205 protein-coding genes and 2 riboswitches (2 of these 207 cut by a window edge) are annotated in these 230,153 nt (G+C 71.8%); of the genes, 84 read left to right on the forward strand and 121 right to left on the reverse strand.

The window, feature by feature from the left end; all coding sequences use genetic code 11:
* The 3 genes in view from J8M51_RS15725 to J8M51_RS15735 are tightly spaced (at most 41 nt apart) and all read right to left on the reverse strand, a layout consistent with a single transcriptional unit that may run on beyond the window.
* Positions 1-219: the 5' end (the start) of an acetyl-CoA C-acetyltransferase gene (locus J8M51_RS15725; protein ID WP_086762726.1), read on the reverse strand. It extends 939 nt beyond the left edge of the window; 219 of the gene's 1,158 nt are visible here — the first part of the coding sequence; the start codon lies at positions 217-219; its stop codon lies off the left edge, out of view.
* 41 nt (positions 220-260) lie between these two features.
* Positions 261-944 carry a TetR/AcrR family transcriptional regulator gene (locus J8M51_RS15730; protein WP_086762729.1) on the reverse strand — a complete coding sequence of 228 codons (684 nt, stop codon included), beginning with the start codon at positions 942-944 and terminating at the stop codon, positions 261-263.
* A gap of 14 nt (positions 945-958) precedes the next feature.
* Complete coding sequence (locus tag J8M51_RS15735; protein WP_086762732.1) at positions 959-1,747, reverse strand: SDR family oxidoreductase; 789 nt, start codon at positions 1,745-1,747, stop codon at positions 959-961.
* A gap of 49 nt (positions 1,748-1,796) precedes the next feature.
* Between J8M51_RS15735 and J8M51_RS15740 the strand changes: the two genes are divergently transcribed.
* Both J8M51_RS15740 and J8M51_RS15745 read left to right on the forward strand, forming a co-directional pair.
* Positions 1,797-2,936 carry an acyl-CoA dehydrogenase family protein gene (locus J8M51_RS15740; protein WP_086762735.1) on the forward strand — a complete coding sequence of 380 codons (1,140 nt, stop codon included), beginning with the start codon at positions 1,797-1,799 and terminating at the stop codon, positions 2,934-2,936.
* Positions 2,937-2,967: 31 nt separating this feature from the next.
* Positions 2,968-3,948 carry an acyl-CoA dehydrogenase family protein gene (locus tag J8M51_RS15745; protein ID WP_267299226.1) on the forward strand — a complete coding sequence of 327 codons (981 nt, stop codon included), beginning with the start codon at positions 2,968-2,970 and terminating at the stop codon, positions 3,946-3,948.
* Here the strand turns inward: J8M51_RS15745 and qcrB (J8M51_RS15750) are convergent.
* Positions 3,923-5,575, reverse strand: a complete 1,653-nt coding sequence (gene qcrB, locus J8M51_RS15750; protein WP_398856140.1) for a cytochrome bc1 complex cytochrome b subunit — start codon at positions 5,573-5,575, stop codon at positions 3,923-3,925. The two genes, J8M51_RS15745 and qcrB (J8M51_RS15750), sit on opposite strands and share 26 nt — an antisense overlap.
* Positions 5,576-5,661: 86 nt before the next feature.
* Positions 5,662-6,381 carry a vWA domain-containing protein gene (locus tag J8M51_RS15755; RefSeq protein WP_086755279.1) on the reverse strand — a complete coding sequence of 240 codons (720 nt, stop codon included), beginning with the start codon at positions 6,379-6,381 and terminating at the stop codon, positions 5,662-5,664.
* A gap of 145 nt (positions 6,382-6,526) precedes the next feature.
* Here J8M51_RS15755 and J8M51_RS15760 point away from each other — a divergent pair, with 145 nt between their 5' ends.
* Complete coding sequence (locus tag J8M51_RS15760; protein WP_086755278.1) at positions 6,527-7,456, forward strand: rhomboid family intramembrane serine protease; 930 nt, start codon at positions 6,527-6,529, stop codon at positions 7,454-7,456.
* A 132-nt stretch (positions 7,457-7,588) separates the two neighbouring features.
* On the opposite strand, the gene J8M51_RS15765 is transcribed toward J8M51_RS15760, so the two are convergent.
* The 3 genes from J8M51_RS15765 to J8M51_RS15775 all read right to left on the reverse strand — a co-directional run bounded on the left by J8M51_RS15765 (position 7,589) and on the right by J8M51_RS15775 (position 14,785).
* Positions 7,589-9,049 carry a glutamate synthase subunit beta gene (locus J8M51_RS15765; RefSeq protein WP_086755277.1) on the reverse strand — a complete coding sequence of 487 codons (1,461 nt, stop codon included), beginning with the start codon at positions 9,047-9,049 and terminating at the stop codon, positions 7,589-7,591.
* The gene (gene gltB / locus J8M51_RS15770; RefSeq protein WP_086755276.1) at positions 9,042-13,664 is read right to left on the reverse strand and encodes a glutamate synthase large subunit; all 4,623 of its coding nucleotides are present in this window, start codon (positions 13,662-13,664) and stop codon (positions 9,042-9,044) included. The genes J8M51_RS15765 and gltB overlap by 8 nt, the downstream gene beginning before the upstream one ends.
* Positions 13,665-14,056: 392 nt before the next feature.
* Positions 14,057-14,785 carry a VIT1/CCC1 transporter family protein gene (locus J8M51_RS15775; RefSeq protein WP_086755275.1) on the reverse strand — a complete coding sequence of 243 codons (729 nt, stop codon included), beginning with the start codon at positions 14,783-14,785 and terminating at the stop codon, positions 14,057-14,059.
* Between the two features lie 299 nt (positions 14,786-15,084).
* Here J8M51_RS15775 and J8M51_RS15780 point away from each other — a divergent pair, with 299 nt between their 5' ends.
* The 6 genes from J8M51_RS15780 (at position 15,085) to J8M51_RS15805 (ending at position 22,779) form a co-directional block, all read left to right on the forward strand.
* Positions 15,085-16,191: an ADP-ribosylglycohydrolase family protein gene (locus J8M51_RS15780; protein ID WP_216588813.1), complete on the forward strand. Its 1,107-nt coding sequence runs from the start codon at positions 15,085-15,087 to the stop codon at positions 16,189-16,191.
* Between the two features lie 596 nt (positions 16,192-16,787).
* Positions 16,788-18,116 carry an ADP-ribosylglycohydrolase family protein gene (locus tag J8M51_RS15785; protein ID WP_267299302.1) on the forward strand — a complete coding sequence of 443 codons (1,329 nt, stop codon included), beginning with the start codon at positions 16,788-16,790 and terminating at the stop codon, positions 18,114-18,116.
* 7 nt (positions 18,117-18,123) lie between these two features.
* Positions 18,124-19,317, forward strand: coding sequence for an ADP-ribosylglycohydrolase family protein (locus J8M51_RS15790; RefSeq protein WP_267299227.1), 1,194 nt, complete (start codon positions 18,124-18,126; stop codon positions 19,315-19,317).
* Positions 19,314-20,711: an ADP-ribosylglycohydrolase family protein gene (locus tag J8M51_RS15795; protein WP_267299228.1), complete on the forward strand. Its 1,398-nt coding sequence runs from the start codon at positions 19,314-19,316 to the stop codon at positions 20,709-20,711. The genes J8M51_RS15790 and J8M51_RS15795 overlap by 4 nt, the downstream gene beginning before the upstream one ends.
* Positions 20,708-21,928: a CaiB/BaiF CoA transferase family protein gene (locus J8M51_RS15800; protein ID WP_086761951.1), complete on the forward strand. Its 1,221-nt coding sequence runs from the start codon at positions 20,708-20,710 to the stop codon at positions 21,926-21,928. The genes J8M51_RS15795 and J8M51_RS15800 overlap by 4 nt, the downstream gene beginning before the upstream one ends.
* Positions 21,925-22,779: an HpcH/HpaI aldolase/citrate lyase family protein gene (locus J8M51_RS15805; protein ID WP_086761949.1), complete on the forward strand. Its 855-nt coding sequence runs from the start codon at positions 21,925-21,927 to the stop codon at positions 22,777-22,779. The genes J8M51_RS15800 and J8M51_RS15805 overlap by 4 nt, the downstream gene beginning before the upstream one ends.
* 324 nt (positions 22,780-23,103) lie before the next feature.
* Here the strand turns inward: J8M51_RS15805 and lgt are convergent, their stop codons facing one another.
* The 11 genes from lgt to hisI all read right to left on the reverse strand — a co-directional run bounded on the left by lgt (position 23,104) and on the right by hisI (position 32,269).
* Entirely contained in the window at positions 23,104-24,102 is a 999-nt protein-coding gene (gene lgt / locus J8M51_RS15810) for a prolipoprotein diacylglyceryl transferase (protein ID WP_267299229.1), read from the reverse strand.
* A gap of 118 nt (positions 24,103-24,220) precedes the next feature.
* The gene (locus tag J8M51_RS15815; RefSeq protein WP_086762482.1) at positions 24,221-24,994 is read right to left on the reverse strand and encodes a DsbA family protein; all 774 of its coding nucleotides are present in this window, start codon (positions 24,992-24,994) and stop codon (positions 24,221-24,223) included.
* A 164-nt stretch (positions 24,995-25,158) separates the two neighbouring features.
* Entirely contained in the window at positions 25,159-25,977 is an 819-nt protein-coding gene (gene trpA, locus J8M51_RS15820; RefSeq protein WP_086762480.1) for a tryptophan synthase subunit alpha, read from the reverse strand.
* On the reverse strand, positions 25,974-27,263 hold the full coding sequence (gene trpB / locus J8M51_RS15825) for a tryptophan synthase subunit beta (RefSeq protein WP_086762478.1): 1,290 nt from the start codon (positions 27,261-27,263) through the stop codon (positions 25,974-25,976). The genes trpA and trpB overlap by 4 nt, the downstream gene beginning before the upstream one ends.
* 122 nt (positions 27,264-27,385) lie before the next feature.
* A complete protein-coding gene (gene trpM, locus J8M51_RS46120; RefSeq protein WP_398856145.1) occupies positions 27,386-27,646 on the reverse strand; it encodes a tryptophan biosynthesis modulator TrpM in 261 nt (86 codons plus the stop codon).
* A gap of 7 nt (positions 27,647-27,653) precedes the next feature.
* Complete coding sequence (gene trpC / locus J8M51_RS15830) at positions 27,654-28,463, reverse strand: indole-3-glycerol phosphate synthase TrpC (protein ID WP_216589391.1); 810 nt, start codon at positions 28,461-28,463, stop codon at positions 27,654-27,656.
* 188 nt (positions 28,464-28,651) lie between these two features.
* A complete protein-coding gene (locus J8M51_RS15835; protein WP_086754945.1) occupies positions 28,652-29,104 on the reverse strand; it encodes a DUF2752 domain-containing protein in 453 nt (150 codons plus the stop codon).
* An 84-nt stretch (positions 29,105-29,188) separates the two neighbouring features.
* Positions 29,189-29,458: an HGxxPAAW family protein gene (locus J8M51_RS15840; RefSeq protein WP_086754950.1), complete on the reverse strand. Its 270-nt coding sequence runs from the start codon at positions 29,456-29,458 to the stop codon at positions 29,189-29,191.
* Positions 29,459-29,626: 168 nt separating this feature from the next.
* Positions 29,627-30,271, reverse strand: coding sequence for a TIGR02234 family membrane protein (locus J8M51_RS15845; protein ID WP_086754944.1), 645 nt, complete (start codon positions 30,269-30,271; stop codon positions 29,627-29,629).
* 25 nt (positions 30,272-30,296) lie between these two features.
* Positions 30,297-31,802 (reverse strand): anthranilate synthase component I, encoded by a 1,506-nt coding sequence (locus J8M51_RS15850; RefSeq protein ID WP_086754943.1) that lies wholly within the window; start codon positions 31,800-31,802, stop codon positions 30,297-30,299.
* 11 nt (positions 31,803-31,813) lie between these two features.
* A complete protein-coding gene (gene hisI / locus J8M51_RS15855) occupies positions 31,814-32,269 on the reverse strand; it encodes a phosphoribosyl-AMP cyclohydrolase (protein WP_236067707.1) in 456 nt (151 codons plus the stop codon).
* Positions 32,270-32,424: 155 nt separating this feature from the next.
* Here hisI and J8M51_RS15860 point away from each other — a divergent pair, with 155 nt between their 5' ends.
* Entirely contained in the window at positions 32,425-33,060 is a 636-nt protein-coding gene (locus tag J8M51_RS15860) for a TIGR03085 family metal-binding protein (protein ID WP_086754942.1), read from the forward strand.
* Between the two features lie 99 nt (positions 33,061-33,159).
* Here J8M51_RS15860 and hisF read toward each other — a convergent pair whose 3' ends face one another.
* The 8 genes from hisF to hisD are packed head-to-tail and all read right to left on the reverse strand — an operon-like array spanning position 33,160 to position 38,905.
* Positions 33,160-33,915, reverse strand: a complete 756-nt coding sequence (gene hisF / locus J8M51_RS15865; RefSeq protein ID WP_086754941.1) for an imidazole glycerol phosphate synthase subunit HisF — start codon at positions 33,913-33,915, stop codon at positions 33,160-33,162.
* A 35-nt stretch (positions 33,916-33,950) separates the two neighbouring features.
* Positions 33,951-34,343 carry a RidA family protein gene (locus J8M51_RS15870; RefSeq protein ID WP_086754940.1) on the reverse strand — a complete coding sequence of 131 codons (393 nt, stop codon included), beginning with the start codon at positions 34,341-34,343 and terminating at the stop codon, positions 33,951-33,953.
* Between the two features lie 16 nt (positions 34,344-34,359).
* The gene (priA, locus tag J8M51_RS15875) at positions 34,360-35,085 is read right to left on the reverse strand and encodes a bifunctional 1-(5-phosphoribosyl)-5-((5-phosphoribosylamino)methylideneamino)imidazole-4-carboxamide isomerase/phosphoribosylanthranilate isomerase PriA (protein ID WP_086754939.1); all 726 of its coding nucleotides are present in this window, start codon (positions 35,083-35,085) and stop codon (positions 34,360-34,362) included.
* Positions 35,085-35,735 carry an imidazole glycerol phosphate synthase subunit HisH gene (hisH, locus tag J8M51_RS15880; RefSeq protein WP_086754938.1) on the reverse strand — a complete coding sequence of 217 codons (651 nt, stop codon included), beginning with the start codon at positions 35,733-35,735 and terminating at the stop codon, positions 35,085-35,087. Before hisH ends, priA begins: the two co-directional genes overlap by 1 nt.
* Complete coding sequence (locus J8M51_RS15885; RefSeq protein ID WP_033528086.1) at positions 35,726-35,890, reverse strand: hypothetical protein; 165 nt, start codon at positions 35,888-35,890, stop codon at positions 35,726-35,728. Before J8M51_RS15885 ends, hisH begins: the two co-directional genes overlap by 10 nt.
* Complete coding sequence (gene hisB / locus J8M51_RS15890) at positions 35,887-36,480, reverse strand: imidazoleglycerol-phosphate dehydratase HisB (RefSeq protein ID WP_013004386.1); 594 nt, start codon at positions 36,478-36,480, stop codon at positions 35,887-35,889. The genes J8M51_RS15885 and hisB overlap by 4 nt, the downstream gene beginning before the upstream one ends.
* Positions 36,477-37,586 (reverse strand): histidinol-phosphate transaminase, encoded by a 1,110-nt coding sequence (locus J8M51_RS15895; RefSeq protein WP_086754937.1) that lies wholly within the window; start codon positions 37,584-37,586, stop codon positions 36,477-36,479. The genes hisB and J8M51_RS15895 overlap by 4 nt, the downstream gene beginning before the upstream one ends.
* Positions 37,583-38,905: a histidinol dehydrogenase gene (gene hisD, locus J8M51_RS15900; RefSeq protein WP_086754936.1), complete on the reverse strand. Its 1,323-nt coding sequence runs from the start codon at positions 38,903-38,905 to the stop codon at positions 37,583-37,585. The genes J8M51_RS15895 and hisD overlap by 4 nt, the downstream gene beginning before the upstream one ends.
* A 180-nt stretch (positions 38,906-39,085) precedes the next feature.
* Between hisD and J8M51_RS15905 the strand changes: the two genes are divergently transcribed.
* From J8M51_RS15905 to ybaK, 4 genes are all read left to right on the forward strand, one after another.
* Positions 39,086-40,669 carry an oxidoreductase gene (locus tag J8M51_RS15905; protein WP_086754935.1) on the forward strand — a complete coding sequence of 528 codons (1,584 nt, stop codon included), beginning with the start codon at positions 39,086-39,088 and terminating at the stop codon, positions 40,667-40,669.
* A 185-nt stretch (positions 40,670-40,854) separates the two neighbouring features.
* Positions 40,855-41,865 carry a hypothetical protein gene (locus J8M51_RS15910; RefSeq protein WP_086754934.1) on the forward strand — a complete coding sequence of 337 codons (1,011 nt, stop codon included), beginning with the start codon at positions 40,855-40,857 and terminating at the stop codon, positions 41,863-41,865.
* Between the two features lie 70 nt (positions 41,866-41,935).
* On the forward strand, positions 41,936-42,676 hold the full coding sequence (locus J8M51_RS15915; RefSeq protein WP_086754933.1) for an LON peptidase substrate-binding domain-containing protein: 741 nt from the start codon (positions 41,936-41,938) through the stop codon (positions 42,674-42,676).
* A 29-nt stretch (positions 42,677-42,705) separates the two neighbouring features.
* Complete coding sequence (ybaK, locus tag J8M51_RS15920) at positions 42,706-43,206, forward strand: Cys-tRNA(Pro) deacylase (RefSeq protein ID WP_086754948.1); 501 nt, start codon at positions 42,706-42,708, stop codon at positions 43,204-43,206.
* A gap of 238 nt (positions 43,207-43,444) precedes the next feature.
* Here ybaK and J8M51_RS15925 read toward each other — a convergent pair whose 3' ends face one another.
* The 4 genes from J8M51_RS15925 to J8M51_RS15940 all read right to left on the reverse strand — a co-directional run bounded on the left by J8M51_RS15925 (position 43,445) and on the right by J8M51_RS15940 (position 47,468).
* Positions 43,445-44,101, reverse strand: a complete 657-nt coding sequence (locus tag J8M51_RS15925) for a DUF2567 domain-containing protein (protein ID WP_216589387.1) — start codon at positions 44,099-44,101, stop codon at positions 43,445-43,447.
* Positions 44,102-44,135: 34 nt separating this feature from the next.
* Entirely contained in the window at positions 44,136-44,960 is an 825-nt protein-coding gene (locus J8M51_RS15930) for an ABC transporter permease (RefSeq protein ID WP_179203067.1), read from the reverse strand.
* Between the two features lie 106 nt (positions 44,961-45,066).
* Positions 45,067-46,092 (reverse strand): ABC transporter ATP-binding protein, encoded by a 1,026-nt coding sequence (locus J8M51_RS15935; RefSeq protein ID WP_086755444.1) that lies wholly within the window; start codon positions 46,090-46,092, stop codon positions 45,067-45,069.
* 155 nt (positions 46,093-46,247) lie between these two features.
* Positions 46,248-47,468 carry an NYN domain-containing protein gene (locus J8M51_RS15940; RefSeq protein WP_086755453.1) on the reverse strand — a complete coding sequence of 407 codons (1,221 nt, stop codon included), beginning with the start codon at positions 47,466-47,468 and terminating at the stop codon, positions 46,248-46,250.
* Between the two features lie 243 nt (positions 47,469-47,711).
* Here J8M51_RS15940 and J8M51_RS15945 point away from each other — a divergent pair, with 243 nt between their 5' ends.
* Complete coding sequence (locus J8M51_RS15945) at positions 47,712-47,876, forward strand: hypothetical protein (protein ID WP_086755445.1); 165 nt, start codon at positions 47,712-47,714, stop codon at positions 47,874-47,876.
* 105 nt (positions 47,877-47,981) lie between these two features.
* Here J8M51_RS15945 and dnaE read toward each other — a convergent pair whose 3' ends face one another.
* Positions 47,982-51,521 (reverse strand): DNA polymerase III subunit alpha, encoded by a 3,540-nt coding sequence (gene dnaE / locus J8M51_RS15950; RefSeq protein WP_086755446.1) that lies wholly within the window; start codon positions 51,519-51,521, stop codon positions 47,982-47,984.
* Between the two features lie 214 nt (positions 51,522-51,735).
* On the opposite strand from dnaE, the gene J8M51_RS15955 reads away from it, so the two are divergent.
* From J8M51_RS15955 to J8M51_RS15965, 3 genes are all read left to right on the forward strand, one after another.
* Positions 51,736-53,070 (forward strand): DUF2252 domain-containing protein, encoded by a 1,335-nt coding sequence (locus tag J8M51_RS15955; RefSeq protein ID WP_086755447.1) that lies wholly within the window; start codon positions 51,736-51,738, stop codon positions 53,068-53,070.
* A 133-nt stretch (positions 53,071-53,203) separates the two neighbouring features.
* Positions 53,204-53,890 carry a hypothetical protein gene (locus tag J8M51_RS15960; RefSeq protein WP_086755448.1) on the forward strand — a complete coding sequence of 229 codons (687 nt, stop codon included), beginning with the start codon at positions 53,204-53,206 and terminating at the stop codon, positions 53,888-53,890.
* Positions 53,891-53,973: 83 nt separating this feature from the next.
* Positions 53,974-54,774 carry a DsbA family protein gene (locus tag J8M51_RS15965; protein WP_086755449.1) on the forward strand — a complete coding sequence of 267 codons (801 nt, stop codon included), beginning with the start codon at positions 53,974-53,976 and terminating at the stop codon, positions 54,772-54,774.
* Between the two features lie 131 nt (positions 54,775-54,905).
* Here the strand turns inward: J8M51_RS15965 and J8M51_RS15970 are convergent, their stop codons facing one another.
* Positions 54,906-55,565: a hypothetical protein gene (locus tag J8M51_RS15970; protein WP_086755450.1), complete on the reverse strand. Its 660-nt coding sequence runs from the start codon at positions 55,563-55,565 to the stop codon at positions 54,906-54,908.
* A 287-nt stretch (positions 55,566-55,852) separates the two neighbouring features.
* On the opposite strand from J8M51_RS15970, the gene J8M51_RS15975 reads away from it, so the two are divergent.
* Positions 55,853-58,921, forward strand: coding sequence for a helix-turn-helix transcriptional regulator (locus tag J8M51_RS15975; protein ID WP_256964498.1), 3,069 nt, complete (start codon positions 55,853-55,855; stop codon positions 58,919-58,921).
* A 139-nt stretch (positions 58,922-59,060) separates the two neighbouring features.
* Positions 59,061-60,746 carry an alkaline phosphatase D family protein gene (locus J8M51_RS15980; RefSeq protein WP_086755452.1) on the forward strand — a complete coding sequence of 562 codons (1,686 nt, stop codon included), beginning with the start codon at positions 59,061-59,063 and terminating at the stop codon, positions 60,744-60,746.
* Here J8M51_RS15980 and J8M51_RS15985 read toward each other — a convergent pair whose 3' ends face one another.
* Positions 60,747-61,316, reverse strand: coding sequence for a dienelactone hydrolase family protein (locus J8M51_RS15985; protein WP_086755454.1), 570 nt, complete (start codon positions 61,314-61,316; stop codon positions 60,747-60,749).
* Between the two features lie 119 nt (positions 61,317-61,435).
* On the opposite strand from J8M51_RS15985, the gene J8M51_RS15990 reads away from it, so the two are divergent.
* A complete protein-coding gene (locus tag J8M51_RS15990) occupies positions 61,436-62,560 on the forward strand; it encodes a mechanosensitive ion channel family protein (RefSeq protein ID WP_267299230.1) in 1,125 nt (374 codons plus the stop codon).
* A 127-nt stretch (positions 62,561-62,687) separates the two neighbouring features.
* Here J8M51_RS15990 and J8M51_RS15995 read toward each other — a convergent pair whose 3' ends face one another.
* The 5 genes from J8M51_RS15995 to J8M51_RS16015 form a co-directional block, all read right to left on the reverse strand.
* Positions 62,688-64,274, reverse strand: a complete 1,587-nt coding sequence (locus J8M51_RS15995; RefSeq protein WP_086761019.1) for a Na+/H+ antiporter — start codon at positions 64,272-64,274, stop codon at positions 62,688-62,690.
* A gap of 73 nt (positions 64,275-64,347) precedes the next feature.
* Positions 64,348-64,824 carry a GNAT family N-acetyltransferase gene (locus tag J8M51_RS16000; protein ID WP_086761017.1) on the reverse strand — a complete coding sequence of 159 codons (477 nt, stop codon included), beginning with the start codon at positions 64,822-64,824 and terminating at the stop codon, positions 64,348-64,350.
* The gene (locus J8M51_RS16005) at positions 64,821-65,765 is read right to left on the reverse strand and encodes an RluA family pseudouridine synthase (RefSeq protein WP_086761015.1); all 945 of its coding nucleotides are present in this window, start codon (positions 65,763-65,765) and stop codon (positions 64,821-64,823) included. The genes J8M51_RS16000 and J8M51_RS16005 overlap by 4 nt, the downstream gene beginning before the upstream one ends.
* 103 nt (positions 65,766-65,868) lie before the next feature.
* Complete coding sequence (gene lspA, locus J8M51_RS16010; protein ID WP_086761013.1) at positions 65,869-66,480, reverse strand: signal peptidase II; 612 nt, start codon at positions 66,478-66,480, stop codon at positions 65,869-65,871.
* An 81-nt stretch (positions 66,481-66,561) separates the two neighbouring features.
* Entirely contained in the window at positions 66,562-67,419 is an 858-nt protein-coding gene (locus J8M51_RS16015) for a TraR/DksA family transcriptional regulator (protein ID WP_086761011.1), read from the reverse strand.
* Positions 67,420-68,081: 662 nt separating this feature from the next.
* On the opposite strand from J8M51_RS16015, the gene ileS reads away from it, so the two are divergent.
* Positions 68,082-71,225 (forward strand): isoleucine--tRNA ligase, encoded by a 3,144-nt coding sequence (gene ileS / locus J8M51_RS16020; RefSeq protein WP_086761010.1) that lies wholly within the window; start codon positions 68,082-68,084, stop codon positions 71,223-71,225.
* A gap of 203 nt (positions 71,226-71,428) precedes the next feature.
* On the opposite strand, the gene J8M51_RS16025 is transcribed toward ileS, so the two are convergent.
* The 16 genes from J8M51_RS16025 to rsmH all read right to left on the reverse strand — a co-directional run bounded on the left by J8M51_RS16025 (position 71,429) and on the right by rsmH (position 89,370).
* The gene (locus tag J8M51_RS16025) at positions 71,429-72,724 is read right to left on the reverse strand and encodes a DivIVA domain-containing protein (protein WP_086757876.1); all 1,296 of its coding nucleotides are present in this window, start codon (positions 72,722-72,724) and stop codon (positions 71,429-71,431) included.
* 52 nt (positions 72,725-72,776) lie between these two features.
* Complete coding sequence (locus J8M51_RS16030) at positions 72,777-73,067, reverse strand: YggT family protein (protein ID WP_013004358.1); 291 nt, start codon at positions 73,065-73,067, stop codon at positions 72,777-72,779.
* Positions 73,068-73,117: 50 nt separating this feature from the next.
* Positions 73,118-73,759: a cell division protein SepF gene (locus tag J8M51_RS16035; RefSeq protein WP_086757875.1), complete on the reverse strand. Its 642-nt coding sequence runs from the start codon at positions 73,757-73,759 to the stop codon at positions 73,118-73,120.
* Between the two features lie 129 nt (positions 73,760-73,888).
* Positions 73,889-74,608 carry a YggS family pyridoxal phosphate-dependent enzyme gene (locus J8M51_RS16040; RefSeq protein WP_086757873.1) on the reverse strand — a complete coding sequence of 240 codons (720 nt, stop codon included), beginning with the start codon at positions 74,606-74,608 and terminating at the stop codon, positions 73,889-73,891.
* A gap of 14 nt (positions 74,609-74,622) precedes the next feature.
* Positions 74,623-75,363: a peptidoglycan editing factor PgeF gene (gene pgeF / locus J8M51_RS16045; RefSeq protein ID WP_086757872.1), complete on the reverse strand. Its 741-nt coding sequence runs from the start codon at positions 75,361-75,363 to the stop codon at positions 74,623-74,625.
* Positions 75,360-76,550, reverse strand: coding sequence for a cell division protein FtsZ (gene ftsZ, locus J8M51_RS16050; protein ID WP_086757870.1), 1,191 nt, complete (start codon positions 76,548-76,550; stop codon positions 75,360-75,362). Before ftsZ ends, pgeF begins: the two co-directional genes overlap by 4 nt.
* 279 nt (positions 76,551-76,829) lie before the next feature.
* Positions 76,830-77,627, reverse strand: a complete 798-nt coding sequence (locus J8M51_RS16055) for a cell division protein FtsQ/DivIB (protein WP_086757869.1) — start codon at positions 77,625-77,627, stop codon at positions 76,830-76,832.
* 25 nt (positions 77,628-77,652) lie between these two features.
* Positions 77,653-78,747: an undecaprenyldiphospho-muramoylpentapeptide beta-N-acetylglucosaminyltransferase gene (gene murG / locus J8M51_RS16060; protein ID WP_086757867.1), complete on the reverse strand. Its 1,095-nt coding sequence runs from the start codon at positions 78,745-78,747 to the stop codon at positions 77,653-77,655.
* A 6-nt stretch (positions 78,748-78,753) separates the two neighbouring features.
* Complete coding sequence (ftsW, locus tag J8M51_RS16065) at positions 78,754-80,103, reverse strand: putative lipid II flippase FtsW (protein WP_086757865.1); 1,350 nt, start codon at positions 80,101-80,103, stop codon at positions 78,754-78,756.
* Positions 80,104-80,191: 88 nt separating this feature from the next.
* Positions 80,192-81,628, reverse strand: a complete 1,437-nt coding sequence (murD, locus tag J8M51_RS16070) for a UDP-N-acetylmuramoyl-L-alanine--D-glutamate ligase (protein ID WP_179203201.1) — start codon at positions 81,626-81,628, stop codon at positions 80,192-80,194.
* A complete protein-coding gene (gene mraY, locus J8M51_RS16075) occupies positions 81,610-82,683 on the reverse strand; it encodes a phospho-N-acetylmuramoyl-pentapeptide-transferase (protein WP_086757861.1) in 1,074 nt (357 codons plus the stop codon). The genes murD and mraY overlap by 19 nt, the downstream gene beginning before the upstream one ends.
* Positions 82,680-84,095, reverse strand: coding sequence for a UDP-N-acetylmuramoyl-tripeptide--D-alanyl-D-alanine ligase (locus tag J8M51_RS16080; protein ID WP_086757859.1), 1,416 nt, complete (start codon positions 84,093-84,095; stop codon positions 82,680-82,682). Before J8M51_RS16080 ends, mraY begins: the two co-directional genes overlap by 4 nt.
* Before the next feature lie 4 nt (positions 84,096-84,099).
* Positions 84,100-85,767, reverse strand: a complete 1,668-nt coding sequence (locus J8M51_RS16085) for a UDP-N-acetylmuramoyl-L-alanyl-D-glutamate--2,6-diaminopimelate ligase (protein WP_086757857.1) — start codon at positions 85,765-85,767, stop codon at positions 84,100-84,102.
* Positions 85,768-85,827: 60 nt separating this feature from the next.
* Positions 85,828-87,609 carry a peptidoglycan D,D-transpeptidase FtsI family protein gene (locus tag J8M51_RS16090; RefSeq protein WP_216869746.1) on the reverse strand — a complete coding sequence of 594 codons (1,782 nt, stop codon included), beginning with the start codon at positions 87,607-87,609 and terminating at the stop codon, positions 85,828-85,830.
* A gap of 188 nt (positions 87,610-87,797) precedes the next feature.
* Positions 87,798-88,397, reverse strand: a complete 600-nt coding sequence (locus J8M51_RS16095) for a hypothetical protein (RefSeq protein ID WP_267299231.1) — start codon at positions 88,395-88,397, stop codon at positions 87,798-87,800.
* A 16-nt stretch (positions 88,398-88,413) separates the two neighbouring features.
* Positions 88,414-89,370: a 16S rRNA (cytosine(1402)-N(4))-methyltransferase RsmH gene (gene rsmH, locus J8M51_RS16100; protein ID WP_086761763.1), complete on the reverse strand. Its 957-nt coding sequence runs from the start codon at positions 89,368-89,370 to the stop codon at positions 88,414-88,416.
* A gap of 325 nt (positions 89,371-89,695) precedes the next feature.
* On the opposite strand from rsmH, the gene J8M51_RS16105 reads away from it, so the two are divergent.
* The 4 genes from J8M51_RS16105 (at position 89,696) to J8M51_RS16120 (ending at position 95,469) form a co-directional block, all read left to right on the forward strand.
* Entirely contained in the window at positions 89,696-90,241 is a 546-nt protein-coding gene (locus tag J8M51_RS16105) for a beta-class carbonic anhydrase (RefSeq protein WP_086761769.1), read from the forward strand.
* 286 nt (positions 90,242-90,527) lie between these two features.
* Positions 90,528-91,568 carry an AAA family ATPase gene (locus J8M51_RS16110; RefSeq protein ID WP_086761761.1) on the forward strand — a complete coding sequence of 347 codons (1,041 nt, stop codon included), beginning with the start codon at positions 90,528-90,530 and terminating at the stop codon, positions 91,566-91,568.
* Positions 91,565-92,923 (forward strand): DUF58 domain-containing protein, encoded by a 1,359-nt coding sequence (locus J8M51_RS16115; RefSeq protein ID WP_086761759.1) that lies wholly within the window; start codon positions 91,565-91,567, stop codon positions 92,921-92,923. Before J8M51_RS16110 ends, J8M51_RS16115 begins: the two co-directional genes overlap by 4 nt.
* Entirely contained in the window at positions 92,920-95,469 is a 2,550-nt protein-coding gene (locus J8M51_RS16120; RefSeq protein WP_086761757.1) for a transglutaminase TgpA family protein, read from the forward strand. The genes J8M51_RS16115 and J8M51_RS16120 overlap by 4 nt, the downstream gene beginning before the upstream one ends.
* A gap of 292 nt (positions 95,470-95,761) precedes the next feature.
* Here the strand turns inward: J8M51_RS16120 and J8M51_RS16125 are convergent, their stop codons facing one another.
* From J8M51_RS16125 to J8M51_RS16135, 3 genes are all read right to left on the reverse strand, one after another.
* Positions 95,762-96,163 carry a DUF3040 domain-containing protein gene (locus J8M51_RS16125; RefSeq protein ID WP_086761755.1) on the reverse strand — a complete coding sequence of 134 codons (402 nt, stop codon included), beginning with the start codon at positions 96,161-96,163 and terminating at the stop codon, positions 95,762-95,764.
* Positions 96,164-96,450: 287 nt separating this feature from the next.
* The gene (locus tag J8M51_RS16130; RefSeq protein ID WP_179203405.1) at positions 96,451-97,221 is read right to left on the reverse strand and encodes a class I SAM-dependent methyltransferase; all 771 of its coding nucleotides are present in this window, start codon (positions 97,219-97,221) and stop codon (positions 96,451-96,453) included.
* Between the two features lie 131 nt (positions 97,222-97,352).
* Positions 97,353-97,892 (reverse strand): SAV_6107 family HEPN domain-containing protein, encoded by a 540-nt coding sequence (locus J8M51_RS16135; RefSeq protein WP_216589227.1) that lies wholly within the window; start codon positions 97,890-97,892, stop codon positions 97,353-97,355.
* Between the two features lie 186 nt (positions 97,893-98,078).
* On the opposite strand from J8M51_RS16135, the gene J8M51_RS16140 reads away from it, so the two are divergent.
* The 3 genes from J8M51_RS16140 (at position 98,079) to J8M51_RS16150 (ending at position 101,669) form a co-directional block, all read left to right on the forward strand.
* Positions 98,079-98,909 (forward strand): ATP-binding cassette domain-containing protein, encoded by an 831-nt coding sequence (locus tag J8M51_RS16140; RefSeq protein WP_086753992.1) that lies wholly within the window; start codon positions 98,079-98,081, stop codon positions 98,907-98,909.
* A complete protein-coding gene (locus tag J8M51_RS16145) occupies positions 98,881-100,965 on the forward strand; it encodes a YhgE/Pip family protein (protein ID WP_086753994.1) in 2,085 nt (694 codons plus the stop codon). The genes J8M51_RS16140 and J8M51_RS16145 overlap by 29 nt, the downstream gene beginning before the upstream one ends.
* Before the next feature lie 71 nt (positions 100,966-101,036).
* Positions 101,037-101,669 carry a TetR/AcrR family transcriptional regulator gene (locus J8M51_RS16150; protein WP_086753996.1) on the forward strand — a complete coding sequence of 211 codons (633 nt, stop codon included), beginning with the start codon at positions 101,037-101,039 and terminating at the stop codon, positions 101,667-101,669.
* A 298-nt stretch (positions 101,670-101,967) separates the two neighbouring features.
* Here the strand turns inward: J8M51_RS16150 and J8M51_RS16155 are convergent, their stop codons facing one another.
* Positions 101,968-102,117, reverse strand: a complete 150-nt coding sequence (locus tag J8M51_RS16155) for a hypothetical protein (RefSeq protein WP_179202959.1) — start codon at positions 102,115-102,117, stop codon at positions 101,968-101,970.
* Between the two features lie 64 nt (positions 102,118-102,181).
* Between J8M51_RS16155 and J8M51_RS16160 the strand changes: the two genes are divergently transcribed.
* On the forward strand, positions 102,182-103,696 hold the full coding sequence (locus J8M51_RS16160) for a phytoene desaturase family protein (protein ID WP_086753998.1): 1,515 nt from the start codon (positions 102,182-102,184) through the stop codon (positions 103,694-103,696).
* A gap of 25 nt (positions 103,697-103,721) precedes the next feature.
* On the opposite strand, the gene J8M51_RS16165 is transcribed toward J8M51_RS16160, so the two are convergent.
* From J8M51_RS16165 to J8M51_RS16190, 6 genes are all read right to left on the reverse strand, one after another.
* Positions 103,722-104,690, reverse strand: coding sequence for an SCO2102 family sporulation regulator (locus J8M51_RS16165; protein WP_086754000.1), 969 nt, complete (start codon positions 104,688-104,690; stop codon positions 103,722-103,724).
* A gap of 56 nt (positions 104,691-104,746) precedes the next feature.
* The gene (gene metF / locus J8M51_RS16170) at positions 104,747-105,670 is read right to left on the reverse strand and encodes a methylenetetrahydrofolate reductase [NAD(P)H] (RefSeq protein ID WP_086754002.1); all 924 of its coding nucleotides are present in this window, start codon (positions 105,668-105,670) and stop codon (positions 104,747-104,749) included.
* A 120-nt stretch (positions 105,671-105,790) separates the two neighbouring features.
* Positions 105,791-106,435: a thiamine phosphate synthase gene (gene thiE / locus J8M51_RS16175; RefSeq protein ID WP_267299232.1), complete on the reverse strand. Its 645-nt coding sequence runs from the start codon at positions 106,433-106,435 to the stop codon at positions 105,791-105,793.
* A gap of 118 nt (positions 106,436-106,553) precedes the next feature.
* Complete coding sequence (locus J8M51_RS16180; protein ID WP_086758773.1) at positions 106,554-106,919, reverse strand: Rv2175c family DNA-binding protein; 366 nt, start codon at positions 106,917-106,919, stop codon at positions 106,554-106,556.
* 52 nt (positions 106,920-106,971) lie between these two features.
* On the reverse strand, positions 106,972-108,204 hold the full coding sequence (locus J8M51_RS16185) for an NAD(P)/FAD-dependent oxidoreductase (protein ID WP_086758771.1): 1,233 nt from the start codon (positions 108,202-108,204) through the stop codon (positions 106,972-106,974).
* A 32-nt stretch (positions 108,205-108,236) separates the two neighbouring features.
* A complete protein-coding gene (locus J8M51_RS16190; RefSeq protein ID WP_086758769.1) occupies positions 108,237-108,617 on the reverse strand; it encodes a hypothetical protein in 381 nt (126 codons plus the stop codon).
* Between the two features lie 52 nt (positions 108,618-108,669).
* Positions 108,670-108,781, forward strand: a riboswitch (TPP riboswitch).
* On the opposite strand from J8M51_RS16190, the gene thiO reads away from it, so the two are divergent.
* The 5 genes from thiO (at position 108,779) to J8M51_RS16215 (ending at position 114,031) form a co-directional block, all read left to right on the forward strand.
* Positions 108,779-109,954 carry a glycine oxidase ThiO gene (gene thiO / locus J8M51_RS16195; protein ID WP_086758767.1) on the forward strand — a complete coding sequence of 392 codons (1,176 nt, stop codon included), beginning with the start codon at positions 108,779-108,781 and terminating at the stop codon, positions 109,952-109,954. It overlaps the preceding riboswitch by 3 nt.
* Before the next feature lie 29 nt (positions 109,955-109,983).
* Positions 109,984-110,184 (forward strand): sulfur carrier protein ThiS, encoded by a 201-nt coding sequence (gene thiS / locus J8M51_RS16200; protein WP_086758780.1) that lies wholly within the window; start codon positions 109,984-109,986, stop codon positions 110,182-110,184.
* 4 nt (positions 110,185-110,188) lie between these two features.
* Positions 110,189-110,983: a thiazole synthase gene (locus J8M51_RS16205; protein WP_086758765.1), complete on the forward strand. Its 795-nt coding sequence runs from the start codon at positions 110,189-110,191 to the stop codon at positions 110,981-110,983.
* A gap of 181 nt (positions 110,984-111,164) precedes the next feature.
* Positions 111,165-113,081, forward strand: a complete 1,917-nt coding sequence (gene pknB / locus J8M51_RS16210) for a Stk1 family PASTA domain-containing Ser/Thr kinase (protein ID WP_107473774.1) — start codon at positions 111,165-111,167, stop codon at positions 113,079-113,081.
* Positions 113,082-113,149: 68 nt separating this feature from the next.
* On the forward strand, positions 113,150-114,031 hold the full coding sequence (locus tag J8M51_RS16215; RefSeq protein ID WP_086758761.1) for a deoxyribonuclease IV: 882 nt from the start codon (positions 113,150-113,152) through the stop codon (positions 114,029-114,031).
* A gap of 11 nt (positions 114,032-114,042) precedes the next feature.
* Here the strand turns inward: J8M51_RS16215 and J8M51_RS16220 are convergent, their stop codons facing one another.
* On the reverse strand, positions 114,043-114,318 hold the full coding sequence (locus J8M51_RS16220) for a hypothetical protein (protein WP_086758759.1): 276 nt from the start codon (positions 114,316-114,318) through the stop codon (positions 114,043-114,045).
* Between the two features lie 52 nt (positions 114,319-114,370).
* Positions 114,371-115,018 carry a sulfite oxidase-like oxidoreductase gene (locus J8M51_RS16225; RefSeq protein WP_086758757.1) on the reverse strand — a complete coding sequence of 216 codons (648 nt, stop codon included), beginning with the start codon at positions 115,016-115,018 and terminating at the stop codon, positions 114,371-114,373.
* 174 nt (positions 115,019-115,192) lie between these two features.
* On the opposite strand from J8M51_RS16225, the gene bfr reads away from it, so the two are divergent.
* Complete coding sequence (gene bfr / locus J8M51_RS16230) at positions 115,193-115,672, forward strand: bacterioferritin (RefSeq protein ID WP_086758755.1); 480 nt, start codon at positions 115,193-115,195, stop codon at positions 115,670-115,672.
* Positions 115,673-115,711: 39 nt separating this feature from the next.
* Here bfr and J8M51_RS16235 read toward each other — a convergent pair whose 3' ends face one another.
* From J8M51_RS16235 to J8M51_RS16245, 3 genes are all read right to left on the reverse strand, one after another.
* Complete coding sequence (locus tag J8M51_RS16235; RefSeq protein WP_086758753.1) at positions 115,712-115,954, reverse strand: (2Fe-2S)-binding protein; 243 nt, start codon at positions 115,952-115,954, stop codon at positions 115,712-115,714.
* Between the two features lie 163 nt (positions 115,955-116,117).
* Positions 116,118-117,467, reverse strand: a complete 1,350-nt coding sequence (locus J8M51_RS16240; protein WP_086758778.1) for a class II 3-deoxy-7-phosphoheptulonate synthase — start codon at positions 117,465-117,467, stop codon at positions 116,118-116,120.
* 115 nt (positions 117,468-117,582) lie between these two features.
* On the reverse strand, positions 117,583-119,103 hold the full coding sequence (locus tag J8M51_RS16245) for a hypothetical protein (RefSeq protein WP_236067685.1): 1,521 nt from the start codon (positions 119,101-119,103) through the stop codon (positions 117,583-117,585).
* Between the two features lie 143 nt (positions 119,104-119,246).
* On the opposite strand from J8M51_RS16245, the gene J8M51_RS46280 reads away from it, so the two are divergent.
* Positions 119,247-119,303, forward strand: coding sequence for a trp operon leader peptide (locus tag J8M51_RS46280; protein WP_076973970.1), 57 nt, complete (start codon positions 119,247-119,249; stop codon positions 119,301-119,303).
* A gap of 136 nt (positions 119,304-119,439) precedes the next feature.
* Positions 119,440-121,317 carry an anthranilate synthase family protein gene (locus J8M51_RS16250; protein WP_267299233.1) on the forward strand — a complete coding sequence of 626 codons (1,878 nt, stop codon included), beginning with the start codon at positions 119,440-119,442 and terminating at the stop codon, positions 121,315-121,317.
* Between the two features lie 205 nt (positions 121,318-121,522).
* Here the strand turns inward: J8M51_RS16250 and J8M51_RS16255 are convergent, their stop codons facing one another.
* The 4 genes from J8M51_RS16255 to J8M51_RS16270 all read right to left on the reverse strand — a co-directional run bounded on the left by J8M51_RS16255 (position 121,523) and on the right by J8M51_RS16270 (position 125,574).
* A complete protein-coding gene (locus J8M51_RS16255) occupies positions 121,523-122,551 on the reverse strand; it encodes a 6-phosphofructokinase (RefSeq protein WP_086761277.1) in 1,029 nt (342 codons plus the stop codon).
* Between the two features lie 174 nt (positions 122,552-122,725).
* Positions 122,726-123,373, reverse strand: coding sequence for a response regulator (locus J8M51_RS16260; RefSeq protein ID WP_086761281.1), 648 nt, complete (start codon positions 123,371-123,373; stop codon positions 122,726-122,728).
* A gap of 89 nt (positions 123,374-123,462) precedes the next feature.
* Entirely contained in the window at positions 123,463-124,707 is a 1,245-nt protein-coding gene (gene macS, locus J8M51_RS16265; RefSeq protein ID WP_179203372.1) for a MacS family sensor histidine kinase, read from the reverse strand.
* Positions 124,708-124,773: 66 nt separating this feature from the next.
* Entirely contained in the window at positions 124,774-125,574 is an 801-nt protein-coding gene (locus J8M51_RS16270; RefSeq protein WP_086761274.1) for a lysophospholipid acyltransferase family protein, read from the reverse strand.
* 197 nt (positions 125,575-125,771) lie between these two features.
* Between J8M51_RS16270 and J8M51_RS16275 the strand changes: the two genes are divergently transcribed.
* The 4 genes from J8M51_RS16275 (at position 125,772) to J8M51_RS16290 (ending at position 129,307) form a co-directional block, all read left to right on the forward strand.
* On the forward strand, positions 125,772-126,659 hold the full coding sequence (locus tag J8M51_RS16275) for an alpha/beta hydrolase (protein ID WP_086761272.1): 888 nt from the start codon (positions 125,772-125,774) through the stop codon (positions 126,657-126,659).
* Complete coding sequence (locus tag J8M51_RS16280; protein WP_086761270.1) at positions 126,652-127,380, forward strand: hypothetical protein; 729 nt, start codon at positions 126,652-126,654, stop codon at positions 127,378-127,380. The genes J8M51_RS16275 and J8M51_RS16280 overlap by 8 nt, the downstream gene beginning before the upstream one ends.
* A gap of 234 nt (positions 127,381-127,614) precedes the next feature.
* A complete protein-coding gene (locus tag J8M51_RS16285; RefSeq protein WP_086761268.1) occupies positions 127,615-128,238 on the forward strand; it encodes an RNA polymerase sigma factor in 624 nt (207 codons plus the stop codon).
* Entirely contained in the window at positions 128,231-129,307 is a 1,077-nt protein-coding gene (locus J8M51_RS16290) for a CU044_5270 family protein (protein ID WP_086761266.1), read from the forward strand. Before J8M51_RS16285 ends, J8M51_RS16290 begins: the two co-directional genes overlap by 8 nt.
* A gap of 13 nt (positions 129,308-129,320) precedes the next feature.
* Here the strand turns inward: J8M51_RS16290 and J8M51_RS16295 are convergent, their stop codons facing one another.
* The 6 genes from J8M51_RS16295 to J8M51_RS16320 all read right to left on the reverse strand — a co-directional run bounded on the left by J8M51_RS16295 (position 129,321) and on the right by J8M51_RS16320 (position 134,373).
* On the reverse strand, positions 129,321-130,076 hold the full coding sequence (locus J8M51_RS16295) for an endonuclease/exonuclease/phosphatase family protein (protein ID WP_086761264.1): 756 nt from the start codon (positions 130,074-130,076) through the stop codon (positions 129,321-129,323).
* 120 nt (positions 130,077-130,196) lie between these two features.
* Positions 130,197-131,150 (reverse strand): ROK family glucokinase, encoded by a 954-nt coding sequence (locus J8M51_RS16300; RefSeq protein WP_086761262.1) that lies wholly within the window; start codon positions 131,148-131,150, stop codon positions 130,197-130,199.
* 93 nt (positions 131,151-131,243) lie between these two features.
* Positions 131,244-131,780, reverse strand: coding sequence for a DUF5304 domain-containing protein (locus J8M51_RS16305; RefSeq protein WP_086761259.1), 537 nt, complete (start codon positions 131,778-131,780; stop codon positions 131,244-131,246).
* Positions 131,781-131,837: 57 nt separating this feature from the next.
* Positions 131,838-133,025: an ArsA family ATPase gene (locus J8M51_RS16310; protein ID WP_086761257.1), complete on the reverse strand. Its 1,188-nt coding sequence runs from the start codon at positions 133,023-133,025 to the stop codon at positions 131,838-131,840.
* A 68-nt stretch (positions 133,026-133,093) separates the two neighbouring features.
* Entirely contained in the window at positions 133,094-133,534 is a 441-nt protein-coding gene (locus J8M51_RS16315; RefSeq protein ID WP_086761256.1) for an SRPBCC family protein, read from the reverse strand.
* A gap of 83 nt (positions 133,535-133,617) precedes the next feature.
* Positions 133,618-134,373, reverse strand: coding sequence for a metallophosphoesterase family protein (locus J8M51_RS16320; RefSeq protein WP_179203373.1), 756 nt, complete (start codon positions 134,371-134,373; stop codon positions 133,618-133,620).
* Between the two features lie 354 nt (positions 134,374-134,727).
* Between J8M51_RS16320 and J8M51_RS16325 the strand changes: the two genes are divergently transcribed.
* The gene (locus J8M51_RS16325; RefSeq protein ID WP_267299234.1) at positions 134,728-136,524 is read left to right on the forward strand and encodes an AMP-dependent synthetase/ligase; all 1,797 of its coding nucleotides are present in this window, start codon (positions 134,728-134,730) and stop codon (positions 136,522-136,524) included.
* Between the two features lie 16 nt (positions 136,525-136,540).
* On the opposite strand, the gene J8M51_RS16330 is transcribed toward J8M51_RS16325, so the two are convergent.
* On the reverse strand, positions 136,541-138,163 hold the full coding sequence (locus J8M51_RS16330; RefSeq protein ID WP_455568189.1) for a GMC oxidoreductase: 1,623 nt from the start codon (positions 138,161-138,163) through the stop codon (positions 136,541-136,543).
* A 158-nt stretch (positions 138,164-138,321) separates the two neighbouring features.
* Positions 138,322-139,464: a glycosyltransferase family 4 protein gene (locus J8M51_RS16335; protein WP_086763236.1), complete on the reverse strand. Its 1,143-nt coding sequence runs from the start codon at positions 139,462-139,464 to the stop codon at positions 138,322-138,324.
* Positions 139,465-139,648: 184 nt separating this feature from the next.
* Here J8M51_RS16335 and J8M51_RS16340 point away from each other — a divergent pair, with 184 nt between their 5' ends.
* Complete coding sequence (locus J8M51_RS16340; RefSeq protein ID WP_179203483.1) at positions 139,649-140,890, forward strand: glycosyltransferase family 87 protein; 1,242 nt, start codon at positions 139,649-139,651, stop codon at positions 140,888-140,890.
* 357 nt (positions 140,891-141,247) lie between these two features.
* Here J8M51_RS16340 and J8M51_RS16345 read toward each other — a convergent pair whose 3' ends face one another.
* The 5 genes from J8M51_RS16345 to J8M51_RS16365 form a co-directional block, all read right to left on the reverse strand.
* The gene (locus J8M51_RS16345; protein ID WP_398856176.1) at positions 141,248-142,519 is read right to left on the reverse strand and encodes a hypothetical protein; all 1,272 of its coding nucleotides are present in this window, start codon (positions 142,517-142,519) and stop codon (positions 141,248-141,250) included.
* A gap of 61 nt (positions 142,520-142,580) precedes the next feature.
* Complete coding sequence (locus J8M51_RS16350) at positions 142,581-143,612, reverse strand: C40 family peptidase (protein WP_086760477.1); 1,032 nt, start codon at positions 143,610-143,612, stop codon at positions 142,581-142,583.
* A gap of 313 nt (positions 143,613-143,925) precedes the next feature.
* The gene (locus tag J8M51_RS16355; RefSeq protein ID WP_179203323.1) at positions 143,926-144,963 is read right to left on the reverse strand and encodes a C40 family peptidase; all 1,038 of its coding nucleotides are present in this window, start codon (positions 144,961-144,963) and stop codon (positions 143,926-143,928) included.
* 258 nt (positions 144,964-145,221) lie between these two features.
* On the reverse strand, positions 145,222-146,565 hold the full coding sequence (locus J8M51_RS16360; protein WP_086760481.1) for an NYN domain-containing protein: 1,344 nt from the start codon (positions 146,563-146,565) through the stop codon (positions 145,222-145,224).
* A 33-nt stretch (positions 146,566-146,598) separates the two neighbouring features.
* A complete protein-coding gene (locus J8M51_RS16365; protein ID WP_086760482.1) occupies positions 146,599-146,838 on the reverse strand; it encodes a hypothetical protein in 240 nt (79 codons plus the stop codon).
* A 198-nt stretch (positions 146,839-147,036) separates the two neighbouring features.
* On the opposite strand from J8M51_RS16365, the gene J8M51_RS16370 reads away from it, so the two are divergent.
* The 7 genes from J8M51_RS16370 to J8M51_RS16400 all read left to right on the forward strand — a co-directional run bounded on the left by J8M51_RS16370 (position 147,037) and on the right by J8M51_RS16400 (position 153,322).
* Entirely contained in the window at positions 147,037-147,792 is a 756-nt protein-coding gene (locus J8M51_RS16370) for a rhomboid family intramembrane serine protease (protein WP_086760484.1), read from the forward strand.
* Positions 147,789-148,070, forward strand: coding sequence for an Lrp/AsnC family transcriptional regulator (locus tag J8M51_RS16375; protein WP_033528170.1), 282 nt, complete (start codon positions 147,789-147,791; stop codon positions 148,068-148,070). Before J8M51_RS16370 ends, J8M51_RS16375 begins: the two co-directional genes overlap by 4 nt.
* Positions 148,071-148,186: 116 nt before the next feature.
* Entirely contained in the window at positions 148,187-148,504 is a 318-nt protein-coding gene (locus J8M51_RS16380; RefSeq protein ID WP_086760485.1) for a small secreted hydrophilic protein, read from the forward strand.
* Positions 148,491-149,933 carry a sensor histidine kinase gene (locus J8M51_RS16385; protein WP_179203324.1) on the forward strand — a complete coding sequence of 481 codons (1,443 nt, stop codon included), beginning with the start codon at positions 148,491-148,493 and terminating at the stop codon, positions 149,931-149,933. The genes J8M51_RS16380 and J8M51_RS16385 overlap by 14 nt, the downstream gene beginning before the upstream one ends.
* Positions 149,930-150,592 (forward strand): response regulator transcription factor, encoded by a 663-nt coding sequence (locus J8M51_RS16390; protein WP_086760487.1) that lies wholly within the window; start codon positions 149,930-149,932, stop codon positions 150,590-150,592. The genes J8M51_RS16385 and J8M51_RS16390 overlap by 4 nt, the downstream gene beginning before the upstream one ends.
* A 57-nt stretch (positions 150,593-150,649) precedes the next feature.
* Positions 150,650-152,065, forward strand: coding sequence for an SLC13 family permease (locus J8M51_RS16395; RefSeq protein ID WP_179203325.1), 1,416 nt, complete (start codon positions 150,650-150,652; stop codon positions 152,063-152,065).
* A 24-nt stretch (positions 152,066-152,089) separates the two neighbouring features.
* Positions 152,090-153,322: a glycerate kinase family protein gene (locus J8M51_RS16400; protein WP_086760489.1), complete on the forward strand. Its 1,233-nt coding sequence runs from the start codon at positions 152,090-152,092 to the stop codon at positions 153,320-153,322.
* On the opposite strand, the gene J8M51_RS16405 is transcribed toward J8M51_RS16400, so the two are convergent.
* The 6 genes from J8M51_RS16405 to ctaE form a co-directional block, all read right to left on the reverse strand.
* Positions 153,283-154,644 carry an aminotransferase class V-fold PLP-dependent enzyme gene (locus tag J8M51_RS16405; RefSeq protein ID WP_086760490.1) on the reverse strand — a complete coding sequence of 454 codons (1,362 nt, stop codon included), beginning with the start codon at positions 154,642-154,644 and terminating at the stop codon, positions 153,283-153,285. The two genes, J8M51_RS16400 and J8M51_RS16405, sit on opposite strands and share 40 nt — an antisense overlap.
* Positions 154,645-154,770: 126 nt before the next feature.
* Positions 154,771-154,886, reverse strand: a riboswitch (SAM riboswitch).
* 215 nt (positions 154,887-155,101) lie between these two features.
* Positions 155,102-156,166 carry an anthranilate phosphoribosyltransferase gene (gene trpD / locus J8M51_RS16410; protein WP_086754457.1) on the reverse strand — a complete coding sequence of 355 codons (1,065 nt, stop codon included), beginning with the start codon at positions 156,164-156,166 and terminating at the stop codon, positions 155,102-155,104.
* 136 nt (positions 156,167-156,302) lie between these two features.
* Entirely contained in the window at positions 156,303-157,943 is a 1,641-nt protein-coding gene (gene qcrB / locus J8M51_RS16415) for a cytochrome bc1 complex cytochrome b subunit (RefSeq protein WP_086754458.1), read from the reverse strand.
* A complete protein-coding gene (qcrA, locus tag J8M51_RS16420) occupies positions 157,940-158,995 on the reverse strand; it encodes a cytochrome bc1 complex Rieske iron-sulfur subunit (RefSeq protein WP_086754460.1) in 1,056 nt (351 codons plus the stop codon). Before qcrA ends, qcrB (J8M51_RS16415) begins: the two co-directional genes overlap by 4 nt.
* Positions 158,992-159,801, reverse strand: a complete 810-nt coding sequence (gene qcrC / locus J8M51_RS16425; protein WP_086754462.1) for a cytochrome bc1 complex diheme cytochrome c subunit — start codon at positions 159,799-159,801, stop codon at positions 158,992-158,994. The genes qcrA and qcrC overlap by 4 nt, the downstream gene beginning before the upstream one ends.
* Before the next feature lie 100 nt (positions 159,802-159,901).
* Positions 159,902-160,522 carry an aa3-type cytochrome oxidase subunit III gene (ctaE, locus tag J8M51_RS16430; protein ID WP_086754464.1) on the reverse strand — a complete coding sequence of 207 codons (621 nt, stop codon included), beginning with the start codon at positions 160,520-160,522 and terminating at the stop codon, positions 159,902-159,904.
* 144 nt (positions 160,523-160,666) lie between these two features.
* Here ctaE and J8M51_RS16435 point away from each other — a divergent pair, with 144 nt between their 5' ends.
* On the forward strand, positions 160,667-161,068 hold the full coding sequence (locus J8M51_RS16435; RefSeq protein WP_086754466.1) for a response regulator: 402 nt from the start codon (positions 160,667-160,669) through the stop codon (positions 161,066-161,068).
* A 10-nt stretch (positions 161,069-161,078) separates the two neighbouring features.
* Here J8M51_RS16435 and J8M51_RS16440 read toward each other — a convergent pair whose 3' ends face one another.
* From J8M51_RS16440 to ctaC, 4 genes are all read right to left on the reverse strand, one after another.
* The gene (locus J8M51_RS16440) at positions 161,079-162,326 is read right to left on the reverse strand and encodes a L,D-transpeptidase (protein ID WP_086754468.1); all 1,248 of its coding nucleotides are present in this window, start codon (positions 162,324-162,326) and stop codon (positions 161,079-161,081) included.
* Positions 162,327-162,469: 143 nt separating this feature from the next.
* Positions 162,470-162,868, reverse strand: coding sequence for a cytochrome c oxidase subunit 4 (locus tag J8M51_RS16445; protein WP_045555372.1), 399 nt, complete (start codon positions 162,866-162,868; stop codon positions 162,470-162,472).
* Positions 162,865-164,601 carry an aa3-type cytochrome oxidase subunit I gene (gene ctaD / locus J8M51_RS16450; RefSeq protein WP_086754470.1) on the reverse strand — a complete coding sequence of 579 codons (1,737 nt, stop codon included), beginning with the start codon at positions 164,599-164,601 and terminating at the stop codon, positions 162,865-162,867. The genes J8M51_RS16445 and ctaD overlap by 4 nt, the downstream gene beginning before the upstream one ends.
* Positions 164,598-165,590, reverse strand: coding sequence for an aa3-type cytochrome oxidase subunit II (ctaC, locus tag J8M51_RS16455; RefSeq protein WP_398856185.1), 993 nt, complete (start codon positions 165,588-165,590; stop codon positions 164,598-164,600). Before ctaC ends, ctaD begins: the two co-directional genes overlap by 4 nt.
* Before the next feature lie 281 nt (positions 165,591-165,871).
* Between ctaC and J8M51_RS16460 the strand changes: the two genes are divergently transcribed.
* On the forward strand, positions 165,872-167,248 hold the full coding sequence (locus J8M51_RS16460; protein ID WP_086754474.1) for a cysteine desulfurase/sulfurtransferase TusA family protein: 1,377 nt from the start codon (positions 165,872-165,874) through the stop codon (positions 167,246-167,248).
* Between the two features lie 71 nt (positions 167,249-167,319).
* On the opposite strand, the gene J8M51_RS16465 is transcribed toward J8M51_RS16460, so the two are convergent.
* On the reverse strand, positions 167,320-168,294 hold the full coding sequence (locus J8M51_RS16465) for a carbohydrate kinase family protein (protein ID WP_086754476.1): 975 nt from the start codon (positions 168,292-168,294) through the stop codon (positions 167,320-167,322).
* Positions 168,295-168,429: 135 nt separating this feature from the next.
* Here J8M51_RS16465 and J8M51_RS16470 point away from each other — a divergent pair, with 135 nt between their 5' ends.
* Together J8M51_RS16470 and J8M51_RS16475 are read left to right on the forward strand one after the other, a co-directional pair.
* A complete protein-coding gene (locus J8M51_RS16470; protein ID WP_086754478.1) occupies positions 168,430-168,639 on the forward strand; it encodes a hypothetical protein in 210 nt (69 codons plus the stop codon).
* Positions 168,640-168,723: 84 nt separating this feature from the next.
* Positions 168,724-170,502 (forward strand): hypothetical protein, encoded by a 1,779-nt coding sequence (locus tag J8M51_RS16475; protein ID WP_086754480.1) that lies wholly within the window; start codon positions 168,724-168,726, stop codon positions 170,500-170,502.
* Between the two features lie 115 nt (positions 170,503-170,617).
* Here J8M51_RS16475 and J8M51_RS16480 read toward each other — a convergent pair whose 3' ends face one another.
* Entirely contained in the window at positions 170,618-170,974 is a 357-nt protein-coding gene (locus J8M51_RS16480) for a HesB/IscA family protein (protein WP_086754482.1), read from the reverse strand.
* A 262-nt stretch (positions 170,975-171,236) separates the two neighbouring features.
* Here J8M51_RS16480 and nadA point away from each other — a divergent pair, with 262 nt between their 5' ends.
* Positions 171,237-172,415: a quinolinate synthase NadA gene (gene nadA / locus J8M51_RS16485; RefSeq protein WP_086754486.1), complete on the forward strand. Its 1,179-nt coding sequence runs from the start codon at positions 171,237-171,239 to the stop codon at positions 172,413-172,415.
* A gap of 21 nt (positions 172,416-172,436) precedes the next feature.
* Here the strand turns inward: nadA and J8M51_RS16490 are convergent, their stop codons facing one another.
* From J8M51_RS16490 to J8M51_RS16515, 6 genes are all read right to left on the reverse strand, one after another.
* Positions 172,437-174,734: a serine/threonine-protein kinase gene (locus J8M51_RS16490; protein WP_267299235.1), complete on the reverse strand. Its 2,298-nt coding sequence runs from the start codon at positions 174,732-174,734 to the stop codon at positions 172,437-172,439.
* 159 nt (positions 174,735-174,893) lie between these two features.
* Complete coding sequence (locus J8M51_RS16495) at positions 174,894-178,013, reverse strand: efflux RND transporter permease subunit (protein ID WP_086759675.1); 3,120 nt, start codon at positions 178,011-178,013, stop codon at positions 174,894-174,896.
* 216 nt (positions 178,014-178,229) lie between these two features.
* Positions 178,230-178,919, reverse strand: coding sequence for a response regulator (locus J8M51_RS16500; RefSeq protein WP_086759674.1), 690 nt, complete (start codon positions 178,917-178,919; stop codon positions 178,230-178,232).
* 22 nt (positions 178,920-178,941) lie between these two features.
* Complete coding sequence (locus J8M51_RS16505; RefSeq protein WP_267299236.1) at positions 178,942-180,192, reverse strand: sensor histidine kinase; 1,251 nt, start codon at positions 180,190-180,192, stop codon at positions 178,942-178,944.
* Between the two features lie 166 nt (positions 180,193-180,358).
* On the reverse strand, positions 180,359-180,637 hold the full coding sequence (pspAA, locus tag J8M51_RS16510; protein ID WP_086760523.1) for a PspA-associated protein PspAA: 279 nt from the start codon (positions 180,635-180,637) through the stop codon (positions 180,359-180,361).
* 27 nt (positions 180,638-180,664) lie between these two features.
* Complete coding sequence (locus J8M51_RS16515; RefSeq protein WP_086760522.1) at positions 180,665-181,468, reverse strand: PspA/IM30 family protein; 804 nt, start codon at positions 181,466-181,468, stop codon at positions 180,665-180,667.
* 335 nt (positions 181,469-181,803) lie between these two features.
* Here J8M51_RS16515 and J8M51_RS16520 point away from each other — a divergent pair, with 335 nt between their 5' ends.
* A complete protein-coding gene (locus J8M51_RS16520; RefSeq protein ID WP_179203329.1) occupies positions 181,804-182,433 on the forward strand; it encodes a DUF3043 domain-containing protein in 630 nt (209 codons plus the stop codon).
* 83 nt (positions 182,434-182,516) lie between these two features.
* Complete coding sequence (locus J8M51_RS16525; protein WP_086760519.1) at positions 182,517-183,227, forward strand: class I SAM-dependent methyltransferase; 711 nt, start codon at positions 182,517-182,519, stop codon at positions 183,225-183,227.
* A gap of 255 nt (positions 183,228-183,482) precedes the next feature.
* Here the strand turns inward: J8M51_RS16525 and J8M51_RS16530 are convergent, their stop codons facing one another.
* Complete coding sequence (locus tag J8M51_RS16530; RefSeq protein WP_086764748.1) at positions 183,483-183,686, reverse strand: hypothetical protein; 204 nt, start codon at positions 183,684-183,686, stop codon at positions 183,483-183,485.
* 126 nt (positions 183,687-183,812) lie between these two features.
* Here J8M51_RS16530 and J8M51_RS16535 point away from each other — a divergent pair, with 126 nt between their 5' ends.
* Complete coding sequence (locus J8M51_RS16535) at positions 183,813-185,015, forward strand: bifunctional adenosylcobinamide kinase/adenosylcobinamide-phosphate guanylyltransferase (RefSeq protein ID WP_267299237.1); 1,203 nt, start codon at positions 183,813-183,815, stop codon at positions 185,013-185,015.
* Here the strand turns inward: J8M51_RS16535 and J8M51_RS16540 are convergent.
* The gene (locus J8M51_RS16540; protein ID WP_086758974.1) at positions 185,004-185,894 is read right to left on the reverse strand and encodes a class I SAM-dependent methyltransferase; all 891 of its coding nucleotides are present in this window, start codon (positions 185,892-185,894) and stop codon (positions 185,004-185,006) included. The two genes, J8M51_RS16535 and J8M51_RS16540, sit on opposite strands and share 12 nt — an antisense overlap.
* A 171-nt stretch (positions 185,895-186,065) precedes the next feature.
* Here J8M51_RS16540 and cobT point away from each other — a divergent pair, with 171 nt between their 5' ends.
* Entirely contained in the window at positions 186,066-187,178 is a 1,113-nt protein-coding gene (cobT, locus tag J8M51_RS16545; protein ID WP_086758976.1) for a nicotinate-nucleotide--dimethylbenzimidazole phosphoribosyltransferase, read from the forward strand.
* A 176-nt stretch (positions 187,179-187,354) separates the two neighbouring features.
* On the forward strand, positions 187,355-189,085 hold the full coding sequence (locus J8M51_RS16550) for a phosphatidylglycerol lysyltransferase domain-containing protein (protein WP_086758977.1): 1,731 nt from the start codon (positions 187,355-187,357) through the stop codon (positions 189,083-189,085).
* Between the two features lie 671 nt (positions 189,086-189,756).
* Here J8M51_RS16550 and J8M51_RS16555 read toward each other — a convergent pair.
* Positions 189,757-190,623 (reverse strand): hypothetical protein, encoded by an 867-nt coding sequence (locus J8M51_RS16555; protein ID WP_267299238.1) that lies wholly within the window; start codon positions 190,621-190,623, stop codon positions 189,757-189,759.
* A 70-nt stretch (positions 190,624-190,693) separates the two neighbouring features.
* Between J8M51_RS16555 and J8M51_RS16560 the strand changes: the two genes are divergently transcribed.
* Positions 190,694-191,503: an adenosylcobinamide-GDP ribazoletransferase gene (locus tag J8M51_RS16560; protein ID WP_216591199.1), complete on the forward strand. Its 810-nt coding sequence runs from the start codon at positions 190,694-190,696 to the stop codon at positions 191,501-191,503.
* 15 nt (positions 191,504-191,518) lie between these two features.
* On the opposite strand, the gene J8M51_RS16565 is transcribed toward J8M51_RS16560, so the two are convergent.
* The 5 genes from J8M51_RS16565 to J8M51_RS16585 all read right to left on the reverse strand — a co-directional run bounded on the left by J8M51_RS16565 (position 191,519) and on the right by J8M51_RS16585 (position 198,169).
* The gene (locus J8M51_RS16565) at positions 191,519-192,328 is read right to left on the reverse strand and encodes an endo alpha-1,4 polygalactosaminidase (RefSeq protein WP_267299239.1); all 810 of its coding nucleotides are present in this window, start codon (positions 192,326-192,328) and stop codon (positions 191,519-191,521) included.
* Positions 192,325-193,005, reverse strand: coding sequence for a spherulation-specific family 4 protein (locus tag J8M51_RS16570; protein WP_086764625.1), 681 nt, complete (start codon positions 193,003-193,005; stop codon positions 192,325-192,327). The genes J8M51_RS16565 and J8M51_RS16570 overlap by 4 nt, the downstream gene beginning before the upstream one ends.
* The gene (locus J8M51_RS16575; RefSeq protein ID WP_267299240.1) at positions 193,002-194,495 is read right to left on the reverse strand and encodes a hypothetical protein; all 1,494 of its coding nucleotides are present in this window, start codon (positions 194,493-194,495) and stop codon (positions 193,002-193,004) included. The genes J8M51_RS16570 and J8M51_RS16575 overlap by 4 nt, the downstream gene beginning before the upstream one ends.
* Entirely contained in the window at positions 194,492-196,015 is a 1,524-nt protein-coding gene (pelF, locus tag J8M51_RS16580) for a GT4 family glycosyltransferase PelF (protein ID WP_267299241.1), read from the reverse strand. The genes J8M51_RS16575 and pelF overlap by 4 nt, the downstream gene beginning before the upstream one ends.
* 120 nt (positions 196,016-196,135) lie before the next feature.
* Positions 196,136-198,169, reverse strand: coding sequence for a hypothetical protein (locus J8M51_RS16585; protein ID WP_086760515.1), 2,034 nt, complete (start codon positions 198,167-198,169; stop codon positions 196,136-196,138).
* A gap of 498 nt (positions 198,170-198,667) precedes the next feature.
* On the opposite strand from J8M51_RS16585, the gene J8M51_RS16590 reads away from it, so the two are divergent.
* The 7 genes from J8M51_RS16590 to J8M51_RS16620 all read left to right on the forward strand — a co-directional run bounded on the left by J8M51_RS16590 (position 198,668) and on the right by J8M51_RS16620 (position 209,490).
* Positions 198,668-200,194 carry a leucyl aminopeptidase gene (locus J8M51_RS16590; protein WP_086760512.1) on the forward strand — a complete coding sequence of 509 codons (1,527 nt, stop codon included), beginning with the start codon at positions 198,668-198,670 and terminating at the stop codon, positions 200,192-200,194.
* A gap of 289 nt (positions 200,195-200,483) precedes the next feature.
* On the forward strand, positions 200,484-201,872 hold the full coding sequence (lpdA, locus tag J8M51_RS16595; protein WP_216591203.1) for a dihydrolipoyl dehydrogenase: 1,389 nt from the start codon (positions 200,484-200,486) through the stop codon (positions 201,870-201,872).
* A 60-nt stretch (positions 201,873-201,932) separates the two neighbouring features.
* Complete coding sequence (gene sucB / locus J8M51_RS16600; protein ID WP_267299242.1) at positions 201,933-203,729, forward strand: 2-oxoglutarate dehydrogenase, E2 component, dihydrolipoamide succinyltransferase; 1,797 nt, start codon at positions 201,933-201,935, stop codon at positions 203,727-203,729.
* Between the two features lie 268 nt (positions 203,730-203,997).
* Positions 203,998-204,639 carry a GntR family transcriptional regulator gene (locus tag J8M51_RS16605; protein WP_045555398.1) on the forward strand — a complete coding sequence of 214 codons (642 nt, stop codon included), beginning with the start codon at positions 203,998-204,000 and terminating at the stop codon, positions 204,637-204,639.
* Between the two features lie 415 nt (positions 204,640-205,054).
* A complete protein-coding gene (gene aceE, locus J8M51_RS16610; RefSeq protein ID WP_267299243.1) occupies positions 205,055-207,760 on the forward strand; it encodes a pyruvate dehydrogenase (acetyl-transferring), homodimeric type in 2,706 nt (901 codons plus the stop codon).
* A 159-nt stretch (positions 207,761-207,919) separates the two neighbouring features.
* Complete coding sequence (locus J8M51_RS16615) at positions 207,920-208,915, forward strand: helix-turn-helix transcriptional regulator (protein ID WP_086762847.1); 996 nt, start codon at positions 207,920-207,922, stop codon at positions 208,913-208,915.
* Between the two features lie 56 nt (positions 208,916-208,971).
* Entirely contained in the window at positions 208,972-209,490 is a 519-nt protein-coding gene (locus tag J8M51_RS16620) for a DUF4240 domain-containing protein (RefSeq protein ID WP_086762849.1), read from the forward strand.
* On the opposite strand, the gene J8M51_RS16625 is transcribed toward J8M51_RS16620, so the two are convergent.
* Entirely contained in the window at positions 209,480-209,761 is a 282-nt protein-coding gene (locus tag J8M51_RS16625; RefSeq protein WP_086762851.1) for a hypothetical protein, read from the reverse strand. The genes J8M51_RS16620 and J8M51_RS16625 overlap by 11 nt on opposite strands.
* A 122-nt stretch (positions 209,762-209,883) precedes the next feature.
* On the reverse strand, positions 209,884-210,732 hold the full coding sequence (locus J8M51_RS16630; protein ID WP_086762853.1) for a peptidoglycan recognition protein family protein: 849 nt from the start codon (positions 210,730-210,732) through the stop codon (positions 209,884-209,886).
* 222 nt (positions 210,733-210,954) lie between these two features.
* Between J8M51_RS16630 and J8M51_RS16635 the strand changes: the two genes are divergently transcribed.
* Positions 210,955-212,139: a MarP family serine protease gene (locus J8M51_RS16635; RefSeq protein WP_086762856.1), complete on the forward strand. Its 1,185-nt coding sequence runs from the start codon at positions 210,955-210,957 to the stop codon at positions 212,137-212,139.
* 4 nt (positions 212,140-212,143) lie between these two features.
* Here the strand turns inward: J8M51_RS16635 and J8M51_RS16640 are convergent, their stop codons facing one another.
* On the reverse strand, positions 212,144-212,632 hold the full coding sequence (locus tag J8M51_RS16640; RefSeq protein ID WP_179203462.1) for a GNAT family N-acetyltransferase: 489 nt from the start codon (positions 212,630-212,632) through the stop codon (positions 212,144-212,146).
* A 99-nt stretch (positions 212,633-212,731) separates the two neighbouring features.
* Here J8M51_RS16640 and J8M51_RS16645 point away from each other — a divergent pair, with 99 nt between their 5' ends.
* Both J8M51_RS16645 and J8M51_RS16650 read left to right on the forward strand, forming a co-directional pair.
* Positions 212,732-213,652, forward strand: coding sequence for a TIGR01777 family oxidoreductase (locus J8M51_RS16645; protein WP_267299244.1), 921 nt, complete (start codon positions 212,732-212,734; stop codon positions 213,650-213,652).
* A 384-nt stretch (positions 213,653-214,036) separates the two neighbouring features.
* Positions 214,037-215,446 carry an NAD(P)/FAD-dependent oxidoreductase gene (locus J8M51_RS16650; protein ID WP_086761921.1) on the forward strand — a complete coding sequence of 470 codons (1,410 nt, stop codon included), beginning with the start codon at positions 214,037-214,039 and terminating at the stop codon, positions 215,444-215,446.
* Between the two features lie 62 nt (positions 215,447-215,508).
* Here the strand turns inward: J8M51_RS16650 and J8M51_RS16655 are convergent, their stop codons facing one another.
* Entirely contained in the window at positions 215,509-216,948 is a 1,440-nt protein-coding gene (locus J8M51_RS16655; protein ID WP_086761923.1) for a regulator, read from the reverse strand.
* Between the two features lie 400 nt (positions 216,949-217,348).
* Here J8M51_RS16655 and lipB point away from each other — a divergent pair, with 400 nt between their 5' ends.
* From lipB to J8M51_RS16675, 4 genes are all read left to right on the forward strand, one after another.
* Positions 217,349-218,140, forward strand: a complete 792-nt coding sequence (gene lipB / locus J8M51_RS16660; protein ID WP_216591206.1) for a lipoyl(octanoyl) transferase LipB — start codon at positions 217,349-217,351, stop codon at positions 218,138-218,140.
* 288 nt (positions 218,141-218,428) lie between these two features.
* Entirely contained in the window at positions 218,429-219,394 is a 966-nt protein-coding gene (gene lipA, locus J8M51_RS16665; protein WP_086751889.1) for a lipoyl synthase, read from the forward strand.
* Positions 219,395-219,696: 302 nt separating this feature from the next.
* A complete protein-coding gene (locus J8M51_RS16670; RefSeq protein ID WP_033527460.1) occupies positions 219,697-219,900 on the forward strand; it encodes an SCO2195 family GlnR-regulated protein in 204 nt (67 codons plus the stop codon).
* A 149-nt stretch (positions 219,901-220,049) separates the two neighbouring features.
* Complete coding sequence (locus J8M51_RS16675; protein WP_033527459.1) at positions 220,050-220,751, forward strand: DUF4191 domain-containing protein; 702 nt, start codon at positions 220,050-220,052, stop codon at positions 220,749-220,751.
* Between the two features lie 82 nt (positions 220,752-220,833).
* Here the strand turns inward: J8M51_RS16675 and J8M51_RS16680 are convergent, their stop codons facing one another.
* On the reverse strand, positions 220,834-221,301 hold the full coding sequence (locus J8M51_RS16680; RefSeq protein ID WP_086751887.1) for an RDD family protein: 468 nt from the start codon (positions 221,299-221,301) through the stop codon (positions 220,834-220,836).
* 198 nt (positions 221,302-221,499) lie between these two features.
* Between J8M51_RS16680 and glnA the strand changes: the two genes are divergently transcribed.
* From glnA to pspAB, 4 genes are all read left to right on the forward strand, one after another.
* Positions 221,500-222,909, forward strand: a complete 1,410-nt coding sequence (gene glnA, locus J8M51_RS16685; protein WP_086751886.1) for a type I glutamate--ammonia ligase — start codon at positions 221,500-221,502, stop codon at positions 222,907-222,909.
* 131 nt (positions 222,910-223,040) lie between these two features.
* Entirely contained in the window at positions 223,041-223,298 is a 258-nt protein-coding gene (locus J8M51_RS16690) for an SCO2583/SCO2584 N-terminal domain-containing protein (RefSeq protein ID WP_086751884.1), read from the forward strand.
* 112 nt (positions 223,299-223,410) lie between these two features.
* Positions 223,411-224,352, forward strand: a complete 942-nt coding sequence (gene htpX / locus J8M51_RS16695) for a zinc metalloprotease HtpX (RefSeq protein ID WP_086751882.1) — start codon at positions 223,411-223,413, stop codon at positions 224,350-224,352.
* 5 nt (positions 224,353-224,357) lie between these two features.
* Positions 224,358-224,951, forward strand: coding sequence for a PspA-associated protein PspAB (gene pspAB, locus J8M51_RS16700; protein ID WP_086751881.1), 594 nt, complete (start codon positions 224,358-224,360; stop codon positions 224,949-224,951).
* A gap of 18 nt (positions 224,952-224,969) precedes the next feature.
* On the opposite strand, the gene J8M51_RS16705 is transcribed toward pspAB, so the two are convergent.
* Positions 224,970-225,263 carry a hypothetical protein gene (locus J8M51_RS16705; protein WP_086751879.1) on the reverse strand — a complete coding sequence of 98 codons (294 nt, stop codon included), beginning with the start codon at positions 225,261-225,263 and terminating at the stop codon, positions 224,970-224,972.
* Positions 225,264-225,464: 201 nt separating this feature from the next.
* On the opposite strand from J8M51_RS16705, the gene J8M51_RS16710 reads away from it, so the two are divergent.
* Both J8M51_RS16710 and J8M51_RS16715 read left to right on the forward strand, forming a co-directional pair.
* Positions 225,465-226,409 (forward strand): phosphotransferase family protein, encoded by a 945-nt coding sequence (locus J8M51_RS16710; protein ID WP_267299245.1) that lies wholly within the window; start codon positions 225,465-225,467, stop codon positions 226,407-226,409.
* 69 nt (positions 226,410-226,478) lie between these two features.
* Complete coding sequence (locus tag J8M51_RS16715; RefSeq protein ID WP_267299246.1) at positions 226,479-227,672, forward strand: winged helix DNA-binding domain-containing protein; 1,194 nt, start codon at positions 226,479-226,481, stop codon at positions 227,670-227,672.
* Between the two features lie 384 nt (positions 227,673-228,056).
* On the opposite strand, the gene J8M51_RS16720 is transcribed toward J8M51_RS16715, so the two are convergent.
* Positions 228,057-228,704, reverse strand: a complete 648-nt coding sequence (locus J8M51_RS16720) for a DUF4360 domain-containing protein (RefSeq protein WP_086758962.1) — start codon at positions 228,702-228,704, stop codon at positions 228,057-228,059.
* Positions 228,705-228,948: 244 nt separating this feature from the next.
* Positions 228,949-229,263 carry a hypothetical protein gene (locus J8M51_RS16725; RefSeq protein WP_028796925.1) on the reverse strand — a complete coding sequence of 105 codons (315 nt, stop codon included), beginning with the start codon at positions 229,261-229,263 and terminating at the stop codon, positions 228,949-228,951.
* Between the two features lie 212 nt (positions 229,264-229,475).
* Here J8M51_RS16725 and J8M51_RS16730 point away from each other — a divergent pair, with 212 nt between their 5' ends.
* Both J8M51_RS16730 and J8M51_RS16735 read left to right on the forward strand, forming a co-directional pair.
* Positions 229,476-229,835, forward strand: coding sequence for an arsenate reductase family protein (locus J8M51_RS16730; RefSeq protein ID WP_179203255.1), 360 nt, complete (start codon positions 229,476-229,478; stop codon positions 229,833-229,835).
* A gap of 159 nt (positions 229,836-229,994) precedes the next feature.
* Positions 229,995-230,153 carry the start of an RlpA-like double-psi beta-barrel domain-containing protein gene (locus tag J8M51_RS16735; RefSeq protein ID WP_086758966.1) on the forward strand. The gene runs 543 nt beyond the window's last position, so only the first 159 of its 702 coding nucleotides appear in the window; its start codon is at positions 229,995-229,997; its stop codon lies beyond the right edge, outside the window.

A 230,153-nucleotide genomic window follows, 5' to 3' on the forward strand; every position in this document is an offset into this window, starting at 1 on the left:
CGCCAGCCAGCTGGTGCGGGCGATGTCACCGGCCTGCGGTCCGACGGTGTCCAGGCAGCCGAAGACGACGTCCTCCACGGCGGCGGGGTCCACCCCCGCGCGCGCGACCAGCGCTTTGAGGACGTGTGCGCCGAGGTCGGCCGGATGGACCCGGCCGAGCCCTCCCCCGCGCCGCCCGACGGGCGTCCGGACCGCTTCGACGATATAGGCCTCGGCCATGGCAACTCCCCTGGTGTCAAAGGTGCTTCATGTGCGGCGCTTCACGTGCGGCTGTTCCGTGCGGGTGTTTCCGTGCCGCCGTGCCCGTGCGGCTGCGCGCGTACGGCGATCCCGTCCAGCACCATCGACAGGTACTGCCGGGCGATCTCCTCCGGGCTGTACCGTCCGCCCGGCCGGTACCAGGAGGCGGCGACCCAGACGGTGTCGCGCACGAACCGGTAGGTGACCCTCGTGTCGAGGTCGGCCCGGAACTCCCCTACGGAGACCCCGCGTTCCAATGTCGACAGCCAGGCCTTCTCGAACTTCGTCCGCGACGCGTCGAGGAACAGGAACCGGTCCTGGGCGACCAGCTGCTTGGCCTCGTTCTGGTAGATCTCCACGGCGGGCCGGTGCCGGTCGATGGCCCGGAACGACTCGACGACCAGCGCCTCGAAGGTCTCCCGCGGGCTCCGCCCGGCGTCCAGGACGGCGTCGTACGCCTCCCAGAGCTCGTCGAGGAAGGTCCGCAGGATCTCCTCCAGCATCGCGTCCTTGGACTCGAAGTAGTAGTAGAGGCTGCCCGCGAGCATGCCCGCGTCGTCCGCGATCCTGCGCACGGTGGTGGCGGTGTACCCCACGGCGGCGAAGACGTTGGCGGCCTTGTCGAGGAGTTCCCGGCGACGGGCGGGCGCGGTGTCGGGGGCCTGGGGCCTCTTGGCCGGCTGGGGCTTCTTCTTGGTCGGCACGCTGTTCGTTGTCCTTACGGGTGCTGGTTGCTGACGGAGACGATCTCACCCGTCATGTACGAGGAGTAGCCGGACGCCAGGAAGACGATCACATTGGCCACCTCCCAGGGTTCGGCGTACCGCCCGAAGGCCTCCCGCGCGGTCAGTTCCTCCAGCAGCTCCGGGGTGGTGACCTTCACCAGGTGCGGGTGCAGGGCGAGGCTCGGCGACACGGCGTTGACGCGGACCCCGTACTCGGCCGCCTCGATCGCCGCGCACCTGGTCAGCGCCATCACCCCGGCCTTCGCCGCGGCGTAGTGCGCCTGGCCTGCCTGGGCCCGCCAGCCGACGACGGAAGCGTTGTTGACGATCACGCCTCCACCGCTCTCCCGCATCAGCCGCAGGGCGGCCCGGGTGCACCGGAAGGTGCCGTTCAGGGTCACGTCCAGCACCTTGGACCACTGCTCGTCGGTCATGTCGACGACCGCCGAAGTGCCGCCCAGGCCCGCGTTGTTGACGACGATGTCGAGCCGTCCGTGCAGCCGGGCGGCCGCCTCGAACAGCGCCCGTACCTGGTCCTCGTCGGTCACGTCGCACGGCACGGCCCGGACGTTCTCCGCCCCGAACTCGTCGGCCAGCTCGGCCTTGTACTCCTTGAGTCTGCGCGTGTGGGCGTCGCTGATGACGACGCGCGCGCCCTCCTCCAGGAAGCGCCGCGCCGTCGCTCCGCCGATGCCCGCGCCGGCCGCCGCGGTGATGACGGCGGTGCGGCCGGTGAGGAGGCCGTGGGCGGGGAGGTACGCCGGAGTCTCGACGTTGCTCATGCGGGCACGCTAACCTACCAAACACTTGTTAGGGAAGGAGCAGCGCTCCATGGACCTGACCCACTCCCCCTCCGACGAGACCTTCCGCGCCGAGGCCCGTGCCTGGCTGCGCGCCCACGTCCCCGCCGAGCCGCCGCCCTCCCTGGAGACCGAGGCGGGCTTCGCCGCCCACCGCGCCTGGGAGGCCGAACTGGCCGCGGACCGCTGGTCGGTGGTGAACTGGCCTGCGGAGTACGGCGGCCGGGACGCGGACCTGTGGCGCTGGCTGGTCTTCGAGGAGGAGTACCACGCGGCGGGCGCCCCGGGACGGGTCGGCCAGAACGGCGTCACCCTCCTCGCCCCCACCCTCTTCGACCACGGTACGGCGGAGCAGCGGGCGCGCGTACTGCCCCCGATGGCCACCGGCGAGGTGGTCTGGGCGCAGGCCTGGTCGGAGCCGGAGGCCGGGTCGGACCTGGCCTCGCTCACCGCCGGGGCCGTACGCACGGACGGAGGCTGGCTGCTCACCGGCCAGAAGACCTGGTCGTCGCGGGCGGCCTTCGCGGACCGGGCGTTCGGCCTGTTCCGCAGCGAGCCGGGCACCCCGAAGCCGCATCAGGGCCTCACCTATCTGATGTTCGACCTGCGCGCGCCGGGCGTGACCGTCCGCCCGATCGGCCGCCTCGACGGGAAGCCCGCCTTCGCGGAGCTCTTCCTGGACGACGTGTTCGTCCCGGACGAGGACGTGATCGGCGAGCCGGGCCGGGGCTGGCAGATCGCCATGTCCGCCACCGGCAACGAACGCGGTCTGATGCTCCGCTCCCCGGGCCGCTTCCTCGCCTCCGCGCACCGGCTGTTCGACCTCTGGCGCGCCCAGGGGGCTCCGGCGTCCGCGCACGACCGGGTGGCCGACGCGCTGATCGGTGCCCGCGCCTACCAGCTCTTCACCCACGCGGCCGCCTCCCGTCTGCTGGAGGGCGCCCCGGCCGGCCCCGAGTCCAGCCTCAACAAGGTCTTCTGGTCCGAGTACGACATCGCCCTGCACGAGACGGCACGCGAACTGCTCGGCGAGGAGGGCGAGTCGGCGGACACGGGGTGGTCCGAGGGCTATGTCTTCTCCCTGGCCGGCCCGATCTACGCCGGCACCAACGAGATCCAGCGCGACATCATCGCCGAGCGCCTCCTCGGCCTGCCGAAGGGCCGCCGCTGATGCGGGGCCTCCTCATGAAGGGCCGCCGCTGATGCGTTTCCTCCTGGACACCGAGCAGCGGGCGTTCGCCGCGTCGCTGGACGCCATGCTGACGGCCGCCGACACCCCGTCCGTCGTACGGGCCTGGGGGCGCGGGGAGCATGAGCCGGGGCGCGCGGTGTGGTCGCGGCTCGCGCAGGCCGGTGTGTTCGCACTGGCGGCGCCGGAGAAGTACGCGGGAGTCGGCCCGCTCCCCGTCGAACTGGCCGTCGCCTTCGTGGAGTTGGGCCGACACGCGGTACCGGGCCCGCTCGTGGAGACGGTGACGGCGGCGGTCCTGCTGGCCGGGCTGGCGGACCCGGGTCCGGCCGAGCGGCTGCTTCCGGCGCTGGTGTCGGGGGAGACCATGGCCACGGTGGCGCCCGCGCCGGGGGCGTACGCGCTGGACGGCGATGTGGCGACGGCCCGTTTCTCGCTCGACCCGGACGCGGGCGGCGTACGCCTCTCCCCCGGCCACGGCCCGGTCCGCCCCTCCCTGGACCCGGCCCGCCGCAGGACCCCGCTCTCCCCCGGCGGCGCCCTCCTCCCCACGCACCCGCCCGTCCTCGCCCAGGCCCTGACCTGGGCCCGTCTCGCGGTGGCCGCGCAGGCCCTGGGTGTCGGCCTCGCCCTGCTGGACCGGACGGTGACGTATGTCGGGCAGCGCACCCAGTTCGGGGTGCCCGTCGGCTCGTTCCAGGCGGTGAAGCACCGGCTGGCGGACGCGAAGATCGCCCTGGAGTTCGCGCGCCCCCTGGTCCTCGGCGCGGCGGTCACCCTGGACCCGGCGGATGTGGCGGCGGCCAAGGTGACGGCGTGCGAGGCGGCGTACGCGACCGCGCGCACGGCGCTCCAGCTGCACGGCGCGATCGGCTACACGGCCGAGTACGACCTGTCGCTCTGGCTGACCAGGGCCACCGCGCTGCGGTCCGCGTGGGGCGGCCCGAGCGAGTGCCGAGCCGTGGTGCTCAGTGGTGGTGCCCGCCACCGCTGATCTCGCGGTACTCCTCGGCCGTCGGCTTCGGGATCCGGGTGCCGGGCCCGAACATGGCGCGGGCGAGCCGCGCCCGTACGCGGTCGACGCGCCGCACCCGCCGCCGCACCCCGTTCGCGTCGACGACCGGCCCGGGTTCGTACGGCGGGTCCTGTTCGTGCTGGGTGAGCGCGAACAGCTGTGCCTGGGTGAGGGGTTCGTGGACCTCGACGTACTCGCCGTGCGGAAGCCGTTTGACGATGCCGGTCTCGCGGCCGTGGAGCACCTTGTCGCGGTCGCGGCGTTGCAACCCCAGACAGATCCGCTTGGTGACGACGAAGGCGAGGACGGGCACCACGAAGAAGCCGATGCGGACGAACCAGGTGATGGCGTTGATGGAGAGATGGAGACGGGTGGCGACGATGTCGTTGCCGCCGCCGATCAGCAGCACGCCGTAGAGGCTGAGCCAGGCCACGCCCAGGCCGGTGCGGACGGGGACGTTGCGGGGCCGGTCGAGGAGGTGGTGCTCGCGTCTGTCGCCGGTGATCCAGGCCTCGACGAACGGATACACACCGATGGCCAGCATGATCAGCGGGAAGAGGGAGAAGGGGATGAGGACGCCGAGGGCGAGGGTGTGTCCGAAGGCGTTGATCTCCCATCCCGGCATCACCCGGATCAGGCCCTCGGAGAAGCCGAGGTACCAGTCGGGCTGGGCGCCGGTGGTGACCAGGTCCGGGCGGTACGGGCCGAAGGCCCACACGGGGTTGATGGTGGCGACGGCGCCCATGCACGTGAGCACGCCGAAGACGAGGAAGAAGAAGCCGCCCGCCTTGGCCATGTAGACCGGCATGAACGGCATGCCGACCACCGACTTCTGGTCCCGTCCGGGCCCGGGGTACTGCGTGTGCTTGTGGTGGAAGACCAGGATCAGATGGGCGACGATCAGCGCCAGCATGATCCCCGGCAGCAGCAGGACGTGGATCGGGAAGAGCCGGGAGATGATCTCGTGCCCCGGGAACTCCCCGCCGAAGAGGAAGAACGACAGATACGTGCCCACGATCGGCACGGACAGGATGGCGCCCTGCGCGAAGCGGAGGCCGGTGCCGGAGAGCAGGTCGTCCGGGAGCGAGTAGCCGGTGAGTCCGGTGATGATGCCGAGGAACAGCAGGGTCCAGCCGAACGCCCAGTTGACCTCGCGCGGCTTGCGGAACGCGCCGGTGAAGAAGACCCGCATCATGTGGATCAGCATCCCGGCGACGAAGACCAGCGCCGCCCAGTGGTGGATCTGCCGGATCAGCAGACCGCCGCGTACATCGAAGCTGATCTCCAGCGTGGATTCATAGGCCCGGGTCATCAGGACGCCGTTGAGCTGCTCGTACGTGCCGTGGTACTCGACCTGGACGCCGCTCGGCTCGAAGAACAGGGTGAGCCAGACACCGGTGAGGATCAGGACGAGGAAGCTGTAGAGGCAGATCTCGCCCAGCATGAAGGACCAGTGGTCCGGGAACACCTTGCGCAGATTGGCCCTGGCGATCCCGTACAGCCCGAGCCGCCCGTCGGCCCAGTCCGCGACCCGCTCCCCCCGGCCCGGCGCGGCCTTCCTCCGGCCCTCGCCGGCACCCGCCCCGACCGCCCGCACCCCACCCACGCGAAGCCCTCCCCTCGGCTCCCGTCAGCCTGGCACGCACCCCCGCGAATGTAAATGGGGCCCACTCCCCACTTCGCCGACTCCCTCTACTTCACGATCCCTTGGGCCCGCGCCGCCACCAGCCACTGCGGGAACTCCCCCAGCAGCCGGTCGTACAGCTCCCCGTCGGACACGGCTTTCGGATCCGAACCGGCATGGAAGAAACCGGCGTTGTCGACCACCCGCTTCCCCGGCACCGCCAGCTCGTCGAGCCTGCGCAGGAAGTCGAACTGCTTGCTGTGGGGGTCGCCGAAGCCGATGAACTGCCAGAAGAGGGGGAGCCTGGCGGCCTTGCACATGTACCGCTCGGCGGCGAGCTTGCCGGTCGGACCGCCGTCCGTCTGGAACACCACGAAGGCCGGGTCCCGCGCGCCGCAGTCGAGGTAGTGGTCGATGACGGCGTCCATGGCCAGGTGGTAGTTAGTCTGTCCCATGTGCCCGAGCCCGGAGACGATCCGCCCGATCCGGCCGTGGTGTTCGGCGAGCCCGATCTCCGTGACCGCGTCGATCCCGGTGGAGAAGAAGACGACCGGCACGGTCCCGTCGTCGTCGAGCTGCGCCGACAGCCCGAGCACACGATCGGCGAGCGCCTGCACACTGCCGTCCTTGTAGTACGGCCGCATGGACCCGCTGTGGTCCACCACGAGGTAGACGGCCGCCCGCTGCCCCTGCAGCCCGTGTCTGTCGAGAGAGGCTCCGGCGGCCTTGTACAGGTCCACCAGCGCGGGGGCGGTCTCCCGCATCTTGCTGAGGCTGATCGCGGGCATGAGAGGGCCTCCTGACACTGAAGCGCGACGAAGCCCCTGAGGCTAGGCCCACTCCCCCTCACCAGACCCCCACCCAGGTTCGCTATTTTGTTCGCCGCCGTCCTCACCGGCTCGTCATCAGTCCCGCACCCACAAGGAGCCGGCCGTGGAACCCGAGTCCCCGTCGTCGTCCGAGCCCGCCGTCACCACCTGCTACCGCCACCCGAAAGTGGAGTCGTACGTCCGCTGCACGCGCTGCGAGCGGTTCATCTGCCCGGACTGCATGCGGGACGCGGCCGTGGGCCACCAGTGCCCGGAGTGCGTGCAGGAGGGCGCGAGAACGGTCCGCCAGGCCCGTACGGCGTTCGGCGGCCGTATCTCGACCGTCCCGCTGGTGACGTACGTCCTCATCGGCCTGAACGTCGTCGCCTACGTCGCCGAACTCCTCCGCTCCACGGTCGTGGACGACTTCGCGATGCTCGGCCGCGGCCTGCTCGGCGCGGACGGCCTCCACTACGTATGGCAGAGCACCTACCCGGCGGACTTCCGGCTCGAAGGCGTGATCGACGGCGAGTGGTACCGCCTGATCACCGGCGCCTTCCTCCATCTCCCGCCCACCGAGGGCACGTTCGGCATCCTGCACATCGTGATGAACATGGTCACGCTGTGGAACGTCGGCAGGATCGTCGAAGCCCAGCTCGGCCGCGCCCGCTATCTGGCCCTGTACCTGCTCTCCGCCCTCGGCGGCTCCGTCCTCGTCCTTCTCCTCGCCCCCGACGCCAGCACGGTCGGCGCCTCCGGCGCGATCTTCGGCGTCTGCACCGCCTACTACGTCCTGGCCCGCCGCCTGGGCGCCGACCCGGCCGGCATCAACCGCTTCATGGCGGGCCTGCTGGTGTGGCTGGTCATCTCGGCTGTCGTCACGTCCTGGCAGGGCCACCTCGGCGGCCTGATCACCGGCGGCCTGATCGCCCTCGGCTTCGCCTACGCGCCCCGGGACCGGCGGCGGGTGCCGGTGCAGGCGGGGGTGTGCGTCGCGGTGCTGGCGCTGCCGCTGGTGGCGGCGGTGGCGAGGGTCGCGGCGATGACGGGCTGACATGCGACGACGCCCGCCCAGTAGTCCGGTCGGGGACTGGTGGGCGGGCGCCGTCAGTGTTCCGTACGCCTTTGTACGGGACGTCTGTCGACCCGGCGGGTCAGAGCTGGGTCAGCGCTGGTCAGAGCTGGGTCAGACCATCAGGGAGCGGTCCGTGGGCCGGATCGGGGCCGGGAGTTCGCTCGCCCCCGTCAGGAAGCGGTCGCAGCCCTGGGCGGCCGAGCGGCCCTCGGCGATCGCCCAGACGATGAGGGACTGGCCGCGGCCCGCGTCACCGGCGACGAAGACGCCGGGGACGTTGGTCTGGAACTCCGCGTCGCGGGCGATGTTGCCGCGCTCGTCGAGGTCCAGGCCGAACTGGTCGACCAGGCCGTTCTCGCGGTCGGTGCCGGTGAAGCCCATCGCCAGCGTGACCAGCTGGGCGGGGATCTTCCGCTCCGTGCCCGGCTTCTGCGTCAGCTTGCCGTCGACGAACTCGACCTCGACGAGGTGCAGGGACTGGACGTTGCCGTCCTCGTCGCCCTCGAAGTGGGTGGTGGAGACGGAGTAGACCCGCTCGCCGCCCTCCTCGTGCGCCGAGGTGACCTTGTAGAGCATCGGGAAGGTCGGCCACGGCTGGTTCGGGGCACGGTCCTCGCCCGGCTGCGGCATGATCTCCAGCTGGGTGACGGAGGCCGCGCCCTGGCGGTGGGCGGTGCCCACGCAGTCCGCGCCGGTGTCGCCGCCGCCGATGACCACGACGTGCTTGCCCTCGGCCGTGATGGGGGGCGCCACGAAGTCGCCCTCCTGCACCTTGTTGGCCAGCGGCAGGTACTCCATGGCCTGGTGGATACCGGCCAGCTCGCGGCCGGGGACCGGGAGATCACGGGCGGCGGTGGCACCGGCCGCGATCACGACGGCGTCGTACCGCTTCTTCAGGTCCGTGGCCTTGAGGTCGCGGCCGATCTCGATGCCGGTCCGGAAGCGGGTGCCCTCCGCGCGCATCTGCTCGATACGGCGGTTGATGTGCCGCTTCTCCATCTTGAACTCGGGGATGCCGTAGCGGAGCAGACCACCGATGCGGTCCGCGCGCTCGTACACCGCGACCGTGTGACCGGCCCGGGTCAGCTGCTGGGCGGCGGCCAGACCCGCCGGGCCCGAGCCGATGACCGCGACCGTCTTGCCGGAGAGACGCTCCGGGGCCTGGGGCGCGACGTCGCCGCTGTCCCACGCCTTGTCGATGATCGAGACCTCGACGTTCTTGATGGTGACGGCCGGCTGGTTGATGCCGAGCACACACGCCGACTCGCAGGGAGCGGGGCACAGACGGCCCGTGAACTCCGGGAAGTTGTTCGTCGCGTGCAGGCGCTCGCTCGCCGCCGCCCAGTCCTCGCGGTAGGCGTAGTCGTTCCACTCGGGGATGAGGTTCCCGAGCGGACAGCCGTTGTGGCAGAACGGGATGCCGCAGTCCATGCAGCGCGACGCCTGCTTGCTGATGATCGGCAGCAGGGAGCCGGGGACGTAGACCTCGTTCCAGTCCTTCAGCCGTACGTCGACGGGGCGGGACTTGGCGACCTCGCGCCCGTGGTTGAGGAAGCCCTTCGGGTCAGCCATTGATCGCCGCCTCCATCATCTTCTCGGTGATCTCGGTCTCGGAGAGACCGGCCTGCTCGGCGGCGGCCTTGGCGGCGAGCACTGCCTTGTACGTGCTGGGGATGATCTTGCTGAAGCGGGCCACGGCCACCGGCCAGTCGGCGAGCAGCTTCTCGGCGACCGTCGAACCGGTCTCCTCGGCGTGCCGGCGCACCACGTCGTGCAGCCACTGCTTGTCGGTGTCGTCGAGGGCCTCGACGGCGCCCACGTTGCCGACGTTGACGTTGTCGCGGTCCAGGTCGACGACGTACGCGATGCCGCCGGACATACCGGCCGCGAAGTTGCGGCCCGTCTCGCCGAGGACGACCGCGTGGCCGCCGGTCATGTACTCGCAGCCGTGGTCGCCCACGCCCTCGGACACCACCAGGGCGCCGGAGTTACGGACACAGAACCGCTCACCCGTACGACCGCGGAGGAACAGCTCGCCGCCGGTGGCGCCGTAGGCGATGGTGTTGCCCGCGATGGTCGAGTACTCGGCGAGGTGGTCGGCGCCCCGGTCGGGGCGGACGATCACCCGGCCGCCGGAGAGGCCCTTGCCGACGTAGTCGTTGGCGTCGCCCTCCAGGCGCAGCGTGACACCGCGCGGGAGGAAGGCGCCGAAGGACTGGCCCGCCGAGCCGGTGAAGGTGATGTCGATGGTGTCGTCGGGGAGCCCTGCGCCGCCGAACTTCTTCGTCACCTCGTGGCCGAGCATGGTGCCGACCGTGCGGTTGATGTTGCGGACCTTGATCTGGGCGCGGACCGGCTGGGCGTCGGTGGCGTCCGAGGCGGCCAGCGCGTCGGCGGCGAGCTTGATCAGCTCGTTGTCGAGCGCCTTCTCCAGGCCGTGGTCCTGCTCGATGATCTGGTGGCGGACCGCGCCCTCGGGCAGTTCGGGGACGTGGAACAGCGGCTCCAGGTCCAGGCCCTGTGCCTTCCAGTGGTTCACCGCGCGGGTCACGTCGAGCGTCTCGGCGTGGCCGACGGCCTCCTCGATGGAGCGGAAGCCCAGCTCGGCGAGGATCTCGCGGACCTCCTCGGCGATGAACTCGAAGAAGTTCACGACGTACTCGGCCTTGCCGGAGAACCGGTCGCGCAGCGTCGGGTTCTGCGTGGCGATGCCGACCGGGCAGGTGTCCAGGTGGCAGACGCGCATCATGACGCAGCCGGAGACGACCAGCGGCGCGGTCGCGAAGCCGAACTCCTCGGCGCCGAGCAGCGCGGCGATGACGACGTCACGGCCGGTCTTCAGCTGGCCGTCGGTCTGCACGACGATGCGGTCGCGCAGGCCGTTGAGCAGCAGCGTCTGCTGGGTCTCGGCGAGGCCCAGCTCCCAGGGGCCGCCCGCGTGCTTGAGCGAGGTCAGCGGGGAGGCGCCCGTACCGCCGTCGTGGCCGGAGATGAGGACGACGTCCGCGTGTGCCTTGGAGACACCCGCGGCGACCGTGCCGACGCCGACCTCGGAGACCAGCTTCACGTGGATGCGGGCCTGCGGGTTGGCGTTCTTGAGGTCGTGGATCAGCTGGGCCAGGTCCTCGATGGAGTAGATGTCGTGGTGCGGCGGCGGGGAGATGAGGCCCACGCCCGGCGTCGAGTGACGCGTCTTCGCGACCCACGGGTACACCTTGTGGCCGGGCAGCTGACCGCCCTCACCGGGCTTGGCGCCCTGGGCCATCTTGATCTGGATGTCGTCCGCGTTGACGAGGTATTCGCTCGTCACGCCGAAGCGGCCGGACGCGACCTGCTTGATCGACGAACGCCGGGCCGGGTCGTAGAGACGGTCCGGGTCCTCGCCGCCCTCACCGGTGTTGGACTTGCCGCCCAGCTGGTTCATGGCGATGGCGAGCGTCTCGTGCGCCTCGCGGGAGATCGAGCCGTACGACATGGCACCGGTCGAGAACCGCTTGACGATCTCGGAGGCGGGCTCGACCTCGTCGATGGAGATCGCCTGACGGTCACCGGACTTGAAGCCGAACAGGCCGCGCAGCGTCATCAGACGCTCGGACTGCTCATTCACCCGGTCCGTGTACTTCTTGAAGATGTCGTAGCGGCGCGTGCGGGTCGAGTGCTGGAGGCGGAAGACCGTCTCCGGGTCGAACAGGTGCGGCTCGCCCTCGCGGCGCCACTGGTACTCGCCCCCTATCTCCAGGGCACGGTGGGCCGGCGCGATGCCGCTGGCCGGGTACGCCTTGGCGTGGCGGGCGGCGACCTCCTTGGCGATGACGTCGATGCCGACGCCGCCGATCTTGGTGGCCGTGCCGTTGAAGTACTTCTCCACGAACTCGTCCGCGAGACCGACGGCCTCGAAGACCTGGGCGCCGCGGTAGGAGGCGACCGTGGAGATGCCCATCTTGGACATGACCTTCAGGACGCCCTTGCCGAGGGCGTAGATCAGGTTGCGGATGGCCTGCTCGGACTCGATGTCGGAGAGGAAGGTGCCGGCGCGGACGAGGTCCTCGACGGTCTCCATCGCCAGGTACGGGTTGACGGCGGCGGCGCCGAAGCCGATGAGCAGGGCGACGTGGTGGACCTCGCGGACGTCACCGGCCTCGACCAGCAGGCCCACATGGGTGCGCTGCTTGGTGCGGATGAGGTGGTGGTGGACGGCGGCGGTGAGCAGCAGCGACGGGATCGGCGCGTGCTCGGCGTCCGAGTGGCGGTCGGAGAGCACGATCAGCCGGGCGCCGTTGTCGATGGCGGCGTCGGCCTCGGCGCAGATCTCCTCGATGCGCGCGGCGAGGGAGTCGCCGCCGCCGGAGACCCGGTAGAGACCGGAGAGGGTGGCCGCCGTCATGCCGGGCATGTCGCCGTCGGCGTTGATGTGGATGAGCTTGGCCAGCTCGTCGTTGTCGATCACCGGGAAGGGCAGGGTGACCGACCGGCAGGAGGCGGCGGTCGGCTCCAGCAGGTTGCCCTGCGGGCCGAGGGAGCTCCTGAGCGAGGTGACCAGTTCTTCGCGGATGGCGTCCAGCGGCGGGTTGGTGACCTGCGCGAACAGCTGGGTGAAGTAGTCGAAGAGCAGGCGCGGGCGCGCGGACAGCGCGGCGATCGGCGAGTCGGTGCCCATCGAACCGAGGGGCTCACCGCCGGTCTTGGCCATCGGCGCGAGGATGACGCGCAGCTCCTCCTCGGTGTAGCCGAAGGTCTGCTGGCGGCGGGTGACCGAGGCGTGGGTGTGCACGATGTGCTCACGCTCGGGCAGGTCGGAGAGCTCGATCTCGCCGGCCTCCAGCCACTCCGCGTACGGGTTCTCCGCGGCGAGCTGGGCCTTGATCTCGTCGTCCTCGATGATGCGGTGCTCGACGGTGTCGACCAGGAACATCCGGCCGGGCTGCAGGCGGCCCTTGCGGACGACCTTGGCGGGGTCGATGTCGAGGACGCCGACCTCGGAGCCGAGGACGACGAGGCCGTCGTCGGTGACCCAGTAGCGGCCGGGGCGCAGACCGTTGCGGTCGAGGACCGCGCCGACCTGGCGGCCGTCGGTGAAGGTGACACAGGCCGGGCCGTCCCAGGGCTCCATCATCGTGGAGTGGAACTGGTAGAAGGCGCGGCGTGCCGGGTCCATGGAGTCGTGGTTCTCCCACGCCTCCGGGATCATCATCAGCACGGAGTGCGGCAGGGAGCGGCCGCCGAGGTGCAGCAGCTCCAGGACCTCGTCGAAGGACGCCGAGTCGGAGGCGTCCGGCGTACAGATCGGGAAGATCCGGTCCAGCGTGGCCTGCGTGTCGCCGTGCCCCTCGCCGGCGGAGCCGAACAGGTCGGAGGCCAGCTGGGACTCGCGGGCCACCATCCAGTTGCGGTTGCCCTTGACCGTGTTGATCTCGCCGTTGTGCGCGACGAAGCGGTACGGGTGGGCGAGCGGCCACGACGGGAAGGTGTTGGTGGAGAACCGGGAGTGCACGAGCGCGATCGCGGAGGCGAAGCGGCGGTCGGACAGGTCCGGGAAGAAGGGCTCCAGCTGGCCGGTGGTCAGCATGCCCTTGTAGACGATCGTCCGCGCGGAGAGCGAGGGGAAGTAGACGTCGACCTCGCGCTCGGCGCGCTTGCGCAGCACGAACGTCCTGCGGTCGAGGTCGATGTCCTTCGACGAACCGTCGGTGACGAACACCTGGCGGAAGGCGGGCATCGTCGAGCGGGCCGTGGCACCGAGCAGCTCGGGGGCGACGGGCACCTCGCGCCAGCCGAGGACGGTCAGGCCCTCCTCGGCGGCGATGGCCTCGATGCGGGCGACGGCGTCCTCGGTGCCCTGCTCGGGCAGGAAGCCGATACCGACGGCGTACGAGCCGGCCTCGGGCAGCTCGAATCCGGCCACCTCACGGAAGAACGCGTCGGGAACCTGCGAGAGAATGCCGGCGCCGTCCCCCGAATCGGGCTCCGAACCGGTCGCGCCGCGATGCTCCAGATTGCGAAGAACCGTGAGCGCCTGCTCGACCAGCGCATGGCTCGCCTCGCCGGTGAGGGTGGCCACGAAGCCGACGCCACAGGCGTCGCGCTCGTTGCGGGGGTCGTACATACCCTGCGCAGCAGGGCGAGCATCCATGAAGGACCACTTCTGGCCATTCGCGGAGTGCTGGGACGGCTGGCGCGGCGTACGCATCGGCTCTCCCGTCGTCGTCATCTGGCATATGTGATTGCCGAGGGACGACGTTGGCCCTCTGCGTAATAGCGCGGTAATAGCGCAAAATTTCGTGCAGGTTACATGATGGAACGGTTCTCGGGAACCGGATACTTCGTCCCAACATGCGGACGCCACGGGCGCGGATGGGTGTGCGCTCGGCGGCGTGATCAAACGCGATCAAAGGGAGTCGACCGGACAGATCGATGTCGGTCGACCGAGGGGGCGCAGGGGGCGCCGTCGCCCACTGCTTCAGGTGCTGTACAGGCGTCGTTGCCTGCGGCGCTTACGGCTCATGCCCAGCGGTTAAGCATTCGAAACCGCGCGGTAACGACTACTTATGCGGTCCCGCGCATACGTAGCCATCCGACCCATCATACGGCCGCGCCGATCAGACTGCCCAGGGCGTACGTCACACCCGCCGCCGCGCCCCCGAGAGCCAGCTGCCGGAGCCCGCTGAACCACCAGCTCCTGGCCGTCACCCTGGCCACCACCGCCCCGCACCCGAAGAGCCCCGCGAGCGCCACCAGCACGGCGGGCCACAGCGCGCCCGCGCCGAGCAGATACGGCAGTACGGGCAGCAGGGCCCCGAGCGCGAAGGCGCCGAAACTCGACACGGCAGCGACGGCCGGCGACGGGAGGTCGCCTGGGTCGACACCCAGCTCCTCACGGGCATGGATCTCCAGCGCCCGCTCCGGATCGCGCGACAACTGCCTCGCCACCTCCCGCGCGAGCCCGGCCTCGACCCCACGACTCACGTAGAGCGCCGCCAGTTCCTCCTCCTCGTCCTGGGGGTGCTTGCGCAACTCCCGGCGCTCGACGTCGAGTTCGGCCTCGACCAGTTCGCGCTGCGAGGCCACGGAGGTGTATTCGCCGGCGGCCATGGAGAAGGCCCCGGCGGCGAGCCCCGCGAGTCCGGCGACGACCACCGCCTCCCGGCCGGCCGTCCCGCCCGCGACACCGGTCATCAGCGCCAGATTGGACACGAGCCCGTCCATCGCCCCGAACACGGCGGGCCGCAGCCAGCCGCCGTTCACGTCCCGGTGGGTGTGGTTGTCGCGGTGCGCCTCGTGCAACGCGGCTTCGGTGTCGATGATCGCCACGATCCGGCTTCCTTTCCTCACGCTTCCGACCTCGAACGTACGCTCGGAAAATCGCTTCTGCCAGCAAGGAAGGCCGTACTTACCAGGGTGCGACGCTGTTCGAGAAACCGTATCCGCTCATTCGTACATGGGCCTGCACAGATGTCGACCGGGTGATACGTGAGCGTTCCGCGCGCCGCCGGGCCGCCCGGTGTGGGAGAGATCTTCACAGCGAAAGCCGGCACATCCTCAGAGCGGATCGACCGCCCATCGGGCCGGACCTGCCCACGGGTCCTGCCCACGGGTCAGAGAGGCGTCCTATGCCTTCCATCGCCTGCATTCCCCCGGCCCCGGCGTCCGGCGACGCCGCCGATCTGCGTGAGCGGGCACGCGGGGCCATGCTCGGGCTCGCCGTCGGGGACGCGCTGGGGGCGCCCGCCGAGAACATGAAGCCCTCCGAGATCCGCGCACGCTGGGGGCGCATCACCGGGTACGTGGCCGAGAACCCCTCGGGCACGGACGACACCGAGTACGCCATCTTCTCCGGGCTGCTGCTGGCCCGGCACGGCTCGGCGCTCACGGTCGCCCATGTGGAGACGGCCTGGCACCAGTGGATCGCGGACCTGGACGAGGGCCCGTTCCGGGGCGCGGGCTTCAGCGAACGCGGCACCCTGGAGAACCTCCGCCGGGGCCTCGCCGCGCCGATCTCCGCCCAGCACCGGCACGCCTGGAGCGACGGCCTGGCCATGCGCGCTGCCCCTTTCGGTGTCTTCGCGGCGGGCCGCCCCGCGGAGGCCGCCCGGCTGGTCGCCGTCGACGGCTCGGTCAGCCACGACGGCGAGGGCATCTACGGCGGCCAGGCGGTCGCGGCGGGAGTGGCGGCGGCGATGGCGGGCGCCCCGACGATCGCGGTCGTGGCCTCCGCCCTCGCCGTCGTCCCCGACGACTCCTGGACGGCCCGTTCCCTGCGCCGGGCGGTGGCCGTCGCCCATCGCGGCGAACGCGCGGTCCGCTCCGCCGTCGTCATCGGCGGCTACCCCTGGACCGACCTCGCCCCCGAGGCCGTCGCCCTCGCCTTCGGCGCCTACGCGGCGGCCGACGGCGACTTCACCGAGTCCGTGCTGACGGCGGTGAACATGGGCCGCGACGCCGACACGACCGCCGCCGTCGCCGGCGCGCTGGCCGGAGCGACCCGGGGCGCGTCCGCGATCCCGCCCGAGTGGACCAGCGCCATCGGCCCGGCACGAGGCAGCTGCCTCCCCTCCATGGCCGGCCACCACGTCCTGGACGTGGCCGAACTCCTGGTACCGGGCGAGTGCGGCAAGTGGGCCACCACGACAACCCCCCTCCATCGCGAGGAACGGCCCACCCCACCCCCGACCGCCTTCACCCTGGCCCCGGCCCCCACCTCGGAGACCCCCACATGACCCCACCGACACCGTGGGAGGAGACCACCCCCCTCACCACACCCGGCGGTACCGATCCCACGACCACGGCGAAGCGGACCGCCACCGACGAACTCACGACCACACCCGAGCCGACCGCAGCCGAACCCACGACCACGGCGAGGCCGACCGACCCCGCCCTCACGGTGCCGACGAAGCGAGCCGACACCGAGGACACGGTCGCGGCGAAGCCGACCGGCACCGAACGCAGGGGCGCGGCGAAGTCGACAGGTACCGGAGAGACGGTCCCGGCGAAGCCGACCGGGCGCGGACGGAGGGACGTGGCGAGGCCGACCGGCACCGAACCCACGGCGGGAGCGAGGCCGGCCGACATCGAAGACACGGTCGTGGCGAAGCCGACCGGCACCGAACGCAGGGGCGCGGCGAAGTCGACAGGTACCGGAGAGACGGTCCCGGCGAAGCCGACCGGGCGCGGACGGAGGGACGTGGCGAGGCCGACCGGCACCGAACCCACGGCGGGAGCAAGGCCGGCCGACATCGAAGACACGGTCGTGGCGAAGCCGACCGGTGACGAACTCGGAGGCGCGGCGGAGCCGACCGGGCGCGGACGGACGATCATGGCGAAGCCGACCGGAAGCGGACGGACGATCGTGGCGGAGCCGGTCGCCCCCCGACCCGCGGTCGCCGACGGCGAGGACGCCCCACAGGGGCCACCCGCACCCGACGACGAAACCCGCACGGGCGGTGCGGGTGGGAACGACGAACCGGCCGAAGGCGAAGCCGAGGCCGGCAGGGCCACGCGCCTCGGCACGCCGCACCCCCCGGCGGGCCGACGTATCGAGGGCCTCCTCCTCGGCCTCGCCGCGGGCGACGCCGCCGGCTGGCCCGCCGCCCGCCACCGCGCCGCCCGTATGCCGGAGTGGACCCGCCGCCTCACCCGCGAACTCGACACCTTCGCCGAGCAGAACGCCACCACCACCCTCCCCGTCCCCATCGCCCTCAACCAGCCCCCCGAGCCCCTCCGCCTCGGCCCCTCCGACGACGCGGAATGGGCGGCCTTCGCCGCGGAGTCCCTGCTCCGCGCGGCCGACACCGCCGCCCTGGGCGACCTCAGCCTCGAACGCCGCACCCGCGCCTCGATCGACCTCTCCTGGAACGCCGTCGCCAGCGAGATCGCCGCGGCAGCGGAACGCGCCCCCGAGGTCGAGTCCGCCGTGCTCCCCCTGCGCGCCCGTATCTCCGTACGCGCCGGCCTCGGCAACCTCGCCACCGGCCTGCGCCCACCCGCCACCGGCCACGACAACCCGCACTACTTCGACGACGCGGCCTGTGTCCGCGCCTGCGTCCTGGCCGTGGCCCACCCCGGCGACCCGCACCGCGCCGCCGACCTCGCCGAGTTCGACGCCCGCTACACCCAGGACGGCGACGGCGTGCACGGCGCCCGCGCGATGGCCGCCGCGCTCGCGCTGGCGCTCGTCGGCGCGGACGTCGACGACTGCACGGCGGCGGCCCTCGCCGAACTCCCCGCCGGGACGGAGATCGGCCGCAACGCCCGCCACGCCCTGGACCTCGCCCACCGCCACAAAAGAGAAGGAACATTCGCTCTGGTCCCGCTCCTGGAGCACCAGATCGTCGACCACGTCTACAGCTACGGCATCGCCGCCGCCGAGACCGTCCCCGTGGCCCTCGCCCTGGCCACCGCCGCCCGGGGCCGGATCGCCGAGGCCGTCCCCGCCGCCGCCTGTCTCTCCCGCGTCGCCGACTCCGCCCCGGCCCTGGCCGGCGCCCTGACCGGCGCGCTCAGCGGCGGCACCGCCGTCCCGGACACCTGGCGGGACGCCTGCCGCACCCTCTCCGGCTGCGCGCTCCCCCGCCTCACCGGCACCGATCTCGTACACCTCGCCGAACTTCTCGCAGCCACGGAACTCGCCGCCCCAGGAGGATGATTCGGGCATGACGCCCCCAACCGAACCCCCCACCGCAGCGCCCCGCGAAACGCGGACCCCCGCCGCGACCCTCGAAGAACGCATCACCGGAGCCCTCGTCGGCGCGGCCGTCGGCGACGCCCTCGGCGGCCCGGTCGAGGGCTACACCCCGGAGCAGATCCTCGAACGCCACGGTGGCCGCGTCCACGGCGTCGTCGGCCCCTGGAACGGCGACGACTGGCGCACCGCCCGCCCCATCGCCCCGTACCACAAGGGCGACGGCCACGTCACCGACGACACCTTGATGACCCATGCGCTGGTACGGGTGTACGACCGGGTCCGCGACCACCTCGACGCCTACTCCGTCGCCGAGCACCTGGTGCCGGACATGATGACGACTCCGCGCTGGATCCCCGAACTGGAGGCGGAGGCCCTCCCCCTCCAACGGGTCTTCCTCGCCGAGAAGTGGCTCGTCGCCCGCATCCACTACGGCCACATCGACCCGCGCGAGGCCGGCACCGGCAACATCGTCAACTGCGGCGCCGCGATGTACATGGCCCCGGTCGGCCTGGTCAACGCGGCCGACGCGCCCGGCGCGTACGCCGAGGCGCTGGACGTCGCGGGCGCCCACCAGTCGTCGTACGGCAGGGAGGCGGCGGGCGTGTTCGCGGCGGCGGTCGCGGCGGCGTGCACGCCGGGCGCGACCGCGGAGTCGGTGATCGAGACCGCGCTGGCCCTGGCGAAGGACGGCACCCGCGCGGCGATCGAGGCGGTGTGCGAAACGGCCCGCCGTCACACGGACTTCGAGTCGGCACTACGACCGCTGCGCGAGGCGGTCACCCCGTTCGACACGGTCGGCCCCGACTACCGCACCCCCTCCCTCGGCGCCCGCCGCCCCTCCCGCCTCCACGCGATCGAGGAACTCCCCATCGCGCTCGGCATGTTGCTCGTGGCCCGCGGCGACTACCGGCACGCGGTGCTGGGTTCGGTGAACTACGGCCGCGACTGCGACTCGATCGCCACGATGGCCGGTGCCCTGGCGGGCGCGCTGGGCTCGGAGATCCCGTCCGACTGGGCCAAGACGGTGGCGGAGGCCAGCCGTCTGGACCTGCACGCCCCCGCCGCGACCCTGGCGGAGGTCACCCGCCAGATCCACGCCCAGGACGTACGGCGCCGCCGCGCCCACGAGTCCGCCTTCGCCACGCTGGTCTCTCTCCGGTGACCCCGCTGCGTCTGACCTGGGTGCAGCCGGAGGACCTCCTCGGCCACGAACTCCACCAGGCGGTGCAGGACGGCCGTGAACCGTCGGCCGTAGCGGCCCGCTGGCGAGCGGCGGGCGGCCCCGCGGCCCCCCTGCGCGCCGGCGCCTCCCCGGGGCGGGTCTCCCGCTACCTGCGGCAGCTCGCCGAGGACCTGCTGGACGAACTCGCCGATCTGCCGAGCGGGTTGAGCGAGGTCGAGCCGACGGCCCTGAGCGGGATCAAGGCGCTGTGCCCCCACTGGCCGACGCTCCCGGCCGGCCCCGGCACCCCGGGCGCGCCACCCCGCCCCGCCCCGGCCGCGTACCTCCCCCGCCTGGAGGCCGCGTGGCTGGGGCGCGCCGCAGGCTGCCTCCTCGGCAAGCCCGTCGAGAAGCTCCCCCTCGCCGCGATCCGCGACCTCGCGCGGGCGTCCGGCAACTGGCCCCTCACCACCTGGTTCACCGCCCGGGGCGTCCCCGCGGACCTGCTCGCCGCCCACCCCTGGAACCGCCGCTCGGCCCCCACCTCCCTCGCCGAGAACATCGACGGCATGCCCGAGGACGACGACCTCAACTACCCCCTCCTCAACCTGCTCCTCCTGGCCCGCCACGGCCGCGCCTTCACCACCACCGACGTGGCGACCCTCTGGCTCGACGAACTCCCCGCCGGCCGCACCTTCACCGCCGAACGCGTCGCCTACCGCAACCTCCTCAGCGGCATCGAGCCTCCGCACACGGCCCGCCACCGCAACCCGTTCCGCGAGTGGATCGGCGCCCTGATCCGCGCCGACGTGCACGGCTGGACCAACCCCGGCGACCCGGCCGGCGCGGCGGAACAGGCGCACCGCGACGCCACCCTCACCCACACCGCGAACGGCGTCTACGCGGCGATGTTCGTCGCGGCCACCATCGCGGAGGCGGCCACCGGCACCCACGACATCCACCACTGCCTGCGCACCGGCCTGACGGTCGTCCCCCCGGACTCCCGCCTGGCGAGGGCGGTCGCCCACGCCGTCCGACTCGCCCGGGAGATCAGGGACTTCGACGAGGTCGTCGACACCCTCCACACCACCTACGCCGACCACCACTGGGTCCACGCCCTGCCCAACACGGCCCTGCTCACCGCCGCCCTCACCCACGCGGACGGCGACTTCACGGCCTCCATCTGCCGTGCGGTGTCCGGCGGTTGGGACACCGACTCGGTCGGCGCGACGGCGGGCAGCATCGCCGGCCTCCTGACCGGTTCCCCGGACGCGCTCCCCGACCGCTGGACGGCCCCCCTCAAGAACCGCCTGGCCACCTCGATCGCCGACTTCAACGGCATCGGCTTCGACACCCTGGCCCATCTCACCCTCCGGGAGACCCCCCACCCATGACCCAGGCGCCACCTACGACGACCCAGGCGTACGACCCCCCGCTCAGCGGGCTCCGCGTCCTCGACCTCGCCACCCTCTTCGCCGGCCCCCTCGCCGCCACGATGCTCGGCGACTTCGGCGCGGAGGTCATCAAGGTCGAGCACCCCACGAAACCGGATCCGTCCCGGGGCCACGGCCCGTCGAAGGACGGCGTGGGCCTGTGGTGGAAGCTGCTGGGCCGCAACAAGCGCACCCTGACGCTGAACCTCTCCACCCCCGGCGGCCGGGACACCCTCCTGCGCCTCGCCGCCACCGCCGATGTGATCATCGAGAACTTCCGCCCCGGCACCCTGGAGAAATGGGGCCTGGGCTGGCAGGAGCTGTCGGCGGCCAACCCGCGCCTGGTGCTGGCCCGGGTCACCGGCTTCGGACAGTTCGGCCCGTACGCGCACCGCCCCGGCTTCGGCACGCTCGCCGAGGCGATGAGCGGCTTCGCGGCGATCACCGGCGAGCCGGACGCCCCGCCCGTGCTGCCGCCCTTCGGCCTGGCCGACTCGATCGCGGGTCTGGCGACGGCGTACGCGGTGATGACCGCGCTCACCGCGCGTGACCGCACCGGTCAGGGGCAGACGGTCGACATGGCGATCATCGAGCCGATCCTCACCGTCCTCGGCCCCCAGCCCCTCTGGTACGACCAGCTGGGCCACGTCCAGCCCCGTACGGGCAACCGCTCCGCCAACAACGCGCCCCGCAACACCTACCGCACGGCGGACGGCTCCTGGGTGGCGGTCTCCACCTCGGCCCAGTCGATCGCCGAACGCGTGATGCGCCTGGTGGGACGGCCCGAGCTGATCGACGAGCCCTGGTTCGGTTCGGGTGCGGAGCGGGCCCGGCACGCGGACGTCCTGGACGAGGCGGTCGGTGCGTGGATCGCCCGCCACACCCGGGAGGAGGTCATCGAGGTGTTCGAGAAGGCGGAGGCGGCGGTGGCCCCCATCCAGGACGTCCGGGAGGTGATGACCGACCCGCAGTACCGCGCCCTGGACACGATCACGACCGTCGACGACCCCGACCTCGGTCCGCTGCGGATGCAGAACGTGCTCTTCCGGCTCTCCGCGACCCCCGGCGCGATCCGCTGGGCGGGCCGCGCGCACGGCGCCGACACGGACGCGGTCCTCACCGAACTGGGCCTGTCCGAACCGGACATCGAGACCCTCCGCGCGGAGGGCGCCCTATGACCCCGCCGCCGTCGGCGCCCCTCCCGCTGACCTGGCTGTACGTCCCCGGCGACCGCCCGGAGGTGGTCACCAAGGCCCTGTCCTGCGGCGCGGACGTGGTGATCGTGGACCTGGAGGACGCGGTGGCCCCCGACCGCAAGACCTACGCCCGCGCGGCCACCGCCGAACTCCTCTCGGCCCCGGCGCCCGTCCCGGTCCACGTCCGGGTGAACGCCCTGGGCACCCCGGAGGCCGAGGAGGACCTGAGAACCCTCTCCCCCCTCCCCGCCCTGGCGGCCCTCCGTCTCCCGAAGGTCACCTCCCCCGACGAGATCGCGAGGGTCGCGGAGCGCACCGCACCGGCGGACGGCGGAGCGCTCCCGCTCTACGCCCTCCTCGAATCGGCGCTGGGTGTGGAACGGGCGTACGACATCGCCACCGCGCATCCCGCCCTGCGCGGGATCGCCCTCGGCGAGGCGGATCTCCGCGCGGATCTGGCCGCGGCCGATGACCGGGCGCTGGACTGGCCCCGCTCCCGGGTGATCGTGGCGGCCCGTGCCGCGGGGCTCCCCTCCCCCGCGCAGTCGATCTACCCGGACACGCGGGACCTCGAAGGTCTGGCGTCCTCCTCCGCGCACGGCCGCGCGCTGGGGTTCCTGGGCCGAGCCGCCATCCACCCGCGCCAGCTGCCGGTGATCGAACGGGCCTACACCCCGACTCCTCAGGAGGTGGAGTCGGCCGAGCGGACGCTCCGAGCAGCGACCACCACGGCCGGGGCCCAGGCCCTCCCTGACGGCCGCTTCATCGATCCGGCCGTCGTCGCCGCGGCCCACAGAACCCTGACCCTTGCTGCCCGCCCCAGCAGACTTTGATCGCCCCCGCCGCCCCTACCCGTCCCATCCACCAGGGGTTGCGCCCCTTCGACCCCCAGACGTCCGCCCGGTGGGGGCTGGTCGCGCAGTTCCCCGCGCCCCTGAAAAGCGGGGCTGCGCCCCGTGCTTTTCCAGGCCCGCCGCCGGTCGCCTTTCAGGGCCGCGGGGGCCTGGTCTCTTAGGGGCGCGGGGAACTGCGCGACCAGCCCCCACCGGACCCGCACCCGACCACGCACCCCCAGCCACCCCAGTCCCCCGAACCAAAAACCCACCCGCCCCGAAGGGGCAGGTGGGTGGGCACCACATCAACCGGAACAGCGACGCTCAGCTCTTCTCCGCGGACTCGGGCTCCTTCTTCCCGCCCTCCGCGCCGGAGGCCTCCGCATCCTTCTTCTCGTCCTCTTCGTCGCCCTTCGCCTTGCCGGACGACTCCCCCGACACCGACTCCGACTTCGACTCCGCACCATCTTCCAGCGCGGCAGCGCCCTCGTCCCCTCCACCGTCGGAGACCCCCGGCTCGACGATCTCCTCCCGCCCCGGCCGCTTCCGCGCCGACAGGACGATGTAGACGACGGCGAGGACGAAGACGAAGATCGCGGTCCAGTTGTTGAGGCGCAGCCCGAGAATGTGGTGGGCCTCGTCGACCCGCATGTACTCGATCCAGAACCGCCCCGCGCAGTACGCGGCGACATACAGCGCGAACGCCCGCCCGTGCCCGAGCTTGAACCGGCGGTCCGCCCAGATGACGAGGAGCGCGACACCGATGCACCACAGCGACTCGTAGAGGAAGGTCGGGTGGTACGTCCCCGGCAGCCGTCCGTCCGTGGAGGACGTGATCTCCACGGCCCACGGCAGATCCGTCGGCTTGCCGTACAGCTCCTGGTTGAACCAGTTGCCCCAGCGCCCGATCGCCTGGGCGAGCGCGATACCGGGGGCGACGGCGTCGGCGTACGCGGGCAGCGGGATCCCCCGCCGCCGGCACCCGATCCACGCGCCCACCGCGCCGAGCGCGATCGCGCCCCAGATGCCGAGCCCGCCCTCCCAGACCTTGAAGGCGTCGACCCAGTCACGGCCCTCGCTGAAGTACAGCTCGTAGTCCGTGATCACGTGGTAGAGCCGTCCGCCGATCAGACCGAACGGCACGGCCCAGACGGCGATGTCGGCGACCGTACCGGCCTGTCCGCCCCGAGCGACCCAGCGTTTGTTGCCGAGCCAGACGGCTACGAAGACACCGATGATGATGCAGAAGGCGTAGCCGCGCAGCGGGACGGGACCGAGGTACAGCACCCCGCGCGACGGGCTGGGAATGTAGGCAAGTTCCATGGCAGGGTCGACGCTACCCTGCCGGGCCCGGCCGACGGCGGGCGCCCCGGCAACGGGTCCATAACGCCGTACCACGCCCGCCTTGACACCCCACGGCCCCCACGGGACACCCGGAATCTCACCCCGCGGCCCTGGCCTCCACCATCTGCTTCAGCTTGGCGGGGGTCATGGACTGGTCCGCGTAGATGTTGGTGCCGTTGAGGAAGACGCTGGGCGTGCCGGAGAAGCCGCCCTTCTGGAAGGCCTCGTTCGACTTCGCGACCCAGCTGTTGTGCGTGCCGTCCTCGACGCAGCCGCGGAATTCCGCGGTGTCCAGGCCGTCCACCTTCTTCGCCAGGTCGAGGAGCTTGGCCTCGTCGGCGAAGGCGTCGTCCGTCTCGGGCGGCTGGTTCTGGTACAGCACGTCGTGGTACGCCGGGAACTTGCCCTCGTTCTGCGCGCACGCGGCGGCGTTCGCGGCCTTGCGGGAGCCGCTGCCACCCATGTTCCCGTCGATCAGGGTGGCGAGGTGGTACTCGACCTTCAGCTTTCCGGCCTCGGTCAGCTCGTGGATCGTCGAGCGGTAGGCGTCCTCGAAGGATTTGCAGGCCGGGCAGCGGAAGTCCTCCCACACCGAGAGGGTCGACCTGGCGCCGGCGTCCCCGACGGGGATCGCGAGGCTGTCCTCGCCGTTGGCCCCCGAGGGCGCGACGACCGGGCCCGCGCTGTCGGCGTCGTCCTTGCCCGCGTTCGCCGCCACGACGCCGATCACTGCGGCCAGTCCCAGCACGCCCACCACCGAGGCGCCCACGATCAGGGCCCGACGACGCTTCTCGGCGGTCTTCTGCTTCTCGCGCTCCTCCGCCAGCCGTTCCCGGGCGGTGCGCTTTCCCTCACGGTTCTTCTCGCTCACATCCCGCAGAACGAACCGGGGAGGCGCTCAGCGCCTCCCCGATCCCACTTCCACCCGTTCGAGTGAGCGTATTGCCCGTTACGTCCAGGCCTCCCGTACGAATAACGGGTGAACGTCACGAGCCCCCTCGGCGCGCCGGATCACACATCCGCCGGCCGACCGGCTCACGCGCCCCGGCGTACGCCCTTGGCCAGGTCGCCCGCCAGTTCCCGTACGGCGTCCAGTCCTGCGGCCTCGTCCGGCGCGTCCAGCATTCGCTTCACGAACGCGGACCCGACGATCACCCCGTCGGCGAACCCGGCGACCTCGGCGGCCTGCTCGGCGTTGGAGACCCCGAGCCCGACGCAGACCGGCAGGCCGGAACCGGTGGCCCGGGTCCGCTCCACCAGGTCCTGGGCCTGTGCGCCCACCGACGCCCGGGTGCCGGTGACCCCCATCAGCGAGGCGGCGTAGACGAAGCCGCTGCCCGCCGCGGTGATCTCGGCGAGGCGGGCGTCCCTGCTGCTGGGCGCGACCACGAAGACCGTGCCGAGGCCGTGCTTCCCGGCGTGCTCCCTCCACAGCGCCGACTCCTGGACGGGCAGGTCGGGCAGGATGCAGCCCGCGCCGCCCGCCTCGGCCAGCTCGGCCGTGAAGCGCTCGACGCCGTAGCGGTCGATGGGGTTCCAGTACGTCATGACGAGGACGGGCTTCCCGGTGGCCTCGAAGGCCTCCCGGACCGTCCGCATCACATCGGCGATCTTGACGCCGCCCCGCAGGGCGATGTCGTCGGCGGTCTGGATGACGGGTCCGTCGAGGACCGGGTCGCTGTGCGGCAGTCCGACCTCGACGACGTCGGCGCCGCCCTCGAAGACGGCCTTGATCGCGGCGATGCCGCCGTCGACGGTCGGGAACCCGGCCGGCAGATAGGCGATCAGCGCGGACCGTCCCTCCGCCCTGGCGGCGGCGAGGGTGTCGCTCAACAGCTGGATGTTGCCGCTCACTTGGCGTCCCCCTCGATCTCCGCGAGATCGGCCGCGTCGGCGGCCACCTCGGCGTCGGCACCGCTGTCGTACAGACCGAAGTAGCGCGCGGCCGTGTCCATGTCCTTGTCGCCGCGCCCGGACAGGTTGACGACGATCAGCCCGTCCTTGCCCAGCTCCCGGCCGACCTCCAGGGCCCCGGCGAGCGCGTGGGCGCTCTCGATCGCCGGGATGATGCCCTCGGTGCGCGACAGCAGCCGCAGCGCCTGCATGGCCGCGTCGTCGGTGACCGCGCGGTACTCGCCGCGCCCGCTGTCCTTGAGGTAGGAGTGCTCGGGGCCGATGCCCGGGTAGTCCAGACCCGCCGAGATCGAGTAGGGCTCGGTGATCTGGCCCTCCTCGTCCTGGAGGACGTACGAGCGCGAGCCGTGCAGGATGCCCGGCTCACCGGCGGTCAGTGTCGCCGCGTGCTCACCGGTCTCGATGCCGTGCCCGGCCGGTTCGCAGCCGATGAGGCGTACGCCGGCGTCCGGGATGAAGGCGTGGAAGAGCCCGATGGCGTTGGAGCCGCCGCCCACGCAGGCGACGGCGGCGTCGGGGAGGCGCCCGGCGCGTTCGAGGATCTGCCGCCGTGCCTCGACGCCGATCACCCGGTGGAAGTCGCGGACCATGGCGGGGAAGGGGTGCGGCCCGGCCACGGTGCCGAACAGGTAGTGGGTGCGGTCGACGTTGGCGACCCAGTCACGGAACGCCTCGTTGATGGCGTCCTTGAGGGTCCGGGAGCCGGACTTCACGGCGACGACCTCGGCGCCCAGCATGCGCATACGGGCGACGTTGAGGGCCTGCCGCTGGGTGTCGATCTCGCCCATGTAGATGGTGCAGTCGAGGCCGAAGAGCGCGCAGGCCGTGGCCGTGGCGACGCCGTGCTGGCCCGCTCCGGTCTCGGCGATGACCCGGGTCTTGCCCATGCGCTTGGTGAGCAGGGCCTGCCCGAGCACGTTGTTGATCTTGTGCGATCCGGTGTGGTTGAGGTCCTCGCGCTTGAGGAACACCCGCGCCCCGCCGGCGTGTTCGGCGAACCGCGGCACCTCGGTGAGCGAGCTGGGCCGCCCCGTGTAGTGCACGAGCAGATCGTCGAGCTCACGCGCGAACTCGGGGTCGTGCTTCGCCTTGTCGTACTCCACGGCGACCTCGTCCACGGCGGCGACCAGCGCCTCCGGGATGAACTTGCCGCCGAACGCGCCGAAATACCCCTCGGCGCTGGGAACCTGACCCTCGGGGTCGGGAATGAAGAACTCACTGGACATGCGCATACCTCGCAGGGGCATGGATGGCCCCGTCGTCGGTCGGACTATGGCTCACGGCGGTCACACACGCACGCGCTGCCCGAGGGCCCGCCGACCGCCGTCCCGAGGAAGAGGGACGCGGCTCAGCCGCCCGCAGGGTATCGGCGCGTACGTGACCGGGGCCATCGCATGCCGTTCACCTGACCCGGCTCGTCACCGATGACATAACGGACCCGGCGCCCGTGGACCCGGCGGGCGGGCGCCCGGCAGCCACGGGGACGGCACCCGCGCGCGAGGCGGGCGTAGGGGTCCCTGGGAGTCATGGTGATCGAGAACATCGAGGCACAGCCTACCGCTCCGGTGTCACCCGGGTGGGCGACACCGGGTGCGGCGGGGTCCGTCATGGCCGGGTCAGTTCCGGCCGTGCCGCAGCGCCGGGTGCTCGCCCGCGGCGACCAGGTCGGCGACGGCCGTCCTGGGGTCCTTGCCGGTGACGAGGGACTCGCCCACGAGGACCGCGTCGGCGCCGGCGTTGGCGTAGGCGATGAGGTCGTGCGGGCCCCGGACGCCGGACTCGGCGATCTTGACGATGGAGTCGGGGATCTCGGGGGCGACCCGCTCGAACGTGGTGCGGTCGACCTCCAGGGTCTTGAGGTTCCGGGCGTTGACGCCGATCACCCGGGCGCCGGCGTCAACGGCCCGCTCGACCTCGTCCTCGTCGTGGACCTCGACGAGCGGGGTGAGCCCGATGGACTCGGCGCGCTCGATCAGCGACTCCAGCGCCGGCTGGTCGAGGGCCGCGACGATCAGCAGGGCCACGTCGGCGCCGTAGGCCCGCGCCTCCCACAGCTGGTAGGAGGTGACGATGAAGTCCTTGCGCAGGACGGGGATGTCCACACGCGCGCGAACGGCCTCCAGGTCGGCGAGCGAACCGCCGAAGCGGCGCTGTTCGGTGAGGACGGAGATGATCGCCGCACCGCCCGCCTCGTAGTCGGCCGCGAGTCCGGCCGGGTCGGCGATCGCGGCGAGCGCGCCCTTGGAGGGGCTGGACCGCTTCACCTCGCAGATCACCTTGACGCCGTCGCCGCGCAGCGCGGCCGCGCCGTCCTTGGCCGCCGGAGCCTTCGCCGCGCGCTCCTTGAGCTCGTCGAGGCTGACGCGCGCCTGCCGCTCCGCGAGGTCGGCACGGACTCCGTCGATGATCTCGTCGAGCACACTCACGCGAGCGGTCCCCTTTCAGACGGTGAAACGGTGGAAACGGCAAAAATCAGTGACAACGTTTGACGGTCATGTATTGACAGCCGAGCGTTCCCAGGGTTCAGGCAGTTCACTGTGATGGTATCCGCAGGAGGGCGTAGGCCTCGCATCCGGTTGACGGCGGTCCCACTACCTGGACGTTCGCCATTTGATCAAGGATGGAGCCAGCCACCGAACGGCGAGTTCCGGACAACCGTGAAGACCAGCGCCAACGCGCCCAGTGACCACATCTGCACCGGCCCGAGCCGCAGCCGCAGCGGTCGCCCGCGCGCCACATGGACCACCCAGACGGTCCACAGCACCGCGAAGCCCAAAAAGCCCGCGACGGCCAGCGCGTTGTCGGTGAGCGCGGTCGCGAGGTCGCCGTGCGCGAAGGCGTGCGCGCTGCGCAGACCGCCGCAGCCTGGACAGTAGAGACCGGTGAAACGCCACAGCGGGCAGACCGGGTAGTGGCCGGGTTCGTTGGGGTCCACGGCCGCGACATACGCGAAGGCCCCGCCCACGGCCGTGAGCACCGCGGCGGGCAGCCAGAGCCCGGCGCGCGCCGGGCGCGGCGTCGGGTGTACGGGCGCGGTCGGCTGGGTCTCGGCGTTCACACACCGCATTCTGCCCCGCGCGGGCCGTACACGCGCACGAGGGACGGCCGGGCGGTGTGCCCGGTCGTCCCTCGTGCGGAAGTCCGGCTGGAGTCAGCTCTTGGCGCCGGCCGGCTCGGGGGTCGCGGTCCGGGCGCGGACCGTCGCCGTCTCGTACACGGCGTGCGCGTCCTTCGGCTGGCCCAGGCCCATGGACCTCATGACCATGCCGACGACGCCGCCGAGGACGACGATGACCATGCCGGCCCAGAATCCCAGCGGCTGGGCCATCACCATGTAGGCGCCCGAGACGCAGAAACCGATGAAGGCGATGGTGACGCCGGTCCAGGCGGCCGGGGTGTGACCGTGGCTGCTGCCCGCCATGACTTGCTCCTCGTTGTTCATTGCGCGGTGCTCGATGCGTGTCGCTCGATGCCTGTGCTGAGTCGGACGCTCGCCGTCCATTGTCCCGTACGGATGCGGGTGCCATGAGCGGGGGTGTCCACTCTCACGTTCGGCGGCACCTTCCCGGCTCCGTACGGCCGGTACGGCCTAGGCGGTGTCCGGGCCCGTCGGGTCCTCGCCCCGGTCCAGGGCCTTCCACATGTCCTCGGGCCGGTCCGGGTCGACCGGTTTCGCCTTGCGCGGCCGGGGGGTGCCGTCGCGTTCGTAGCGGCCGGACATCGCGGGCCACAGCCGTCCGTAGCGCAGCGCGAGCAGCCCGGCGAGCAGGATGAGCGCGCCGCCCACGGCCGCGACGTACGGCCAGCCGGTGTGGCTGAGCGTCTCGACGGTCGCGGCGTTGTCGCCGGAGGCCTCGGCCGCCTTCTCGTCGAGCGCCGAGCCGTCGTACGCGCCGAGCAGCGCGGCGGCGACCGTGCCCGCGCCGGAGAGGGCGAGCAGGGCGGCGACCAGGACGCGCCCGGACCGGCGTACGGCGAAGACGGCGACGAGCGCGGCGAGGCCCACCACGGCGAGCGCCGCGGGCACACCGGTGACGTCGCTGCCCTGGGCGGTCAGCGGGAAGTCGCCGCCGGCCAGCGAGATGGTGCCCTCCGACCAGCGCTGGCGGCTGGCGAGCAGCGCGACGGCCGCGCCGAGGGCACCGCTGAGCAGCGCCACGGCGAGGCTGCGCCGGCCGGCGCGGAGGGCCACGGGTTCGGAACGGGGGTGCGGTACTGCGGTCACGTACTCCACTATCGCCTGCCGCCCGGGTGGATCGTCACCCGGGGTTCACGTGAGAAGCGTCCTGTCGTGCGAGCCGGTTGGCCGTGTGCACCGCGCGGAGGACCGCCGCCGCCTTGTTGCGGCACTCGGTGTCCTCGGCGACGGGGTCGGAGTCGGCGACGATGCCGGCGCCGGCCTGGACGTAGGCCGTGCCGTCCCGAAGGAGGGCCGTGCGGATGGCGATGGCCGTGTCGGAGTCGCCGGCGAAGTCGAGATAGCCGACGCAGCCGCCGTACAGACCCCGGCGGGACGGCTCCAGCTCGTCGATGATCTGCATCGCGCGGGGCTTCGGGGCGCCGGAGAGGGTGCCTGCGGGGAAGCAGGCGGTCAGCACGTCGAAGGCGGTGCGGCCCGCCGCGACCCGGCCGGTGACGGTGGACACGATGTGCATGACGTGCGAGTACCGCTCGACGGACATGAAGTCGACGACCTCCACCGAGCCCGGCTCGCAGACCCGGCCCAGGTCGTTGCGGCCCAGGTCGACGAGCATCAGGTGCTCGGCGCGCTCCTTGGGGTCGGCGAGCAGTTCCTCGGCGAGGGCCTGGTCCTCCTGCGGGGTGGCGCCCCGGTGCCGGGTGCCGGCGATGGGGTGGACCATGGCCTGGCCGTCCTCGACCTTGACCAGGGCCTCGGGGGAGGAGCCGACGACGTCGAAGCCGTCGAAGCGGAACAGGTACATGTACGGCGACGGGTTGGTGGCCCGCAGGACGCGGTAGACGTCCAACGCGCTTGCCGTGCACGGGGTTTCGAAGCGCTGGGAGGGGACGACCTGGAAGGCCTCGCCGGCCCGGATGCGCTCCTTGATGTCCTCGACGGCCTCCTGGAAGTCGGGGCCACCCCACAGCGCGGTGTACTCGGGCAGCTCCGAGGGCGGGAGGACCGCCGGAGGCTGGGCGACGGGCCGGGCGAGGTCGGCCTGCATCGCGTCGAGGCGGGCGACGGCGTCGGCCCAGGCCTCGTCGACGCCGGTGTCGAGGTCGTTGTGGTTGATGGCGTTGGCGATGAGGAGGACCGAGCCCTCCCAGTGGTCCATGACCGCCAGATCGCTGGTCAGCAGCATGGTCAGCTCGGGCAGCCCGAGGTCGTCCCGCTCGCCGGGGCCGATCTTCTCCAGGCGGCGCACGATGTCGTAGCCGAGGTACCCGACCATGCCGCCGGTGAAGGGGGGCATGCCCTCCTGGTGGGGGGTGTGGAGGGTCTCGATGGTGGCGCGCAGGGCGGCGAGGGGGTCGCCGTCCACGGGGACGCCGACGGGCGCGGTGCCGAGCCAGTGGGCCTGTCCGTCCCGGGCGGTGAGGGTGGCGTGGCTGCGGACGCCCACGAAGGAGTAGCGGGACCACGAGCGGCCGTTCTCCGCGGACTCCAGCAGGAAGGTGCCGGGGCGCTCGGCGGCGAGCTTGCGGTAGAGCGCGACCGGGGTGTCGCCGTCGGCGAGGAGCTTGCGGCTGACGGGGATGACCCGGCGGTCGTCGGCCAGCTTGCGGAAGGTCTCGAGGTCCATGGCGGCTGACCTTACTGATCCCGTGACGGTACGCCGGAATCGGCGCCGCCCTCGGCGCCTTCCACGGCCTTGAGGACGTCCTCGTCGAAGCAGGTGCGGGCGCCGGTGTGGCAGGCGGCGCCGACCTGGTCGACCTTGACGAGGAGGGTGTCGGCGTCGCAGTCCAGGGCGACGGACTTCACCCACTGGAAGTGGCCGGAGGTGTCGCCCTTCACCCAGTACTCGCGGCGGCTGCGCGACCAGTAGGTGCAGCGGCCGGTGGTGAGCGTGCGGTGCAGGGCCTCGTCGTCCATCCAGCCGAGCATGAGCACCTCACCGGTGTCGTACTGCTGGGCGACGGCGGGCAGGAGCCCGTCGGCGCCGCGCTTGAGGCGGGCGGCGATCTCCGGGTCCAGCGCGCTGGAAGTGCCGGGGCCGGCGGGGGCTCCGGGACCGGGAGGGCTGCTGGGGGACGGCGTGCTGGTCATGCGTGCCATTGTGCCGCGCCGCGCGGACCGGCCTCGCCGGTTGTCCACAGGCCGGACCCGCTTGTCGTACGAACACCACCCCGGGCGCGGGGGTCCGTCCCGTCTCGACCGCACCCGCGCTGGGCGGAGCGTCGGCCCGGTCGTAGGCTGGCGGCATGTCGACCCATGCCAAGCGTGAACGGCTTCTCTTCGCCGACCTGTTGGAGACCGCGGGCCCCGAGGCCCCCACCCTCTGCGAGGGCTGGACGACCCGTGACCTCGCCGCGCACGTCGTGGTGCGCGAGCGCCGCCCCGACGCCGCCGGGGGCATCCTCATCAAGCAGCTCGCGTCGCGCCTGGACCGGGTGATGGCGGAGTTCGCCGCGAAGCCGTACGAGGAGCTGATCCAGCTCGTGCGCACCGGTCCGCCGCGTTTCTCGCCCTTCAACCTCAAGCAGATCGACGAGGCGTCGAACACGATCGAGTTCTACGTCCACACCGAGGACATCCGCCGCGCCGGGCCGGAGTGGACGCCGCGCGAGCTGGACCACGTCTTCCAGGACGCCCTGTGGTCCCGTCTGGAGCGCACCGCCCGCCTCATGGGCCGCGGCTCCCCCACCGGGATGGTGCTGCGCCGCCCGGACGGCCGGACCGCGGTCGCCCACCGCGGCGCCCCGGTCGTCACCGTCACCGGCGAGCCCTCCGAGCTGCTCCTCTTCCTGTACGGCCGCCAGCAGGTCGCCGACGTGGAGCTGGAGGGCGACAAGGAGGCGATCACCAAGCTGCACGAGACGAAGCAGCTGGGGATCTGAGCCGGGCCACCGCGCGCGTGCTGTGACGAGCCTTGGGCGGTAAGCCCCGGCCACCAGGTGACCGGGGCTTACGCCAGGATCCGAGGAGACGCCTCGGCGTCAGCGCACCGGGTGTCCCGCGCCCCGCAGCGCGTCCTTGACCTGACCGATGCGCAGGTCGCCGAAGTGGAACACGGAGGCCGCGAGGACGGCGTCGGCGCCCGCCTCGACGGCCGGGGCGAAGTCCCCCAGCCCGCCGGCGCCGCCGGAGGCGATGACGGGGACGGTGACGTGCTTGCGGACGGCGGTGATCATCTCCAGGTCGTAGCCGTCCTTGGTGCCGTCCGCGTCCATCGAGTTGAGCAGGATCTCGCCGGCGCCGAGGTCGGCGGCGCGGTGGGCCCACTCGACGGCGTCGATGCCGGTGCCCTTGCGGCCGCCGTGGGTGGTGACCTCGAAGGACCCGGACGCGGTGCGGCGCGCGTCCACCGACAGGACCAGCACCTGGCGGCCGAAGCGCTCGGCGATCTCGCGGATCAGCTCGGGGCGGGTGATCGCCGCGGTGTTGACGCCGACCTTGTCCGCGCCGGCCCGCAGCAGCTTGTCCACGTCCTCGGCCGTGCGGACGCCGCCGCCGACCGTGAGCGGGATGAAGACCTGCTCGGCGGTGCGGCGCACCACGTCGTAGGTCGTCTCGCGGTTGCCCGACGAGGCGGTGATGTCCAGGAACGTCAGCTCGTCTGCGCCCTCGGCGTCGTACACCTTGGCCATCTCGACGGGGTCGCCCGCGTCGCGCAGGTTCTGGAAGTTGACGCCCTTGACGACCCGGCCGTTGTCCACGTCCAGGCAGGGGATGACTCGGACCGCCAGGGTCATGAATCCACGGCTCCTTAACCTAGGCCCGGGAAGGCCTAGCCTCTGAATGCTTCGATCTCTACTTCGACCAGGATGCGAGGGTCGACGAAACCCTCCACGACCAGCAGGGTCGCGGCCGGACGCACCGGGTCGAAGATCTCCTTGTGGGCCCGCCCCACGGCTTCCACGTCCCGCATGTGCGTCAGATACATCCGCGTACGGATCACGGACCCGGCACCGAGCCCGAACTCTCCGAGCGCCTCGACCGCGGTGGTGAAGGCCACCTTGGCCTGTTCGTACGGGTCGCCCTCCCCGTACAGCACATCGCCCTTGAAGGCCGTCGTGCCCGCCACCAGGACGCGGTCGCCCGCCGCGACGGCGCGCGCGAAACCGAAGGACTCCTCCCAGGGACTCCCGCTCTGCACCCGCCGTACGGCATCGGACGTCATGACACTGTGTCCCGTCTCAAGAGGTGGCCTCCAGGGCCTCTTCCAGGGTGAACGCCTTCGCGTACAGGGCCTTGCCGACGATGGCGCCCTCGACGCCGAGGGGCACCAGTTCGGCGATGGCCCGCAGGTCGTCGAGGGACGACACGCCGCCGGAGGCCACGACCGGGCGGTCGGTGGCCGCGCACACGTTCCTCAGCAGCTCCAGGTTGGGGCCCTGGAGGGTGCCGTCCTTGGCGATGTCGGTGACGACGTACCGCGCGCAGCCCTCCTTGTCGAGGCGCTCCAGCGCCTCGTAGAGGTCGCCGCCCTCGCTGGTCCAGCCGCGGCCCTTCAGGGTCGTCCCGCGGACGTCGAGGCCCACGGCGATCTTGTCGCCGTGCTCGGCGATGGCCTTGGCGACCCACTCGGGGCTCTCCAGGGCGGCGGTGCCGAGGTTGACGCGGGTGCAGCCGGTGGCCAGGGCCTTCGCCAGGGAGGCGTCGTCCCGGATGCCGCCGGAGAGTTCGACCTTGATGTCCATGGCCCGGGTGACCTCGGCGACCAGGTCCCGGTTGTCGCCGGTGCCGAACGCGGCGTCCAGGTCGACCAGGTGCAGCCACTCGGCGCCCGCGCGCTGCCAGGCGAGGGCGGCCTGCAGCGGGGAGCCGTAGGAGGTCTCCGTGCCGGACTCGCCGTGGACGAGCCGGACCGCCTGGCCGTCACGGACGTCCACGGCGGGCAGGAGTTCGAGCTTCGAAGCCATCAGAGGGTTCCGATCCAGTTGTTCAGCAGCTGCGCTCCGGCGTCGCCGGACTTCTCGGGGTGGAACTGGGTGGCCCAGAGCGCGCCGTTCTCCACGGCCGCGACGAAGGGCTTGCCGTGCGTGGACCAGGTGACCCTGGGCGCGGTGAGCGCGGGGTTGTGCGTCTCCAGGGACCAGTCGTGGACGGCGTAGGAGTGCACGAAGTAGAAGCGGGCGTCGGCGTCGAGGCCGGCGAACAGCCGGGTGCCGGCCGGGGCGTCGACGGTGTTCCAGCCCATGTGCGGCACGATCTCGGCCTGGAGCGGCTCGACCGCGCCGGGCCATTCGTCGAGGCCCTCGGTCTCCACGCCGTGCTCGATGCCGCGGGCGAAGAGGATCTGCATGCCGACGCAGATGCCCATGACCGGACGTCCGCCGGAGAGCCGGCGGTCGATGATCCAGTCGCCGCGCGCCTCCTTCAGGCCCTTCATGCAGGCGGCGAAGGCGCCGACGCCGGGGACGAGCAGCCCGTCGGCGTTCATGGCGGTGTCGAAGTCACGCGTGATCTCGACCTGGGCACCGGTGCGCGCGAGGGCGCGCTCGGCGGACCGTACGTTCCCGAAGCCGTAGTCGAAGACGACGACCCGTTTCGAGGCGGCGCTCAATTCCACACCTCCAGCCGCAGGATGCCCGCGACGAGACACATCGCGGCGCCGATCGACAGCAGGGTGATGAGGCTCTTCGGCATCTGCTGCTTGGCGAACGAGATGATCCCGCCGACCAGGAAGAGGCCGACGACGATCAGGACGGTGGACAGCCCGTTCACAGCGCGCCCTTCGTGGAGGGAAGGATGCCGGCCGCGCGCGGGTCGCGCTCGGAGGCGTAGCGCAGGGCCCGCGCGAGCGCCTTGAACTGGCATTCGACGATGTGGTGCGCGTTGCGTCCGTACGGCACGTGCACGTGCAGCGCGATCTGGGCCTGGGCGACGAAGGACTCCAGGATGTGCCGGGTCATCGTGGTGTCGTACTCGCCGATCATCGGCGCCATCTTCTCGGGCTCGGTGTGCACGAGGTAGGGGCGGCCGGACAGGTCGACGGTGACCTGGGCGAGGGACTCGTCCAGCGGGACCGTGCAGTTGCCGAAGCGGTAGATGCCCACCTTGTCGCCGAGGGCCTGCTTGAAGGCGGCGCCCAGCGCGAGGGCGGTGTCCTCGATGGTGTGGTGGGAGTCGATGTGCAGGTCGCCGTCGGTCTTCACGGTCAGGTCGAACAGACCGTGGCGGCCGAGCTGGTCGAGCATGTGGTCGTAGAAGCCGACCCCGGTGGAGATCTCCGTCCGTCCGGTGCCGTCGAGGTTGATCTCGACGAGGACCGAGGTCTCCTTGGTCGTCCGCTCTATGCGTCCTACACGGCTCATACGTCCGTCTCCTTCTTCAGTTCACGTACCGCGTCGAGGAACGCGTCGTTCTCGGCGGGGGTTCCGGCGGTGACCCGCAGCCATCCCGGCACACCGTTGTCCCGGACCAGGACGCCCCGGTCGAGGATCTTCCGCCAGACCTCGTGCGCGTTCTCGAACCTGCCGAACTGCACGAAGTTGGCGTCGGACTCGGTCACCGCGTAGCCGAGGGCACGCAGTTCGGCGACCAGCCGGTCCCGCTCCGTCTTCAGCTGTTCGACATAGCCGAGGAGGGTGTCGGTGTGCTCCAGGGCGGCCAGCGCGGTCGCCTGGGTGACGGCGGAGAGGTGGTACGGCAGCCGGACGAGCTGGACCGCGTCCACGACCGCCGGGTGCGCGGCGAGATAGCCGAGGCGCAGACCGGCCGCGCCGAAGGCCTTGGACATCGTCCGGGAGACGACGAGGTTCGGGCGTCCGGCGAGCAGCGGCAGCAGCGAGTCGCCGTGGCTGAACTCGATGTACGCCTCGTCGACCACGACCATGGACGGCCCCGCGGCCTGGGCCGCCTCGTACAGCGCGAGCACGGTCTCGCGTGGGACCGCGTTGCCCGTGGGGTTGTTGGGGGTGGTGACGAAGACGACGTCCGGGCGGTGCTCGGCGATGGCCCGCTCGGCGGCGGCGAGGTCGATCGTGAAGTCGTCGTTCCGCGGACCGGAGATCCAGCCGGTGCCGGTGCCGCGCGCGATGAGCCCGTGCATGGAGTACGAGGGCTCGAAGCCGATCGCGGTACGGCCGGGCCCGCCGAAGGTCTGGAGCAGTTGCTGGATGACCTCGTTGGAGCCGTTGGCCGCCCAAACGTTTGTCAGGTCGACACCGTGGCCCGACGTCTTCGTCAGATACTCGGCGAGCCGTGTCCGCAGCTCCACCGCGTCCCGGTCGGGGTAGCGGTTGAGGTGCCGGGCCGCCTCCCGCACCCGCTCGGCGATCCGCTCGACCAGCGGTTCGGGCAGCGGGTAGGGGTTCTCGTTGGTGTTCAGGCGTACGGGGACGTCGAGCTGGGGGGCGCCGTACGGGCTCTTGCCGCGCAGTTCGTCCCGTACGGGAAGATCGTCGATTCCGAAGCTCACTTACCAGGTACCTTCCAGCCGAACCGAGCCTTGATCGCCGCGCCGTGCGCGGGCAGGTCCTCCGCCTCCGCGAGCGTGACCACGTGGTGCGCGACCTCGGCCAGCGCGTCCTCGGTGTAGTCGACGATGTGGATGCCGCGCAGGAAGGACTGGACGGACAGACCGGAGGAGTGGCAGGCGCAACCGCCGGTGGGGAGCACGTGGTTGGAGCCGGCCGCGTAGTCGCCCAGGGAGACCGGCGCCCAGGGGCCGATGAAGATCGCGCCCGCGTTGACGACGCGCTCGGCGACCGCCGCGGGGTCGGCCGTCTGGATCTCCAGGTGCTCGGCGCCGTACGCGTTGACGACCCGCAGGCCCTCGTCGACGCCGTCGACCAGGACGATCGCGGACTGCCGTCCGGCCAGCGAGGGGCGGATCCGGTCCTCGATGTGCTTGGTGGCCTCGACCTGCGGCCCCAGCTCCTTCTCGACGGCGTCGGCGAGCGCGACGGAGTCGGTGACGAGCACGGCGGCGGCCAGCGGGTCGTGCTCGGCCTGGCTGATCAGGTCGGCGGCGACGTGCACCGGGTCGGCGGTGTCGTCCGCGAGGACCGCGATCTCGGTCGGGCCCGCCTCGGAGTCGATGCCGATGACGCCGGTGAAGTACCGCTTGGCGGCGGCCACCCAGATGTTGCCCGGCCCGGTGACCATGTTGGCCGGCGGGCAGGACTCGGTGCCGTACGCGAACATCGCGACGGCGGTGGCGCCACCGGCGGCGTACACCTCGTCGACGCCGAGCAGCGCGCAGGCGGCCAGGATCGTGGGGTGCGGAAGCCCGTCGAAGTCGGCCTGTGCCGGGGAGGCGAGGGCGATCGAGGGGACACCGGCCTCCTGCGCCGGGACCACGTTCATGATCACCGAGGAGGGGTACACGGACCGGCCGCCGGGGGCGTAGAGGCCGACGCGCTCGACCGGGACCCACTTCTCGGTGACGGTGCCGCCGGGGACCACCTGGGTGGTGTGGGTGGAGCGGCGCTGCTCGCGGTGGACGATACGGGCGCGGCGGATCGACTCCTCCAGGGCCGCGCGGACGGCCGGGTCGAGCTCCTCCAGCGCGCGCGTGAGGGCCTCGGCCGGGACCCGTACGGAGGTCAGGCGCACGCCGTCGAACTTCTCCGCGAAGTCGATCAGCGCCGCGTCGCCCCGATGATGCACGGCCTCGCAGATCGGACGCACCTTCTCCAGGGCGGCCGAGACGTCGAAGTCGGCTCGGGGCAGCAGGTCGCGCAGAGCGGGTCCCTCCGGGAGGGCGTCGCCGCGCAGATCGATTCGGGAGATCACACGCCCAATTCTCTCAGACCTCCGTGACCCCCTGTTCGCGCGTATCAATGGCTGATACAGATCGGCGGGGAACGCGGAAGATCTTCTTCACGTTGAGTGTTCGAGGGGTGACTCGGCGGGCATCACCGGTGTGACCGGTTGTGCCATACACGCGAGTGAGGGACGGGGGAAGGAAGAGCAGTGAGTGAGGGGCCCGGCATCCGGGACGACGGGGACCTGCCGGACGACCTGACGGCCGCCGAGGCGGGCATGTGGCAGGCGTTCCGCAACGGCAGTGTGTACGACCTGCGTGACGGCGACATCGCCGTGGACGATCCGCACGGCGGCCACCCCTGGGGGCCCGAGCGGACCGTGCGGGCCCGGATCGTGGCCTGGCTGCTGCTGGACGGACCGCCGGCGCTGGCCGGGCGGGTGTCCGCGCTCAAGCTGGTGGGCGTCCAGATCAAGGGCGTCCTGGAGCTGGCGGGCGGCCAGGTGGTGCCGTACGTGGAGATGCGGGGCTGCCGGTTCGAGAAGGAGATCCTGGTTCCGGAGGCCCGGTTCACGACCGTACGGCTGGTGGACTGCTCGGTGCCCCGGCTGGAGGCGGCCCGGCTGCACACGGAGGGCGATCTGCATCTGCCGCGCTGCCGGTTCCACAACGGGGTGCGGCTCGCGGACGCGCACATCGGCACCGATCTGCTGCTCAACCAGGCGATCGTCTACCGCGACCGGCACGGCCGCTCACTCTCCGCCGACGGGCTGACCGTCGCCCAGGACGTGCAGGCGGAGATGCTGGAGTCGCACGGCGAGCTGAGCCTGCGCGGCGCGACCGTCGGCGCCTCGCTCAGCCTGCGCGGCAGCCGGCTCGCCAACCCGTACGACCGCCTCGCCCTGAACGCACCCCAGCTGACCGTCGAACGGACGCTCTATCTGACCCCGGCGGGCGTGGGCAACCCGCTGCACACCAGCGGCAGCACGCCCGCGCGCGGCACGCGGGTGCAGCGCTTCGAGTGCCAGGGCGGGATCCGGCTGGACGACGGGCGGTTCGGCGACTCCGTCGACCTGGAGCGCGCCAGGTTCACCTTCACGGATGAACAGGAGCTGTCGCTGCGCCGCGTCCAGGTGCCGGAGCTGCGGTTCCTCGGGGAGCGGCCGGAGCGCGGCAAGGTCGTCCTGTCCGGCGCCCGGGTCGGCGTCCTGATCGACCGGGCGGACAGCTGGCCGGGTCCGGGCAACCTCCACATGGGCGGCTTCCAGTACGAGAGCCTCGTACCGCGCGACAAGTTCCCGCTGACCAGGCGGCTGGAGTGGGTGGCGGCGGCGACCGCCGAGTACAGCCCGGAGCCGTACGAGCGGCTGGCGACCGTGCTGCGGGCCGGCGGGGACGACGAGGGCGCCCGCGAGGTGCTCCTCGCCAAACAGCGCCACCGCCGGGAGAACCTGCCGCTCGCGGCCAAGCTGTGGGGCTACGCGCAGGACTGGACGGTCGCCTACGGGTACCGGCCGGGCCGGGCCGCGGTGTGGATGGCGGTGCTGTGGGCGCTGACCTCGTACGCCTTCTCGCACGCCGACCATCCGCCGATGAAGCAGGGCGAGCACCCGCAGTGGAGCCCGTCCCTGTTCGCCCTGGACCTGCTGCTGCCGGTCATCGACCTCGGCCAAGCCGGCTATTGGCAGCTGCGCGGTGGCTGGCAGTGGCTCGCGGCGGTGGTGATCATCCTGGGCTGGATCCTCGCGACGACGGTGGCGGCGGGCGCCACCCGGCTCCTCAGCCGGAACTGACAGGTTCCGCCCAGGAAGGGCCCAGGGAAACGAAGAACACTCGGTACCGGAACCGGTCCGAGAAGCACACAACCTCGCTCGCCTTCCCTCCGTCTTGCTACGGACACCATCAACCGCGACACCACGACGGTGAGCACCCGGCCCGCGAGAGCGTCGCCGGTCGAGGCGCGAAGGGGGCCGGCGCCATGGATCCGCTGCGCGCGCTCGTCCGTACCGCCCGGATGGCACGCCATACGTCACGGCTCGCCGCAGGACTGCCCCCGGACGACGAGGTGCTGCTCGACGCCCCCGACGAGCGGATCGGATCCGTGCTGGTGGCGGCCGGCCGCGGGGAGTACGCGCCCGCGGCGAAGCTGCTGGCGGCGACCCGGGAGGCCGCCGAGTGGGAGAACCGCGACCGGTACGTGCTGCGGCTCACCGCCTTCGCCCGCGCGCGCGACGCATGGCTGCGGGCCTGGCAGGCGGCCGTCCCGCACGACCCGGACGTGCTGCTGGTCAAGGCCGAACTGGCGGTGTCGCGCGGCTGGCGCTCCCCCGCCCGAGTCGAACTGCTGCACGAGGTCACGCCGTTGATCGCCGCTGCCGCCGAGGGCGAGCCGCGCGATCCGGTGCCGTGGCGGATCGCCCTCGACCACGCCCGGGGCACGGGCCTCGGCCACACCGGCTTCGAGCGGCTGTGGGCGGAGGCGGTCCGCCGCTCCCCGCACCACTACGGCTGTCATGTCTCCGCCCTGAAGTACCTCTCCGCCTCCTGGTACGGCTCGCACCGCGAGTGTTTCGACTTCGCCGAGCGGGCCGCCGAGGACGCCCTCCCCGGCTCCCTCGTCCGGGCCCTGCCGGTCCGGGCGGCCTTCTCGTACCTCACCGAGGGCGGCGGTGCCGTGATCCCCCGCGCCCGGCTGGACCGCGCGGCGGACGGCGCGATCGCGCTCTCCGCCGAGTACGCGCCCGGCGACCCCTGGCCGGCCGAGGTCCGCAACCTGCTGACCTACGTCCTCGTCCGCCTGGAGCGCTGGACGGACGCCCTGGCCCAGCTGCGCATGATCGGCCCGTACGCCACGTCCTTCCCGTGGGACCGCGTGTCGGACGATCCGCTGGGCCAGTTCCTCCAGTTACGGGACGGCGTACGGCTGGAGGTGGCGTGCTCGATCCCGCTGTGCGCACGGCCGAAGAGGCCCGCGCGGACCGAAGGATAGGTCTCACCGGAGGTCACCAAACGAATACGGGCGAACGCGCGCGCCCCGACGACCATTAGGCTCTGGCCTCGTGACCACCGTCCGGCTGCCGCTCTTCCCCCTGAACTCGGTGTTGTACCCGGGGCTCGTGCTTCCTCTGAACATCTTCGAGGAGCGCTATCGCGCCATGATGCGCGAGTTGCTGAAGACCCCCGAGGACCAACCCCGCCGCTTCGCCGTCGTCGCCATCCGCGACGGCCACGAGGTCGCGCCGAGCGCCCCCGGCATGCCGGATCCGACCGCGCAGCCCGACCGGGGGCCGACCGCCGGTTTCGGCGACGAGCCGACGAAGGCGTTCCACTCCGTGGGCTGTGTCGCGGACGCGGCGACCATCCGGGAGCGGGACAACGGCACGTTCGAGGTGCTCGCGACCGGCACCAGCCGGGTGCGTCTGCTCTCGGTGGACGCCTCGGGGCCGTTCCTGGTGGCGGACCTGGAGGAACTGCCGGAGGACGCCGGCGACGAGGCGGGCGCCCTCGCCGAGGGGGTCCTGCGGGCGTTCCGCCAGTATCAGAAGCGGCTCGCTGGTGCCCGGGAACGCTCGCTGTCGACGGGGGCGGACCTCCCGGACGAGCCGGCCGTCGTCTCGTATCTCGTCGCGGCGGCGATGATGCTCGACACGCCCGCCAAGCAGCGGCTCCTGCAGGCCCCCGACACCGCGTCCCGGCTGCGCGACGAGCTGAAACTCCTGCGCGCCGAGTCCGCGATCATCCGTAGTCTGCCGTCGTTGCCCGCGTCGGAGCTGACGCGGGGCCCGACCAGCCTCAACTGACGTACACGAGAAGGCCGATGGCGAAGACGATGGCGAAGAAGCCGAAGAAGCAGCAGGCGGGCGGCACGCCCGCGACGGTGGCCCTCACCGCGGCGGGCGTGGCGTACACCGTGCACGCGTACGAGCACGACCCGGCGCATCCGTCCTACGGCGACGAGGCGGCCGAGGCGATGGGCGTGTCGCCCGAGCGGGTCTTCAAGACGCTGGTGGCGGACGTGGACGGCGCGCTGGTGGTCGCGGTCGTGCCGGTGGCGGGGTCGCTGGACCTGAAGTCGCTGGCGACGGCGGTCGGCGGCAAGCGGGCGGCGATGGCCGACCCGGTGCTCGCGGAGCGCACGACGGGGTACGTCCGGGGCGGTATCTCCCCGCTCGGCCAGCGCAAGAAGCTCCGCACGGTGCTGGACGCGTCGGCGGACGGCCACGCCACGGTGTGCGTCTCCGCCGGGCGCCGCGGTCTGGAGGTGGAGCTGGCTCCGGGGGACCTCGCGAAGCTCACGGATGCGGTGACCGCGCCGATCGCTCGCGCGTGACCCTGCCGGGGGCGGTGCGTCGTCGGCTGCGGGCCCGGTGGGGCTTCTCGCGCAGTTCCCCGCGCCCCTGAAAAGCAGGGGCTGCGCCCCTTGCTTTTCAACCCGCAGCCCCGCCGCCTTTCAGGCCCGCAGGGGGCCTGGTCTTTCAGGCCCGCAGGGGGCCTGGGCTTTCAGGGGCGCGGGGAACTGCGCGAGAAGCCCCACCGGGCCGCACCCGCCAAACGCCCCCACCCCCGAGCTATGAGGCGCCCAACACCGGCTCGTGCTCCATCGGCTCCGGATCACGCGGCCCGAACAGCGCCGTCAACCCGAGGTGCACCAACAGCCCCGCCAGCGGCCACGCCAGCAACGCCCCCTTCGCAGCGAGCTTCAGCGGTGCCGAGAAGGTCACCCCCTGCCCGACCTCCTTCGCCCTCGCCGCGACATCCGTGCCGGGCCCGAGCCACACCCCGAGCCGCCACGCCAGCACGGCCCCCAGCAGCCCGCCCACCAGGAGCGCCACGACCAGCGGCACCCCGCCGCGCCGACGCAGCAGGAAGACGACGAGCCCGCTCACCGCACCGGCGCCCAGGGCCAGCAGAGTGAACGTCCCGTCCACACCGACGGCCTGTTCGCCCTCGGTGTCCTTGAAGTAGACCGCCGAACCGTCGGAGACGAGCGGTACGTGCGGCGCCAGCCACCACCAGAGCAGACCGAGCAGCACGCCCCCGAGCAGGGCCATGACCACGGTGACGACGGCGGCCTCGATCAGTTCGGTCCGCAGGCCGGGCCCGGCCTGCTTCTCCGGCTCGTACCAGAGCGCGTCCTCGCCCCCACCGCTGGTGGGCGGTGATGCCCACGGGTCGTTCGGGGACTGGTCGTGCGGCGGCGGAGGGGGCGTCAACGGTGCGGTCACCCTGCCATCGTGCCAGGCGCGGCTGTGCGCCGCGTCACCGGACGGCGGCCCGCCGGTACGCCCAGGTGGCGACGGCGAGCGAGACCACCCCGACCCCGGCGCACACGGCGAGGTCGCCGAGCACGAACGCCCAGTCGGGGTCCGGCCCGAACGTCCGCGCGAGCGCCTCCACACCGTAGGTCGAGGGCAGCAGATCCCGCGCGAACTGGACGAAGCCCGGCATCCGGTCGGCCGGCAGCACGCCGAGGAGCAGCGCGGCCGACATGCCGAGCTGTCCGAGCACGGTGGCGAGTTCGGGGCGCGGGGCGAGCAGGCCGAGCGCGGCACCCAGCCCGGCGAGCGCGGCCCCGGCGAGCGGGATCACGGCGGCGAGCACCCAGAGATGGGTCAGCGGCAGCCCGAAGAGGACACAGCCGAAGACGGCGGTGACCACGGTGCCGGGGACGGTGAAGGAGGCGTACGCGCCGGCCGCGCCGAGCACCACGGCCGCGGGCGGCACGGGCAGCGTCGCGTAGTGGTCGAGCCCGCCGCTGGAGCGCAGCTGCCCGAAGTACTGGGCCAGCAGGTTCAGCGCGACGAAGGCGACGACGAGCACGGCCGAACCGGCGACCACCGCGTGCGCCTCGGCTCCGCCGTCCACCACTCCACGCATCAGGATCATGATCCCGATCGACTGGAAGGTGGCCACGAACAGCAGGGGGATCCGTGCGACCCGCGCCCGGGAGAGCTGCGCCACGTACACCGCGCACAGCGACGGCCACAGGCGCGCGCGGGGCCCCAGCTCGGCGGCTCCGCGCTCCACGCGCTCCTGTGCGGCCAGGGCCTTGCCCGGCAGGATCTCGGCGGGTACGACACTCACGTCGAGTTGCTCCCCTTCGCTTCGGCTGTCGCCCATTTTCGTACGGCCGCGGCAGCCCTGCCGTTCATATCCGCTTCGGCTGTTCTCCGGCTCACGCCCGCGTCCCTCACCCCTTGACCAGTCCCTGGGCGCTGCCCGCGCTGCCGCCGAGTGCCAGGTAGACATCCTCCAGGCTCGGCGTGGCGAGGGTGAAGTCGTCGAGCGCCACGAAGGCGGCGCCCCCGGTGACCGTGGCCACCACGGCGCGCGCCTCCTCGGGCGCGAGCCGGAGCGTCCAGCGACGTCCGGACTCCACCGCGCGCGGGCGCAGGGCCGCGACCTCGGGCACGTCCAGCGGTGCCTTCTCCCGCCACACCAGCTCGACGCGGACCTCGCCCGCGACCTGCTCCTTCAGTCCGGCCGGCGTGTCGCAGGCGATGACGCGCCCCTGGTCGAGGACGGCGACCCGGTCGAGCACGGTCTCCGCCTCGATGACGTTGTGGGTGACCAGCAGAACGGTGGTGCCGGAGCGGTCGCGCCGCCGGTCGACGGCGGCCCAGACGGCGCGCCGGGCCACCGGGTCCATGCCGCTGGTGGGCTCGTCGAGCACGAGCAGGGGCCGTTCCCCGACGAGCGCGGTGGCGAAGCAGGCGAGCCGCCGCTGTCCGCCGGAGAGCTTCTTCAGGGGGCGCGAGGCCAGCTCGGTCAGCCCCAGCTCCTCCAGCACGGCGTCCCGCTCGGCCCGTGCCCGCCGTACCTCCAGGCCGCGCAGCCGCCCGGTGGTCTCGGCGGCGAGCGCCACGGTCAGTTCGTCCAGGGCGGTCGACTCCTGCCCCAGATAGGCGAGGATCCGCGCGGCCCGCTCCGGGTGCCGCACGATGTCGTGGCCCAGGATCTCGACGGTGCCGTCGTCGGGCCGCATCAGCCCGGTCAGCTGCCGTACGAGCGTGGTCTTGCCGGCCCCGTTGGGCCCGAGCAGACCGAAGATCTCCCCGCGCCGGACGTCCAGCGTCACCGCGTCGTTGGCCCGCACCTCGGGGGTCCCCGGCGTACCCCGCCGCCCGCGCGTCGCCGGATATGTCTTGGTGAGTCCCCGCACAGCGCACACGACGTCCCCACCATGCCGGATCGCCTGTGCCGTACGCGTGCTCACGAGGGACGAGCCTAAGGGGTCGCGGGCACCGATTTACCTCCGGGGCACCCCAGCCGAGCCCCGAAGGAGCGCGGGCAGTCACATATGCGGCTCCGCCGCGTGGGCGCGACCAGCCACAACGAACCCGCGGCCGCCCGCGAACCGGCGCCTGCGAGCTATGAGGCGCTCGCACTACCGCCCGAGGTGGTCCGCACATCGATCTCCCGCCAGAACCCGGCCCGGATCGCGTACCGGTCGTGCTCGTCGATCTGATCGTCCTTGTGCGCCAGCAGCCCGAACCGCGCCGCGTAGCGCAGCAGCTCACCGTCCACCCGGTGCGGCACCCGCGGATACATCGTCGACAGCTTCTGCAGATGGACCTGGTCGGTCAGCCGGGCCATCCACCGCCGGGCGAACACCTGCCCGACCTCGAAGGGGTCGCCCCCCACGGTCGTGATGTCCTCCTCCCGGTCGGCCCACCGCTGCTCCGCCGTCGTCAGCTGGGCGAGCGTCGGCATGGCCGCCGCCTCCGGCGGTTCCGCCGCGCCCCCGGGCCGGTCCACCCAGCCCTTGTCGGAGGACCACCGCAGGGTCGCGGTCGCCGGGTGCTGCACGGCGTGCGCCCCGGGGCCGCGCATGGCCGCGAGATCCTTCGGCGTGGGCACGCCCTTGGGCGCCGACGCCCGCTCCTCGGCGCCGTTGCGCGCGGCACCGGCCGCGGAGGCGTGCTCGGGCTCCCCGGGCGCCCGCTCGGCGGCGGCCGCGAGGGCCGACTCGGGCAGCGGCGCCGACAGGATCGCGGCGATCTCGGGCCGCGGCACCGGCTGCGGCGCGCAGATCCCGCCGAGGTCCTTGGCCCGTACGGCCTTGGTGATCCAGGCACGGTCGAGCACCCGCCGCTCGTCGGCCTCGGCGACCAGGTCCTCGGACTGGTTGTAGTCGCCGTCGGCGGCCTGCACGGCCCACAGATGGACGGCGACCCCGTGTTCCTTGGCGGCCATCATGCCGGGCAGCAGATCTCCGTCGCCGGTCACCAGGACCACGTCGGAGCAGGCGCGGTTGCGGGCCAGCTCGGTCAGTTCGGCGTGCATGGCGGCGTCCACGCCCTTCTGCGCCCACCGTCCGTCGCTGCGCGTCAGCGCGCCCAGCCGGACCGTCACCCGGGGCATCACCCGCAGTCTGCGGTGCTCGGGCTGCGGGACGCGGTCGGGGGCGCCGTCGAACCAGTAGATGCGCAGCAACGGCCGCTCGGTGTCGGCCTCGGCGCGCTCGCGCAGCCCCTGGATGAGGGCGGCGTGATCGACGGTGATACGGGAGCGGGAGGGTTCCCCGGCGAGGAGGCTGGCGGCCGCGCCGAGCAGATACCCGGCGTCCACCAGGACGATGCAGCGGTCCACGCGATCCACCCTCTTTCCGGGAGGTTTGCTTCGGGCTTCCTTCGAGTCTGCCCGACCGCGCGGAGGTTAACGGCCGGAACTCGATCTTCGGCGTGGCGTATTGGCCGCGCGCGACCCGCCGTACGGCACACGGTCCGACAACTCTCGTCACGGACGGTGATTTTCCGAAATGCGTACCTTGTCATGCTATGTGAGTCTGGTCGCGGCCCTGGCCCCTAGACCCCCTTCAGGAGGCAGATCCCCATGGCCAAGAACAAGAAGCAGGACCGGAAGCAGCCGCAGTCCGAGCGTGGTCAGCAGGAGGCCCAGCAGTCCTCGCTGGAGTCGCAGGCCGAGCAGCGCGCGACCCAGGTGACGCCCGGCGACATGGCCCGCAAGGGTCGGCAGAAGCGCTTCGGTCACAACTGACATCAGCGGTACGGGCTGTTGAGGCCCGGGTACACCGAGGGGCGCGTCCGAAGGATCGGATGCGCCCCTCACGCTGTTCACGCCCGTCGGGCCGCCGAGGTCCGCTCAGCCGGCCAGACAGGACGGGCCGAGCAGCACCTTGAGATCACCGAACAGGGCCGGGTCCGGCTTCACCCGGTGCCGGTCCAGGCGCAGCACGGTCGTCTTGGTCGGGCCCTGGAGCCTGATCCGGACCTCGCTGTCGCCCTTGTGGTGGGTGAGGATCTCACCGAGCCGGCTGACCATGGGCGGGGTGACGCGGGTGGCCGGGATGGTGAGGATCACCGGGGCGTTGGTGCCCGCGTTGGAGAGGTCAGGGACCTGCATCTCCATGGCGACCAGGCGCGGCACCTCCTCGCGCTTGTCGAGGCGGCCCTTCACGAACACGACCGCGTCCTCGACGAGTTGCGTGGAGACGAGCTGGTAGGTGGCCGGGAAGAACATGCACTCGATGGAACCGGCGAGGTCCTCCACGGTGGCGATCGCCCAGGCGTTGCCCTGCTTGGTCATCTTGCGCTGCAGGCCGGAGATGATGCCGCCGATGGTGACGACCGCGCCGTCCCCGTGCTCACCGCCGGTGAGCTGGGCGATGCCCGCGTCGGCCTTGTCGGACAGGACGTGCTCCAGGCCGAAGAGGGGGTGGTCGGAGACGTAGAGACCGAGCATCTCCCGCTCCTGGGCGAGGAGATAGGTCTTCTCCCACTCGTCGGTGGTGAACTCGACGTCGAGTCCGAAGCCCGGCTCGCTGCTCTCCTCCTCGCCCATGCCGCCGAAGAGGTCGAACTGGCCCTCGGCCTCCTTGCGCTTGACCGCGACCACGTTGTCGATCATCGAGTCGAAGTGGGCGGTGAGGCCCTTGCGGGTGTGCCCCATCGTGTCGAAGGCGCCCGCCTTGATCAGCGACTCCGTGGTCCGCTTGTTGCAGGCGACCGCCTCGACCTTGTCGAGGTAGTCGGGGAAGGAGGCGTACTTCCCCTTGGCCTTGCGGCTGCGGATGATCGACTCGACCACGTTCGTACCGACGTTGCGGACGGCTTCGAGGCCGAAGAGGATCACGTCGTCGCCCTGGGCGGCGAAGTTGTGCACCGACTCGTTGACGTTCGGCGGGAGCACCTTGATCTTCATGCGCCGGCACTCGTTGAGGTAGACCGCCGACTTGTCCTTGTCGTCCTTGACGGAGGTGAGCAGCGCGGCCATGTACTCGGCCGGGTAGTTGGCCTTGAGGTACGCGGTCCAGTAGGAGACGAGGCCGTACGCGGCGGAGTGCGCCTTGTTGAAGGCGTAGCCGGCGAAGGGGACCAGGACGTCCCACAGGCCCTGGATGGCCTCGTCGCTGTAGCCCTTGTCGCGGGCGCCCTTCTGGAACAGGACGAAGTTCTTCGCCAGTTCCTCGGGCTTCTTCTTGCCCATCACGCGGCGGAGGATGTCGGCCTCGCCGAGCGAGTACCCGGCGATGATCTGGGCGGCCTTCTGCACCTGCTCCTGGTAGACGATCAGGCCGTAGGTGACCGCGAGGACCTCTTCGAGCGGCTCCTCCAGCTCCTTGTGGATCGGCGTGATCTCCTGGCGCTTGTTCTTGCGCTCCGCGTAGTTGATGTGCGAGTTCATGCCCATCGGGCCCGGCCGGTAGAGGGCCGAGACGGCGGAGATGTCCTCGAAGTTGTCGGGCTGCATCTGGCGGAGCAGGGAGCGCATGGGGCCGCCGTCGAACTGGAAGACGCCGAGGGTGTCGCCGCGGCAGAGCAGTTCGAAGGTCTTGGGGTCGTCCAGTGGGAGAGCGAGCATCTCCAGGTCGATGCCCTTGTTGGCCTTCACCATCTTGATGGCGTCGTCCATGATCGTGAGGTTGCGCAGGCCCAGGAAGTCCATCTTGAGCAGGCCGAGCGACTCGCACTGCGGGTAGTCCCACTGTGTGATCGTGACGCCGTCGGTGTGGCGCACCCAGATCGGGGCGTGGTCGACGATGGGCTCGCTGGACATGATCACGCCGGCCGCGTGCACGCCCATCTGCCGGACCAGGCCCTCGACGCCCTTGGCGGTGTCGATGACCTTCTTCACGTCGGGTTCGTTCTCGTACATCGACCGGATCTCGCCCGCCTCGCTGTAACGCGGGTGGGAGGGGTCGGTGATGCCGTTGAGGTCGATGCCCTTGCCGAGGACGTCGGCGGGCATCGCCTTGGTGAGCCGGTCGCCCATGGCGTACGGATAGCCCAGCACGCGCGCGGAGTCCTTGATGGCGTTCTTCGCCTTGATCTTGCCGTAGGTGCCGATCATGGCGACCTTGTCGGCGCCGTACTTCTCGGTCACGTACCGGATCACCTCGACGCGCCGGCGCTCGTCGAAGTCGATGTCGACATCGGGCATCGAGATGCGCTCGGGGTTGAGGAACCGCTCGAAGATCAGTCCGTGCGGGATCGGGTCGAGGTCGGTGATGCCCATGGCGTACGCGACGATCGAGCCGGCGGCGGAGCCTCGGCCGGGGCCGACCGCGATGCCCTGCTTCTTGGCCCACATGATGAAGTCGGCGACCACGAGGAAGTAGCCCGGGAAGCCCATCGAGATGATGGTGTCCATCTCGTACTCGACCTGCTTCATACGGTCGTCCGGGATGCCTCCGGGGAAGCGCCGGTGCATCCCGCGCATGGTCTCCTCGCGGAACCAGGTGACCTCGGTGAAGCCCTCCGGGATGTCGAACTTCGGCATGAGGTTCCTGGCCTCGAACATGCCGGAGGTGTCGATCTGCTCGGCGACCAGCAGGGTGTTGGCGCAGCCCTCCTGCCAGGCGTCCGAGGAGTCGACGGCGTACATCTCGTCCGTCGACTTCAGGTAGTAGCCGGTGCCGTCGAACTTGAAGCGGTCCGGGTCGGAGAGGTTCTTGCCGGTCTGGATGCACAGCAGGGCGTCGTGCGCGGTCGCCTCGTGCGCGTACGTGTAGTGCGAGTCGTTGGTGACCAGGGGCGGGATGCCGAGCTTCTTGCCGACCCGGAGCAGGTCCTCACGGACCCGGTGCTCGATGTCGATGCCGTGGTCCATCAGCTCCAGGAAGTAGCGGTCCTTGCCGAAGATGTCCTGGTACTCGGAGGCCGCCTTCACCGCCTCGTCGAACTGGCCGAGGCGCAGCCGGGTCTGGAGCTCGCCGGAGGGGCAGCCGGTGGAGGCGATGAGCCCCTCGGACCACTGGGAGATGGTCTCCTTGTCCATCCGGGGCCACTTCTGCAGCCAGCCCTCGGCGTACGCGTCCGAGGAGAGCTTGAAGAGGTTGTGCAGCCCCGTCCTGTTCGCCGCCCAGATCGTCTTGTGCGTGTAACCGCCCGAACCGGACACGTCGTCCCGCTTCTGGTGCGGCTGGCCCCACTGGATCTTGCGCTTGTTGCGCCGGGACTCGGGGGCGACGTACGCCTCGATACCGATGATCGGGGTGACACCGGCCTTCTTCGCGGTGTGGAAGAAGTCGTAGGCCCCGTGGAGGTTGCCGTGGTCGGACATGGCGATATGGGTCATGCCCATCTCGTTGCACGCGTCGAACATGTCCTTGAGCCGCGCGGCACCGTCCAGCAGCGAGTACTGGGTGTGGACGTGCAGGTGCGTGAACGGCGGCTTTGACACGGCTTCGGCCTCCAGGGGACACGGGGAAAACAGACGTGAACGACTGCCCCACGGGCTGCGGACAGTCTGGGGGACAGCGTCGAAGTCTATGCCTCGGCACTGACACCGCGAGGCTCCTCCCCCGTACCTTTCGGGGAGGAGTCGTGGGCACTTCCGTGCGCCCTCGCACGTTGAGAGGTCGACCCACCCGTGATCCACCAGGAGGCACCCAGCGATGTCGGTTCCGCAGCTCAACGACGAGCGACGCGGTGAGGAGATCCTCGCCGTCTTCGACACCGCCTTCGGCCAGCTCCTGGCCGCCGACCCGGCCGCGTTCCGCGTGAAGTTCCGGAAGATGGCGGCCTCGGCCTTCGCGTTCTACCGGGGCACGGCGTGCCTGTTCTACAAGGACCTGGAGGAGTCGAAGGCATCCGGTCCGTACCTGGACGAGCGCACGTCGCGCGTGTGGATCCACGGCGATCTGCACGCGGAGAACTTCGGCACGTACATGGACTCCACGGGCCGTCTGATCTTCAACGTGAACGACTTCGACGAGGCGTACGTCGCCCCCTTCACCTGGGACCTGCAGCGCTTCGCGGCCTCCGTGGCGCTCATCGGGTACGCGAAGGCGCTGAGCGACGAGCAGATCACCGAGCTGGTGGAGACGTACGCGGCCGCCTACCGGGAGCGCATCCACGCCATAGCGACCGGCGCCAAGCGGGACGAGGTGCCCCCGTTCACGCTGGACACCGCGCAGGGCCCGCTGCTGGACGCGCTGCGCGACGCCCGCTCGCTGACCCGTTTCGGTCTGCTGGACTCGATGACGGAGATCCGGGACTTCGAGCGCCGCTTCGCGCCGGGCGGCGGCTCCATCGAGCTGGACGCGGCCACCCGCTACAAGGTGCTGGCCGCCTTCGACGGCTATCTGGAGACGCTCCCGGAGTCGTCCCTGACCCGCCCGGACTCCTACCGGGTGAAGGACGTCGTCGGCCGCCGGGGCATCGGTATCGGCTCCGCGGGCCTGCCGTCGTACAACATCCTGCTGGAGGGGCAGAGCGACGCCCTGGAGAACGATGTGGTGATCTACATCAAGCAGGCCCAGACCCCGGCCGTCTCCCGGCACATCACCGACCAGCGCATCCGTGACTACTTCGAGCACGAGGGCCACCGCACGGTCATCTCCCAGCGCGCCCTGCAGGCGCACGCGGACCCGTGGCTGGGCTGGACGGAGCTGGACGGCGCCGGGCAGCTGGTCGCCGAGGTGTCGCCGTACGCGGTGGACCTGGACTGGAGCGACATCGACGACCCGGAGGAGATCGCGGCGGTCGTCGCCGACCTGGGCCGGGCCACGGCCACGATGCACGCGGCGGCGGACGACCTGACCGGGCAGTCCCTGGTGCCGTTCTCCACGGAGCGGGCCATCGACGCGGCGATCGCGGCCGACGAGGAGGGCTTCGCACCGCTCCTGGTCGACTTCGCCCACGCGTACGGCGCACGCGCGCGTGCGGACCACCAGATCTTCGTCGACCTGTTCCGCAACGGCCGGATCCCCGGTCTGCGCAACGACTGATCCCTGCGGCGGGCCACCGCCGGGACGGAATCGGGGACGGCGTCGGGGAACGTATCGAGGAATGAGGCATCGCCCACTCACAGGGGCCTTTTAGCGGTCCCTTACGGGTGGGCGTGGGAGACTCGTCAGCGCCATGGACATATCCGGGACCCACTTCAGAGCCGTGCGCGCGGCGCTGTTCACGGCGGTCGTCGTGACGCTCAGCACCGCGTCGCACGTGCTGCTGTCCGGGGTCCCGCTGCCGTTCACCACGGTCGCCGCGATCGCCGTCGCCGTCTTCCTCGTCGCCTACGCGCTGGCCGGCCGCGAGCGCGGCTTCGGACGGATCGCCGGGGTGCTGATCCCGCTGGAGCTGGCCGCGGACACGGTCTTCACCACGGGTCAGCACGCCTGTTACGGCGAGGCGGGCGGTCCCGTCACGGGTCCGCTGCGGCAGGTCGGACTCGACATGCTGTGCGGCGGCGGCAGTGTCGGCGCGCCGCTGGCGCGGGTCGCCGGCGGCTCCGAGCGGGCGGGGGTGCTGCTGGCGGGCGCCGGTCCGGCCGCCGCCTGGCTGCTGCTCGCCGCGCACATCGCCGTGGGCCTGCTGGCCGCCGCCTGGCTGCGGCGGGGCGAGCGGGCGCTGGCCCAGCTGCTGGACGCCGCGGTCGCCGCCGGCTTCCGGCCGCTGCTGATCGCGGTCGCCTCGGTCATGGTGCGGCCCGCCCCGGCGCAGCCCCGGCCGGCGCGCGCCTCGCACCGTACGGCCATCGCCCGCACCCTCCTCATCGCCCACTCCCTGGGGCGGCGAGGACCGCCGTGCTCGGTCGCCTTCGTGTGACCGCCGTCCGAGCACGAGCACGTCCTCCACCACCCATTTCTCCGCGCACCACGTGTGCGCGTCCTTCAGGGAGTTCACCCACCATGAGCAAGCGGAACAGCAACGCGGCGAAGTCGGCGGCCCGTGAGCGGCTGCGGCTGGAGCGCGAGCGCCAGGCCAAGCGCGCCAAGGTCAGGCGGCAGGCGATCGTGGGGGCCTCGGTCGTCGCGGTGCTGGCGATAGCCGGCGGCATCGGCTACGCCGTCGTCCAGAACAACAAGCCCACCAAGTGGGAGCAGGCCGCCGACGCCACGGTGGTCGCCCCGGCCAACACCTCGGGCAAGAACGGCACCACGGTGCTGATCGGCGACTCCACGTCCAAGAACGTGGTCCACCTCTACGAGGACCCGCGCTGCCCGGCCTGCGCCAGCTTCGAGCAGACCGTCGGCGAGACCGTCGACAAGGGCATGACGGACGGCGAGTACAAGCTCTCCTTCACCCTCGGCACCTTCCTCGACGGCAACCTCAGCGGCGAGGGGTCGAAGAACGCGCTCAGCGCGCTCGGCGCCGCGCTGAACGTCGGCCCGGAGGCCTTCCTCGACTACAAGGCCGCGCTGTACTCGACGAAGTACCACCCGCAGGAGTCGACCGACGAGTTCGCCAAGGACAGCTATCTGATCAAGGTGGCGAACACGGTCGACGCGCTCAAGAACAACAAGAAGTTCCAGGACGCCGTCGAGAAGGGCACCTACGACGCCTGGGCGATGAAGATGAGCAAGTCCTTCGACGACGCCGAGGGGGTCGATTCGACCCCGACCATCAAGATCAACGACAAGAAGATCACCAACCCGTCGTCGGTCGCGGACTGGGAGACGGCGCTCAAGGACGCGGGCGTCACCAAGTAGCGCCCCGAGGCACCACCCCGCCGAGCGACACCCCGCAAGCGGCGCCCGCGCCGCGCACGGGAACGGGCGGGTGCTCCCGGAGGCCGCTCCGGAGCACCCGCCCGTCCGTCCCGCGGGGGCGGCGCCACGCCCTACGGCGCGATGTACGGCTTGACCCGCCCCCGGTAGTCCTCGGACCGGACCTCGTTGTAGTACTTGTCGGCGTCCTCGCCGTCCGAGGTGAAGATGTACACCGGGCACTCGTCGGACTCGACCTTGCCGCTGTACGCGTACTGCTCCTTGCCGGTGCGCGCCTCGACGACCCGCAGCCGGTACGAGGTGTTGTACGTCTTGATCTTCAGCGGCTTGCCGTCGGCCTCCATGTCGCAGACCTTGCCGGTCGCGGTGGCCTTGGTGCGCTCGACGCAGACGACCAGTTCGGTCTGCTCGGGCTTGTCGTCGTAGCCGAGGAACCAGCCCTTGGGGAAGTCGCCGTCGAGGGGCACGCTGCTCGTCCAGCCGTCGCCGGTGCTGTTCATGAGCTGCGCCGGGTGCACGGTCTTCTTCTTGCGGTCGTAGGCCGGCAGCCCCTCGAAGCCGAGTCCGTCCGTGCAGACCCGCTCCAGGTCCTGGGTGGTCACCGGCACCTCCGGCGCGTCCGCGGCGGCGCCGGCCGACGAGGAACCGCCGCCGCTCCCACTCCCCTTGCCACTGCCGGCACCGGTGCTTCCGGTGCTTCCCGTGAGTGACGAACACCCGCACAGCACCATGCCCAGCACTCCGGCGGCGACCCATGTCCGGGCACGCTGCATCGACGACCTCCCTGCCGAAAGAACCTGCGAAACAACCTGAGAAAGAATCTGAGAAAGAATTCTGAGAAAGAAAATGAAGCAGGCAGGGCATGTCCCCCCGGATCATGCCCTGTCCCCCCTGCCCTGCCGAAACAGAAGCGTGCCGGACCCCGCTCCCCGGGGTATCGGGGAAGATCCCCCATGTAGTTGTGCGGGCCCTGTGAGACTGGGGGCTACGCTGTTACGCGCCTCGAAGGCGCATTCGAGGGTTGCCACGACCATCCCAACAGGGCTCAGGGGGCCTGGAGTTGACGTCGTACTCGTCGCTGTCGTCGTCGGCCCTGGTGGGCAGGGAGGCGGAGCGGGATCTGCTGGCGGCCGCCGTCCGGGCGGCCCGGGACGGACGCGGCTCGTCGGTCTTCGTGCTGGGCGAGCCCGGTATCGGCAAGTCCCGGCTGGTCGAGGAAGCCGCGTCCGCCGCCGCGCACGCCGGGGCGCGGGTCCTGCGCGGGCGGGCCGCGTCCGCCGGACGCGCGGTGCCCCTGCGCCCGCTGGCGGAGGCGGTGTTCTCCGGACTGCGGGGCGACGGCGCGCCCTCGGGCGGGGACCTCGGCCTCTACGAGCCGCTGCTGTCCCGGCTGTGCGGGCTGGCGCCCCAGGACGGCGCGCCGCTCGTCGGGTACGCCGAGGCGGTGCTGCGGCTCCTGCATGTCCTCGGTCGCGACGACGGCTGTGTCCTGGTGCTGGAGGACCTGCACGACGCGGACGCCGACACGCTCGCCATCGTCGACTATCTGACGGACAACCTCACCGGCCAGCGGGCCGTCCTGCTGGCCACCCTGCGCGGCGAGTCCGGCCCGGCGCTCGGCCTCGCCGAGGCCGCCACCTCCCGGCGTACGGCCAGGACGGTCCGGCTCGCCCGGCTCGGGCCGGCCGGTACGGCGGAGCTGGCGGCCCGGTGCCTGGGCCATGACACCGCCGAGGATGTCCCGGCGGCGGTGCTGGACCGGCTGCACACCGTCTCCGAGGGCGTCCCCTTCGTGGTGGAGGAACTGCTGCGCGCGATGGTCGACGGCGGCGGTCTCGTCCGGGACGGGGCCACCCGCTGGACGGTGACCGGCTCGCTCGACGCCGGTGTGCCCGCGACCGTCGCCGCCGCCGTGCTGCAGCGCGTGGACCAGTTGCCGACGCCCGGGATCGCCCTGCTGGAGGCGGCGGCGGTCCTCGGCAGACGCTTCCCCGTGGACATCGCCGCCCGCGCCGCCGGGCTGGACCACACCACCGCCCTCGCCCAGCTCCGCCACGCGGCCCGCGCCCACCTCGTCTCCGACGCCACCGTCCCGTCCGACCCCGGCTGGCACAGCTTCCGCCACGCCCTCACGGCCGACGCCATCACCCACCGCCTCCTCCCCGCCGAGTGGGCCTCCCTCTGCCTGGCGGCGGCGGACGCGATCGAGCGCACGACACACCCGGAGCCGCCCGCCGCCACGGACCCCGACACGCCGGTCGCCCACGGCGCCCGGGCCCTCGGGCCGACCGGCCCGGCCGTCACCGGCGGGACCCTCGCCACCGACGCCACCGACGCGGCCGACGACCTGTACCGGCTCGCGGCGGAGCTGTGTGTCACCGGCGGCCGGCCTGCGCGGGCCGCCGTACTGCTCACCCGGGCCGGACGGCAGGCCGTCGCGCGGGGTGCCCTGCTGACCGCCGTGGAACTGCTCGACCGGGGCCTGGAGCTGACCGCCGGCGCGCCGGACGCGCCGCCGGAGGCGGTGGCCCGGCTGCTGGAGGAACTGCTCGGCACGCTGGTCCTCACCGGTGATGTGCGACGGGTACCCGAACTCGGGGAGCGGCTGGACCGGGTCCTGACGGTGTCGGGCGCGTCGGCGGGCCGGCGCGCGGCCGGCTTTCTGACCCGGGCGCGGGCCGCGGCCACCGCCCAGCAGTGGGAGGAGGGCCTGACCGCCGTACGGCGGGCGAGGGATCTGCTCGGCGACACGCCCGACCCCGCGTCCCGTGCCGCCCTGGACGCCGTCGCCGCCCATCTGGTGCTCAACTCCCAGCGCCCGGACCGTCTGGAGAGCGCGCGGGCGCTCGCCGAGGGCGCCGTCGCGACCGCCGAGGAGGTGGGCCTGCCGGAGGTGGCGTGCAAGGCGCTGAACATGCTCGGCTACTGCCTGCGGCCCCGGGACCTCGGCGAGGCGGAGGACGCGTTCGCCCGGCTGGTCGCCACCGCCGAGGCCCACGCGCTCCCGGTGTGGCGGATCCGCGGCCTGCTGGAGCTGGGGGTGCTCGACCGGGTCCGGTTCACCGGCACCGACCGGCTGCTCGCCGCGCGCGGGGCCGCCGAGGAGACCGGCGCGGTGCTGCTGACGGCCTGGGCCGACATGCATCTGACGCTCGCCCACATCCTGCGCGACGAACACGACCGGGCCACCGCGTCCGCGCGTCGGCTCCAGGCGACGGCACGCCGACTGCGGCTGCGCGAGGTGGAGTTGATCGGCGCCGGCGTGGACGGCATCATCGCCGCCTCGCTCGGGGAGCGGGAGAAGCTGGACGCCACCCTGCGCACCCTGGAGCGTGCGCTGGCCGGACGGAGCGCGGGCGCCCTCTGGGGTTACGCCGACACCTCCGTGTGGGGCTGGGCCCAGGGCGTCTGCTCACTGCTGCGGGAGGAACCCGACCGCGCGCTGGCCGAGTTCACCGAGGCGGACGGCGTCATGAAGGCGCTGCCCAGCACCGGCGGCGTCACCGGGTTCCTCGGCCCGTACCTCCTGCTGCGCACCCTGCGCGGCGCGACCGACTGGGCCGAACTGGACGGCACCGGCACCGACCGGCTCACCCGGGTCCACTGGGACCGCCCCTTCGTCGGCTGGTCCCGGGCCGTCCTGCTGGGCCGCGAGGGACGGGCCGCCGAGGCGGCGAAGACGGCGGAGGAGGCGCTGACCGGGACCGCCGACACGCCCCTGGCCGCCCATCTCTGTCTGCGTCTGGGCGCCCAGGCCGCGCTCGCCGACGGCTGGGGCCGGCCCGTCGAATGGCTGCGCACCGCCGAGCAGTTCTTCCACGAGCGGGGCACGACCCGGGTGTCGGCCGCCTGCCGGTCCCTGTTGCGCGACGCCGGCGCCCCCGTACCCCGCCGCCGCCAGGGCCACGACACGATCCCGCCGGAGCTGCGGCGCGCGGGGGTGACGGCCCGGGAGTACGAGGTGCTGCGGCTGCTCGGCGCCCGGCTCGGCAACCAGGAGATCGCCGAGCACCTGTTCCTCTCCCCGCGCACGGTCGAGAAGCACCTCGCCAGCCTCCGTGAGCGCACCGGCCGCCCCGACCGCGCCGCCCTCATCGCCCTGGCCAAGCGGTACGCCGACGCGCCGTGACCGCCGGGCGCGGAGCCCCGCTTCCCGGCCCGCCCCGGCTGTTCCCCGGCCGACGAACAGCGCACGCCCGCCTGAACATTGAGCGGATTCCGGGCTACCGCCTTACCCCGGGCCCTACCGATCAGTAATCTCATCCGCCGTGACCAGTCGCAGATCTCACTCCAGCCCCGGTTGCCCCGACTCCCCCGCCCGGCCCGCGGGTTCGGCCGCCCCGAGCCGCCGTACGGTCGTCAAGGCGGCCACGGCCGGGGCCGTCCTCGCGGCCCCCCTGGCCGCCGCGATCCCGGCGCGCGCCGCCGACGCCCCGGCCTTCCTGCACGGCGTCGCCTCCGGTGACCCGCTGCCCGACGGTGTCCTGCTGTGGACCCGGGTGACCCCCACCGCCGCCGCGACACCCGGCTCCGGGCTCGGCCCGGACGTCGAGGTCGGCTGGACCGTGGCCCGGGACAAGGCGTTCACGAACATCGTCGCCAAGGGTTCGACGACCGCGACCGCCGCCTCCGACCACACCGTGAAGGCGGACGTGCGCGGCCTCGCACCCGCCACGGACTACTGGTTCCGCTTCTCCGCCGAGGGCGCCGCATCGCCCGCCGCCCGCACCCGCACCGCCCCGGCAGCCGACGCCGCCGTCACCGGCCTGCGCTTCGGAGTGGTCTCCTGCGCCAACTGGGAGGGCGGCTACTTCGCCGCCTACCGCCATCTCGCCGCCCGCGGCGACCTGGACGCCTGGCTGCACCTCGGCGACTACATCTACGAGTACGGCACCGGCCAGTACGGCACCCGCGACAAGGTCGTACGCCCGCACGCGCCGGCCCACGAGATCCTCTCCCTCGCCGACTACCGCGTCCGGCACGGCCGTTACAAGACCGACCCGGACCTCCAGGCCCTGCACGCTGCGGCGCCCGTCGTCGCCATCTGGGACGACCACGAGATCGCCAACGACGCCTGGTCGGGCGGCGCCGAGAACCACACCGAGGGCACGGAGGGCGCCTGGGCGGCCCGTCAGTCGGCGGCCAAGCAGGCGTACTTCGAGTGGATGCCGGTGCGCCCGGCGATCTCGGGCACCACCTACCGCCGGCTGCGTTTCGGCAGGCTCGTCGACCTCTCGCTCCTCGACCTGCGCTCCTTCCGCTCGCAGCAGGTGGGCATCGGCGACGGCGAGGTCGACGACCCGGACCGCACCCTGACCGGCCGGGCCCAGCTCGACTGGCTGAAGGCCGGGCTGAAGTCCTCCGACACGACCTGGCGGCTGGTCGGCAACTCGGTGATGATCGCCCCGTTCGCCCTCGGCAACCTCACCGCCGACCTCTTCGAGCCCCTCGCGGAGCTGCTCGGCCTGCCGAAGGAGGGTCTCGCCCTCAACCCCGACCAGTGGGACGGCTACACCGACGACCGCCGCGAACTCCTCGCCCATCTGCGGGAGAACGCGATCCGCAACACGGTCTTCCTCACCGGCGACATCCACATGGCCTGGGCCAACGACGTGCCGGTCAACGCCGGTACGTACCCGCTGTCGGCCTCCGCGGCCACCGAGTTCGTCGTCACGTCGGTCACCTCGGACAACCTGGACGACCTCGTCAAGGTGCCCGAGGGCACCGTCTCCGCGGTGGCCTCCCCGCTGATCCGCGCCGCCAACCGGCACGTCCACTGGGTCGACACCGACCGCCACGGCTACGGCGTCCTGGACATCACCGCCGCACGGGCGCAGATGGACTTCTACGTCCTGTCCGACCGGACGAAGGCCGACGCGAGGTCCACCTGGGCGCGCTCGTACCGCACACGGACCGGGACCCAGAAGGTGGAGCGGACGTACGACCCCGTGTAGCTACAGGCTTTCGAGGAAGCCGAGGGCCACCCGCCAGGTGGCCTCGGCGGCCTCCTCGTCGTAGTCGGGCAGCTCGGGGTCGGTGTAGAGGTGACCGGCCCCGGCGTACCGGTAGACCTCGACATCGGCCCCCGTCCTGCGCATCTGCAGATACCAGGCGCTCAGCCAGTCGTCCGGCTCGAACGGGTCGGGCTCGGCGATGTGCAGCTGCACGGGCAGTTCGTCCACGGACGCGGAGGCCGCGATGTCCGAGGTGCCGTGCAGAAGCAGCAGCCCACGCGCGTTCTTGTCGCCCAGCGCGAGGGTCTGCGCGGTGGCGGCGCCGAGCGAGAACCCTGCGTAGACGAGCCCGCGCTCCGAGTAGGGCGCGGCGGCCAGGACCGCGCGCCTGAGAAGCTCCTCCCTGCCCAACTCCTGGTTGAAGGCCATGCCGTCCTCGACCGTGTCGAACGTCCGTCCGTCGAAGAGGTCGGGGGTCCACACCTCGTGTCCGGCGGCACGCAGCCGGTCCGCGGCCTCGCGCACCGCGGGCCGCAATCCGTAGGTCGAGTGGAAGAGCATGATGTTCATGAGGCCATCGTGCCAGCCGGGTCGGACGACCGGTCCGCCGACCGGCTCCGGCGCCCGTACCCCGAGGGCGTCGGAAGTCACATGTTCATGACCCCGCGAGGCCGGTTACGTTCGAAGGCATGGAGAACCTACTCCGACCGTTGATCGTCATCGGCGGCTCGGTCGTCCTCACCCTGCTCATCGGCTGGACGACCGACCTGCTGCTGCGCAAGGCGGACCAGCGGCACCACGAGACACCTCTGTGGGGCCTGCTGCGCCGCGGCCGCATCCCCTACCAGCTGGTCCTGTGCGCGGCCTTCCTCAGAGCGTCCTACGACGAGGCGCAACTGCTGGAGCAGCACCGGACCGCCGTCGGCCGCACCCTGACGCTGGTGCTGATCGGCGCGACGGCCTGGCTGGTGATCCGGATCGCGGCGGCGATCGTGGAGACGACGTACAGCCGCTACGCCCGCGCCCACCGCGATCCGGCCCGGGTACGCCGGGTGCGGACCCAGGTGACGCTGATCATGCGGGTCGTCTCGGCGATCGTCGGTGTGGTGGCGGTGGCCTCGATGCTGCTGACCTTCCCGGCGATGCGCGCGGCCGGCACCTCGCTGCTGGCCTCGGCCGGCCTGCTGGGCATCGTCGCCGGTATCGCCGCGCAGTCCACGCTGAGCAACCTCTTCGCCGGGCTGCAGATCGCCTTCGGCGACATGGTGCGCCTCGGTGACGTCGTCGTGGTGGAGGGCGAGTGGGGCACGGTCGACGAGATCACCCTCACCTTCCTGACGGTCCGCACCTGGGACGAGCGCCGCATCACGATGCCGGTCTCGTACTTCACCTCGAAGCCGTTCGAGAACTGGTCCCGGGGCGGCGCCCAGATGACGGGCACGGTCTTCCTGCACGTCGACCACGCCGCGCCGCTGCCCGCGATGCGCGACCGGCTCCGCGACATCCTCCGCGCCTGCCCCGCCTGGGACGGCCGCCACTACGACCTGACCGTCACCGACGCGACCCCCTCCACCATGGAGGTCCGCGCCCTCGTCACCGCCAAGGACCCGGACGACCTGTGGACCGTCCGCGTCACCGTCCGCGAACAGCTCATCCACTGGCTCACCGAGACCCACCCCTACGCCCTCCCCCGCGTCAACACCGCCGACGCGGTCCTCCCCCCGACCCACCCCGACGCCCTCCGCGACGGCACGGCCCCCCGCGCCAACCGAAGCCGCGTCCACGAGCCCCCGAGGACACCGGGCCGGACCTGACGCCCGTAGGAACCACCCACGGTCCGCAGACGCTCCACCAGGGAACAACGGGCGGTGCGCGGGTGGGAGACCCCCCAGGGGTCACCCACCCCAACCCGCGCCCACCGACTCACCGGCGCCCCCCGACTCACCGCAAACTACGCACATCCAAATGCCGAAGCACCCGATCCACCACCTCGGGATTCGCCCCCGGCTCACTCCGCGCGGCCAGCACCTCGTGCCGGGCCGCGCTCAGCATCTCCCCCTGGATCCGCCGCAGCCGGCGAAGCCGGCGCACCCGCTGCTCATGCCCCTCCCGCCGCTCGTCCTCCCCCACCTCCGGACTGATCCGCACCCCGATCTCGAAGGCCCGCCGCAGCAACCGCTCGGACATCTCCTCCGGCAGCTCCTCCACCTCCTCGATCTCCTTCAGCCGCCGCTTCGCCGCCTTCGCCGCCCGCACGGCCAGCTGCTTCTCGAACTCCTTCTCGACCCCTTCGTCCGCCCGCACCCCCAGCCACCGCACCAGCCGCGGCAGGGTCAGCCCCTGCAGCACCAGCGTCGCCATGATCACGCCGAACGCGATGAAGACGATCTCGTCCCGGTCGGGGAACGGCGCCCCGCTGTCCGTCTCCAGCGGAACCGCCAGCGCCAGCGCCACGGAGGCCACGCCCCGCATCCCCGACCACCACATCACCACGGTCTCGCGCCACGACATCGGGATCTCCTCGTCGAAGTCCCGCTTCGCGTGCAACCGCCGCGCCAGCCACGTGGCGGGCAGCAGCCACACCAGCCGTACGAGGACCACGACGGCCACGACGGCCGCCGCCCAGCCGAGCATCTCGTGCCACCGCCCGGACGCCGTACGGATCGCGTTGTGCAGCTCCAGCCCGATCAGCCCGAACGCAACGCCGGTGACCAGCGTGTCCACGACGTCCCAGACGGTGTGCCCGGCGAGCCGCGTCAGCACGTCGTCCGCACCCAGCGCGTACTCCGAGAGGAACAGCGCGGTCGTGAGCACCGCGAGCACCCCGGACCCGTGCAGTTCCTCGGCCATGACGTACGACGCGTACGGCACGAGCAGGGTCAGCCCGATCTGCAGCGTCGCGTCCTCCAGGAAGTCCATCAGCTTGTTGGCGGCCCAGCCGAGCGCGAACCCCACGGCGACGGCGACGACCGCCGACAGCACGAGCTGCAGCGCGGCCTCGGGCCAGGAGAAGGATCCGCTGACGACCGCCGCGATGGCGACGTGGTAGAGCACGATGGCGGTGACGTCGTTGAAGAGGCCCTCGCCCTCCAGGATCGACACCAGCCGGCGCGGCAGCCCGAGCTGCCCGGCCACGGCCGTCGCCGCCACCGGGTCGGGCGGCGCGACGAGCGCGCCGAGCGCCACGGCCGCCGCGATCGGCAGGCCGGGCACGATCGCCTGCGCCATGGCGGCCACCGCGGCGGTCGTCACGAACACCAGCGCCACGGCCAGCAGGAGGATCGGCCGCACATTGGCCGTGAACTGCCGCCAGGAGGTCCGCCGCACCGCCGCGTACAGCAGCGGCGGCAACAGCAGCGGCAGGATGAGGTCCGGCGGGATCTCCACATTGGGCACGAACCCGGGTACGGCGAGCGCGATGCCGAGCAGGGTCATCAGCACCGGCGCCGGCAGCTTCAGCCGCTCCCCCACCGGCACACTGACCACGGCCCCGACCAGCAGGACGAAGAACAGGGCCAACTGATCCATGGGGGCGCTCCGCTGGTGCTAGACGATCAGGACCGACCGGATGCCCAGGGTGCCCCACCCGCACCGCGGAACGCTAAAGCCTGCGCCGCATCGCGCGATGCGGTATCCCCGCGTCCAGGAACTCCGGCCCGTACGCCGCATACCCCAGCCGCTCGTAGAAACCCAGCGCGTGTGTCTGCGCCCCCAGGTCCACCGCGGTCAGCCCGCGCTCCCGGGCCGCCTCCTCGACGGCCCGCACCAGCGCGACCCCGACGCCCAGTCCCCGGGCCGCCGTCACGACCGCGAGCCGCCCCAGCGACCCCACCCCGGGCTCCCCACCGGTCTTTCCGGCGGCGGCCTCCCCGTACAGCAGCCGCCCGGCCCCGAGGGGCACCCCGTCGTCCCGTACGGCGAGGACGTGCACGGCCACGGCGTCGTACGCGTCGTACTCCAGGTCCTCCGGCACCCCCTGCTCGGCGACGAAGACCTCCTTGCGCACCGCGAAGCACGCCTCGCGGTCGCCGGGATCATCGGCAACCCGCACCGTGTAGGACACCGGAACGGGACTCACGCGTACGTCTCCTCGCGGACCTTGTCCAGGGCCTTCTGCAGATCCGCGGGGTAGTCGCTCTCGAACTCGACCCAGCTCCCGTCCCCGGGGTGCTCGAAACCGAGCCGGACGGCCTGCAGCCACTGGCGGGTGATGCCGAGCCGCTTGGCGAGCGTCGGGTCGGCGCCGTACGTGAGGTCGCCGACGCAGGGGTGCCGGTGGGCCGACATGTGGACGCGGATCTGGTGGGTGCGCCCGGTCTCCAGCTTGATGTCGAGCAGGGAGGCGGCGCGGAACGCCTCGATGAGGTCGTAGTGCGTGACCGACGGCTTTCCCTCGGCGGTGACGGCCCACTTGTAGTCGTGGTTCGGGTGCCGTCCGATGGGCGCGTCGATCGTGCCACTGGTGGGGTCGGGGTGGCCCTGGACCAGCGCGTGGTACCGCTTGTCGACCGTCCGCTCCTTGAACTGGCGCTTCAGGGAGGTGTACGCGTACTCCGACTTGGCGACCACCATGAGGCCCGAGGTGCCCACGTCCAGCCGGTGCACGATGCCCTGGCGCTCGGCGGCGCCGGAGGTGGAGATCCGGTACCCAGCGGCGGCGAGCCCGCCGATGACGGTCGGCCCGGACCAGCCGGGGCTGGGGTGCGCGGCCACGCCGACCGGCTTGACGATCACGACCACGTCGTCGTCGTCGTGCACGATCTCCATGCCCTCGACGGGCTCGGCGACGATCCGCACGGGCGCGGGCGCCTGCGGCATCTCGACCTCCAGCCAGGCCCCGCCGTGCACCCGCTCCGACTTGCCGACCACCGACCCGTCGACCGTGACCTTCCCCGCGGCAGCCAGCTCGGCGGCCTTGGTACGGGAGAAGCCGAACATGCGGGAGATGGCGGCGTCGACACGCTCGCCCTCCAGGCCGTCGGGCACGGGCAGGGTACGGATCTCGGGAATCGTGCTCACCCGTCGAGTATGCCGGACGGGTGAGTGACCCCCGACCGCGCCTGTGGATAACTCAGGGCGACCGGCCAGCCCTCGCGAACGGCGTCAGTCCTTGTGGACGGCGTCAGTCCTTGTGGACGGTCCCGTCCGGGTCGAGCCCCCGGAACGACAGCAGCACGATCAGGATGCCGCCGCACACGATGGCCGAATCCGCGAGGTTGAACACCGCGAAGCCCTTGGGCGCGATGAAGTCGACGACCGCGCCCTCGAAGACGCCCGGCGAGCGGAAGATCCGGTCGGTGAGGTTGCCCAGCGCACCGCCGAGCAGCAGACCGAGCGCGATCGCCCAGGGGAGGCTGTAGAGCTTGCGGGCGAGCCGGGCGATCACCACGATCACGATCGTCGCGATCACCGTGAAGATGATCGTGAAGGCCTCGCCGAAGCCGAAGGCCGCGCCCGCGTTGCGGATCGCCTCGAACTTCAGCCAGTCCCCGATGATCTCGATCGGCTCGTGGTGCTCCAGCTTCGCGACCACGATCATCTTGCTGACCAGGTCGAGCGCGTACGCCAGCGCGGCGACCCCGAACAGCACGGCGATCCGGCGCTTGCCGCGCGGGCGCGCGCCCGCCTCGGCCAGCTCCTGTGCCGCGCCGTTCCCGCCGTCGGACTGCTCCGGGTCGGCCCCCGCCGCGTCTGGAATGTCCGGCGTACCGATGATGCGCTCCGCCTCTGCCACGTGAGTCCCTCAACCTAGGTTCCTGACTGAGGACAAAGGTACGACACGACCCGCGCGGACCAGGGGCTCAGGCGGCGATCGCTAGCGGCGTTCCTGCTTCTGCTTGCATTCCACGCACAGCGTGGCCCGGGGGAATGCCTGCATCCGTGCCTTTCCGATCGCATTGCCGCAGTTCTCACAGAGCCCGTACGTGCCCGAGGCGAGCCGCTCCAGGGCGCGCTCGGTCTGGTCGAGCATCTCGCGCGCGTTGTGGGCGAGCGACAGCTCGTGCTCGCGCGTGATGTTCTTCGCCCCGGTGTCGGCCTGGTCGTCGCCGGCGCCGTCCCCGGAGTCCCGCATCAGGCCGGTGAGCGCCCGCTCGGAGGCCTCCAGCTCCGCCCGCAGCCGCATCGCCTCGGACTGCAGTTCCGTGCGGGCCTCGGCCACCTCCTCCGGGCTCCAGGGGTCCTCACCCGGGCGTACCGCCAGCTCGCCGGGCTCCACCGCGGCGGGCCGTGCCTTGGGGACGGCGGAGGGCTTCCGCTTCGCCGCCGTAGCCGTACCAGGAGTGTTCTTCGCAACCACCGTCGTGGCTCCCGTCGTCTCGGCGGCCTCGGCCGCGCCCGCCTTCTTGACCGTGCTCTTCTTGGCAGAGGGGCTCTTCGCCGCGCTCTTCGTCGTACGCTTCCCGGCCGCCGTCGCCCGCTTGACGGTCGTCGCCTTCCTGGCCGCCTTCTTCGCAGGCGCCTTCGCGACGACCGCCCCCTCGGCCACGGCCGTCCCGGCCGCCGCCTTCTTCGTCGTCGCCTTCTTCCCCGTCGCCTTCCTCGCCACCCTCTTCTCGCCGGCCGCCTTCACCGCCGCGGCCCTCTCACCCTCGTCCCCGCCGTCCCCGCCGCCGGCGGCCACCGTGGATCTGCCGGACGCCGACTGCTGTACGGCGGTCTTCTTCGCCACCATGGCCGCGGCCCCTTCACATATTGTGATCTTGCACGCGAATCGTGCTGGGACGATAAATCGACCCGAGTCCCGCGGCAACGGGGCGGACCGCCCATTCCGCCCGCCCCACGACCGTCGCGCGGCGAGCCTGCAAGCGTTGTGCCCAGCTCCCCGCCGGGTATTCCGCCGTGCCGGTCGTCCCAGGATCCGGACGCCCGACCCGCTCCATTCGGGTCACCCCGCAGGTCACCGCGGCCCCGGCCGCCGGCCCCTCCGACAGCCCCGCCGGGCCCCGCCCACGGACCCCGGAAAACCGGTCCGCCGCCGTCCGCCCGGCGCCGTACACTGGGCGGAGCGAGAAGCGTGGATGGGGACGAGTAGCGTCGGACGCAGCCCAGAGCGACCCGGGGACGGTGGAAGCCCGGGGGCGAGCGCGATGTGAAGATCACCCCGGAGCCGCCGGAAGAAAGCCGCAGCCCGTGTCGCGATCCAGGTCGCACCGCAGGGAGCACGGCGAGTAGACCCGGTATCGCGACCCCAATGAGGGGGCTCACCGGCGCGTACGGCGCACAGGGGAGCCAAGGAGGGTGGTACCGCGGGAGCGCGCCGCACAGGGCGTACGAAAGATCGAAGCTCTCGTCCCTCCGACGGAAGGCAGCACGTCCGTTGGAGGAAGCCCGCTCATGACAGAGCCGACGTATCGCCAGGTGCCCGCCCAGGTGGACCTGCCCGCGCTGGAGCACGCCGTGCTCGACTTCTGGCGCGAGCAGAAGATCTTCACCAAGAGCCTGGAGCAGTCCGAGGGCCGCCCCGAGTGGGTGTTCTACGAAGGCCCGCCCACCGCCAACGGCATGCCGGGCGCCCACCACATCGAGGCGCGCGTCTTCAAGGACGTCTTCCCGCGTTTCCGCACGATGCGCGGCTACCACGTGGCGCGCAAGGCCGGCTGGGACTGCCACGGCCTCCCCGTGGAGCTGGCGGTCGAGAAGGAGCTGGGCTTCAACGGCAAGAAGGACATCGAGGCGTACGGCATCGCCGAGTTCAACGCCAGGTGCCGCGACTCCGTGACCCGGCACACCGACGCCTTCACCGAGCTGACGACCCGCATGGGCTACTGGGTCGACCTCGACGACGCCTACCGGACCATGGACCCCGAGTACGTGGAGTCCGTCTGGTGGTCGCTCAAGGAGATCTTCGACAAGGGTCTGCTGGTCCAGGACCACCGCGTCGCCCCCTGGTGCCCCCGCTGCGGCACCGGCCTGTCGGACCACGAGCTGGCGCAGGGCTACGAGACGGTCGTCGACCCCTCGGTCTTCGTCCGTTTCCCGCTCACCTCCGGTCCGCTCGCCGGTGAGGCCGCGCTCCTGGTGTGGACGACCACGCCGTGGACGCTGGTGTCCAACACCGCGGTCGCCGCCCACCCCGAGGTCACCTACGTGGTCGCCACGGACGGCACGGAGAAGCTCGTCGTCGCCGAGCCGCTCCTCGCCAAGGCGCTCGGCGAGGGCTGGGAGACCACCGGCCAGACCTTCACCGGCGCCGAGATGGAGCGCTGGACCTATCAACGTCCGTTCGAGCTGGTTGAGTTCCCGGAAGCGGCGCATTTCGTCGTCAACGCGGAATACGTGACGACCGAGGACGGTACGGGTCTGGTCCACCAGTCCCCCGCCTTCGGCGAGGACGACCTCAAGGTCTGCCGCGCGTACGGCCTGCCCGTGGTGAACCCGGTCCTGCCCGACGGCACCTTCTCCCCGGAAGTCCCCCTCGTCGGCGGCGTCTTCTTCAAGAAGGCGGACGAACGGCTCACCGAGGACCTCCAGCAGCGCGGCCTGCTCTTCCGGCACATCCCGTACGAGCACAGCTACCCGCACTGCTGGCGCTGCCACACCGCGCTCCTGTACTACGCGCAGCCGTCCTGGTACATCCGCACCACCGCCGTCAAGGACCGTCTCCTCCAGGAGAACGAGAAGACCAACTGGTTCCCGGACTCGGTCAAGCACGGCCGCTTCGGCGACTGGCTGAACAACAACATCGACTGGGCGCTCTCCCGCAGCCGCTACTGGGGCACCCCGCTGCCGATCTGGCGCTGCGAGGAGAACCACCTCACCTGCGTGGGCTCCCGCGAGGAGCTGTCGCAGCTCTCCGGCACCGACCAGTCCGAGCTGGACCCGCACCGCCCGTTCATCGACGCGGTCACCTTCCCCTGCCCCCAGGACGGCTGCGGAAGCACCGCCACCCGCGTCCCGGAGGTCATCGACGCCTGGTACGACTCGGGTTCGATGCCGTTCGCGCAGTGGGGCTACCCGTACAAGAACAAGGAGCTCTTCGAGTCCCGCTACCCGGCGCAGTTCATCAGCGAGGCCATCGACCAGACCCGTGGCTGGTTCTACACACTGATGGCCGTCGGCACCCTGGTCTTCGACAAGTCGAGTTACGAGAACGTCGTCTGCCTCGGCCACATCCTCGCCGAGGACGGCCGCAAGATGTCCAAGCACCTGGGCAACATCCTCCAGCCCATCCCGCTCATGGACCAGCACGGCGCCGACGCCGTCCGCTGGTTCATGGCGGCCGGCGGCTCCCCCTGGGCGGCCCGCCGCGTCGGCCACGGCACCATCCAGGAGGTCGTCCGCAAGACGCTCCTCACCTACTGGAACACGGTCGCCTTCCAGGCCCTGTACGCCCGTACGTCGAACTGGGCGCCCAGCGCGGCGGATCCGGCCCCCGCCGACCGCCCGGTCCTGGACCGCTGGCTGCTGTCCGAGCTGCACGCCCTCACCGACCAGGTGACCGGCGCCCTGGAGGCGTACGACACCCAGCGCGCCGGCAAGCTCCTCTCGGCGTTCGTCGACGACCTGTCCAACTGGTACGTACGCCGCTCGCGCCGCCGCTTCTGGCAGGGCGACAAGGCCGCGCTGCGCACCCTGCACGAGGTCGTCGAGACGGTCACCAAGCTGATGGCCCCGCTGACCCCGTTCATCACCGAGCGGGTCTGGCAGGACCTGATCGTGCCGGTCTCCCCGGACGCCCCCGAGTCGGTGCACCTGGCCGCCTGGCCGGAGGCGGACCTCTCCGCGATCGATCCCGGACTGTCCCAGCAGATGGTCCTGGTGCGCCGCCTGGTGGAGCTGGGCCGCGCCACGCGCGCGGAGTCGGGCGTCAAGACCCGCCAGCCGCTCTCCCGCGCCCTGGTGGCCGCGACGGGCTTCGACTCCCTCGACCCCGAGCTGCACGCGCAGATCACGGAGGAGCTGAACGTCAGCTCGCTGGCCTCCCTCTCCGAGGTCGGCGGCTCGCTGGTGGACACCACCGCCAAGGCCAACTTCCGCGCCCTGGGCAAGCGGTTCGGCAAGCGCGTCCAGGACGTCGCCAAGGCCGTCGCGAACGCGGACGCCGCCGCCCTGTCCCTCGCCCTGCGCGAGGGCACGGCGTCGGTCGAGGTCGACGGCGAGACCGTCACCCTCGCCCCCGACGAGGTCATCATCACGGAGACCCCGCGCGAGGGCTGGTCGGTGGCCTCCGACTCGGGCGCCACGGTCGCGCTCGACCTGGAGATCACGGAGGAGCTGCGCCGGGCGGGCCTGGCCCGTGACGCGATCCGTCTCATCCAGGAGGCCCGCAAGAACAGCGGGCTGGACGTGGCCGACCGGATCGCCCTGCGCTGGACGGCCGAGGACCCGGCGGTGACCGCCGCGCTGACCGGGCACTCGGCGCTGATCGCGGACGAGGTCCTGGCGACGGACTTCGCGACCGGCGAGGCCGACGACACCTACGGCACGCCCTTCATGGACGAGTCGCTGGGCCTGACGTTCCGCCTGCGCAAGGCATAAGCCCCCGTTCCCCGCGCCCTTCAGGGGCGCGGGGAACTGCGCGACCAGCCACAGCGAACCCGCACCCGCCACCAGACACAACGCGGCACCCCCGTAGGCGCCCGGGTCGAGCCGGCGCAGCGAAAGGGCGGGGCCCCGGATCAAAATCCGGGGCCCCGCCCTGAACGCTGCCGACGCCTACGGCGTACCAGTATGCGTAGTCGTCAGTTGTCGTCCTCGTCGATGAGGAACCCACGCATCGGCGAGGGAGCCTGTCCCATCGGAGAGGGGCCCTGCGGCCGGACCGGAGCCATCGGCTGGGTCATGGCCGGCGACATCTGCTGCTGACCGCCGTAGGAGGGCGCGGCCGGAGCCGGGGCGCCGCCCATGCCTCCACCCATGCCTCCGCCCATACCACCCGGGTTGCCGCCGTACGACGGGGCGCTCGCGCCGGCCGGGGCCATGGAAGGCGCCGGGGACGGCGGCAGAGACGCGGTCGCCGGGGTGCGCGGCGGAGCCAGCGAGTCGTCCGCCTGGGTCTCCAGCTGACGCAGCTGCGACTCCAGGTACGACTTCAGACGCGTGCGGTACTCGCGCTCGAAGCCACGCAGATCCTCGACCTTGCGCTCCAGCGTGGCGCGGGCGGACTCCAGGGAGCCCATCGCGACGCGGTGCTTCTCCTGCGCGTCCCGCTCCAGGGCGTCGGCCTTGGCACGGGCGTCCCGCTCCAGACCCTCGGCGCGGCTACGGGCCTCACCGACGATCTTGTTGGCCTCGGAACGGGCCTCGGCGATCGCCTGGTCGGCGGTCTGCTGGGCCAGCGAGAGCACCCGCGCGGCGCTGTCGCCGCCGGGACCCTGACCGGGGCCGCCCATCGGACCACCCATGGGGCCGCCCATCGGGCCACCCATCTGCTGCATGGGAGGCTGGCCGCCCATGGGACCCTGGCCCATCTGGCCCTGGCCCATCTGCGGCTGCATCTGGCCCTGACCCATGGGGCCCTGGCCCATCGGTCCCTGACCCATCGGGCCGGGACCCTGCTGCCCTTGGCCACCGGGGCCCGCGGGCAGCTGCGGAGCACCGCTCGGCAGCTGGGGCGGGCCACCCATGGGGCCCCCCATCTGCTGCGGCGGGCCCGATATGCCGGCGGGTACGGGTCCACCGGGACCGCGCATACCCTGCTGCATACCGCCCTGTTGCTGCATACCGCCCGGCTGCATGCCACCCTGCTGCATGCCGCCTTGCTGCATACCGCCGCCCTGCTGCATACCGCCTTGCTGCATGCCGCCCTGCTGCTGGTCCTGAGGCTCCGGGGGCTTGCGCATGTTCTGCTGGTTCTGGGCAGCAGCACGCGTGGCCGCGGCCAGTTTGGCGCGCAGGTCCTCGTTCTCGCGCAGCAGGCGCGTCAGTTCGGCTTCGACCTCATCGAGGAAGGCATCGACCTCGTCCTCGTCATAGCCTTCTCGGAGGCGGACGGTCGTGAACTGCTTGTTCCGCACGTCCTCGGGGGTCAACGGCATCTCTTCACCTCAACGTAGTCATCGGCAGTCGGCAAGACCGGATCGTCCACAGTCACCTCGCGAGTCCACCCACGATGTTGATCAGGATGTAGACGATGATCATCAGTACGAAGAAGGACAGGTCGAGCGCCACGCCCCCGAGACGCAGCGGCGGGATGAACCGCCGCAGAAGCTTGAGCGGTGGATCAGTGACAGTGTAGGTGGCCTCCAGAACGACCACCATGGCCTTGCCGGGTTGCCACGAGCGGGCGAACTGGAACACGTAGTCCATGACCAACCGGAAGATCAGCACGATGAGGAAACACATCAGAGCGATCCAGAGCACTTGCCAAACCACGCTCATGATCCGTGCTTCCCTCTCCCCTGTTCCACGCCTTGTTCCGGTCCTGTGTCTCAGCTCTGGTTGAAGAACCCGCCCTCTGCGATACGGGCCTTGTCCTCCGCCGTGACATCGACGTTAGCAGGCGACAACAGGAACACCTTCTGCGTCACCCGCTCGATGCTGCCGTGAAGACCAAACACCAAACCGGCCGCAAAGTCGACAAGTCGCTTCGCATCTGTGTCGTCCATCTCAGTCAGATTCATGATCACCGGGGTGCCCTCACGGAAGTGTTCCCCGATGGTACGGGCCTCGTTGTAGGTCCGCGGGTGCAACGTGGTGATCCGGTAAGGCTCTCGCTCGGACACGACCTTGGGCATGATCACCGGGGCGTTCTTCTCCAGACTCGAACGTTCTTGTGTGATGGACGCCACGGGCGCGATCCGGGCGGGTCGCACCGATTCCGCGGGGAGCGAAGTGGCGTGCGACACCGGTTCGCGCTGCACCGGGGGCTGCACCACTCGTACCGATTCATCCCTTTGGGACTGGTGTGACTGGTGGGACTGGTGCACCGGCTCATGCCGGCGGTGGTCCCGCTCGGGCTCCGGGTCGAGTTCGGGCTCGAAGTCGTCGTCGGGGTCGAATCCCCTGCCGTCGTACCCATCGTCCTCCACGAGGCCGAGGTAGACCGCCATCTTGCGCATCGCGCCGGCCATGCTCTGAGTCCTCCGCTCTGTGGTGGATCGACCTGACGACTTCCAAGTGCCCGCGATCCACGAGGTCGTTGCGCCCGCCTCTCGACGGAATGACCATATTTTCTGCTGTGGTCCGACTTCTTGGCGACGTTACCCGAGCCCGGGACGGACTCCGAGTACCGCAGTGCCGACGCGCACATGTGTCGCTCCGGCCGCCACGGCCTCCTCGAGGTCCGCACTCATCCCTGCGGAGACCATGTTCGCAGCCGGATGGGCTCGGCGCAGGTCGGTCGACAAATCCACCAACCGCCCGAACGCGGCCCGTTGGCGTCCGGCGTACTCCCCGGTGAGCGGCGCGACGGTCATCAGACCATCGACCCGCAACCCCGGCGCGCCGGCCAGGAGGTCGGCCAGCTCTTCGATTCCGCCCGGACCGACACCTCCCCGCTCTCCCCGGCCGCTCTCGTCGGCGTCGAGCGCGACCTGGATGAGACATCCCACCTCACGCCCGACCCGAACCGCCTCTTTCGACAAAGCCGTGACAAGCCTGGAACGATCGACGGACTGCACGAGATCCGCGTAACGCACCACAGAACGGACCTTGTTGGTCTGCAACTGGCCCACGAAGTGCCACACAAGGGGCAGATCCGAGCATTCGGCGGCCTTGGGCGCCGCGTCCTGGTCCTTGTTCTCGGCGACATGCCGTACACCGAGTTCCGACAGGATCCGCACATCGCTCGCGGGATAGGTCTTGGTGACCACGATCAGGGTCACCTCGTCCCGCTTGCGGCCCGCGGCGACGCAGGCCGCCGCGATGCGCTCCTCCACCTTCGCCAGGTTCCCGGCGAGTTGTGCCCTACGGACCGTCATATCTGTCATGTCCATCAGTCCAGCCAGACATATCCCGCGAGTCGCCCCGTGGCGCGGTCGCGGCGGTACGAGAAGTGGTCGGGCGACTCCAGCGTGCACACCGGCGACTGCTCCCGGTCGTGCACCCCGAGGCGCTCCAGCTGTGCGTGCACTCCGGCGCACACATCCACGGAGGGCGTGCCCCAACTGGTCTCGGCGTACGCCGCCGGCTCGACGGTGGCCACCTCGGCGCGCATCGCCTCGGGCACTTCGTAACACCGGCCGCAGACGGCGGGTCCGGTACGGGCGACGATCCGGGCGGGGTCGGCGCCCAGCTCGGTCATGGCCCGTACGGCGGCGGGGACGACCCCGGCGATCATGCCGGGCCGGCCGGCGTGGGCGGCGGCCGCGACCCCGGCGACGGGGTCGGCCAGCAGGACGGGGACACAGTCGGCGGTGAGGACGGCGAGCGCGAGACCGCGCCGGGTGGTGACGATCGCGTCGACGGACGGGACGCCGGTGGCACCAGGAGCGGAGCCCCACGGTCCGTCGACCACGGCCACGTCCGCGCCGTGCACCTGGTTCATCCAGACGACCCGGTCGGGCTCCAGGCCCAGCGACTTGGCCGCCAGCTCGCGGTTGGTGAGTACGGCGTCGGCGGCGTCACCGACCGCCCCGCCGAGATTGAGCTCCTCATACGGAGCGGCGCTCACCCCGCCCCACCTGTCGGTGAAGGCGAAGTGCGCGCCGCTCACGGATTCGCGCCGTCCTATCACTTGAGGAAGTCCGGCACGTCCAGCTCCTCCGCCGCGCTGTCCGTGTAGGACCGGGACGGCGGGACGGGCGGGGCGACCTGCACGTCGTTCACCGGCTCCGGGGCGGGCGCCGGCTCCTCCTTGGGCTTGACGCTGCCCAGCGAGCCGAAGGACGGGCGGCTCTCGGCGGGCCGCACCGGCGCCGGCTCCTCGCGCTTGGCCGCGGCCGAGCCGAGGATGTTGTCCCGCTTGGCCGGGGGCTGGCCGCCGTCGAAGCCGGCCGCGATGACGGTGACCCGGACCTCGTCGCCGAGGGCGTCGTCGATGACCGCGCCGAAGATGATGTTGGCCTCGGGGTGGGCGGCCTCGCTGACCAGCTGGGCGGCCTCGTTGATCTCGAACAGACCGAGGTCGGAGCCACCGGAGATGGAGAGCAGCACGCCCCGGGCGCCGTCGATGGACGCCTCCAGGAGCGGCGAGGAGATCGCCATCTCGGCGGCGGCCACCGCGCGGTCGTCGCCGCGGGCCGAGCCGATGCCCATGAGGGCCGAACCGGCCTCGGACATCACGGACTTGACGTCGGCGAAGTCGAGGTTGATGAGGCCCGGCGTGGTGATGAGGTCGGTGATGCCCTGGACACCGGAGAGCAGGACCTGGTCGGCCGACTTGAACGCGTCCAGCACCGAGACCTGGCGGTCCGAGATGGACAGCAGCCGGTCGTTCGGGATGACGATGAGGGTGTCGACCTCTTCGCGGAGCTCGGCGATGCCGTCCTCGGCCTGGTTGGCGCGGCGGCGGCCCTCGAAGGTGAAGGGGCGGGTGACCACGCCGATGGTGAGGGCGCCCAGCGAGCGGGCGATGTTGGCCACGACGGGCGCGCCGCCGGTGCCGGTGCCGCCGCCCTCGCCGGCCGTCACGAAGACCATGTCGGCCCCCTTGAGGACCTCCTCGATCTCCTCGCGGTGGTCCTCGGCCGCCTTGCGTCCGACGGCCGGGTTGGCGCCGGCGCCGAGTCCGCGGGTGAGTTCACGGCCGACGTCGAGCTTGACGTCGGCGTCGCTCATCAACAGAGCTTGCGCGTCGGTGTTGATGGCGATGAACTCGACGCCCTTGAGACCGACCTCGATCATCCGGTTGATGGCATTGACACCACCGCCGCCGACACCGATGACTTTGATGACTGCGAGGTAGTTCTGCGGTGCTGCCACGTCGAAGGCCTCTCGCCTCGAGTTACGTGTCGCCGCTTCGCGAGGGACCCGCGAGCCGACGACTGATGCCGAAGTGGGACGGTCCGAACGCCGACCCGAACCCTAACGCTGAAGTTTAGGGTTACCAGTGTGACTGTTCCTTGGACTCTTCCGAACAGGACACTAAGTCGACAAGTGGCGCACGTTCAACGAACACGCCGAACCTCCCGTTTTTCTTTTCACCCTATGTGATCAGCCATAGCGATGCCCAACCAGGGTGCTGGCCTGCGCGGATGTGCGTCAACTCCCTGATGACGCGGGCGCGGTGGGGACGCTCACGTCGAAGTGCCCCTCGCCCGGGGCGGCTTTCATCAGGGCGGTGAGCGCACGGGCCTTCGCACGCCCCTTCTCCGCGCTCCCCCACGCGACCGTACGGTCCCCGCTCAGCTCCAGCGAGATGGCGTCGTAGGAACGGACCTTGACGACGAGGGTCTCGTGCGCGATCGCGGCCGGAATGGCACCGGCGACCCGCACGGCCTCCCGTACGAGCCGGTCCTCGCCGAATCGCCGCAGACTGGCCGCGGACGAACCCGAGCGGGGCGTCGCCAATTCCAGGACGGGAACGCCTTCCGGAGCGCGCGAAACCGTGGCAAAACGCACACCCTTCGCGTCCACTTCGACGTAGTTGCCCGAATTTCCGGCCGCTTCGACAATCAACACGGCCGTACGTTCGCTCACTTTCAGCCCGATTCCGTCGGGCCAGGAACGAACCACCTCGACCGAGTCGATCCGGGGCAGCTTCGCCAGCAGGCGTGCCTCGATCCCGTCGAGGTCGACGGAGATCAGCGGATCGCCGAGGGGCACGTCGGCGGCCTCGCGCACCTGGGCCTCGGTCAGCACCCGGGTGCCCGAGACCGAGACCCGCCCGGCCCGCAGCCAGGAGGAGCCGTACAGGGTCCAGACCGAGGCGCCGGCGATCAGCACCAGGGCGACCGCGGCGGCGATCAGCGCCCGGGGGCCGGGGAGCCGCCGCCGTGACGGCGGGCCGGGGTCCAGGTCCTCGTCCGCGCCCCGTTCGGCGGTGGTCGCTCCGGCCACGCTTCCAGCCCTCCGTCACCCGGTCCTAGCGGCGATGCGACGCCGCGATCGCCTCGTACACCATTCCGACGAGCAGGTCGTCGGCGTCCCGGCGGCCGAACTCGCTGGCCGCGCGCGACATCTCGTACAGCCGGTGCGGGTCGGCGAGGACGGGCAGGACGTTCTGCTGCACCCACTGGGGCGTCAGTTCCGCGTCGTCGACCAGCAGTCCGCCGCCGGCCTTGACCACCGGCTGGGCGTTGAGCCGCTGTTCGCCGTTGCCGATGGGCAGCGGGACGTAGGCGGCCGGGAGCCCGACGGCGGAGAGTTCGGCGACGGTCATCGCGCCCGCGCGGCAGAGCATCATGTCGGCCGCGGCGTACGCGAGGTCCATCCGGTCCACGTACGGTACCGGGATGTACGGGGGCATCCCCGGCATCTGGTGCACCTGCGGCAGTTCGTTCTTCGGGCCGACCGCGTGCAGGATCTGGATCCCGGCCTGCTGGAGGTAGGGCGCGACCTGCTGGACGACCTCGTTGAGGCGGCGGGCGCCCTGGGAGCCGCCGGAGACCAGCAGGGTCGGCAGGTTCGGGTCGAGGCCGAACAGGGCGCGGGCCTCGGGGCGGGCGGCGGCCCGGTCCAGGGTGGCGATGGCGCGGCGCAGCGGGATGCCGATGTAGCGGGCGTCGCGGAGCTTGCTGTCCGGGGTGGAGACGGCGACCTGGGCCGCGTACCGGGAGCCGATCTTGTTGGCGAGGCCGGGGCGGGCGTTGGCCTCGTGGACGATGATCGGCACGCCGAGGCGCTTGGCGGCGAGGTAGCCGGGCAGGGCGACGTAGCCGCCGAAGCCGACCACGGCGTCCGCCTTGGTGCGCTCCAGGATCTGCTCGGTGGCCTTGATCGTGCCGCGCAGCCGGCCGGGCACGGTGATCAGCTCGGGGGTGGGCTTGCGCGGCAGGGGCACGGCGGGGATCAGCGCGAGTTCGTAGCCGCGCTCGGGTACGAGGCGGGTCTCGAGGCCGCGCTCCGTGCCCAGGGCCGTGATGCCCACGGTCGGGTCCTGCCTGCGCAGGGCGTCCGCGAGGGCGAGCGCGGGCTCGATGTGACCGGCGGTTCCGCCACCGGCGAGTACGACATGCACCGAAATTCACCGCTCTCCGGACGAACGTGCCGAGACACGCCGTCGCATCGTGTTCCATCTCCCGGGTCCCGAAGGACCACCGCCACGCTTTCTACCAAAGCGGGGTTGCCGCATGGCGAGCGCCGCCCGCGCAGCGGGCTCGTCGCGCGCGAAGGCGATCAGCAACCCGATGGCGAACATGGTCGGAAGCAGGGCGGAACCCCCGTAGGAGAACAGCGGGAGCGGGACTCCGGCGATCGGCAGCAGACCGAGCACCGCACCGATGTTGATCACTGCCTGAGCGGTGATCCAGGTGGTCACGCCTCCCGCGGCATACCTGACGAAGGGGTCCTCCGTGCGTCCGGCCACGCGGATACCCGCATAGCCTAGAGCCGCGAAGAGGGCGAGCACCGACAGCGTCCCCGCGAGGCCCAGTTCCTCACCGGTGACGGCGAAGATGAAGTCGGTGTGCGCTTCCGGGAGTTGACCCCATTTTTCCACACTGGCGCCGAGCCCGGAGCCGAAGATTCCGCCCGAGGCCAGGGCGTAGATGCCATGCACGGCCTGCCAGCAGTCGGCGCCGTCCGTGCGGGGTTCGGTGGCTCCGATGCAGGCCAGACGGGCCATACGGTTCGCGCTGGTCCTGATCAGGACGAAGCCGATGAGCCCGGCGACGGACAGCACTCCCACGAACATCCGCGTCGGCGCCCCGGCCAGCCACAGCAGGCCGAACAGGATCGCCGTGAGAATGATCGCGGTGCCCATGTCGCCGCCGAGCATGATGAGCCCGAGCAGCATGAACGCCACCGGAACGAGCGGCACCAGCATGTGCTTCCACTGGGTCAGCAGCCGCTTGTCCTCCTTGCGGGCCAGCAGATCGGCCCCCCACAGCACGAGCGCCAGCTTGCCGAACTCGCTGGGCTGGATCTGGAAGGAGCCGCCGACGGCGATCCAGTTCTGGTTGCCGTTGATCGACTGCCCTATCCCGGGCACCTGGACCAGGGCCATGAGGAACACACAGCCGGCCAGGATCGGGTAGGCCAGCGCCCGGTGCAGTTTGACCGGCATCCGCGAGGCCAGGAGCAGCAGGACGGTGCCGATCGAGGCCGCGAGGAACTGTTTGCGGAAGAAGAAGGTGCCGGGCAGCGACTTCTGCAGTGCCGTGATCTGGGAGGCCGAGTAGACCATCACCAGCCCCAGCACGGTGATCAGCAGGGAGCCGCCGAGGATCAGGTAGTAGGCGGTCAGCGGGCGGTCCCAGGCCTTGCGCGCCCGGGTGAGGAACCGCCGCAGGGGGTTCTCGCGCGGCGGCCGGGAGACGGGCGGTCGGCGGGTGACGCGCTGGAGGGGCGCGCGGCTCGTACGGCTACTCGGCATCGGGGGCGCCTTCGCCGCCGACCGACCACATCCGTGTCACGCGTCCCTCCCAGGGTCACCCGGCGCCGCCAGGCGAAGCCGGGCCCGGTCAGCCGTCCGCGGAGGAGAGTTCGCGCACTGCCTCCGCGAACGCGTCCCCGCGCTTGTTGTAGTTGACGAACATGTCCATCGACGCACAGGCCGGCGCCAGCAGGACCGTGTCGCCCGCCCGTGCCAGTGTCCGCGCCTCGCGGACGGCGGCCGGCATCGCCCCAGTGTCGGTCCGGTCGAGGTCGACGACCGGCACTTCGGGCGCGTGTCGCGCGAGCGCTTGTCGGATCAGCGCGCGATCCGCGCCGATCAGCACGACCCCCCGCAGCCGCCCGGCGGCACCGGCGACGAGTTCGTCGAAGGTCGCGCCCTTGGCGAGTCCGCCGGCGATCCACACGATCGATTCGTACGCCGCCAACGAGGCCTGCGCCGCGTGGGTGTTGGTGGCCTTGGAGTCGTCGATGTACGCCACGCCGTCCACGTCGGCCACGTGCGCGATGCGGTGCGCGTCCGGGGTGAAGGCCCGCAGGCCGTCCCGTACGGCCGCGGCGGGCACCCCGAACGCGCGGGCGAGGGCCGCCGCCGCGAGGGCGTTGGCGACGTTGTGCGGGGCCGGCGGGTTCACGTCCCCGACCTCGGCGAGCTCCTGCGCGTTCTTCTGCCGGTTCTCGACGAAGGCGCGGTCGACCAGGATGCCGTCCACGACACCGAGTTGGGAGGGGCCCGGGGTGCCGAGCGTGAACCCGACGGCCCGGCAGCCCTCCTCGACGTCCGCCTCGCGCACCAGGTCCTCGGTGGACGGTTTGTCGGTGGCATCCACGTTGTAGACGCAGGCGACCTGATTGCCCTCGTAGATACGGCCCTTGTCGGCGGCGTACGCCTCCATGGAGCCGTGCCAGTCGAGGTGGTCGGGGGCGAGGTTGAGGACGGCGGCGGAGTGGGCGCGCAGGGAGGGCGCCCAGTGCAGCTGGTAGCTGGACAGCTCGACGGCCAGGACGTCGTACGGCTCGTCGCCGAGGACGACGTCCAGCAGCGAGACCCCGATGTTGCCGACGGCCGCCGTGCGCAGGCCCGCCGCCGTCAGGATGGAGGCGAGCATCTGGACGGTCGTGGTCTTGCCGTTGGTGCCGGTGACGGCGAGCCACGGGGCCGCGTCGGGGCCGCGCAGCCGCCAGGCGAGTTCGACGTCGCCCCAGATGTCCACGCCGGCCTCACGGGCCGCCGCGAACAGCGGCTTGTCCGGCTTCCAGCCGGGGGTGGTGACGATCAGTTCGGTGCCCTCCGGCAGGGTCGCGCCGTCACCGAGGCGCACGGTGACGCCGAGCGCCTCCAGGTCGGCGGCCTGCGCGCGGGCGCGTTCGTCGTCGCCGTCGTTGACGACGGTGACGGTCGCGCCGAGGTCCCGCAGGACCTTGGCCGCCGGGATGCCCGAGACGCCGAGCCCGGCGACGGTGACGCGCTTGCCCTGCCAGTCGGTCACTTGTCGGCCGCCCATCCCGCGTAGAAGAGGCCCAGTCCGACGATCACACAGATGCCCTGGATGATCCAGAAGCGGACCACGACAAGGACCTCGGACCAGCCCTTGAGTTCGAAGTGGTGCTGGAGCGGGGCCATCCGGAAGACCCGCTTGCCGGTCAGCTTGAACGAGCCGACCTGGATGACGACCGACATGGTGATGAGGACGAACAGACCGCCGAGGAGCGCGAGCAGCAGCTCGGTGCGGGAGCAGATCGCGAGACCGGCGAGCGCGCCGCCGAGGGCCAGCGAACCGGTGTCACCCATGAAGATCTTGGCCGGCGAGGTGTTCCACCACAGGAAGCCGAGGCAGGCGCCCATCAGCGCGGAGGCCACGATCGCCAGGTCGAGCGGATCTCGTACCTCGTAACAGGCGGCCGGGTTGGTCAGGGTCCGCGTGTTGGCGCAGGACTCCTGGAACTGCCAGACACCGATGAAGGTGTAGGCGCCGAAGACGAGGACGGAGGCGCCGGTGGCGAGGCCGTCCAGACCGTCGGTGAGGTTCACGCCGTTCGACATGGCGAGGATCATGAACAGCGCCCAGATGACGAACAGCACCGGGCCGATGGTCCAGCCGAAGTCCTGGACGAAGGAGATCTTGGTGGAGGCCGGCGTCTGGTCGCGGGCGTCCGGGAACTGCAGCGCGAGCACCGCGAAGCCGATGCCGACGATCAGCTGGCCGGCCATCTTCGCCTTGGCCCGCAGACCGAGCGAACGACGCTTGACGATCTTGATGTAGTCGTCGAGGAAGCCGACCAGGCCCATGCCGCCCATCAGGCCGAGCACCAGCAGACCCGAGAAGGTCGGGGTGTAGCCCGTGATCAGCTTGGACAGGAAGTACGCGGCGATGGTCGCCAGGATGAAGGCGATACCGCCCATCGTCGGCGTACCGCGCTTGCTGGCGTGCTCGCGCGGGCCGTCGTCGCGGATGTACTGGCCGTAGCCCTTGCGGGCCAGCAGCTTGATCAGCAGCGGGGTGCCGACCAGGGTCAGGAAGAGGCCAATGACTCCCGCGAACAGGATCTGCTTCATCATCGGGCGGCAACCTCACCCTCGTTGCCGCTGTCGAGCAGCGCCTGCGCCACGCTCTCGAGCCCGACCGACCGGGACGCCTTCACGAGTACGACGTCTCCCGGGCGCAACTGACTGCGCAACAGGTCGACCGCCGCCTGTGCGTCGGACACGTGCACCGACTCCTCACCCCACGAACCCTCGTTATATGCGCCCAGTTGCAGCCAGGACGCTTCCCTGCCCCCGACCGCGACGAGCTTGCCGACATTGAGCCGGACGGCGAGCCGTCCGACCGCGTCGTGCTCGGCGAGCGATTCGTCCCCGAGCTCGGCCATCTTGCCGAGCACCGCCCAGGTCCGCCGCCCCTTGCCCATCGCCGCGAGCGCGCGCAGAGCGGCTCGCATGGACTCGGGGTTCGCGTTGTAGGCGTCGTTGACGACCGTCACACCGTCCGGGCGCTCGGTGACCTCCATGCGCCAGCGGGAGAGGGAGCCCGCCTCGGAGAGCGCGGTGGCGATCTCGTCTGCGGACATGCCCAGCTCATGGGCGACGGCGGCCGCGGCGAGCGCGTTCGACACGTGGTGCTCACCGTACAGGCGCATGGTCACATCGCTTGCACCGGAGGGTGTGTGAAGCCTGAACGCGGGCTGTCCGGCGTCCGTGAGCGTCACGTTCTCGGCGCGTACGTCCGCTTCGCCCAACTCGCCGAAGAGGAGCACCTTCGCCTTCGTACGCGACGCCATGGCCCGGACCAGGGGATCGTCGGCGTTGAGGATCGCGGTGCCGCCCTCGCTCGCCGGGGGCAGCGCCTCCACCAGTTCGCCCTTGGCCTGCGCGATCTGCTCGCGGCCGCCGAACTCGCCGATGTGGGCGGTGCCGACGTTCAGCACGAGGCCGACCTTCGGCGGGGTCAGCTCGGCGAGGTACTTGATGTGGCCGATGCCCCGGGCGCCCATCTCCAGGACCAGGAAACGGGTTTCCTCCGTGGCGCTGAGCGCGGTGAGGGGCAGTCCGATCTCGTTGTTGAGGGAGCCGGGCGTGAACACCGTCGGCGCCTTGCGCCGCAGGACCTGGGCGATCAGGTCCTTGGTGCTGGTCTTGCCCGCCGAGCCGGTGAGGGCCACCAGGGTCGTGCCGAGCTTCGCGACGACGTGCCGGGCGAGGGCGCCGAGCGCCGCCTGGACGTCGGGCACGACGATCGCGGGCACGCCGACGGGACGGGACGCCAGCACCGCTGCCGCACCCGCCTCGACGACCGCGGCCGCGAAGTCGTGTCCGTCCACACGCTCGCCCGCGAAGGCGACGAAGAGGCTGCCGGGCTCCACCTCACGGGAGTCCCGGACGACCGGTCCGGTGACCTGCGCCGACGGATCCGGTATGTCGTGCGTCTGCCCGCCGACGACTTCTGCGATCTCGGCGAGAGAGAGGGCGATCACAAGTTCATCCCTGGGTCTTCTGGATAGCTTCGCGAAGCACCTGGCGGTCGTCGAAGGGACGGACCACGCCGGCGATGTCCTGGCCCTGCTCATGGCCCTTGCCCGCGACCAGCACGGTGTCGCCCGGCCGCGCGCGGGCCACGGCCGCGGCGATCGCGGCGGCCCGGTCCTCGAAGAGGAGGACCTCGCCGCGCTCGTGCGCGGGCACGGAGGCCGCGCCTTCGAGCATGGTGGCGAGGATCGCGAGGGGGTCCTCGGAGCGGGGGTTGTCGGAGGTCAGTACGGCGGTGTCGGAGAGCCGGGCCATGGCGGCGCCCATCGGCGCGCGTTTGGTGGTGTCCCGGTCGCCGCCGCAGCCGAGCACCACGTGCAGGCTGCCCTCGGTGACCTTGCGCAGCGCCTTGAGGACCGACTCGACGGCGTCCGTCTTGTGGGCGTAGTCGACGACCGCGAGATACGGCTGCCCGGCGTCGACACGCTCCAGCCGGCCCGGGACGCCCGGGACGGCGGCGACGCCGTCGGCGGCGGTCTGCGGGTCGATCCCGGCGACGGCCAGCGCGGCGACGGCCGCCAGGGTGTTGGCGACGTTGAAGGTGCCCGGCAGCGGCGACCTGGCGGCGATCCGCTCGCCCTTGGGCCCCACCACGGTGAACGTCGAGTCCATCGGCCCGACCAGGACGTCCTCGGCGCGCCAGTCGGCGTCGGGGTGCCCCTCGGCGGAGAAGGTGACGACCGGGACGCCGGCCTCGTCGACGAGGCGGCGGCCGTACTGGTCGTCGAGGTTGACGACGCCGAGCCGGCTGCGCTCCGGGGTGAAGAGCTGCGCCTTGGCCCGGAAGTAGTCCTCCATGTCGGAGTGGAACTCCATGTGTTCCGGGCTGAGGTTGCTGAAGACGGCCACGTCGAAGACACAGCCGTCGACCCGGCCGAGGACCAGCGCGTGGCTGGACACCTCCATGACGACCGAGTCGACACCGCGTTCGCGCATGACCGCGAACAGGGCCTGGAGGTCGGTGGCCTCGGGGGTGGTCCGCTCGGACTTGATGCGCTCGTCGCCGATCCGCATCTCGACCGTGCCGATGAGCCCGGTGGAGCGGACGGTCTTCAGACCGCCCTCGACGAGATAGGCGGTGGTGGTCTTGCCGGAGGTGCCGGTGATGCCGATCTGGAGCAGATCGCGGCCCGGCCGGCCGTAGATCGTGGCCGCCAGCTCGCCCATCCGCGCGCGCGGGTTCTCCACGACGAGCGCGGGGAGCCCGGCCGCGGCGGCGCGCTCGGCGCCGCTGGGATCGGTGAGCACGGCGACGGCGCCGAGGCCGACCGCCTGGTCCACGAAGTCGGCGCCGTGCAGACGGGCGCCGGGCAGGGCGGCGTACAGGTCGCCGGGGCGGACGGCCCGCGAGTCATGGGTGATGCCCGTGACCTCCGCGGTGCTCCCCGGCTGCTCGGCACCCACCTGGCCGGCGAGCTCCGCGAGGGGTGTGGCGGAGACCTGGGTCGGCCTGGGCGGTCCCGGATATGTCACAGGAACGCCCTTCTGGGTGGTTTGGGACTGATCAGCGTGTGGCACGGCGGTGAGCGTACCGGGCGCACCCCCGCCGGGGCGAAGCGAGGGTTTGTGCGAGCGGGGCTGTGCCGCGCGGTTCCCGGGGTCGGGAGTGATCATGGTCACGACTCGGTTCCTGGCTGGTTGCGCTGATCGACGGGCTGATCGGGACGGGGCCGAAGGCGGTCAGGGTGTGAAGGCGACGGGCAGGTTCGCGGGCTTCGTCCCGGTGGGCGGGACCTGGAGGGTCTTCAGGGCGAACTCCATGACCTCCTTGTAGATGGGTCCGCAGATCTGGCCGCCGAAGTAGTTGCCCTTGGTGGCGTTCTGGATCGCGCAGTAGACGGTGATCCTCGGCTTGTCGGCGGGAGCGAACCCGGCGAACGACGAGGTGTAGCCGCGGTATCTGCCGGTGGCCGGATCCACACGGTTGGCCGTACCCGTCTTGCCCGCGACCCGGTAGCCGGGGATGCGCGCCTTGGTGCCCGTGCCCTCCTCGTCGTCCACGACGGACTCCAGCATCCGGGCGAGGGTCTTCGCCGTCTTCTCGCTGACGACCCGGTTCTTCTCGGGCTTGGGCGAGGGGGTGAAGCGGCCGTCCGGTCCCTTGGTGCCCCGGACGAGGGTCGGCTCGACGCGTACGCCGCCGTTGGCGATCGTCGAGTAGACCGAGGCCGCCTGCATGGCGTTGACCGACACGCCCTGGCCGAAAGGAATCGTGTACTGCTGCGAGGTCGACCAGTCGCCGGGCGCGGCGAGGATGCCCTTGGTCTCGCCGGGGAAGTCGAGGCCGGTGTAGTCGCCGATGCCGAACTTGCGCAGGTAGTTGTAGAGGATCTTGTTGGACTCCCGCTGGTTCCCGCCGAGTTCGCCGGTGGCGAGGATGGTGCCGATGTTGCTGGACTTGGCGAGGACGCCGTTGAGCGTGAGGAACCAGGTGGGGTGGTCGATGTCGTCCTTGAAGAGCCGGTCGCCGCGGTGCAGCCGGTTGGGCACGGTGACATGGGTGCCCGGTGTGGCGACGTTCTCCTCCAGTACGGCGGCCATCGACATGACCTTGGCGGTGGAGCCGGGCTCGTAGGCATCCTGGAGGGCCGCGTTGCCGAGCGCGTCCGGGTTCGCCTTCGTGAGGTCGTTGGGGTCGAAGCCGGGCGAGTTGGCCATGGCGAGGATCTCGCCGGTGCGGGTGTCCTGCACCATCACGTAGCCGCGGTCGGCCTTGGACTTCTTCACCTGCTCGGTGATGGCGTTCTGCGCGGCCCACTGGATGTCGCGGTCGATGGTCAGCTCGACGTCGGAGCCGGCCACGGCGGGGGTCTCGGTGGAACCCGCGGTGGGCACCAGACGGCCGCCGGACTGGGCGTAGCGGATCTTGCCGTCCTTGCCTGCCAGACGGTTGTTCAGCTGCTGCTCGATGCCGCCGCCGCCCTTGCCCTCGGCGTTGACCCAGCCCAGTATCCCGGCGGCGAGGTCGCCGTTGGGGTACACGCGCTTGGTGCTGGGCTCCTGGAAGACGCCGGCCAGGGCGTTGACGGTGCCCTTCTCCGTCCTGGCCCGCTGGACGAGCGCGGACTTCAGGTCGCTGATCTGGTTCCAGACCTGGGGGGTCTGGCGGCGGGCGAGGAGCACATAGCGCGTGTTCTTCGTGCGGAGCTTCTCGGTGAGCGTGTCCTGGTCCGTGCCGAGGATCGGCGCGAGGAGCGCGGCGGCCTGCTCGGGTCCGTCGTCGACCTTCAGCTGCTCGCGCGTGAACATGGTCGGGTCGGCGGTGATGTCGTTGGCGTCGGTGCTGATCGCGAGGGCGACGCCGTTGCGGTCGGTGATACCGCCCCGCTCGGCGGCCAGCACCCGGCCGACGTACCGGTTCTGGTCGGCCTTGGCGGCGTACTCGCTCGCGTCGACGGCCTGCACCTGGAGCAGCCGTACGACGAAGGCGATCATCACCAGGGTCAGCGCGAGGCTCACCATGCGCAGCCGGGGGCGGGGACTGCCCAGGCGGATGGTCTTGCCGGCCGGCGGCCGGGGCGTGGGCGGGCGGCGCTGCCCGGCGGGGCGTCCGCCGGGGCCGGGCCGGCGCTGCTGGCCCGGTCGTACGGGCCGGGCGGGTCCGGGTACGCGGCGGCGCGGGGGCTGCCTGCCTGAATCGGCCACTTCCGTCACCTGCCGGGGGTCGTCGGGAGCTGGGGGGACTGTACGGACGGGGTGGGGGTGGGGGTCGGTGCGGGGGTGGAGGCGAGGGCGGGGTCGGGGGCGCCCGCGGGCTCCGGGGGCGGCGACGGTGACGGCGTCGCCGTGGCCGAGGGGGTGGGGCTCGGGGTGGGCGTCGGGCTCGTCGGCGGGCCGGGGTCGAGGATCTCGGGCGCGAGGACGAGCGGCATCCGGGCCACGGACTGCCGGGCGGCGCCGGGGACGCCCTTGACGGTGCCGTCGGGGTTCAGGAAGGCCGGGTCGCCGCCGGGGACCATGCCCAGTTCGCGGGCGCGGCGCTGGAGGGCGTCGGGCGCGGAGTAGGCGTCCACGTCACGCTGGAGCGCCTGTTCCTCGTCGGTGTAGCTCTTGACGTCGTCCTGGAGGTCGTCGAGCGTGAACGCCCCTTCGCTGAGCGCGGAGTTCAGCACGAGGAGGCCGATGAGGCCGCCGCCCAGCAGCAGGACGACCAGGAGGACGAACGGGGTGCGGGCGGCCCCCTTGGGTCTGGTGGGCAGCAGCCGCGCGAGACGGGCGGCCCGGCCCCTCAGTTCGGGTTTCCTGCTCACGCGCCTCACGCACTCCTCACTCGACGTCCGCCCTCACACGTTCCGCCCCGCGCAGTCGCGCGGGGGCCGCGCGCCGGTTCTCGGCGACCTCTTCCTCGGTGGGAAGTTCGGCACCACGGGTGAGGAGCTTGAGCCTCGGCTGGTAGCGCTCGGGGACGACGGGCAGTCCGGGGGGCGCGGTGGTGGCGGCGCCCGCCGCGAACACCTGCTTCACCAGACGGTCTTCGAGGGAGTGGTACGACAGCACGGCGATCCGGCCGCCGACCGCGAGGGCCTTCACGGCGGCGGGGATCGCCCGTTCCAGGACGGTGAGTTCGCCGTTGACCTCGATGCGCAGCGCCTGGAAGGTGCGCTTGGCGGGGTTGCCGCCGGTGCGCTTGGCGGCCTGCGGCAGGGAGTCGCGGATCAGTTCGACGAGGCGGGCGCTGTCGGTGAAGGGCTCCTTGTCGCGCTCGCGCACGATCGCGGAGACGATCCGCTTGGCCTGCTTCTCCTCGCCGTACGCCCGGAGGATCCGGACGAGTTCGCCCGGCGGGTAGGTGTTGAGGACCTCGGCCGCGCCGATGCCGGTCGTCTGGTCCATCCGCATGTCGAGGGGGGCGTCCTGGGCGTACGCGAAGCCCCGGTCGGCCTCGTCGAGTTGCATGGAGGAGACGCCGAGGTCGAACAGGACGCCCTGGACGCGCGGAATGTCCAGGCGGTCGAGGACGTCGGGGAGTTCGTCGTAGACGGCGTGCACCAGGGTGGCGCGCTCGCCGAAGGGGGCGAGCCGCTCGCCGGAGAGGCGCAGGGCCTCCTTGTCGCGGTCGAGGGCGACGAGCCGTGCCTCGGGGAACCGGGTGAGGAGTGCCTCGCTGTGGCCGCCGAGGCCGAGTGTGCAGTCGACCACCACCGCGCCGGGCTCCGAGAGGGCCGGGGCCAGCATGTCCAGGCACCGCTGGAGCATGACGGGGACGTGGCGGCTGTTGCTCAAGGGGCCCTCTCAGGTCCGGCGCGAGCCGCACGTACGCGCCGCGCACGCGGGGAGACGCCGGGCTCTCGCCGGTTCTCCTTGGGGTTTCGGTCCAGCGGGGGCCTCGCCCCCGCTCGGCGTCACTTTAGTCCACGGCCCCTCGCGGTCAATCAACCGGCCTGCGCGTCGCGGCGCGTGCCCGAGCCGAAGCCGCGAACATGGATGAATCACCCGTACGGCCGCGATCCCGCCACTCCTGTGGGTTACCTCACAACAAGGCTCAATGGCGTTCTTTGTCCTCTCTCACAGAGCGCCCCGAGCGGGCGTGACCAGTACCGTCTTGACCATGACGACCTCCGCAGCAGTTCCCACCGGCCCCGAAGGCGCCATATCCGACGGCACCGTCACCGACCGTCTCGTCGAGGCGAACGAGCGGTACGCCTCCGCGTTCACCGACCCCGGGATGGACGCCCGCCCCGTCCTGCGCGTCGCGGTCGTGGCCTGCATGGACGCCCGCCTCGACCTGCACGACGCGCTCGGCCTGGAGCTGGGCGACTGTCACACCATCCGCAACGCGGGCGGCGTGGTCACCGACGACGTGATCCGCTCCCTCACCATCAGCCAGCGCAAGCTCGGCACCCGCAGCGTCGTCCTCATCCACCACACCGGCTGCGGTCTGGAGGCCCTCACCGAGGACTTCCGCACCGAGCTGGAGGCGGAGGTCGGCCAGCGCCCGGCCTGGGCGGTGGAGTCGTTCCGGGACGTGGACCAGGACGTACGGCAGTCCATGCAGCGGGTGCGCACCAACCCGTTCCTGCTGCACTCCGACGATGTGCGCGGCTTCGTCTTCGATGTGAAGACGGGCCTGCTCCGGGAGATCGATCCGGCCTGAGCCCTGTCGAAACCCTGCCGCCGGGACCGCCTTCCTACCGCCCCGGGGCGGTCCCGCGCAGCCCTGGTTTCCTGTCAATCTGCTGGCATCTCGGCCTTTGAAACACAGCAAAACCGACATATCGCGGACTGTTGTCCACAGGCGAGTGACACGGATTGGTAACGGCAGCAAGAATGCGGGTGTGACGTCACGCTGAGCAGATCGCGCGTGGTGTCCGTGTTTCGGGGTGGGCCGGTCCGCATCGCAGAGCGACGGCCCGGAGAAAGAACGGGCCGAGGAGGGCCGGGTGACGACCTATGACGATCGAGCGAGCCTCACTGATCTGACCAGCACTGTGGAGCGAGTCCGCAGTTCGGTCGAAGGAGTGATCGAGGGCAAGCCTGAGGTCGTACGGCTTTCGCTGACAGTGCTGCTCGCCGAGGGACATCTTCTGATCGAGGATGTGCCCGGCGTCGGCAAGACCATGCTGGCCAAGGCACTGGCGCGGTCCATCGACTGCTCGGTGCGGCGTATCCAGTTCACGCCGGACCTGCTGCCGTCGGACATCACGGGTGTGTCCATCTGGGATCAGCAGCGCAAGGAGTTCGAGTTCAAGCCGGGCGCGATCTTCTCGCAGATCGTGATCGGCGACGAGATCAACCGCGCCTCGCCGAAGACGCAGTCCGCGCTCCTGGAGTCCCTGGAGGAGCGCCAGGTCACGATCGACGGCACGACGTACGAGTTGCCGAGCCCCTTCATGGTGGTGGCCACCCAGAACCCGGTGGAGATGGAGGGGACCTATCCGCTGCCGGAGGCCCAGCGCGACCGCTTCATGGCCCGCGTCTCCGTGGGCTACCCGAGCCCGGAGGCCGAGCTGCAGATGCTCGACGTCCACGGCGGGGTCTCGCCGCTGGAGGACATGCAGCCGGTGGCGCACGCGCACGAGATCCTGAAGCTGATCGAGGCCGTCCGCAATGTGCACGTCGCGGAAACGGTCCGGCGGTACGCCGTGGACCTGGTCGGCGCCACCCGCAGCCACCCGGATCTCAGACTCGGCGCCTCGCCGCGCGCCACGCTGCATCTGCTGCGTGCGGCGAGGGCGACCGCCGCCCTGAGCGGCCGGGAGTACGCCCTGCCGGACGACATCCAGTCGCTGGCCGTGGCCATCCTCGCCCACCGGCTGCTGCCCACCGCCCAGGCCCAGCTCAACCGGCGTACGCCGGAGCAGGTCGTTCAGGAGATCCTGCAGCGCACGCCCGTACCGCAGGCACCGCAGGCGCAGAGCGGCTTCGGCTCGGTGCACTCCGCGCCCGCCTACCCGCAGCAGCCGCCGCGGAGGCTTGGATGAGCACCGCCGGGCCGGCGCCGGCCCCGGAGCAGGACAAGGGCGGGCTGCGCACGGCTCTCGCCGGCCTCACCACCCGCGGGCGGTCCTTCCTGGCCGCCGGGGTGGCGGCGGCCGTCTGCGCGTACGTCCTCGGGCAGAGCGATCTGCTGCGGGTCGGCCTGCTGCTGGCCGTGCTGCCACTGGTCTGCGCGACCGTGCTGTACCGCACCCGCTACCGGGTCGCGGGCAGCCGCCGCCTCTCCCCCGCGCGCGTGCCCGCCGGCAGCGAGGCCCGCGTCCATCTGCGGATGGACAATGTCTCGCGGCTGCCCACCGGGCTGCTGATGCTCCAGGACCGGGTGCCGTACGTGCTCGGTCCGCGGCCGAGGTTCGTCCTGGACCGGGTGGAGGCGGGCGGGCGCCGCGAGGTGTCGTACCGCGTCCGCTCCGATCTGCGCGGCCGCTATCCGCTGGGCCCGCTCCAGCTGCGCCTGACCGACCCGTTCGGCATGTGCGAGCTGACCCGGTCCTTCTCCACGTACGACACCCTGACGGTCGTCCCGCGCGTGGAGGCGCTCCCGCCGGTACGGCTGAGCGGGGAGGCCAAGGGGTACGGCGACGGCCGGCAGCGCTCGCTGGCGCTGGCCGGCGAGGACGACGTGATCCCGCGCGGCTACAGGCACGGCGACGACCTGCGCCGGGTGCACTGGCGTTCGACCGCACGCTACGGCGAGCTGATGGTGCGCCGCGAGGAGCAGCCGCAGCGCGCCCGCTGCACGGTGCTGCTGGACACCCGGGGCGAGGCCTTCCTCGGCGCGGGCCCCGACTCGGCCTTCGAGTGGGCCGTCTCCGGTGCCGCCTCCATGCTGGTCCACATGCTCGAACGGGGCTTCTCCGTACGGCTGCTGACGGACACCGGCAGTTCGGTGCCGGGTGAGGGCGCCGACGGGTTCGCCGGCGCCAGCCAGGAGTCCGCCGACGCGGCCGGGCTGATGATGGACACCCTCGCGGTGATCGACCACTCCGACGGCACGGGCCTGTCGCCCGCGTACGACGTGCTGCGCGGCGGCAACGAGGGGCTGCTGGTCGCCTTCCTCGGCGACCTCGACGAGGAGCAGGCGACGGTGATCGGCAAGATGCGTCAGCGCAGCGGAGGGGCGGTCGCCTTCCTGCTGGACAGCGAGACGTGGACGACCGAACCGGGCGAGGTGCCCGGTGCCGGGGGCGCGAGCGAGGAGTCGCTGCGGCTGCTGCGCGAGGCGGGCTGGACGGCGCTGACGGTGCCGCGCGGCGCCGCGCTGACGGACCTGTGGCGCCAGGCGGACCAGCAGCGCACCGGTGCGATGTCCGGGAGCGGCATGGGAGGGCGGTCATGAGCGGACGGGCGAAGCTGGCGCTGTGCGCCTGGGCCGCCACGATCATGGCGGCGTGCGCACTGCTGCCCCTGGTCGACCCGGCGACCTGGATCTTCCAGGCGGCCCTGATGCTGGGTGTGCAGACCGGCGTGGGAGCGCTCACGCGGCGGGTCCCGCTGGCCCGGCCGCTGACCGTGGCCGCGCAGGCGCTGGTCACGCTGATGATGCTGACGCTGGTCTTCGCCCGGGAGCGGGCGGTGGCCGGGATCGTGCCCGGTCCGGAGGCGTTCCAGTACTTCGGGACGCTGCTCCAGACGGGTGGCGAGGACGTCGGCCGGTACGCCATCCCGGCGCCGCTGAGCGACGGCATCCGGCTGATGATCATCGGCGGGGTGCTGGTGATAGGCCTGCTGGTGGACGCGCTCGCCGTGACGTTCCGCAGCGCGGCCCCGGCCGGTCTGCCGCTGCTCGCGCTGTACTCGGTCGCCACGGGGCTCTCCGACGGCGCCGCGTGGCTGTGGTTCGTGCTGGCCTCGGCCGGCTATCTGCTGCTGCTCCTGACCGAGAGCCGGGACCGGCTCTCCCAGTGGGGCCGGGTCTTCGGCGGCGCGCCGGGCGGTCCGCGCCCGGAGTCCGCGGGCGGTGCCGTGGCCCCGGTGCGCACCGGGCGGCGCATCGGCGCCGTCGCGCTGGGCATCGCCCTGGTGGTGCCGCTCGGGCTGCCCTCCCTCGACGGCGGGCTGCTGGACGCCACGGGCGCCGGCATCGGCAGGGGCTCGGGGGGCGGCGGCACGATCTCCGCGGTGAACCCCGTGGTGCAGCTGGGCGACAGCCTGAACGTGGACGAGGACCGCCAGGTCCTGTCGTACCGCACCAACACCGACGACGTGCAGGAGATGTATCTGCGGATCGTCTCCCTGGACAGGTTCGACGGCACCGCGTGGACGCCGACCGAGCGCTCCATCACCGAGGTGCCGGACGACTTCGGCACCCCGTCCGGCCTGAGCACCGACGTCAAGCGGTCCACGATCACGACCCGGATCGTCGCGGCGGAGAACTACGAGCAGGACTGGCTGCCGATGCCGTACCCGGTGACGGGCGTGGACATCGACGGCGACTGGCGGTACGAGCCCGTGGGGCGCACCCTCGTCGGCGATCACGACCAGGACACCAAGGGTGTCCAGTACACGGTCGAGAGCCTGATCGTGCAGCCCACGGCCGAGCAGCTCTCCTCGGCGCCGGAGCCCCCGCCGTCCCTGCGGCGGGAGTACACCAAGGTGCCGGCCTCGCTGCCGCCGGTGGTGGCGCAGACCGCGCTGGAGGTCACCGAGGGCGCGACGAACAACTACGAGCGGGCGGTGAAGCTGCAGGACTGGTTCGCGTTCAGCGGCGAGTTCACCTACGACACCGAGGTGCGGTCCGGTACGGGCGCCCGGGCGATAGCCCGGTTCCTGCAGGAGAAGGAGGGCTTCTGCGTCCACTTCTCCTTCGCGATGGCGTCCATGGCCCGCACGCTCGGCATACCGGCCCGGGTGGCGGTGGGCTTCACCCCCGGCACCCCGCAGACGAACGGCACGATGTCGGTGGGGCTGCGCGACGCGCACGCCTGGCCGGAGCTGTACTTCGAGGGTGTGGGCTGGACCCGCTTCGAGCCGACCCCCAACCGGGGTACGACTCCGCCGTACACGGTGCCCGAGGACACCGGCACCGGCGGCCTGCCCGAGGTGCCCCGGCCCTCGCAGTCGACGACCACGGAGCCGTCGGCCGAGCCGACGGCGAGTGCGAGCTGTACCCCGCAGGAGGTGAAGCTCGGCGCCTGCGCGAGCGAGTCCGCGGCGGCGATCGCGGGTTCGGACGACGACCGGCGCTCGTTCTGGGGCCTGCTGTTCTTCTCGCCCTGGACCCTGCTGATCCTGCCGGGGGCGCTCCTGGTGCTGGCGATCCCGCTGCTGCCCATGCTGTGGCGGCTGCGGGTCCGGTCGGTACGGCTGGGCGCGCACGCCGGCACGGTGCCCAGAAAGGCGGCCGAGGGGCCTCAGGCACCCGGTCCGGCCCAGGACCTGACCGACGAGGCGGGAGGGCCCGGCCCGGACGGCTCCCCGGCGGCACCGGGCAGAGCCTCGGGGTACGGCCGTACGGAGGCCGCGGCGGCCCATGCGCTGGCCGCGTGGCAGGAGGTCGCCGACACGGCGTGGGACTACGGGATCGCGCCGGACGAGTCGCAGACGCCCCGCAAGGCCGCCGCACGGATCGTGCGGCTGGGCGAGCTGGAACCGGATGCCGCCGAGGCGGTGCACCGGGTGGCGGCGGCGGTGGAGCAGGTCCTCTTCGCTCCGCGTCCGCAGATCCCGGCGGGCCTCGCCCGGGACGCGCACCAGGTCGAGGTCGGTCTGCGGGCGCACGCCGGGCGCCGGACGAAGCTCCGGGCACTGCTGCTGCCGCGTTCGACCGTCCGGGTGGCCTGGGCGCTCTCCGCCCGCTGGGCGGACACCAGGGACGAGTTGCTCTCCCGTCTCCCGTCGCCGCGTCTGCCGTGGCGACGCCCCTCGCCGGGCCAGAACGGCTAGCGGCTGCGGCCGGCCGATGCCTCTGCCCCCGCCGGGTTCGCCCGGCGGGGGCAGACATGTGGTGGGGGCGTGTGCGGCACGGGCGGGGACGGCGCGGGCACACGGCCGCAGGGCCCGTGAACGGACCCGGCCGTTCGGCGAGGCACCGGCTGTTCAACGCTACGCAGCCGCTCCGCGCGACGCAGCTGTTCGATTTGTGGGCATACGTGAAGGGTGACCGCCGCTTAGGTGGTCACCCTTCGTCCGTCTTCAGCTGTTCAGCCGTGGCTGTCGGATCGGCGGTCCGGTCGGCTCAGTGGCCGCCCTGCTCGTCACGACGGCGCTGCCAGCGCTGTTCGATTCGGTCCATCATGGAGCGGCGCTGCCGCGTCTGACGACGCGCACCTGCGGAGCCTGCGGCACCGGTGGGCTGCTCACCCGGCTTGGGGGCCTTGCGCCAACCGGTGACGGCGAGCACGGCGCAGCCCAGCATGACGAGGAAACCCACCACGCTGACCCAGATCTGCTGTGCGACCATTCCGGCCATGAGGAGCGCGATACCCACCAGAAAGCCCGCGACCGCCTGGTAGACCCGCCGCCGGGTGTACGTACGCAGCCCGCTTCCCTCAAGCGCTGACGCGAACTTGGGATCTTCGGCGTACAGCGCTCGCTCCATCTGCTCGAGCATGCGCTGCTCGTGCTCTGAGAGCGGCACGGAGTCCTCCTCATCGTGCGGTCGCCGGAGCGACCCGGGGGGTCCTCTTCAGGATAGGCAGGGAATCGCCCCCTTGAAACCCGCCCCTCTACGCCAATTCGCCAACCGGAACCCGCCATGGCACCCCGACCCGCTGAGGTGTGAATTCCCCAGCGGACGGCCCGTCATGCCGGAACGGTCTCCCTCGATCATACGGCTCCGAGCGCCCGATCGGGGGGCCTGTGGCGTACTCCATCCGCCGCCGAGCCCCTGATCAGCGGGTCACCCCCTCCGCATCGGGGGGTGGCTCAGGCCCCGGTGGTCCCTCGCGTCTCGCCCAGCACATGAAGTTGCGTGGCCACGGAGTGGAAGGCGGGCAGTTCGGCGACCGCCGCCTCCAGCTGGAGCAGGGCCTCCAGGGCGCCGGGCTCGGTGTCGACGAGAACGCCCGGGACCAGGTCGGCGAAGACCCGGACGCCGTGCACGGCGGCGACCGCGAGGCCCGTGCCCTCGACGAGCGCGGTGAGCTGCCCGGCGGTGAAGCGGTGCGGAACCGGATCACCCTCGCCCCAGCGTCCGTTCGGGTCGTCGAGCGCCTGCCGGGCCTCCTTGAAGTGCCCGGCGAGGGCCCGCGCGAGCACCGCTCCGCCCAGACCGGCGGCGAGCAGGCTGAGGACGCCCTCGGCGCGGAGCGCGGCGACCGCGTTGCCGACGCCCTCGGCGGGGTCGTCCACGTACTCCAGGACGCCGTGGCAGAGCACCGCGTCGTACCCGCCGCGCTCGACGACGTCGAAGAGGCCGTGCGCGTCGCCCTGGACACCTCGCACGCGGTCGGCGACACCGGCCTCGGCGGCCCGGCGCTCCAGCGCGAACAGCGCGTTCGGGCTGGGGTCGACGACGGTGACGCGGTGGCCGAGACGGGCGGCGGGCACCGCGAACCTGCCGCTGCCACCCCCGGCGTCCAGCACGTCGAGCGACTCGCGCCCGGTGGCCTTCACCCGGCGGTCGAGGGCGTCCTGGAGGACCTCCCAGACCACGGCGGTACGGAGGGCGGCGCGGGGTCGCATCGGGTCCGACACGGCAGTAACTCCTCGGCGCGGCACCGCCTGGTGTGCGGCGGAGCGATGGGCTTGCGTCCCCGCCGGGCCCGGGGGCCGTGGCGGAGGGCGCTGATGACCCCAACCCTAATGGGCGGCGCCGAGGCGGTAGGTCAGCCCGCGTCCGGGACTCCCGGGCCGCCGTCCTGCCGGGGCTGGGGCAGCACCGGCTGGAGCACCAGCATCCGCTCGACCAGGCGCAGGAACATCGCCACGTCGCGTATGAGGTCGTCGGCGTCGCGCATGCTCGCCGCGCCCTGGATGCCGGCCTCGGCACGCGCGCGGCGGGCGGCGCCGGAGGCGAACAGCGCGCTCCACTCGGCGAGTTCGGGCGCTATCTCGGGGAGCACTTCCCAGGCGCTCCGGATCTTGGCGCGGCGCTTCGGGGTGAGTTCCGGGCGGCCCCGGGCGGCGAGCACCGCGGCGGCGGTGCGCAGGGCGGCGAGGTGGGCGGTGGCGTACCGCTCGTTGGGCGTCGGGAGGGCGACCGCCTCGTCGAGTCCGGAGCGGGCCTGGGCGAGCAGATCGAGGGCGGCGGGCGGGGCCGTGGCCCGGCGCAGCACGGGGTGCACGTCGCTCGCCGGGCCGCTCGGTGAGGGGGCAGGGCCGGGGGCGCGGCGCCGGCCTGCGGCTGCTGCGTGGTAGCTGGCCATGACGAACCTCCTGTCGTCTGCGGACGGCATGCTCTGACACGAGGTGCCGTATGTGCCCATCGTGCGGTATGCCACTGACAATCCGTTCTGACCTGCGCTTTTGCTTCGAGCAGAAGTTCGGAGTAGTTTTTGCACTGACCAGTCAGTTCAAAAACAGTCGGGTGCGACGGCAGAGGGGTTGGGGGCATGGCGGAGCCAGGGGAGGCCGAGGCGGCCGACGCGGGGCGGGACACGGCCCGCGGGGTCGCCGTCGGCGCCGAGGGGTTCGGGCTGAAGGGGCCGCGCGGCTGGGCGTTCCGGGGAGTCGGCTTCGAGGCGGAGGCAGGCTCGCTGATCGCGGTCGAGGGGCCGTCCGGATCAGGGCGGACCTGTCTGCTGCTCGCGCTCACCGGGCGCATGAGGCCGAGCGAGGGCAGCGCCACGGTCGGCTCGCTCCCGCTACCGAAGCGGATGGCCGCCGTCCGCCGGATCAGCGCCCTCGCCCATGTCCCCGGCGTGACCGATCTCGATCCGTCCCTGACCGTCGGGGAGCATCTGCGCGAACGGGCGCTGCTGCAGCGGCGGTTCGACGGCACCCTGCGCGGGCTGCTGCGGCCCCGGGCCGAGCACGCCGCCGAGGCGAAGGACCGGATCGAGTCCGCCCTGACCGCCGCCGGGCTCGACCGCGAGGCCCTGCCGAAGGGCTCCCGGACCGCCGTACGCGACCTCGACCGGATGGAGGCGCTGCGGCTGTCCGTCGCCCTCGCCCTGGTCGGCCGGCCCCGTCTGCTCGGCGTGGACGACTCCGACCTGAAGCTCTCCGACGCCGAACGGGACGGGATGTGGGCGCTGTTGCGCTCCCTCGCCGAGTCCGGGACCACGGTCGTGGCGGTGTGCAGCGAGGCACCCGAGGGAGCGGTCGTGGTGTCGACGGCACCCGGGACACCCGAGAACGACGAGAAGAACTCCGACCACGAGAAGAACTCCGACGACGACAAGGAGACGGCCGATGCGCTCGCCGGGACTCGCCGCGCTTGAGCTGAGGCGGTTCGGCCGGGGGAAGCTGCCGCGCGCCGCGCTGGTCTCGCTCCTGCTGCTGCCGTTGCTGTACGGCGCCCTGTACCTGTGGTCCTTCTGGGACCCGTACGGCCGTCTGGACCGTATCCCCGTGGCCTTGGTGAACGACGACAAGGGGGCGTCCGTCGGCAGGGAGAGGCTGACGGCGGGGGACGACATCGCGAAGGGGCTGCGGGACAGCGACACCTTCGAGTGGCACCCGGTGAGCGCCGCCGAGGCCCGCGCGGGCGTCGAGGACGGCACGTACTACCTGTCGCTGACGATGCCGGAGGACTTCAGCGAGCGGATCGCGTCCAGTTCGGGGGACGTGCCGGAGACGGGCGCCCTCCAGGTGCGGACGAACGACGCGAACAACTACATCGTCGGGCAGATCTCCCGGACGGTGTTCTCGGAGGTGCGGACGGCGGCGTCCACGAAGGCCTCGCGGTCGTTCCTGGACCGGATCTTCATCTCCTTCTCGGACATCCACGGGAAGACCGAGGAGGCGGCGGACGGAGCCGACGACCTCAAGGGCGGTATCGACAAGGCGGAGCAGGGCTCCAAGGACCTCGCGGACGGGCTGAAGGAGGCCAAGAAGGGCAGCGGGAGCCTGTCCGGCGGGCTGAAGGACCTGGAGGAGGGCGCGGGCGATCTTGAGGACGGCGCCCAGCAGGTCGCGGACGGCACCGGCAAGCTCGCCGACAAGGTCGGCGCGGCGGCGGACCAGGTGCGGCCCTTCCTGAAGAAGGACGGCGGCACGATCGCGGACACCGCCACCCTGGTCGCCGACTCGGCGGCCACGATCCGGGACCACCTCGACGCGTTCGTGACGACGGCACCGGCCGCCGCGACCGGCACACGTGCCGCCTCCGACACCCTGGACGACGTCCACCGGCGGCGCTGCGAGGAGGCCGTGCTGCCCGACGCGGCCTGCGCCGACCTGAAGAAGGCGAAGGACGCGGCGGCGGAGGCGGCCGTGCTCGCCGAGGACGTCGACACCGTGGTGAAGGACTACGACGGTGACCTGAAGGCCTTCGACAAGGATCTGCAGACCCTGGAGAAGCAGGCCCGCGCCCTGGCGAAGGCGGCGCCCACCCTCTCCACGGACCTCGACGACGCCGTCGCCAAGGTGAACGCCCTCGACCGGGGCGCCGCGAAGGTGGCCAAGGGTGCCAAGACCCTGCACACCGGCCTCGGCACCGCCAGGACGGGCGCGGACGACCTGGACACCGGTGTCGGCGACCTGAAGACGGGCGCGGTCGACCTCAAGGGCGGCATGTTCCAGCTGGCCGACGGCTCCGGGAAGCTCGCGGGCGGGCTGCGCGACGGGGCCGAGCAGATCCCCGACTACGACGAGCGGGACCGCGACCGGCGCACCGAAGTGATGGCCGACCCGGTGGAGTTGGCCACCAGGGACCTGCACAAGGCGCCCAACTACGGCACCGGGTTCGCCCCGTACTTCATCCCGCTGTCCCTGTGGGTGGGCGCGATGGTGGCGTACATGCTGATCCAGCCGCTCAACCGGCGGGCCCTCGCGGCGGGCGCCTCGGCGTGGCGGATCGCGCTGGCGGGCTGGCTGCCGGTGGCCGCGCTGGGTGTGCTGCAGACGGTCGCACTGATGGCGGTGCTGCACTGGGCGGTCGGCCTGGAGATGGCGCGGGCGGCCGGCACGGTGGGCTTCCTGTTCCTGGTGACGGCGTGCTTCGCGGCGATCGTGCAGTGGCTCAACGCGCGCTTCGGGGCGGCGGGCCGCATCCTCGTCCTGGCCTTCCTGATGCTGCAGTTGACGTCGGCGGGCGGTACGTACCCGGTGCAGACCAGTCCGGACTTCTTCAACGCGGTGCACCCCTTCCTGCCGATGAGCCATGTGGTCGACGCTCTCCGGAGGCTGATCACCGGCGGTGGTCTGGGCCCGGTGTGGCAGGCGTGCGCGGTGCTGGTGGCCTTCACCGCGGGCGCGCTCGCGCTGACCGCCCTGTCGGCCCGCCGCAAGCAGGTGTGGACCATGGACCGGCTGCACCCGGAGCTGAGCCTGTGACCGCGCGGCGCAGGGCTCCCGCGCACCGTCCGGTTCCCGCGCACGGCACGGTTCCTGTGACAATCAAGGCCATGGAAAGCAGCAACGCCCCCGGCGGCGCAGGCGGGGGCCGCCGCGAGGCGACCCGGCAGAAACTCTACGAAGCGGCCGTCACCCTCATCGCGGAGCAGGGGTTCTCCGCCACCACGGTGGACGAGATCGCCGAGCGGGCCGGTGTCGCCAAGGGCACGGTCTACTACAACTTCGCGAGCAAGTCGGTCCTCTTCGAGGAACTGCTGCGGCACGGCGTGGGCCTGCTCACCGCCTCCCTCCGCGAGGCCGCCGAAGGCACGGCGCGGGAGGGCGGCAGCCGGGTCGACTCGCTGGACGCGATGATCCGGGCCGGACTCGTCTTCATCGACCGCTACCCGTCGTTCACCCAGCTCTACGTCGCCGAACTGTGGCGCACCAACCGGGCCTGGCAGTCCACGCTGATGGTCGTCCGGCAGGAGGCCGTCGCGGTCGTCGAGGGCGTGCTGCGCGAGGGCGTCGAAGGGGGCGAGCTGAGCGACGAGATCGATGTCGGTCTGACCGCGTCGGCCCTGGTCGGCATGGTTCTGGTGGCCGCCCTGGACTGGAAGGCCTTCCAGCCGCAGCGCTCCCTGGACGACGTCCACGCGGCACTCTCCCGGCTGCTCCAGGGCCGGGTGAGCGGAAACCGCTGACCGGGTCCGGCCCCACCGGCCGGGCGCGTACGAGCCGCACACACGAGAGCGCCGGTCCGAACTGGCCACGTCCCCCGCGGCCACCTCGAACCGGCGCTTCCTCGTTCCCCCGTGCTCCCCCGTGCCTCGCTCCCGCCGACTCCGGTCGACGGAAGGAGCGGTAAGAGCGCGGGAACCGTTCCGCCGCCCCGTGTCGGCGGTACCGGATCCGCGCCCCTTCCCGTGCCTCCACTCTCCCGTTCACGCAGGTGGGAGCCCATCCGTACGGATACTCAACTCATCGCATAGGTACGCGTACTCAGCGCTGCGCACTCACCCCCACCCCGCCCTGTTGCCGACTGGTGACGATCGCGCCCGCGCCGGTACTCCCCCGGTCGGCGGCGCAGCCGCCACTGAGGGGCGCGAGGAACTGCGCCACCAGCCCCCGCTGACCCGCAGCCGCCGACATGACCGAACCCTCCGAGCTCGACCGCGGCAGTGGAAGGACAGCGGCGGCCGATAAGGTCGCTCACATGGCAGACATCGCGGTGATCGGCGCCGGAATCGGCTCCCTGGCGGCCGCCGCCCGGCTGGCCGTCGCGGGCCACCGCGTGGTGGTGCACGAGAGCGCGGCGACCTACGGCGGAGCCGTGGGCCGCTTCGAGCAGGGCGGCTTCGCGTTCGACACGGGCCCGGGGCTGCTGCCCCTGCCGGCCGTCTACCGCGACCTGTTCCTCAAGACCGGCCGGGAACCGCTGGAGAAGTGCGTCGACCTGGTCCAGGTGGACCCGGCCGCCCGGCACGTCTTCGCGGACGGCACCGACCTCCCGCTGCCGGGCGCCTCGCGCGCGGGCGTGGTCGCCGCCCTGGACTCCGCGCTCGGCCCGGGCGCCGGCGACCGCTGGGGCGACTTCCTGGTGCGGGCCCGCGAGGCCTGGGACCGCACCCGCCGGCCGCTCCTGGAGGAGCCGCTGTGGTCCGACTGGAAGGTCCTCGCCGAGCGGGAGCCGTACCCGGCGGTGCCCCACAAGCGCCTGCTGCGCACCCGCCGCGCCGGCACCCTCGCCGAGATCGGCGCCTGGGAACTGCGCGACCCCCGGCTCACCGCCCTGCTGGAGAGCCACGCCCTCGCGTACGGCCTGGACCCGCGAGCGGTCCCGGCGAGCGCGGCGGTCCTGCCGTACATGGAGCACGCCTTCGGCACCTGGTACGTCCGGGGCGGCGTACGGGAGTTGGCGCGGGCGCTGTACGAGCGGTGTCTGGCCCGCAAGGTCCGGTTCGTCTTCGGCGCCGAGGTCACGGGGATCGTCGAGAAGGACGGCCGGGCGGCCGGGGTGGAGCTGGCGGACGGCTCGGTGGCCGACGCCGACTTCGTCGTCGCCGGGGTCGCGCCCGAGGTGCTGGACCGCCTGGCGCGGCGTCCTGGCGTACGGGGTGAGGGCGACATCCCGGCCGTGCCGGGGGCCACGAGCCGGCTGACCGTGCTGCTGGCGCTGCGCGGTGGCCGTCCGGAGGGCACGGCGCACCGGACGGTGGTGCACGCGCAGGACCGGGACGCCGAGCTGGACTCGCTGTTCGGGTCGGCCTCCGGAGCGGTCGCGGCGCCCACGGTCACGGTGCTGCGCCCCGGCGATCCGGCGCTGGTGCCGGACTCCGAGCACGAGGCGGTCACGGTGAGCTGCGCGGTCCCCGCCCGGCCGGACGGGAGCGGGGCCGGGCCGGGGGCCGTCGACCAGCGGGTCGAGCTTCTGCTCACCGCCGCCGAGCGGGCCGTACCCGACCTGCGGGAGCGCCTGCTGTGGCGCGAGGTGCGCACCCCGGCCGACATCGCGCGGGCGACCGGTGCGGAGGGCGGCGCGGTCCCGGCCCCGGCGCTCGCCGCGGCCGGCGGACGATGGCTGCGCCCGTCCAACTCCACCGCGACACCGGGCCTGTTCACCGTCGGCGGCTGGTCCCACCCCGGCGGCGGCCTGCCGCACGCCGGGATGTCGGGCGCCCTGGTGGCCGGACTGATCGTGGAGGGCCCGGACTTCCGCGGCTCGCAGTGAGCCTCACCGAGGCCCGGGAGGGCCTTCAGAAACGGTACTGCTGCTCGTCGTAACCGTTCTGGCCGTTGCCGTTGCCGTTGGCATTGCCGTTGCCCTGGTACGGGTACTGCTGGTCCGCCGGCTGGTCGTTGCCGAACGGGTCGAACGCGTCGTCGGTGCTGCGCTGCTGCGGCACCCAGACACCGCCGGGCGGGGTCTCGGCGCCGTACCCGGCGTTGCCGTACTGGTCCTGGCCGTAGCCCTGCTGCCCGTACCCCTGCTGGCCGTACGACTGGTCGTAGGAGGCCGTGGCGTCGTACGTCTGGGTGCCGATGTACGGGTCGGAGTAGGCGGCGTACTGCTGCTGGTTCGGGTCGTAGCCGTAACCCTGCTGGTCGTAGCCGTAGTAGGCGAAGGCCTCGTCCTGCGCGGACTGGGACTGGTCGGCGGTCGCGTAGGGCTGGCCGGCCGTGCCCGCGTAGGCGTTGTCGTCGCCGTAGACGCCGTAGGTGCTGGTGTCGTCCGGCATGGGCTCCGGCGAGTAGACGGTGGCCGCGGCGGGCGTGGACTGCGGGCGGACGAACACGTCGTCCTCGCGGTCGTCGTCGAGCCGGTCGTCGCCCTGGCCGTACGCCCCGCCGGCGGTGGGCTCCAGGTCCATGACCTCCAGGGTCGGGTCCTGGCGGTCCGGTTCGCCGCGCCGGCGCTTCTTGCCGGGCTTCGGGAAGCCGCCGCCGCCCTCGCCCTCGCCCTCACCGGAACGCGGCCGGACGGCCCAGCCCGCCTCGAAGCCGCGGCGGAACGAGAGGGTCACATAGGTCTGTCCGGTGGCGAACCCGATCGCGCCCAGCGCGATCACGATCACATTGGGGATGAGCACACCGAGGACCACGCACAGGAATCCGCCGAAGGCCAGCAGCCGCCAGCGCAGACGTGCCTTGTACTGCAGCAGCACCTCGCCCAGCAGCCACAACGCGACGACACCGAACGCGATGTAGAGGACCGTCCAGCCCATGTACGCCCCTCTCCCTGTGGCCGCTACGCAGTGTGTCGTACGCGAGTGCGACCGGTCTAGGCCCGAGGTGGATGGTGCGGGCCCAGGTTCTCGTAGATTTCCAGAGTCGCGGTGGAGTTGTTCAGGGTGATGAAGTGAAGTCCGGGGACTCCTTCGTCCAGCAACCTCGCGCAGAACTCCGTGGCGAACTCGATGCCAATGGAGCGTACAGCGGCCGGATCGTCTTTGGCTGTGACGATCCGCTCTTTCAGGGCGTCCGGGATGGCTGCGTTGCTGAGTTGCGGCAGCCTTTCCAGCATCTTCACGCTGGTGACGGGCATGACCTCGGGAATGACCGGGGTCTCGCAGCCGGCCTTGGCTACCGCGTCCCTCAGACGCAGGTACGACTCGGGGTGGAAGAACATCTGCGTGATCGCGTAGTCGGCGCCGGCCCGGCACTTGTCGACGAAACGGGCCACGTCGCTGTCCCAGTCCGGGGAGCGCGGGTGCATCTCCGGGAAGGCCGCGACGCCCACGCAGAAGTCACCCGACTCCTTGATGAGCCGGACCAGTTCGGCGGCGTACGTCAGCCCCTCCGGATGCGCGATCCACTCGGCCATGGGGTCACCGGGCGGGTCGCCGCGGACCGCGAGCATGTTGCGGATCCCGGCGTCCGCGTACTGCCCGATGATGTTGCGCAGTTCGGCGACGGAGTGGCTGACCGCGGTGAGGTGGGCGACCGGGGTGAGGGTGGTGTCGGCGACGATCTGCTCGGTCGCCTTGACCGTGCCGGCCCGGGTGGAGCCGCCCGCGCCGTACGTCACGGAGACGAAGCTCGGGGCGACCGCCTCGATCCTGCGGAGGGCGTTCCACAGGTTCCGCTCGCCCTTCTCCGTCTTGGGCGCCCAGAACTCGAAGGAGTACGTGGTCCTGCCCGTGGCGAGCATGTCGCGCACGGTACGCGCGCGATCCGTCCTGGTGGACGCGGTTCCTAGGGCCATACCGGCAGGTTAGTCAGGTCCCGGCCGTCCCCCAACCGAACCGGGGGTTTTTGTCGGTTTTGCCGACCTGTTGTCCACGCCTTGGACGGCCATGGGCCGGGAGCCCGCCCGGGACGGGTCCTAGAGCGCGCGCAGACGCTTGGTGAACTCCGCCGCGGCGGCCCGGGGGTCGTCCGCCTCGGTGATCGCCCGGACGACGACGGCCCGGCGGGCGCCCGCCTCCACGACCTCGTCGAGGTTGCCGAGGTCGATGCCGCCGATGGCGAACCAGGGGCGGTCGGTGCCGAGGGCGGCGGTGTACCGCACCAGGTCCAGGCCGGGGGCGTGGCGGCCGGGCTTGGTGGGGGTGGGCCAGCAGGGGCCCGTGCAGAAGTAGTCCACGCCCTCCTGGACGGCCGCCGCGGCGGCCTCCTCCTCGGCGTGGGTGGAGCGGCCGACGAGGACGTCCGGGCCGAGGATGGCGCGGGCGGCGGGGACGGGGAGGTCGCCCTGGCCGAGGTGCAGGACGTCCGCGCCGACGGCGTGCGCGACGTCCGCGCGGTCGTTGACCGCGAGCAGCTTTCCGTGGCGGCGGCAGGCGTCCGCGAGGACCCGGAGGTGGTCCAGCTCCTCGGCGGCCTCCATGCCCTTGTCACGGAGCTGCACGATGTCCACGCCGCCGGCCAGGACCGCGTCCAGGAACTCCGGCAGGTCGCCCTGGCGCCGGCGGGCGTCCGTGCAGAGGTAGAGCCGGGCGTCGGCGAGCTGTGCGGCGGCGTCGGGCATGCGTGGGTCCCCCGTTGACGGTGCGTGGTCGGCGCGGCGCACGGCACCGCGCCCCTCGCCGGGGCCCGGCTCCGCACGCCACGCGGACGGCTGTTTCGGATGTTTCCGGTGGTTCGGGTCAGACGGCGAGCGCCTGGGCGCGCCGCTTCACCTCCGTGCCGCGATTCTCGCTCAGGGCCTGGGCCGGGGTACCGGGCAGGCTGGGGTCCGGAGTGAAGAGCCACTCCAGCATCTCTTCGTCGTTGAAGCCGTCGTCCCTGAGCAGGGTCAGGGTGCCCGTCAGGCCCTTGACCACCTTGTCCTCGTCGATGAAGGCGGCGGGGACGTGCAGCGCGCGGTTCTCACCACGGCGTACGGCGATGAGCTGGCCTTCCTTCACCAGCTGCCGCACGCGGGTCACCTCGACGTCCAGCATCTCTGCGATGTCGGGGAGGGTCAGCCACGCGGGGACGAGAGCATCGATCTTTGCGTCAATCTCGGTCACGTCTCCAAGACTGCCATCTGGGACTGACAGTGGGTAGCCGAGCCGCCCCGGTCTACGCCGTCGCGGCCTTCAGGGGCCTCGCCGGATCCGCCAGCAGCGCGGGGTCCAGCGGCGTGCCCGCCTCGATCAGGCGGCGGCCCTGCGCCAGGTCGCGGGGGCGGCCCACCGCCAGCAGGGCGACCAGCCGGCGCTCCCGGAGCCAGCACACCGACCAGGCGGCGCCGGCGGGGTCACCGCGCCAGAGGGTGGTGTCGGCGGAGGCGTGGTCCCCGGCGTACTGGACGAAGCGGCCGAACTGCTCGGACCAGAAGTACGGGACGGGGTCGTACGGCTCGGGGGTCTCGCCGACGATGTTCGCGGCGACCGTGCGGGGGCCCTGGAGGGCGTTGTCCCAGTGGTGGACGAGGAGCCGCCGGCCGTACCTGCCGGAGGGGAAGGAGGCACAGTCGCCGACCGCGTAGACGTCCGGCGCGGAGGTGCGCAGATGGTCGTCGGCCAGTACCTCGCCGTGTGCGCCCAGGGCGATGCCCGAGCCCGTCAGCCAGGCCGTCGCCGGGCGGGCGCCGATCCCCACGACGACCGCGCCGGCCGGTACCCGGGTGCCGTCGTCCATGACCACCGTCCCGGGCTCGACGCGCTCCACGCGCGCGTGGGTGCGCAGGGTGGTGCCGCTGTCGGCGTACCAGGCGGTCATCGGCGCGGCGACCTCGGCCGGGAGCGCGCCCGAGAGCGGGCGGTCGGCGGCCTCGACGACCGTCACCGCGCAGCCCGCCTCGCGCGCGGCGGTGGCGAACTCGGCGCCGATCCAGCCCGCGCCGACGACCACGATGTCGTGCTGACGGGCCAGGACGGGCCGCAGCCGCTCGGCGTCGTCCAGGGTCCGCAGCAGATGCACGCCGGGCACGCCCTCGGCGCCCGGCAGCCGGATCGGTTCCGCGCCGGTCGCGAGGACGAGGAGGTCGTACGGGACGGGCCCGGCGGCGGTGTCGAGCGCGTGGTCGGCGGGGCGCAGGCCCGTCACCTCGCGGCCGAGGCGCAGGTCGATGCCGAGCGCCTCGAAGTCGACGTCGAAGGCGGAGCCCTCGGCCTTGCCGAGCAGGACGGCCTTGGAGAGCGGCGGCCGGTCGTACGGCTGGTGCGGCTCGGCGCCGATCAGGGTCACCTCGCCGGCGAAACCCTGTTCGCGCAGGGCGACGGCGGTCTGCACCCCGGCCATGCCCGCGCCCACGACGACGACCCGTCGTCCGGTCCGTCCCGGCGTCTGCGTCCGCGTCTGCTCGCTCACCTGATCACCATAGACAGCTGACAAATGGTCAGTCAGTGGTCGTGCTCCGTGAGCTGTTCCACATCCCCGGCGCCCCCGGCCGGTTCCTCCACGACACTCGTCCCGCTGCCCGGCCCCGACTCCCACTCCCAGGTCTCCTCCAGACGGACCCGCCCGTCGGGCAGCTCGACCACCCGGGACACACAGTGCCCGCAGGCCGTGGTCCCGTCGGTCTTCAGCTGGACGTACCGGAAGTCCAGCCGGTCCCCCGCGCGCGTGCCCACGAGGTGACCGCGGACGACGTCGCCGCCCGCGTACTCGGCCCAGATCTCACCGCCCTGTTCGTGGTACGCGAAGCGGGTGTGCGTGCCGACCTGGCCCGGGGCCTGGTCGGCGACGGGGACGAGGACGAGACCGTCGAGCGAACGGGCCATGGGCGGAGGCTCCCTTACCGAGGCGGACGACGAGGGCTAGGGTGGGCCACCGTAGAGCACTCGCGGGAGCCCGGACGCACCGGGCTGAGAGGGAGGCTGGCGGCCTCCGACCGTACGAACCTGATCCGGGTCATGCCGGCGAAGGGAGGGGCTGGACGCCCATGTCGCGTACGCACACCTCGGACGTCCTCGTCGTGGGGGGCGGGATCATCGGCCTCGTCACGGCGTGGCGGGCCGCGCAGCACGGGTTCGCCACGGCCGTGGTCGATCCCGATCCCGGCGGCGGGGCCGCGCGCGTGGCGGCCGGGATGCTCGCCGCCGTCACGGAACTGCACTTCGGCGAGCAGACCCTGCTGGGGCTCAACCTGGAGTCCGCGCGCCGCTACCCGGACTTCGCGGCCGAGCTGACGGAGGCCACCGGCCTCGACCTCGGCTACCGCCGCTCGGGCACGCTCGCCGTGGCCCTGGACGCGGACGACCGCGCCCACCTGCGCGACCTGCACGCCCTGCAGCGCCGGTCGGGCCTGGACTCGGAGTGGCTGAGCGGCCGCGACTGCCGCCGTCTGGAGCCGATGCTCGCGCCGGGCGTGCGCGGTGGGCTGCGGGTCGACGGGGACCACCAGATCGACCCGAGGCGGCTCTCCAGGGCCCTCGTCGCGGCCTGCGAGCGCGCCGGGGTGGTCTTCCACCGGACCAGGGCCGAGGAGCTGTCGGTGGTCCGGGAGCGGGCCACCGGGGTCCGTACCGGCGACGGCGACGCGCTCTGCGCCGGGCGGACCGTCCTCGCCGCGGGCAGCCTCAGCGGGCGCCTCGCCGGGGTCCCGGACGAGGTGCTGCCGCCGGTGCGCCCGGTGAAGGGGCAGGTGCTGCGGCTGACCGTGCCGCGGCCGTACGCGCCCTTCCTGAGCCGTACCGTGCGGGCCGTGGTGCGCGGCAGCCATGTCTATCTCGTGCCGCGGGAGAACGGCGAACTCGTCGTCGGCGCGACCAGCGAGGAGCAGGGCTGGGACACCACGGTCACCGCGGGCGGGGTGTACGAACTGCTGCGGGACGCCCATGAGCTGGTCCCCGGGATCACCGAACTCCCGCTCACCGAGACCCGCGCGGGTCTGCGCCCGGCCTCCCCCGACAACGCGCCGCTGCTCGGCCCCACCGGCCTCGACGGCCTGCTCCTCGCCACCGGCCACCACCGCAACGGGGTCCTCCTCACCCCGGTCACCGGCGATGTCATGGCCCATGTCCTGACCACCGGTGAACTGCCCGCCGAGGCACGCGACTTCACCCCCCTGCGGTTCCGCGCCGGCGCGGCCCGCGAACTCCTGGAGCAGCCCGTATGAGCACCGGCCGTGTGAGCACCACCGGGACCCTGACCGTCCTCGTCAACGGGGAGCGGCGGCAGATCGCCCCCGGTACGGCCCTCGACGCGCTCGTGCGGACGCTCACCCCGTCCGCCTCCGGTGTCGCCGCCGCGCTCAACGAGACCGTCGTCCCCCGCGCGCGGTGGACGACCACCGCCCTGTCCGAGGGGGACCGCGTCGAGGTCCTCACCGCCGTCCAAGGAGGCTGATCCCATGGCAGACGACCCCTTCGTCCTCGGCGGTACGACCTACTCGTCCCGGCTGATCATGGGCACCGGCGGGGCGAGCGGCCTGGACGTCCTGGAACGCGCGCTGGTGGCCTCCGGCACGGAGCTGACGACGGTCGCGATGCGCCGGGTGGACGCCACCGTGCACGGCTCGGTCCTGACCGTGCTCGACCGGCTCGGCATCCGGGTGCTGCCCAACACGGCCGGCTGCTTCACGGCGGGCGAGGCGGTGCTGACGGCCCGCCTCGCGCGCGAGGCGCTCGGTACGGCCCTGGTGAAGCTGGAGGTCATCGCCGACGAGCGCACCCTGCTGCCCGATCCGATCGAGCTGCTGGACGCCGCCGAGACACTGGTCGACGACGGTTTCACCGTGCTGCCGTACACCAACGACGATCCCGTGCTCGCGCGGAAGCTCCAGGACGTGGGCTGTGCCGCGATCATGCCGCTGGGGTCGCCGATCGGGTCCGGGCTCGGTATCCGCAACCCGCACAACTTCCAGCTGATCGTCGAGCACGCGCGCGTGCCGGTGATCCTCGACGCGGGTGCCGGTACGGCGTCGGACGTCGCCCTCGCGATGGAGCTGGGGTGCGCGGGGGTGATGCTCGCCTCCGCCGTGACGCGGGCCCAGGAACCGGTCCTGATGGCCGAGGGCATGCGGCACGCGGTGGAGGCCGGGCGGCTGGCGTACCGGGCGGGCCGCATCCCCCGCCGGCACTTCGCGGAGGCGTCGTCGCCGGGCGAGGGACTGGCGCGGCTGGATCCGGAGCGCCCGGCGTTCTGACCCGCCGCCCCCGTCCCGAGTCGGATCTCACGCCCTCCGCCCCTCACTCGAACAGCCGAACGACTTCCACCGCGCACCCGCCTGTCACAGCCCTCCGGCGTCGGTCACAGCTCTGCTGCAGTACGTCCCGGCCACCCCGGGACTTATGGGCCTGTCAGCCACGGCTCGTACACTCACCTGCGTGGACACGACCCTTCAGGACCCGCTTGTCGGCCAGGTGCTCGACGGCCGGTATCGAGTCGAGGCGCGGATCGCGGTCGGCGGGATGGCCACGGTCTACAGGACCGTGGACACCCGCCTCGACCGGGTGCTCGCCCTCAAGGTGATGCATCCGACGCTGGCCGCGGACCGGACGTTCGTCGAGCGGTTCATCCGCGAGGCCAAGTCGGTGGCCCGGCTCTCCCACCCGAACGTGGTGGGGGTCTACGACCAGGGCACCGACGGCTCGTACGTCTACCTCGCGATGGAGTACGTCGCCGGCTGCACCCTCCGTGACGTGCTGCGCGAGCGCGGGGCGCTGCAGCCCCGGGCGGCGCTGGACATCCTGGAGCCGGTGCTCGCCGCGCTGGGCGCCGCGCACCGGGCCGGGTTCGTGCACCGGGACATGAAGCCGGAGAACGTGCTGATAGGGGACGACGGCCGGGTCAAGGTCGCCGACTTCGGGCTCGTGCGGGCCGTGGACACGGTCACCAGCACCACCGGCTCCGTCCTCGGCACCGTCTCCTACCTCGCCCCCGAGCAGCTGGAGCACGGCACGACCGACACCCGGGTCGATGTGTACGCGTGCGGCGTGATGCTCTACGAGATGCTCACCGGCGGCAAGCCGCACGCCGGGGAGTCCCCCGCGCAGGTGCTGTACCACGCGCTCCACGACGACGTGCCGCCGCCGTCCGCCGCGGTGCCGGGGCTGTCGTACGAGCTGGACGCGCTGGTCTCCTCGGCGACCGCCCGCAATCCGGAGCTGCGGCCCTACGACGCCGTCGCGCTGCTCGCGCAGACACTGGAGGCACGGGCGGGGCTGAGCGCCGAGCAGCTGGACGCGGTGCCGCCGCAGGCGATAGCCGGCGGCCATGACAACGCCGAGGACCGGACGAGCGTGATCCCTCGCTCGCTGTCGGTGTCGCGGTCGGTGGGCACGGACCCCGACCAGCTGAACCGCACGAGCCGGTTCGCGTCCGCGCCACCGCCGCCCCGGCGCACCCGCACCTCCCCCGCGCCCCGGCGCGCGATGTGGGCGGTGATCGTCGCCGTGCTGCTCGTCCTGGGGGTGGGCGGGGGCGTCTGGTACATCAACTCGGGCCAGTTCACCCAGGTCCCGGCCGTGCTGCAGCAGAGTCAGGCGGACGCCACCCAGCGTCTTGAGGGCGCCGGGTTCGACGTCGACGTCGAGCAGGCGTTCAGCGACACCGTCAAGCGCGGCAGGGTGATCGGCACCGACCCGGCGCCCGGGGCGCGGATCCGGGACAACGAGACCGTGACGGTGACGATCTCCAAGGGCCCGGAGACCGTGAAGGTGCCCGACCTCAAGGGCTCCCGGCTGGACGACGCCAAGTCCGCGCTGAAGGGCGGCGGGCTCGAACCGGGCGTGGTGACACGGGAGTTCAGCGACGAGGTCGGCCGGGGGCAGGTGATCGGCACCGAGCCGGGCACCGGCACGAAGATCTCCTCGGGCTCGGCCGTGCGGATCGTGGTCAGCCGGGGCGCCCCGGTGGAGATGCCCGAGGTCGCGGGCGCGTCGGTCGCGGACGCCACCGCCGAGCTGGAGGAGGCGGGCCTGACGGTGAAGACCGCCTCGAAGCGGGTCAACTCCGAGTACGACAAGGGGCTCGTGGCCGGGCAGTCGCCGGAAGCCGGCAAGCAGGTGGGCGAGGGTGACACCGTCACGCTGACGATCTCCAAGGGGCCCGTGATGGTCGAGGTCCCGGACGTCGTGGGCGACAGCGTCGACGACGCGACGCGGCAGCTGAAGGACGCCGGTTTCGAGGTCGAGGAGGACCGGGGGATCCTCGGGCTCTTCGGCGACGAGGTCAAGAGCCAGTCGGTGGACGGCGGTGACACGGCTCCCAAGGGGTCGACCATCACCATCGAGATCCGCTGACGGGATCGGCCCGGCCGTCGCCTCGAACCGGCGGCCGGGCACCACGGACCGCGTGACACCCTGGACCCGTGAGCACTCAGCAGTCCACCGGCCTCCCCCGCAACCCCGTCGGCGGGCATGTCCCCGTCGCCGGCGGCCTGAACTCCGTAGGGCTGTCGTACGCCCGTGATCTGAGGGCCGAGACGGTCCAGGTCTTCGTCGCCAATCCGCGCGGCTGGGCGACCCCGGCCGGGAACCCCCGGCAGGACGAGGAGTTCCGGGCGGCGTGCGCCGAGGAGTCGATCCCCGCGTACGTGCACGCGCCGTACCTGATCAACTTCGGGTCGCACACCGAGGCGACGGCGGAGCGGTCCGTGGAGTCGATGCGGCACTCGCTGCGCCGGGGCCGGGAGATCGGCGCGCTCGGGGTGGTCGTGCACACGGGGAGCGCGACCGGCGGACGGGACCGGTCGGTGGCGCTGAAGCAGGTGCGGGAGTATCTGCTGCCGGTGCTGGACGAGTTGACCCATGACGACGACCCGTATCTGCTCCTGGAGTCGACGGCGGGGCAGGGGTCCTCGCTGTGCTCACGCACCTGGGACTTCGGGCCGTACTTCGAGGCGCTGGACGCCCATCCGAAGCTGGGCGTCTGTCTGGACACCTGCCACATCTTCGCGGCCGGGCACGATCTGACCGGCCCGGACGGGATGCACCGGACCCTCGATCTGCTGGTGGACACCGTGGGCGAGGGCCGGCTGAAGCTGATCCACGCCAACGACTCCAAGGACGTCGTCGGCGCCCACAAGGACCGTCACGAGAACATCGGCTCCGGCCACATCGGCGAGGATCCGTTCCGCGCGCTGATGACCCATCCGGCCACGGCGGGCGTCCCGCTGATCATCGAGACGCCCGGCGGGAAGGAGGGGCACGCGGCGGACGTGGAGAGGCTGAAGAGGCTGCGGGACGGCTGAGACGAGCGCCGTCAGTCCTCGTTCTCGAACAGTACGTGGGTCGTGTCGACGATGTGCACCACGAGCACGAGCAGCAGTCCGTCGCTGACGACGTACTCGATGGCCATCGTGTGGGTCAGCGCGAGGGAGCGGGTGTTCTCGTCACCGGAGATGGCCGACGAGATCTTGTGGCGGGGGTCCGTGGCCAGTATGGCGAGGCCACGCTGGAGCAGTTCACGGCGGTCGTCCGGGAGGCTGTCGCGCACACGCGCCGCGGCCTCCGAGTAGATCACATTGAACAGTGCCATCAAGGGCTCCCTGCACGTTCGGTGGAGTAACCACCACGAGCCTACCGGCCGGTCACAGCTCCGGCCCCTCCCCCGGCTCCTCCTGGTACGAGTACCGCTGTTCCTGCCACGGGTCGCCGATGTTGTGGTAGCCGCGCTCCTCCCAGAAGCCTCGGCGGTCGGCCGTCATGTACTCGATGCCGCGGACCCATTTGGGGCCCTTCCAGGCGTAGAGGTGGGGGACGACGAGGCGGAGCGGGAAGCCGTGTTCGGCGGTGAGGAGTTCGCCGTCCTTGTGGGTGGCGAAGATCGTACGGTCGCCCGCGAAGTCGGCGAGCCGGAGGTTGGAGCTGAAGCCGTACTCCGCCCACACCATCACATGGGTGACCTCGGGGGCGGGCGGGGCGATGTCCAGGATCGTGCGGGCCGGGATGCCGCCCCACTCGGCGCCGACCATGCTGAACTTCGTCACGCAGTGCAGATCGGCCACCACCGAGTCGTACGGCAGGGCGGTGAACTCGTCGTGGTTCCAGGCGTGCTTCTCGCCGTCGGCGGTGGCGCCGAAGACCCGGAAGTCCCAGCGCTCGGGACGGAACTTGGGGACCGGCCCGTAGTGGGTGACCGGCCAGCCGCGCTGGAGCCGCTGTCCCGGCGGAAGCTGCGACGATGCCGCGTTCTCAGATGCGCGATCTCCTGATTCGCGTTCCACCGGCTGACCCATGACTCCATCCTGACAGACCCCGAGTGGTGCACATGACCAGGGTCCACCCGACCCGGACATTTAGAACTAAGGCTGCACTTACTTACTAAGCTTGCACTTACTGGACGATCTTCGACAGCGGTGCAATCATCGCGGCGCAACCTCCCAGTTCCCCGCTTGGAAGGAGCCTCTGCGATGCAGGGCGACCCCGAGGTCATCGAATTCCTCAACGAGCAGCTGACGGCCGAGCTGACCGCGATCAACCAGTACTTCCTGCACGCGAAGATGCAGGAGAACTTCGGCTGGACGAAGCTCGCGAAGTACACGCGTCACGAGTCGTTCGACGAGATGAAGCACGCGGAGATCCTCACCGACCGGATCCTGTTCCTGGACGGGCTGCCGAACTACCAGCGGCTGTTCCACGTCCGGGTGGGCCAGACGGTCAAGGAGATGTTCGAGGCCGACCGGATGGTCGAGGTCGAGGCGATCGACCGCCTCAAGCGCGGCATCGAGGTGATGCGCAACAAGGGCGACGTCACCTCGGCGAACATCTTCGAGTCGATCCTCGCGGACGAGGAGCACCACATCGACTACCTCGACACCCAGCTGGAACTGCTGGAGAAGCTCGGCGAGGCCCTCTACATCGCGCAGCTGATCGAGCAGCCCGAGAGCTGAGCCCGTACCACGGCCCCTCGCGGGGCCAGGCGGCTTCGGCTAGGCGGCTTCGTCCAGCTCGTCGAAGTCGGAGAAGACCGGCCGGCCCTGATCGGCCGGCTCACGCCGCGGGCACGCGCCCCTGCCCAGGATCGCCTGGATCCGGCGTACGCATGAGCCGCAGTCCGTGCCCGCCTTGCAGGCCGACGCGATCTGGCGGGGGGTGCAGGCGCCGTCCGCCGCGTGCTTCTTGACCTGCTGCTCGGTGACACCGAAGCAACTGCAGACGTACACGCGGTTCACCTCCCGCCGGGATCGATGGGTGACGCCGTCCCGATGATCGGTGAGGCTAACCTAACCTTACCCGGCCCATAAGGACCGCAAAAGTGGAGCGGGGCGCGGATCGTATGTGATCCGCGCCCCACCTCATGCCCCTGTAACAGGCGCACCCACTGCTGATCTTTTACTAGTCCCGGTACAGCTCCGCGACGAGGAACGCCAGGTCCAGCGACTGGCTGCGGTTGAGCCGGGGGTCGCAGGCGGTCTCGTAGCGCTGGTGCAGGTCGTCGACGAAGATCTCGTCGCCGCCGCCCACGCACTCGGTGACATCGTCGCCGGTCAGCTCCACGTGGATGCCGCCCGGGTGGGTGCCGAGGCCCTTGTGGACCTCGAAGAAGCCCTTGACCTCGTCGAGCACGTCGTCGAAGCGCCGGGTCTTGTGGCCGGAGGCCGCCTCGAAGGTGTTGCCGTGCATCGGGTCGGTCACCCAGGCCACGGTCGCGCCGGAGGCGGTGACCTTCTCGACCAGCTCGGGCAGCTTGTCGCGGACCTTGTCCGCGCCCATCCGCACGATGAAGGTGAGGCGGCCCGGCTCGCGGTGCGGGTCGAGGCGCTCGATGTACTGCAGGGCGTCCTCGGCCGTGGTCGTCGGGCCGAGCTTGATCCCGATCGGGTTGCTGATCCGCGACGCGAACTCGATGTGCGCGTGGTCCAGCTGCCGGGTGCGCTCACCGATCCACACCATGTGCGCGGAGACGTCGTACAGATGGCCCGTGCGCGAGTCCACGCGGGTCAGCGCCGACTCGTAGTCGAGCAGCAGCGCCTCGTGCGAGGAGAAGAACTCGACGGTCTTGAACTCCTCCGGGTCGGTCCCGCAGGCGTGCATGAAGTTCAGCGCGTTGTCGATCTCGCGGGCGAGCTGCTCGTAGCGCTGGCCGGACGGGGACGACTTCACGAAGTCCTGGTTCCAGGCGTGCACCTGGCGCAGGTCGGCGTAACCACCGGTGGTGAAGGCGCGGACCAGGTTCAGCGTGGAGGCGGAGGCGTGGTACATCCGCTTCAGGCGCTCGGGGTCCGGGATACGGGCGGCCTCGTTGAAGTCGAAGCCGTTGACCGAGTCGCCGCGGTACGTCGGCAGGGTCACGCCGTCGCGGGTCTCGGTGCCCTTGGAGCGGGGCTTGGAGTACTGCCCGGCGATCCGGCCGACCTTCACGACCGGCACGGAGGCCGCGTACGTGAGGACGGCGCCCATCTGGAGCAGCGTCTTCAGCTTGTTGCGGATGTGGTCGGCCGACACGGCGTCGAAGGCCTCGGCGCAGTCGCCGCCCTGGAGGAGGAACGCCTCTCCCTTGGCGACGGACGCCATCCGGGCGCGCAGCTGGTCGCACTCGCCCGCGAAGACGAGCGGCGGATACGACTCGAGCTCCGCAACGACTGCGCGCAGAGCCTCGGTGTCGGGGTACTCGGGCTGCTGCGCCGCGGGCAGGTCTCGCCAGGTGTTGCCAGCGCTCGCGCTGGACTTAGCGTTCACGGTCACGACCTCCACATTACGGGGTCGTGTCGGGCGTCCATCCCACTGCTCATCAAGTGAGACGAACCCCGCTCGATCGGGAGCGGGGTTCGTCGGACCGGTGACGTCGGGGCCGCCGGGGTCAGTGCAGGTTCATGACCGCGCTGTCGTCGAAGCCGACGGCGAAGACCGTGCGCAGCGAGAGGTTCGCGGCGGCGTTGTAGCCGTCACAGGCGTTCTTCTTCTCGTCCGGCTCCTCCACGGCCTGGAACTCGTGGGGGAAGCTGCCGCGCAGCGTCGTACCGGCGCAGATGTGCTCGGTGAGCCCCCACAGCTCCTCCACCTGGTCCGCGCCCAGCTTCGGCCAGTAGCTCAGGGCCTGGGGTGTGCCGACCGCCCAGTTCCCGTTCGCGTGCACCGTCGACCCGACCGTGCGGTTGCAGGCGGTGGTGGCCCGGGTGTCGCCCACCCAGGTGCGCGAGAACACGGCGGGCTGGAGGGCGCAGCCCTTGTGGAAGGCGAAGTTCAGCAGTCCCGCGCCGTCGGTCCAGGTCATGCCGCCCTGCAGGCCCACATAGCGGTCGGCGGTGTACACGTCCTGGATCACGGTCTTGCCGCCGGACATGTTCAGCAGCCCGGGATAGGTCGAGGCGCTCGTCGGATTGAGCTGGTAGCGCACCACCCGGCCGCCCGCGGCGCTGCCGAACCACTCACCGGTGACCAGCTTGTACGGGCTGCCGCCGGACTTGTCGAGGGAGAGCCAGGAGTAGCAGAGGGAGTCGGCGTCGGGCGTGCCGTTGACGGCGTCCGCGTCGCACGCGCCGGAGGGCGGCGGGGAGGCCTGCTTGTAGGAGTGGACCTGCGGCAGCACGTACGGGTAGCCGCAGGCGCTGGACCTGCCGGAGGAGTTGATCCCGTAGGAGTTGAGGCCCGAGCCGTAGGTGTCGACCTTGCCGAGCTTGTTGATGTCGAAGACACGGATGCCGTTGGAGGTGTCCGTGACGTAGAGGTAGTTGCCGTACCAGACGATGCCGCCGCCGTGGCCGGTGACGAACTTGAAGTCCGCTCCGCTCTCCGTCGGCTCGACGAGCAGGACGTGGCGGTACTTCTTGGTGTCACGGTCGATGAGGGTGAGCTTGAGCAGGTTGTTGGTCTTGCACTTGTCGTTGGCCTCGTAGTCGCCGGCCGCGTTCGTCTTGAACGTCTCGTAGTGCCAGGCGACCGCCGTGACGCGCTTGTCCTGGATGGCGCCGTCGGCCCCGTCGGCGGTGCCGGTGCTGCTCATGCCCTGCGGCCACCAGCGCGGGGTGGTGTCGTCGCCGTGCGCGGAGGACCAGCACCAGGCGACCTTCCGGTTCACCGGCGGCAGGGCCTTGGTCTCGTCGCCGGCGCAGGTGCGCATGGTGCGCAGGTTCATCCAGGGGTCGCTCGCCCCCGCGGAGTCCGTCGTGTAGTTGGTGGTGACGACGTCGGCGAGGTCGGCGTCCGCCAGCTTGCCGTCGAGGGTGGTGGCCGCCGCCACGGTGCTCGTGTCGGTCATCTTGAACCTGTCGCCGGGCGGCGTCAGCTTCGTCATCACCGGCTCGTCCGCGGCTGCCGCGGGCTGTCCGGTGAGGCCGGCGAACAGGGCTGCCGCCGCCACGACGAAGACCAGGGGCCTCATTCTCCGCTTGAGTGACACACTCGCCCTTCCGTGATCATAAATCGACTAGAACATGTCAAAGAACAGAACCGACGGTGATCATAAAGGCGACGACGAGCGGGATCACGCGAGATTCCCGCGAGACGTCCGGTAGGGTGCGGCGCATGTTCGCGCACTCGATCCAGAACTGGTGGTGGACCGCTCATCCGGCGGCCCACTGACTGCGCGTACGCACGTCTTCGCGAAGGCCGCCCGAGGGGCGGCCTTCGGTGTTTCCCGGGCCCGGCCGCTCCTCCCTGATCACGATCACGACCACGGTCACCGCGACGACGGTGATCCCTCAGGGAAGAGGAACCCATGGACCTGACCCGGCTCCTGTCCGACGACCGCCCGTTCGCCCTGCTGCGCCGCCGCACACCCGGCCGCGACGACCACGACACGGTGGAACTGCTGATCGGCCCGGTGACCACCTACGAGCGGCTCGCCGACCTCCCCGACGAGGGGCTCGCGCTCATCCCCTTCCGGCAGATCCGCGAACGCGGCTTCGACGTCCGCGACGACGGCACGCCCCTGGCGATGCTGATCCCGGAGGAGTCGTACGAACTGCCGCTCGACCGGGCCCTCGCGGAGCTGCCGGCGCATGACGTCCGGGTCGGGGACGGTGGCTTCGACGTGGACGACGAGGCGTACGCGGAGATCGTCGGCCGGGTGCTGCGCGAGGAGATCGGGCGGGGCGAGGGCGCCAACTTCGTGATCCGGCGGACGTACGAGGGCACGGTCCCGGGCTTCGGCCGCGCCGACGCGCTCGCGCTGTTCCGGCGGCTGCTGGAGGGCGAGCGGGGCGCGTACTGGACGTTCGTGGTGCACACGGGCGAGCGGACCCTCGTCGGGGCCAGCCCCGAGGTGCATGTCCGGATGGCCGGCGGGACGGTCGTGATGAACCCGATCAGCGGGACCTACCGCTACCCGGCCGACGGGCCGACACCGGAGGACCTGCTGGCCTTCCTCGACGACGGCAAGGAGATCGAGGAGCTCTCGATGGTCGTCGACGAGGAGCTCAAGATGATGTGCACGGTCGGGGACATGGGCGGGGTCGTGGTCGGCCCCCGGCTCAAGGAGATGGCGCACCTCGCGCACACCGAGTACGAGCTGCGCGGGCGGTCCTCCCTGGATGTGCGGGAGGTGCTGCGGGAGACGATGTTCGCCGCCACCGTCACCGGGTCGCCGGTGCAGAACGCGTGCCGGGTGATCGAGCGGTACGAGCCCGTCGGGCCGGACGGTTCCGGGCGCGGCTACTACGCGGGGGCCCTGGCGCTGCTGGGCCGGGACCCGGGCGGTGCGCAGACCCTGGACTCGCCGATCCTGATCCGTACGGCCGACATCGCGGCGGACGGGCGGCTGAAGGTGCCGGTGGGGGCCACGCTCGTCCGGGGCTCGGATCCGGCGGGCGAGGTCGCCGAGACCCACGCGAAGGCGGCGGGGGTGCTGGCGGCGCTGGGCGTACGGCCCGGCCGTCCCGGACGGGAGCGGGTGCGGCCGGCGCTGGCGGAGGACCCCCGGGTGCGGGCGGCGCTCGACGGGCGGCGGGCCTCGCTGGCGCCGTTCTGGCTGCGGATGCAGGAGCGGACGGACCTGCTGACCGGGCACGCGCTCGTCGTGGACGCCGAGGACACGTTCACCGCGATGCTCGCGCATCTGCTGCGGTCGTCGGGGCTGGAGGTGACGGTACGGCGCCACGACGAGCCGGGGCTGCGGGAGGGTGTGCTCGCGCACGAGGGGGTGGTGGTGCTGGGGCCCGGTCCCGGTGACCCCGGGGACACGGCCGACCCCAGGATGCGGGCCCTGCGGGCGCTGACCGGCGAGGTGCTGCGGGGGCATCGGCACGGGGTGCTCGGGGTGTGTCTCGGGCACGAACTGATCGCGCTGGAGCTGGGGTTGGAGATCGTCCGCAAGGAGGTGCCCTATCAGGGGGCGCAGACCGGGATCGATCTGTTCGGGCGGGCCGAGACCGTCGGGTTCTACAACAGCTTCGTGGCCCGGTGCGAGGACGGGGCCGCCGCGGAGTTGGCGGCGCGGGGGGTCGAGGTAAGCCGTAGCCGGGGTGGCGAGGTGCACGCGCTGCGCGGGCCCGGGTTCGCGGGGGTGCAGTTCCATCCGGAGTCGGTGCTGACGCTGGACGGGGTGAGTGTGGTGCGGGAGCTGGTGACGGGGGTGCGGGCGCTGCGGGCGGGCTAGTTCCTCTCGGGGCGCGGGTCGGGTGCGGGTCCGGTGGGGGCTGGTCGCGCAGTTCCCCGCGCCCTGAAAGAGGCCTGCGGCCCTTTCGGGTGCGAAAAGCACGGGGCGCAGCCCCTGCTTTTCAGGGGCGCGGGGAACTGCGCGAGAAGCCCCACCGGACCCGCACCCGCCGAAGAACCCCGCACCCCCGAGCCACTGGGCGTCCTCAGCCGAAGAAGACGCCGACCTCCTCGTACAGCTTCGGATCGACCGTCTTGAGGCGGGCCGTCGCGTCGGCGATCGGGACGCGGACGATGTCGGTGCCGCGCAGGGCGACCATCTTGCCGAAGTCCCGGTCACGGACCGCGTCGATCGCGTGGAGACCGAACCGCGTGGCGAGCCACCGGTCGAACGCGGAGGGCGTCCCACCGCGCTGCACGTGGCCGAGGACGGTCGTACGGGCCTCCTTGCCCGTCCGTCGCTCGATCTCCTTGGCCAGCCATTCGCCCACACCGGAGAGGCGGACATGGCCGAAGGAGTCGAGGGAGCCGTCCTTGAGGACCATCTCGCCGTCCTTCGGCATGGCCCCCTCCGCGACGACCACGATCGGCGCGTACGAGGCCTTGAAGCGGGACGTCACCCAGGCGCACACCTTGTCGACGTCGAAGCGCTGCTCGGGGATGAGGATGGCGTTGGCGCCGCCGGCGAGGCCGGAGTGGATGGCGATCCAGCCGGCGTGCCGGCCCATCACCTCCACGACCAGGACGCGCATGTGCGACTCGGCGGTCGTGTGGAGGCGGTCGATGGCCTCCGTCGCGATGCCCACCGCCGTGTCGAAGCCGAAGGTGTAGTCCGTGGCGGAGAGGTCGTTGTCGATGGTCTTCGGGACGCCTACACAGGGCACGCCGTACTCGTCCGACAGCCGCGCGGCCACCCCGAGCGTGTCCTCGCCGCCGATGGCGATGAGCGCCTCGACCTCCTGCTTGGCGAGGTTGTCCTTGATCCGGCGGATGCCGTTCTCCTGCTGGAGCGGGTTGGTGCGCGAGGAGCCGAGGATCGTGCCGCCGCGGGGCAGGATGCCGCGCACGGCGGGGATGTCGAGGCGGACGGTGTCGTTCTCCAGCGGCCCCCGCCAGCCGTCCCGGAAGCCGACGAAGTCATAGCCGTACTCCTGGACGCCCTTGCGGACGACGCCCCGGATGACGGCGTTGAGCCCGGGGCAGTCGCCGCCTCCGGTGAGTACTCCGACGCGCATGGAAATGTCCCTTCGCCGCGGTTGCCTGACGAGGGCCACGCTAATAGTGATCCAGGTCACTTCGGCATGAACGGGGAGTCAATTCCGGCGCGTTCCGGCGAATTGGGGCCGATTGAGGGTGAGTTGATCAGAGATGATCAACTCACCCTCACTCTATGGGGTGATTCGTCGCGTTTACTCGTCGTCGAGACCGCGCTCTATGGCATAGCGGACCAGCTCCACCCGGTTGTGGAGCTGGAGCTTGCCCAGGGTGTTCTGGACGTGGTTCTGGACCGTGCGGTGCGAGATGACGAGGCGTTCGGCGATCTGCTTGTAGCTCAGCCCCTTGGCGACCAGCCGGAGCACCTCGGTCTCGCGGTCGGTGAGCTGCGGGGCCTTGGGCTCGTCGGCGCCCGGCGCGGGGGCGGGCTCGGAGGCGAGGCGGCGGTACTCGCCGAGGACCAGGCCCGCGAGTCCGGGGGTGAAGACCGGGTCGCCCACGGCCGTGCGGCGGACCGCGTCGATGAGTTCCTCGGTCGAGGCCGACTTCAGCAGATAGCCCGTCGCGCCGGACTTCACCGCCTCCAGGACGTCCGCGTGCTCCCCGCTCGCCGAGAGGACCAGCACCCGCAACGCCGGGTTGGCGCCGACCAGTTCCTTGCAGACCTGGACGCCCGGCTTCGCGGGCAGGTTGAGGTCCAGGACGAGGACGTCCGGCGCGGCGGCGTGGGCGCGCCGGACCGCCTGCTCGCCGTCGCCCGCCGTGGCGACCACGTCGAACCCGGACTCGGCCAGGTCGCGGGCGACGGCGTCGCGCCACATGGGGTGGTCGTCGACCACCATGACCCTGATCGGCCCGCCTCCGCCGGACCGTCCCCCCGCGTCCGCCGGTCCGCCGCCGCGCACGCTCTCCTGCCGCTCCACGCGTTCCGTCATCGCTTCTCCGCCTTCCCCCGTACGCCCTTCGGCCCTTGCGCGGCCTTGGGCACCTTCAGTTCCACTTCCGTGCCCTGCCCGGGCACCGAGATCAGTTCGGCCGTGCCGCCGATGTCGCGCAGCCGTCCCCGGATGGAGAGGGCCACCCCGAGCCGGCCCTCGCCCTCGGCCTGAGCGAGCCGGCCGTCGGGGATGCCGGGGCCGTCGTCCCGTACGGTCACGATGATCTCGTCGGGCCAGTCCTCGACCAGGATCCAGGCCCGGGCCCCGTCGCCCGCGTGCTCGCGCACATTGTCCAGGGCCGCGCCGACGGCCGCCGCCAGCTCCCGCGCGGGCCCCGGGGCGAGCGGCACCGGGCCGCCGGGCTCGGAGAAAGTGACCGTGGCACCGGCGTACGGGGCGAGGAGGGCACGCAGGTCCACGGGGTCCGAGGCGTCTTCGGGCCCGTCCGGTTCGTCCACCGCCCGGACCAGCGCTCCGCGCGCCGCGTCCTCGGAGACCCGGGAGACGGGGACCAGGCCGCCGGAGACCAGGGTGCGCAGGGCGACCTCCTGCTCGCCGGCCATCCGGCCCAGCTCCGCCGACTCGCCGCCGAGGGCGGTGCCGCGCCGCTGGACCATGGCGAGGACCTGGAGAACGCCGTCGTGGATGTCCCGGGCGAGGCGTTCCCGTTCGCGGGTGGCGGCCTCGATCTCCAGGGCACGGGCGAGGGTGCGCTCGGAGGCGCGGGCGACCTCGACGACGTATCCGATGGCGATGGAGGCGACCCAGACCAGCAGCACGTTGTGGACGGTGTCGCGGGTGGGGGCGCCCCGGTGGATCAGGTTGGCGACGGCCACCAGCGTGGAGGCGAAGGCGGCCCAGCGCCAGCCGCCCTTGATGGCGAACGCCAGCACGGCCCCGGCGGTCCATATCGACGGCAGCGTGGGGCCTCCGGCCTCCACCCGCGCGGTCGAGTCGGCGAGCCGGGTGAGCAGGATGCCGACGATCGCGACGGTGAGGTCGGCCGCCAGGAACCGCTTGGTGCAGCTCGCGGCGTTCGCGACCTTGGGCAGGGTCACCAGGGTCCAGCCGGCCAGCACCGCGAAGTAGGCGACGGCCAGCCAGGGGCGCTCGAACTTGTCGTAGGCGCTGACGAAGAGGCCGACGGCGTAGATCGTCGTCAGGACCCGGTAGCCGGTGAGCGCACGCCACAGCGGCTGCTCGACCGACATCGTCATGACCCGCTCGCGCTTCGGCATGCCCCCACCCCACCCCGCCCACGACGGTCGTGTCCGGGAACGCGACCGTACCCGGGAACGCGGCCGTTACGAAGCCGGCCGGTCCTTGTCGCCCCGGGTCCGGTCCGCCTGTTCCCGCTGCTCCCTGGCCGCGTGTTCCTTCTCCGCCTTGGCGAGGGCGGCCCGGGCGGCCTTGTCGGCCTCCCTCTCCGCCTTGGCCGCGTCCGCGATCTGCCGCTTGGCGGCGGTCGCGTAGATGTCGACGTACTCCTGGCCGGAGAGCTTCATGATCTCGTACATGACCTCGTCGGTCAGCGCCCGCAGGACGAAGCGGTCGTGCTCCATGCCCTGGTAGCGGCTGAAGTCGAGGGGCTTGCCGATCCGGATGCCGGGGCGCATCACCTTCGGCAGGACCTTGCCGGGGGGCTGGATCTTCTCCGTGTCGATCATGGCGACGGGGATCACGGGCGCGCCGGTGGCGAGTGCCACCCGGGCCAGGCCGCCGGGCTTGCCCCGGTAGAGGCGGCCGTCGGGCGAGCGGGTGCCCTCGGGGTAGATCCCGAACAGCTCACCGCTCTCGATGACGTCTATCCCGCTCTTGATCGCGGCCTCGCCCGCGCCGCGGGCACCCGAGCGGTCCACCGGGAGCTGGCCGACGCCCTTGAAGAAGGCGGCCGTCAGCTTTCCCTTGATCCCGGGGGTGGTGAAGTACTCGGCCTTCGCGATGAAGGTGACCTTGCGGTCGAGGACCGCGGGGAGGAAGAACGAGTCCGAGAAGGAGAGGTGGTTGCTCGCGAGGATCGCGGCGCCCTCGGCCGGAATGTTCTCCAGGCCCTCCACCCAGGGCCTGAAGGTGACCTTGAGCGGTCCCCCGATAGCGACCTTCATCGCGCCGTACAACAACCGAGTGCCTCTCTGTGATCCGTGGATCAGACCTTAACCCGGACGCCGGAGGATGCGTCCTGCGCCCCTGGTCGGTGTCGGCCCCCCGCCGCGCGAAGCCCCTGGTCGGTGTCAGTGCGGTCGCGTACGGTGAACCACATCCGGACTCATTCACACCCTTCTCATGAACAGGAGACCGAACCGTGCCGGTCCTTCCTGGAGCCGAGCCGTACCACCACGAGGGCGGGGAGGTCGGAGTCCTCCTCTGCCACGGATTCACCGGGTCACCGCAGTCGCTGCGCCCCTGGGCGGAGTATCTCGCCGCGCGGGACCTGACCGTCGCGCTGCCCCTGCTGCCGGGACACGGCACCCGCTGGGAGGACATGCGCCCCACCGGCTGGCAGGACTGGTACGCGGAGGTGGACCGCGAGCTGCGGGTCCTGCGCGAGCGCTGTGCGCACGTCTTCGTCGCGGGGCTGTCCATGGGCGGCGCGCTGGCGCTGCGGCTGGCCGCGAAGCACGGGGACGCGGTCACCGGCGTGATGGTCGTCAACCCGGCCAACAAGGTGCACGGCCCGGCCGCGCACGCCCTCCCCCTGCTCCGGCACTTCGTCCCCACCACCAGGGGGATCACCAGCGACATAGCCAAGGAGGGCGTCGAGGAGGTCGGGTACAGCCATGTGCCGCTGCACGCGGCGCACTCGCTGCGCGGTTTCCTGCGCCTGGTCGACGGCGAACTGCCCCAGGTGACCCAGCCGTTGCTGCTGCTGCACAGCCCGCGGGACCATGTGGTGCCGCCCGTCGACTCCGAGCGGGTCCTCGGCCGGGTGTCGTCGACGGACGTCACGGAGATCCTGCTGGAACAGAGCCACCATGTCGCGACGTTGGACCACGACGCGGACCGGATCTTCGAGGAGAGCCACGCGTTCGTCACCCGGCTCGTGGCGGAGTCCGGGGCGGCTCGGATGAAGGAGTCCGGCGCGGAATCCGTACAGCAGGCTGAATCCGTACAGCAGTCTGATCCGGGGTCCGTGGAGCGGAGCGGTCCGGGATCCTTGGAGCAGAGGGAAGGGACGGCCACTGGTGGCTGAGCACGACTCCGAGCGTGAGCCGGAGGAGAAGGGAGCGCCCCTCGGCGCCTCGCCCGGCGACTCCCCGGGCGGTTCCACGGGCGGTTCTGCCGGCGGTTCCGCGGGCGCCTCGTCCGGTGAGACGCCGGGCGGGCCGCCGTCCGAGGAGCAGCACGCGGGCGAGGAGCAGCACGTGCCGTTCGACGAGGACGCGGCGTGGCAGGCCATCGTCGCCGGGTTCGGGGACGAACCGCCGGACCCTCCGGGCGCCAAGCCGTTCAGGTCGGTGGAGGACCTGGCCCTGATCGAGGCCGAGCCGGAGGACACCCCGGACAAGTCCCCCGATGCCGCCGCCGGCCCCGCGGCCCCCAAGCCGCTGGGCAGCTCGGTCGCGTTCGCCCCCGGTGTCGGCGCGGGTCCACGGGACTACAGCGTGCCCGACCCGGTCGGCGAGGACCCGGACAAGGGCGACGAGGACGACGGCGAGGACGACGAGGGCCACTTCGTGCCGCCCGAGCCGCCCCCGCTCCCCGAGGCCGATGCGACCTCCAAGTTCGCCTGGCTGGGGGTGATCGGCGGCCCGGTCCTGCTGCTGCTCGCCGTGCTGCTCGGCTGGGAGATGACCTGGTGGCTCACGACTGTGGGCATCGGCGGCTTCCTCGGCGGCTTCGCCACGCTGGTGATGCGGATGAAGGGCGACGACGAGGACGACGGCGACCCGGGGCGGGGCGCGGTCGTCTGACCCACCGTCACCGCCGTCTCGTAGGAGGACGAGGGCCCGCCCGGGAACGTTCCGGGCGGGCCCTCGCCGCTGTCGCACGACGGTGAGGGCGAGGGCGACCCTGACGCTGACGCTGACGAGGAAGGCGAGGAAGGCAGGGCAAGGGAACTCGATTCCGGTGAACGGCGAAGTACGGGTGCACGACCCGAACGAGCCCAGGCCTTCGAGGTGTTCGGACGAACGAGAGGAGCTCCGATGACCGTCGGCCCGCCGGGCGTCGGCACCCGCGACCGGGATCGCGAGGAGAGTGACGCCCTCGTGATCGAGCGGTCCCGGGACGAACCCGAGCTGTTCGCCGTCCTCTACGACCGCCACGCCGACGCCGTGCACCGTTACGCGGCCCGGCGGCTGGGTCCCGAGGCGGCCGAGGACCTGATGGCGGAGACCTTCGTCATCGCCTTCCAGCGGCGGCACACGTACGACCTGTCCCGGGCCGAGGCCCGCCCGTGGCTGTTCGGTATCGCCACCAACCTCATAGGCCGGCACCGCAGGGCCGAGGCGCGCCGCTTCCGGGCGCTGGCCCGGCTGCCGGAGCCGGTGGAGCACGAGGAGCCGGTCGCGGACCGGGCGGTCGCCAGGGCCGGTGCCACGGGGGTGCGCCGGGAGCTGGCCGCAGCGCTGGCCGGGCTGTCCGCCCGGCACCGGGACGTGGTGCTGCTGGTGGCCTGGGCCGGTCTCGACTACGAGGAGGCGGCCCAGGCCCTCGACGTGCCCGTCGGCACGATCAGATCCCGGCTGAACCGGGCTCGCGGCAGACTGCGCGAAGCACTGGGCGGATCCGATCCGACCGCTTTCCGAGAGGCAGACGCCCATGCGTGACATCGACGATCCGAGGGTCTCTCGGGAGCTGCGGGACCTCGCCGACTACGACGCGGGGGCGCCCCCGCTGGACGAGGAGACCCGGCGGCGTGGGCGGGCCCGGCTGCTCGCCACGATCACCGCGCCGGACACGGACCGGCCGCGCGGGCCGGGCCTCCGGCTCACCGCACCGGTACACCGCCGTCCGGTGCTGCGGATCGCGCTGAGCGGGGTGGTCGCCGCCGCCGTCACCGCCGGTGTCCTGGTCGCCGTGCGGCACGACCGCGACGACGGCCCGGGCGGGACCGCGAAGCCGCCGGTCACCGATCTGCCGCCGATGCGGAACGTGAGCGCGAGGACGGTGCTCAACGGGGCGGCGGCGTACGCGCGGCAGCACGAGAAGCAGGTCAGCCCGCGGGACGACCAGTTCATGTACACCAAGGAGATCATCAAGGAGACCGAGCGGAAGAGCGGGAGGACGAAGACGTACGTCGCCGAGAACTGGCACTCGGTGGACGGCTCCAAGCGCTCCTGGGTCATGGAGCTCGGCAAGGGGTGGTGGGCACCGCCGCTGGCGGCCAACGAGAGCGTGTGGCCGCCGCAGGAGTGGAGCGAGCTGCGCAAACTGCCGACCGACCCGGAGCGGCTGATCCTGGCGATCGAGCGGAAGTCCTCCGGGCGCCAGGGGGAGAACACCTCCTTGGCGGACATCAGCGACGAGGAGTGGACGCGCATCCACTTCAGCCTCGCCGGACTGCTCAAGCTGGTCCCGGTGATGCCGGAAGGACTGCGGCCGGCGGCGTACGAGGCACTCGGGATGGTGCCGGGCGTCAAGGCGGTGCCGAACCAGAAGGACGCCAAGGGACGGGTGGGCGTGGCCATCACCTACCAGGCCCCGAACCTGCCCGGAGGAACCTTCTCCTACGGCGGCTTCTTCATCTTCGACCCGGTGACGTGCGCCTTCCTCGGTTTCCGTGACGTGCGTTCCTCGGGCGACGGGAAGGACATGAAGACGTACACCCAGCTCTCGTACCTGGACAGTTGGGCGATCGTCGACCGGGCCAAGCAGTACCCGTCGGCCGCGGGCTAGCGGGCGGGACCCCTCAGGCCTCGGCGGGGACCCTGAGGGCGGCCAGGACCGGGAGGTGGTCCGTGGCCGCCCTCAGGTCGTCGTCGGTGACGCCGGGGTGGTCGAGGGGGACGCCGCAGCCGAGGACCTCGATGCCGCCGGTGGCCAGGATCGCGTCGATGCGCTGGTGGGGGTCGGTGGGGGTGGAGCTGTACTCGCCGCCCCAGGGGGTGGTGGCCCAGCAGTCCTGCAGTTCGCCGGCGAGGCGGCGGAACGTACGGCCGCCGGGGCGCTCGTTGAGGTCGCCGCCCGCGACCGCGTGGGTCACGCCCAGGCCGGCCAGGTGGTCGAGGAGGAGGCCGCCCTGTTCGTACCGCTCGTCCTGCTGCAGGGAGAGGTGGCAGGACAGGACGCCGAGGCGGGCGCGGCCGAAGCGGACCACCGCCGTGGCGAAGCCGCGTCGGTGCAGACCGGGGGTGAGCGGCAGCAGGACGTCCTCGGTGTGTTCGACCGTGGCGCGCAGGCCGCACAGCAGCGCGGGGCCGGAGGCGGTGGCGCCGCCGGAGAGGGTGACCAGGCCGGAGGCCGCGGCGAGCCGGGCGAGTTTCTTGCGCCAGCGGAAGAAGCGGGGGGCCTCCTGGACGAGGACCAGGTCGGGGGCGCAGGCGGTGATCACTCGGGCGAGGGCGTCCGTGTCGTCGCGCATGGAGCGGATGTTGTAGCTGAGGACGCGGATGGTCGCCGAACCGTCGGAATCGGTACGGGAGTTGGGCAGCGGGGTGGTCGCCATATGGATCAAGATACGCCCAAGAGCTCGGGGCATTTGTCCGTTCGCGACTGCGGGTGCGTCGTGGCTGTTCGCGCAGTTCCCCGCGCCCCTGAAGGGCGCGGGGTTGCCGCCAGCCGGTGGCTACATGATCGGGTCGGGTTCTCTCGCCAGGTCGGCCGCGCCCACCAGGCCCGCCTCGTTGCCCAGTTGGGCGGCGATGACCTCGGCGACCGGGCGCCAGTTGCCGCCCACGAGCCAGCGCTTGTAGGACTTGCGGATGGGGTCGAGGACCAGTTCGCCCTCGTCGGAGAGACCGCCGCCGACGATGAACGCGGAGGGGTCGAAGAGCGAGGCGAGGTCGGCGAGACCGGCGCCGGCCCAGCGGGCGAGTTCGCGGTAGGAGTCGACGGCGACCGGGTCGCCCTGGCGGGCGGCCATGGAGATGTGCTTGCCCTCGATGCCGTCGGGGCTGCCGTCGCCGAGGCCGAGGAGCAGTTCCGCGTTCTCCGGGGCGGCGCCCGCGCGCTGCTTGGCGTAGCGGACGAGGGCGCGGCCGGAGGCGTACTGCTCCCAGCAGCCCTGCGAACCGCAGCCGCAGAGCAGCCCGTCGGGGACCATGCGGATGTGGCCGAACTCGGCGGCGACGCCGAAGTGTCCGCGGCGCAGCTCGTTGCCGATGATGATGCCGCCGCCGAGGCCGGTGCCGAGGGTGATGCAGATGACGTTGCGGTGGCCCTTGCCCGCGCCGAACTTGTACTCGCCCCACGCGGCGGCGTTGGCGTCGTTCTCCACGACGACCGGCAGGCCCACACGGGCCTCGACCTTCTCCTTGAGCGGCTCGTTGCGCCAGTCGATGTTGGGGGCGAAGTAGACCGTCGACCGCTGCCGGTTGACGTAACCGGCCGCGCCGATGCCGACACCGACGATCTCGTGTCCGGCTCGCGCGCCCTCGACGGCGGCGGCGATGGCGTCCACGATCCCGTCGGGCGTGCCCGGGGTCGGCACCTTGTGGGTCGAGAGGATGTTGCCTTCCTCGTCGACCACACCGGCCGCGATCTTGGTACCGCCGATGTCGACGCCGATGGTGAGTCCCATGAATCCCTCAGTTCGGTCGAGCCCCGCTACGGCCAACCGTACCCGAGGCCCTGCCCCGGGACTCCAGGCGTCCGGCGTGCGGACGGCCCGCCGTCAGTCCAGGTCGATGCGTTCTCCGGGGCCCGGATCGTCGCCCTGGTCGCGATCTCCCCGGTGGGAGGTGTCCCGGTTCGTCCAGCGGCGCTCCTGGGCCTCGACGGCGGAGCGGTACGCGGCGAGCAGTTCGCCGCCGGCGGCGGCGAGATGGTCGAAGACGTCCGGGTTGCGTTCGATGACGGGTTCGACGGCGTCCTTGGCCTGCCGGACCACCTGGCGGACCATCTGCTGGGCCGCGCCTCCGGCGACCGCGCCGAGCAACGGCGACTGCAGCCCGGACAGCTTGTCCGCGACGGTGTCGACCAGCTTGCGCAGTTCCTCGGCGGCCGAGCCCGGCGGCGGCCCGTACTGCGCCCGGCGGCGGGCCTTCTCCGCGGCGAGGTCCTCCTCGCACGCCGTCGCCCAGGCGTCGGAATCGGTGGCGCGCACCCGGTCGCTCTCGCGTACCGACTCGGCCGTCCGCGCCTCGGCCGCGTCCTTGTGAGCGGACGCGTCCTCGTGAGCGGCGTCGGACGGGGGGCGCTCTTCGCTCATGGCGGGCTCCTGCCTACGGTTCGTACCTTCGACGTTACCCGAACGGGCGTATGCGGTTCACCGTGTCCGGGGCCACAACCGGGGGTCCGGCGCGAAACGGACCCTCAGCTCGCCGTCGCGCAGGGCCGCGCCGTCGACCGTGCAGCGGCGCAGTGCGGACGGCAGCGGCACGATACGGCGGAACTGCCCTGCCGTGACGACCAGCTCGTCGCCGCGCCGGACGAGATCCAGCTCGTCCCGTATCGCCCCGGGCAGCGGGATGTGCCAGACGAGCACGCCCTCGTCCCCGAGCCTGTCGGTGACGGCCCAGTCGACGCGGGCTGGGACGTCACCCGCACCGGGGACGTGCAGAGCGGTGAGGTCGTCGACGCCCCGGGGGTCGTGGCCGAGGTGGGCGACGCCCCGGACGGGTCGGGTCCGTCCCGTCGCGGGGGCCTCCGTCCACTCCTCCAGCGTCTTGCGCTGCTGGGCGACGAGACCGGCGAGCCAGGTGTCGTGGGTGCGCTCGGGCAGCACGCGGTTGGCGATCAGCAGATCCACGGGGAGGGCCCGCAGGGCGAGTCCGACGCTCGCGAGGCGTACGTGGTCGGCGCCGGCCGGGCCCGGTTCGGCGACCAGCCGCACGCTGGTGCCCGGGTCCTCGACGACGGCCGCGACGGCGGCCAGTTCGACGTCCCAGCGGGCGGCCGTCTCGTACAGCCACTCGGCGGGCATCGGCACCCCGGCGAGCCGTCCGAGGACCGGCCGCAGGGCGCGGGCCGCCTGCCGCTCGGGCGGGAGGAGACGGCGCAGATAGCGGCGCAGCTCCTCCGGGAGGCCGAGCAGGGCGAGGGCCTCGGGCGAGGGCGGCAGGTCGACGACGAGCAGGTCGTACGCCTCCGAGAGGGCGGCGTCGCGCAGGGCCCGGAGCAGGGCGAGTTCCTCGGCGCCGGGGAGGGGGGTGAGCTCCTCGGCGTCCAGCCGTCCCGCGCCCAGCAGGTCGAGGACGGAGGTGGCGCGCCGCTGGAAGGCGACGAGGTCCTCGCGGAAGCCGGCCGCGGCGTCGGGGCGCCAGGCGGTGAGGTTCGGCACGGCCCGGACGGGTTCCGCCCCGGTCGCCACCCCGAGCACCGCGCCCAGGCCGTCGGTCCGGTCCGCGCTCAGCACGAGCGTCCGCGTGCCCTCGCGGGCCGCGTCCAGCGCCGTGGCCGCGGCGACCGTCGTACGGCCGCTGCCGCCTTGCCCGGTGATCAGGATGGTGCGCATGGGGGTGAACGGTAACCCAGCGGAGCCGACCCCGGCGCCGCCCGCGTCCACCCGTGCCGCGCCGGAGACTACGCCCCCGACTCCACCCGCTTCTTCAGACCCGCCAGGGCGCGGTCGATGATGACCTTCTCCGCCTTGCGCTTGATCATGCCGAGCATGGGGATCTTGACGTCGACGGTGAGCTGGTAGGTCACCTCGGTCACCGAGTCGCTCACCGGCTTGAGGATGTAGGAGCCGTCGAGAGACCGAAGCATCTGGGACTTGACCAGCGTCCAGGACACCTCGTTCGCCCCGGTCCAGGTGTATCCCAGCGTCTGGTCGTCCTTGATCGCGCCCGCGTCCATGACCAGCCGGACCTGCTCGGCGCGGCCCTGGCCGTCGGTCTTCAGGACCTCCGCCTCCTTCACCTCGCCCGTCCAGTCCGGGTAGCGGGCGAAGTCGGCGATCACTCCCATGACGTCGGCCGCCGCAGCCTCGATCGTGATGCTCGAACTGGTGAATTCCGCCATCGCCGTGGCTCCTCCAGAGACGTTCCGGTGAGGGAGGTGGGTGCGCACGTATGTGCAGCGTGAAGGCTACCGCTTGCGGGGACTCACCATTCCAGCGCCCATGGCTTCCCGCTCCCCGCGAAGTGCCCCACGTTCACACACTCGGTCGCCCCGATCCGCATCCGCCGCGCCAGCGGCTGGTGGACATGGCCGAACAGCGAGTACCGGGGGCGCGTACGACGGATCGCGTCCAGCAGCGCCCGGCTCCCCCGCTCGAAGCGGCGCGCCACCGTGTCGTACACCAGCTCGGGAACCTCCGGCGGGATGTGGGTGCACAGCACGTCCACCTCCCCGACCGCCTCGATCTTGGCCGCGTACTCCTCGTCGCTGATCTCGTACGGCGTCCGCATGGGTGTGCGCAGACCGCCTCCCACGAAGCCGAAGACCCATCCGCCGATCTCCACCCGCTCGCCGTCCAGCACGGTCGTCCCCGGCCCCGCGAACTCCGGCCACAGCCCCGGCATATCGACATTGCCGTAGGTCGCGTACGTCGGTGTCGGGAAGGCCGCGAACATCTCGGCGTACTGCTTGCGGACGGCCTTCTCGATCACGGTGGAGCGCTCCTCGCCGACGCCCGCCCAGAGCCGGGCGCCCAGCTCACGCGCCTCCTCGAAGCGGCGGGCGGTGCGCAGCTCGACGAGCCGGGTGGCGTTCTCCGCGCCGAAGAGGTCGGGGAAGATGCCGCGGGAGTGGTCGGCGTAGTCGAGGAAGAGGACCAGGTCGCCCAGACACACCAGGGCGTCGGCGCCCTCACCCGCCCGGGCCAGGTCGCGCGCGTTGCCGTGCACGTCGCTGACCACATGGATGCGCGTTCTGCCGTTACCGCCCGGTGTGCGTGCCATGGCGATCAAGCGTAGGCGTGTGCCGCATACGTGAACAGTGCCGTCCGGACGTGCGGTTACTGGCCAGTCAGCAAGTGGGGGGATTATTCTTCCCGGGAGAACCCACATGTGTGACGCGGAGAACATCTCACCGGACCCCCCTCGCGGAGATGCCATACCGACGGGTAACGTCCGGGCAGTCCAGTTGTGCTCAGGTTTTCAACCAGTAAGGCCCAAGGAACGACATGGGACCTGAGCGCTCGCCCAGCCTTGGACCGCACCGTCGCAGCAACACAGAGTCGTGGCGCCGGCGCCCTATGAGGAGCAGCAGTCTTGCGCGAGTTCAGCCTTCCGGCTTTGTACGAGGTCCCGACGGACGGCAATCTGACCGACATCGTCCGCAGAAACGCCGCGCAGCATCCCGATGTCGCCGTCATCGCCCGCAAGGTCGGCGGCGCCTGGCAGGACGTGAACGCCGTCCAGTTCCTGGCCGAGGTGCGCACCGCCGCGAAGGGGCTGATCGCCGCCGGGATCCAGCCGGGCGACCGGGTCGCCCTGATGTCCCGTACCCGGTACGAGTGGACCCTGCTGGACTTCGCGATCTGGTCGGCGGGCGCGGTCACCGTGCCGGTGTACGAGACCAGCTCCGCGGAGCAGGTGCAGTGGATCCTCGCCGACTCGGGCGCGACCGCCATGATCGTGGAGCTGGACGGGCACACGGCCGCCGTCGAGTCGGTACGTGACCGGCTGCCGGAGCTGAAGCACGTGTGGCAGATCGAGGGCGGCGGGGTGGAGGAACTGGGCCGCCTCGGCCAGGGCGTCACGGACCGGGCCGTGGAGGAGCGCAGCTCCATGGCGAAGGCCGACGACCCGGCGACCATCGTCTACACCTCGGGCACCACCGGCCGTCCCAAGGGATGCGTCCTCACCCACCGCAGCTTCTTCGCCGAGTGCGGGAACGTGGTGGAGCGGCTGCGGCCCCTGTTCCGTACGGGCGAGTGCTCGGTGCTGCTGTTCCTCCCGCTCGCGCATGTCTTCGGACGGCTCGTGCAGGTCGCGCCGATGATGGCGCCGATCAAGCTGGGCACCGTGCCGGACATCAAGAACCTCACCGACGAGCTGGCCTCCTTCCGGCCGACGCTGATCCTCGGTGTGCCGCGGGTGTTCGAGAAGGTCTACAACTCGGCGCGGGCCAAGGCGCAGGCGGACGGCAAGGGCAAGATCTTCGACAAGGCCGCGGACACGGCGATCGCGTACAGCAGGGCGCTGGACTCCGCGTCGGGCCCGGCCCTCGGTCTGAAGATCAAGCACAAGGTGTTCGACAAGCTGGTCTACAGCAAGCTGCGCGCGGTGCTCGGCGGCAAGGGCGAGTACGCGATCTCGGGCGGCGCCCCGCTGGGCGAGCGCCTCGGCCACTTCTTCCGCGGCATCGGCTTCACGGTCCTGGAGGGCTACGGCCTGACCGAGTCCTGTGCGGCGACCGCGTTCAACCCCTGGGACCGGCAGAAGATCGGTACGGTCGGGCAGCCGCTGCCGGGTTCCGTGATCCGGATCGCGGACGACGGGGAGGTGCTGCTGCACGGCGAGCACCTGTTCAAGGAGTACTGGAACAACCCGGGCGCGACCGAGGAGGCACTGGCCGACGGCTGGTTCCACACCGGTGACATCGGCACCCTCGACGAGGACGGTTATCTCAGCATCACCGGCCGCAAGAAGGAGATCATCGTCACCGCGGGCGGCAAGAACGTCGCCCCGGCCGTGATCGAGGACCGTATCCGGGCGCACGCCCTGGTCGCGGAGTGCATGGTGGTGGGTGACGGGCGCCCGTTCGTGGGCGCGCTGGTCACCGTCGACGAGGAGTTCCTGGGCCGTTGGGCCGCCGAGCACGGCAAGCCGGCGGGCTCCACCGCGGCGTCGCTGAGCGCGGACGCCGATCTGAACGCGGCCGTGCAGGCCGCGATCGACGACGGCAACGCCGCGGTGTCGAAGGCGGAATCGGTGCGGAAGTTCCGCATTCTGTCCTCCCAGTTCACGGAGGAGTCGGGCCACCTGACGCCGTCCCTGAAGCTCAAGCGCAACGTGGTGGCGAAGGACTACGCGGACGAGATCGAGGCGATCTACCAGAAGTAGTCAGACACGTACGAGGCTAGGGCGCGGTGTCCTCCACGAGGACCCGCGCCATCGTGCGTTCGGCGAGCGCGGTGATCGTGACGAACGGGTTCACCCCGATCGAGCCGGGCACGAGCGAGCCGTCGGTGACATACAGCTTCGAATACCCCTTCACCCTCCCGTAGTCGTCGGTCGCCTTCCCGAGGACGCAGCCGCCCAGCGGGTGGTACGTGAAGTCGTCGGCGAACACCTTGTTGGACGAGCCGAACAGGTCGTACCGGTAGATCGTGCTGTTGGCGGAGTTGATCCGGTCGAAGAGCTTCTTGGCCATGGACGAGGAGACCGCGCTCTGGGCCGCGCTCCAGCCGAGCTTCGCCGAGTCGGTCGCGGCGTCGTAGGTGAAGGACGCGCGTTCGGTGTTCTTGGTGATCGCCAGATAGAGGCTGACCCAGTGTTCGAGGCCGGTGGGCAGCGGGGCGATCTCGGCGAAGACGGGGTTGGCGGTGTTGGCCCAGTCGTCGATGCCCATGACCGGCATGGTCGACTGGTTCGCCCCGACCGTGTCCCAGAGGTGGTTGGCCCGGCCGAGCATGACGTTCCCGTTGGAGCCCCAGCCGGCGCCGACACTGGCGTTCAGCGCGGGCAGGGTGCCCTTCGCCCGGGCGCGGACGAGGAGTTCGGTGGTGCCGACGCTGCCGGCGCCGAGGAACAGGTAGGTGCAGCCGTACTCCTTGGTCTCGACGACCGCGCCCGTGTCGTCGATGCGGTCGACGGTGACGACGTAGGTGCCGTCGCTCAGCCGGCGGATGCCCCGGGCCCGTTCCATGGTGTGGATGGTGACGTTGCCGGTGCCGAGGGCGGCGGCGAGGTAGGTCTTGTCGAGGCTCTTCTTGCCGTGGTTGTTGCCGTAGATGACCTCTCCGCCGAGGGCCGACTTGGTCGCCGTGCCCGCCGCCTCGCGCTGCATGTAACCGAAGTCGTAGACGCTGGGTACGAAGGTGGTCTTCAGGCCGGTCTTCGCCGCGTGGGCGCGGGAGATCCGGCTGAAGCGGTACCACTCGGTGGACTCGAACCAGGCGGGGTCGACGGTGTTGACGCCGAGCATGGCGCGGGCGCGCGGGAAGTACGTGGAGTACATCTCGGTGGTGTCGACGGTCGGGAACTGCTCGGCGAAGTAGGACTGGAGGGGCGTGACGGCCATGCTGCCGTTGACCAGGGAGCCGCCGCCGACGCCCCGGCCGAGGAAGACGGACATGTTGGCGTAGCGGACGCGGTCGAGGACGCCGGGGTAGGCGCTGATGTCCTGGTTGACGACGTCCAGCCAGAGGAAGGTGGCGAGCGGGGCCTCGGTTCGGGTCTTGAACCACATGGACCGCTCGTCCGGCTCCCTGGTGGAGCAGAAGATCTTGCCGTCGGAGCCGGGCGTGGTCCAGGCCCGGCCCATCTCCAGGACGAGGGTGCGGATACCGGCCTGGCCGAGCCGGAGGGCGGCGACGGCGGCGCCGTAGCCGGAGCCGATGACGATCGCCGGGGCGTTGTCGACGGCGGCGGGCTCCGCCGCTTGGGCGGACTGGAGGCCGATGCGGGTGAGGCCGAGGCCGGCCGCCGTCTGGAGGGCGGCCATTCCAAGTATGTGACGTCTCGTCAGCTGACGCTGCATCAGTTTTGCTGTCATGTGCGCAGCATGTGCGGATTATTCGGATCCGGCTAGGGGCTCCGCCGTGCCGGGTGGCGCCTACCGGGGTGCCGGGTGCTCCTGGAAGGCGAGTTCCGGTCGTCTTGTGGCTGGTCGCGCAGCTCCCCGAGCCCCCTACCGGGCTACAGCAGCGTTTTCAAAGTTTCTGCCAACAGATCCCAGCGCCACTTCTCCTCCACCCACTCCCGTCCCCGCTGTCCCATACGGGCCCGCAGCTCCGGGTCGCCGAGGAGGGTGACGACGCGTTCGGCGGCGTCGGTCGGGGAGCCGCCCCGGACGACCCAGCCGGTCTCGCCGTCGAGGACGGCGTCGGGGGCGCCCCCGGAGTCGCCCGCGACGACGGGCAGGCCGGTGGCGGAGGCCTCCAGGTAGACGATCCCCAGCCCCTCGACGTCCAGACCGCCCCGGCGGGTGCGGCACGGCATGGCGAAGACGTCACCGGCGCCGTAGTGGGCGGGCAGCTCGGACCAGGGGACGGCGCCGGTGAAGCGGACGGACCCGGCGACGCCCTTCTCCCGGGCGAGCCGGCGCAGCTCCTTCTCGTACGGGCCGCCGCCGACGATCAGCAGCACCGCCTCCGGCTCCCCGGCGAGGATGCCGGGCATCGCCTCGATCAGCGTGTCCTGCCCCTTGCGCGGCACGAGGCGGGAGACGCAGACGACGACCGGGCGGTCGGTGAGCCCGAGCCGGGCGCGGACCTCGTCGCCGCCGGAGGCCGGGTGGAAGGTCTTCTCGTCGACGCCGGGCGGCAGTTGGACCATCCGGCCGGCCGCCTCGGGGGTGAGGGCCGTGGCGATCCGGGAGCGGGTGTACTCGCCGAGATAGGTGATCGTGTCCGTGCCCTCGCCGATCCGCCGCAGCAGCTGCCGGGCGGCGGGCAGCTGCGCCCAGCCCGCCTCGTGGCCGTGCGTGGTGGCCACCAGCCGTTCCGCGCCCGCCCGGCGCAGCGCGGGGGCCATCAGACCGAGCGGGGCCGCCGCGCCGAACCACACCGACGTACAGCCGTGCTCGCGCAGCAGCGAGACCGCGCGGCGGGTGACCGCGGGCGTCGGCAGCAGCATGGTCGTCCGGTCGCGGACGACGGTGAAGGGCTGCTCGGCGTCGAAGGCGGCCGTGGCCTCGGCACCCTCCCGGCCGCGCTTCCACGTCGACGCGTAGACGACGAGCCGCTCGGGGTCCAGCCGCAGCGCCATGTTGTGCAGAAACGCCTGGATGCCGCCGGGCCGGGGCGGGAAGTCGTTGGTCACGATCAGGGTCTTGTGCATCGCCGCCGACCCTACCGAACCGGCACGGGCCCACCGCCCCCAGGCGCCCGCACACCTCCGCGAGCACCTCCGCACCCGCCCCGGCCGTGCTGCACGGCCGCTTCACAGGCCGGCGGGGGATCATGTCCCCCACACCCGCGCACCAGAACGCAGACGGACAGGGACTCACGTGGCTCAGACGGACATGACGGGCGCCCGGCGGCTCCCGTTCGGGCTGCTCACGCTCTGGGGCGTCACCCGGCTGCTCCTGCTGCTGTTCGTCTTCAAGGTGTACGTGTTCCCGGGCCCGGACGTCACCACCGACGTCTCGGCGATCTACCACGGCTGGTACGGGACCCTGCGCGGCGGAACGTATCCGCTGGACGACGTCACCTGGCAGTACCCACCCGCCGCCGCGCTCGCGATCCTCTCCCCCGCGCTGCTGCCCTTCCTGGACTACGCGTCGGCGTTCTTCGTCCTCGCCCTCCTCGCCGACCTCGTGGTCCTCACGCTGCTGCTGTACGCGGGCGGGCGTCCCGGGAAGACCTGGCGCGGCGCGTGGGTGTGGGCGGTGGGCCTGCCGCTGCTGGGCCCGACCGCCTACGCCCGCTACGACGTGATGGTGACGGCGGTGGCGGTCGCCGCCCTGCTCGCGGGCAGTCGCCGTCCGCGCCTGATGGGGGCGCTGACGGCCTTCGCGGCCCTGCTGAAGGTGTGGCCGGCGCTGCTGCTCCTGGGCGCCCGCGGGCGTACGGCCTGGGCGTGGGCGGTGGGCACGGGGCTGGTGGTGGCCGGGCTGTTCGCGGCCTCCCTGCCGGGCGCCTTCGCCTTCCTGACGTTCCAGCGGGACCGGGGCACCGAGGTGGAGTCGCTGGGCGCCCTCGTCTTCCATGTGGCCCGGCAGTTCGGCTGGGACGGCGAGGTGCTGCTCAACTACGGCTCGGTGGAATTCCTCGGCGCGTATGTGGGCGCCGTGAGCGACGCGGCGCTGCTGCTCAGCGGGGCGGCCTTCGCCTGGCTGCTGCTGTGGCGGGTGCGGGCGCGGCGGTTCGCTCCGCACACGCTCGCGGACGCGGCGTTCGTGGCGGTGCTGATGTTCACGGCCACGAGCCGGGTGATCAGCCCCCAGTACATGGTCTGGCTGGTCGGGCTCGCGGCCGTCTGTCTCTGCTTCCGGGCGAGCCGGATGGGGGTCCCGGCGGGCATGGTCCTGGCCGCGTCCTTCGTGACCGTCCTGGAGTTCCCGGTCTGGTTCGCCCATGTCGTCGCCAGCGACTGGCTGGGCGTCACCCTCCTCTTCGTCCGCAACGGGCTGCTGGTCCTGGCGGCGGTGCGCTCCGCGGTCGTGCTGTGGCAGGACACGGTGGTGCTGCCGCACGGGCCGGGCCGGGGTGCGCTGTCGGGTGCGGGCCCGCGGGACTTCTCGCGCAGTTCCCCGCGCCCCTGAAAAGCAGGGGCTACGCCCCGTGCTTTTCCCCGCCTGACCGCCGCCTTTCCAGCCCGCCTGACCAGCGCCTTTCCCGGCCGCCCACCCGGCGCCTTTCCCGGCCGCCTGACCGGCGTCTTCCGGCCCGCCTGATCGCCGCTTTCACGCCCGCGCACCCGCCATCTGCGGATCCGCCCGCCCCCGCCTTCGAGACCGCCCACGCCCGCCTTCAGCAAGCCCGCCCTCCTCCCCCCGCCGCCTTCCAGGCCCGCAAGGGCCTGGGCTTTAGGGGCGCGGGGAACTGCGCGAGAAGCCCCACCGGGCCGGCACCCGACAACGCACCCCGCCGCTCAACCCAACCCGCTCAACCCAACCCGCTCACCCCAACTGCGCCCGCACATACTCCCGCCACCGCGCCGTGAAGTCCCCCACCGTCGTCCCCAGGACCTCCTCCAGCGCCCCCTCCACGGCCCCCTCCCGCCGCTCGTGCGCCCCCACCGCCCGGTAGAACTCGTCGAGCCTCACCTCACCCCACCGGTCGGCGATGAGACGGCAGGCCAGCCAGCCCCCCTCGTACGCCTGGGCGAGCTTCCCGGCGTCGTCGGAGAAGCCGAACGCGGAGTCGGCGGGGAGGGCGGCCGGGACGCGGCCCTCGGCCACCGCTCGCCGCAGCTCGGGGGCGACCTCCGCGGCCGTGCGGCCGGTGCCGCGGTAGCCGACCCAGTCCGCGTAGCCCTCGGAGAGCCAGAGCGGGGTCGCGGCGTCGGTGTGGGCGCGGGTGGCGACATGGGTCGTCTCGTGGGTGAGGACGACCTGCCGGCCGAAGTCGCCGAGGACGGCGTACGCGTCGGGGTTGACGACAATCCGGTCGGCGGGCGTCTTCGCCGAACCCCCCGCCTCCCCCGTGGTGACCGCCGCGATCCCCCGGTACCCGGACGCGGGCGCCCCCAGCAGCCCCGCCATCTCGTCCAGCGACTCCGGTACGACGACCACGACCCGCCGCGCCCAGTCCTCGCCCCACGCCTCCGTCACGGCGGGCACGGCCCGGTCCGCCAGCGCCGTGTACCCGCGCAGGGCCTCGGCCGGCCGCCCGACGCCGAGCACAAGGCTCCGCTCCCCCCGGACGGCGACGATCCGGCCCTGCTCCCACAGCTGTTCGGTGCCCTTGTCCGAGGGCTCGTCGGCGGCGACCCGCCAGGCCCCGTCGCCGCCCCGGACGAGGGTCAGGGTCCGTACGGCGGTGACGGGCGCCCGGTCGTAGCCACGGATCCGGTAGCGCAGAGCCGCCTCGGCCGTGGCCCGGTCGCCGGAGCGGTGGAAGGAGTCGAGGGCGTACGACCAGGAGGCCAGCGGCAGCGCGCGGAGGTTGACGAACTCGGCGGTCCCGGTGGCCAGTTGGCCGGGGACGGAGGTGCTGGTCGCCTCGGTGGCCCGATAGGCGGACCCGTCCCGGTCCAGGACGGCCGCGGCCCGCCGGTCGAGCATCCGCTGCACCTCGGCGCGGGCGGTGTCGGGGGTCGCGTCGCCGCCGCAGCCGACGAGGAGGGCGAGGCAGAGCGCGACCACCGCGGGAACGCCTCCGGGCCCCGGGAGCCCGCGCCGGACCCCCGCCCCGGGCCGGGGACCCGCCGTACGCCTTCGACCAGCCACGTTCCCGATCGTACGGGGCCCCGGTCGCCGTACGGCAGGACGGCCGGGACCCGGGGTGCGGTCAGGGGCGGGTGACCGAGGCGACCGGCATCATGCCGACGGGGTCGTAGCGGACCGGGGCGCCCGGGTAGGGGGCGTGGATGACCTGGCCGTTGCCGACGTACATGCCGACATGGCTGGCGTCGGGCCGGTAGGTGACGAGGTCGCCGGGCTGGGCCTGGGAGAGCGGGACCTGGGTGCCGGCGTACCGCTGGGCCTGCGAGGTGCGCGGCAGACCGACGCCGGCCTGGCCGTACGACCAGACCATGAGGCCGGAGCAGTCGAAGCCGTGGGGTCCGGTGGAGCCCCACACGTACGGCTTGCCGAGGGCGGAGCGGGCGGCGGCGACGGCGGCGGCGGCCCGGCCGTTGGGGGCGACGGCGCCGGCGGGGTCCGGCATGTCGGTGCGGCCGGTGGCGCTGGAGCGCGAGGCGCGGTCGTACTCCTCGCGCTCCTCGTCCGGGAGGGCGTTGAGCAGCCGCCGGGCCGCCGCGAGCTTCCCCTCGACGGCCCGCTTGTGCTGGGCGACGGCCTTGCGGCTCTTCTCCAGCTCGGTGAGCTTCTCCCCGGCCTCCGCGCGGTCCTGGGAGAGGCCGCGCATGGCCTGCTGGAGGTCGTGGAGTTCGCCGGCCTGGTGGGCGCTGATGCGGTCCAGCGCGGCGGCCGTGTCGAGGTAGTCGTCCGGGTCGTCGGAGAACAGCAGGGCGATCGACGGGTCGACGGCGCCGGAGCGGTACTGGGCGCCGGCGAGCGAACCCAGCGACTCCCGCATGGCGTTGACGCGGTCCTGTTGCCGGGCGATCGAGTCCTGCGCGGTGCCGACCTGCTCGCGCAGCTCGTCGGCGCGCTCGTCGGCCTTGTTGTAGGCCTCGGTGGCTCGCTCGGCCTCCTCGTACAACCGGTCCACCTCGGCCCGGGTGTTGTCGTGCGGCGCGGCGGCGGCCTGCTGGACGGGGATGGCGCCGAAGGCGGCGGCAGCGGCGGACAGCACACCGAGGGCGGCGGCCGCGCCCCGGTCGAACCCGGACGGTACAAGGCGACTGTGGGACACCACGGGAAGCCGCACTCCCTTCGACGGTGGACAGGGCCCTCCCCGGCCCGGAGGACGTCCCCGGCAGGGGGCGCACTCACGGCGGGTGAGGGAAGCGCGGCCGACAGTAGCCGCGCGACCGGGTCCCAGCCAAAGACCTCCGCGGGCACAGAGCGTGACGTCCGGTCCGGGGCCCAGGTCACCAGCGGGTGAAGGGGTCAGCACGAGGTGCGGGAATTCGCCCGTTCGGGCGGCGCTGTGTCCTGATCTTGAAGAAAAACAGGGCCGATCGTCACACTGTGTGACGGTCGGCCCTGTTTTCGAGGCGGAGCGGGTGTCAGCCGACGACGCGGACACCGAACTGGAAGCTGCCGATGGTGCTCATCGACTCGTAGCGGACGACCTTGCCCGGGTACGGGGCGTGCAGGACCATGCCGTTGCCCGCGTAGAGGCCGACGTGCCCCAGGTCGTTGAAGAAGACCAGGTCGCCGGGCTTGAGCGCGTCGCGGCCGATCTTCGTGCCGTCGTTCTGCTGGGTGTACGTGGTCCGGGTGATCGAGACACCGGCCTGGGCGTAGGCCCACTGGGTCAGCCCGGAGCAGTCGTAGGAGTTGGGGCCGCTGCCGCCGGAGACATAGGGCTTGCCGACCTGGGTGTCGGCGGCGGCGAGGGCGGCGGCGCCATAGCTGGAGGCGGGCGCCTCGTCGCCGAGCTCGACGCGCTCTCCGGCGTCGCGGCTGGCGCGGGTCTCCTGCTCGTCCAGGGCGGCCTTCTCCTCGGCCGTCAGGCTGTTGAGGAGCTTCTGCGCGGCGGCCAGCTTGCCCTGGACTTCCTTCTTCTTGTCGGCCAGGGTCTCGCGGGTCTCGGCGAGGTCCTCCAGCTTCTCCGTGGCCTCCTGGCGCTGCTGCGCGAGCGTGCGCTGCTTGTCCTGGATCTTCTTCAGCGCCTCGACCTGCTGGCTGGTCAGCTGGTCGAGCGTGGCGGCCTTGTCCAGGTAGTCGTCCGGGTCCGCGGAGAGGAAGAGCTGGATCGAGGAGTCGATGCCGCCCGAGCGGTACTGGGCGCTGGCCGCCAGGCCTATGCCCTCCCGCAGCTCGTTGAGTTCTTCCTGACCCTTGGCGACGTTGTCCTGGATCGTGGAGATCTCCTTCTCGAGCTTCTCCTGCTTCTCCTCGGCCCCGTTGAGCTTGTCGGTGGCCCGCCCGGCGTCCTCGTAGAGCTTGTGGACCTTGGCCTGGACGTCGTCCTTGCTCGGCTTCTCGGCGGGCGCGGCGTTGGCGGCCTGCGAGGTGAGGGCCACAGCAGCGGCGGCGGCGGTGGTGAGCACGGTCACACGCGTACGGCTCGGCTGCTTGGGACGACGGTGGGACGCCACGGTAGGGAACTCCTTCATATGAGCGACCGGCCGGCCAGGACTCCGGCGACGATCACCCGTTCAGAGGTTTGAGCCCAGACCCTAGTGACCCAATGGTGATCACTTCAAATCCCCCACAGGAAAAATCCCGTCCCACGGCGCACAATTTACACTCAACACACATGCGGTAGCGCTCGATTGACGCTACGTTGCGCAACATTTCGATCAATTCGGGCATAGCGCCCGTTCGTTGCTGTTGGGGCGGACGCGACCGAAGGGTCAGGAAAGCCGCTTGAGGAGCACGGCGGAGGCCACCGGGCGCGCACCGGCCTTCGCGATCCCGTCGGCCACCTCACGGTCGGTGGAGGCGACGATGACCGGCCGGCCGGGCGGTTCGGCGCGCACCAGCCGGCGGATCAACTCGTCGGCGGTGACACCGGGCTTGGAGAACAGCACCCGCACCCCGCGCGGCGGCGCGAGCAGCACCGGCGCGGCCAGCTCGGCCCCGTCGAAGACACAGGTGACCTCGGCGCCGGTCTGCGCGGCGAGCTGGGAGAGCTGACCCAGCAGCCGGAGCCGCTGCTTCTCCAGCGGCATCTGCGGATAGCCGGTCTTGGTGACGTTGTAGCCGTCGACGACGAGATGCGCCTGCGGCAGCGCCAGCAACTGGTCCAGGATCGCCGGGTCGTTCTCCGACAGCGCGCGGGCGGCGATGTCCTTCGGGGTCATCCGACCGGGCTCCACCGCGTCGACGGTCTCGGCGGGCCGTACGGAGACCGGCGGCAGCGCCAGCTCCCGCCGGAGCCCCTGGGCCGCGTCCAGCACGGTGTCGAGGAGCAGCCGTACCCGCATGTCCTCGACGCTGCGGCCCTCGCGGGCGGCCCGCCGGGTGGCCTCCAGCGCGGCCTCCGCCTCACCGAGCCGGGCCTTGAGCCGCCGGCTCTCGCTCTCGGCGGCGGACACCTGGGCGTGGCTCTCGCCGCGCACGGTCTCCATCTCGGCGTGCAGCTTGCGCAGGGCGGCCTCGCCGCGCTTGACGTCACTGAGGGCGGCCCGGAGCTTGCGGTGCATCGAGTCGGCCTCCTTCTTCGCCGACTCCAGCTCCGCGCGCAGCCGTTCCGTCTCGGCCTTGGTGTGGCCGCGGGCCTCGGCGAGCTGCTCGCGCAGCCGCTCCAGCTCGGCCCGGCTCTCCTCGCCGGCCCGCTCGGCGTCCGCCCGCAGGGCCTCCTCACCGGCCGCCGCGACCAGCTTCACCCAGCCCGTGGGACGCAGCACATAGGCCGCGGCCGCCACGTCCAGCGGGTCCGCGGCCGGGGGCGGCGCGCCCGTGTCGAGGGCGTCGGCCAGCTCCGGGTGGGCCTCCCGGAACCGCTCCCCGATCCGCTGTCTGAACAGCGTGTCGCCCTCCACGGCGGCGGCCATCGCGTTGCCCGCGAACTTCACCCGGCGAGTCGGGGTGAAACGGGCGTACTGCCGCAGCTGCGCGGGCAGTTCGCCGACGGTGAGCCCGCCGAAGCCGTCGGAGACGATCTGCACGACGCGCTTACGGACGCCTTCGGGCAGCGGACGGTCGAGCACCTCGGCGGGGCCGTCGCCCGGCCCCCCGCTCGCGCTCTCCACCATCCTCACCCCACTGTCTGTGCGGTGCCCGCTCCCTCAGGAGCCGGCGCCCGGCCTGTCCACGAGTTCCACCTGGTCCACCGCGTTGCACCAGCGGCAGCGCACCGACTCGATGTTCTCACTGACCACGTCGCGCTCCTCGACCTTGGGCTCCCCGGCGAGGTCGAGGTGAACGTACTCGACGACCTTCGACGAGCGGGTCACGTCGAACCGCGTGAGGTTGCCACAGAGCGTGCAGCGCCAGCGGGTCGTGTCCGTCGGCAGGGGAACCGTCATCGTGGCTGCTCTTCCTTCTTCCAGTCTCCGTGAAGCGCCGGCGTCCCGGTGCGTGTGGCTCGTAACCCTACGGCCTGACCGGTACTCGACGCCCGTTCACCTGTGGCGGCGGCGCGGATTGCCTCCGGCGGCGGGGCCGATCCCCGCGGGCGGCGAGGCGGTCTGTGCGGGTAGGCCCCGTTACGTCATGCTCTGCTCATGATCGGCAAGTGGAGCACCTCGGCCGGGCGGGCCGTACGAAACGAGTCGGCGCCGGTGACGTACGGGCTGATCGCCGTCTGCTGTGCGCTCTTCCTGATCGGGCCGGCGGCCGGACTCAACCCCGGGTACGGCACCGGGGAGGAGCTGATCGCCGCGCAGCGGGCGTACTTCCGGCGCTGGGGCGTCGTCCCCGACGAACTGTTCGACGGCTCCCCGGGCGCGGCGCTCACCCCGCTCACCGCGCTCTTCGTGCACGGCAGCTGGCTGCACCTGCTCGGCAACATGCTCTTCCTCTTCGTCTTCGGGGCGATGGCCGAGGAACGCATGGGCCATGTGGAGTTCGCCCTCTTCTACGTCGGCTGCGGCGCTCTCGCGCTGGTGGCGTACGCGGCGGCGCACGCCGGGTCGCCGCAGTCGCTGGTCGGCGCGTCCGGGGCGATCTCCGCGGTCCTCGGCGCGTTCCTCTTCCTGTTCCCCCGGGCGCGGGTGACGAGCCTGCTGCCGTTCCTCTTCTTCCTCCCGCTGCGGTTCCCGGCGTGGGTGACCCTGCCGTTCTGGGTGACCCTGCAGTGGCTGGCGGCGGGGCGGCAGACGGCCGGGCCGGGGGTGGCCTATCTGGCGCATCTGGTGGGGTTCGGACTGGGGTTCTGTTACGCGTGGGGGCGTTATGGGCGGAGGGCTAGAGTGAAGGCGCCCGTGGATGTCCCGTCGAACGTCCCAGCTCCGGCCCCCGAGGGAGAGAAACAGCCGTGATCACCGCGATCGTGCTCATCAAGACCAGCGTGGACCGGATTCCGGAGATCGCGGAATCGATCGCCGCGCTCGAATCCGTGAGCGAGGTGTTTTCGGTGACCGGTACCTACGATCTGGTCGCCATGGTCCGGGTGAAGGCCCATGACGACCTGGCCGATGTGATCCCCGGGTCCATCAGCAAGATCCCCGGAGTGCTGGGCACCGACACCCATGTGGCGTTCCGGACGTACTCGCAGCACGACCTGGAGGCCGCGTTCGCCATCGGCCTGGACGGCTGACCGCGTCTCCGCCGCCCCTGCCGGCCGCCGACGGCCGTCGCCTGCCGTCGCCGGATGAAGAAATCCTCATCCCGGCCTCATCCGCGCCGACCGGTCCGCTCCGCAGGATCGTCCCCATGGTCTTCTCCCGCCGGATCGCGGCTCTCGCCGCCGTCGTGGCGATTCCGCTCGGGATCGCCGCGACCAGTTTCGCCCTGACCGACAGCCCGCAGGCGCCGAAGGTGCCGCCGAAGGTGGAGTTGGAGAGCGGTTCGCCGAGTCCCACGCCCACCCGGCCCACGGCGACACCCAGCGACGAGGCCGTGTCGCGGCCTCCGGTGACCGACGGCTCCGCGAGTGATGACGATGACGACGACGCAGGACGGAACGGGCAGGGCGGCCAGGACGACGCCGACGACGGCCCCGGTGACGACGGACCCGGTGACGACGGCTGACAGGCCGCTCGGGCGGGTCTCGGCCCGGGTCCGGATCCTGCTGTGGCTGCTGCTCGTGATGACCGTGGCGCTGGCCTCGGTCGCGACGACGACGCGGTCGATCCTGCTGCGGGACGTGGAGCAGCGCATCGACGAGCTGCTCGCGCAGGAGGCCGGGGAGTTCACCAACCTCCAGGCGCACGGCGTCGATCCGCAGACCGGCGCCCCCTTCACCGAGCCGTCACGGCTGCTCAAGGTCTTCCTGGAGCGGCAGAACGCCGACCTCGACGAGGAGCTGATCGGCCTCGTCGGCCGGAGCGGGCGCGCCCCCTCACAGCTCTTCCAGCAGCGCGAGATCCCCGTCCCGCTGCCCCTGCACGAGGACGGCGACGCCCGGCGGCGCATCTTCGAGTCGCCCGCCTCCATGGGCACGCTGGAGCGGGCGGCCGGGGAGATCCGCTGGGCGAAGGTGGAGGTGGCCCGGCACGGCTCCGAGGCGGACGCGGCGTTCGTGGTCGCCTTCCACCCGGCGAGCGAGCAGGCCCGCGCCGACGAGGTGTTCCAAGTGCTGCTCGCCATCTCCGGGGTCGCCCTGCTGATGACCACCGGGATCGCCTGGGTGGTCGCGGGCCGCATCCTCAAGCCCGTCCGGCTGGTGCGCTCCGCCGCCGCCCAGCTCACCGAGCAGGACCTCACCCGGCGCATCCCGGTGCACGGCCGGGACGACGTGGCCGCGCTCGCCGAGACGTTCAACGCGATGCTCGACCGGCTGGAGCGGGCGTTCGCCGCGCAGCGGGAGTTCGCCGACGACGCGGGCCACGAGCTGCGCACCCCCATCACCATCGTGCGCGGCCATCTGGAGCTGATGGGCGACGATCCCGCCGAGCGCGAGGAGACGGTCCGGCTGGTCACCGACGAACTGGACCGGATGAGCCGCATCGTCGAGGACCTGCTGCTGCTCGCCAAGGCCGAGCGGCCCGACTTCGTCCGCCCCGAGCCGGTCCAGCTCGCCGAACTCACCGCCGATGTCTACGTCAAGGCCCGCACCCTGGGCGACCGCGACTGGCAGCTCGCCGAAGTCGCCGACCTGGAGGCCGAGTTGGACCCCCAGCGGATCACCCAGGCGATGGTCCAGCTCGCCCAGAACGCCGTGCAGCACACCACCACCGGCCAGACCATCCGCGTCGGCTCCCGCGCCGAGGGCCGGGCGGTCGAGCTGTACGTCGTCGACTCGGGGCCCGGGGTGCAGCCGCAGGACGCCGAGGTGGTCTTCGAACGGTTCCGGCGCGGCACGGCCCGGCGCGGCGCCCGCGGCTCCGGTGCCGGGCTCGGCCTCGCCATCGTCCGCGCGATCGCCGAGGCCCACGGCGGCCGCGTGCGGCTGCACGACACCGAGGGCGGCGGCGCGACCTTCGTCCTGACCCTGACCCTGGAAGGGGCCCTCCCGTGAACCGCATTCTCATCGTCGAGGACGAGGAACGCATCGCCTCCTTCGTCGAGAAGGGCCTGCGCGCGGGCGGCTTCACCACGACCGTGGTCGGCGACGGCGACTCGGCCTACGAGTACGCCCTGACCGGCGGCTTCGACCTGGTCGTCCTCGACATCGGCCTGCCCGGCCGCGACGGTTTCACCGTCCTGCGCGAGCTGCGCGAGGCCCGTGTCACCGTGCCGGTCATCGTGCTGACCGCCCGCGACTCGGTACGCGACACCGTGGCCGGCCTGGAGGGCGGCGCCGACGACTGGATGACCAAGCCGTTCCGCTTCGAGGAGCTCCTGGCGAGGGTCCGTCTCCGGCTGCGTACGGCGGCCAGGGCCCCCGAGGTGACGATGCTGCGCAGCGGCGACCTGACGCTGGACCTGCGCACCCGACGCGCGCGGTCCGGGGAGCGCCTGGTGGACCTGACCGCCAGGGAGTTCGTCCTCATGGAACTCTTCCTGCGCCACCCCGGCCAGGTCCTGTCGCGGGAGCAGATCCTGTCGCACGTCTGGGGCTACGACTTCGACCCGGGCTCGAACATCGTGGACGTGTACGTACGGGCGCTGCGCAAGAAGCTGGGAGCGGCCCAGCTGGAGACGGTGAGGGGCATGGGCTACCGCCTGCCGACGTGAAGCTTCCTTCATAGACGGCTCATCAAGGACTCACCCCCCGCTTGAACCCTTGATGACGTGACCCTGAACCTCCGCCTGGCCACCACCCTCTGCATAGCACTCTCCCTCTGCGCCCTGCTGGCCGTCCCCGGCAACTTCCCCGGCCTCGGCGGAGAGGCCCGCCTCACCCTCATCGTCTTCACGCTGGCGACCGCCGCGTGGATCGGCACCCCCATCGACGACACGTACATCGCCCTCGGCGCGGGCCTCGCCCTCACCGTCACCGGGGTCATCAGCGACGACACCCTCTTCGGCACCCTCGGCGACGACACCGTATGGCTGCTGATCTGCGCGTTCGTGCTGGCGGCGGCGGTGACCCGGACGGGTCTGGCCGGTCGCGCCGCCGCGTTCCTGGTGAGCGGCGCCCGAACCGTACGGCAGCTGACACACCTCACGACCGCCGCACTCGTGGTGACCGCCTTCGCCGTGCCGGCCACCTCGGGCCGCGCGGCCCTCGCGCTCCCCGTGTTCCTGGCCCTCGCCAAGGCGCTGGCCGACCGGAGACGACTGGTCGTGATGCTGGCGCTGCTGTTCCCGACCGTGATCCTTCTGTCGGCGGTGGCGACCCTGATCGGCGCGGGAGCGCATCTGATCACCGTGTCGGTGCTGTGGGAGGCGACCGGCGACCGGATCGGCTTCACCGAGTGGCTGCTGCTCGGCCTGCCGCTGGCGATCGTGTCGTCCCATCTGGCGGCCGAGGCCGTCCTGCTGACGACGACCCGGCGCGAGGACCGCCGGGGCCCGGTGCGGATCACGGTGGAGGAGATCCAGCTGCACAGCGAGCGGCCGGTGACCGGCCCCTGGTCCCCCGCCGAGTCTCGCTGTGCCCTGCTGCTGGCCACGGTCGTGGTCCTGTGGTGCAGTGAGCCGCTGCACCGGGTCTCTCCGGCGGTGGTCGCACTGATCGGCGCGGTCGTCGCCGCCTCACCGGCCCTCGGCACCGTACGGCTGAAGGACGCACTGCGGACCGTGCCCTGGTCGATGCTGCTCTTCATGGCCGCGACGATGGCGATGGGCGTCGCGCTCAGCGACTCGGGAGCGGCGAAGTGGCTGGTCTCCGGGCTGCCCCCGGGGGTCACCCCGCTGGTGTTCCTGGTGGTGGTCGTGGTGGTCAGCACGGCCGCGCATCTGGTCCTGCAGTCCCGGTCGGCCCGCTCGTCGGTGCTGGTCCCGCTGGTCGTCGCGGCGGCCGTGGGCGCCGGTGTCAGCCCGGTCGCCGCAGCGCTCGCCTCCACCGCCGCGGCGGGCTTCTGCCACACCCTCCCGGCCTCCGCGAAGCCGGTCGCCCTCTTCGCCGACCTGCCCGGCACCCCCACCTACACCCCCCGCGACCTGCTGCGCCTCTCCGCCGTCCTGGCCCCGCTGACCGCCGCCCTGGTCGTGCTCTTCGCGGTGGTGGTGTGGCCGCTGCTGGGTGTCCCGCTCGTCCCGTAACCACTCTTCAGGAGCCCTGAGAACATGCTGAACCGAGTCGCCGTAGCCCCCAGTGGCTTCAAGGAGTCCCTGTCCGCCGAGGCCGCCGCCGACGCCATCGCGGAGGGCGTCCGCCGCGTCCTGCCCCACGCGGAGGTGGATCTGATCCCGCTGGTGGACGGCGGCGAGGGCACCGCCGCCGCGCTGGCCACCGCCACCGGCGGCCGGCTGGTCCCCCGGCTCGCCACGGGCCCGGTCGGCGATCCGGTCGACACCCACTTCGCCCTGCTCGGCACGCACGACCCGGCGGCGACGGGGATCGCCGTGGTCGAGATGGCCGCCGTCGCGGGCCTCACCCTCGTCCCCCGGGCCCTCCGCGATCCCGGCGCCACCACCACGTACGGCGTCGGCGAACTGATCCGCGCCGCGCTCGACACCGGCGTACGGCGGATCCTGGTCGGCTGCGGCGACTCCGGCACCTCGGACGGCGGGGCCGGTGCCCTCCAGGCGCTGGGCGCCCGGCTCCTGGACGCGCGGGGCGCCGAACTCCCTGCGGGAGGGCGGGAGTTGGGCCGTCTGGACCGGATCGACCCGTCCGGTCTGGATCCCCGCCTCAGGGAGGTGGAGCTGCTGGTGGCCTGCAACCCGTTCAACGTGCTCTGCGGCGACCGGGGGGTCGCCCGGGTCTTCGGCCCGCAGAAGGGGGCGACACCGGAGCAGGTCGAGGAGCTGTCGGCGGGCCTGGAGAACTGGGCGCGCGTCCTCACCCGTGACCTCGCCCCGCCGAGCACGGACCTCCGCGCCGGCCCGGGGACCGGTGCCTCCGGCGGGCTGGGCGCCGGGCTGGCGGCCCTGGGCGCCCGGCTGCTCCCCCGCTTCGAGGTGCTCCTGGGCCATCTGGACCTCGACGCCCGGCTGGCCCGCGCCGACCTGGTCGTCACGGCCGAGGGCGCCCTCGACCACCAGACGCCCCGCGGCAAGGTCCCCGCCGAGGTGGCCCGCCGCGCCAAGCTGTACGGCCGCCCGGTGCTGGCCCTCGCGGGCACCCTCGGCGAAGGCGCGCACGAGGTGCCGGGTGTCGACGCCTGCACCGGCATCCTGCCCGCCCCGATGGCCCTCGCCGAGGCCCTGGTCCGCGCGAGCGAACTGCTCACCGACGCCACCGAGCGGGCCCTGCGGATGATCGTGCTGGGCGCCCGGGTGACGGCGGGTTCAGCCGCCGCGGATCACCCGCCGGGTCAGACGGCGGGGACGCAACGCCCGTCCTCCGTACGGTAGTTCCACTGGGCGCCGTTGCTCACCAGCTCCTTCACCGCGCCCACGAACCGTTCCACGTGCTCGTCGGGGGTGCCCGCGCCGAAGCTCACCCGGATCGCGTTGAGGGACCGCTCGCCGGGCGCGGCCTCGGGGGCGCCGCACTCGCCCTGCGTCCCCGGGTCGCTGCCGAGCAGGGTGCGCACGAGGGGGTGGGCGCAGAAGAGGCCGTCGCGGACGCCGATGCCGTACTCGGCGGAGAGCGCGGCGGCGAAGTGGGAGCTGTTCCAGCCCTCGACGACGAAGGAGATCACGCCGACACGCGGGGCGTCGTCCCCGAAGAGGGAGAGGATCCGCACCTCGGGCACCTCGGCGAGCCCGGCCCGTACAGCGTCGATCAGATACCGCTCGCGGGCGACCAGCGTGTCGAACCCGGCCTCGGTGAGGGCCTTGCAGGCGGAGGCGATGGAGTAGGCGCCGATGACGTTGGGCGAGCCGGCCTCGTGGCGGGCGGCACTCTCGTGCCACTCGACGTCCACACCGCCGTCCGTGCGCCGGGTCACCTTGCGGGAGGCGCCGCCGCCGGCGAGGTACGGCTCGGCCGCGGTGAGCCAGTCGGCGCGGCCGGCGAGCACGCCCGAGCCGAAGGGCGCGTACAGCTTGTGGCCGGAGAAGGCGACCCAGTCGACGTCCAACTCCTGTACGGAGACGGCGTGGTGGGGCGCCAGCTGGGCCGCGTCGAGCACGATCCGCGCACCGTGCGCGTGCGCGGCGGCGGCCAGCTCACGCACCGGCCAGATCTCCCCGGTGACATTGGAGGCCCCGGTGACGCACACCAGCGCCGGCCCGTACGGGTCGCGCCCCGCGAGCGCCGACTCCAGCGTGGCGACGGCCTGTTCCGGCGTCCGGGGCGCGTCCAGATAGGTCACCCGCGCGTCCCGCCAGGGCAGCAGCGAGGCGTGGTGCTCGGTCTCGAAGACGAAGACCTGGCAGTCGGCGGGGAGGGCGGCGGCGAGGAGGTTCAGCGAGTCGGTGGTCGACCGGGTGAACACCACCTGGTCGCCGTCCCGGCAGTCGAGGAACTCGGCGACGGTCCTCCGGGCGTTCTCGAAGAGGTCCGTCGACAGCTGGGAGAGGTACCCGGCGCCCCGGTGCACGCTCCCGTAGTACGGCGCGTACGCCGCCACGTCGTCCCATACGCGCTGCAGGGCCGGGGCGCTGGCCGCGTAGTCGAGGGCGGCGTAGGTGACCTCGCCACCGGTGACGAGCGGGACGGTGACATCCCGTCCCAGAACGGGCAGCGGGGCACAAACGGACTGGGTGGCGGCAAGGGTGGAGACAGACATGGCGAACTCCCGTGAGGGGCATGCGAAAGCAAGGCATGCGGAGGAAAGAGAGAAAGAGAAAAGGGGTGCGCGGAGGCGGGGCTCGGCGGCCCTATCGCATTCGCTTGCTCACGGAAGACTCCCTCGAAGCCGCGCTTGCCGTAGACCTCGCTGCCTACGGCCCGGTCTTCACCCGGGGCACCCCGCCACGGAAGGAGGGTTGCCGGACAGCCAGCCGGGGCTATGGGCTGTCACTCATGACCTGAACCAGAACGTACGTGAAGTGATCGCCGCGCCGCAACCTGTGTCCGGATCGCGGGATGGGGCGCCTTCCGGAGTGGGGGTGCGGTTCGTGGGCGGGTGCGGGTCCGGTGGGGCTTCTCGCGCAGTTCCCCGCGCCCCTGAAAAGCAGGGGCCTGGTCCTTCAGGGGCGCGGGGAACTGCGCGACCAGCCCCCACCGGACCCGCACCCGACGAACTACCGGTTCGTCGCCGTGACCCACCGCTCAAGAGCCCGCCGCGCCGCCCCGGAGTCGATCGACTCCGCAGCCTTCGCCATGCCATCACGCACCTGCTCCGCCAGCGACGCGGACGTCGGGTCCAACGCCACCAGCGCCGCCGCCGAGTTCAAGAGCACCGCGTCCCGCACGGGCCCCGTCTCCCCGCCCAGCAACCGCCGCGCGACATCCGCGTTGTAGGACGCGTCGGCCCCCCGCAGCGCCTCCACCGGCACCAGCTCCAGCCCGACGTCACGCGGGTCGAAGGCCTCCTCGGTCACCTGGCCGTCCCGGACGACCCAGACCCGCGACGTCGCCGTGGTGGTCAGCTCGTCGAGGCCGTCGTCGCCGCGGAAGACCAGCGAGGAGTTGCCGCGCCCGGCGAAGACACCGGCCATGATGGGCGCCATCCGGGGGTCGGCGACCCCGACCGCCTGGGCCCGCACCTTCGCCGGGTTCGCCAGCGGCCCGAGCGCGTTGAAGACCGTACGGATGCCCAACTGCCCGCGCGCGGCGGCCACATGACGCAGCGCCGGGTGGAACTTCACCGCGAAGCAGAAGGTGATCCCGGCCTCCTCGGCGACCTCGGCGACCCGCTTCGGTGTCAGCTCCAGATTGACGCCCAGCTTCTCCAGCACATCGGAGGCGCCGGACGCCGACGAGGCGGCGCGGTTGCCGTGCTTGACGACCTTCGCGCCCGTACCGGCGACGACGATCGACGACATGGTGGAGATGTTGACCGTCTTGGCGCCGTCCCCGCCCGTACCGACGATGTCGACGGTCCGCCCGGCCACCTCGATCAGATTGGCGTGCTCGTACAGCGCGTCGACGAGACCGGTGATCTCGGCGACCGTCTCCCCCTTGGCCCGCAGCGCCACCACGAACCCGGCGATCTGCGCGTCCGTCGCCTCCCCGCGCATGATCTGGTCCATCGCCCAGAACGTGGCGCCGGCGTCCTGGTCGTGCCCGGACAGCAGCGCGTTCAGCACGGCGGGCCAGGAACGGCCCGCCGCGGTGTCGCCTCCAGCGGGGGTCACAGCGCTCATACGGCCGCTCCTGGGTGTCGTAGACGTGACGTGGAAGAAGGTGAACCCCACCCTATCCAGCCACGAGCACGGCGAAGGGCCCCCGTCCGAAGATCGGACGGGGGCCCTTCGACCGTGGTGTGGCGAAGCGAAGCGATCAGTGGTGGCCGTGGCCGCTCGTGATCTCCTTGTACTCCTCGACGGTCGGCTTGACGATCTGGCTGTCCTCGCCGTAGTAGCCCTTGCTCAGCTTGGCGCGGACCTTCTCCAGGCGGCCGACCTTGCGGGCGACACCGTTCTCGTCGACCGCGGCACCGATCTGGGCCGGCGCGTACTGCTCGTGCGCCGTGAGGGTGTGCAGCTGCTCCTGGCTGAGCGGCTCGTGGACCTCGATGAACTCACCGTGCGGCAGGCGCTTGATGATGCCGGTCTCGCGACCGTGCAGGATCTTGTCCTTGTCCCGGCGCTGCAGGCCGAGGCAGATGCGCTTGGTGACGATGAACGCGAGGACCGGGGCCACGAAGAACGCGATCCGGACGAACCAGGTGATCGAGTTGATCGACAGGTGGAAGTGGGTCGCCCAGAGGTCGTTTCCACCACCGATCAGCAGGACCATGTACCAGGTGATCCACGCGACACCGAAGGCCGTACGGGTCGGCGCGTTGCGCGGGCGGTCCAGGATGTGGTGCTCGCGCTTGTCGCCGGTGACCCAGGACTCGATGAACGGGTAGACCGCGATCGCGACCAGGACCAGCGGGAAGATCACCAGCGGGATGAACACGCCCAGGACGAGCGTGTGGCCCCAGAAGTTGATCTCCCAGCCCGGCATGACACGGATCAGACCCTCGGAGAAGCCCATGTACCAGTCGGGCTGGGCGCCGGTGGAGACCTGGTCCGGGCGGTAGGGGCCCATGGTCCAGATCGGGTTGATCGTGGCGATCGCCGAGATGACCGCGATGACACCGAAGACCAGGAAGAAGAAGCCGCCCGCCTTCGCCATGTACACGGGGAGCAGCGGCATGCCGACGACGTTGTTGTTCGTCTTTCCGGGGCCCGCGAACTGCGTGTGCTTGTGGTAGAAGACCAGGATCAGGTGCGCCACCAGCAGGCCGAGCATGATGCCCGGCAGCAGCAGGATGTGGACCGAGTAGAAGCGGGCCACGAAGTCGCCGCCCGGGAACTCGCCGCCGAAGAGGAAGAACGACAGGTACGTGCCGACGATCGGCACGGACAGGACCGCGCCCTCCATGAAGCGGACACCGGTGCCGGAGAGCAGGTCGTCCGGGAGCGAGTAACCGGTGAAGCCGGTGAACATGCCGAGGACGAACAACAGGAAGCCGAACAGCCAGTTGACCTCACGCGGCTTGCGGAACGCGCCCGTGAAGAACACCCGCATCATGTGCACGAACATGCCGGCGAGGAAGATCAGCGCCGCCCAGTGGTGGATCTGCCGGATCAGCAGACCACCGCGCACCTCGAAGGAGATGTGCATGGTCGAGTTGAACGCCTCGGACATCAGCTGTCCCTGCAGCGGGACGTAGCTGCCGTGGTACTCCACCTCGTTCATCGACGGGTGGAAGAACAGCGTCAGATACACACCCGTGAGGATGATGATGATGAAGCTGTACAGGCAGATCTCACCCAGCATGAACGACCAGTGGTCGGGGAAGATCTTGCGCATGTTGGCCTTGGCCAGGGAGTAGATCCCGAGCCGGCCGTCGGCCCAGTCGGCGACGCGCTCGCCGGCCGGTGCCTTCTCGCGCTTGTCGCGCGCGTCGGTGGTGGTTGCAGTACTCATCCGCGCTCCCAGAAGGCAGGACCGACGGGCTCTTCGAAGTCGCTGACCGCTTCGAGGTAGCCGTCTTCACCGACGGCGATCCTCAGCTGCGGAAGGGCGTGACCCGCGGGGCCGAAGATGACCCGGCCGCCGTCGGCGAGGTCGAAGGTGGACTGGTGGCAGGGGCAGAGCACGTGGTGCGTCTGCTGCTCGTACAGGGAGATCGGGCAGCCCACGTGGGTGCAGATCTTCGAGAACGCCACGATGCCCTCGTGGGACCACTCCAGCTCGCGCTTGTCCTTGATGTCGGCCGGCTGGATCCGGACGATCATCAGGGCGTCCTTGGCGATGTTCTTCTGGAAGTCGTGGTCGTGCTCGCTCAGGCCGTCCGGCATGGCGAAGGTCAGCGACCCGACCGCGACGTCCGAGGGACGCAGCGGCTCGTTGGTGTTCATGTTGACGAGCTTCTTGCCCTTGGCCCAGGTGGTGTGCCGCAGCTTGGTGCCGGGCGCGGGGCCGAGGCCGCCGAGCAGGAAGACACCGGAGAGCGGGAACAGGGCCAGCGCGCCGAACATCGTGGTGCGGATCAGCTTGCGACGGCCGATCACCGACTCCTCGGCGCCGGCCTTGAAGTCGGCCATGACCTTGGCCTTGACCTCGGGCGCGGCCTCGATCGGGTGACGCTCGTCGGCGACCTCGACGTCCGACATCAGCGTGCGGGCCCAGTGGACCGCGCCGGCGCCGATGCAGAACAGCGACAGGCCCAGGGTCATGCCCAGCGCGAAGTTCAGCGCGCTGATGTGACCGATCGGCCAGACGTAGATCGACTTGTCGACGTCGATCACCAGGTACGAGGCGATGAAGGCGACGGTGGCCAGCATCGACACCGTGAACAGCAGGGCGACCGTGCGCTCGGACCGCTTGGCGGCCCGCTCGTCGATGTCCTGGATCCGGTGCTCGTGGGGCGGGAGGCCGGGGTCCGCGAAGGGGTTCTTCTCGTCCGCGACCTTCACCGCGCCGTGCGCGTCCTGCTCGGAGGGCAGGTTCTCTTCTGGAATCTCTTGGCTACTCATGACTTCTTGGCCTTTGCGGTCCGGGCGGCGACCCACACGGCGACGGCGATCAGCGAACCGAGTCCGAAGACCCAGCCGAAGAGGCCCTCGCTGACGGGACCGAGTCCGCCGAGGCTGAGGCCACCGGGCTCCACGGTCTCGCCGCTGTTGACCGCTTCGAGGTACGCGATGATGTCCTTCTTGTTCTCTTCCGTCAGCGTGGTGTCGGGGAAGGACGGCATGTTCTGCGGGCCGGTCTGCATGGCCTCGTAGATGTGCTTCGGGTCGACACCCTCAAGGCTCGGCGCGTACTTGCCCTCGGACAGCGCACCGCCCTTGCCGGTGAAGTTGTGGCACTGAGCGCAGTTGGTCCGGAACAGCTCGCCGCCCTCGGCGATGTCCGCGCCCTCGGGGTCGTACTCGTTCTCGGTCGGGATCTCCGGGCCTGCGCCCAGCGACGAGATGTAGGCCGCGAGCTGGTCGATCTCGGCCTGCGAGTAGATGACCTTCTTCTTCGGGACCTGCGCGCCAGGCTGCTGGGCCGGCATCCGGCCGGTGCCGACCTGGAAGTCGACGGCCGCCGCGCCCACACCCACCAGGGACGGACCGTCGGTGGTGCCCTGACCGCCGGTGCCGTGGCAGCTGGCGCAGCCTACGGCGTAGAGCTTCTTGCCCTCCTCGATGGTGAGGGTCTGGGCGGTTTCATCGGCCTGCGCCTTTTCCGCGGGGGCGAAGGCGGTGTAGAGCCCCGCGCAGGCCGCCAGCGCGATGAATAGGACGACGACCGCCGCCAGCGGATGGCGTCGTCGTGCGGAGAGCTTTTTCACGGATTACCCCGGTGTCAGGATCTTCTGCGTCGGTGCTTCTGGAAGGGTCGTTCTCGGTGCGTGGCAGGCGTACGGTCGGTCCGCCCGCCCGTCCGCCGATCTACTTGATCATGTAGATCGTGGCGAAGAGGCCGATCCAGACGACATCGACGAAGTGCCAGTAGTAGGACACGACGATGGCCGCGGTCGCCTGCTCGTGGGTGAACCTCTTGGCCGCGTAGGTGCGTCCGAGGACCAGCAGGAAGGCGATGAGACCGCCCGTCACGTGCAGGCCGTGGAAGCCGGTGGTCAGATAGAACACCGAGCCGTACGGGTCGGACGAGAGCGACAGGCCCTCGTGCTTGACCAGCTCGGTGTACTCGAAGACCTGGCCGCCGATGAAGATCGCACCCATCACGAACGTGACGATGAACCACATCCGGAGTTTCTTCACGTCCCCGCGCTCGGCGGCGAAGACGCCGAGCTGGCAGGTGAGGGAGGAGAGCACCAGGATCGTGGTGTTGGTCGCCGAGAACGGGAAGTTCAGGGTGTCGGCCTTCTCCGTCCAGAACTCCGGACCGGTCACCGATCGCAGGGTGAAGTACATCGCGAAGAGGGCCGCGAAGAACATCAGCTCGGAACTCAACCAGATGATGGTTCCGACGCTGGTGAGGTTCGGCCGGTTGACCGACGGGTGCGCGTGCCCGGTTTCTACTGTCGTTGCTGTCGCCACGACCGACATTATGTCGGTCGCTTATCCCGCCCTCACTCCGGGGGGTGCCGTTCGGAGTGTTGCTCCCTGTCGTACCGGTGCTGACGTGGTGTTCGAGGGAGTAGCATCCGCGCATCGGGCCTGTCCTTAAGACGCTGACGTCACGGAGGAACAATGCAGCCGACCGCCACGGTGCTGGTCTACAGCGACGACTCCAACACCCGCGAACAAGTTCGGTTGGCGACGGGGCGCCGTCCGGCGCCGGACGTTCCCCAGGTGGAGTTCCTGGAGTGCGCGACCCCCGCCGCCGTCATCAAGGAGCTGGACCGGGGCGGGATCGATGTCTGTGTCCTGGACGGCGAGGCCGCGCCCATGGGGGGCATGGGGGTGTGCCGGCAGATCAAGGACGAGATCTTCGAGTGCCCGCCCGCGCTGGTGCTGATCGGACGGCCGCAGGACGCGTGGCTGGCGACCTGGAGCCGGGCCGACGCGGCGGTGACCCTGCCGGTGGATCCGGTGGAGTTCGCGGCGGCCCTGGCTTCCCTGCTGCGCAGCAGGCAGGCGCTGAGCGCCTAGGAGTGGGTGCCTAGACCGACTCGGGCCTCAGGCGAGCCTGTACCTGGGGCCCCGGTACCTCCTCGGTGCCGCCGACCAGGGCGCTGCCCTCGCGCCAGTTCTTCCAGTCGAGGTTCCAGTCGCCGTAGCCGTTGCCGAAGGGGGCCATGGTGTCGCCGGCCGAGTTGACGACCTCGACGATGTCACCCTCGTTGATGGTGTCGTAGAACCAGGCGGCGTTGCCCATGCTCATGCCGGTGCAGCCGTGGCTGACGTTGGCGTAACCCTGGGAGCCGGTGGACCAGGGGGCGGCGTGGACGTACTCGCCGCTGTTGGTGACCCTGACGGAGTGGTGCACGGTCAGGTCGTAGAAGTCGGACGCGCCTATGCTGGCGCTGGTCATCCGTACGGTGCCTTCCTTGGCCAGTACGACCTTGACCCCGTTGCGGGTGTCGTAGCCGGGCATGCCGGTGGTGACCGGTATCTGCTTGACGACCTCGTCGTTCTTGTACACGGTCATCTGGTGCGAGGCGGCGTCGGTGACGGCGACTATCTTGGCGCCGGTCGTCAGCGTGAGGGGCTCGGCCTTCCCGCCCCAGAGCCGGTCGCCTATCTTCAGGCCCTCCAGGTTGCTGTGCACCCGGACCGTGGCGTCGGCGGGCCAGTACTCCTTCGGGCGGTAGTGGAGCTTCTTGTCGTCCACCCAGTGCCAGGCACCGTCCGCGGCGGGGGTGGAGTCCACCTTGAGGGCGCGTTCGACGACGGCCCGGGCCGCCTTGTCCTTGACCGGCCGGCTCAGTTCGGCGGTGACGGGCTGGCCGACGCCGTACCTGCCCTCCTCGGGGCCGAAGGTGACGTTCAGGCGCTTCTTGGTGAGGGGGCGGCCGGTGTCGAAGGCGAGGGTCTCGCGGCCGGGGGCGCCGTCCTCGTCCTCGGTGCTCACACGGACCGTGTAACGGGCGTTGGCGGCGAGCGGCGAGGTGGAGTGCCAGCGGCCTCCGTCGGCGGAGAGTTCGCCCGCCACGAAGCGTCCTGCGGCGTCCACGGCGGTGACGTCGGTGATGCGGCTGTCGTCCTCGGCGGTGACTTCCAGCGGCTTGTCGGGGTCGGCCTTCTCGCCGTCCCCGCTCGGGGTGTTGAACGAGACGTGGTCGGCCGCGTCGTAGGGCGTGCCCGACAGCGGGTGGCCCCCGGAACCGCAGGCGGTGACGCCCGCTCCCAGGGAGACCACCAGCAGGGTGCAGCCGGCGACCGTGCGGTTACGGGGTGAGTTGTTCATGGGTTCAACGTAGGAACGCCCGTCGGGCGTGGCGCGTCGGGTGGGCCGACCGGGCTACGTCCGGTGCGGCGAACGGGGGAAGCCCGGACCCCCTGTCGGAGTGTCCGGGCTTCCGTGTGCTCGGCGCGTGGTACCGCCGCGCGTTACTGGTTCTGGTTCTCGCCGCGGTAGTACTCGAAGACCCAGCCCCACAGGCCGATCATGATGATCGGGGCGGAGAAGTACAGCAGCCACCAGCCGAAGACGACGCCCATGAAGGCGAGCGCGCCGCCCACGCCGAGGGCGAGGGGCTGCCAGCTGTGCGGGCTGAAGAAGCCCAGCTCACCGGCGTCGTCCGCGACGTCGGCCTCCTTGTTGTCCTGTGCGCCCACGTCGACCCGCCGGGCCGTGAAGGCCAGGTAGTAGCCGACCATGATGCACAGGCCGAAGGCCAGGAACAGCGCCGTGGTGCCGGCGGGCTCCTTCGACCAGACGCCGTAGACGATCGCCATGGCCAGCACGAAGACTGCCAGCCAGATGAACATCTTGCCTTGGACCTTCACTTGCCGGCCTCCTTGCCGCTGGCCGCGAGCTCGGCCGCCGGGCCGCCGTGCGCGAGCTGTTCGAGCGCGGCGATCTCCGGGTGGTGCAGGTCGAACGCCGGGGACTCACTGCGGATCCGCGGCAGGGTGAGGAAGTTGTGCCGCGGCGGCGGGCAGGAGGTCGCCCACTCCAGCGAACGGCCGTAGCCCCACGGGTCGTCGACCTCGACCTTCTTGCCGTACTTGGCCGTCTTCCACACGTTGTAGAGGAACGGCAGGATCGACAGACCGAGGACGAACGAGGCGATCGTGGAGATCGTGTTCAGCGCGGTGAAGCCGTCGGCCGCGAGATAGTCCGCGTACCGGCGCGGCATGCCCTCGGCGCCCAGCCAGTGCTGGACGAGGAACGTGCCGTGGAAGCCGATGAACAGCGTCCAGAAGGTGATCTTGCCGAGGCGCTCGTCGAGCATCTTGCCGGTCATCTTCGGCCACCAGAAGTGGAAGCCGGAGAACATCGCGAAGACGACGGTGCCGAACACCACGTAGTGGAAGTGCGCCACCACGAAGTAGGAGTCCGAGACGTGGAAGTCCATCGGCGGCGAGGCCAGGATGACACCGGTCAGACCACCGAAGGTGAAGGTGATCAGGAAGCCGGTCGCCCAGAGCATCGGTGTCTCGAAGGACAGCGAGCCCTTCCACATCGTTCCGATCCAGTTGAAGAACTTCACGCCGGTCGGTACGGCGATGAGGAACGTCATGAAGGAGAAGAACGGTAGGAGCACGCCACCGGTGACGTACATGTGGTGGGCCCACACCGTCACCGAGAGGCCGGCGATCGCGATGGTCGCGCCGATCAGACCCATGTAGCCGAACATCGGCTTGCGGGAGAAGACCGGGATGACCTCGGAGATGATGCCGAAGAACGGCAGCGCGATGATGTACACCTCTGGATGGCCGAAGAACCAGAAGAGGTGTTGCCAGAGCAAGGCGCCGCCGTTGGCCGCGTCGAAGACATGCGCACCGAACTTGCGGTCCGCCTCCAGGGCGAACAGCGCGGCCGCGAGGACCGGGAAGGCGAGCAGGACCAGGACGGCGGTCAGCAGCACGTTCCACACGAAGATCGGCATGCGGAACATCGTCATGCCGGGTGCGCGCATGCAGATGATCGTGGTGATGAAGTTGACCGCGCCGAGGATGGTGCCGAAGCCGGAGAAGGCCAGACCCATGATCCACATGTCGGCGCCGATACCCGGGCTGCGGACCGCGTCGGACAGCGGGCTGTAGGCGAACCAGCCGAAGTCGGCCGCGCCCTGCGGGGTGAGGAAGCCACCGACCGCGATGAGGGAGCCGAAGAGGTACAGCCAGTACGCGAACATGTTCAGCCGCGGGAACGCCACGTCGGGCGCGCCGATCTGCAGCGGCATGATCCAGTTGGTGAAACCGGCGAACAGCGGCGTCGCGAACATCAGCAGCATGATCGTGCCGTGCATCGTGAACGCCTGGTTGAACTGCTCGTTCGACATGATCTGCGTGCCCGGGCGGGCGAGTTCGGCGCGCATGAAGAGCGCCATCACGCCGCCGATGCAGAAGAACGCGAACGACGTGACCAGGTACAGCGTGCCGATCGTCTTGTGGTCGGTGGTCGTCAGCCACTTCACCACGACGTTACCGGGCTGCTTGCGCCGGACGGGCAGCTCGTCTTCGTACGAGCCCTCGGCGGCTGCGGCACCCTGAGGTTCGTCGATGATGCTCACAGTTGGTTCGTCTCCCGGTTCTTCTCGTGGCTCGTCTGCTCAATGCCGGCCGGGACGTAACCGGTCTGGCCCTTCTCCACGAGCGACTTGAGGTGCTCCTCGTAGCGCTCCTGGGAGACGACCTTCACGTTGAAGAGCATCCGAGAGTGGTCCACGCCGCACAGTTCGGCGCACTTGCCCAGGAAGGTGCCCTCCTGGTTGGGGGTCACCTGGAAGGCGTTGGTGTGGCCCGGGATGACGTCCTGCTTCATCAGGAACGGCACCACCCAGAAGGAGTGGATGACGTCACGCGAGGTGAGGACGAAGCGGACCGTCTTGCCCTCAGGGAGCCAGAGGGTCGGGCCGGGGTTGCCGGTCTGCGGGTTCTTGTCGCCAGGAGTGCCGCAGGTGTAGACACCGCCGGCGTTCGCCGGGAAGTCCTTCTTGAACCGGTCCGGGATGGCGGCCAGGTTCTCGTCGGTCTTCGCGTCGCCCGTCGAGCCCTCGACGTTCTCCACGTAGTTGAAGCACCAGCTCCACTGGAAGCCGACCACGTTGACCGTGAGGTCGGGCTTCTTCGACGTGTCGAGGAGCTTCGACTCGTCGCGGGCGGTGAAGTAGAAGAGCACCGAGACGATGATCAGCGGGACGACCGTGTACAGCGCCTCGATGGGCATGTTGTACCGGGTCTGTGGGGGAACTTCGACCTTGGTGCGGCTGCGCCTGTGGAAGAAAGCACTCCACAGGATCAGGCCCCACACCAGCACGCCCGTGGCGAGCGCGGCCGCCCACGACCCCTGCCACAGGGAGAGGATCCGAGGAGCCTCTTCCGTGGTCGGGGTGGGCATGCCCAGGCGGGGGAAGTCCTCCCATGTGCAACCGGTGGCGGTCGCCAGGACCAGGCCTGCGGTCATCGCCTGCAGCAGCTTCCGCCGCATCGGGCGCCGCGGCATGGGGGTACCACCCACGCCGTTAAGGCAGTGGGGGAGGTCGGAGCCGTTGGGACTCACGTAGCGCCTTCCCGAGAGTCTCGCCCGCGCGGTATGGCTGCGGCCTTCTCGCTGGTCGGTCGCCGCCCTGCGTCGGGCAGGGGTTTGGATGTTTATGCGGACCAAACCCTACTGGACGCGATTTGGGGTCGCGCGGGGAGGGGGTCCCAACGCGCCGGGGGTCACGCCGGGCGCCTAATAGCTCGGGGGTTCGGGTGATTTGGCGGGTGCGGGATGTTTGTGGTTGCTCGCGCAGTTCCCCGCGCCCCTTTGTTGTCGGCCCGAGGCTTTAGCGTTGCCCTGTGGGCTACTTCGACTCTGCATCCTCCGCTCCCCTTCATCCCGTCGCGCGGCAGGCGTTGCTGGCGTCGCTGGACGAAGGGTGGGCCGATCCCGCGCGGTTGTACCGGGAGGGGCGGCGGGCGCGGCTGTTGCTGGACGCGGCGCGGGAGGCCGCCGCCGAGGCGGTCGGGTGCCGGGCGGACGAGCTGGTCTTCACCGCGTCGGGGACGCGGGCGGTGCACTCCGGGGTCGCCGGGGTGCTGGCCGGGCGGCGGCGGGTGGGGCGTCACCTGATCGTGTCGGCCGTCGAACACTCTTCGGTGCTGCACACGGCGGAGGCGCACGAGGCCGGCGGCGGGTCGGTCACCCAAGTGGCGGTGGACCGCGCGGGATCGGTGGCCGCGTCCGCGTACGCCGATGCCCTGCGCCCCGACACCGCGCTCGCCTGTCTGCAGTCCGCCAACCACGAGGTGGGGACCGAGCAGCCGGTGGCCGAGGTGGCGGAGGCGTGCCGGGCGGCCGGGGTGCCGCTGCTGGTGGACGCGGCGCAGTCGCTCGGGTGGGGGCGGGTGCGCGGCGAGTGGTCGGTGTTGACCGCGAGTGCCCATAAATGGGGTGGTCCGTCCGGGGTCGGACTGCTCGTCGTACGCAAGGGTGTGCGGTTCGCGGCGCAGGGGCCCGCCGACGAGCGGGAGTCGGGGCGGGCCTCCGGCTTCGAGAACATCCCGGCGATCGTGGCGGCCGCCGCCTCGCTGCGGGCCGTACGGGCGGACGCGGACGCGGAGGCGGTACGGCTGCGGGAGTTGACGCAGCGGATCCGGACGCGGGTGCCGTCGCTGGTGCCCGATGTGGAGGTGGTGGGCGACCCGGAGCGCCGGCTGCCGGGGATCGTCACCTTCTCCTGTCTCTATGTCGACGGGGAGACACTGCTGCACGAGCTGGACCGCGAGGGCTTCTCCGTCTCCTCCGGTTCCTCCTGTACGAGCAGCACGCTGACGCCCAGCCATGTGCTGCGGGCCATGGGGGTGCTGAGCGAGGGGAACGTGCGGGTGTCGCTGCCGATGGGCGCGGCCGAGGCCGACGTCGAACGGTTCCTCTCCGTGCTGCCGGGGACGGTCGCGGCGGTGCGGGAGAAGCTCGGGGCACCGGCCCCCGCGACCGTCGTGCGCGAGGACGCCCTGATCGTGGACGCCCTCGGCAAGCGCTGTCCGATCCCCGTCATCGAGCTGGCCAAGGTCATCGGTGACGTACCCGTCGGCGGCACGGTCCGCGTCCTCTCCGACGACGAGGCGGCCCGCCTGGACATCCCGGCGTGGTGCGAGATGCGGGGCCAGGAGTATGTGGGGGAAGAGCCGGCGGAGCGGGGTTCGGCGTATGTGGTGCGCCGGGTGAGCTGACGAGCACCCCGCGCCCCTGGCTTTTCAGGGGCGCGGGGAACTGCGCGACCAGTGTGGTCGCCCCGGTTCCGTCAGCCCAGATGCTTCTTCACTTCCGCCGCCGCCTCGTCGCCGTACGCCTTCTCGAACCGGTCCATGAAGTGCGCCCGGCGCAACGCGTACTCCTGCGTGCCCACCGTCTCGATGACCAGCGTGGCGAGCATGCAGCCGACCTGCGCCGCCCGCTCCAGCGAGACACCCCAGGCCAGGCCCGAGAGGAAGCCCGCGCGGAACGCGTCGCCGACGCCCGTGGGCTCGACCTTGCGCTCCTCCTCGGGGCAGCCGACCTCGATCGGGTCCTCGCCGGCCCGCTCGATCCGGACGCCCCGCGCGCCGAGGGTGGTGACCCGGTGGCCGACCCGGCCGAGGATCTCCTCGTCGGACCAGCCGGTCTTGGACTCGATGAGGCCCTTCTCGTACTCGTTGGAGAACAGGTACGTCGCGCCGTCCAGCAGTATCCGGATCTCGTCGCCGTCCATGCGGGCGATCTGCTGGGAGAAGTCCGCGGCGAACGGGATGTTCCGGGAGCGGCACTCCTCGGTGTGGCGGAGCATGCCCTCCGGGTCGTCCGCGCCGATGAGGACGAGGTCGAGGCCGCCGACGCGGTCGGCGACGGTCTTCAGCTCGATGAGCCGGGCCTCGCTCATCGCGCCGGTGTAGAAGGAGCCGATCTGGTTGTGGTCGGCGTCCGTGGTGCACACGAAACGGGCCGTGTGCAGCGTCTCGGAGATGCGGACGGAGGCGGTGTCCACCCCGTGCCGGTCGAGCCACGCGCGGTACTCGTGGAAGTCGGAGCCCGCCGCGCCGACCAGGATCGGGCGGGTGCCGAGCTGTCCCATGCCGAACGCGATGTTCGCGCCGACACCGCCCCGGCGTACGTCGAGCTGGTCCACGAGGAAGGAGAGGGAGACCGTGTGCAGCTGGTCCGCGACGAGTTGGTCGGCGAAGCGGCCCGGGAAGGTCATCAGATGGTCGGTGGCGATGGAGCCGGAGACTGCGATACGCACGGCGAGGACACGCTCCTGCGAAGGGAGAGGGGATTGACAGTTCACGCTACCGGGTCGTCCGCGTGCTCTGAAGCAGGCGAAACTACCCGATAGTAGGTCTTTCTTCGTGGGGTTTCCGGTGCGTACGGTGCCGTTATGACGAACCCCAAGATCCACGGCACCGTCCCGTTCGACCAGGACGGCGGCCTCGCGGCGCTGCGTGGCGACTGCGCGCGGATGGTTCCGCACTGGGCGGCCCCCGCGAAGGTCATTACGGCTCCGGTGTCTCCTTCGCTCATTCACGGGGTGACGGTGCCGGTGACGTCCGCGCGGCTGGTGGACGCGATGCCGGTGTACGGCGGCTGAGGGAACCGTCGGCTCCTCCGCCGCGTCCCATCGCCGTCCCCCGTATAGGGGAGGCGGTGTACGACCTGCCGAAGGAGCGATGCGGTGAACCCCGAGCGACCCGACACCCCCGAGAACCCGGACGAGGGCCCCGGGCCCGACGCCACCGAGGAGCTCAGGGCTGCCGAGGACGACGCCACCGGGGACGACGCCGACGGGACCGCCGCGGCCGGCGAGGCCGAGGCGGATGAGTCCGCGGAGGCCGAGGAGTCCGCAGCGACCGGTGAGCCGGACGAGGCCAAGGCCGGTGAGCGCGACGAGGTGGTGGCGGAGGCCGGTGCCGGCGCCGGTGCCGTCGACGAGGGTGCCGACGCCGGTGAGGTCGTGGCTGTCGGCGGGGCCGGGCGTCCGCGCCGGCGGCGCTCCCGGGTGGCCGTCGCCTCCGTGGCCGCCGCCGTGCTGCTGGTCGGGGGCGGTGGGGCACTGCTCGCCTCGACCTCGTCCGGCGGATCCGGCGGTGGAGGGGGATCGGCCGCGCCCGGTGGCGACGGCACTCCCCCGCCGCTCGCGCTGGACGGCTGGACCGACGGCGGTTCGAACGGCATCGCGCCCGGTGAGCCGGACCCCGGCGGGGTGACCTACCGCGCGGACGGCGAACTGCCCGACGGCCCCGGTTCCGCTCCCGTGTACCGCGTCGAGGGCCGGGTGACGGCCGCCGAGGTCACACGGCTCGCGAAGGCGCTCGGGGTGGAGGGCACCCCCACGGCCGAGGGCGACGCCTGGCAGGTGGGGGCGGCCGGGGACGGTTCGGGGCCGATGCTGCGGGTCACCAGGCAGGCGCCGGGGGCCTGGACGTTCAACCGCTACACGCCGGGCGGCGACAACTGCCAGAAGGTGGACGTCTGCGCCTCCGGCACGGCCGAGGGCGGCGACCCGGTGAGCGAGGCGGCGGCGAGGAAGGCCGCGGCGCCGGTGCTCAAGGCCGTCGGGCAGGACGACGCCAAGCTCGACGCCGGCCAGCTCATGGGCGCCGTCCGGGTGGTGAACGCGGACCCCGAGGTCGGCGGACTGCCCACGCACGGCTGGACCACCGGCGTCCAGATCGGCGCCGACGGCCAGGTGGTCGGCGGCAGCGGCAACCTGAAGTCGCCGGTGAAGGGCGACACGTATCCCGTCGTGGACGCGGAGCGGGCGCTGGAGCTGCTGAACAGCCCGGGTCAGGGCGTCGGCACCGGGCGCGGCGGCATCGGCGGCTGCACGGGCCCTGTACCGCTGGAGGGCGAGAACGGGATCGGCCCGGCCGGGGAGAGCGCGACGGCCGGGGCGGAGGAGACGCCGTGCGAGCGGATGACCGCGCTGCCGAAGCCGGAGCCGGTCACCGTCGAGAAGGCGGTGTTCGGGCTGGCCTCGCACCAGGTGGACGGCCGCCCGGCGCTGGTGCCGTCCTGGATGTTCGAGGTACGGCCGACGGGGGCCGGGGACACCTACACGGTGACGCGTCCGGCGGTCGACCCGGAGTATCTGGCCTCCCCCGAGCCCCGCTCGGAGCCGACCGGGAAGCCCCGCGTGCCGGGTGACACCCCGTCCACCGGTCCGGACTCGCGCGATGTGGAGGTGCAGGGCTACTCGGTCGACGGCGACGAGCTGACCGTGACCTTCTGGGGCGGGGTGTGCGGCGACTACAGCGCCTCGGTGAGCGAGGGGCCGGGCGAGGTGACGGTCACCGTGACCGACACCCCCTGGGAGGGCAAGGTCTGCATCATGATCGCCAAGGCGATGGAGCGGACGGTCCGGCTGGACGAGCCGCTGGGCGACCGGAAGGTGGTCGGGTCGGACGGCGAGGTGATCCCGAAGGGCGGGATCACGGAGCTGGAGCCGCGGTAGGCCGGGGCCTCCCGTTCCCGGGCATACGAAGGCGGCGTCCCCCTCGGAGGGGGACGCCGCCTTCGTCGTACCCGTGTGTCGCGCGAACGCGTACCGCCGACGCGCGGGCGGGACCCTAGTTGAAGGAGTCGCCGCAGGCGCAGGAGCCCGTCGCGTTCGGGTTGTCGATGGTGAAGCCCTGCTTCTCGATGGTGTCGACGAAGTCGATGGTGGCGCCGCCCAGGTACGGGGCGCTCATACGGTCGGTGACGACCTTCACACCGTCGAAGTCCTTCTCCACGTCGCCGTCGAGCGAGCGCTCGTCGAAGAAGAGCTGGTAGCGCAGGCCGGAGCAGCCGCCGGGCTGAACGGCGACGCGCAGCGCCAGGTCGTCACGGCCTTCCTGGTCGAGCAGGGCCCTGACCTTGGCCGCGGCGGCGTCGGTCACGATGATGCCGTCGGTGACGGTGCCGGTCTCGTCCGATACGGACATCTACATCTCTCCCGGGTTGTACGGAGACTGCTTGCCGACGATGGCAACCGCCGGAGTCCCGGATTCATTCCGGGCCGCGCGGAATTTCGTGCGCGTCTCTCTTCATGCTCGCACATGGCCGGTGGAACCCGGCCATGTGCGGGGGAACGCGTACCGGCCTCGGCAGCCGGGATTCACGTCACATCGACGCTATGGCCATCGTCAACATGACGTGAAGCGGTTATCATAGATAACGTCAATTCGACGAAAAGGATAGCCCGCCATGTCCCAGACCCAGGAGCTCGACGTACAGCCGACGCCCCTCGCCCTGCTGCTGCTCGGCCGTGAGGCCGACCCGAGGAGCGAGCGGGGTGTCGAGTGCCCGGGCGACCTCCCCTCCCCGTCCGACCCCGACCTGGTGGAGCGCGCCCGCGCGGCCAAGGAGAAGCTCGGGGACAAGGTCTTCGTGCTCGGCCACCACTACCAGCGCGACGAGGTCATCCAGTTCGCGGACGTCACCGGCGACTCCTTCAAGCTGGCCCGGGACGCGGCGGCGCGGCCCGAGGCGGAGTACATCGTGTTCTGCGGTGTGCACTTCATGGCCGAGTCCGCGGACATCCTCACCGGCGACGAGCAGAAGGTCGTCCTGCCCGACCTGGCCGCCGGCTGCTCGATGGCCGACATGGCGACGGCCGAGCAGGTCGCCGAGTGCTGGGACGTGCTGACCGAGGCCGGCATAGCCGAGCAGGTCGTGCCCGTCTCGTACATGAACTCCTCGGCCGACATCAAGGCCTTCACCGGCAAGCACGGCGGCACGATCTGCACCTCGTCGAACGCGAAGCGGGCCCTGGACTGGGCCTTCGAGCAGGGTGAGAAGGTGCTGTTCCTGCCGGACCAGCACCTCGGGCGCAACACCGCCGTACGGGACATGGGCATGTCGCTCGACGACTGCGTCCTCTACAACCCGCACAAGCCGAACGGCGGCCTGACCGTCGAGCAGCTGCGGGCCGCGAAGATGATCCTGTGGCGGGGCCACTGCTCGGTGCACGGCCGCTTCAGCCTGCAGTCCGTGAACGACGTACGCGAGCGGATCCCGGGCGTCAACGTGCTGGTCCACCCCGAGTGCAAGCACGAGGTCGTGGCGGCGGCGGACCACGTCGGCTCGACCGAGTACATCATCAAGGCGCTGGAGGCGGCGCCCGCCGGTTCCAAGTGGGCCATCGGCACCGAGCTGAACCTGGTGCGGCGGCTGGCGAACCGTTTCGCGCCCGAGGGCAAGGAGATCGTCTTCCTCGACCGCACGGTCTGCTTCTGCTCCACGATGAACCGCATCGACCTGCCCCACCTGGTGTGGACCCTGGAGTCCCTCGCCGAGGGCAACCTGGTCAACCGCATCGAGGTCGACAAGGAGACCGAGGCGTTCGCGAAGCTGGCGCTGGAGCGGATGCTCGCGCTGCCGTAGCCCGCGGCCCCCGTCCCGCGCTCACCCCGACACGGGCTCCCGGTCGGGGTGGGCGGGGTCGAGGGAGAACAGGGTACCGTCGGGGACGGCCACGAACAGCGCTCCCTCGTGGGGCAGCGTCCAGGGAGCGGCGCCCTGAAAGGGCCAGGTCGGCGTGGCACGGGGCAGCGTCTCCCACAGCAGGGTGCCCTTGACCCGGTCGAGGGCCGCGACCCGGCCGGTGGTGCTGGCCAGGTAGACGGTGCCCGACGCGGCGTCGTACCCGGGCGCGCCCGGCCGTTCCAGGCTGGTCCGGGTCCGCCACAGCAGTTCGCCCGTGTGCGGGGACACGGCGGTCACCTGGCCGCCGGAGCGGGTGAACACCAGCACGTCGCCCGCCAGGGCCGCCCGGCCGCGCCCGTACTCGCCCTTGCCGCCGGGCTTGGTCGTCACCCGGTTCCCGGTCTCCAGGTCCAGGAGCAGGATCGTCTCGTACGCCGGGTCGCTGCCGGGGGTGGCGTCGGTGTTCTCGGTGTGCTCGGTGTTCTCCACGACCAGGACCAGGTCTCCCTGCCGCACGCCGAGCAGGACGCTGTTCAGCGGCACCTTCACGGTCCTGGCCGAGCCGTCGGCGCGGTCCACGACCAGGACCCGGGACTCCGGGTTCGCCGCCTTGGCCTCCCGGGTCACCGGCCGGCAGTGCGCGTAGGTGCCCGCCCCGGCGGTGGTGAACGCGCAGGCGTGGCCGACCGGCATCGGCAGGGACCAGCGCTCGGCGCCCGTCCGCGGTGACCGGGCCGTGACCGTCACACCGTCGGGTTCGGGCACGAGGACGAGGTCGCCGGTGAGCGCCGGGTCGATCTCGTTGCTGTTCGTCCGCCGGGTCCACAGCCGCTCCCCGGTGTCCGCGTCGAGGGCGACGAGATCGACCGGGTCCACCACGGGTTCACCGCTGAAGACGGTCTGCCGCACGAGGACGGTGCCGTCCCGGACTCCGAGGACCGAGGCGTAGTACCGGTCCCGCGCGTGGCCGGCCGGTGCGAGGTCGGCCCGCCAGACGATTTTTCCGGTCCCGCTGTCGACGCGGACCGGGAGGACTCCGTCGCCCCCGCAGTAGACGGCGTTCCCGTGCGCCTGGCAGGAGGGCGCGCCGCCGGTGTTGCCGTCGTTCACCGCGAGCGGCTGCCGGGTGCCCGCCGGGCCCTTCGCGAACACCGTCGTCTGCCAGGGCCGCCAGCCGTCGGGCGGGGCCGTCCAGCGGGAGGTCGAGGTCGGCTTCGGTGCCGCCGTGTCGGTGGTGTCCGTGTCGCCCGGTCCCAGCAGATAGGCGGTCAGCCCGAGGACCAGGGCGCCCGCGGTGCCGGTGACGGCGAGCAGTTGCCGGACCCGGCGCCGGCGGGCGGGCCGCGGGGCCGGTCCGGGGTCCGTCGCGGGGGCCGGGCGGGGCTCCGCGGTGGACGCCGGGCGGGGCTCGGTCGCGACGTCCTCGGTGTCCGTGCGCGGTGCCGCCGCCGGGAGGTCGTCCGGCCCCGGTTCGGGCAGGACGGCCGCGAACTCCCGGGCCAGCTCGTCGAGTCCGGGCCGGTCGGCGGCGTCCTTGGCCAGACAGCGTTCCAGGATCGCGCGCAGCGGAGCGTCCACGCCGTCCAGCACGGGTTCGTCGTGGACCACCCGGTAGGCCGTCAGATAGGGGCTGTCCGCGTCGAAGGGGCCCCGTCCGGTGAGGGCGTACACCAGCAGGGTGCCGAGCGAGAAGACGTCCGAGGACGGGCCGGCGGTGCGGGCGTCGGTGAGCTGTTCCGGGGACATGAACGGCGGGGTGCCGATCATCTGTCCGGTCTCGGTCAGGCTGAGGTTCTCCGCCGCGCGGGAGATGCCGAAGTCGATGACGCGGGGGCCGTCGTCCGCGATCAGGACGTTGGCCGGCTTCAGGTCCCGGTGCACCACACCGGCCCGGTGGATCTCCCGCAGCGCCTCGACGAGCCCCAGCGCGAGGGGGCGCAGCGCACCGGCGCGGAGCGGGCCCCGGTCGCGGATCAGCTGGGCGAGGGAGCGGCCGGGCACGTACTGGGTCGCCATCCAGGGGCGTACGGCCTCCGGGTCGGCGTCCACGACCGGGGCGGTGAAGGCTCCGCTGACCTTGCGGACGGCCTCGATCTCCTGCCGGAACCGGGCGCGGAAGACGGGGTCCTGCGCGTACTGGGCGTGCACCACCTTCACGGCGACCTCGCGGCCGGAACGCGCTCTGGCCCGGTAGACGACGCCCATACCGCCGTTGCCGAGCCGGTCGACCACTTTGTACCCGCCGACCGATCTCGGGTCGTCGCTGTGCAGGGCCACGCCCGGGTCCTTCCCCCGCGAACCAGTTCGAGGCACAGGATACGTAATGACGGATCACGGGCGCCGGTGCACGGACGGCGGTACGCGCACGGCGCAACGCGAACGGCCGGGTCCCGAACGCCTCGCGTTCGGGACCCGGCCGCCGCCGGCCTCGGGAGGTCAGACCCCGGCGGGCTCCGGCTCCTGCGACTGCTCGGTGGGGGCGGGTGCCGCGCCGGCCCGCTTCAGGGCCTTCTTCTTCGCCCGGCGCTCCTTGCGGATCTCGATCATCGTGTAGAGGGTCGGGACCAGCAGCAGGGTCAGCAGCGTCGACGTGATCAGACCGCCGATGACGACCACGGCCAGCGGCTGGGCGATGAAGCCGCCCTCGCCGGTGATGCCGAGGGCCATGGGCAGCAGCGCGAAGATCGTCGCCAGTGCCGTCATCAGGATCGGGCGCAGCCGGTGGCGACCGCCCTCGATGACCGCCTCGACGGTGCCGTAGCCCTGGCGGCGGTACTGGTTGATCAGGTCGATCAGCACGATCGCGTTGGTCACCACGATGCCGATCAGCATCAGCATGCCGATCATCGCGGGGACACCCATCGGCGTACCGGTGAGGATCAGCAGGCCGATCGCGCCGGTGGCCGCGAACGGGATGGAGACCAGCAGGATCAGCGGCTGGACCAGGGACCGGAAGGTCGCGACCAGCAGCATGAAGACGATCGCGATCGCCGCGAGCATCGCGAGGCCGAGGGAGGCGAAGGCCTCGTCCTGGTCCTCGGAGACACCGCCGATGGACGCGGTGGCGCCCTCGGGCAGCTTGAGGGCGTCCAGCTTGGCGGTGAGGTCGGTGCTGACCGCGCCGGTGTTGTCGCCCTTGGGCTTCGCCGTGATCGTCGCGGCCCGCTGGCCGTCGATCCGGGTCATGGCGACCGGGCCGTCCACCAGCTCGACGTCCGCGATGTCATCCAGCTTCACCGCGCCCAGCGGCAGGTCCCGCAGCTCCTTCAGGGTCTCGGCGGGCTTCGCCGACCTGATGACGATGTCCCGCTCGGTGTCGTCGAGGATCGCCCGGCCGCTCGTCGTACCGCGTACGGCCTGGGAGACGGCCGCGCCGAGGGTCTGGTCGTCGAAGCCGGCCGCGGCGGCCTTGTCGGTGGCCTTCACCGAGATCCGGGGCACGCTCTGGGACAGGTCGCTGGTGACGTCGGTGACGTTGTCCATCGTGGAGACCGCGTCCCGGACCTGCTCCGCGGCCTTGCGCAGCACGGCGGCGTCGGCGGCCTTCACGACCACGCTGAGGTCCTGGCTGCCGAAGGCGTCGCCGACCGCGACGGTCGTCGTCCCGATGCCGGAGAGCCCGGCGAGGCCCTTCTCGACGGTGTCCTGGACACCGGCGGCGTCGGCCGAGTCGTCCAGCATGACGCTGTACGAGGCCTGGTTGGAGTCGGTGCCACCGCCGAACGCGGCCATGAAGCCGGAGGAGCCGATGGTGACCTGGTAGTCCTTGACGCCCTCGGTGCCGGCGAGCAGCTTCTCGACCTTCTTCGTCTGCTCGTCGGTCGCCGTGAGGCTGGTGCCGGGCTTCAACTCCTGCTTGAGGCTGAGGACTTCCTGGTCGCCCGGGTCGAAGAAGTTCGTCTTCAGCAGCGGGGCCATGCCGAACGTGCCGACCAGGACGACGGCCGCGATGGCCAGGCTGGTCAGCCGGCGGCGGGTGGCGAAGCGCAGGACGGGGACGTAGAAGCGCTGGAGACGGCTCTTCGCCTCCTTCTCCTCGGCCTTGCGGCGGGCTTCCTCGGCGTCCTCGGGCGTGCCCTTGGGGGCGCGCAGGAACCAGTACGACAGCACCGGGACCACGGTCAGGGAGACCACGAGGGAGGCGAGCAGGGCCGCCGTCACGGTGAGCGAGAAGCTGCCGAACAGCTCGCCGACCATGCCGCCGGTGAGGCCGATCGGGAGGAAGACGGCGACCGTCGTCAGGGTGGAGGAGGTGACCGCGCCGGCGACCTCGCGGACCGCCTTGAGGATGGCCTCCTCGCGCTCCTCGCCGTAGCCGAGGTGGCGCTTGATGTTCTCCAGCACCACGATCGAGTCGTCGACGACCCGGCCGATGGCGATGGTGAGCGCGCCGAGGGTCAGCATGTTGAGGGAGAGGTCGCGGGTCCACAGCACGATCAGCGCCAGGACCACCGACAGCGGGATGGAGACCGCGGTGACGAGGGTCGAGCGGATCGACGCCAGGAAGACCAGGATGACCAGGACCGCGAAGACCAGACCGAGGGCGCCCTCGGTGGTCAGGCCCTCGATGGACTTGGCGACCGCCGGGCCCTGGTCGCTGACCACGGTGACGGTGGCGCCGGAGCCCAGGTCGCGGCGCATGTCCGCCAGCTTGTCCTCGACGGCGTCGGAGATGGCGACCGCGCTGCCGTTCCGGTCCATGGTGACCATGACCGCGAGGCTCGGCTCGCCGTTCGTGCGGGTGATGGAGTCGGCCCTGGCCTGCTCCTCCTTGACGGCGGCGACATCGGCGAGGCGTACGGGCTTCCTGGCGCCCTCGCCGCGCACCCTCAGGTTCTCGATCTGCTCCAGCAAGGTGTAGCCGCCGCCGACCTGGACGGTGCGGTTGGCGCCGTCCTCGTCGAAGGAGCCCGCGGGGATGGTGACGCCGCCCGCCTGGAGGGCCTGGGAGAGGGCCATCGTGGTCAGGCCCGCCTTGGCGAGCTTCGCGTCGTCGGGGGTGACGGTGACCTGGACGTCCCGTACGCCGTCGACGGTGACCTGGCCGACGCCGTCGACGGCCTCGACGGTCGGCACCACGGTCCGGTCGATCCGGTCCGCGAGGGCCTGCTGGTCCTCGTCGGAGGAGACGGCGAGGACGACGGTCGGCATGTCGTCCGTGGAGCCCGCGATGACCTGCGGGTCGACGTCGTCCGGGAGCTGCGCCCGGACCCGGTTGACGGCCTGCTGGACGTCGGCGACGAGCTGGTCGGTGCCGGGTCCGTAGTCGAAGGACGCCATGATCAGGGCGTTGCCCTCACTGGCGGTCGAGGTGACGCCCGTGATGCCGTCGACGCCTTCGAGGCTGTCCTCGATGGGTTCGACGACCTGCTTCTCGACCACGTCCGGGGACGCGCCCTGGTAGGGCGCGAGCACGGACACCATGGGCAGTTCGATGGTGGGCAGCAGCTGCTGCTTGAGCTGGGGTATCGCGATCGCCCCGAAGACGAGCGCGATGATCGACATCAGACCGACGAGGGCCCGCTGTGCGAGGCTGAACCGAGACAGCCAGGACATGGGTCAGGGTCTCTCTTCCGTGGCGTGAGCGGAGGACGAACGCCCATGCCACATGCGGCTGCCACGGTCGGCGTGGATGCCTCATGTGTCGCCCGTGTGAAGCGGATGTGAGCGCTCACCTCATACCCTGGGCCATCGGGGACCCCTGTTCCCTCGCTCCCCAGGGCCATTTCCTTATCCCGCGCATACTCCGAGTGGAGTAGTCCCCGGCGGCTCTCAGTCCACCCTCGGTCGTACCAGGCCCGACTCGTACGCGACGACCACCAGCTGGGCCCGGTCGCGGGCACCGAGCTTGGCCATGGCCCGGTTGACGTGGGTCTTCACCGTCAGCGGGCTGACCTCCAGCCGCTCGGCGATCTCGTCGTTGGAGTGCCCGGCGGCGACCTGGACCAGCACCTCGCGCTCGCGGCCGGTCAGTGTGGCGAGCCGCTCCGAGCGGGCGGTGGCTCCGCCCTCGCCGTCGGCCGAGTCGTCCGGCTGGGCGAGGAAGCGGGCGATGAGGCCCTTGGTGGCGGTGGGCGACAGCAGCGCCTCGCCGCCGGCGGCCACCCGGATCGCGTTCAGCAGTTCGTCCGGCTCGGCGCCCTTGCCGAGGAAGCCGGAGGCGCCGGCGCGCAGCGACCGCACGACGTAGTCGTCGACCTCGAAGGTGGTGAGGATGACGACGCGGACCTGGGCCAGCGCCGGGTCTGCGCTGATCATGCGGGTGGCGGCCAGTCCGTCGGTGCCGGGCATCCGGATGTCCATCAGCACGACGTCCGCCCGCTCCTCCTTGGCGAGCCGCACGGCCTCCGCCCCGTCCGACGCCTCCCCCACGACCTCCATGTCGGGCTCCGAGTCGACGAGCACCCGGAAGGCGCTGCGCAACAGCGCCTGGTCGTCGGCGAGCAGGACACGGATCGTCATACGGGGTCCCCCGGGGCGCTGGTCACGGTCGTACGGCCCCTTCCGCGGGGGTCGTACGCGTCTTGAGCGGCAGGATCGCATGGACGCGGAAGCCGCCGCCGTAGCGGGGGCCGGTGGTCAGGGCGCCGCCGAGCGCGGCGACCCGCTCGCGCATGCCGAGGAGGCCGTGGCCGCCGCCCCCGGCCCCGTCGTCCGCGCCGTTGGCGCCGGCCGGGGGTGTCCGCCCGGTGCCGTTGTCGAGGACGGTGATCTCCACGTTCGGGCCGACGCGTACGACGCTGACCTCGGCCTTCGCCTCCTCGCCCGCGTGCTTGTGGACGTTGGTGAGGGCCTCCTGGATGACCCGGTACGCGGCGAGGTCGACGGCGGCCGGGAGGGCCCCGCCCTCGTCGGCGCGGACCACCTCGACGGCGAGGCCCGCGCTGTGGAAGGTGCCGACGAGTTCACCGAGCCGTACCAGGCCCGGGGCGGGTTCGGTGGGGGCCTCGGGGTCGCCGGACTGGCGGAGCAGACCGACCGTGGCGCGGAGTTCGCCCAGCGCGGAACGGCTGGCCTCGCGGACGTGGGCGAGGGCCTCCTTGGCCTGGTCGGGGCGCTTGTCCATGACGTGCGCGGCGACTCCGGCCTGGACGTTGACCAGGGCGATGTGGTGGGCGACGACGTCGTGCAGATCGCGGGCGATCCGCAGGCGCTCCTCGGCGACCCGGCGGCGGGCCTCCTCCTCACGGGTGCGCTCCGCGCGTTCGGCGCGCTCCCTGATGGCGTGCACGAAGGCGCGGCGGCTGCGCACCGCGTCGCCCGCGGTGGCCGCCATGCCGGTCCAGGCGAAGATGCCGATGTTCTCCTGGTCGTACCAGGGCAGGGGCCCGGCGAGCATCGCCGTACCGGTCAGCACGGTCATCGTGAGCAGGCCGACGCGCCAGGTGGTGGGGCGGTCGGTGGTGGAGGCGACCGTGTAGAGGGCGATCACGGCGGACATCGCGACGGGAGCGCGCGGGTCGCCGGTCACCAGTTCGGCGACGGTGAGCGCGGAGGTGGCGGCCAGGACGGCCATGGGGGCGCGGCGGCGGGCGACCAGGACGACGGCGGACGACACCATGAGGACGATGCTGAGGGCGGCGGGGGTGCGGGCGCCCCATTTGTCGCCGTGGTCGGCGTGGGGGTCCACGAAGGAGCCCGCGATCATGGCGGCGAGGACGCCCAGGGCGAGAGCGGCGTCCAGCGCGAGGGGGTGCGCGGTCAGCCAGGTCCTGGCCCGGTGGAGGGTGCTCACGGTCGTTCACCGTACGGGGCGGTTGTCGGGGGTGGAACCGGTGGTGGCGGGCCTGTGGGGGATGCCGCGTGGAGGGGTGAGTGGGTGGGTGCGGGTTCGGTGGGGCTTCTCGCGCAGTTCCCCGCGCCCCTGAGACGCGGGGCTGCGCCCCTGCCTTTCACGCTGCTCAGCCCGGGATCAGGCCGTCGTCGCTCAGCATCTCCCTGACCTGTTCCAGGGTCGCGTCCGGGGACGGGAGGATGAGTTCCGAGGGTTCCAGGGAGTCGTCGGGCAGGGGCGTGCCCAGTTCGCGGACCTTGTCCAGGAGGGCGTGGAGGGTGTGGCGGAAGCCCGAGCCGTCGCCGACCTCCATTTCCGCCAGGAGTACGTCGTCCAGCTTGTTCAGCTCGGCGAAGTGGACGTCGTCCAGCCTCACCTGCCCCTCCCCCATGATCCGTACGATCATGTCGCCCTCCTCAGGGACGAGAGACGGCTACTGCTTGTCGAAGCGCGGAGTGTCCTGCCGCTGGGACTGCTGCTGCGGGGCCGACTCACCGGTGCCGCCCTCGATGGCCTGCTGCTGCGCGGACGGGCCGCCCGCCAGCTCGGCCTTCATGCGCTGGAGCTCCAGCTCGACGTCCGTACCGCCGGAGAGGCGGTCCAGCTCGGCCTGGATGTCGTCCTTGTGCATCCCGGACGGGTCGTCGAGGGCACCGGAGGCGAGCAGCTCGTCGATGGCGCCGGCGCGGGCCTGGAGCTGCGCGGTCTTGTCCTCGGCGCGCTGGATGGCGAGACCGACGTCGCCCATCTCCTCGGAGATGCCGGAGAACGCCTCGCCGATCCGGGTCTGGGCCTGGGCGGCGGTGTACGTGGCCTTGATCGTCTCCTTCTTCGTACGGAAGGCGTCGACCTTGGCCTGCAGGCGCTGCGCGGCGAGGGTGAGCTTCTCCTCCTCGCCCTGGAGGGTGGAGTGCTGCGTCTCCAGGTCCGTCACCTGCTGCTGGAGCGCGGCGCGGCGCGAGAGCGCCTCGCGGGCCAGGTCCTCGCGGCCCAGCGCGAGCGCCTTGCGGCCCTGGTCCTCCAGCTTCGAGGACTGGGACTGGAGCTGGTTGAGCTGGAGCTCCAGGCGCTTGCGGGAGGTGGCGACGTCGGCCACGCCCCGGCGCACCTTCTGGAGCAGCTCCAGCTGCTTCTGATACGAGTAATCAAGGGTCTCGCGCGGGTCCTCGGCCCGGTCAAGGGCCTTGTTCGCCTTCGCGCGGAAGATCATCCCCATACGCTTCATGACACCGCTCATGGGCTTCGCGCGCCCCCTTCTGACGGACTCCAGCTCACAGGTCTGCGACAGAACCCACAGTACGGGCCCTGCATCTATTACCGCACTGTTCGGGGACCGATGCGCTCATCCCCAAGGACGACTGTGTACGGCGCCGCTCCGGCGTAGGGAGTAGGTGTCTCCCGGGGTCGCGTACGGGCCACTCACCGGAATACCTCAGACGTCCTACGGGCGAACCGCCACCGCACTTCCCCCCTTTTCCGGCTTTTCGGGTTTCCCCGACCACTTTCACCCCAGCTCTGTCTCCAGCAAGGACGCCGGGTGTTGCCGGATCGTTCCCCACTCGGCTGGGGTCCATGCCCCGGCACCCCGTACCCTTGGGTTTTGTGTTCCGTAGCCGCGCCAAGAGCGAGAGGGAATCGGCCGCCGCCAAGGCGCTGGTGACCGACTCCAAGCAGACCCGTGACCCGCAGGCCCCCAAGGGTCGTCCCACTCCCAAGCGGAGTGAGGCCCAGGGGCAGCGCCGTAGCGTCGCCAACACGCCGACGACGCGCAAGGAGGCCGCCAAGCGCTCCCGCGACGAGCGCCGCTCCGCGATGGAGAAACAGCGTCAGGCGCTGGCCACCGGGGACGAGCGCTATCTGCCCGCCCGGGACAAGGGTCCCGTGCGCAGGTTCGCCCGCGACTTCGTGGACTCGCGCTTCCACATCGCGGAATTCTTCCTGCCGCTCGCCGTGATCATCCTGGTGCTGAGCATGGTGCAGGTCGCATCGCTGCAGAACATCGCGCTGCTGCTGTGGCTCTTCGTGATCGTGCTGATCGTGGTCGACTCGATCAGCCTGGGCTTCCGTCTGAAGAAGCAGCTGAACGAGCGCTTCCCCGACGCGAACAAGAAGGGCGCCGTCGCCTACGCCCTGATGCGCACGCTCCAGATGCGTCGCCTCCGGCTGCCGAAGCCGCAGGTCAAGCGCGGAGAGCGGCCCTGAGCACGACCGCATTCTCCGGGGGTGCGGCCGAGGCCTGGCTCAACCGGCTGGGCACGCTGCGTGAGGTCGTCCGACAGGAGCTGGTGTCCCGTCAGCTCGACGAGCAGATAGCCGGCCGCTTCCCGGTCGGGCAGCGGCTGCGGGTGCTCGACGTGGGCATGGGGCAGGGCACCCAGGCCCTGCGGCTGGCCCGGGCCGGTCACGCGGTGACCGGGATCGAGCGTGAGGCGAGGCTGATCGCCGTGGCCCGGGAGGCGCTGGCCGCCGAGCCCGAGGGCATCCGGGGACGGATGCGGATCGTCGAGGGCGACGGCCGGGACACGGGGGTGCACTTCCTGCCCGGCAGTTTCGACGTGGTGCTCTGTCATGGGGTGCTGATGTACGTCGAGGAGCCCGACGCCCTGCTGGCGGGGCTGGCCCGGATGCTGGCGCCCGGAGGACTGCTGTCGCTGCTCGTGCGCAACGGCGACGCGCTCGCGATGCGGGCGGGGCTGGCCGGGGACTGGGCGGGGGCGGTCGCCGCGTTCGACACCACCGCGTACCGGAACCGGCTCGGGCTGGATGTACGGGCGGACCGGCTCGACGCGCTGACGGACGCGCTCGGGGGGATCGGGGCGCCGTTGCACGCCTGGTACGGGGTGCGGGTGTTCACCGATCTCGCCGCGGACGATGCGGGGGTGCCCGAGGGGGCGGACGATCTTGAGGCGCTCCTCTCGGCGGAGGAGCGGGCGGGGCGGACGGATCCGTATCGGCAGGTGGCGGCGTTGTTGCACCTGTGCGGGGTGCGGGGCTGAGGGTCGGGGGGCGCCCAACAGCTCGGGGGTGCGGGGATCGTTGGCGGGTGCGGGTGCGGGTGCGTGGGGGCTGGTCGCGCAGTTCCCCGCGCCCCTGAAAGAGGCCTGCGGCCCTTTCGGGGCGAAAAGCACGGGGCGCAGCCCCTGCTTTTCAGGGGCGCGGGGAACTGCGCGAGAAGCCCCACACACCCGCACCCGACCGCACACCCCCTCGGGGCGGAGCCCCGGACAGGGACCCCGCCCCACCGCGGAGCGCTACGCCTTGAGGCTCATCGGCCCGTAGATCTCGGTCGTGTCCTCGAAGAGACGGACCTGGTCGGCGCCACCCTCCAGCAGCGCTTTCCAGTGCTCGCCGATCCACGACTCGGCATCCCCCTGGGTCGTGAACTCCTCGGGCTGGACCGCGGGCTGGACCTCCGCCCCGTCGGCCTTCTCGAACCGCCACAGCCATGCCGCCATGTGAGCCTCCGTAAGTACCGGCCCGACACCGCACATGCGGCATCGAGCAAGATCCGGTTCCTCCCTGAGCCTAGTCGGACGCACAAGACCTGCGGGTGTTCATCAGGGCACGGGAGACTCGGGGGTGTGGAACTGACATTGCTCGGCACCGGCGCCCCCGCGGGCCTGCCCCGCCCCGACTGTCCGTGCGCGGCGTGCGCGACCGCGCTCGGTGATGCCGCGCGCGGGGCGACCGCGCTGCTCGTGGACGGCACACTGCTGCTCGACCTCACTCCGGGCGCCGCCCTCGCCGCCGCGCGCGCCGGGCACTCGCTGACCGGTGTACGGCAGGTCCTGCTGTCGCATCCGCACGACGGGCCCCCCGTGGAGGTGCCGGCGGGGCTGCCGCAGCCGGGGCGGGTGCCGGACGGGCGGGAGCTGTCGCTGCTGACCGGGCACCGGGTGCGGGCGCTGGCCCTGGACGCGCCGGGCACCGGGTACGCGGTCACCGGCCCGGGCGGGCAGCGGCTGCTGTATCTGCCGCCGGGGGGCGCGCTCGCCGGAATGGAGGAGCGGGCGCAGCCGTACGACATGGTGGTCCTCGATGTGCTGGGGCGGCCGGACGCGCTGGCGCGGCTGCGGGCGGCGGGGGCCGTGGGGCCGACGACCGATGTGGTCGCGGTGCATCTCGACCACGATGTGCCGCCGGACGGCGAGTTGCCGCGCCGGCTCGCGGCGGCGGGCGCGCGCGCCGTGCCGGACGGGACGACGCTGGCGGTGGGCGCCTACCAGGACGTGCCCGACGTGCCGCGCCGCACGCTGGTGCTCGGCGGGGCGCGGTCCGGCAAGTCGGTGGAGGCCGAACGGCGGCTGGAGGCGTTCCCGGACGTGCTGTACGTGGCGACGGGCGGGACGCGGGGCGGGGACGGGGAGTGGGCCGAGCGGGTCGCCGTCCACCGGGAGCGGCGGCCGGGCACCTGGCGCACGGCCGAGACCTGTGACCTGGTGCCGCTGCTGAAGGACGACGAGGGGGCGCCGCTGCTCATCGACTGTCTGTCGCTGTGGCTGACCGACGCGATGGACGCGGTGGGCGCGTGGGACGACGCGGAGTGGGGCGGTGGTGGGGAGCGCGCGCTCCGGGCGCGTGTCGCCGAGCTGACCGACACCGTACGGCGCACGCGCCGCACGGTGGTCGCCGTCTCCAACGAGGTCGGCTCCGGCATCGTCCCCGCCACCGCCTCCGGCCGCCGCTACCGCGACGAACTCGGGCGCCTGAACGCGGCCTTCGCGGACGAGTGCGAGCACGTGCTGCTGGTGGTGGCGGGACAGGCCCTGTCGCTACGGGGCTGAGGACGAGGAGTCGGGGGCGGCCGGGTGCGGGAGGCGGCGCGCGATGATGCGGTGCGCGCGGGGCGGAAGGGGAGCGCAGGCGCGGCGGGACAGCACTTCGTAGCCCAGGGACTCCAGCTCGGCGAGCAGATTGTGCAGGGGCATCAGGTGGAGGGGGCGCGGGCGGTCGGACGGCCTCCAGTGCCGCCGTCGTCCGCCGGGCAGCACACCCAACGGACGGGCCGGGTCCGGGACTTCGAGAAGGAGATGGCCGCCGGGGCGCAGGACCGCGCGGGCGGCGCGGAGTTCCGCACGGGGGTCGGTGGTGTGTTCGAGGTGGTGGAACATGCTGACCACGTCGTAGCGGGCGCGCAGCCGCGCGGTGATGTCCGGGTCGGTGAGCAGGCCCCGGTGCGCCTCCTCCACCCGTCCCGCCTCCCAGGCCCGTTCGACGCGCGGTGTCGGGTCGAGGCCGTCGAAGGAGGTGTACGGGTGGATCTCGCGCGCGGCCTCCGGGAAGTGGCCGTGGCCGGTGCCGACGTCGAGCCAGCTCTCCGGTTCGGGGTACGGCAGCAGGGCGCGGGCCGCGCCCCGGAGATGCCGGCGGCGGCCTCGCCCGACGGGGCTCGGGCCCGAGTCGTCCTCGGCGGCGTGCTGGTGGTGGCGGAGCAGGAGGCCGTCCGTCGTGGGCGGGGGGTTCTGGAAGGCGTGCGCGCACTCCCGGCACTCCTCCACCACGAACGTGCCGGGTGTGCGCCGTCTCCCTCCCGGCGCGCGCACCCGCGTACGCAACTGCCGCGAGCCGCACCACGGGCAGTCGGTGCGGCGCGGTTCGTGGAAGGGGTCGACTCCCGGTTCTCCGGTGCGGGGGCCGGGCTCCGGCCGCGGGGTGGGGGACATGGCGGCTCCTGGGACAGCGGGACGGGCACGTGGACATTCGCCTCAAAAAGGTACGTAGGTGGTGGCGGTCCCGGTCGCAATGACGTGCCGGTGGCGCGGGGGGACGTCCGTACGTCACGGGGTCGCGGTGTGGCGCGGTCGTGTTCGATCGCTGCCGGTACTGTTCGGCGAATGAGCTCGCTTAATCTCGACGACTTCACCGATCTGATCGAGCGCCCCGACGGTGGGGTGCGCCGCGACGCCGAGGCGCGGCGGGAGAGGCAGATCGTGCCGGCCGGGGCGCTGGGCCGCCTCGACGAACTGGGTGAGTGGCTGGCGGCGGCGCAGTCGGCCGTGCCGGTGCGGCCCGTCCGCCAGGCCCGGGTGCTGCTGTTCGCGGGCGACCACGGGATCGCCGAACTCGGCGTCTCCGCGCGGGCCGCGGGCACCGCGGACCAGTTGGTGCGGGGCGTCCTCGACGGCAGCAGCCCGGTGGCGGTGCTGGCCCGGCAGCTCGACGTCCCCGTACGCGTGGTGGATCTCGCGCTCGACTGCGACCCCGAGGCGCTGCCCGCCGAGGTCGTGCGGCGCCGGGTGCGGCGCGGGTCGGGACGGATCGATGTCGAGGACGCGCTGACGGCGGAGGAGGCGGAGGCCGCGTTCCGGGTGGGCGTCGCCCTCGCGGACGAGGAGGCGGACTCCGGGACCGATCTCGTCGTCCTCGGCGATGTGAGCGTCGGCGGGACGACGGCGGCGGCGGTGCTCGTGGCCGGGCTGTGCGGGACCGACGCGTCCGTGGTCACGGGTCGCGGCGGGCGGGCGATCGACGATCTGGCGTGGATGCGCAAGTGCGCGGCCGTACGGGACTCGCTGCGGCGGGCCCGGCCGGTCCTCGGGGACCAGTTGCAGCTGCTGGCGACCGTGGGCGGGGCGGATCTCGCCGCCATGACCGGGTTCCTGCTGCAGAGCGCGGTGCGCAAGACGCCGGTGATCCTGGACGGTGTGGTGTCGGCAGCGTGTGCGCTGGTCGCCCAGCGGGTCGCGTTCCGCGCGCCGGACTGGTGGCTGGCCGGGCAGAGCAGCGGGGAGCCGGCGCAGGCCAAGGCGCTCGACCGGATGGCCATCGAGCCGCTGCTCGACCACGGGGTGAAGGTCGGCGAGGGCGCGGGCGCGCTGCTGGCGCTCCCGCTGGTGCGGGCGGCCTCGGCGCTGGCGGCGGAGCTGCCCGAGCGGGAGGCTCCGCCGGCGGAGCCGGTGAAGGAGACCGGGGAGAAGCATCCCGCCGAGGAGTACGACGCGACGTAGTCCGCCGCTTGCCCCCGGGGGCGTGGTCGGGTGCGGCTCCGGTGGGACTTCTCGCGCGGCTCCCCGTGCCCCTGAAGAGCAGGGGCTGCGCCCCGTGCCCCTGAAGAGCAGGGGCTGCGCCCCGTGCCCCCGTACCCGCGCCCGAAAACGGGACCCGCACCCTAATATCCCCTTGCATGGGAAATGTCCGGTCCCGGCGGGCCGCCGGCTTCGCCGTCTGGTATCTGCGGGTCGTCGCGTTCGTCAATGTCCTCGGGGCCGTGTGGGTGTCGCTGGGCCAGGATCTGCGGCGGCACAACACGGAGGACTACTTCACCCCGTATCTGCTGACGGCAGGATTCGCGACGGGCGTGTTCACGACGTTCCTGGCGATCACGATGCGGCGCCGGAAGCGGGCGGCGTGGATTCTGAACCTGGTGCTGGGCGGGTTCTTCCTGCTGCTGTTCCTGTTCGCGATGGCGTTCGACGAGATCCGGCAGCACGCGCAGAACTGGGTGTCCACCGCGCTGACCGCCGCCTTCGTGGTCGCGCTGCTGCTGGGGCGGCGGGAGTTCTACGCCAAGGGCGACCGGTCCAACCCCCGGCTCGCCACCGCCGTCGCGCTCGGCGGCCTGCTCGTCTGCTCCCTGTTCGCCGCACTCCTCGTCACGGTCACCAACGAGGCCGACGACGCGCACCGCTCGTCGTTCTGGGACCGCTGGGGGTACGGCGCCCTGCGGCTGGTCTCGGTCGCCGCAGACGACTCCGGCTTCGTCGGGATCACCACGCCCACCTGGGTGAACGTCATCATCAACATGCTCAGCACCCTGCTGGTCCTCGCCGTGTTCTACGCGGCCTTCCGCTCCCGGCGCGCCGTCGACCCGCTCACCGAGGACGACGAGGCGCGGCTGCGGGCGCTGCTGGAGCGCAACGGCGACCGGGACTCCCTCGGCTACTTCGCGCTGCGGCGGGAGAAGAGCGTCGTGTGGTCGCCCACGGGCAAGGCCGGGGTCGTCCACCGCGTGCTGGGCGGGGTCTCGCTCGCCTCCGGCGATCCGATCGGCGATCCCGAGGCCTGGCCCGGCGCCATCGAGCCCTGGCTCGCCGAGGCGCGGGCGCACGGCTGGATCCCGGCGGTGATGGGGGCGAGCGAGGAGGCGGGCACCGTGTACGCGCGGCACGGGCTGGACGCGCTGGAACTGGGCGACGAGGCGATCGTCGAGACCGCCGAGTTCACGCTCGACGGACGGGCCATGCGGACCGTCCGGCAGGCCTACAACCGGGTGAAGCGGGCCGGGTACACCGTCCGGATCCGGCGTCATGCCGACATCCCGGAAAACGAGATGGCGCATCTCCTGCGCCGGGCCGACGACTGGCGGGACGGGGAGACCGAGCGCGGGTTCAGCATGGCCCTCGGGCGGCTCGGCGACCCCGGCGACGGGCAGTGCGTGATGCTCGAATGCGCCGACGGCGACGGGGAGTCGCGGGCGCTGCTGTCCTTCGTGCCCTGGGGGCCGCGCGGGCTCTCGCTCGACCTCATGCGGCGGGACCGCGACGCGGAGAACGGGCTGATGGAGTTCATGGTGATCGAACTCCTCCAGCGGGCCGGGGAGATCGGGATCACGCAGGTCTCGCTCAACTTCGCCATGTTCCGCTCGGTCTTCGAACGTGGCGGGCGCCTCGGCGCCGGGCCGGTACTGCGGCTGTGGCGGTCGCTGCTCAGCTTCTTCTCGCGCTGGTGGCAGATCGAGTCGCTGTACCGGGCCAACGCCAAGTACCGGCCCATCTGGGAGCCGCGGTTCCTGCTCTTCGAGAAGAGCGCGGATCTGCCGCGCATCGCCATCGCCTCGGCCCGCGCGGAGGGCTTCCTGGAGGCACCGGGACTGCCGAGGTGGCTGCGCCGCAGACACCTGGAGCCGCACGGATGAGGGCATGAGCAGGATGAGGACACGACGAGCATGAACAGGGCCGCCCGCTGGGCCCGCGCCGAATGGGGGTTCCTGTACGACACCGTGCGCCCGGCGCTCGCGCGGCACCCGCTGCGGTCGATCCCCCTGACGCTCGCCGCCGTCTGTCTGGCGGCCGGTGTCCACCTCGTGCACAGCCGGTCCTGGGGTTACCGGTTCATCGAGGACGTCGGCGCCGTACGCGCCGAGGACCCGCTCGGGCTCGCGCTGCTGCGCACCCCGCTCTCCCTGTTCGTACCGGCGCTGGATCTGCCCGTGTGGGGTGCGCTGGCGCAGATCCTGATCGTGTTCGGGATCGCGGAGATCTGTCTGGGGAGGCGGCGCACCCTGGCGCTCGCGTACGTCGCCACGCTGGCCGGCACGCTGTACGCGCGCGTGGGCATCGCGCTCGGCCCGGACGCGTTCCTCGTGGGGCTGCCCGCCTCGGACGCGCGGGTCGTGGACACGGGGCCCTCGGCGGCCGTGGTGGGGCTCGCGGTGTACGTGGGGTGGCGCTGTCGGGCCTACGTGACCGCGGGCGCGGTGGTCGTGGCGATGGCCGTCGAGGTGCTGGTGAAGGAGAACCTCGCGGGCAAGGAGCATCTGGCGGCGATCGCGGCGGTGCTGGTGGTGTGCGCGGCCGAGGCCGTACGTCAACGGCGCTCCGGCGGGTCGGGCGGACCGGGTCGGGCGGCGGGAGCGGACGGGCGCGGCGGGTCCGGCGGAGCCGGGGAGCCGCCCGGGGGCAGCGAGGGGCGGGTCGCCGATTCCAGGGCGGGGGGCGCGTCCGGGGTGCCGCCGATCCAGTCCTGGAGACGGCGGCTGGGGCCCGTCCAGCGGCGGTCGTGGCGGTAGGCGCGTTTCCAGGAGCGGGCGCGGGCGCGCGGCCGCCGCCGGTAGAAGCGCCGGGACCAGGCGGAGCCGGGGCGGGCCAGGCGGACGGCGCCGACGAGGGCGATGAACGGGATGATCACACCGAAGATCGCGGTGCGGGTCTTGCCCTTGGCGAGGGCGATCAGGGCGATCAGGAAGTTCGAGCCCATGGTGGCCATGACGGCGCCCCGGTCCTGGAGTTCCTCGTCGTCGAGGTCGTTGACGCCGAAGGGGAGGAAGCCGACCAGCATCAGGCCCACCAGGGCGGCCGTCAGCACCACCACCTCGACGCTCTGCCGGCCCGCCTCGCTCCAGTACACGTCGTCGAGGTGCAGGATCAGCGCGAACTCGTCCAGCACCAGGCCCACGCCCATGCCGAACAGCACGGCGGAGAGCAGCGCGCCGAAGCCGTGGCCGTCGCCTGCGACCGAGCCGAAGCCGCCGGCGACGGTGAGGACGACACCGGGCACGACGTGGTGGATGTGGACGCCGCCGCTGCCGCTGATGTTGCGGAAGGGGCCCTTGCCCGCGCGGATCATACGGGTGATGACCCGGGTGATCAGGAACGTCAGTATGAACGCGGTGAGCGCGAGCAGCAGGGGAAGCTTGCCCGGCTCGATGATGTTCCGCTCCCACCAGTGACCCATATGCGAACTTTATCCAGCACGGTCCCCGGCCGCCGCCGAGGCCGTCCGCTCCGCCGGGTAGCCTGCGCCGGTGTCCACGACCCCCGATCCCGCTCCCCCGGCCACGGCCACCGCCGCCGACGGTCTGCGCTTCGCGTTCGGCACCCTCACCGTGCTGCCGGTGACCGTGCGCCGCTGGGACCGCGACGCGGCGCGCGCCGGGATGCTGTGCGCGCCCCTCGCCGGGCTGGTCGTCGGCCTGGCCTCGGCGGCGCTCGGCGGGCTGCTGCTGCTCCTGGGCGCCGGACCGCTGCTCGCCGCCGTGGCCTCCGTCGCCGTACCGGCGGCGCTCACCCGGGGCCTGCATCTGGACGGGCTCGCCGACACCGCCGACGGCCTCGGCAGCGGCAGGCCCGCCGAGGACGCCCTGCGGATCATGAAGCAGTCGGACATCGGACCGTTCGGGGTCGTCACCCTCGTGCTGGTGCTCCTGGCCCAGGTCGCCGCGCTCACCGAGGCGTACGGCGAGTCCTGGGCGCTGGGCGCCCTCGCGGCGGCCGTCTCGGCGACCACCGCCCGGCTGGCCCTGACCCTGGCCGCGCGCGCCGGCGTGCCCGCCGCCCGGCCGGAGGGGCTGGGGGCGGCGGTGGCGGGGGTGGTCCCGGTCCGGGGCGCGCTGCTCGCGACCGTCGCGGTCGGGGGCGCGGCGGCGGGCGCGGGGGCGCTCTTCGGACCGTACGACCTCGCCCGTACGGTCCTCGCGGTCGTCCTCGGCTGCGGTGCCGCCGAACTCCTGCTGCGCCACTGCGTACGGCGGTTCGGCGGTGTCACCGGTGATGTCTTCGGCGGCCTGGCGGAGACGGCGGCGACGGCGGCGCTGGTGGTCCTCACCTTCGGCTGAGCCCCTCCCCCGGGGTCAGCAGGCCTTCCGCCACACCCCCAGCTCCCACTTCTTCAGCAGCGAGCTGAGTTCCAGGCGCCGGGCCTCGGGGCAGAAGTCGCCGGTCGGCAGCTCGTACTCGACGTGGAAGACGGCCTTGCCCGCCTCGATGAACGGGGTGAGGTCCTCGCACTCGTCGTACTGGGCGCACTGTTCGTTGACCGCGAAGTCGAAGTCGTCGACGAGTTCGGGGATCTGGTCGAGGTCGTTCTTCAAGCCGACCGCGAGGCCCCGGTCGTGGGCGAGGCGGGCGACGAGGCGGTTGTAACGGAGCTGGTCGGCTGCCTTGAGGGGGAACCCGGTCCTGTTGCGGTAGCCGTCCATGTTGTCGGGCTCGACGGCGTCGAAGCCCTTCTCCGCGCACATGTCGATGCGGGCGGCCATCAGGGGTTCGAGGACCTCGGTCTCGCGGATGTCGAGCCAGTACTCGCCCTCCCAGCCGTTGCTCTCGCCTATCACCGACTTCGGGAAGTCGTCGGCGTCCGGGCGCCAGTCCTCCCAGGCGCCGGTGGAGAGGTAGCAGATGACCTTGCGGCCGTCGTCGTGCAGGCCGGCGACCGTGCCGGCGGAGTGGTCGAAGCCGTCGATGTCGTAGACGGGGACGTCGACGGAGGTGTCCAGGCGCCCGCTGAGCTGCCACTGCCACGCGGTGCCGGGCTCGGGCCGCCAACGGGTGCCCCCGCCCCTCCCGCCTCCGGTGCCCGGCTCGTCGTCGGGCGCGGTCGTGCACCCCGCAACGAGCAGGAGCAGGGTCAACAGGGCGCTGCGGGCGGGGGCGCGGCTCATCGGGTGGGCTCCAGGGAGTGCGGCAACGTACCCCAGGGATGATCCCCCACGCCGGGTACCGCGCAGTGCACGGAGGCGCCCCGGGCCCGGGCCAGGGCGCCGACGTCGATGTCCGGCGGCACCCCGTGCACCAGATGGCAGACCCGCGCGCCGAGGCCGCGGGTGCCGCCGGGCCAGGGCTCGGGCGGCTGGTCCCGGTACGTCTCCCAGGTGCCCTCGAAGGTGACGACGAGGTCGGCGATCCTGGCGTACGCGGGGTGCGGCGGGGTGCCGTGGTTGAGGGCGAGGGTGGCGGCGCCCGCGCCCCAGACGGCCGCCGCCAGCCGCCGGTAGTAGTCGAACCCGCCGAGTTCGGCGGCCACTTGGTCGAGAAACGTGCCGTCGGTGCCGTACCAGGCGTGGTAGCGGGCCAGTTCGCGGACGACCTCCGCGACGGGCCGGCGGCCGTAGCCGGTGTCGGCGTAGCCGAGGAGCCGTACGCCGGCCGTCCGCAGCCGGCCCGCGACCCGGAGGAACGCCGGGTCGGGGGCGTCGCCCGGACCGGAGGCCGGGTTGAGGACGACGCCGTACAGAAGGGGCGCGGCGGCGACGAGGGCGTCCCATTCGGCGGGGCGGTCGCGGGGGTGCTCGTAGTAGGGGACCAGCAGGGAGGGGCGGAGGGGGGCCGGTGTGCTCATCGGTGTGCCGTCGCCCTCCCCAGCAGTCCGCAGACCAGGCATGCCTGGAGTGCCGCCGCGCCGCCGTACACGAGCAGTCCGGCGCCGTGCGGGTCGCCCGGATGCGTCGCCAGGGCCAGGGTCTGGGCGAGGGCCGTGGCACAGCAGACGGCGGCGGCGCCGAGGACCGCGCCGAACGACTGGAGCAGCAGGCCCGTCCAGAGCACCGCGCCCAGCAGGAGCAGTCCCGCGAAGTGGACGGCGTCCAGGCGTGGGGCGTCGGGCCACAGCCCGGCCGTGGCGTGGGCCAGGACCAGCAGGGAGACGAGGTAGCCGGCCAGGCACTGGACCAGGGTGACCGTGGTGGCCCGCCAGAAGGCGCCCGGGGTGCTGGTGGAGCGCAGTCCGGCGAGGCCTCCGCTGCGGAAGCGGTACAGCAGCCATTCGGCGGGGCCCATGCTGAGCGTGAGCGCCACGGCGGCGGGGGTCGCGACCGAACCGCTCCCCTCGTGGGCGATCAGGTCCCCCACCGCCGCGTACAGCACCAGCACCCCGATGCCGAGCCCGAAGAAGGCGTACGGCAGGGAGGCGGCGAGCCGGGGCGAGGCCTGGGCCTTCGCCTCGGAACCGCCGGCGGCGCCGGGGAGAGTGACTCCTCGGAACCGCGACTGCCGTACGGCGGGCGCCACTTCGTGGGTCGCCAGGAGCACGACCGCCACCAGGGAACCGGCCAGCAGGCTGAGCCGCGCCCAGACGGGCACCGGCTGGACGAGGGCGAACAGCGCGCCCGCCGCCATCGGCGACAGGCTGTGCAGCAGCGCCCGTTCGCGGCCCAGGACCAGCAGGACGGTCGCGGCGCCCAGATAGCAGGCCTCCCCGGCGGCGAAGACCACCGCGCCCGGGTCGCCGTCACCCGCCGCGAGACAGGCGACCGCCGTGCAGAGCAGCGCGCCCGCCGGGGCGCCGACGGCCAAGGAGCGGCGGCACGCGTCACCATCGCCCAGCCCGAGCCAGGAGTACGCCCGGTGGGCGAGCCCCTGGTTCCACATCCAGCCGCACAGGGCGCCCGCCAGCAGCGGGACCGTACCGGCGGGCAGGCCGGAACCGTCCCGGGGGCCGGTCAGCAGGGGGGCGCCGAGGACGTAGGCGAGGCCGGGGAGGGCGAAGACCACTCCGCGCAGCAGACAGCCCAGCAGACCGATCCGCCAGGGGTCGGGCGCGGGGCCCGCCGGTTCGGGGTGGGCGCGCTCGACGCGTTCGTACAGCTCCTCGGCCAGGGCGAAGGAGTTGCGGCAGCCGTAGCGTTCCCGGGTCCGGTCGTCCGACATGCCGTCGGACTCCAGCAGTGCGGCTATCTCGTCCGGGTGGACGGCGGCGGCCACGAACTCGCGGTGCCGGTCCGCGAGTTGGTCGACGGGGTCGGGCTCGGCCCAGCGTGGTCTGCGTTGCCGGGGGACGGCGGGGAGGGTGCCCGGCCGGGGTCCCGGGGGCGTGGACGGGTCGTGGCTCACCGGTCGGCTCCGTCCGTCGGCGCGGAGTGGTACCAGGGGTCGCGCAGTTCGACGGTCCAGTCGGCGACCGTCGCCGGCGCGGGCGCGTACACGGTCTGGTCCCGGCCCGCCAGCTCCCGGTAGATCGTGCGGAAGGCGTCCACGGACCGGCGCAGGGTGAACCGGTCGATCACCCGCCGGCGCGCCGACTCGCCCAGTGCCAGGCGGAGTTCGTCGTCGCGGAGGAGGGTGAGCGCGGCGGCGGCCATCGCCTCCGGTTCGCGCGGCGGGACGACGATCCCGGTGTCGCCGACCGCCTCGCGGACCCCGCCGACATCGGTGGACACGGTCGTACGGCCGCAGGACATGGCCTCGATCAGGGAGAACGGGAAGCCCTCGGAGATGGAGGAGAGCATCACGATGTGCCCGGCGGCGTAGGCCCGCCGGACCTCGGTGACCCGGCCCTCGAAGGTGAGCCCGTCCGTGACGCCCAGGTCGGCGGCGAGTTTCTCCAGCTCGGTGCGGTACCCCTCGCCACCGGGCGGCACGGGCCCGAACAGCCGGAGCCGGGTCCGGGGGATCTCGGCGCGGACCAGGGCGTAGGCGTGCAGCAGTGTCTCCAGGTCCTTGATGGGGTCGACGCGCCCGCACCAGGTGAGGGTGGGCACCTCGGGTTCGGGTCCCGCGTGCGGGAAGGCGGCCGGGTCGACGCCGTTGTAGACCGTGCGGATCCTGTCGGCGTCGGCGCCGCCGCGCTCCTCCCAGCGGCGGTTGTACTGGTTGCAGGGGGTGATGAGGTCGGCGGCGCGGTAGCCGAGCCGGGTCAGCTCGCGGTGGAAGCCGAGCATGAAGGCCTTCACCGGCCAGCGCTGGCCGCTGCCGCGCTGGCCGAGGTAGCGCTCGCGGAGGTAGATGCCGTGCTCGGTGAGCAGGAACGGTACGCCGTCCAGCTCACGGGCGGCGAGCGCGGGCAGGGTGGCCAGACCGCCGCTGACCGCGTGGGCCACGGAGTCCTCCGGGATGCGGGCGCCGAGTGGGCGCAGGGCGTGTTCCAGCAGGTCGGTCGCGGTGAGCGCGTCATGGACCGTGGGGTGCGCGGCGGCCGTCGCCAGGTGCGGCATCGTCCAGATCCACATCAGCGAGCGCAGCGCGGACTCGGTGCGCAGGGCCGCCGACAGGTGTCCGTCGCGGGCCAGCGCGGCGAGTTCGTACAGGGCCGTGCCGAAGTCGCGGGGCGCCTCGGGGTCGAGGACGGAGAGCAGCAGCCGTTCGTAGGAGTCGGTGAAGCGGCGGCGGGCCGCGCCGTACGGGGCGCGGGCGCGGCCGGGGCGCGGGCCCCAGGTGGGTACACAGGTGTGCCGGTACACGTTCGGCGGCAGTTCCCAGGTCACGGGTTCGCGGCCGGTTCCGGTGAGCGACACGAGGTGGAACTCGACGTCGGGCATGCCCCGGACGAGTTGGTCGCACCAGGTGCTGACCCCTCCGTGGACATGCGGGTAGGTGCCTTCGGTGAGCATGGTGACGTGGCGGCCGTCGCGCATGGCTGTGCTGCTCCCCCCGTTGCTGTCGTGCGGATGATGGGTGGGGAACTGCGGGCCCGACCCCGGCTGCGGGTCCGTGGGGGTCGATCGCGCAGTTCCCCGCGCCTCTTCGGGGGCGCTCTACGGCAACTTGAGCTTCACGGCCGACTGCAGTGCCGCCGGCGTCGTCCAGGCCGAGCGGGCTCCCGCGTACGGGGTGCCGAACGCGGTCGTCCCGAGCGGGAGTTGCTGGACGGTTCCCTTCGGTGCCGTCACCGGGATCTCGGTCCCGGAGGGTGCCTTCACCGTCACCGCCGTACCGATCCGGTACGCGGTGACCGTGCCGTTCGTGACGGCGGTCTGCCAGGCGGCCCGGCGCTTCAGCTCGGCGCCGACCGCGCTCTGCCGGGGGCTCTCCAGCGGGGTGTCGGTGGCGAACAGGTCCCGGTAGTCGGCGAGCACCTGGTCCAGGACCGGGTAGAGCAGGCGCTCCTCGGCCAGGTTGGACTGGTGGGCGTAGTGCGGCCGGGGGTCGTTGCCGACGATGTGCAGCAGGGCGGTGCGGACCTCCTGCGGGACGATGTGCGCCGCGTACCCGGTGGCCGGGTCCAGCGGGGCGGCCAGGCAGGTGGAGGTCGCGTTGTTCTCGCAGATCCCGCTGCCGCCGTCGGCCGCCGAGGTGTAGACCCAGTTGTACTCGTCGGCCATCTCGGCGGCCGTGCCCACGTTGTAGTAGACGTTCATCGGGTGGCGCGGCACGGTCAGCGCGGCGCCCACCGGGCGCTGGGCGGGCTCACGGGAGTTGTCGGAGGCGATCCATTTGACACCGTTGTCGGCGAGGGCGCCCGCGAGGTTCGGGTTGTCGTCCGGCTGCTGCGGCAGCGTCCGCAGACCCGAGTGCTCGCCCGTCACCAGTTCGTCGCGCCGCACCGCGAGGCCGCGCGCGACGGCCCAGTCGTGGTTGTCGCGGATCTGCTTCGCGATGTCGGCGCGGCTCAGATAGCGGGTGGTGCCGTTCGCGTTCTTCGCGCAGCTCCACGGGACGGTCGAGGTGTCCTGGACGCAGCCGAGGTACTGGTGGGTGTGGGTGTGGTTGATCCAGCGGTACGCGGCCCGGTCGGCGAGCAGCCGGTCGGTGAGGGCGTCGGTGCCGCCGTTCGCCGCCTTCCACTCCTCGCCGCTGCCCCCGTTGTAGACCATGTCGAGGGTGAAGCCGCTGGACTGCTGCCACTGCCGGGCGTACTCGGCGTCGGCGGCGGTCATCCGGATCGGCTCGGTCCCGGCGCCCTCCCCGTCACCGCAGTTGAAGCTGCCGGGGGTGCAGTTGTGCTCGGTGTCCCAGCGGCTGTCGGGTGCGAAGACGTCGTCGACGTGGACGGCGAAGTAGTTGCGGTTCCGCCCGAGATGCACGCCGTCCGTCAGCCATTCGACGATGCCCCGGGCCAGCACCCGGAACTGCCGCTGGTGCTGGTTGTAGGCGAAGGTGACGACCAGTTCGCGGCGCCCGTCGTGGGCGTACTCGCCGACCAGGCTGCCCCGGCCGCTGCCGCCGGGCACCGGGAGGTCGACGTAGCTGGTGTAGCCGGGGCGGGGCCGGGCGACGAAGCCGTAGCTCTCCTGCGTGGACGCGGAGTTGTCCTCGAAGGTGAACCGCCCGTCCAGATAGCCGAAGCGGCCGGCCTTCCCGGCGGCGGTCACCGTGGCCTCGCGGCCGTCGAGGGAGCCCGCCCAGCCGCCCTCGCTGGTGTAGTCGAGCCCGACCCCGGGGTGCGCCCAGGTGTAGGCGTCGACCTGCGGGATGCCGTACGTCCGCTCGTACGTCTCCAGGGCGGTCTGCTCGGCCGAACCCTCGCCGAAGGGGGCCTCGTTGGGCAGGACCACGCCCTGGTACCTCGCCCGCGGGGTGCCGCCGACGGTGTCGCTCAGGAAGGCCGCGGTGATCGTCGGGCGGGCGGTGTCGTTCAGGTCGACGCGGGTGTACGGCACGCCGGTGCTCTTCAGTTCCTCCGCGATGGCCCGCACGGGGCTGTCGCCGTTGTCCAGCACCAGGACCCTGAGGTCGACACGCGGTGCGGCGGCGGCCGACGCTTCGGGTATGCCCACGCCCGCCGCCAGCAGGCTCGCGCTCGCCACGACCGCGGCGGCGCTCCTCCATCCGGGCACGCTGTGCGTCATGTTCGCCCCTCCCGAAGAAAGATGACCCTCGGCCGGACCGAAGCGCATGCCGAGGGCAGTCCTTGGAAATGATGTGGACCGATGAGTTGATCACTCACCGGCGGGACGAGTGTGTCCCAGGTCAGGGGCGTACGAGGCACGAAAATGACCATGAAGCCACATAGGGGTGAACGCCCGCAGGAGTGATCGAAATCCGGTGGGCACGCTACGCGCGGAGACCCGCGGCGGACTCCGCGCGGACCACGGAACGCGCGATCCCCCTCCCGGCGACAAGGGATCCCCCTATGCCGAAGACATGGGGATCTCCCTGCACGGCCGGAGCGGAAAGTCGGGGAGGCTGGTCGCAGCGGACTCCGCGCGGACGGTGTACGGACGGCGGGAGCGCAACCGGCCGACGACCCAGGTCCGATGGGCCGAACAAGGGCCTAGGCTCGTTCTCGGCACGTCGACCCATCCGTTCGGCCACCGAAACTCAATCGGAAGCGAGATTTCACCACCGTGACTGCTCTCACTCTCAGCACCGCCGCCGCGCCGGGCCTCCGGGTCGACGCGATCGTGGTCGGTGTCGCGAAGGGCGCCGAGGCACCGGTCGTAGCGCCGGGTGCCGAGGCCGTGGACAAGGCGTACGACGGCAGACTGGCCGATGTCCTCACGACCCTCGGCGCCTCGGGCGCGGAGGGCGAGGTGACGAAGCTGCCCGCGCCGTCCGGCTTCAAGGCGCCGCTCGTGGTGGCGGTGGGCCTGGGCGCGGTGCCCGCGAAGGACGGCGCGTTCGCCGCGGAGGCGCTGCGCCGCGCAGCCGGTGCCGCGGCCCGTGCCCTGTCCGGGACGAAGAAGGCCGCGTTCACGCTGCCCGTCGAGTCCGCCGACGCCGTGGCCGCCGTCGCCGAGGGCGCGCTGCTCGGCGCGTACTCGTTCGACGCCTACAAGGAGCAGGGCAAGGACGCGAAGGCGAAGAACGGCAAGGCGCCGCTCGCCGAGGTCACCCTGCTCGGCGCGAAGCCCCGCGACAAGGCCCACAAGGCGGCCGTCGAGCGCGCGATCGCGGTGACCGAGGAGCTGAACCGCGCCCGCGACCTGATCAACACCCCGCCGAACGACCTCGACCCGGAGGCCTTCGCCGCCGTCGCGCAGACCGCGGCCAAGGAGCACGGCATCAAGGTGACCGTCCTCGACGAGAAGGCGCTCGCCAAGGGCGGCTACGGCGGCATCCTCGGCGTCGGCGCGGGCTCGGCGGCCACGCCCCGGCTGGTGCAGCTGTCGTACACCAGCTCCCGGGCGAAGAAGCACCTGGCGTTCGTCGGCAAGGGCATCACCTACGACTCGGGCGGTATCTCCCTCAAGCCCGCCGGGCACAACGAGACGATGAAGTGCGACATGAGCGGTGCCGCCGCCGTGTTCGCCGCGGTCGTCGCCGCCGCCCGGCTCAAGCTGGAGGTCAACATCACGGGCTGGCTCGCCCTCGCCGAGAACATGCCGTCCGGCTCCGCCACCCGCCCGGGTGATGTGCTGCGCATGTACAGCGGCAAGACGGTGGAGGTGCTGAACACCGACGCCGAGGGCCGGCTGGTGCTGGCCGACGCGCTCGCCAAGGCCTCCGAGGACAAGCCGGACGCGATCGTCGACGTGGCGACGCTGACCGGGGCGATGATGCTGGCGCTGGGCAACCGGACCTTCGGGATCATGGCCAACGACGACGCGTTCCGCTCCGCGGTGCACGAGGCGGCCGAGGAGTCGGGCGAGCCGGCGTGGCCGATGCCGCTGCCGGACCACCTGCGCAAGGGGATGGACTCCCCGACCGCCGACATCGCGAACATGGGCGAGCGCTACGGCGGTGGCCTGGTCGCCGGGCTCTTCCTGAAGGAGTTCGTCGGCGAGGGGATCACCTGGGCGCACCTGGACATCGCGGGGCCGGCGTTCAACGAGTCCGGTCCCTTCGGGTACACCCCCAAGGGCGGGACCGGGACGGCCGTGCGGACGCTGGTGCGGCTGGCCGAGCGGGCGGCCTCCGGCGACCTGGGGTGATGTCCGCCTAGCGACTCGGTCCGGTCGGCAGTACGGCGGGTGCGGGGGCGTGGGGGCTGATCGCGCAGTTCCCCGCGCCCCCGAAGGGCGCGCCGCCCACTCCCTCCTTCTCAAGTGAGCGTGTGGTGTCTCACACCCCGGCCCGGCGTCTCGTTCCTTCCCGACAAGTGCGAAGATGGGGCTCGGCAGGACAGGGCCCCCACCACAGGGCCGAAGAAGAGCGGCCGGACCCAGCCGCCGCGCGGTCGTGGACGACCGGCGTACGGCGCACATGCATGGAGGACGTGACGTGGCGAACGACGCCAGCACCGTTTTCGACCTAGTGATCCTCGGCGGTGGTAGCGGTGGTTACGCCGCGGCCCTGCGCGGGGCTCAGCTGGGCCTGGACGTCGCCCTGATCGAGAAGGACAAGGTCGGCGGCACCTGCCTGCACCGGGGATGCATTCCCACGAAGGCCCTGCTCCACGCGGGCGAGATCGCCGACCAGGCCCGCGAGAGCGAGCAGTTCGGTGTGAAGGCCACCTTCGAGGGCATCGACGTGCCCGCCGTGCACAAGTACAAGGACGGTGTGATCTCCGGCCTGTACAAGGGCCTGCAGGGGCTGATCGCCTCCCGCAAGATCACCTACATCGAGGGCGAGGGGCGTCTCTCCTCCCCGACCTCCGTCGACGTCAACGGCCAGCGTGTCCAGGGCCGTCACGTCCTGCTGGCGACCGGCTCCGTGCCGAAGTCGCTGCCGGGCCTGGAGATCGACGGCAACCGGATCATCTCCTCGGACCACGCCCTCGTCCTGGACCGGGTGCCGAAGTCGGCGATCGTCCTCGGCGGCGGTGTCATCGGCGTCGAGTTCGCCTCCGCCTGGAAGTCGTTCGGCACCGACATCACGATCATCGAGGGCCTCAAGCACCTGGCGCCCCTCGAGGACGAGAACTCCTCCAAGCTTCTTGAGCGCGCCTTCCGCAAGCGCGGCATCAAGTTCAACCTGGGCACCTTCTTCTCGAAGGCCGAGTACACCGAGGACGGTGTCAAGGTCACCCTCGCCGACGGCAAGGAGTTCGAGGCCGAGCTGCTGCTCGTCGCCGTCGGCCGCGGCCCCGTCTCGCAGGGTCTGGGCTACGAGGAGCAGGGCGTCGCGATGGACCGCGGCTACGTCCTGGTCGACGAGTACATGCGCACCAACGTCCCGACGATCTCCGCCGTCGGTGACCTGGTCCCGACGCTCCAGCTCGCGCACGTCGGCTTCGCCGAGGGCATCCTGGTGGCGGAGCGTCTGGCCGGCCTGAAGGCCGTGCCGATCGACTACGACGGTGTCCCGCGGGTGACGTACTGCCACCCCGAGGTCGCCTCCGTGGGCATCACCGAGGCCAAGGCCAAGGAGATCTACGGCGCGGACAAGGTCGTCGCTCTGAAGTACAACCTCGCGGGCAACGGCAAGAGCAAGATCCTGAACACCTCGGGCGAGATCAAGCTCGTCCAGGTCAAGGACGGTGCCGTGGTCGGCGTCCACATGGTCGGCGACCGCATGGGCGAGCAGGTGGGCGAGGCCCAGCTGATCTACAACTGGGAAGCCCTCCCCGCCGAGGTCGCCCAGCTCATCCACGCCCACCCGACGCAGAACGAGGCGCTCGGCGAGGCCCACCTGGCCCTCGCGGGCAAGCCGCTGCACTCGCACGACTGACCCCTCGGTCGACGAAGCGACGATCCAGACTTCCGCAATCGTTAAGGAGCAACAGAAACCATGGCGGTTTCCGTAACCCTTCCGGCGCTCGGCGAGAGCGTCACCGAGGGCACTGTCACCCGCTGGCTGAAGGCCGAGGGTGAGCGCGTCGAGGCCGACGAGCCTCTGCTGGAGGTGTCGACCGACAAGGTCGACACCGAGATCCCCTCCCCCGTCGCGGGTGTCCTGGCCTCCATCAAGGTCGCCGAGGACGAGACGGTCGAGGTCGGCGCCGAGCTGGCCCTGATCGACGACGGCACGGGCGCGCCCGCCGCCGCCCCGGCCCCCGCCGCCGAGGAGGCTCCGGCTCCGGCCCCCGAGCCCGCCGCGGCCGCGCCCTCCACCGAGCAGGCCGCCCCCGCGCCCGCCCCGACCGCCGAGGCGGCCACCGGCGGCGGTTCCGCCGAGGGCACCGACGTGGTCCTCCCGGCGCTCGGCGAGTCCGTCACCGAGGGCACCGTCACCCGCTGGCTGAAGGAGGTCGGCGACTCCGTCGAGGCCGACGAGCCGCTGCTCGAGGTCTCCACGGACAAGGTCGACACCGAGATCCCGGCGCCCACCTCCGGTGTGCTCCTGGAGATCACGGTCGCCGAGGACGAGACGGCCGAGGTCGGTGCCAAGCTGGCCGTCATCGGCGCCCCGGGTGCCGCTCCGGCGGCTGCCCCGGCCGCCCCGGCTCCGGCGCCCGCCGCCGCTGCCCCGGCCCCCGCGCCCGCCCCGGCCGCCCCCGCGGCTCCGGCTCCGGCCCCCGCGCCGGCGGCTCCCGCCGCTCCGGCTCCGGCGCCCGCCGCCGCTGCCCCGGCTCCGGCCGCCGCCGCGCCCGCTCCGGTCACCCCGGCTCCGGCCGCTCCCGCGCCGGCCGCCGCCCAGGCGACCGACGAGGGCGCGTACGTCACCCCGCTGGTGCGCAAGCTCGCCGCCGAGAACGGCGTCGACCTGGGCTCCGTCAAGGGCACCGGCGTCGGCGGTCGTATCCGCAAGCAGGACGTCATCGCCGCCGCCGAGGCCGCGAAGGCCGCCGCGGCCGCTCCGGCTCCGGCCGCTGCTGCCGCTCCGGCTTCCGCCGCGAAGAAGGCGCCGACGCTGGAGGCCTCGCCCCTGCGTGGCCAGACCGTCAAGATGCCGCGCATCCGCAAGGTCATCGGCGACAACATGGTCAAGGCACTGCACGAGCAGGCGCAGCTGTCCTCGGTCGTCGAGGTCGACGTCACGCGGCTGATGAAGCTGCGCGCACGGGCCAAGGACTCGTTCGCGGCGCGTGAGGGCGTCAAGCTCTCCCCGATGCCGTTCTTCGTCAAGGCCGCGGCCCAGGCGCTGAAGGCGCACGCGCCGATCAACGCCCGGATCAACGTGGACGAGGGCACGATCACCTACTTCGACGCCGAGAACATCGGTATCGCGGTGGACTCGGAGAAGGGCCTGATGACCCCGGTCATCAAGGGCGCGGGCGACCTCAACATCGCCGGTATCGCCAAGGCCACCGCCGATCTGGCGGGCAAGGTCCGGGCGAACAAGATCACGCCGGATGAGCTCTCCGGCGCGACCTTCACCATCTCCAACACCGGTTCGCGCGGCGCGCTCTTCGACACGATCATCGTGCCGCCGAACCAGGTCGCGATCCTCGGCATCGGCGCCACGGTGAAGCGCCCCGCCGTGATCGAGACGGAGGAGGGCACGGTCATCGGCGTCCGCGACATGACGTACCTGACCCTCTCCTACGACCACCGTCTGGTCGACGGCGCCGACGCGGCCCGTTACCTGACGGCCGTCAAGGCGATCCTGGAGGCGGGCGAGTTCGAGGTCGAGCTCGGCCTGTAGTCCCCGCGTACACACGCTGCGGCGGTGCCCCGTCCGGAGTTCTCCGGGCGGGGCACCGCCGTGTTCGCGCCGGGTCCGGGACGAGGCCCCGGCGCCTGGCCGGTACGGGTCTTTACAAACGGACCCTCCGTGGGAGCGTGTAAGTCTCGTCTCACCTGCGCGAAAGCACCCTCATGCGCCTCTCCACCGGAGGGCCACGGCTTTATTGTCTAGAGGTCAACGCCCTTGGGGCCCGTCCCCCCGCCGGTCCCTCCCCGAAGGAGCCCGCATGACCACCGCGCCCGTCGTCCACTCGCTGCGCGAACAGATCCGCGAGCACATCGTGGAGGGGATCGTGAGCGGGCGGTGGAAGCCGGGTGAGCGGATCGTGGAGCGGCGGATCGCTACGGAGCTGGAGGTCAGCCAGACTCCCGTGCGGGAGGCGTTGCGCGAGCTGGAGTCGCTGCGGTTGATCGAATCCGCGCCGAACAAGGGCGTACGGGTACGGAATCTGACCGCGGCGGACCTGGAGGAGAGCTACCCCGTGCGGGCCGGTCTGGAGGCGATCGCGGCGGAGCTTGCGGCGGAGCGGCTGGCGGAGGACTGCTCGGCCCTGGAGCCGCATGTGGCCGCGCTGTACGAGGCGGACCGCAACGCGGACGGGACGTCCCAGGTGCGGCACACGGTGGCGTTCCACCGTGAGTTGGTGCGGGCGGCGGGCAACTCGGTGCTGCTGCACACGTGGGAGGGGCTGGGGATCGAGGTGTTCACGGCGCTGTCGATCCGGTGGCTGGGGACGGTGCAGCAGTCGTACGCCGAGGAGCACGAGGAGCTGGTCGCGGCGTTCCGTCGCCGTGACCCGCGGATCGCGGACCTGGTCAAGGCCCACGTGTTGGGCTGCGCCCCGCACACGGACGACGAGCCTGCGTAGTTCGGGGCGCGTTTTCGGCTGACGGTCCGGTGGGGGCTGGTCGCGCAGTTCCCCGCGCCCCTTACCGGCACGGGTCGCGCCCGGAGCTTCTAAGGGGCGCGGGGAACTGCGCGAGAGGCCCCACCGGACCCGCGGACGACAACGCACCCCCTGAGCGAACCCCCGCTCAAACGCCGCCCCACCTGCACAAACCCGGGACCGCAGAGGTCACCCGGTGCCACCGCCGGAGGCACCCCGTGCCGACTTTCTCGTGATCAAGATATTTTGCCCGCAACCCTTTGATCGATCATCGATCAGCGGGTTACAGTCGCCGACGGACCTCCACCGAGGTCCGCGCCCTGTCCTGCCAAAGACCAAGGGCACCCCCCGAACCCTTACCGATGAGGGAACCCCCTTCGACTGAGGAGGCGGCGCAATGACCGACCCCAACGCCATCCAGCCGAGCGCGCTCGACCAGCTCCCCGACCGCGATCCGGAGGAGACCGCCGAATGGCAGGCCTCCCTGGACGCCGTCACCAAGGCGGCCGGGCCGCACCGCGCGGCGTACCTGATGCGCCGCACCCTGGAGCGCGCGGAGGGCAACGGCATCGCGCTGCCCAAGCTCCTGGAGACGGACTACGTCAACACCATCCCCACCGCCGCCGAGCCGGGCATCCCCGGTGACGAGGCGATGGAGCGCCGTATCACCGCGTGGAACCGCTGGAACGCGGCGGCGATGGTCACCCGTGGCTCCAAATACGGCGTCGGCGGCCACATCGCCACCTTCGCCTCCGCGGCCTGGCTCTACGAGACGGGCTTCAACCACTTCTTCAAGGGCAAGGAGGCCGACGGCTCGGGCGACCAGCTCTACATCCAGGGCCACGCCTCCCCCGGCATCTACGCCCGCGCCTTCCTCGACGGCCGACTGAACGAGTCCCACCTGGACAACTTCCGCCGCGAGTCGGGCGGCGACGGCCTCCCGTCGTACCCGCACCCCCGGCGCCTGCCCTGGCTGTGGGAGTTCCCGACGGTGAGCATGGGCCTCGGCCCCCTCTCCGCCATCTACCAGGCGCGCTTCAACCGGTACCTGACCAGCCGGGGCATCAAGGACGTCTCGAACTCCCACGTCTGGGCGTTCCTCGGCGACGGCGAGATGGACGAGCCCGAGTCGACGGCCGCACTCGCCCTGGCGAGCCGCGAGGGTCTCGACAACCTGACCTTCGTCATCAACTGCAACCTGCAGCGCCTCGACGGCCCGGTCCGCGCGAACTTCAAGATCGTGCAGGAGCTGGAGGCCCAGTTCCGGGGCGCCGGCTGGAACGTGGTCAAGTCGCTGTGGGGCTCGGCGTGGGACGAGCTGTTCCAGCTCGACACCACCGGCGCGCTCGTCCGCCGGCTGCGCGAGGTGCCGGACGCGCAGGTGCAGACCTACCAGACACGCGACGCCGCCTACATCCGCCAGGACTTCTTCGGCAAGGACCCGGCGCTCGTCGAGATGGCGAAGCTGCTCAGCGACGACAAGATCCTTGAGTGCTTCCACCTCTCGCGCGGTGGTCACGAGGCGCGCAAGGTGTACGCCGCGTACAAGGCCGCCGTCGAGTTCAAGGGCGCCCCGACCGTGATCCTGGCCCAGACCGTCAAGGGCTTCACCCTCGGCGAGGGCTTCGCGTCGAAGAACGCCAACCACCAGATGAAGAAGCTGTCGACGGACGAGTTCAAGCAGATGCGTGATCTGCTCGAACTCCCCATCAAGGACAGCGACTTCGTCGACGGTGTGGTCCCCTACGGCCACCCGGGCGCCGACTCCGCCGAGGTCCGCTACCTCCAGGAGCGCCGCGCCGCGCTCGGCGGTCCCGCCCCGGCCCGCCGTACGCACGCCCTGGCCCCCCTCCCGGCCGCCGCCGACAAGACCTTCGCCGCCTTCGACAAGGGCTCCGGCTCGCAGAACGTGGCGACGACCATGGCCTTCGTCCGCCTCGTCAAGGACCTGGTCCGCGACAAGCAGACCGGCCGCCGCTGGGTGCCGATCGTCCCCGACGAGGCCCGCACCTTCGGCATGGAGAGCCTCTTCCCCTCCCTCGGGATCTACTCCCCCAAGGGCCAGACGTACGAGCCGGTCGACCGTGACCAGCTGATGTACTACAAGGAGGCCAAGGACGGGCAGATCCTCAACGAGGGGATCACCGAGGCCGGTTCCATGGCCGACTTCATCGCCGCCTCGACGTCGTACGCGACGCACGGCGAGACGATGATCCCGTTCTACATCTTCTACTCGATGTTCGGCTGGCAGCGGACCGCCGACCAGATGTGGCAGCTCGGCGACCAGCTCGGCCGCGGCTTCCTCGTCGGCGCCACGGCCGGCCGTACGACGCTGACGGGCGAGGGCCTGCAGCACGCCGACGGCCACTCGCCGGTGATCGCGGCGACCAACCCGGCGGCGCTGACGTACGACCCGGCGTTCGCCTACGAGGTCGCGACGATCGTCAAGGACGGTCTGCGCCGGATGTACGGCGAGGCCGCCCCGGGCGAGGACCCGAACGTCTTCTACTACCTGACCGTCTACAACGAGCCGCTGCCGCAGCCCGCGAAGCCCTCCGGGCCCGGCATCGACGAGGGCATCGTCAAGGGCCTGTACCGCTTCAACACGGCGGAGTCGGCGGGCGTGAACGTGGCCGCCGCCAACGCCCCGCGCATCCAGCTGCTGAGCTCCGGCACGGCGATCCACTGGGCGCTGAACGCGCAGAAGCTGCTCGCCGAGGAGTGGGGTGTGGCCGCCGACGTGTGGTCCGCGACCTCCTGGACCGAGCTGCGCCGCGACGCGCTGGAGGCGGATGCCGCGCTGCTGCGGGGTGAGGAGCGGGTGCCGTACGTCCGTCAGGCGCTGCACGGTGCCGAGGGCCCGGTGCTGGCGGTCTCCGACTACATGCGCCAGGTCCCGGACCAGATCGCGCAGTGGGTCGAGCAGGACTACTCGTCGCTGGGCGCCGACGGCTTCGGCCTCTCGGACACCCGCGAGGGGGCCCGCCGCCACTTCGGTGTCGACGCCGAGTCGATCGTGGTCGCGGCGCTCGCGCAGCTCGCGCGGCGTGGTGAGGTCAAGGCGACGGCGGTGAAGGAAGCGCGGGAGCGGTACGGGTTGTAGGACGGGGGCGCCTCGTGGCTTTCAGGCCCCTGCGGGCCTGAAAAGCAGGGGGCGCAGCCCCTGCTTTTCAGGGGCGCGGGGAACTGCGCGAGAAGCCCCACGCACCCGCAGCCGACAACGCACCCCCTCGTTGTCACACCCGCCCGGCATCATGGCCGCATGCGTGCTGCCCGGCTGATCAAAATGGTGCTGCTTCTCCAGTCCCGGCCCTCCATGACCGCCGCCGAACTCTCCCGGGAGCTGGAGGTGTCCGAGCGGACGGTCACCCGGGACGCCCAGGCGCTGTCGGAGGCGGGGGTCCCGGTGTACGCGGACCGGGGACGGGCCGGTGGGTACCGGCTGATCGGCGGGTACCGGACCCGGCTCACCGGGCTGGCGCGGGGCGAGGCCGAGGCGCTGTTCCTCAGTGGCGTGCCGGGCGCGCTGCGGGAGATGGGGCTGGAGGACGCCGCCTCCGCCGCCCGGCTGAAGGTCTCGGCCGCCCTGCTCCCCTCCCTCCGCGACGCCTCCCGTACGGCCTCCCAGCGCTTCCACCTGGACGCCCCGAGCTGGTTCAAGGAACCGAAGACCCCCGACCTGCTGCCCGCCGTCGCGGACGCCGTGTGGGCCGACCGCCGGATCGTCGCGCGCTACCGCAGGGGCGACACCGAGGTCGAGCGGGCGCTGGAGCCGTACGGTCTCGTCCTCAAGGCGGGCATCTGGTACCTGTGCGCCCGGGTGCCGGGCGAGGACGGGAATCCCGGCACCGGCTCCTTCCGGACCTACCGCATCGACCGGTTCGTGACCGTCGACACCGACGGCGACCACTTCACCCGCGACGAGGAGTTCGACCTGCCGGCCCACTGGGACGCGCAGGCGGAGCGGTTCGCACGCTCGATCCTGCGGGTCGAGGTCGTCGTACGGCTGTCGGCGGAGGGCGTGCGGAGGCTGCCGCACGTCGTGGATCCCGTCGCGGCCCGGGACGCGCTGACGGCGGCGGCCGAGCCGCCCGGCGCGGGCGGCGGGGCCACCGTCACGCTGCGCGCCGAGTCGGAGGACGTGGCGCACACCCAGCTCACGGCGCTGGGGGCGGAGGCCGAGGTACTGGCCCCCGAGAGCCTGCGGGAGCGCTTCGCGGCCGACGCGGGCCGGCTCGCGGGGCTGTACGCCACATAACGATCCGCGGTCCTCCGCGTGCGTACGGCCCGCCCAGGCACGATGCTGGACCCGTGATGGACGAGACGGAGTTCTGGGAGCTGGTGGACACGGCCCGCGAGGACGCCGAGGGCGATCCGGAGGACCAGGCCGACCTGCTCGTGGAACGGCTCGGCCGGCTGGACCCGGAGGCGGTGCTGGACTTCGCCCGGCACTTCGAGTCCCGCTACCACCGCGCCTACACCTGGGACCTCTGGGGCGCCGCGTGGGTGCTGCTGGACGGTGCCAGTGACGACGCGTTCGACTTCTTCCGGTGCTGGCTGATCGGCCAGGGCCGGGAGGTGTTCGAGGGGGCGGTGCACGACCCGGACGCGCTCGCCGATCTGCTGGACGACTTCGACGAGGAGATCGACGGGGACGGCGAGGAGCTGGGGTACGCCGCGGACGAGGCGTACGAGCAGCTCACCGGTGTGGTCGCCCCGGATCTCGGTATCCCGCCCGCGCCCCGTGAACCCGAGGGCACCCCGCTCGACTTCGAGGACGAGTCCGCGCTCGCGGAACGCCTCCCGAAGCTCTGTGAACGCTTCAGGCCCTGAGCCCGCGGTTCGACGGGCGCGGCACGTACGCGTGCTGCTCGGGGGTGTACGGCTGGGTGTGGGGGCGTCGTTCCCTGCCCGGCGCCGGGTGTTCGGAGGCCGAGGCTCCGTGCAGGGGCGCGGAGTTGGCGCGGTCCAGCGCGGACGCGGTGACGGCGGACGGGCCGAGGACGACGACGGCGGTCGCGCAGGCCACCGTCCAGGGGCTCCGCAGGGCCGAGGACCAGGACCTCTTCGGGTCGCGGGACATGTGCTTCGTACGGCTGTTCATCGTTCTCCCCACCTCCGGTCGGCGTGACGACGACGTTAGGGCGCCTGTCTGGGAGAAGTCTGTGAGGTCGCGGCGGGCTGTCTGTGAAGCTCATGAGATCTGTCCCGACCGGCCGGTCCGTCTCAGCTCCGGCCCTGGAGGCGGGCCGCCAGCTCCCTGATCGCGGGCAGGCGTTCCGCGAGGGCCGCGCCCGGGCAGCTGGTCATGAAGCCGTCGCTGTGGCCCGCGAGGGTGGGCAGCAGGGCGGTGGTCCCGGAGGCGTAGCGGCTGAGGCTGTTGCTGGAGGTGAGCTTGACGCTGCCGCGGGGGTCGGTGTCGGTGAGGCCGAGTTTCCAGGCGGCGAGGGCCGCGATGGCGTCGGTCATGGCCTGCGGGACGGGGACACCGGCGGTGAAGGTGCCGAGGGCGGCGATGCCGGTGGTGCGGTGGTTGAAGCCCTGGGTGTGGGCTCCGGTGACCGCGCGGTCGATACCGCCCGCACGGCCCTCGTAGATGGTGCCGCAGCGGTCGACGAGGAAGTTGTAGCCGATGTCGTCCCAGTCCTTGGCGCCGGTCTGGCCGGTGTAGAGGCCGCGGATGATGCGGGGCGCGTCGGCGCAGTCGTAGCCGTTGGGCGAGTCCGTGTGGTGGACGAAGACGGCGGCGATCTCGTCGTCGTAGCGGGCGGGCGGCTGGCTGGGCGCGTCCTTCTCCAGCCAGCGGGACCTGGGCACGATCGGCGGCCGGGGCGCCCGGTGCGCCGGCGCGGGCCGGGCCGCGACGGAGCCGTCCGCGCCCTCTTCGGTGCGGTCCACGCCGATCGCGCACAGCACCAGCGCGAGGACGGCCGCCAGTCCGGGCAGAGCGGCCAGCAGCAGGAGCACGGGCCGGGGCAGGTCCAGGCGCGGGGCGTGCGGGGCCTGTGCGCGGCGGCGGCGCACCCGCGGCGGCCGCCGTATTCGCGCACCCCGTGACCTCCGGAACACACGCATGGGCCCAGAGTCACCCGGATGCGCGCCGGCCGCGATGTGGGGTGGGCCACCCGGTGGAAGCGGAAGGAACCAACCCCGTGGTCCGGGACGTTTTTACGATTCAGGGCGGAGGCGGTTCGGTGGTGGCCGGTTCGCGCGGGTCGGCGTGGTGCCCGGCCGGCGTAACTGATCACTGCGCCTGCCCCGCGCGTACTACAGGGTCCCTGAAGAGAGGCGGCTGGAGTGGACGTGCTCGACATCCTGCTGATGCTGGTGATCCTGGCCTACGCGGCGTCGGGTTACCGGCGCGGGCTGGTAGCGGGATGTGTGTCCCTCGCCGGTTTCGTGGGCGGCGCGGCGATCGGCGTCTGGGTGCTGCCCTGGATGATGGAGCTGGTGGAGGCGGGCACCCCGGCGGCCACGGTCACGGCGGTGCTGACCGTGCTGGTGCCAGGCGTGATCGGGCACGAGCTGGCGGGCCGGCTGGCGCTGCGGCTGCGCCGGGAGATCGACCGCAGTCCGCTGCGGGTGGCCGACGGCATCGGCGGTGCGGCGGCCAACACGGTCGCGGTGCTGATAGTGGCGTGGGTGGCCGCGAGCGTCCTCGGGGCGTCCTCGTCGCCGGTGGTGACCAACTCGATCCGTAACTCCGCGCTGCTGGGCGCCGTGCAGAACACGATGCCGGACACCACCCCGGCCTGGTTCTCGGACGCCACCTCCGCGCTCACCGAGGCGGGTTTCCCCCAGGTCTTCAACCCGTTCGAGAACGAGGCGACGGCCGAGGTCGCCAAGCCCTCCGGCGACAGTGTCACCGCGGCGGCGACCGGTGCCGCCAAGCGCAGCACGGTGAAGATCGAGGGCGTCGCGGGCACCCAGGGCCGTGAGGGCAGCGGCTTCGTGTACGCGACCGAGCATGTGATGACCAACGCCCATGTGGTGGCGGGCATCGACGATCCGAGTGTGCGGGTGGGCGGTGTCGGCAAGGCGTACGAGGCGAAGGTCGTGCTCTTCGACCCCGACAAGGACGTGGCGGTGCTCTACGTCCCGGGTCTCAAGGCCCCGCTGCTGCGCTTCGACGACAGTGCCAAGCGGGGTGACGCGGCGGTGGTGGCCGGCTATCCCGAGGACGGCGGCCTGGACCTCCAGGCGGCCACGGTCGCCAGCCGGATCGACGCGACCGGCCGGAACATCTACAACACGGATTCGGTCACCCGCGACATCTACTCGATCCGTTCCACCGTCCGCCCCGGCAACTCCGGCGGCCCTCTCCTCACCACCGACGGCCGGGTCTTCGGCGTCGTCTTCGCCCGCTCCACCTCGGACGCGGAGACGGGGTACGTCCTGACCGTGGACGAGGTCGTCTCCGACGCGGAGCGGGCGGCGATCGCGACGGCGCCGGTGGACACGGGCGATCTGGTGACGTCGTGACCCGTCAGAGCCGGCAGCCCATCAGTACGTCGTCCACGTACTGCCCGTCGAGCAGGAACTCCTCGGGCAGGACGCCCTCGACCACGAAGCCCTCGGACTCGTAGAGCTTCCTGGCCGGGGTGTTGTGGCCGAGGACGCGCAGGGTGAGGCGGCGGGCGCCGCGACGGCGTGACTCGTCCTGTGCGGCGCGCAGCAGCGCCCGTGCGACGCCCGCCCCGCGCGCGGCGTCGGCGACGGCGAGGCCCTGGATCTGCCGGACGTGGGTGTGGCAGGCGAGCCCTGTGGGGCGGACGATGCGGACGTAGCCGACGACGGTGCCGTCGAGTTCGGCGACGAGGTGGTCCTGGGCGCCGACCCGCTCGTTGAAGAAGGGCTCGTAGGGCTGTCGGGGGCGTTCCTGGACGGAGTGCAGCGTGGACCAGGTGTCGCGGTCGAGGCGGCCGAGGGTGTCTTCGTCGTCCGAGGTCGCGACGCGTATGTACGGAACGGGCATGGCGGCCACTGTACGGCGGCGGGGCGGGCGGGGGCGGTGGTGGCCGGTCATGGGCCCCGGGTCCACCCGTTCCGGCGGGAGCGGGGCAGGATGGGGCGCATGACCGTTGAATCGTCCGTTCCGCCCGGTTCCCGTATCGCGATCGCCGGTGCGTCCGGCCTGATCGGTTCGGCTTTGGCCCGCTCCCTCACCGACGACGGCTACGAGGTGCTCCGGCTCGTACGGCGGGCGCCCCGGGCGCCGGGCGAGGTGCGCTGGGACCCGGACGCGGGGCGGGTCGACGAGGCGGGGCTCGCGGGGTGCGCGGCCGTCGTCAATCTCGCCGGCGCGGGGGTCGCGTCCCGCCGCTGGACGGACGCGTACAAGGCGACGATCCGCGGCAGCCGGGTGCACGGCACCCGGACGCTCGCCGAGGCCGCCGCCGCCCTCGACACCCCGCCGAGCGTCTTCGTCAACGGCAGCGCGATCGGCTTCTACGGCTTCACGGGCGACCGGGTGGTGGACGAGTCGGCGGAGCCGGGGGCGGAGTTCCTGTCCTCGCTGTGCGTGGAGTGGGAGGGGGCGGCCGAGGCCGCGCGGGAGGCCGGGATCCGGACGGCGTTCGCCCGGACGGGGCTGGTGGTGGCCAAGGGCGGGGGTGCGTGGGGGCCGCTGTTCCCGCTGTTCAAGGCCGGGTTGGGCGGGCGGATGGGGGACGGCCGCCAGTACTGGAGCTTCATCTCGCAGCACGACGAGGTCGCCGCGCTGCGGCATCTGATCTTCACTCCGTCGCTGTCCGGGCCGTTCAATCTGACGGCCCCGGCCCCGCTGACCAACCGTGAGATCACGGCGGCGATGGGCCGGGTGCTGCGCCGGCCCACCCTGTTCACCGTGCCCGCGCCCGTGCTCCGGCTCGCCCTCGGGGGCGTCGCCGGGGATGTGCTCGGCAGTACGCGGGCCGTCCCGACGCGGTTGCTGGAGTCGGGGTTCACGTTCCGGAACCCCGAGATCGACGACGCGATTCGAGCTGCGCTCGGCTGAGGGGGTGGGGGTGGGGGGCGGGGGGTGCGTTGTCGTCCGCGGGCCGGTGGGGCTTCTCGCGCAGTTCCCCGCGCCCCTGAAAAGCAGGGGCTGCGCCCCATGCTTTTCAACCCGCAGTCCCCGTGGTCTTTCAGGCCCGCAGGGCCTGTTGCTTTTAGGGGCGCGGGGAACTGCGCGAGAAGCCCCACCGGAGCCGCACCCGCCGACGAACCCCGCACCCCCCGAACGCCCGGCGCACGGACCCCCCGTCCATGCCCCCGTGCGAGGTCACACGCTCCTTCCCCGGAACCGGCGCCCACCTTCACTCTCAAGCCGAACTCAGGTATTTCAGATGGGTGTTGGGGGCATAACGTCCCCGCAGCCGCGCGACCTCGGGAGGGGCACGTGCTTGAGTCGGTGCACCAGTCGGCGTTCCCGGCCGACACGGAGAACGCCGAAGACACAGACGTCATCGTCGTGGGAGCCGGCGTGGCCGGTCTCGCCGCGGCCGGACATCTGACCAGGGCGGGTCTGCGGACCACCGTCCTGGAGACCGCCCCGGCCGTCGGCGGCCGTATGACCACCGAGAAGATCGACGGCTTCCGGCTGGACCGGACGGCGCAGTTGCTCTCCACGTCGTACCCGGAGCTGCGCCGCACCCCGGGCCTGGACACCCTGCCCCTGCGGCCGTTCGCCCCGGGCGTCCTGCTGCACGCCGACGGGCGTCATCAGCGGGCCGGCGCCACCCCGGTTCTGCGGAGCGCGAGGGGCGCACTCACGGCCGCGCGCGCCCTCGCAAGCGCCCCCAGGCTCCCCCGCAACCAGGGCCGCCAGCAGGTCCGTTCCACGGGCACCCGGCCCGGTCGGCTGGGGGCTCCCGCCGATCAGTCCCGGCTGGCCATGGCCCTGGCCCGACTCGCCGCGACCGCGCCCGAACGGCTCCTCGCCCGGGCGGAGGTCCCGGCCGCCCAGGCCCTGGCGGCCCGGGGTTTCCCGCCCCGGACGATCGACGGTTTCGTCCGCCCCCTGCTGGCCGCGCTGCTGGCGGACCCCGCACTGGGGACCTCCAGCCGCTGTGCCGACCTGGCCCTGCACACCTTCGCCACGGGCCGGCTGTGCATCCCGGAGGGCGGCGCGGACACCCTTCCGGAGCTGCTCGCGGCGGCGCTGCCGCCGGGGTCGGTCCGTACGGGCGTCCAGGTCACCGGGATCAGCACGACCTCGGTGACGACGGCGCACCACGGCGTCCTCACCTGCCGCGCGGTGGTGCTGGCCACGGACGCCCGCTCCGCCGCCGAACTGCTCCCGGGACTGCGGGTGCCGGACTTCCACCCGGTGACGGTGCTGCACCACGCCACGGACGAACCCCCGCTGGGCGAACCGGCGCTGCTGCTGGACGCCGACCGCAGCGGGCCCGTCTCGCACACGGCGGTGATCAGCCAGGTCGACCCGAGCCGGGCCCCGGCGGGCCGTGCCCTGATCACCTCCACGGTTCTCGGCACTCCCCCGTCCCCCGCGCACCTCGACGCCACGGTCCGGGCCCAACTCGCCCGGCTCTACCGCACATCCACCACCCGCTGGGAGCTCCTCGCCGCGTACCACGTGCCCGAGGCGGTCCCCGCGATGCCCGCGCCGCACGATCTGCGCCGCCCGGTGCGTCTGCTGGCCGGCCTCTACGTCTGCGGTGACCACCGCGACACCAGCACCGTCCAGGGGGCGCTGCACTCCGCCCGCCGGGCCGCCCACGCGGTGCTGACGGACCTGGACGCCCGCCCGACGTTCCTGGAGGAGGAGCCGTTGGACGCGGCGGCGTGAACGACGGCAGGGGCGCCCGGAGTCGAACCCGGACGCCCCTGCCGCCAGGCCCTGTCGTACGCCTACCCGAGCGCCGCCACCTTGTCCCGGTAGCCGCGCACCGGGGCGGCGTCCCGGTAGGGCTCCAGGCGGCGTTCGAAGTCGCGGACGTACTCCACGGCCCGTACGGACCGCATCTCGGCGGCCTGTCCGGCGGCCTCGGCGCCCAGCTGGCAGGCCTGGTCCAGCTCACCGAGGCCCAGGCGGGCCGAGGCGAGGACGACCCGGCAGAAGAGCCGGCTGCGGGCGTAGGCGGGCGCCCTCAGCTGCAGGGAGCGCTCCGCGTGCTGGGCCGCGGCCCGGTACTGCTGGAGGTCGCGGTGGCTGTGGCCGAACTCGTCGGCGAGCTGCGCCTCGTCGAAGAACCGCGCCCAGTAGGGGACCTCGTCCCCGGGGCGGGCCGTCTCCAGGGCGCGTTCGGCGCGGACCAGCGCGGCCGTGGAGGCCCGCACCTCGCCGAGCACCGCGTGGCCGCGCGCCTCGACGGAGTGCAGCAGCGACTGCACCACCGGCGGTACGGCCGACCCGACGCCCTGCTGGGCGACGCGCGCGAGCTGCACGGCCTCCCGTCCGTGCCCCAGATAGACCGCCTGACGGCTCATCGTGACGAGCACATACGCCCCGTACGCCCGGTCCCCCGCAGCCTGCGCCAGCCTGAGCGCCTGCACGAAGTACCGCTGGGCGAGGCCGTGCGCCCCGATGTCGTACGAGGTCCAGCCGGCCAGCCGGGTCAGGTCGGCGGCGGAGGCGAACAGCCGCCGGCCGATCTGTTCGCCGTAGGCGCCGCGCAGCATGGGCTCGGCCTCGTGTTCGAGATAGCGCACGAGGGCCTGGCGGGCGTGGCCGCCGCCGTACGCGTCGTCGAGGGCGCGGAACAGCTCGCCCACCGAGCGGAGGGCGGCGATGTCCCCGCCGGTGACCTTCTGGCCGGGGCCGCGCTCGGTCTGGCTGCGCTGCCGGGGGACGACCGGGCGGCCCTGCGGGGGGACCCGGGTGGCCGCCGGGTCGCCGCGGCCCACCCGGTCGTCGGCCCGGCCGATCAGCCAGTCGCGGCTGGGGACGACGAGTCCGGCGGGGGTGAAGGCGATCTTCCGCAGCTCGGCGTGGCTGCCGGAGTCCTTGCGCCACAGGCCGCCGACGATGTCGATGGCCTCCTCGGGGGTGGCGGCGAACTCCAGGCCCGCGTAGACGGGGGCACAGGCGTCCAGGCCGAGGTCCTGGGCGGTGAGCCGGCGGCCGAGGCGGCGGGTGAACACCTCGGCGATGAGGGCGGGTGTCGCCCCCCGGGGCTGCTGTCCGCGCAGCCAGCGGGTGACGGACGTCTTGTCGTATCTGAGGTCGAGGCCGTGTTCGAGACCGAGCTGGTCCACACGGCGCGCTAGTCCCGCGTTCGAGAACCCCGCTTCTGCGATGAGGGCGGCGAGCTGGCGGTTGGGGGTGCGCTGCGCGGGTCGTTCCGTCATCTGCGGTGCGGTCTCCTGCCTTCCGGGTGTCGGCGGGGTTTCCCGGATTGCCTGGTGAGAAGCCTTTTGCGGCCTTGTGAACGGCGCGAATGTAGCGGAGAGTAAGCGTCCGATCGCACACTTCCGTGTCCATTCATCCGATCGTGTGAGGATTCGCTGCGCGGCTGACGTGGAGGGCCTGCGACACGCGCCGGCTGGGCTCCTCGTACGCCCGGCGGCCGGCGCGTACGACGAGCGTCGGTATCCGCCTCCGCGCCTCGCACCACGGGCGCCGGGCACCACTCGAACAGCGCCCGGTCCGACGGTCGTACAGTTGCTTGGGCGCTTCACGCGCCTGACAGGGCCATCAGGGCTATCGCGGTGCCGCCGGCCGGTGGTGCCGCCGAGGGAGGCGCTTGCCGTGAGTGGGTTGCGGTTCGTCCGCATGGGGTTCGGCACGGAGGCCGTCGAGTACCAGGAGGCGTGGGACGAGCAGCGCCGGGTGCACGCGGCCCGCTTCGCCGACGAGGTCACCGACACGGTGCTGCTCCTGGAGCACCCGCCGGTCTACACGGCGGGGCGGCGTACGGCCGACAACGAGCGCCCCCTCGACGGCACGCCCGTCATCGACGTCGACCGCGGCGGCAAGATCACCTGGCACGGGCCGGGCCAGCTGGTGGGGTACCCGATCCAGAAGCTGCCCCGTCCGGTGGACGTGGTCGCCCATGTGCGGCGGCTCGAAGAGGCCCTGATCCGTACGTGCGCGGAGTTCGGCGTCGAGACCACCCGGGTCGAGGGCCGCAGCGGGGTGTGGGTGCTCGGCGATCCGGTCGAGCGGCGGCTCGGGGGGCTGTCGCTGGATCTCGACCCCCGGATGACCGACGACGAGTTCGATCCCCGGATGAACGGGCCGGAGTACGCGCCGTCCAACGCGGGGCAGCGGCGCGAGGACCGCAAGATCGCGGCGATCGGGATCCGGGTCGCGAAGGGGGTCACGATGCACGGCTTCGCGCTGAACGTGAACCCCGACAACAAGTGGTTCGACCGGATCATCCCCTGCGGCATCCGTGACGCGGGGGTCGCGTCCCTCGCGGCCGAGCTGGGGCGGGACATCACGATCGCGGAGGTCCTGCCGGTGGCCGAGCGGCATCTCCGGGACGTCCTGGAGCACGCGGACCTGCAGCCGCGGGTGGTGGAGCGCGCGACGGCGTAGGCGTGGGTCGCGGCAGAGCTCGGGAGTGCGGGTTCGTGGGCGGGTGCGGGTGGGTGGGGGCTGGTCGCGCAGTTCCCCGCGCCCCTGAAAAGCAGGGGCTGCGCCCCTCGCTTTTCGTCCCGAAAGGGCCGCAGGCCTCTTTCAGGGGCGCGGGGAACTGCGCGAGAAGCCCCACCGAACCCGCGCCTGGAATGCCGCCGTGAAGCCGAAGGTTGCCCACCCCGGGGACCGAGAACCGTACGGGCGTACCCTGGTGGACGCCGAAGAATCGAAGCACAGGGAGCCGATGTGTCCGCAGTCGCACCCGACGGACGCAAGATGCTGCGCCTGGAGGTCCGGAACAGCCAGACCCCCATCGAGCGCAAGCCCGAGTGGATCAAGACCCGGGCGAAAATGGGCCCCGAGTACACGAAGATGCAGGCCCTGGTGAAGGGCGAGGGGCTGCACACCGTCTGCCAGGAAGCAGGCTGCCCCAACATCTACGAGTGCTGGGAGGACCGCGAGGCCACCTTCCTCATCGGCGGCGACCAGTGCACCCGCCGCTGCGACTTCTGCCAGATCGACACCGGCAAGCCCGAGGCGCTGGACCGCGACGAGCCCCGCCGCGTGGGCGAGTCCGTGGTCACCATGGACCTGAACTACGCCACCATCACCGGCGTCGCCCGCGACGACCTGGAGGACGGCGGCGCCTGGCTCTACGCCGAGACGGTCCGCCAGATCCACCAGCAGACCGCGGAGCGCGCGGACGGCCGGACCAAGGTCGAGCTGCTGGCCCCCGACTTCAACGCCGTCCCGGAGCTGCTGGAGGAGGTCTTCGCCTCCCGCCCCGAGGTCTTCGCGCACAACGTGGAGACCGTGCCCCGGATCTTCAAGCGCATCCGCCCCGGCTTCCGTTACGAGCGCTCGCTGAAGGTCATCACCGAGGCGCGGGACTACGGTCTGGTCACGAAGTCGAACCTGATCCTCGGCATGGGCGAGACCCGTGAGGAGGTCAGCGAGGCGCTGAAGCAGCTGCACGACGCCGGCTGCGAGCTGATCACCATCACCCAGTACCTGCGTCCGAGCGTCCGCCACCACCCCGTGGAGCGCTGGGTCAAGCCGCAGGAGTTCGTCGAGCTGAAGCAGGAGGCCGACGAGATCGGCTTCTCCGGTGTGATGTCCGGCCCGCTGGTCCGCTCCTCGTACCGGGCCGGCCGCCTCTACCAGATGGCGGTCGAGAAGCGGGGCGCGTACGTCGCGTCGCAGGCCGTCTGACCCCATTTCGCGCCCGTTTTGGCCCATGGCCGGCGCTAGGCCGAATGGCACGGAGTGCCACCCGATTCGTGTGAATCTGAGCACAAGAGGCTACTCGTCGGTAATGGCCGATTGACCGCGGTCCTGACCGTCCTCGCAGATGAGGGCAGTGTCAGGGCCGCGTCGGGGTTTAAAGGCCGCGCATCAAGGCTTCACTGGCGTTTGACCGGTCGGTCACGCCCTGGTAACACCAATCAGTGACCCTGGTTTCACGCCCGGTACAGGGTCCTAGCCAGAGCAGCCATCCCGAGGGGGGACCTCCCATGCAGGCCGCACCCGTTCGTGCCACAGCGATCCCGTCGTTCACCGATGCACTCCGTGCCGTCGAGTCGCTGCTCATGAGCAGTGGTCAGCGCACCGCCCGTCGCAACGCCTGGACCTCCGTCCTGGAGGACCGCCGCCGCGCCAAGGACCGCGTCGAGACCGAGCGCGTCCTCGAAGCCGCCGTCGCCTCGCGCACCTCGTAGCGCCGCACCCCGCACCACCGCTCCACGAACCGCCGCAGCACGCCGGCACCGCCGCCGCCCGGCGCCGCTTCCCCAGCGCAGCCGCCGGTCCCCGGTCCCCACCGGCACCGCCGTCGTCCTCGCTTCCCCGGACACGTAGACTTCGTGCCATGGCGAGGAAGGAACCCGCAGCGGACGCTGCGAACCCCGGGCGACTCAAGCAGATCGCTCTGACGTACAAGATGACCCGCAGGGCCGACAAGAAGATCGGTCTTGTACTCGCGGCTGTCGGAATCATCACCTTCGGTGTCTTCCTCGCGATCGGTTTCTTGATCGGTCACCCCATCTATCTCGGCATCCTGGGCCTCCTGCTCGCCTTCCTCGCGACGGCGATCGTGTTCGGACGGCGGGCCGAGCGGGCCGCGTTCGGGCAGATGGAGGGCCAGCCGGGCGCCGCCGCGGCGGTCCTGGACAACGTGGGACGTGGCTGGACCACGACGCCCGCGGTGGCGATGAACCGCAGCCAGGACGTGGTGCACCGGGCCGTCGGCAAGGCCGGCATCGTCCTGGTCGCCGAGGGCAACCCGAACCGTGTGAAGAGCCTGCTGGCCGCCGAGAAGCGGAAGATGGCCCGCATCGTGGCGGACGTCCCGGTGCACGACCTGGTGGTGGGCACCGGCGAGGGCCAGACCGAGCTGAAGAAGCTCCGCACGACCATGCTCAAGCTGCCGCGCGTCCTGTCCGGACCCCAGGTGACCGCCACCAACGACCGGCTGCGCGCCATGGGCGACCTGATGAGCAACATGCCGCTCCCCAAGGGCCCGATGCCCAAGGGCATGCGTATGCCGAAGGGCGGCCCGAAGGCCCGCTGACACCATGACGACCACGTGTACGACGATGGGGGCGCCCCGGATCACTCCGGGCGCCCCCATCGTCGTACTCCGGGCGGGAACCTCAGATCCGGACCTCGACCGTGCGCGCCAGCCGGTCGTGCAGGCCCCGGCCGTCGCGGTCCCAGACCAGGGCGGGGACGGCGAGGCAGAGCAGGACCGTGCGGACGGCGGCGCGCCAGGGGACGACCGTGCCGGTGTCCTGGGCGACGACCCGCAGACCGAAGAGGCGCTTGCCCGGGGTGAAGCCGATCGTGCCCAGCGTCAGGGTGTGCAGCAGGAAGAAGATGAGCAGGGCCCAGTTGCTGGTGGCCTGGTCGTAGCCGTCGGTGATCAGGCCGTATGCGATCAGCAGGCACAGGCCCCAGTCGACGGCGAGGGCGCCCAGACGGCGGCCGGGGCGGGCGATGGAGCCGGAGCCCTCCTCCGGCAGACCGAGCTGCTCTCCCCTGTATCCGAAGTCGACTCCGGCTTCCTCCGCGGCTTCACGGGGGCCGGAGAGCCACGATCCGAGTGCTTGCCTCTTGTCCACCCGTCCAAGGTACTGCCACCGTTCTGCCATACGGACAGGTGGGGTGCGGGGCGGGATGTCCGGTTAACTTGTGCGAAACAAATGGGTCACGCACGAGAAATCACCCGTCCCTAGTGTCGTGAAGAGCGTGTGCCACCGCACTGGCCGCACGAACGAACTACCACCCCGGCAGGAGACGTCGGGAGTAGGAGGAGCTGGATGTTCCAGAACGCCGACGAGGCCAAGAAGTACATCGCGGACGAGGACGTCAAGTTCGTCGATGTCCGCTTCTGCGACCTGCCGGGTGTGATGCAGCACTTCACGATCCCGGCCACGGCCTTCGACCCGGCCGAGGAGCTCGCGTTCGACGGCTCCTCGATCCGCGGCTTCCAGGCCATCCACGAGTCCGACATGGCGCTCCGCGCCGACCTGTCCACCGCGCGCGTCGACCCCTTCCGCCGCGACAAGACGGTCAACATCAACTTCTTCATCCACGACCCGATCACAGGCGAGCAGTACTCCCGTGACCCGCGGAACGTGGCGAAGAAGGCGGAGGCGTACCTCGCGTCCACCGGTATCGCCGACACCGCGTACTTCGGTCCCGAGGCCGAGTTCTACGTCTTCGACAGCGTGCGCTTCAAGACCGCGGAGAACGAGTCCTTCTACCACATCGACTCCGAGGCGGGCGCCTGGAACACCGGTGCGCTGGAGGACAACCGCGGCTACAAGGTCCGCTACAAGGGCGGTTACTTCCCGACCCCGCCGGTCGACCACTTCGCCGACCTGCGTGCCGAGATCTCCCTGGAGCTGGCCAACTCCGGCCTCCAGGTCGAGCGCCAGCACCACGAGGTGGGCACCGCCGGCCAGGCCGAGATCAACTACAAGTTCAACACGCTGCTCGCCGCGGCCGACGACCTCCAGCTCTTCAAGTACATCGTGAAGAACGTGGCCTGGCGCAACGGCAAGACCGCGACCTTCATGCCGAAGCCGATCTTCGGTGACAACGGCTCGGGCATGCACGTCCACCAGTCGCTGTGGACGGGCGGCCAGCCGCTCTTCTACGACGAGGCCGGTTACGCGGGCCTGTCGGACACCGCCCGCTACTACATCGGCGGCATCCTCAAGCACGCCCCGTCGCTGCTGGCCTTCACCAACCCGACGGTGAACTCGTACCACCGTCTGGTGCCCGGCTTCGAGGCCCCGGTCAACCTGGTCTACTCGCAGCGCAACCGCTCCGCGGCCATGCGTATCCCGATCACGGGTTCGAATCCGAAGGCCAAGCGCGTCGAGTTCCGCGCGCCCGACTCCTCCGGCAACCCGTACCTCGCCTTCTCGGCGCTGCTCCTCGCGGGCCTCGACGGCATCAAGAACAAGATCGAGCCGGCCGAGCCGATCGACAAGGACCTCTACGAGCTGGCCCCCGAGGAGCACGCGGGCGTCCCGCAGGTCCCGACCTCCCTCCCGGCCGTCCTCGACTCGCTGGAGCGCGACCACGAGTTCCTCCTCCAGGGCGACGTCTTCACGCCGGACCTGATCGAGACGTGGATCGACTACAAGCGCGCCAACGAGATCGCCCCGCTGCAGCTGCGTCCGCACCCGCACGAGTTCGAGCTGTACTTCGACGTGTGATCGACGCGTAGTCCGTACGCCCTTCGCGGCGGCGCCCCCGTTCCCGTTTCCCGGGACGGGGGCGTCGTCGTATGGTTGCGGGTCGTAGGGTTCTGGCACGACTGTTCGAGAGACGACGGGGAGACGCGGGGATGCCCGAACAGGACGACGACGAGCGGGAGTTCGACATCAAGTGGGCGGACGGGGCCGAGCACAAGGAGCCCTCCGCCCGGGCCCGGATGCTCGCGGCCCGCTGGAAGGAGAACCCGCCCGCGCCGCAGCCGTTCCGTGCCGATCCGGGGCCGCGGGTGCCGCGCCGGTCGTCGTGGGTGTCGACGGTGATCGTGTTCGGGTGCGTGGCGGGGCTGATCGCGCTGATCGGCTACGTCAACTATCGGTCTTCGTACTGAGCCTTTGCCCTGCCGGGGGCCGATCACGACCATCGCGTGACCGCTTCATGGGGAGGGCCGGGCGCACAATGGACAGCGGGACGAGTCGCTGCCTGAGTGTGGGGTGGTACGGATGTCTGAGCGGTTCCGCAGTGATCCTCGGCTGACCGTGCGGATGACGGTCACGTTGTTTCTGCTCGGGTTGCTGTATGTCGTGTTCGTGGCGGTACTGATCGCGCTGCTGAAGTCCTGGGTGCTGGTCGTGGTGATCGCGGCGGGGCTGCTGGGGGCGCAGTACTGGTTCTCCGACCGGGTCGCCCTGTACGCGATGCGCGGGCGGATCGTGGAGCGGGAGGAGTATCCGCTGCTGCACGGGGTCGTCGACCGGCTGTGCGCGGTGGCGGACATGCCGAAGCCGCGGGTCGCGGTGGCGGACATGGAGATGCCGAACGCGTTCGCGACCGGGCGGAACGCCGATCACGCGGTGGTGTGCGTGACGACCGGACTGCTCGGGCGGCTGGAGCCGGACGAGCTGGAGGGTGTGCTCGCGCACGAGCTGTCGCATGTGGCGCACCGCGATGTGGCCGTCATGACGGTCGCCTCGTTCCTCGGGGTGATCGCCGGGATCGTCGTCCGGTTCGCGTTCTACTCGAACCTGTTCGGCGGGCGGCGCGACCAGAACACCGCCGTCGTGTTCAGCGTGATCATGGGTGTCTCGGCCGCCGTGTACGTGCTGAGCTTCGTGCTGATCCGGGTGCTGTCCCGCTATCGCGAGCTGGCCGCCGACCGGGCGGGCGCCCTGCTCACCGGGCGGCCCTCGGCGCTCGCCTCCGCGCTCACCAAGGTCACCGGGGACATCGCGCGGATCCCGACCCGGGATCTGCGCACCGCGCAGGCCTTCAACGCCTTCTACTTCACCCCCGCGCTCGGCGCGCACGCACCGCTGGGCCACCTCTTCGCCACGCATCCGCCGCTGGAGCAGCGGCTCGACCAGCTCGCCCGTATCTCGGCGGAGCTGGGTGAGGCGGCCGTGCCGGGGGCCGGTGGTGCCGGTGGTCCCGGGAAGGCGGGCTGAGCGGTATGGGGCTCCTGGACATCCTCCTCGGCCGTACGAAGCCGGTGGCACCCGACCTGGACCGGCTCTTCGCCCTCCCCTCGGCCGCCGTCACCCTGGAGGCGGCGGTCTCGCTCACCCCGACCGGCACGGGCGCGGTGTGCTTCGCGACCGTCGAGGGCGCGGCCTTCGACGGCGTACGGCAGGAGGTGCGGGCGCTGCTCGACGCGGACGCGGAGCGGCCCGGGCCGCCGGTCGGGATCGAGCGGGACGAGTACGGCTACTCGTGGCTGGTCTCCCGGCGGGACCCTCGGGACCTGCCCGCGCTGGTGAGCGATCTGCACGCGGTCAACAGCGCGCTGGAGAGCGGCGGTTTCGGGCCGCAGCTGCTGTGCTCGGTGGTCGGGTTCCGGGCGGCGGAGGGCGCGGGCGGTGGGCGGCTCGGGGTCGTCTATCTCTACAAGCGCGGGACCTTCTATCCGTTCGCGCCGCTGCCGGGTGAGGGGCAGCGGCGCGACAACGCGCTGGAGCTGCGGGTCCGGGCCGCCCTCGGGGACGATCTGCGGGTCGAGCCCGAGCTGAGCCGGTGGTTCCCGATCTGGGGCGCCCCGGGGCTGTGAACCGCCCCGGGGGCGCCGTCACTTGGCGTTCTTGTCGCGGTCCTGCCGCCGGTTCTCGAAAGGCCGTTCGCGGCGGTAGCGGCGCTCCCACTTGGCCTGCTGGTCACGGCGGTCGCGGTAAGCACGGTAGGAGGCGGGCTGGGCCGAGCCGCCGCCCGTCGGGGAGCCCGACGAGGACGCCGCCGAGCCTCCCCCCGTGCGACCGTGACGGACGTACAGGTAGAGCAGGGCGACTGCGGCCAGCCAGAGGACTTGGTTGGAGAAACCCATGACGACCAGTACCGCGGTCGCCGAAAGGATCAAGGTGCCCATGACGGGACTCCTCGGGGCGTGGCGTGGGTGACGACGATGCGTGGAAGAGTAGCCCCGGGGCCGGAAAGTGACCCCCGTCCTGCATGAGTCCGGTATCCGGAGGACTCCTTCGCGCCTCTCCAGGATGCTCGTGCGACGGGTGCGGCGGCATCCCATTTATCGGTGCCCCTCCGTCGCCGCTCCTGGGTCATGCTGGCGGCCATGGGAATCGAGGACGAGGAATGGGCGGCGACCCGGGCATGGGTGGCCGAGCGGCTGCCCGAGGGGCGCACCGTGCGGAACTGGGCCGATCTGCGGGGCGGTTGGTCCGCGTCGATGCGGCGGCTGACGCTCGACGACGGGACGGGGCTCGTCCTGCGGTCATTCGTGAAGCCGTTCTTCCGGCGGCACGCTCCCGGGCTGCTGAACCGTGAGGCCGAGATACTCACGCTGCTCGCGCCGTACGACGACATACCCGCACCTCGCCTGTACGCCGTCGACCCGGGCGCCGAACTCACCGACCACCCCTCGCTGTTGATGTCCCTGCTGCCGGGGTCGGTACGGGTGGCGGACGACGCCGATCTGGAGGCGCGGCTCGATCTGCTGGCCGGGCAGCTCGCCCGGATCCACGCGGTCGTACCGGCGGAACGGCCGCGTACGTATCAGGCCTGGACCTCGCCCGAGCGGGTCACCACGGCGGGTGGCGCGCTGTGGGAGCGGGCCGTGGACGTGATCCGGCGGGAGCCGCCGGCGTGGGAGGGGTGTTTTCTGCACCGGGACTTCCATCCGGGGAACGTGCTGTTCACCGGTGGGGGCGCGAACGGGGGCGGGGCCCTCGGGGTCAGCGGGGTCGTGGACTGGGTGGAGACCTCGTGGGGGCCCGCGGATCTCGATGTGGCCCACTGCGCGACCGCGTCGGCGCTGCTGTTCGGGGCGGAGTACGGGATCGGTTTCGGGGAGCGGTACGAGGCACGGGGCGGGCGGCGGCTCGCCCGGGGACGGGACCACCTGTACTGGCGGCTGCTGGACGCGCTCGCCTACGCCCCCGACGCGGAGAAGCTCGCGGTGCCCTGGCGGGAGCTGGGGCGTACGGATCTGACGCCGGAGGTGCTGGGGGCGCGGCTGGAGGCGTATGTGGGCGGGGTGTCGGAGCGGTACGGGGAGTGAGGGTGGTTGGGTGGGCGGGCCGGGCGGGGGGCCCGGCGGGTGGACACCGATGTGAGCGGAGGCGGCGGGATGGGTGACGGACGGCGGTTCGTGGAGGTGGCCGAGCGGCGGGTGCGGGTGGGGGTGCGGCAGCGATTGGCCGGATCCGTGCGGGCGGCGGGGCCGGAGGAGGTGGCCGGATCGCTGGTCGCGCTGCACGGCTCGGATCCCGCGAGCGTGCCTCTCGCGGTGGGCGCGCGGCTCGCCGATCCCGGGCGGACCGTGGCCGAGACCGAGCGCGCGCTGTACACGGACCGGACGCTCGTCCGGATGCACGGCATGCGGCACACCGTGTTCGTGTTCCCGACGGAGCTGACCGCCGTCGTCCACGCCTCGACCGGGATCACGGTCGCCGCGCGGGAGCGGGCCGCGCTGCTGAAGGACATGGCGACGGCCGGCGCCCCGGACCCGGCCTGGCTGAAGGAGGTCGAGGAGTCGGCGCTCGCCGCGCTGGCCCGTCGCGGGCAGGCCACGGCCTCCGAACTGGCCGAGGACGAGCCGAGGTTGCGGGAGCGGTTCGTGTACGCCGCCGGGAAGCCGTACGAGGGCACGCACACCGTGGGGACACGGCTGCTGAAGGTGCTGGGGGTGGAGGGCAGGGTCGTACGGGGGCGGCCGCTCGGCTCCTGGACGTCGAACCAGTTCCGCTGGGCCGTGGCGCCCGCGCACGCCGAGTTGGACGTGGCCGAGGCCCAGGCGGAGCTGCTGGGCCGGTGGCTGGCGGTCTGCGGCCCGGCGACCGAGGCGGACCTGAAGTGGTGGACGGGGTGGCGGGTCACCGAGGTCCGGCGGGCGCTCGCGGCGATCGGGGCGCGGGCGGTGACGCTGGACGAGGGCACGGGGTATGTGACCGCGGACGACGAGGCGCCGGTCGCCGACCCCGGCGAGCCCTGGGCGGCGCTGCTTCCCGCGCTCGATCCGACGGCCATGGGCTGGCGGCAGCGCGACTGGTATCTCGACCCCGGGTTCCGGGCCGCCCTGTTCGACTACAGCGGCAATGTCGGGCCGACGGTGTGGTGGAACGGGCGGGTGGTGGGCGGCTGGGCCCAGCGGGGGGACGGGGAGGTCGTGTGGCGGGTGCTGGAGCGGGGTGGGGTGGGGAGCGAGGCGGAGGGGCTGATTCGGGCGGAGGCTGAGCGGTTGCGGTCGTGGGTGGGCGACAGCCGGGTCACTCCGCGGTTCCGGACGCCGTTGGAGAAGGAGTTGGTGGAGGGGGGCGCGTAGTTGGTGGAGGGGCGCCCAATGGCTCGGGGGTGCGGGTCTCGTGGGCGGGTGCGGCTCCGGTGGGGCTTCTCGCGCAGTTCCCCGCGCCCCTAAAGCACCAGGGCCCCACGGCCGTAGAAGCAGCAGGGCCCCGCGGCGGTAGAAGCAGCAGGGCCCCGCGGCCCTGACAGCGCCAGGGCCCAGCGGCCTGAAAGCGCCAGGGCTGCGGGGCCCTGGAAGGCGACCGGTGGCGGGCCTGAAAAGCACGGGGCGCAGCCCCTGCTTTTCAGGGGCGCGGGGAACTGCGCGACCAGCCCCCACCGGGCCGCAGACGAAGCGACCACCCAGGACGCACGCGAGAAGCACCGGGTGCCCAAGAAACAAGAGGGCACCCGGCGCACCCGCTCACTTCTCGGGGCACTCCTTCCACGCCAGGTGGTAGATCGTGCTGATGTCACCGTCCGTCGAGTCCATGGTCATGAAGCTCGTGCTGCTCGCCGGCGAGGATCCGCGGTTGACCCGCAGCTCGGTGTTGATGTTGAAGTTCCGCTCGACACCACAGGGCGCCCACACCAGCTGGGCCCAATCGGTCTCGTCCGTGGCCTGCCAGTTGTCCTCGTGGGGACCGTTGAACGTGTGGGTCCGGGAAGCCGTGTCCGGGGAGCCCTGGAAGTAGTACGAGGCCTTCTCGACGCCGCTCGCACCGCGCGCGAGCGAGGCGAAGCCCCGGTAGTCCACGCTGGCGATGGCGTAGGTGAAGCCGCCGGGCACATGGACGATCAGGTTGAGCTGGCAGTTCTTGCGGAACGCGGTGGACGGGGCGCCGCCGCCGACCTGGGCGAGGTAGTCGCTGTAGGTCACGGTGAACGCGGTGTTGTCCGGCGAGACGGCGACCGCGGCCGTGCCCCGGGGACAGCCGGAGCCGTTCACCGTGGCGACCTTGATGATGATCTTGTCCGGCGGCGGGTCCTCGAAGGGGGACTCGGCCTGCGCGGGCAGCGCACTGGCGAACAGGGCGGCGACGGCGCCGCCCAGGAGGAGACCACGAACCATGGGGGGTTCTCCGATCTAGTGATGCACATTCCCGGTGATGCATATGTCGTGTGCATGTCAATAGGCACGCGCGAGGACCCCCCGGTCGTTGAAGCGACAATCTGTGAAGCAGCTGTGAAGACCGAGGGGCGACCGCATCGTATGGACCCCGGGCGGGCAGGACTAGGGCGATCTCCGGCCAACCCTGGCGGCCGGAGATCGCCCTTTTCCCCTCTTGCCTCTCGGCCTCAGCGGCCGTACCGGATCAGCGGCTGTAGCGCATCAGCGCCCGCACCATGTGACACGTGGTGTCCGACGGCGGGTGCACACCGATGACCTCCGCCGTGGAGCGGATCGTCTCGTTGCGTGCCTGGTTCGGCATGTGGACACCGGAGTCGAGCAGGGCGATCGCCAGGCGCATGGCCTTCAGACGCCGGTTGTGGGTGATGTACCACTCGCGCGGACGGCCCGGCGGCAGCGTGTGCTTCACCACCGGCTCGTAGGGCAGGTCGAGCAGAACGGGATGCTGGACGGTGGACTGGGTGGGCAGCGGCTTCGACTTCAGTGCGGCAGCGGGCAAGACATCCTCCTGTCGCGGTCTGGGCGCCGCCGGAGATCCCCCGTCGGCAACCCTCGAACACTGCTTCTATTTTACTACCCCCCACTGACAATCGCCCCTGGCCAGAAGGGATCTGAGGGGTCCTGTGACAGAGGTGGAACAGGGGTTTTCACGGCCCGTCGGTGGGGCCGCGGTCGGACCGTCCGGCACACCCGTTGACTACGGTGGGCGGCATGGAGATCTGGATCAACCCGGCCTGTTCGAAGTGCCGCAGCGCCATCGGCCTGCTCGACGCCGAGGGCGCCGACTACACCGTCCGCCGCTATCTGGAGGACGTCCCGAGCGAGGACGAGATCCGCGCCGTACTGGACCGGCTCGGGCTCGAACCGTGGGACATCACCCGCACCCAGGAGGCCGCCGCGAAGGAGCTGGGTCTCAAGGAGTGGACACGGGACGCCGGTTCACGGGACCGGTGGGTCAAGGCCCTCGCCGAGCACCCGAAGCTCATCCAGCGGCCGATCATCACCGCCGAGGACGGCACGGCGGTGGTGGCCCGCACGGACGAGGCGGTACGGGACGCTCTGTCCCGGTAGCGGGCGGTTCGCCGCGGTCCGGCGCCAACCTCGGTGTGACGTGGGTTACTTGAGAGTTCGCCGTGACCGTTGAGTAACCTCGTTCGGGATCTCGTACATAGCGGCGTACTCGTCCGATCCGGTGGCCGATCAGAGGCCCGCCGGGAACAGGAGGCGCGCATGTCGCGTAGGAGAACGCTCGGCACGAAGAAGAAGGTCGCGCTGTTCGTGACCGCGGCGGCGGTGGCGGGAGGCGGGGCCTTCGCCATGGCGGCCACGTCGAACGCGGCACAGACCGCCGCCCAGTCCAACGTCTGCCAGGGGCTGGCCACGGCGCTC

This window comes from Streptomyces griseiscabiei (assembly GCF_020010925.1).
GTDB classification, from domain to species: domain Bacteria; phylum Actinomycetota; class Actinomycetes; order Streptomycetales; family Streptomycetaceae; genus Streptomyces; species Streptomyces griseiscabiei.

Coding starts and splice junctions, on each gene's coding strand:
- J8M51_RS15735 (WP_086762732.1), bottom strand. CDS start 1,747: ATGAGCAACGTCGAGACTCCGGCGTACCTCCCCGCCCACGGCCTCCTC.
- J8M51_RS15740 (WP_086762735.1), top strand. CDS start 1,797: ATGGACCTGACCCACTCCCCCTCCGACGAGACCTTCCGCGCCGAGGCC.
- J8M51_RS15745 (WP_267299226.1), top strand. CDS start 2,968: ATGCGTTTCCTCCTGGACACCGAGCAGCGGGCGTTCGCCGCGTCGCTG.
- J8M51_RS15755 (WP_086755279.1), bottom strand. CDS start 6,381: ATGCCCGCGATCAGCCTCAGCAAGATGCGGGAGACCGCCCCCGCGCTG.
- J8M51_RS15765 (WP_086755277.1), bottom strand. CDS start 9,049: ATGGCTGACCCGAAGGGCTTCCTCAACCACGGGCGCGAGGTCGCCAAG.
- gltB (WP_086755276.1), bottom strand. CDS start 13,664: ATGCGTACGCCGCGCCAGCCGTCCCAGCACTCCGCGAATGGCCAGAAG.
- J8M51_RS15780 (WP_216588813.1), top strand. CDS start 15,085: ATGCCTTCCATCGCCTGCATTCCCCCGGCCCCGGCGTCCGGCGACGCC.
- J8M51_RS15785 (WP_267299302.1), top strand. CDS start 16,788: ATGGCGAAGCCGACCGGAAGCGGACGGACGATCGTGGCGGAGCCGGTC.
- J8M51_RS15790 (WP_267299227.1), top strand. CDS start 18,124: ATGACGCCCCCAACCGAACCCCCCACCGCAGCGCCCCGCGAAACGCGG.
- J8M51_RS15800 (WP_086761951.1), top strand. CDS start 20,708: ATGACCCAGGCGCCACCTACGACGACCCAGGCGTACGACCCCCCGCTC.
- J8M51_RS15805 (WP_086761949.1), top strand. CDS start 21,925: ATGACCCCGCCGCCGTCGGCGCCCCTCCCGCTGACCTGGCTGTACGTC.
- lgt (WP_267299229.1), bottom strand. CDS start 24,102: ATGGAACTTGCCTACATTCCCAGCCCGTCGCGCGGGGTGCTGTACCTC.
- trpB (WP_086762478.1), bottom strand. CDS start 27,263: ATGTCCAGTGAGTTCTTCATTCCCGACCCCGAGGGTCAGGTTCCCAGC.
- trpM (WP_398856145.1), bottom strand. CDS start 27,646: ATGACGGACCCCGCCGCACCCGGTGTCGCCCACCCGGGTGACACCGGA.
- J8M51_RS15835 (WP_086754945.1), bottom strand. CDS start 29,104: ATGCGGTGTGTGAACGCCGAGACCCAGCCGACCGCGCCCGTACACCCG.
- J8M51_RS15840 (WP_086754950.1), bottom strand. CDS start 29,458: ATGGCGGGCAGCAGCCACGGTCACACCCCGGCCGCCTGGACCGGCGTC.
- J8M51_RS15850 (WP_086754943.1), bottom strand. CDS start 31,802: ATGGACCTCGAGACCTTCCGCAAGCTGGCCGACGACCGCCGGGTCATC.
- hisI (WP_236067707.1), bottom strand. CDS start 32,269: ATGACCAGCACGCCGTCCCCCAGCAGCCCTCCCGGTCCCGGAGCCCCC.
- J8M51_RS15860 (WP_086754942.1), top strand. CDS start 32,425: ATGTCGACCCATGCCAAGCGTGAACGGCTTCTCTTCGCCGACCTGTTG.
- hisF (WP_086754941.1), bottom strand. CDS start 33,915: ATGACCCTGGCGGTCCGAGTCATCCCCTGCCTGGACGTGGACAACGGC.
- J8M51_RS15870 (WP_086754940.1), bottom strand. CDS start 34,343: ATGACGTCCGATGCCGTACGGCGGGTGCAGAGCGGGAGTCCCTGGGAG.
- priA (WP_086754939.1), bottom strand. CDS start 35,085: ATGGCTTCGAAGCTCGAACTCCTGCCCGCCGTGGACGTCCGTGACGGC.
- hisB (WP_013004386.1), bottom strand. CDS start 36,480: ATGAGCCGTGTAGGACGCATAGAGCGGACGACCAAGGAGACCTCGGTC.
- J8M51_RS15910 (WP_086754934.1), top strand. CDS start 40,855: ATGGATCCGCTGCGCGCGCTCGTCCGTACCGCCCGGATGGCACGCCAT.
- ybaK (WP_086754948.1), top strand. CDS start 42,706: ATGGCGAAGAAGCCGAAGAAGCAGCAGGCGGGCGGCACGCCCGCGACG.
- J8M51_RS15945 (WP_086755445.1), top strand. CDS start 47,712: ATGGCCAAGAACAAGAAGCAGGACCGGAAGCAGCCGCAGTCCGAGCGT.
- J8M51_RS15955 (WP_086755447.1), top strand. CDS start 51,736: ATGTCGGTTCCGCAGCTCAACGACGAGCGACGCGGTGAGGAGATCCTC.
- J8M51_RS15960 (WP_086755448.1), top strand. CDS start 53,204: ATGGACATATCCGGGACCCACTTCAGAGCCGTGCGCGCGGCGCTGTTC.
- J8M51_RS15965 (WP_086755449.1), top strand. CDS start 53,974: ATGAGCAAGCGGAACAGCAACGCGGCGAAGTCGGCGGCCCGTGAGCGG.
- J8M51_RS15970 (WP_086755450.1), bottom strand. CDS start 55,565: ATGCAGCGTGCCCGGACATGGGTCGCCGCCGGAGTGCTGGGCATGGTG.
- J8M51_RS15985 (WP_086755454.1), bottom strand. CDS start 61,316: ATGAACATCATGCTCTTCCACTCGACCTACGGATTGCGGCCCGCGGTG.
- J8M51_RS15990 (WP_267299230.1), top strand. CDS start 61,436: ATGGAGAACCTACTCCGACCGTTGATCGTCATCGGCGGCTCGGTCGTC.
- J8M51_RS15995 (WP_086761019.1), bottom strand. CDS start 64,274: ATGGATCAGTTGGCCCTGTTCTTCGTCCTGCTGGTCGGGGCCGTGGTC.
- J8M51_RS16015 (WP_086761011.1), bottom strand. CDS start 67,419: ATGGTGGCGAAGAAGACCGCCGTACAGCAGTCGGCGTCCGGCAGATCC.
- ileS (WP_086761010.1), top strand. CDS start 68,082: ATGACAGAGCCGACGTATCGCCAGGTGCCCGCCCAGGTGGACCTGCCC.
- J8M51_RS16025 (WP_086757876.1), bottom strand. CDS start 72,724: ATGCCGTTGACCCCCGAGGACGTGCGGAACAAGCAGTTCACGACCGTC.
- J8M51_RS16030 (WP_013004358.1), bottom strand. CDS start 73,067: ATGAGCGTGGTTTGGCAAGTGCTCTGGATCGCTCTGATGTGTTTCCTC.
- J8M51_RS16035 (WP_086757875.1), bottom strand. CDS start 73,759: ATGGCCGGCGCGATGCGCAAGATGGCGGTCTACCTCGGCCTCGTGGAG.
- J8M51_RS16040 (WP_086757873.1), bottom strand. CDS start 74,608: ATGACGGTCCGTAGGGCACAACTCGCCGGGAACCTGGCGAAGGTGGAG.
- ftsW (WP_086757865.1), bottom strand. CDS start 80,103: ATGCCGAGTAGCCGTACGAGCCGCGCGCCCCTCCAGCGCGTCACCCGC.
- murD (WP_179203201.1), bottom strand. CDS start 81,628: ATGGGCGGCCGACAAGTGACCGACTGGCAGGGCAAGCGCGTCACCGTC.
- mraY (WP_086757861.1), bottom strand. CDS start 82,683: ATGATGAAGCAGATCCTGTTCGCGGGAGTCATTGGCCTCTTCCTGACC.
- J8M51_RS16090 (WP_216869746.1), bottom strand. CDS start 87,609: ATGGTGAGCCTCGCGCTGACCCTGGTGATGATCGCCTTCGTCGTACGG.
- J8M51_RS16105 (WP_086761769.1), top strand. CDS start 89,696: ATGACGACCTCCGCAGCAGTTCCCACCGGCCCCGAAGGCGCCATATCC.
- J8M51_RS16115 (WP_086761759.1), top strand. CDS start 91,565: ATGAGCACCGCCGGGCCGGCGCCGGCCCCGGAGCAGGACAAGGGCGGG.
- J8M51_RS16120 (WP_086761757.1), top strand. CDS start 92,920: ATGAGCGGACGGGCGAAGCTGGCGCTGTGCGCCTGGGCCGCCACGATC.
- J8M51_RS16135 (WP_216589227.1), bottom strand. CDS start 97,892: ATGGCCAGCTACCACGCAGCAGCCGCAGGCCGGCGCCGCGCCCCCGGC.
- J8M51_RS16140 (WP_086753992.1), top strand. CDS start 98,079: ATGGCGGAGCCAGGGGAGGCCGAGGCGGCCGACGCGGGGCGGGACACG.
- J8M51_RS16145 (WP_086753994.1), top strand. CDS start 98,881: ATGCGCTCGCCGGGACTCGCCGCGCTTGAGCTGAGGCGGTTCGGCCGG.
- J8M51_RS16150 (WP_086753996.1), top strand. CDS start 101,037: ATGGAAAGCAGCAACGCCCCCGGCGGCGCAGGCGGGGGCCGCCGCGAG.
- J8M51_RS16155 (WP_179202959.1), bottom strand. CDS start 102,117: ATGTCGGCGGCTGCGGGTCAGCGGGGGCTGGTGGCGCAGTTCCTCGCG.
- J8M51_RS16160 (WP_086753998.1), top strand. CDS start 102,182: ATGGCAGACATCGCGGTGATCGGCGCCGGAATCGGCTCCCTGGCGGCC.
- J8M51_RS16165 (WP_086754000.1), bottom strand. CDS start 104,690: ATGGGCTGGACGGTCCTCTACATCGCGTTCGGTGTCGTCGCGTTGTGG.
- metF (WP_086754002.1), bottom strand. CDS start 105,670: ATGGCCCTAGGAACCGCGTCCACCAGGACGGATCGCGCGCGTACCGTG.
- thiE (WP_267299232.1), bottom strand. CDS start 106,435: ATGCCCGACGCCGCCGCACAGCTCGCCGACGCCCGGCTCTACCTCTGC.
- J8M51_RS16190 (WP_086758769.1), bottom strand. CDS start 108,617: ATGGCCCGTTCGCTCGACGGTCTCGTCCTCGTCCCCGTCGCCGACCAG.
- thiO (WP_086758767.1), top strand. CDS start 108,779: ATGTCGCGTACGCACACCTCGGACGTCCTCGTCGTGGGGGGCGGGATC.
- J8M51_RS16205 (WP_086758765.1), top strand. CDS start 110,189: ATGGCAGACGACCCCTTCGTCCTCGGCGGTACGACCTACTCGTCCCGG.
- J8M51_RS16220 (WP_086758759.1), bottom strand. CDS start 114,318: ATGGCACTGTTCAATGTGATCTACTCGGAGGCCGCGGCGCGTGTGCGC.
- J8M51_RS16225 (WP_086758757.1), bottom strand. CDS start 115,018: ATGGGTCAGCCGGTGGAACGCGAATCAGGAGATCGCGCATCTGAGAAC.
- bfr (WP_086758755.1), top strand. CDS start 115,193: ATGCAGGGCGACCCCGAGGTCATCGAATTCCTCAACGAGCAGCTGACG.
- J8M51_RS16245 (WP_236067685.1), bottom strand. CDS start 119,103: ATGAGGCCCCTGGTCTTCGTCGTGGCGGCGGCAGCCCTGTTCGCCGGC.
- J8M51_RS16250 (WP_267299233.1), top strand. CDS start 119,440: ATGGACCTGACCCGGCTCCTGTCCGACGACCGCCCGTTCGCCCTGCTG.
- J8M51_RS16255 (WP_086761277.1), bottom strand. CDS start 122,551: ATGCGCGTCGGAGTACTCACCGGAGGCGGCGACTGCCCCGGGCTCAAC.
- J8M51_RS16260 (WP_086761281.1), bottom strand. CDS start 123,373: ATGGTGGTCGACGACCACCCCATGTGGCGCGACGCCGTCGCCCGCGAC.
- macS (WP_179203372.1), bottom strand. CDS start 124,707: ATGCCGAAGCGCGAGCGGGTCATGACGATGTCGGTCGAGCAGCCGCTG.
- J8M51_RS16270 (WP_086761274.1), bottom strand. CDS start 125,574: ATGAAGGTCGCTATCGGGGGACCGCTCAAGGTCACCTTCAGGCCCTGG.
- J8M51_RS16285 (WP_086761268.1), top strand. CDS start 127,615: ATGACCGTCGGCCCGCCGGGCGTCGGCACCCGCGACCGGGATCGCGAG.
- J8M51_RS16290 (WP_086761266.1), top strand. CDS start 128,231: ATGCGTGACATCGACGATCCGAGGGTCTCTCGGGAGCTGCGGGACCTC.
- J8M51_RS16295 (WP_086761264.1), bottom strand. CDS start 130,076: ATGGCGACCACCCCGCTGCCCAACTCCCGTACCGATTCCGACGGTTCG.
- J8M51_RS16300 (WP_086761262.1), bottom strand. CDS start 131,150: ATGGGACTCACCATCGGCGTCGACATCGGCGGTACCAAGATCGCGGCC.
- J8M51_RS16305 (WP_086761259.1), bottom strand. CDS start 131,780: ATGAGCGAAGAGCGCCCCCCGTCCGACGCCGCTCACGAGGACGCGTCC.
- J8M51_RS16310 (WP_086761257.1), bottom strand. CDS start 133,025: ATGCGCACCATCCTGATCACCGGGCAAGGCGGCAGCGGCCGTACGACG.
- J8M51_RS16315 (WP_086761256.1), bottom strand. CDS start 133,534: ATGGCGGAATTCACCAGTTCGAGCATCACGATCGAGGCTGCGGCGGCC.
- J8M51_RS16330 (WP_455568189.1), bottom strand. CDS start 138,163: ATGCAGCGTCAGCTGACGAGACGTCACATACTTGGAATGGCCGCCCTC.
- J8M51_RS16335 (WP_086763236.1), bottom strand. CDS start 139,464: ATGCACAAGACCCTGATCGTGACCAACGACTTCCCGCCCCGGCCCGGC.
- J8M51_RS16340 (WP_179203483.1), top strand. CDS start 139,649: ATGACGGGCGCCCGGCGGCTCCCGTTCGGGCTGCTCACGCTCTGGGGC.
- J8M51_RS16360 (WP_086760481.1), bottom strand. CDS start 146,565: ATGGTGGAGAGCGCGAGCGGGGGGCCGGGCGACGGCCCCGCCGAGGTG.
- J8M51_RS16365 (WP_086760482.1), bottom strand. CDS start 146,838: ATGACGGTTCCCCTGCCGACGGACACGACCCGCTGGCGCTGCACGCTC.
- J8M51_RS16370 (WP_086760484.1), top strand. CDS start 147,037: ATGATCGGCAAGTGGAGCACCTCGGCCGGGCGGGCCGTACGAAACGAG.
- J8M51_RS16380 (WP_086760485.1), top strand. CDS start 148,187: ATGGTCTTCTCCCGCCGGATCGCGGCTCTCGCCGCCGTCGTGGCGATT.
- J8M51_RS16400 (WP_086760489.1), top strand. CDS start 152,090: ATGCTGAACCGAGTCGCCGTAGCCCCCAGTGGCTTCAAGGAGTCCCTG.
- J8M51_RS16405 (WP_086760490.1), bottom strand. CDS start 154,644: ATGTCTGTCTCCACCCTTGCCGCCACCCAGTCCGTTTGTGCCCCGCTG.
- trpD (WP_086754457.1), bottom strand. CDS start 156,166: ATGAGCGCTGTGACCCCCGCTGGAGGCGACACCGCGGCGGGCCGTTCC.
- qcrB (WP_086754458.1), bottom strand. CDS start 157,943: ATGAGTACTGCAACCACCACCGACGCGCGCGACAAGCGCGAGAAGGCA.
- qcrA (WP_086754460.1), bottom strand. CDS start 158,995: ATGAGTAGCCAAGAGATTCCAGAAGAGAACCTGCCCTCCGAGCAGGAC.
- ctaE (WP_086754464.1), bottom strand. CDS start 160,522: ATGTCGGTCGTGGCGACAGCAACGACAGTAGAAACCGGGCACGCGCAC.
- J8M51_RS16435 (WP_086754466.1), top strand. CDS start 160,667: ATGCAGCCGACCGCCACGGTGCTGGTCTACAGCGACGACTCCAACACC.
- J8M51_RS16440 (WP_086754468.1), bottom strand. CDS start 162,326: ATGAACAACTCACCCCGTAACCGCACGGTCGCCGGCTGCACCCTGCTG.
- J8M51_RS16470 (WP_086754478.1), top strand. CDS start 168,430: ATGACGAACCCCAAGATCCACGGCACCGTCCCGTTCGACCAGGACGGC.
- J8M51_RS16480 (WP_086754482.1), bottom strand. CDS start 170,974: ATGTCCGTATCGGACGAGACCGGCACCGTCACCGACGGCATCATCGTG.
- nadA (WP_086754486.1), top strand. CDS start 171,237: ATGTCCCAGACCCAGGAGCTCGACGTACAGCCGACGCCCCTCGCCCTG.
- J8M51_RS16495 (WP_086759675.1), bottom strand. CDS start 178,013: ATGTCCTGGCTGTCTCGGTTCAGCCTCGCACAGCGGGCCCTCGTCGGT.
- J8M51_RS16500 (WP_086759674.1), bottom strand. CDS start 178,919: ATGACGATCCGTGTCCTGCTCGCCGACGACCAGGCGCTGTTGCGCAGC.
- pspAA (WP_086760523.1), bottom strand. CDS start 180,637: ATGATCGTACGGATCATGGGGGAGGGGCAGGTGAGGCTGGACGACGTC.
- J8M51_RS16515 (WP_086760522.1), bottom strand. CDS start 181,468: ATGAGCGGTGTCATGAAGCGTATGGGGATGATCTTCCGCGCGAAGGCG.
- J8M51_RS16520 (WP_179203329.1), top strand. CDS start 181,804: ATGCCCCGGCACCCCGTACCCTTGGGTTTTGTGTTCCGTAGCCGCGCC.
- J8M51_RS16530 (WP_086764748.1), bottom strand. CDS start 183,686: ATGGCGGCATGGCTGTGGCGGTTCGAGAAGGCCGACGGGGCGGAGGTC.
- J8M51_RS16540 (WP_086758974.1), bottom strand. CDS start 185,894: ATGTCCCCCACCCCGCGGCCGGAGCCCGGCCCCCGCACCGGAGAACCG.
- cobT (WP_086758976.1), top strand. CDS start 186,066: ATGAGCTCGCTTAATCTCGACGACTTCACCGATCTGATCGAGCGCCCC.
- J8M51_RS16550 (WP_086758977.1), top strand. CDS start 187,355: ATGGGAAATGTCCGGTCCCGGCGGGCCGCCGGCTTCGCCGTCTGGTAT.
- J8M51_RS16555 (WP_267299238.1), bottom strand. CDS start 190,623: ATGGGTCACTGGTGGGAGCGGAACATCATCGAGCCGGGCAAGCTTCCC.
- J8M51_RS16565 (WP_267299239.1), bottom strand. CDS start 192,328: ATGAGCCGCGCCCCCGCCCGCAGCGCCCTGTTGACCCTGCTCCTGCTC.
- J8M51_RS16570 (WP_086764625.1), bottom strand. CDS start 193,005: ATGAGCACACCGGCCCCCCTCCGCCCCTCCCTGCTGGTCCCCTACTAC.
- pelF (WP_267299241.1), bottom strand. CDS start 196,015: ATGCGCGACGGCCGCCACGTCACCATGCTCACCGAAGGCACCTACCCG.
- J8M51_RS16585 (WP_086760515.1), bottom strand. CDS start 198,169: ATGACGCACAGCGTGCCCGGATGGAGGAGCGCCGCCGCGGTCGTGGCG.
- sucB (WP_267299242.1), top strand. CDS start 201,933: ATGGCGGTTTCCGTAACCCTTCCGGCGCTCGGCGAGAGCGTCACCGAG.
- J8M51_RS16605 (WP_045555398.1), top strand. CDS start 203,998: ATGACCACCGCGCCCGTCGTCCACTCGCTGCGCGAACAGATCCGCGAG.
- aceE (WP_267299243.1), top strand. CDS start 205,055: ATGACCGACCCCAACGCCATCCAGCCGAGCGCGCTCGACCAGCTCCCC.
- J8M51_RS16615 (WP_086762847.1), top strand. CDS start 207,920: ATGCGTGCTGCCCGGCTGATCAAAATGGTGCTGCTTCTCCAGTCCCGG.
- J8M51_RS16620 (WP_086762849.1), top strand. CDS start 208,972: ATGGACGAGACGGAGTTCTGGGAGCTGGTGGACACGGCCCGCGAGGAC.
- J8M51_RS16625 (WP_086762851.1), bottom strand. CDS start 209,761: ATGAACAGCCGTACGAAGCACATGTCCCGCGACCCGAAGAGGTCCTGG.
- J8M51_RS16630 (WP_086762853.1), bottom strand. CDS start 210,732: ATGCGTGTGTTCCGGAGGTCACGGGGTGCGCGAATACGGCGGCCGCCG.
- J8M51_RS16640 (WP_179203462.1), bottom strand. CDS start 212,632: ATGCCCGTTCCGTACATACGCGTCGCGACCTCGGACGACGAAGACACC.
- J8M51_RS16645 (WP_267299244.1), top strand. CDS start 212,732: ATGACCGTTGAATCGTCCGTTCCGCCCGGTTCCCGTATCGCGATCGCC.
- J8M51_RS16655 (WP_086761923.1), bottom strand. CDS start 216,948: ATGACGGAACGACCCGCGCAGCGCACCCCCAACCGCCAGCTCGCCGCC.
- J8M51_RS16670 (WP_033527460.1), top strand. CDS start 219,697: ATGCAGGCCGCACCCGTTCGTGCCACAGCGATCCCGTCGTTCACCGAT.
- J8M51_RS16675 (WP_033527459.1), top strand. CDS start 220,050: ATGGCGAGGAAGGAACCCGCAGCGGACGCTGCGAACCCCGGGCGACTC.
- glnA (WP_086751886.1), top strand. CDS start 221,500: ATGTTCCAGAACGCCGACGAGGCCAAGAAGTACATCGCGGACGAGGAC.
- J8M51_RS16690 (WP_086751884.1), top strand. CDS start 223,041: ATGCCCGAACAGGACGACGACGAGCGGGAGTTCGACATCAAGTGGGCG.
- htpX (WP_086751882.1), top strand. CDS start 223,411: ATGTCTGAGCGGTTCCGCAGTGATCCTCGGCTGACCGTGCGGATGACG.
- pspAB (WP_086751881.1), top strand. CDS start 224,358: ATGGGGCTCCTGGACATCCTCCTCGGCCGTACGAAGCCGGTGGCACCC.
- J8M51_RS16705 (WP_086751879.1), bottom strand. CDS start 225,263: ATGGGCACCTTGATCCTTTCGGCGACCGCGGTACTGGTCGTCATGGGT.
- J8M51_RS16710 (WP_267299245.1), top strand. CDS start 225,465: ATGGGAATCGAGGACGAGGAATGGGCGGCGACCCGGGCATGGGTGGCC.
- J8M51_RS16715 (WP_267299246.1), top strand. CDS start 226,479: ATGGGTGACGGACGGCGGTTCGTGGAGGTGGCCGAGCGGCGGGTGCGG.
- J8M51_RS16720 (WP_086758962.1), bottom strand. CDS start 228,704: ATGGTTCGTGGTCTCCTCCTGGGCGGCGCCGTCGCCGCCCTGTTCGCC.
- J8M51_RS16730 (WP_179203255.1), top strand. CDS start 229,476: ATGGAGATCTGGATCAACCCGGCCTGTTCGAAGTGCCGCAGCGCCATC.